We start from the raw sequence: 226,305 nt of genomic DNA, 5'->3' as shown, positions 1-226,305 counted from the left end.
GCGGCACCGACCCCGCCTGAGGGGCTGACCCCGCCCCGCCGGCGGGATAGTCCGGCCACCGGGCCCTCGGCGGGGATAGTCCGGCACTGGCGTGCTGTTCTCGCGGCCCGGAACAACCAGAGTGTGTCGGACTACCCCGCTGCCCAGTACGACGTACTCCGGCACGTTCCGGTCGCCAATCGGCACCCCGGATGACCGAAACGTGCCGGACTATCCCCGGCAACCGGCCCCAGGTGCCCGGCGGAACGGCGAGGATGGCGCCGGCGCTCGATCGCCAGCCAGCCACGAGACGGGCCAGTCCCGCACAGGGGGATCCATGGTGGACGTCAGCCTCGCTTCTCGGAGCAAGCTCGCATGGACGTCCCTCGCCCTGCTCGTCCTGAGTCTTGCGGTGCTCCACGGCGGCGGGTTCATCCGGTTCGACGACACCTCCGGATCCGGCAGCGACCGGTGGAACCTGCCGCTGGGAGTGGTCGCCGGGCTGGTGGCCCTGTGCTCCCTCGGGGTCGGCATCTCGGACCGGACCGCTCGGAGGACGCTGGGCGGCGCACTGGCGGTCCTCGACGCGCTCCTCGTCCTCCTGGCCACCGTGGACGACGGCTTCCGGTTCATCTGGGCCGGGGACGAGGGCGAGCTGTTCCTCCTCCAGGTCGGCCTCGGGATCGCCGCCCTGTTCCTGCTCACCCCGACCTTCGTGTCCTCCGAGGACGACGCCATCGACGGGGCTCCGCACTCCGCCGGGCGCCTGTCGGGAGGGGCGCGGGCCGCGATCTACGTGAGTGCCCTGGTGCTGACGATGCTGATGGCCTACGTCGCGGGGACGACCCACTTCGAGACCACGCAGTGCGGCCCCGACGTCGACGGCGAGTGTGACGTCGCAGCGCTCGAAGGTCTCCTCTGGGCCGGGGCCGCCCTCGTGCTCGGGGTGGTCGCGATCGTCCTCGCGGAGGTGGCCCGCGCTCGCCGCCGGCGCGAGGCGCCCGGACGTGCGGCGGCCGCTCGCACCCCGAGAGGTGCGAGCGGCCGACGGCGATGGTGAGGCGTCAGGAACGACGGTCGTCGACGTCGCCCTCGACCTCGATGCGCTCCTTGCGGACGTCCTCGCTGACCGTCTCCTCGTCGACGGTCGTCTCGGTGCCCAGCCGGACCCGCTCGACGGGCTCGGTCTTCTTGTTCGCGACGGCGCGCTCCTCGTGCAGCACGACCTCGTGCTCCTCCTCGGAGATCGCCGGGCCGTCCAGCGCGTCGTCGAGGTTGCCCCCGGTGACCGGCTCGGACTCGACCACGGCCCGCTCCTTGGTGACCGGGACCGTGCGGGTCTCGGTCTCCGTGGTGACGTACTTGCGCAGCCGCACCCGGCCCGCCTCCTGCGAGGTGGTGCCGACGTCGAGCCGCTCCTCCGAGCGCGTCATCGCGTCGTCGGTGCTGGGCCCGGAGGTGTCGCGCCCGGCGGGGGCCACGTGGCCGGCGGTCCCCTTCGTCCCGGCGGTGCCCGTCGTCCCGGCGGTGCCCGTCGTGCCCGCGGTGCCGGTCGTGGTGTCGGTCGTCGTCGTGGTGTCGTACGACGTCCCCGAGCCGAGGCCGTAGTACTCGTAGAGGCGGTCCTCCTCGGCGCGGTCGAGGTGGCCGCCCTCGACGTCCACGCTCGGGGCGCCCTTGATCTTGTCCTTGCCGTAGGGCAGCCGCAGGTCCGAGCCGTCGAACTGCGCGTCGGCGACCGGCACGAAGGTCTCCTTGGTGCCGAACAGGCCGGTGTTCACGGTCACGAACTCCGCGCGCCCGCTCTGGTCGTCGAAGAAAAGCTGTCCGACCTTGCCGATCTTCTCGCCGTCGGAGCCGTAGGCCGTGGAACCGATCAGGTCACGGGCCTGGGTCTCGTTGATCATGGGGTGGTTTCCTTCCGATCAGGATGGGTGAACCGTCCGGTCCCCGGCCCCACCGCGTCCCATGCGCCCGCTCACCCCGATGGGTGATGCCGATCACACCCCGGCGCGAGCCAGCCGCCGGGCGAGGTACGGCGCGGTCACGCCGACGCCCGCGTCGGCGACCTCGCGGGGCGTCCCGGTGGCGACGACCCGGCCACCCGTGTCCCCGCCCCCGGGGCCGAGGTCGACGACCCAGTCGGCGGTGGCGATCGTGTCCAGGTCGTGCTCGACCAGCACCACCGTGTTGCCGCCGTCCACGAGGCGGTGCAGCTGGCGCAGCAGCAGCGCCGTGTCCGACGGGTGCAGCCCCGCGGTCGGCTCGTCGAGGACGTAGAGGGTGTGGCCGCGGTTCGCCCGCTGCAGCTCGGTCGCCAGCTTGATCCGCTGCGCCTCGCCGCCGCTGAGCTCGGTGGCCGGCTGCCCGAGCCGCAGGTAGCCGAGCCCGACCTCCTGCAGCGCCCGCAGCCCGCGCGCCGCGACCGGCACGTCGGCGAGGAACTCCGCTGCCTCGTCGACGGCCATGCCGAGGACGTCGGCGATGCTGCGGTCGCGGTAGGTCACCTCGAGCGTCGCGGCGTCGTACCGCGCGCCGTGGCAGGTCGGGCACGGCGCGTAGGTGCTCGGCAGGAAGACCAGCTCCACGGAGACGAACCCCTCGCCCTGGCAGGTGTCGCACCGGCCCTCGGCGACGTTGAAGGAGAACCGCCCCGCGCCGTACCCGCGCGCCTTGGCCTCCGGCGTGGCGGCGTAGAGCCGCCGGACCGCGTCGAAGAGCCCCGTGTACGTCGCGAGGTTGGACCGCGGCGTCCGACCGATCGGCCGCTGGTCGACCAGCACCAGCCGGTCGAAGCAGTCGACCCCGGTGGCCTCGCGGACGTCGAGGTCGCCGGTCACCGCCTGCTCCCCCTCCTCGTCCTCGGGGGCGGCCAGCCCGAGGTGGCGCCGGACCACCTCGGCCAGCACCTGGACGACGAGCGTCGACTTCCCGGACCCCGACGGACCGGTCACCGCGGTGAACGTGCCCAGCGGCAGGTCGAGGGAGACGTCCTGGAGGTTGTGCCGCGAGACGCCCCCGAGGTGCAGCCACCCACGCGGCTCCCGCGGCTCGTGCTCGAGGCGCTCGGCGCGGCCGAAGAGGTGGGCGCTGGTGACCGACTCCGCGACCTGCTCGAGGCCGGCCACCGGGCCGGAGTAGAGCACCTGCCCGCCGCCCTCGCCGGCGGCGGGGCCGATGTCGACGACCCAGTCGGCCCGGCGTACGACGTCCATGTCGTGCTCGACGACGAAGAGCGTGTTGCCGGCCGCCTTGAGCTGGTCGAGCACCGCGAGCAGCGGCTCGGCGTCGGCCGGGTGCAGGCCGGCCGACGGCTCGTCGAGCACGTAGACGACGCCGAAGAGCCCGGAGCGAAGCTGGGTGGCGATCCGCAGCCGCTGCGCCTCCCCCGGCGAGAGCGTGGTCGAGCCGCGCCCGAGCGAGAGGTAGCCGAGCCCGAGGTCGAGCAGCACCTCGATCCGCGCGACCAGGTCGGCGCTGATCCGGACGGCGGCGTCGTCGCTGTCGCCGACGGCCCACGGGCGCAGCAGCTCGGCGAGCTCGGTGAACGGCACCGCGTTGGCCTCGGCGATCGACACCCCGGCGAAGGTGACCGCGAGCGCCTCGGGCCGCAGGCCGCTGCCGCCGCAGGTCGGGCAGGTGCTGCTGCGCACGAACTGCAGCATCTTCTCGCGCATCTTCTCGCTCGGGGACCCGGCGAGCGTCTGCCGCACGTGCCGGCGCGCGCTGCGGAAGGTGCCCATGTAGTCGCGCCCGCCGCCGCCGTCCTTGTCCTGCGGGCGGATCAGCACCGCCGGCTGCTCGTCGGTGAACAGCAGCCACTGCCGGTCCTTCGCGTCCAGCTCGCGCCAGGGCCGGTCGACGTCGATGCCGAGGTTCTTCACGATCCGGCGCAGGTTGTGCGCCTGCCAGGCGCCCGGCCACGCGGCGATCGCCCCGTCCCGGATGCTCAGCGAGGGGTCCGGGACCAGCAGCTCCTCGGCGACGTCGTGGGTCACCCCGACGCCGTGGCACTCCGGGCAGGCGCCGGCGGCCGTGTTCGGCGAGAACGCCTCCGCGGCCAGGTGCTCGGCGCCCTCGGGGTAGGCGCCGGCGCGCGAGTAGAGGATCCGCAGCAGGTTGGACAGGGTGGTGATGGTGCCGACCGTGGAGCGGGAGCTCGCGGCGCCCCGGCGCTGCTGCAGGGCCACCGCCGGCGGCAGCCCGGTGATCTCCTCGACGTGCGGGACGCCGACCTGGTGCAGCAGGCGACGGGCGTACGGCGCGACCGACTCGAAGTAGCGACGCTGCGCCTCGGCGTACAGCGTGCCGAAGGCCAGCGACGACTTGCCCGATCCGGACACCCCGGTGAACGCGACGATGGCGTCCCGGGGGAGGTCGACGTCGACGTTGCGGAGGTTGTGCTCGCTCGCGCCGCGGACCCGCACGTACCCGTCGTCGCCCTGGCTGCTCATGGCCGCGACGCTAGCCGGGCCGCGGATGGTGCCCTGCGTAGGGTGACGAGGTGAGCCGTGTGGAGTCCTCATCCCCGTCCGCCACGGGCACCCGCGCCCTGGCGTGGGTGGTGCTGGCGGCGGCCCTGCTCGAGGTGGTCGCGCCGGTGGTCACCATCAACGGCCCCGGCAGCTCCCCCGGCGCGGGCAGCGGGCCGGACCTGCTGATCACGCCGGCCGGGTGGGCGTTCTCGATCTGGGGCGTCATCTACACCGCGGCGATCGTGCAGGCGGTCGTCGTGCTCGTGCGCGGCGCCGAGCGGGTGCCGCGCCGGCTGCAGGTGGACCAGGGGCTCCTGTACGCCGCCGGCGCCGTGTGGATCGTCGTCGCGGGCCTGGACAGCGCCGTGGCCACCGCCGCGGTGCTGCTGGTCATGCTGCTCGCCGCCCTCGACGGGGTCCTGACCGTGCGCCGGGCGGGCCTCGACGACCGCCTCGTGCGGCTCTCGACGCTGGTCGCGGTCGGCCTGTACGCCGGGTGGGTGACCGCCGCGTTCTTCCTCAACGTCTCGACCGCACTGGTCTCGCTCGACGCGACCGAGGCGGACGCGCTGCCGTGGCAGCTGGTCGTGCTGGCCGTCGCCGTGGCCACCCTGGCGGTGGTCACCGTCGCGACGCGGGGCAACCCGGCGTACGTCGCGGCCGGCTGCTGGGCGATGCTCGGCATCGCCGTCACCGGCGCGAGCGACGGCACCACCGCCGTCTGGGTGGTCGCGGCCTGTGCCGCGGTGCTGCTGCTGGCCGTCGCCCTCGTCGGTCGGCGGATCGCTTAGCTGCGGCGGACCCGGTCCTCGTACGCCGCGCGCGCCGCCGGGTCGGCGTGGTCCAGCGCCGAGTCGGCCCGCAACGCGCGGGCGGTCACCGCCTTGAGGCGGCGCGGCATCAGGTCCGCGCCCCGGGCGAGGGACTTGCTCCAGCGCGGCACCCACTGCTCGGCCGTGGGCCGGCGTACGGCGCGCTCGATGACCGCCGCGACGTCCTCCGCGCTCACCGGCTTGACCCCGCGGGCCGCGGGCACGCCGGCCGAGAGCTCGGTGGTCACCACGGTCGGGAGCACCATGGCGACGTCGACGCCGTACGGCGCGAGCTCGGCGCGGGTGGCCTCGGTGAAGCCCACGACGGCGAACTTCGAGGCCGAGTAGCTGGCCCCGCCGGCGAGCGCGACCCGGCCGACCGCGGAGGCGACGTTGACGACGTGCCCGTGGCCCCGCTCGACCATGCCGGGGGCGACGGCCTTGGTCCCGTTGACCACGCCGTGCAGGTTGACGTCGAAGATGCGGCGCGCGACCTCGGCGGGCTCCTCGAGCACCGGCCCGAGCGGCATGATCCCGGCGTTGTTCACCAGCACGTCCACGGGGCCCAGGTCCGCGACCGCCGCCAGGAACGCCGTCCAGGACGCGGGCTCGGTGACGTCGAGCGGCGCGGCGACCACCCGGGCACCGGTGCGTACGGCGAGGTCCGCCGCCGCGGTCGTCGCGAGCTCGGCGTCACGGTCGCCGAGGGCGACCCGGGCGCCGGCCCGGGCGAACCGCTCGGCGGTGGCGAGCCCGATCCCGCGGGCTCCCCCGGTGACGACCACGACGAGTCCGCGGAGCTCCGCGTGCCGGGTCATCAGTAGCCCAGCAGCTTCGCGGAGAGGTCGTTGAGCACCTCGGTGGCGCCGCCGCCGATGCCCAGGATCCGGGCGTCGCGGTAGTGCCGGTCGATCTCCGACTCGCGCATGTAGCCCATGCCGCCGTGGATCTGCACCGCCTCGCTGACCACCCACTCGACGGCCTCGACCGCGGTGCTCTTGGCCATCAGCGCGTCCAGGATGACGCCGGGGTCGGTCACCGAGGTGGCCAGCGACCGCTCGATGGCGGCCCGGGTGACGGTGCGCGCCGCCGCGGTGCGGCGGTGCATCTCGACCAGCTTGTGCCGGATGACCTGGCGGCTGACCAGCGGCTTGCCGAAGGTCTCCCGCTCCCGGGCGTGGCGGACGGCGAGGTCGAGCGCGCGCTGCGCGGTGGCGTACCCCTGCAGGGCCAGGCCGAGGCGCTCGTTGACGAACTGCTGCATCACCAGCACGAACCCGCCGTTCTCCTCGCCGACCAGGTTGGCGACGGGGACGCGGACGTCGGTGAAGCTGAGCTCGGCGGTGTCGGAGCAGTGCCAGCCCATCTTGCGCAGCGGGCGGGCGACCTCGAAGCCCGGCATGCCCTTCTCGACGACGAGCAGGCTGACCCCGCCGAACCCGGGGCCGCCGGTGCGGACCGCAGTGGTGACGAAGTCCCCGCGCACGGCGGAGGTGATGAAGGTCTTCGCGCCGTTGACGACGTAGTGGTCGCCGTCGCGGACCGCGCGGGTCGTGATGCCGGCGACGTCGCTGCCGCCGCCCGGCTCGGTGATGCCGAGGGAGCCGATCAGCTCGCCGGCGAGGGCCGGCCGGACGAACCGGTCGATGAGGTCGGCGTTCCCGCTGTCGATGATGTGCGGGACGGCGATGCCGTGGGTGAACAGCGACGCGATCACGCCGGAGCTGCCGCCGGCCGCGATGATCGCCTCGGTGACGATCGCGGTGTCGATCGCGTCCCCGCCCTGGCCGCCGACCTCCTCGGCGAACCCGACCCCGAGGATGCCCGCCTCGGCAGCGGCGAGGCTGAGCTCGCGCGGCAGCTGCCCCTCGTCCTCCCACCGCGGGAGGTGCGGCACGATCTCGCGCTCGGTGAACCGGGTGACGGCCTCGCGCAGCGCCAGTCGTTCCGGGGTGCTCCATGCGTCCATGACTGTCCTTCTCTTCCGGGTCGGGGGGTGGGCGGTCTCAGCGACCGGTCCAGCGGGGCGGTCGCCGCTCGGCGAAGGCGGCCACGCCCTCGCGGGCGTCGTCGGAGAGGAGCACCGGGCTGGCCAGCTCGCTCTGCCGGGCGAAGCCCTCCTCGGCGGTCCACCCCGGCGCGGCGTCGACGACCTGCTTGCCGACGCGCACCGACAGGGGTGCGTTGGCGGCGATCCGGTGCGCCAGGTCCAGGGCCGCGGTCAGAGCGGTCCCGGTCGGCACGACCGCGTTGATCAGGCCGAGCTCGGCGAGCCGGGCGGCCGGGAGCGGGTCGCCGACGAGCGCCAGCTCGAGCGCGACCGCCCGCGGCAGCCGGCTGCCGACGCGCCAGAGGCCGCCGGCCGCGGCGAGCAGGCCGCGCTTGACCTCCGGCAGCCCGAACGTCGCGCCCTCCCCGGCGACGACGAGGTCGGCGCAGAGCGCGAGCTCGAACCCGCCGGCGAGCGCGGGCCCCTCGACCGCGGCGACCATCGGCTTGGTGGGCGGCTCCGCGGTCAGCCCGAGCGGCCCGCGCCGGTCGGTGACCGGCACCTCGCCGCGGTGCGCGCCGGCCAGGTCCATGCCCGCGCAGAAGGTGTCCCCCGCGCCGGTCAGCACGAGCGCCCGGACGGTGTCGTCGGCCTCGGCATCGTCGACCGCGCGCTCGAGGAGCCGCGCCGTACGCAGGTCGACGGCGTTGCGGACCTGCGGCCGGTCCAGGGTGATGACGAGGACGTCGTCGCCGTCGCGCTCGGTGCGGACCGGGGCGGGCGGCGGGTCGGGCAGGTCGTGGCGGTCCTCGGAGAGCACCAGCCGGTCGTCGACGAGCCGGACGGTACGCCGCAGCGGGTCGCTGCCGGTGAGCAGCGCGATGTCCGCGGGGTCCTCGCGGCGCAGCAGCACCCGCGCGCCGGTCGGGTCGATCGCCGACACGACGGCGCCCTCCGAACGACCGCTGCGGTCGTGGGCGACGGTGACCGCCTCGACCACCGCGTCGCCGTCCAGCTCGGTGCGGACCGGGCGCGGCGGGGGGCGGTCGAAGGCCGGCGTCAGGTGCGCGAAGCGCGCTTCCGGGGGTGTGGCGGACCAGATGCCGAGCGCGTGCTTCGTGGCGTACCAGCCCAGCGAGCTGGACAGCCCGTGCTGCTCCGGGTGCTCGCGCAGCATCGGGACCATCGTGGACACCGCGTGCAGGCCGTAGTTGTTGCCGGGCCCGCCCGCGGAGGTGAGGCCGCCGGTGACGCTGAGCGGCCGGTCCGGGGAGTCCCACGGCAGGCCGAGCGCGTGCGCGGCGAGCTGGACGGCGGCCGGGAAGCAGGAGTAGAGGTCGATCGGCCCGAGGTCCTCGACCGTGAGGCCCGCGTGGCCCAGGACCGCTGCGCCCGCGGCGGCGATCGCCGGCGAGGCGGCGAGGTCGGCCCGCTCGGAGAGGAACCACTCGTCGGTCGTGGAGGCGCCCGCGTGCAGGAAGACCCACCGGTCCTGCGGGATCCCGAGGGCGTGCGCCGCGGCGACGCTGGTGACGACCACGCCGGCGGCGAGGTCGACCTGGAGGTTGGCGCACATCAGCTTCGTGTACGGGTCGGCGACCGCACGGTTCGCGGTCGTCGGGGTCGCGATCTCGGCGGCGGTCCGCTCGCGGGGGTCCCAGGCGAAGGGGTTCCCCGCGGCGATCGCGCTGTGCCGGGCCCACAGGCCGGCGATCCGGTCGCGGTGCTCGTCGGCCGGGGTGCCGGCCGCGCCGCGCAGCGCGGACTCCATCAGCGCGTAGGCGTAGATCGGGGCACCGAGCCCGACGCTGGTCTCGGGCTCGTTGTTGGCCGGCCGGTCCACGCCGATGACCCGGTCGGGGGCGGCGTCGGCGGGCTGGCGGGTCCAGTCCGGCTCCCGGCCCTGCGCCTGGAGGGCCGCGACGGTGGCGCCGGCCTCGGCGCCGCTGACCAGGACGACGCTCGCGCGGCCCTCGACGACCTGCTGCGCGGCGTCGTTCAGCGCGAGCTGGCCGCCGTCCCCGCCGTACGGCGAGGTCTGCACGGTGCCCGCCTCGTCGGCGCCCACCAGCCCGGCGACGAGGCCGGCCTGGTCGCCGTACGTCCAGGACGCGCTCGGGACCGCGTAGACCAGGTCGGCGCGGGCCAGCAGGTCGACGTCGGCACGGGCACCGGCGTCGGCCGCGGCTGCGCGGAGCGCCTCGACGGCCAGGGCGACCGGCTCCGTGGGGGCCGCGAGGTCCGGCTGCCGGCGGACGACCTGCCCGACACCGACCACGACCGGGGTGGAGGGGTCCAGCAGCCGCCCGGTGCGCTCGTGGCGCACCGGCTCGTCGGCGATCCGGGCCCGGCCACCGCCGCCGCCCTCGAGGAGCCCGGCGAGGATCACGAGTGAGTCGGCCAGCGCCTTCTCGACGCTCCGCACCGCGGTCAGCCCGACCGGGCCGCGCACGGGCGGGCCGTCGAGCGCGCCGTCGAGCCGTACGGCGGCGCCCCCCGGCGCCTCGGCCACCGTGCCCCACAGGCCGACGGTGATGCCCATCGGGCCGGTCCCGCGCAGCTCGAAGCCGGTCGCGTCGGCCCGCTCCACGCGCCACCGCGCCTGCGCGGGGATGTCCATGAGCGAGATCTGCTGGACGAACTCCTCGCCGGCCACCATCCGCGCCGGCGGCTCGCCGCGCCAGGACAGGTGCAGGGTCAGCCACTCGTGCGCCCGGCCGAGGTCGGTGATCAGCTCGACCGCCGCGGCCGCGGGGGCCGCGACCAGCCGCTGGGCGTGCACCCGCCGCGCGTAGTCGGCCGTGCCGGTGGGCTCCGGCACGTCGACGTCCGCCGGGGCGGGAGCACCGCCGCCGCCCGTCACCCGGTCGGCGAGGTCCTGCGCGACCACCTTCGCGGTCTGCGCGAGCACGGGGAGCAGGGTGCGCACCGCTCCGGCTGTGGACCTGCTGCGACGTACCCGGGACATCCTCGCCAACTTTCAGTCTGATCGGACTGTTTTGACGATCATCGGTCAGCCGGGCGCCGGTTGGCAAGCCGGGACCGGCCTCCGGACGGTTGTAGGGTCCGCCCATGGCGAGCCCGCGACGTACCCAGCAGGCGCGCTCCGCCGCCACCCGGGAGCGGCTGCTGGACGCGGCGTACGAGTGCCTCCTCGACGGCGGGTACGCCGCGACCACCGTCGGTCACGTGCAGCAGCGCGCGGGGGTCGCCCGCGGCACCCTGCTGCACCACTTCCCCACCCGCAGCGCGCTGATGGCGGCGGTCGTGGAGGACATCATCGAGCGGCGGCTCGAGGTGCTCACCGTGGCGCGCACCGACGACGACGCCGGGCCGACCAGCTGGGACGACCTCGTCGACCTGATCTGGCACGAGCTGCAGGGCCCGCCGTTCGCCGCCGCCCTGGAGCTCTGGGTCGCCGCCCGCACCGACCCGGACCTGCGCCGCGCCCTCGTCCCGCTCCAGGAGCGGATCTTCACCACCGTGCACCGCGGCGTCACACGCCTGGCCGGCCACGACCACCCCCGCACGCCGATGCTCGTGCAGTTCACCATCGACCTGCTGACCGGCTCCCACCTCGCCGGCATCCTGCACCCCCGCACCGGCACCTCCGCCGTCGTCGAGGCCTGGAAGCAAGCCCTCGCCGTCCTCGCCGCCGAGCGCCCCTGACGCCGGTGGTCGAGCAGCGAGGAGCGCCAGCGGACCCCGGCGGTCGAGCAGCGAGGAGCGCCAGCGACGAGCGATGTCGAGACCCCCGCAACGAAGGCAGGGCGCCCACCACCGCCGTACGTCGGCCCACCCGGTCTCGACAACGGTCAGGCGCTGCGCGCCTTCCCTGCTCGACCCCCGGTAGTCGAGCAGCGGCGAACGATGTCGAGACCCCCGCAGCCCACCTCCGACCCGGGCCACCACCGCCTGGAAAAACCTGGAAGATTCCTGTCCAACATGCGGTCTGACCTGCGGAAACAGTGGCCGGACTGTCGGCGGCGAGTGCTTGAGTAGACCCATGACAGCGGACCTCCGACCCACCCGACACCACCCGGTGTCGGCAGCGGTCGCGCGTCTGCACGCCGAGCTCGACGACCTCGCCGACGTGGCCTTGTTCGGGCTCGACCAGGACGAGACCGCCGAGACGCTGCGGTCGTTGACCACCCTGTCCGCGCGGGTTGCCGAGCTCGAGCTCCGCGTCGCCCTGCAGGCCGACCGCCACCACTGCGGCGACCGCACCGGCGCCACCGACACCGCCACCTGGTGGGCGGTGGAGACAGGGCAGACCCGACCCGTCGCCAAGGCCCGCCTCCGGCTCGCCCGCGACCTCGAGCAGCACGAGCCGACCGCGGCCGCGCTGCGTGAGGGCCACCTCGTCGTCGACCAGGCCCGAGCCATCACCGACGCCGTCGACGCCCTCCCCGACGACCTCGACCCCGCCCTCGTCGCCCGCGCCGAGCAGCACCTGCTGATCGAGGCGCTCGACCACGACGCACACGCGCTGCGCCTGCTCGGCAAGCGCCTGCTCACGGTCCTGGCCCCCGAGATCGGCGAGGAGCGCGACGCCCGAGCCCTGGAGCGGGAGGAGCGCGCCGCACGCGAGTCGGCCTGGCTCACCCTGTGCCACGACGGTCAGGGCAGCACGGTCGGGAAGTTCAAGATCCCGGCGCTCCACGGCGCGATGCTGCGCAAGATGCTCCTCGCGTTCGCCGCCCCCAAGCACCAGACCGCGATCCACGGAGCCGACTCCGGTGCTGACTCAGCCGAACGCCGGCCCGCACCCGAGCGGATGGGAGACCCCTTCTGCGAGCTCCTCGAACGGCTCCCCGCCGACCAGCTGCCCCAGCTCGGTGGCCTCAACGCCTCCCTCGTCCTCACCATGGACCACACCGGGCTCCTCGACGGTCTCAGGCCCGCGGTCCTCGACGACGGCACCCTGGTCTCCGCGGCCACCGCCCGACGCCTCGCCTGCGAAGCGGGTCTCATCCCGGCGGTGCTCGGCACCGACTCCGAGGTCCTCGACCTCGGCCGCACCGCACGGCTGTTCCCCCGGGCCCTGCGCATCGCCCTCAACCTCGCCCAGCCCACCTGCACCGCCGAGGGCTGCGACTGGCCGGCCTACCTCTGCCACTCCCACCACGACGAGAGCTGGGCCGACGGCGGCCCCACCGACCTCGCCAACGCCCGCAACCTCTGTCCACGCCACCACGCCCGCATCCACGACCCGGCCTACGAGACCAGTCGGCTCGCGTCCGGCGAGGTCAGGTTCCACCGGCGGACGTAGGCCGACCGAGCCAAGACGGTCAAACGTTGTAGGGGTCCGGCACGTCGGTCGGCATCTCGTCCGCCTCGCCGACCCGGATCGGGTGAGCCCGTCGTTGCAGCATGCGCTGGTGGGTCGTCGCCCCTTCGGGATCACGGCTCACGTCGGCGTTCCCGTCCGTCCCGACGAGCCAGATCAACCCACGAGCGTGGCCGGGACTGCGTTGCTCCGTCGCCTCGTCGTCCACGACGAGGGCGACGGCGTACGTCAGCGAGTCCGCCGCCTGCCGCTGTGCCCAGTCGATCACCTGGAGCACGTCGCGGCCCGTGATGTCGTAGGTGTCCGTGAACCCTTCGGTGCTGTCCGGACCGCTGCCGTGCAGGTACACCCGGAACGTCGGGGAAGACAGCTCCCAGTTGCTGTCGCGCTCGTCGACCTGGGCGATGCGGATGTCAGCCACCGACGAAGGGTGGCATGGTCGGCGACCGCTACGCCCGCTTCTGCTCGAAGGGCTGCCCCGTGCGGTGGCCTACGACGGCCCAGGTCGGATGAGGCCGCTCTGGTAGGCGGCGACCACCAGCTGCGCTCGGTCGCGTGCGCCCACCTTCATCATCGCTCGGTTCACATGGGTCTTGGCCGTCAGCGGAGACACGAAGAGGCGCTCAGCGATGTCGTCGTTGGTCAAGCCGTGAGCCACCAGGACGACCACCTCGCGCTCCCGGTCGGTCAATGCCGGCAACAGTGCTGAATCCGCGGCGCCAGGAGGCTCGGCCGCGACCGGTCTGGCGTACCGGCTGATCAGAGCCCTGGTCGCCTTGGGTGACAGCAGGGCGTCGCCGGCCGCCAGCGTCCTGATCGCGTGCACCAGGTCCTCGGGATCGACGCTCTTGCCGAGGAACCCGCTGGCACCGGCCTCGACCGCTTCGAGGACGTACTCATCGAGCTCGAAGGTCGTCAGGATGAGGACGCGGACGCCGGCCAGGTCCTCGTCAGCGCAGATGAGTCGCGTCGCACCCAGCCCGTCCAGCTCGGGCATCCGGATGTCCATCACCACGACGTCGGCTCGGGTCTCGCGGACCAGGTCGACCGCCTCCTGCCCGTTGCCGGCCTCCCCCACGACGCACATGTCCGGAGCGGAGTCGATCAGCGACCTGAAGCCCACCCGGATGAGCCCCTGGTCGTCCGCGATGACGACACGGATGCTCACCTGTCCAGCCCCGCTCGGTCGGGCAGTCGGACCGTCACCCGGAAGTGCCCATCAGGATCCTGCCGTGCCGCCATCTCCCCACCGACCGCAGCCACGCGCTCCCGCATCCCGACGAGGCCGAACCCGGCATCGGCCGCGGAGGGACGTACGGACTCCTCGCCATCGCTGGTGGGATTGGTGACCTCCAGCCCGACGTCGGTGGGCGCATAGCAAATGGTCATGGTGGCCTGCCCGGTTCCGTGCTTGTGGGCGTTCGTGAGGGCTTCCTGCAGGACCCGGTACGCCACGAGGTCAGCTCCCCCCGCGATCGCGCGAGGACTCCCCGACACCGACTGGGTGATGCTCAAGCCCGCGGACTGGAAGGAGGCAACCAGGTGGGGCACCTGATCCAGGCCGGGTGCCGGGGCGTGGGGGTCCACTGGCTCGTCCGGTTGGCGCAGGACGTTCAAGACGTCGCTCAGCTCATCGAGGATCGCTCGCCCCGCTTCCCGCACGTGCTCGATCGCCGTGAGTGCCGCCGGCGGGTCGGTGAGCACGAGATGACGAGCCACCGAGGCCTGGACGTTCACGATCGCCACGCGATGCGCGACCACGTCGTGGAGCTCGCGCGCGATGCGTAGCCGTTCCTCCGCGACGCGCCGGGCAGCCTCCTGCTCGCGAGACCGTTCCGCCCGCTCGGCGCGTTCCTCGACAGCGAGGACGTAGGCGCGACGGGACCGGACCGCCGTGCCGACGGCCGCCGCGACGGCGAACGACGAGACGTACTGAAAGGCCTGCGGGTCGAGCGGCCACGGGTCGGTCACCACCGCGACGGCCGCCGACACGATCGCCAGCGACGCCGCAAAGGCCCACACCGTGCGACGTCGGTCGTTCAGGACGGCGAACGTGTACAGGGCCACGAACGTCGTCAGGACGATCCACGACGCCCCACCCGCCAGGACGATGACGACCGCGGCCCCCACGGTGGTGCCCGCCAGGACGGCGCCGGGCCGCCGGCGACGGAAGGCGAGCACGGCGCAGGTCAGGATCGCGACCGGCGCGGCCGCGCCGGACAGCGAGGACCCGTCTGGGCGGTCCGGGTCCGGGACGAGGACCGCGACCGGCATGAGCCCCACCGCGAGCAGCGCATCGAACACCGCAGGGTGCCTCCGGTGGAGTGCGCGCAGCTCGCTGAGCCCTGTCATACGCGGAGCCTACGAACCACACCGGGCCGAGGCGTCGTCCGAGCGCAGTACACCCACGTACCGCCAGCGCGGTACCTGGACCCTCCGTGCCCCGTGCCCTGCTGCGCCGGCAGCAGACGCAGGTGTCTGCGCCTGCACGACGCGGGACGGCACGCCGGCCGAGCAGGCTTTCCTCGACGCCGGAAGCTCCGGTCACACGAGGAGAACACCATGATCGAACTACAGCACCTGACGAAGCAGTACGGCTCCAAGACCGTCGTGGACGATCTCTCCATCACCGTGAAGCCGGGTGTCGTCACCGGGTTCCTCGGGCCCAACGGCGCGGGGAAGTCGACCACGATGAGGATGCTGGTCGGGCTGGAGGAGCCGACCAGCGGACGCGCCACCGTCAACGGTCGTCCGTACCGCGCACACCCCATGCCCATCCGAGAGCTCGGCGTGCTGCTGGACGCCGCGGCCACGCATCCCGGCCGTTCCGCCCGCAACCACCTCCTGGCCCAGGCCCACACGCACGGGCTGCCGACGAGTCGCGTCGACGAGATGCTGGAGCTGGTCGGGCTCACCGAGGTCAGCAAGGACCGGGTCGGGGGCTTCTCGCTCGGCATGGGCCAGCGGCTCGGGATCGCCGGGGCGCTGCTCGGAGACCCCCAGACGGTCGTGCTGGACGAGCCGGTCAACGGCCTCGACCCCGACGGCATCCGCTGGATCCGTGAGCTGCTCCGCAACCTCGCCGCCGAGGGCCGAACGGTGTTCGTCTCCTCCCACCTGATGACGGAGATGGCCATGACCGCCGAGCATCTCGTCATCGTGGGTCGCGGGCGGCTCATCGCGGACCTGCCGGTCGCCGAGCTGATGAGCAGGTCCCTTCGCAGCGTCCGGGTCCGCAGCCCCCGAGCGGCTCAGCTGCAGCCGCTCCTCGCTGGCGACGGCGTCACCGTGACCACCGAACCGGACGGATCTCTCGACGTCATCGGCCTCACGCCCGAGCAGATCGGCGCCCGCGCCGGCGAGGCCTCGATCCCCGTGCACGAGCTGAGCAGCAAGCAGGCGTCTCTCGAAGAGGCGTTCATGGAGCTCACCCGAGACGCCGTCGAGTACGCCGGCGAGACCACCGCGACCGTTCATCCCACCGACGAGAGGGCAGCCCGATGAGCACCCAGCCACGCCGCATCACGATGCGCAACGTCATGCGCTCGGAATGGACCAAGATCAGGTCGGTACGAAGCAACCTGGTCACGCTCGCCGCTGCCGCAGGCGCGCTCCTGTCCATCGGACTCATCTTCTCCGCCATGGTCGGTGGCGTGATCGGGAACCCACCGGCGGACGCCGGGGACGACCCCGCCGGGGTGGCCCTCGCCGGGGTCCAGGTCGCGCAGCTCGTCATCGGCGTGCTCGGCGTGCTCGCCATCACCAGCGAGTACAGCACCGGGACGATCCGGACCACGCTCACTGCTGTTCCGTCCCGGCTCCCCGTGCTCTGGGCCAAGGTCACGGTCGTGGCCATCGCGACGTTCTCCGCGCTCGGGGCGAGTGCCCTCGTCGCGTTCCTCGCCGGTCAGGCCCTGATCGGCAGCGGCGACGTCACCACCGCGACCCTGGGCGACCCCGGCGTCCTCCGTGCCGTCCTGGGTGTCGCTGCCTTCCTCACGGGCACCGCCCTGCTGGGGCTCGCTCTGGGTGCCCTCCTGCGGAGCACGGCGGGGGCGATCTCGACGCTGTTCGGGCTCATCTTCGTCCTCCCCGGCCTCGGCTTCCTCCTGCTCCCGGCGAGCGGGCGGGACGACGTCCTCCAGTACCTGCCGTCCATGGCCGGGAGCTCCTTCACCTCGGTGGCGCCGGACCCGTCCCTCCTCAGCCCGGTCGTCGGTGCGGCGGTCTTCGGGGCATGGATCCTCGTCCCCCTCCTGGGAGCCGCTGTCGCGTTCCTGCGTCGACCGGTGTGACCGCGCCAGCGGGTGTCTCCCGGGGTCAGTCCCGCCGGCAGCTGACCAGCACGCCGACGACGAGCTCGTCGCGGATCAGCCCGACGATCGTCTCCTGCTGGGACTGCGCCCGCTGCCAGCGCTCGTCGTCGCGGTGCCGGCGCTCGATGACGTCCTCCACCCGGGCGGCGGCCTGGTTCCAGTCCTCCGGGGTCTCGGGGAGGTCGGCGAGCAGCGTCTCCTCGACCAGCGTCAGGCCCGTCGCCCGCAGGTCGTCGGCGAGCTCGGACCGGGTCGGGAAGTGGTTCCCCTCCGGCTGGTCGGGGAGGGACTCCACGGCGCGCGTGTAGACCAGCAGGCCGACCGCGCCGCCCGGGACCACCGCCCGGCGCAGCTCCGCGAGGTAGGCCCGCTTGTCCTCGATCGTGCACAGCACCCCGAGCGACCAGGCGGCGTCGAAGGCCTCGTCCGGGAAGGGGAGCGCCAGCCCGTCGGCGACCACGACCGGGTTGTCGAAGAGCCGGCTCGCGGCCCGGCAGGCGCCCTCCATCGGCTCGGCCAGGACCGGACGTACGCCGAACGACCGGGCGGCGTACTCCGCCGGCCCGCCGACGCCGGCGCCGGAGTCCAGGAGCCGGGTCCCCGGCGCGAGGCCCAGGGAGGCGCCCAGCCAGTCGAGCCCGGCCGGGCTGCCGCTGCCCCGGCACGCGGCCGGCAGGGCGTGGTCCTGCCCCAGCTCCGCGACCGCGGTCGCCGTCCACCAGGCGACGGTGTCGAACTCGTCGGCCATCGGTTCTGCTTCGCTCATCGGCCCTCCCGGATCCGGTGGCCGATCTCGGCCTTGATCTGCGCTCCGGCCAGCACGCCCGCGCCGGAGGCCAGCCCCGACAGGTTCACGCCGGCCACACCCTCGATCGCCAGCAGCGCCCGCGCCTCGCCCACCGCCGCCTCGATGCCCGCCGCCCGTACGTCGGCCGCACCGAGCACCCGCTCCACCTGGGCGGGGTCGACGTGCAGGCCGGGGAAGTTCTGCAGGACCCGGGCGGACCGCTCGTCGGTGTAGACGGCCACCGCCGCGATCACCGGGATCGTCAGGCCGAGCCCGCGGGCGGCGGCGACGAACGACGCCACGCCCTCCGGGCTGCCCACGTGGTTGAGGACGGCGAGGTGGGCGCCGGCCCGCTGCTTCTCCACCAGCCGAGCCGGGCGCAGGTGCCGCGGAGCCGCCTCCGGCGCTTCGGGCACCGCCACCGCGTGCCCGGCCCGGCACGCGAGCGCCGCGAGCTGGGTCCCGTCGAGGTCGAAGACCTGGGTGACGTCGGACCGCACGCCCTGGGCGCGCACGTCCCCGGTCACGCACAGCACCCCGTCGACGCCGGCGACGGCGAGCCCCGCCAGCTCCTGCTCGAGCACCAGCCGGTTGCGGTCGCGGCACGCGAGCGTCACCCAGGCAACGCCGCCGGCCTGGGCGATCAAGGCGGCCATCAGGGTCGGCGGGAAGTCCGGCCGGTTCTGGTGCTCACCGACGAGCACGGCGTCGCACGACCCCGCGAGCGTCTCGGTGACGGCAGCGACCCCGTCGGGGTCGTACGCCGCGATGGTCAGGTCCGTGAGCACCACCGGGCCGCGCTGCGCCGCCGCCAGCAGCGCGCTCTCCGGCGCGCCCGGCGACCGGGGCTCCTGCTCCCACCGCACGACCTGCGCGTCCGGCCCCGCGAACGGGCAGGGTCGCGCGTCGAGCTCGCACGAGGCGTCGTCCCGGACCCCACCGCACGGGCCGTACGTCATCGCCTTCGGGCAGCCGGTGACCTCGGCGAGCACCGGCCGGGTCGCCGTCACAGCGCCGGACCGGGAGCGGGGCAGCGGCGCGGGAGGTGCACGCCGCAACCCTAGTCGCGCCTCTGGATCCGCGAGCTCGCGAGGAGTAGACACAGCCCATGTCGGTGGAGCCGGTGCCCGCGTCGATCACCCTGGACCCGCAGTTCCGGGTCGGGACCGTGGACCGGCGCCTCTTCGGGTCCTTCGTCGAGCACCTGGGGCGCTGCGTGCACACGGGCGTCTTCGAGCCCGGGCACCCGGCCGCCGACGCGCGGGGGTTCCGCACCGACGTGCTGGAGCTGGTCCGCCGGCTCGGCACCACGGTGGTCCGCTACCCCGGCGGCAACTTCGTCTCCGGCTACCGCTGGGAGGACGGCGTCGGGCCCCGCGAGCAGCGGCCGACACGCCTGGACCTGGCGTGGCACAGCACCGAGACCAATGCGTTCGGCACCGACGAGTTCCTTGCGTGGTGCCGGGCGGCGCAGGTCGAGCCGATGCTGGCGGTGAATCTCGGGACCCGTGGCGTCCAGGAGGCGGTGGACCTGCTGGAGTACTGCAACCACCCGGGCGGCACCCGGCTCTCCGACCTGCGCCGGGCCCACGGCGCGAGCGCGCCGTACGACGTCCGCCTGTGGTGCCTGGGCAACGAGATGGACGGTCCCTGGCAGATCGGGCACCGGCCCGCCGCCGACTACGGCCGGCTCGCGGCGGCGACCGGGCGCGCGATGCGGCTGGTCGACCCCGGCATCGAGCTGGTCGCCTGCGGGAGCTCAAGCCCAAGCATGCCGACGTTCGCGACGTGGGAGGCGGCGGTGCTCGAGGAGTGCTTCGACGTCGTCGACCACGTCTCGCTGCACAGCTACCACGACCCGAGCGGCCGGACGCCGTCCGCGTACCTCGCCGGCGCGCACGCCTTGGACCTCGCGATCGGGTCCGTGACCGCGACCGCGGACCACGTGGCCGCCCGGCTCCGGTCCCGCAAGCGCCTCGGCGTCGCCGTCGACGAGTGGAACGTCTGGTACATGAGCCGGTGGACCGACCCCGACCCCGACGCCTGGCCGGAGGCGCCGCCGCTGCTCGAGGACACCTACGACGACGTCGACGCGACGATGGTCGCGAGCCTGCTCGTCACCCTGCTGCGGCACGCCGACCGGGTCGCGATCGGTTGCCTGGCCCAGCTCGTCAACGTGATCGCGCCGATCCGGACGGACCCCGGCGGGCGGGCCTGGACACAGCCGACCTTCGCGCCGTTCGCCCGGATCGCGGCCGCCGCGCGCGGCGGCGTGCTGCGCGTCGAGCCCCGGGTCGCGACGTACGAGGCCGAGTCGGGCGACGTGCCGCTGCTGGACGCGGCCGCGACGTACGACGACGCGACCGGGCGCCTCTCCCTGGTCCTGGTCAACCGGTCCGAGGACGCGCCGGTGCGGACGACGGTCGACGCGCGCGGCTTCCCCGGCCTGGTGCCCGAGGGACGGCTGGAGCTGGAGGTCGCCCCGCTGTCCTGGTCGGTCGTGGAGCTCGCGCCGGACCGGTGAGCGCGGGTCAGGTGATCACCGGCAGGCCGCCGGTCACGGCCAGCACCTCGCCGGTGACGTACGCCGACTCCGCGGACGCCAGGTAGACAAAGGCGCCCGCGACCTCCACCGGCTGGCCGGCGCGGCCCATCGGGGTGTTCTCACCGAAGTGCTCGACCATCTCCTCCGGCATCGTGGCGCGCACCAGCGGCGTCCAGGTCGGCCCCGGCGCGACGGAGTTCACCCGGATCCCCTGCTGCGCCGCCGACCACGCCAGTGCCCGGGTGAACGTCGCGATGCCGGCCTTGGTGGTGGCGTAGTCCAGCAGCTCCGGGGACGGCGAGGACGCCTGGACCGAGGAGGTGTTGATGATCGAGGAGCCCCGCGGCATGTGCGGCAGGGCCAGCTTGCACAGCCAGAACATCGCGTAGAGGTTGGTGCGCATCGTGCGGTCGAACTGCTCGGTGGTGATGTCGGCGATCCCGCCGGGCTGGGCCAGCTGGTGGGCGGCGTTGTTGACCAGGACGTCGATCCGGCCGTGCTCGGCCACCGTCCGGTCAACCAGGTCCCGGCAGGCCCGCTCCTCGGTCAGGTCGGTCGGCACCAGCAGGATCTCCCGCCCCGCCTGGCGCACCAGCTCCGCCGTCTCCTGGGCGTCCTCCTCGTCGCTCTCGAGGTAGCAGATCACCACGTCGGCGCCCTCGCGGGCGAAGGCGAGGGTCACCGCACGCCCGATCCCGGAGTCGCCCCCGGTCACCACGGCCACCTTGTCGCGGAGCCGCCCGTGCCCCTCGTAGCTGTCCTCGCCGTGGTCGGGCCGCTCGGCCATCGAGGCGGTGAGGTGCGGGTCGGTCACAGCCGGTCGCCGTACGTCTCGAGGGCGTTCAGCGCCTGCACCCGGTCGCGCATCGCCGCCGGCAGCGTGCCGAGGACGTGGCGCGGGTCGTCGAAGTCCCAGTGCGGGTAGTCGGAGCTGAACATCAGGGTCCGCTCCGCGTGGGCGATCTCGAGCAGCGTGTGCAGGTGGCTGCGCCGGCGCGGCTCTGGCATCGGCTGGGTGGTGAACCGGACGTGGTCGACGAGGTACTCGCTCGGCAGCCGCGTGATCCACGGGACCTCGTCCCGCAGGCCCTTCACGTTCTTGTCCAGGCGCCACATCACGTCGGGGATCCAGCCCAGCCCACCCTCGGTGATCACCACCTTGAGCCCGGGGAAGCGCTCGAAGACCCCGTGGCAGACCAGGCTGATCACGTTGGCCTGGAAGACCTGGCTCAGCCCGGTGTGCCACTCGACGTAGTACGTCGGGGTCCCGCCCGCCATCGGCGGGGAGGTGCGGAAGATGCCCTCGCCGGAGTTGGGGTGCACCGCGACCGGCAGCCCGAGCTCGGCCGCGGCCTCGTAGATCGGGTAGTAGTGCCGCTGCCCCATCAGGATGTTCGTCAGCGGCAGCAGCACCCCGACGTACCGCTCGTCCTGGCCCGCGCGGCGTACCTCCTCCGCGGCCTGGGCCGGGTCCTGCGCGCCGACGACGAGGTAGCCGCGGTAGCGCTCGTCCGCGGCGAACCAGGTGGCCGCGAGCCAGTCGTTGTACGCCGAGGCGATCATCGCGGCGGCGTCCGGGTCCGGCATCGCCCCGAGGCCGAGCACCTCGCCCCCGATCAGCACCGCGCGGTCGATGCCGTTGCCGTCGAGCAGCTGCTGCGCCGTGAACGCGGGGTCCGAGCCGGGCGCCGACCCGTCGGGGGCGCGGGCGTCGTCGCGCAGCACGCCGGACTGGTTGACGTAGAGCAGGTTCCGCGGGATCGAGACCGCCTCGCGGTGGCCGACCGTCGACAGGCTGCGCCGCTCGTCCAGGCCCAGCCGCCGCTGGGCGCTGCGGGACAGGAACGGCCGAAGGTCGCCCATGCCGCCCTTGGTGATCGGGTGCACGTCGCAGTCGACGAGCCGGTAGCGGCCCGGCGACCCGTCGACGCCGGTCTGCTGGTCGAGCAGTTCGGTCATGTGCACTCCTGTGCGGCAACCCGTTGCGGAAGAGGACCCCGAGGCGTCAGAGTCATGCATAGCAAATCGTTTGGCATGCGCGATAGAGGCAGCGAGGAATCCATGGAAGTCCGCGTGGGCACGGTCGAGGAGGTGCGTCGTGCCGGGTGCCGGATCGTCGAGATCGGCGGCCGAGACGTCGGGGTGATCAGCGTCGGCGAGGAGTTCTTCGCGATCGGCGACAAGTGCCCGCACCAGGGCGCCTCGATGTGCGCGGGCTCGCTCAGCGGGACCATGGTCGCCTCCGCGCCGCACGAGTACGTCTACGGCCAGGACGACCGGGTGATCCGCTGCCCCTGGCACGGCTGGGAGTTCGACCTCGAGACCGGCCGCTCCCTCCTCGAGCCCCAGCGCAGCGGCCTGCGCACCTACCCCGTCACCACCGACGACGGCCACGTGGTCGTGCACGCCTGAGCGAGCTCCCGGGGCGACGTACGTCGGGGTAGTCCGGCACGTTCCGGTCGTGATCGGGGGCCGTCAACGACCGAAACGTGCCGGACTACCCGCCAGACCCCACCTCGAGGAAACCCCCGACCAGGGGGTTGCCGGGAGCGCGGGCTGCGTCCTACCGTCAGGAGCAATTCGATTTGGGTGACGCTCGTCACAGGCCGTTCCGAGACGGTCGCAGCCCGCGGAGGAGTCCTCATGTCCGAGTCCGTCCAGCTGGACCGCCGATCACTGCTGCGGGGGGCCGCGGGGGGCGCCCTCGCCCTCACCGCGGCGGGCGGCGCGTCCGGGATCGCGCTCACGGGGACCGCCGAGGCGGCCGTCGCGGAGCGGATCCCCTCCACCGGCCGTCCGCCGCTGTGGAAGCAGGCCGACCGCAAGGGCCTGGTCTTCGGGTCCTCGATCGCGACCTGGCAGCTCGACCGGACCTACCCGCGGCTGCACGCGCGCGAGGCCGGCCTCCTGTTCACCGAGGACGACCTGCTCTGGTACCAGCTCAAGCCGGGCCCCGACGAGCCGCTCAACTTCGGCCCGGGTGACCAGATCATCGGCTTCGCGGACCGCCACGACCAGCGGGTGATCGCCGCCCACCTCGCCTGGGACGAGGGCTTCGGCGAGGGCTGGACCGAGGAGGACCTGTGGGGCCTGCGCCGCCGGGAGGCCAAGAAGCTGCTGTACGGCGTGATCCGCCGCGAGGTGCGGCACTACCGCGGCCGCGTCGACGGCTGGATCGTTGCCAACGAGGTCACCGACCCGGAGGAGGCCGACAAGCACGGGTTCCGCACGAACGTGCCGTGGTACCAGACCATCGGCCCCGGCTACATCGCCCGGAGCTTCGACATCGCGCAGGAGCAGGACCCGAAGGCGCTGCGGATCATCAACGAGTTCGGCTTCGAGACCGTCAACGAGTGGGGCGACCGCCCCGAGCCCCGCCGCCGCGCATACCTCAAGGCGATCGACCGCCTCCTCGACCGCGGCGTCCCGGTCCAGGCGGTCGGCGTCCAGGGCCACCTGCTCGCCGACGGCTTCCACCGGAAGTTCCACGAGCGGGGGTACCGCGCCTTCCTGCGCGAGCTCGCCGACCGGGACCTGCCGATCCTGATCACCGAGATGGACGTGCTCGACGAGGGGCTGCCGAAGGCGCCGGAGCGCCGGGACCGCGCGGTCGCCGACGTCTACCGGCACTACCTCGACGTCACCCTCGACGAGCGCGCGGTGAAGGCGGTGATCGCCTTCGGCCTCACCGACCGCTACAGCTGGCTCGACGAGGACCAGCCGCGCGAGGACGGCGCCCGACGCCGCCCGCTCGCCTTCGACGCGCGGCTGCGCCCGAAGCCGGCGTACGCCGCGATCAGCAACGCGTTCCGCAACGCCCCCGATCGGCGCCGGCTCTGGCGGCCGAAGAAGGGCCGCTGATCGCCCCGCTCACCGCCCGCGGACGGGGATCGTCGGCGCCGTCGGCTGCAGGTCGGGGCCGAAGAACGTGAACACCACCAGGTCCTCGGCCCCGGTGTTGACGACCTCGTGCTCGCGGGTCGCCGCGTCGTGGGTCAGCACCAGCTCGTCGCGCCCGGGCTCGCCGCCGCGCACCTCGTGGCCGGCGTACCGGCCGGTCCCGGACCACGCGAACACCGAGTAGACCCCGGGCTCGGTGAGTCGGCGCGTGCCTCCCGGCGGTACGACGAGCCGCTTCCCGGCGTACTTCGCGGTGTTGTAGAAGACCCAGCTCTCGACCGCGCCGGCGTCCGCGACCGGCTGCGGCGAGAGGTGCCGGTGCTCGTAGAACCACGGGTCCCCGTTGACCTCCCAGTCCACGAACCGCAGCGGGAACCGCTCGCCCTCGGCGTCCCGGTCCTCGCGTCGGACGTCCTTGAAGAGCAGCTCCTTGGAGATGATCCGGCCGGCGTTGAGCGCCTGGAACATCGCCAGGACATCGGAGTCCTCCTGGAGCTCCAGGGTGAGCGCGGTCCCCGGCGCGTGCAGGACGCCGGACGGCACGTGGAACCCCTCCCCGGGGACCTGCAGCTCGGCGCGGGCGTGCCGCAGGATCAGGTCGCTGTCCCAGTCGACGAGGTAGGGCAGCAGCACCTCGTGCGCGCGCTGCTCGGCGATCCACGGGTGCACGCCGAAGAACGTCTCGGGGTGCGCGCCCAGGTCGGCGCCGGGCAGGAAGTGGTACGACTCGTCCTTGGCGTGGCAGCCGACGAGGGAGGCGAACTCCTGGGGCGGGTGGACGTGGTACGGCAGCCGGTCGGCGTAGTCGAAGACCTTCGCCAGCCGACCCAGTCCCCCGTGGCTCGCGGCGTACGTCGCGCCGAGCACCGCGGCCGGGTCGGCGGCGACCGCGTCGCGCAGCAGCAGCCGCTCGCCGTGCTCCCCGACCACGTGGCTCAGGCCCTCGTCGTCGGGGCCGACGCGGTTGTCGGCCCGGGTGGTGGAGGCCAGCCACCGCTCGCAGATCGCGCCCCGCTCCCCCACGTCGTACGCGTCCTCCGGAAGCCCGAGGCGACGCCCGGGCGGCAGGAAGTCGCGCGCCACCCAGGCCGGCTCGCACCGGAGCACCCCGTCGCCGTCGGCCAGGAGCCGGTGCAGCAGGTCCCGGGCCGCCCTCATTCCTTGATCCCCGTGACCGCGATCCCCCGGACGAAGTGCCGCTGGAAGACGAGGAACACCAGGATCATCGGCAGCGTCGCGATCACCGACCCCGCGAAGAGCAGGTTCCAGTCCGTCTTGTTCTGGACGACGAACAGCGCCAGCCCCACCGGGGCGGTGGTCTTGTCCGGATCGCCCGAGGTGATCAGCAGCGGCCAGAGGAAGTCCTCCCACGCGCCCTGGAAGGTGAAGATCGCGTTGGCCGCGAGCGCCGGCAGGCACAGCGGGAGCACGACGTTCCAGAAGATGCGGAACTCGCTGGCCCCGTCGATGCGCGCGGCGTCGAGCAGCGCGTCGGGGATCGACATCATGTACTGGCGCAGCAGGAAGATGCCGAAGGCGCTGACGATGCCCGGCATGATCAGGCCCCAGTAGGAGTTCAGCCAGCCGTGGCCGCCCATCCCCATCCAGTCGTTGCCGCCGAAGAACGGGATGTGCTGGACGATGATGTAGTTCGGGATCAGGGTGATCTGGCCGGGCACCATCATCGTGGCCAGGAACAGCACGAAGATGACGTTGCGCCCCGGGAACTTCCGCTTGGCGAAGGTGTAGGCACACAGCGCGTTGAAGAACGTCTGCAGCACCGTGATCGTGATCGCCACGAAGGCGCTGTTGGCGAACCACCGCCAGTCGCCGTGCCCCTGCGACTCCTGCGACTCGGTCAGCGTCCCGACGTTGAGGAACCCCTTGTAGCCGTCGATCGTGGGGTCGTCGGGCACCCAGGTCGGGGGGTTGGCGAAGATCGTGCTCATCGGCTGGAACGACGCGCTGATCATCCACACGAACGGCGCGACGAACAGGATCGCGACCGGGGCGAGCACCAGGTAGGTCCCGAGCTTCGCCCGGCGGCTCATCTGCTCCCGGTCGCGCACCGCACCCGGACGCCGCCGCCACCCCCGGGTACGCCGGAGCCGCCGCGGCACGACCGGCTCGGCGCCGCCGACGAACCGACTCGCCACCGGCTCCTCGGTCACCCCGGTCACGACGTCGCCCCGTCCCGGAAGAGCCGCAGCTGGAACGCCGTGAACACCAGCAGCATCGCGAACAGGGCGAACGCCAGGGTGCTCGCGTAGCCCATGTCGTAGTACTTGAAGGCCCAGAGGTACATGTAGTAGACCATCGTGGTCGTCCGGTTGACCGGTCCGCCGCTGGTCATCACGAAGATCTGCGTGAAGACCTGCAGCGACCCGATGATGCCCATCACCAGCAGGAACAGCGTGGTCGGCCGCAGCAGCGGGATGGTCACGAAGCGGACCCGCTGGAAGGTCCCGGCGCCGTCGAGCTTGGCCGACTCGTAGAGCTCGTGCGGGATCGACTGCAGGCCCGCGAGGTAGATGACCATCGAGAACCCGACCCCGCTCCACACGGTCATCAGCACCACCGCGGGCATCGCGAGGTCCTTGTCGGAGAGCCACAGCAGCGGCTGGTCGATGATGTGGCCCTTGACCAGGTAGTAGTTGAACAGGCCGAAGTCGCCGTTGTAGAGCCACTTCCACAGCAGCGCCGACACCACGAACGGCGTGACCACCGGCAGGTAGTACGCCGTGCGGAACAGCGCGCGGCCGCGGAGCGGCTGGTTGAGCAGCAGCGCGAGCCCGAGCCCGATCAGCATCGTCAGCGGGACCGAGGCGCCGGTGAAGTAGAGGGTGTTGAGCACCGCCTGCACGAACCGCTCGTCGTGGACCATGTCCTCGTAGTTCTGCGTCCCGACGTACGGCTTGTCGGGCTCGATGATGCTCCAGCGGTGGAAGGTCAGGTAGAAGGCGAAGATCAGCGCCGCGAGGGTGAAGACCGAGAAGAGGATCATCCCGGGCGCCAGGAAGAGGTACGCCGACCGCTCCCGCCAGATCCGCCGCCCCAGCCGCCGGCCCCGGGACTCCCGCGGCCTCGCGGGTCGGCGCTCGTGGTCGGGGGCCGCCACGTTCCTCGGTGCCGAGGCCGTCGACATCCCTGCTCCCTGCTGTCGGAGTTGCTGGTCGAGTTGCTCGTCCGGAGCTGCTGGTCGCGACGTCCACCCGGACCGGGGAGGAGGGCCCGGACCGGGCGGACGCGCCCGGTGGCTCAGCCGCGCGAGAGGATCGCCTCGGCCTGCTGCGCCGTGTTCTCGAGAGCCTCCTCGGCGGTCTGCTCGCCGTACATCGCCTTGCCCAGCTCGTCGTTGAGGATGGTCTCGATCCGGGGCCACTTCGGGTTCGACGCCGTCGGCGCGACCCCGCAGTCCATGAGGTCGATGAAGCCCTCGAGGACCGGCTTCTCCTGGAGGATCTCCTCGCCCTCGAGCAGCGAGGTGAGCGGCGGCAGCAGCGTGCCCTCGGTCTCGTAGGTGGTCCGGGCCAGGATGTCGGGCTGGGAGAGGAACTCCATCCACAGCCAGGCGGCGTCGGCGTTCTCGGTCTGGTCCATCATCACCAGCGAGTCACCCGCGATGGAGGTCTTGCAGCCGGCCTCCCCGGACGGGAGCGGGGCGGTGGCCCACTTGCCCTCGATGTCGGGGAACTCCTCGGTGAGCGTGCCCGCGAACCAGGCGCCGGCCATGTACATCCCGACCTGACCCTCGGCGAAGGCCACCCGACCGTCCCACGAGTTGGAGTTGAGGTAGTCCGGCGGCGCGTACTGCGCGAGGTTCACGTAGTACTCCGCAGCGGTCTTGGCCTCGTCGCTGGTGAACGCGATCTCGGTGCCGTCGGGGCTCATCAGGTCGCCGCCGGCCTGGAAGAGCCAGGGCTGGAAGTAGTACGCCGACTCGGGGGCGAAGACCTCGAAGCCGTACTCGTTGGCGGACTCGTCGGTCAGCGCGGCCGCCGCGTCCTCGAACTCCTCCCAGGTGGCCGGGGGGCCCTCGATGCCGGCCTCCTCGAACCGGTCGGTCCGGTAGAAGAGCCCGGTGGTCTCACCGCCCATGGGCAGGCCCCACATCTTGTCGTCGTAGGTGACGAACAGGCGGAAGGCCTCGACGTAGTCGTCGGGCGTCACGACGTCGCTGCGCTCGATGTAGTTCACCAGGTCCACCGCCGCGCCGCGCGAGGCGTAGTCGGCGACGTCGCTGGCGTTGACGTAGGCGACGTCCGGCGCGTTGTTGCCGGCGATCCGGGTGGAGAGCACCTGCGAGGCCTGCTCGGCGGGCACGTTCTCGAACTCGATGGTGATGTTGGGGTACTTCTCGTGGAACTCGGCCGCGAGCTTCTTCCACTCCGGGGTGTTGCCCAGCCAGGAGAAGAACGTGACGGTCGTCGGCTCCGCGGGCTGCTCGACGGGACCGGGGCCCTCCCCCTTGGGCTCCTGGGGCGGGTCGTCGGAATCGCCGCCGCAGGCGGCCAGGCCCAGCGACGCGACGACGGCCAGCGTGGCGGCCGTGGCGATGCGGCGGGACGCTCGGAATCTCATCGAATCAACTCCCTCTGCTGGGTGAGCGGCAGTTCGGAGACCTCGACGCGACCCGATGCAAATCGTTTGGCTCCGTGGGGGGAGCATCCTTCCGCCCCCCGGGTTTGTCAATGGATCGACGTGGTTTGCGTCACACTCGTTGCCCGTCCCGGAGGACCGGCTCAAATCGTTTTGGGGTGCGTTACCGTACGGCTCATGCCCCGCAGCGAGTCGACCACGGCGGAGGTCGCTCCGGCCCGGGTCACGATCGCCGACGTCGCCGAGCGTGCCGGCGTCAGCCCCACCACCGTCTCCCACGTCCTGTCCGGCAAGCGGGTGGTGGGCGCCGCGACCCGGCAGACGGTCCTGGACGCGATCGACGCCCTGGGCTACCGGCCCAACCACGTCGCCCGGCACCTGCGCACGCGGCAGTCGCACATGCTCGCCGTCGTCGTCCCCGACATCACCAACCCCTTCTACGCCGTGCTGACGCGCGGGCTCGCCGACGCCGTGGACGCCGCGGGCTACGGCACGTTCGTGTGCAGCACCGACGGGCAGCACGACCGTGAGCGCAAGCTCTTCGAGGACGTGATGGACCGCGGCGTCGACGGCATCGTCTTCGCCTCGGGCGAGACCGCCTCCGAGATCCGCTTCGGCCCCGGGGAGCGGGCCACCCCGATCGTCTGCATCGGCGACCACCTCGACCACCCGCTGTGCGACGCGGTCATCCCCGACGACGAGGCCGGGTCGCGGGAGGCCGGTGCGTTCCTCGCGGAGCGCGGCTACTCCCGGATCGCGATGATCCAGGGCCCGCCCGGCTACGGCACCGCCCGGACCGCCGGGTTCCGGGCGGCGATGGAGGCGGCTGCGCACCCCGTGCCCGCCGAGCGGATGGTGCGCGGCGACTGGACCCGCAAGGGCGGCTACCAGGCGATGCAGGCCCTGATGGCGCTGCCGGAGCGACCGGACGCGGTCTTCTGCGCCAACGACCTGATGGCGATCGGCGCGCTCGACGTGGCCCACGAGCTCGGTCTCGCGGTCCCCGACGACGTGGCGGTGGTCGGCTTCGACGACGTCGACGCGGCCACCATCGTCACCCCCCAGCTGACCACGGTCCGCAACCCGGCGTACGACGTCGGGAGCACCGCGGGCGACCTGATCCTCGGCCGGATGTCCGGGCGCTACCGCGGCGCCGGGCGCACGCTGGTGCTGCCCTGCCCCCTGGTGGAGCGCGGCACCGCCTGAGCCTCCTCACCCCGCCTCGGGGAAGGTGATCACCGCCTTGACGAAGCCCGCGGGCTTGTCCCGGAGCGCGGCGAACGCCCGGTCGATCTCCGCGAGCGGGAACCGGTGGGAAACCAGCCGGTCGAGGGAGAGCCGACCCGCGGCGTGCAGCCGCATCCCCACCGCCATGCCGCGCATGATCACTCCGACGTCGCGGAAGTGCGCGTTGACCAGGTCGAAGGCCATCCAGTTCCAGAAGGCGAGCGGGATGGTGCGCTCCGCCCCCTGGTGGTAGCCGACGACCGCGATCCGCCCGCTCATCCGGGTGGTCTCGCCGCAGGCGGTCAGCGCGGCCTGGGTGCCGGTGCACTCGAGGGTCAGGTCGGCGCCGCGGCCGTCGGTCAGCGAGCGGACGACGTCGGGCAGGTGCTCCCGGGTCACGTCGACCACCCGGGTCGCCCCGAGGGCCGCGGCCCGCTCCAGCGCGTCCGCGCGGGCGTCCGCGACCACCAGCTGGCGGGGACCGCGCAGCGCGGCCAGCTGCTGGACGAGGTTGCCCATGAAGCCGGCGCCGATGACCACCACGTCGTCGCCGAGCCGGACGTCGGCGGCCTCCACGGCGTTGACCGCGCAGGCGACCGGCTCGGCGAGCGCGAGGTCGAGGGGGCCGGCCCCGGCCGGGACGCAGTACGCCGCGCGCACCGCGACGTACTCGGCGAAGCCGCGCTCGGTCACCCACGCCCCCACCCGGTCGCCGACGGCGAGGCCGGTGACGTCGGCGCCGACCTCGGCGACCACGCCGCTGACCTCGTGGCCCAGATGGCGCTCCTCCCCCGCCGGCGGCCCGGTGAGCCAGGGCTCCAGCTCGGACGCGCAGACGCCGGAGACCGCCACCCGGATCAGCACCTCGTCGGGGCGGGGCACCGGCACCGGCGCCTCGACCACCTCGAAGGCCTCCGGCCCGCGCAGCACGGCGATCCTCACGCCAGCTCCCCGTCGTGGAAGACCACGATCGAGTAGACGCCCAGCCGGTCCACGGTCACCGCGTGCACGGTGTCATTGCGGGTCAGGGCGAGAGGGGTGCGCCGGCCGTCGCTGGTCACCAGCGTGGCGTGCTCCCGGGCCTTCGGCAGCGCGACCCGCAGGGGTACGTCGGGCACCGCCCGGACCGCGTCGGCCGCCGGGTCGTAGTCGTGGTTCACCAGGTGCAGCGCGTAGGACCCGTCGGCCAGCTGCTGGAGGTTCGCGGCGACCGACGCGGTCGTGTCGACCTGGCGGCCGTGCGGCAGCAGCTCGTTGAGGGCGTCGTGCCGGGCGGTGCGCACCCGGTCGTGGCGGGGCAGGGTCGCGGCGACCCGGTCGGTGACCACGACCGTGCCACCGCCTGCCAGGTAGCTCGCCACCGCGTCGGCCTGGGCGTCGGTGAGGGCGTGGACGTCGGGGAGCACCACGGTGGAGTAGCGCGCCAGCGCGTCGGCCGCCGCCCGATCGGGGGCGGTGACGCCGTCGGCCCAGATCACCACGTCGAAGGGCACCGACGCGCCGGCGAGGGTGCCGGTCACGACGCGGTAGGGCACCACGACCGACGCGTCGCGCCGGTTGGTGGTGTTGTCGCTCGCGTCGGCCCGGCCGATCAGCTCGCGGGTGGACTCGACGCTGAACACCACCGCGACGTCGTTGGCGGTCGGCCGCGCGATCAGGTGCTCGTGGTCGGCGAGGAACGCCTGGATCTCGGTGGCCAGCCCGTGCGGGGCGTAGAAGGAGTCCTCGATGACGCTGCCCAGCCACGAGCCGTACGGCACCGACATGGAGACGCCGTGGGCGGCGGCCTCGAAGAGCGAGAGCCGGAACAGGTCGTGCCCCCGGCCCTCGGCCAGCATCCCGATCAGCTCGGGCACCACCCCGCCGTACGGGTTCTCCACGACGACCACGTCCTTGTCGTCGCCGGCGAAGGCCGCGACGTAGCGGTACCACTCCGGCTGGCGGTACGTCGTGTTGCGCATCTCGGTGATCACCAGGTCGACGTCGTCGGCGAGCGCGAGGTACATCGGCTCGAGGTTGAAGAAGTTGCCGGAGACGATGACGTCGCGCCCCAGCGAGCGGCCGTACGCGCGCGCGTAGTCGGCGAGCTCGGCGAAGTACTGCTTGATCGCGAGGCACTGGAAGGCGTAGTAGTCGCCGAACAGCGGCGTCGACTCCCGGCCCTCCTTGAAGTCGAAGCCGCGCTCGAGCAGCCAGTCGCCGTAGTGGAACGTCGCGAGGTCGACCCCGTCGAGGGCCGGGTCGAGCTCCGCGAGCCCCTGCAGGTGGGCGCGGAAGCCCGCCATGCAGTCCCGGCAGAAGCACGCGCCGTACTGGAAGGCGCCCATCGGGAGCTCGGCCTCGTCGAGCTGGATGCCGTCGGCGCCGGCGTCCAGCTGGATCCGGATGACCGCCTTGAGGTACTCGCGCCAGACCGGGTTGTTGCGGTCCATGTAGTAGCACCGGTGCTCGCGGTCGGGGCACTCCACCCAGTGCGCGTGGCACGGCTGCTGGTGGATGTCGCGGACCACGCACTCCTCGACCAGGTCGGTCACCGGCTCGCCGGCGGAGTTGACCAGGCCGTCCGGGAAGTAGTGCTCGACCGGCTTCCAGAGCCGCGGGTAGCGGTTCGAGGAGAACTCCCGCAGCCCCAGCCAGTCGCGCTTGCCGACGCCGCGGAGCTCGTTGAGCGCCAGCACCTCGTCCTCGTCCTCGCTGAGCTCCACGGGGAACTCCCAGCCCTGCGCCTCGAAGACGATGCCAAGCACCGCGATGCCCCGCTCGTGGCAGGCGGCGATGAGCTCGCTGTCGTTGACGAACCCGTAGAACCGCGAGCGGGCGTCGACCGGGCCGAACGCCTCCTGCTCCAGGTACGGCAGGGACAGCGAGCCGCCGCCCATCGCGGCCCACACCAGCACGGTGGCGCGGTAGTCGACCAGGTCGTCGACCATCCGCAGCCGCCGCGGCGGCAGGCTCGGGTGGTAGCAGAGCTGGCGGGGGAACCAGGCGTCGAAGTACACACCGCGGTGCATGGGCAGGCCTTCCTGGTCAGACGTCGACGTACGGGGCGAGGGTGCGGTGCGCGAGGGCGAGGCCGCGGTGGACGCGGTCGGGGTCGCCGCTCCAGACCGGGTCCTCGTGCTCGACGGAGACCACGCCGTCGTACCCGGCCTGGAAGAGGGTGTCGACCACCCGGCGCCAGTCGACCTCGCCGAGCCCGGGGATCCGGTAGCGCCACCACCCGCTGGTCCAGGGCTGCTTGTCGAGCACCTGCCCGAACACGCCGTACCGGTCGCGGGCGGCGGGGTAGATCTCGATGTCCTTGGCCTGGACGTGGAGGACCCGGTCGGCGTGCGCCTCGAGGGCCGCGACCGGGTCGATGCCGAGCCAGACCAGGTGGGACGGGTCGTAGTTGAGCCAGAGGCCCAGGTCGGCCATCCACCCCCACAGCTCGGGCGAGTAGGCCAGGTTGGCCGGGTAGCCGTCCGGGTGCCAGCCCTCCATCGGGCAGTTCTCGATCACCAGGCGTACGCCGCGTGCCGCGGCGTGCTCGACGAGCGGGGGCAGCACCTTCTCGGCCAGCCGCAGGTTCTCCGCGACGGTGCGGGAGACGTCGCGGCCCACGAAGGTGCCGACCAGGCCCACGCCGAGCAGCTGCGCGGCGTCGATGCAGCGGCGGAGGTGCTCGTGGGTGTCCGCGCGGACCGCCTCGTCCTCGTGCAGGTTGTTCTCGTAGTAGGCGAGCGCCGAGATCTCGACCCCGTGGCCGTCGAGCAGCGCACGGACCCGGTCGGCCGCGGCGGCGTCCAGGGCCTCGACGTCGAGGTGGCTGGCCTCCCAGTCGCGGCCGGGACGGTCCGGCCACGCCGCGACCTCCAGCGCGGCGTACCCGTGGGCGCCCGCCCACGCGGCGACGTCCGCGAGGGACTCGCCGGGCAGGCAGGCGGTGAGGAACCCGAGCCTCACGTGCTCGCCGGGACGTTCGCGTAGTCATTGCCGGCCAGGTCCCGGCCGCGGGCCAGCCAGATCCGCCAGCCCTCGTTCTGCGGGACGTCCTGCATCTTCACCGAGGACGGGAAGTAGCGCATCGTGTAGCCGGTGCGCCGGATCTCGCTGGTGTTGGGCTTCGCGCCGTGCACGATCCGGCCGTCGTGCATCGAGAACTCGCCCCGCTCGAGCTCGAAGTAGACCGCCTTGTCCTCGTCGACGCCGGTCAGGCCGGCGTGGAAGGTCTGCTCGGTGATGTCGGTCGGCTCGTACCCCTCGGAGAAGCCGCCGCCGAGGTGCGAGCCGGGGATCACCCGCATGCAGCCGTTCTCCTTGAAGGAGCCCTCCTCCAGCGCCAGCCAGATCGTCACGATGCTGTCGTAGCTGTCGAAGCGGCCCTCCCAGAACGCGCTGTCCTCGTGCCACGGGGTGGCCCGGCCGGTGAACGGGTCCTTGGAGATGAAGTGGCTCGACCACAGCGCGATGTCGGGGCCGACGAGCGGCTCGATCCAGTCGAGCACCTCGTCGGAGAGCAGGTAGTCCAGCAGCCGGGCGTCGCGGTAGTGGGGAGTGTCCAGCTCGTCGGAGAGCTTGTCGCCCTTGTCGGCGAGGTGCTCGTTGAAGATCTGCTCCAGCCGGACCAGCCGCTCCTCGGAGAGCAGCCGGCGGCCGGGGAGCAGGTAGCCGTTCTCGCGGAAGAACGCGATGTCGCGGTCGGTCAGGGTCTCGGTCATCTGCGTGCCTTTCGGGATCATGGGTCGAGGTGGGTTCAGGAGCGCTCGAGGGCGCGGATGATCTCGACGAAGAGCCCCATGTCCTCGACGTAGTCCTCGGCGCTGGTCTTCGGGGTGCCGCCCGTGGTGACGACCTCGTGGAAGTGCTCGAGCTCGTAGGTGTAGGGGTCCTTGAGGTGCGGCCGGCGCACCGACCGCTCGTAGGAGTCGCCGTCGGTGAGCTCGAGGTGCAGGGTGGTCGGGAAGTGCCGGACGTACGGCGTGTCGTACTGGACCCGCATCGTCCCGCTGGCGCCGTACACCTCGAGGTAGGTGTCGTAGCGCAGCTGGGAGTCGACACCGGTCTCGTAGGTGACCACGAAGTCGCCGTAGTCGAGCAGCGCGACGACGTACGCGCCGCTGCGCCACATCGTCGCCGCCGCCACCTTCTGGGGCTTTCCCAGCAGCTCCCGCATGGCCGACAGGTCGTGGCTGCCCAGGCCGCAGAGCAGCCCGTAGGTCCACTCCAGCTCCTGGGGGACCTCGCCCAACGCCTCCCTGACCAGCACCGCCCGGCGGGCCCACTTGGCCTCGATCGCCTCCGGCGGGACGTCGTCGGGGCGGTCGACGTACGCCGTCTGGTCGACGATCAGCCGGTTCTCGCCGATCACGTCGTGGACCCGGGCGTAGCGGAGCTCGCCCAGCTCGGGCAGCCGCGCCACCGCCTCGGTGAACGCGGGCGCGAACCGGCGCATGTAGGCCACCATCACGGTCTTGCCCGACCGGTCCCGGGCGGCGATGATCTCCTCCGCCTCGCGGGGGCTCAGGCACATCGGCTTCTCGACCAGCACGTGGATCCCGGCGTCCAGGGCCGCGACCGCGCACTCGGCGTGGTACTCGTCGCTGTTCAGCACCAGGACGCAGTCCAGCCCGCCGGCGGCGACCAGCTCGTGCACGTCGGTGTAGCCGCGCGGGACCCGGTAGCGGTCCCCCAGCCGCTTGATCAGGCCCGGCGAGATGTCGCAGATCGCGGCCAGCTCGAAGTGGTGCGGCATCGACTCGAGGATCGGCAGGTGGATGACCTGGGCGACCTCGCCCAGGCCGATCACGCCGACACGCAGCTTGCTCACGGGGGGTCCCTCTCGGTGTGGGGAAGGGGGGTCAGACGGGGGTCCAGGTCGCGCCGGACGCCGAGGACCGCTCCACGGCGTCGAGCACCCGCTGCACCTGCAGGCCGTCGGCGAAGGAGGGGGTCGGCGGGGTGCCGGTCGCGACGTCGCGCACGAAGTCGGCGATCTCGTGCACGAAGGTGTGCTCGTAGCCGAGCCCGTGGCCGGGGGGCCACCAGGCGCCGGCGTAGGGGTGGTCGGGCTCGGTGACCAGGACCCGCCGGAAGCCGGCGTCGGCCGCCGGCGTCGTGGCGTCGTACACGTGCAGCTCGTTCATCGCCTCGAAGTCGAAGGCGACGCTGCCCGCGGAGCCGTTGACCTCGATCCGCATCGCGTTCTTGCGGCCGGTGGCGAAGCGGGTGGCCTCGTACGTCGCGAGCGCGTCGCCGTCCGTGCGGCCCAGGAAGACCGCGGCGTCGTCGACGGTGACCTCCCCGGTCTCGGCGCCCCCGCGCGCGCTGAGGCCCGAGGTCGACTCCGCCAGCGGCCGGCGCTCGACGAACCGGGCGAGGTGGCCCGCGACCTCGGTGAGCCGCTGGCCGGTCAGGAACTGGGAGAGGTCGACGATGTGCGCGCCGATGTCGCCCAGCGCGCCGGACCCGGCCTTCTCCTTCCGCAGGCGCCAGACCAGCGGGAACTCCGGGTCCACGATCCAGTCCTGGAGGTACTGGGCGCGGATGTGGCGGACCGTCCCGACCCTCCCGTCCGCGACCAGGCGCCGGGCCTGCGCCAACGCCGGGGTGCGCCGGTAGCTGAACCCGACCGAGGAGAGGACCCCGCGCTCCTGGGCCGCCTCGGCGGCCGCCGTCATCGCCTCGGCCTCCGCGACCGTGTTGGCGAGCGGCTTCTCGCACAGCACGTGCTTGCCGGCCGCCAGGGCGGCGAGCGCGATCTCGGCGTGGGTGTCGCCGGGGGTGCAGATGTCGACGACCTGCACGTCCTCGCGGTCGAGGACCGTGCGCCAGTCGGTGCTCCAGCCGGCCCAGCCCAGCCGGTCGGCGGCCGCCCGGGTCGCGGACCCGGTGCGCCCGCAGACGACGCTCATCTCGGGACGGGCGGGCAGGTCGAAGAACCGGTGCGCGGTGCGCCAGCCCTGGGAGTGGGCCGCCCCCATGAACGCGTACCCGACCATCGCGACCCCCAGGGTCGGGCGGGCCGGGTCGGGCTGCTCGTCCATGGCCCTCCTCCGGGCGCAAATCGGTTTGGTTCCCGCACGCTAGGCGTTGCCGACCCTGGGGTCAACGCTCACGGCAGGGCCGCCATCCGCTCGAGGAACAATGCGCGGAACGCGTCCGCCTCGACCGCGACCGCGATCCGGCAGTTCGGCTCCGGCGGGTCCGCCCAGATCAGCAGGTCGGCGATGGCCACCCCGCGCGCCACCCGCCCGACCGTCTCGACGGCGACGTGGGCGTCCAGCCACATCACCAGGTCGGGGCGGGTCACCACCGCCACGGCGAGCGGGTCGTGCAGTGCGCAGCTGCCCTGCTCGAGCAGGTCCCCCGGCTTGACCCGCTCCTGGAAGTCGATCCAGGCGGCGGTGTGCTGGGCGGCGATCCGGCCGAACTCCCCGCCCTGCGCGAGCGCCCGGGCGTCCGCGCGGCTCAGCCGCACCCGGCGGGTCACGTCGAGGCCGACCAGGCGCAGCGGCACCCCGCTGTCCAGCACCGCCTGGGCGGCCGCGGGGTCGCACCAGAAGTTGTACTCGCCGGGCATCGCGGCGACGTTCGTGTGCTCCAGGAAGACGCCGCCCATCACGACGATCTCGCGGACGGCGGGCGCGACGTCCGCCGAGACGGCGAGGGCCGCGGCGACGTTGGTCAGGGGGCCGATCGCGACCACGGTGAGCTCGCCGGGCTCGGCCAGCACCCGGCGGGCGATCTCCTCGGCCGCGTCGCGGTCGACGGGGGCACCCTGGACGACGGGCAGGTCGTCACGACCGAGCACGGCGAGCAGCTCGCGGGTGAGCCGGGTCGAGGTCTCGACGTCGCTGTTGCCGCCCACGGTCGTGACCACCTCGACGCACAGGCCGGGGTCGGCGAGGGCGAGCGCGAGCGCGAAGCCGTCGTCGATGTCCGACCCCGGCGCGCCCATCGCGAGGTCGGTGTCCAGGATGATCCGGACCGGCCCTCCGGTCAGCGGCTCGCCCACAGCAGGCCCCGCCCGGTCAGCGTGCGGACGTCGGGCTGGTCGAGGTCCTCGAGCTTGTGGCCGAGGGTCGAGACGAACACCTTCCCGCGGCCCCACCGGCGGGTCCAGACGGCGGGGCAGGTCACCGCGTCGCGCCACGGCGTACCGTCGGCGGGCTGGAACGTCGTGGTCGCCAGCACGTCGTTCAGCTCGTCGGTCAGGACCCAGTACTGCTCGGTGTTCATCGACCAGCGCGGGCTCAGGCCGGCCACCAGCTCGTGGTCGGCCCGCTCCGGGCGCACCTCGACGTCGTACGCCACGAACCCGCCGGGGTGGGCGGCCCACTGCCCGCCGGTGAGGTGGAGGTAGTCGGGCGACCCGCGGAAGGAGTCGCAGACCCCGCCGTGCCAGCCCGCCAGGCCGGTCCCGGCGGCGACCGCGGCCGAGAGCCCGAGCACCTGCTCGTCCGTCGCGACGCCTTGGGTGTAGCACTGCAGGACCAGGTCCGTCGCCGCCATCCGCTCGGCGTCGGCGTACACCTCCGGCCCGTCGTGGACGTCGACGGCGCAGCCGTGCTCCTCGAGGAACGGGATGAAGCGCTCCGTGGCCTCGACCGGGCGGTGGCCCTCCCAGCCGCCCCGGACGACCAGGACCCGGCGGGCGTGCGTGCTGTCCATGCGACTCCTTCGGCGGCGGGACGGCGACGCGCGCCACGCTAGCCAAACGATTTGGGAGGCGCCAGAGGAGTTGCTCCAAATCCTTTTGCTCGGCACCGATGCGTTCTACGGTGCAGGAACCACTTCACGACGGATCGTCCGGCACGTGCCTGCCGGTGAAGGGACGTGAGCGATGTCTGCTGTCACCTACCAGCACGCGGAGTGCGTCTACCCGGGGGCGGACGCGCCGGCCGTGGACGACCTGAACCTCGAGATCGGCGACGGGGAGTTCATGGTCCTCGTCGGCCCGTCGGGGTGCGGGAAGTCCACGTCGCTGCGGATGCTCGCAGGGCTGGAGGAGGTGGCGTTCGGGACGATCCACATCGGCGACCGCGACGTCACGAACCTGCCGCCGAAGGACCGCGACATCGCGATGGTCTTCCAGAACTACGCGCTCTACCCGCACATGAGCGTCGCCGAGAACATGGCCTTCGCGCTGAAGATGGCCGGGGTCAGCAAGGCCGAGCGGATGGTCCGGGTCAAGGAGGCCGCCGCGCTGCTGGACCTTGAGGACTACCTCGACCGGAAGCCCAAGGCGCTCTCCGGCGGCCAGCGGCAACGGGTCGCGATGGGCCGCGCCATCGTGCGGCAGCCGCAGGTGTTCTGCATGGACGAGCCGCTCTCCAACCTCGACGCCAAGCTGCGGGTCTCCACCCGCACCCAGATCGCCGCGCTGCAGCAGCGGCTGGGCATCACCACGGTCTACGTCACCCACGACCAGGTCGAGGCGATGACGATGGGCGACCGGGTCGCGGTGCTCAAGGACGGGCTGCTCCAGCAGGTCGACACCCCGCTCGCGCTCTACGACAAGCCCGCCAACCTCTTCGTCGCCGGCTTCATCGGCTCACCGGCGATGAACCTGCTCTCCGCGAAGACCGCCGGGGACGGCACCGCCACGGTCGACGGGTTCGCGATCCCGATCGACCGGGAGGCCGCGGCCCGGTCGACCGGCGACATCACCCTCGGCGTACGTCCCGAGTCGTGGCGGCTCGCCGCCGACGGCGAGGACGGCTACCCGGTCACGGTCGCCGTCGTCGAGGAGCTCGGCGCCGACGCCTTCCTCTACGCCACCCCGACCGAGCCGGCCGCCGACGCCTCCGGCGGCGAGCTGCTCCGCCAGGTCGTCGCCCGCGTCGACGCCCGGATGTCGCTCACCAAGGGCGAGGTCGTCCGCCTCACCACCACCGCCGACAAGGTGCACGTCTTCGACACCACCACCGGCGCCCGCCTCACCCCCTGACCCCCGGAGCTGTGGAGAAGATCGCCGAGTCGGCGCACATGTGCGCCGACTCGACGTGCAACTCACGCCGACTCGGCGGGAATGTCCGCTACCAGGCCAGCAGACCGTGCTCGTCCTGCAGGGTCCCGGTGGGTCCGTCGGGGCCGAGGGTGGCGAGCCGTACGACGGTCCTGGCGCTCTCCTCGACCGGGCGCCCGCCGCCCATGGCGGCGGTCATGTCGGTCGCGGTGAACCCCGGCTCGAGCGCGTTGAACCTGATGCCCGGCTCCGCCTTGGCGTACTGGACGGTGAGCATGGTCGCCGCCGACTTGGAGGCCGCGTAGAGGGCTGCGGGGACGCCGTACTCCATGCGCTCGGGGTTGGTGACCGCCCAGAACGAGCCCATGCTGCTGGAGATCGTGACCACCGCCGGGCGGTCCGACCTGCGCAGGAGCGGGAGCGCCGCCTCGGTGACCCGGACGAGGCCGACCGCGTTCGTGTCGAAGACCCGGAGCGCCGTCGGCCCGTCCATGTCGTACCCGAGGATGCCGGCGTTGTTCACGAGGACGTCGAGGCATCCCTCGGCGGCGTCGATCTCGGCGAGCGCCGCGGTCACCGAGTCGTCGTCGGTCACGTCGAGCTGCACGAATCGTGCGCCCAGTGCCGCCGCAGCCTCCCGGCCCCGGTCGGGGTCGCGGGCCCCGAGGTAGACGACGTGCCCGAGCTCCAGCAGCTGCCTGGCGGTCTCGAAGCCGATTCCCTTGTTCGCGCCGGTGATCAGCGTGACGGTCATGGTGGTCCTTCCGTGTGGTGGCCCAAGCGGGCGACCACGACGCTAGGGACGCGTACGCCGGCCAGACAGAGCCCTGCCGAGCCGGGGGTCCGGGGAGACCCCCCAGCGGCACGCGGCGGCTCGGCGCGCCTAGCGCCTCGCCAGGGCCAGGTTGCGGACCAGCTCCTCGCGGCTCTGTCCGTCGACGTGGTGGCGCCACATCGGCGTACCGGGGGCACTGCGCCACGACTCGCTCAGCGGGCTGTTGTCGACCGCGTCGAAGCCGAGGTCGTCGTAGAAGCGGGTCACCAGCTCGACGGCGTCCGGGTGGTCGCTCGAGACCACCAGCGCCTTGCGGTCGGGGGCACCCGCCGGCCTGGCCAGCCGGACCACGGCGGGCAGCCTGTCGCTGGGGACCCGGATCTGCGAGCGCTCGTGGAACTGGACGTGGCTGAACGCCTTCACGACCTTGGAGGCAGGCAGCTGCGCCTGGCGCAGCTCGTGGACCGTCATCCGGCCGGAGTCGACCTCGGGAAAGCTCCCGTCGCGCCAGGCCATGTAGTTGTTGTTGTCGATCACGACCTTCCCCGCGAGCTCCTCGACCGGCAGCCGGTCGCCGGGTGCGTACGGGAACGCGAGGAAGGCGAAGTCCGATGCCGCCGCGGCGTCCGCCGAGTACGCCGCGCGCGCCCGCGGACCCAGGTCGCTCACCAGGGCCGTCAACGTCTCCGGCCCCCGCGAGTTGGCGATCACGACGTCGTAGCCGGCCGCGACCGACACCCGGGCCAGTGTGCTCCCGGCCTGGCCGGCGCCGAGGATGCCGATGGTGGTCATAGTGGTCCTCCTGCTCGTCGGACTGCTCGTCGTACTGGTTCGCCGGAGCTGGGGCGGTCAGGCCGTGGCCGGCCGGACCGCGGGCTGGGTGCCGAGCGCGGGGAGGCCGGCGGAGGCCAGGAGGCTGAGCTTCTCCTCGTCGGCGGAGCCGGCGTCGGGGTGGTAGACCACGAGCATCAGGTCCGCGGGGCCACCGATGCTCAGCCGCTCCCGGTTGAGGGTGAGCTCCCCGACCTGCGGGTGGTCGAAGCGGATCGGCGTCCCGACCTGTCCGCGCACCTCGTGGCGGGCCCAGAGCTGGCGGAACCGGGGGCTGGCCAGCGAGAGCTCACCGGTCAGCTCGATGAACCGGGGGTCGTCGATGTCGGAGCCCACGGCCTGTCGCAGGGCCGCGATGAAGCACGCCGTCATCGCCTCCCAGTCCGGGTAGTAGGCCTGCTCGGCAGGATCGAGGAAGAAGGCGCGGAGCTGGTTGCCCCCGACGACCAGTCCCGGCGAGAGCGCGGTGGCCAGGTCGTTGGCGGCCAGGATGTCGAAGTAGCGCCCCTCGATGAAGGCGGGCTGGGCGAGCGAGTCCAGGAGCTTCAGGGCACCGGGCGGGACGACCTCCCTGCGCCGACGGGCCTGGCGCCTGCGGGGGGCGTCCGCGGCCAGCGCCAGCAGGTGGGCGAGGTGCTCGTCGTCGAGCTGCAGGACGCGGGCGATCGACTCCAGGACCTGGACCGACGGGCGGCGGTCGCGGCCGCGCTCCAGGCGCAGGTAGTAGTCCGCACTGATGCCGGCGAGCATCGCCACCTCCTCGCGCCGCAGGCCCGGGACCCGACGTACGCCGATGTCCGGGATGCCGGCCTGCTGCGGGGTCACCAGCGCGCGCCGCGCACTCAGGAAGGCGCCCAGGGGGTTGGTCTGCTCGCTCACGGATCGATCGTAGGTCGCGGCGGCGCGTCGAGAGGGGGTCCTGTCGCACCCCCGGCTGACCAGGGCTCTGGGCCGCCCCGGCTGCCGTGCCTAGCGTCCGGACTGCCCGTCCGGGCCAGCACCCACCTCCCACTGAAGGACAGCAACCGTGACCAGCACGACCACGTCGGCCGAGGCGCCGACCACCGACGTCCCGGCCTCCTGGGCCGGGGTCGTCTCCCTCGGCCTGGGGATCTTCGCCATCGTCATGTCGGAGTTCCTCCCCGCCAGTCTGCTCCCCCTCATCGCCGACGACCTGGACGTGTCGACGGGCGTCGCCGGCCAGGCCGTCAGCGTGACCGCCCTGGCCGCCGCCCTGGCCGCGCTCCTCATCTCCGTGGTCCTGCCGCACGCGGACCGACGGCGGGTGATGATCGGCCTGACCCTCCTCGCCGTCGTCTCCAACCTGGTCGTCGCGGTGGCGCCCAGCCTCGTCGTGCTCCTGGCGGCGCGGATCCTGCTCGGGGTGGCGCTGGGCGGGTTCTGGGCGATGGCCACCGCGATGGCCGCGCACCTCGTCCACGCCGACCACCTCGGCCGGGCGCTCACGGTGATCAACTCCGGCGTCGCCCTCGCCGCCATCACCGCGGTGCCCGTGGGCGCCTGGCTCGGCGACGTCTGGGGCTGGCGGCCGGTCTTCGTGCTCGCGGCCGGCGTCGCCGTGCTCGCCCTGGTCGTGCAGGCCGCGACGCTGCCGCACGTCGTACCCACGACGGCGAGCGGGCTCCGGGCCCTCGGCTCGGTGCTGCGGTCCGGCGTCGTCCTCGTCGGCCTGGTCGCGATCCTGCTCGTCTTCAGCGGCCACTTCAGCGGCTTCACCTACATCCGACCGGCCGCGGAGAGCATGTCCGGGATCGACTCCGGAGCGTTCGCCGGGCTGCTGCTCGTGTTCGGCCTCGCGAACGTCGTCGGCACGGTGCTCAGCGGTCCCCTGGCCGACCGCGCACCGCGCGCGGGGCTGCTGCTGTTCCCGGCCGCGGTCGGCACCGGGCTGCTGCTCATGTTCGCCATCGGCAGCTCGGTCACCGGGCTGTTCGTCGCCGCGGCGATCTGGGGCCTCGGGTTCGGCGGCGTCCCGACGACGGTCCTCGCCTGGGGCGCCCGGACCGAGCCGACCAGGCTCGAGCAGGTCGGCGGCGTCATCGTGACGGTCTGCAACCTGGCCATCGCCGTCGGCGCGGTCGTGGGCGGGCTCCTCGTGGACGAGGTCTCGTCGAGCTGGCCCCTGCTCGTCGGCGGCGTCGCCGCGATCCTCGGCGCCGTCGCCCTGACGGCCTGCGGCAGCGCGCCTAGGCATCACACGTAGGGTGCGCCGCCGCGCGCCGCCGAGTGGCTCAGGCTGGTTCCATCAGCACGGCGATCCCTGCTTCCAGCAGCGGGGCGACAGCCTCGCGGGCGCTGTCGAAGCCCTCGCCGTGCGTAGCACCGACCCGGTAGCGATGGTCGATCCCGGCTGCGATCACGGCCAGCTTGTAGTAGCCCAGGGCGAGGTGCTGCTCCCAGTCGACGAGCTCGACGCCGCCGGCCGCGACGTACGCCTCGGCGAGCCCGTCCGGTGACGGCAGGCGGTCACTGGTCCAGGCGCTGGCCGAGCCCAGGACGAGGTCCAGGGCGGAGTGGCGGTAGACGCACATCATCGCGACGTCGGCGACGGGGTCACCGATCGTGGAGAGCTCCCAGTCGACGATCGCGGCGACCCGCGGCTCGGGTTCCAGGGAGAGGATCGTGTTGTCGATGCGGTAGTCGCCGTGGACGATCCCGACCGAGCGCTGGTCGAAGGTCGAGCCGCGCAGTCGGCTCCCGAGGTCGTCGGCGAGCGGAGTCAGTGCCGGCTCGCCCACGAGCTCCCACTGCCCTGACCAGCGCTTGATCTGCCGCTCGGCGTACGCATCCGGACGGCCGAACCTCTCCAGGCCGACGGCCACGTGGTCAACGCCGTGCAGGGAGGCCAACGACTCCACGAGCCGAGCGGTCACGGCCTCGAGCGTCGCGTCGTCGAGGGTCGCGAGGTCGGCGCGCGACTGGATCGTGCGGCCGGGGACGAACCCGGCCACGGCGAACGGCAGCCCGATGACCGACTCGTCCTCGCACAGCACCAGCGCCGGAGCGACGGGTACGCCGCTGTCCCGCAGCGCACTGGTGATCCGGAACTCCCGCGCGACGTCGTGCGCCGACGGCGTCCGGCCGACCCGGGGGGGCATCCGCAGCACCCACGCGGACGTACCGTCCTCGAGGCGGTAGGTGAGGTTCGAACGTCCCCCCGCGATGAGCCGCGACTGGAGCGGACCGGCGAGCTCGGCGCCCGCAGCGGCCATCCGCTCAGCCACGGCGTCGAGCTCGGCGCGGGTCAGCGCCGAGGTGTCGCCCTCCTCGGCAGACGACCCACTCACGCCTGCTCCTTCTCGATCTGGCGGATCGCGCGCTTCGCCAGGGACCAGCGGTGCACCTCGGAGGGACCGTCGTAGATCCGGAACGGACGGATCTCGCGGGCGATCTTCGCGACCGGCAGCTCCGTGGAGATGCCCAGGCCGCCGCACATCTGCGTGGCGCGGTCGACAACGCGGTGCAGGGCCTCGGCGGCGAACGTCTTGGCGATCGAGGTGCTCTTCCCGGCCCGCTCCCCGGCGTCCAGTTCCTGGCAGGCCACCCCGAGGAGGGCACGCGTGGCGGCGAGGTCGATCTCGTTGTCCGCGATCATCTGCTGGACCATGCCGAGGTCGCCGAGCCGGGCCCCGAATGCCTCCCGGCCGGCGACGTGGCGCACGGCCACCTCATGGGCGCGGCGGGCCGCACCGGTCCAGCGCATCACGTGCGTCATCCGCGCGGGTCCCAGCCGCACCTGGGCGTACCTGAAGCCCTCGTCGACACCGCCGAGCACCTCCGCGTCCGGCACGAAGGCGTCGGTGTAGGCCACCTCGCAGTGTCCGCCGATCATCGACCTGTCCACGGTCCCGACATGGCGGACCACCTCGAGGCCGGGCGTCTCGGCGGGCATGAGGAACATGGTCGCGCCGCCGACACTTCCGGGCTCGCCGCTGGTGCGGGCCATCGTGATGAAGAACGACGCCCCGTCGGCACCCGTGATGAACCACTTGCGCCCGTTGACGACCCACCCTCCGTCGACCTTGGTCGCCCGGGTCAGCAGCGCGGACGGATCGCTGCCGGCGCCCGGAGCCGGCTCGGTCATCGCGAACGCCGAGCGGACCGCGCCACGAGCGAGCGGCCGCAGGTACTTCTCGCGCTGCCTCTCGGTGCCGACCTGGTCGAGCAGGTGGATGTTGCCCTCGTCGGGGGCGGCGACACCGGTCGCCAGCGGGCCGAAGAGCGAGTACCCGGCCTCCTCGAAGACGGGGGTGCGGTCCACCATGTTCAGGCCCAGCCCGCCGCAGTCCACCGGCGCATGCGCCGCGAAGACGCCCGCGGCGCGCGCCTGCTCCTGCAACTTCTGCCGCAGCGAGTCGCCGCCCGCCGCCTCGATATCGCCGTCGAACTCGTCGTCGAGCGGGATCACGCTGGTGCGGATGAAGTCCCGGATACGGGTTGCCAGATCACTCATCATCTCTCCTCGGCCGACCGATCGATCGCTCGGCGAGTCTGGCAGTGGCAGATGGTCCCGTCAATCGACCCCCCGTCAGGCGCCGATCAGCCCGCGGGCCAGCACGAGGTGGCGGCGGACGAGCTCGTCCGGTCCCAGGGGGCCGTCCTCGCGGTACCACGACGCGACCCCGACGCAGAGCGAGGCGACGGCACGCGCCGCGTCCTGCGGATAGGGCGTGGCGAAGACACCGGCGTCCGTGCCCGCGGAGACGATCCGGTCGAGCATCCGCTGCTGCTCGTCTCGGCGCTCGACGTACGCCTCGCGGTTGCCGGCGTCGAGGCTGCGGATCTCGCTGGAGGCGACGAACGCGTGCTGGCGACGGAACATGTGGAAGCGCAGCAGCGACTCCACCAGGGCGTCGAACTGCTCCGACGGATCGTCACCGGCCGACGCCAGGGCAGCCGCGCTGCGCTCGAGGAGCTCGTCCATGACCGCCATCATCAGCGCGAGCAGGATGTCCTGCTTGGAGCGGTAGTGGTGGTAGACCCCGGGGACCGACAGCCCCGAATCCGCGGCGAGGTCGCGGATGCTGGTGCCGTGGTACCCCTGCTCGGCGAAACGGCGCAGGGCGGCGTCGAGCACGCGCGGCAGACCCGGTGGCCGGTAGGCACGCCAGTCGTCCACCGTGCCGGGAAGGGTCATGCAGACACTCTAGGGACGCGCTGGGTCCCTGAGCGCGCGGACCCGGGCGGCCGGTCCCCCGCCCCCACGCACGCGTGACGCCGAGCCACCGCATCATGCAGGGAGCGTGGCCGTCACCAGTGCGGGCCAGAAATCGGAGCGGCCCAGGGCCAGCGGCAGGAAGTCACCGGCGTCCATCGTGGCCACCGGCACGCAGCTGGCCCTCATGCCCGTCTCCACGTAGACCGCGTCCCGGGACTCCAGGATCTCCAGCTCGTCCAGCGGGTCGTGCACGGTCCCGAGGAGCCGGAGCGTCGCGGGCCCCTTGCGGAAGACGGTGGTCCGCTGGTCGAACTCGGCCATCATCAGCGTCGGGCTGCCGACCAGCGCGCTGCCGTCGGGAGCCAGCCGGTACGTGACGTTGAAGTTCCTCCCGAGCACCGCCGTCGGCCCGCGGTCCTCCCCGAGATCGGCCTCGATCTCGATGAGCCTGTTCCCGCGGCGCTCCAGGACACCGGTCATGTGTCCGTCGTTGCGGTGGAGGGAGGAGGAGCCGATCTTCTTGGGCTCGCCGTACAGGTCGCGGCCGAAGAGCAGCGGGATGTCGTTGTCCATGAACATCGTCAGCACGTAGTCACCGGCCACCCCCTCGTGCCGGGCGCTGACGTAGATCGCGGAGGCGGCGAAGTCGCCGACGCAGTTGCTGCGCCAGCGGCTGACCTGCGCGGTGAGGCGCGGTTCGTCCCCGGGCTCCAGCTCTCGAGGCAGGATCGCCCGGACGATCTCGGGACGGGTCAGGAAGTCGACGCTGAGGGACTCACCGCCCACGAACTGGACGTCGCGCAGGGTCGCGCGGATCTCCTCGATCTCCTCGGCCGTACGGCGGTAGCCCATGCTGTGCTCCTTGCTCGATGACGGGTGGACCTTCAGCTGCGGGGAACGACCCGGCCGAGAGGCAGGGTGAAGTCGGTCAGCGAGGTGAAGGCGTCCAGCACCCGCTGCGGTCCGAAGACGTGCCACGGGTCCGCGGCGCTGCCGGCGCCCAGCTCGACCGCGCCGCGGCCGCGCCACAGCTCGAGCCGCCCGTCCGCGCCACGGTGCGAGCGCGCGCGCACGTCGACCGCGACGAGCTCGTCGACGACGGGCGGACGTCCAGTCTCCGAGGAGGGGATGAGCCGGTGGCTCAGCGTCGGGAGCATCTCGGCGGCCGGCAGGGAGGTGAGCTCCTCGCCGGTGATCAGGCGTTCAGGCTGCATCGAGAACGTCATCAGTCGCACGCCTCGCGGACGCTCGACGGTCATCACCAGCTGCTCGGTCCCGGGGCCACTGTCCTCGCGGCCCGACCACGTGAGGTGGGCCAACTTCTTGCCGTAGCCCCAGAGCTCACGTCCGGCGGCCATCGGAGCCTCCGCATCGGTGACGATCACCGGCTGGTACCAGTAGCGCTGTCCCGCCACCTCGACGCGCACCACGAGGTACGCCTCGAGGTACGGCCCGAAGGTCGACGTCGCGTAGTGGCAGGCCCACGCCGCGCACACCGCCGGGTCGCTGTCGGGCCGCACGCCCTCGGGGAGGTACGGCGCGATGGCGTCGGCGTCCGCCTCGTACACGACCCACGTCTGGCGTGCCCCCCGGAACTCGTACGGCGGGGGCGGGTACAGCGGGGCCGCCACCGGCATCGAGGCGGCGCCGGCAGCCGTCATGCCGGTCCGTCCTGTGGCGGCCAGAGCGGCTCCGGGGTCGAGAAACCCGGCTCGGTCCCCCACCGGTTCCGGTAGGTGACCGTGTGGGCGGGCTGGCGTGCGGCGACGTCCCACCGGCCCTTCGGGTAGCCCATCGCGACGGTCGCCGCCAGGTTCCAGCCGCGGTCGGGCGGGACCCCCAGCACCGCCTTGGTGGTGTCGGGGCGGAAGATGTCGAGCACGTTGGTCATCGCGCTTCCGACGCCCTGGGCGCGGGCTGCGAGCATCGCGCTCCAGACGGCCGGGAAGGTCGAGCTGCCGTCGCGGTCATTGCGCGAGAAGGCGAAGAACAGCAGCGGAACCTCCTCGAAGTGGTCGGCGAGGTACTGAACGCTGGCCTGCAGCCTGCGGAAGCGCTGGGAGCCCTCGGCCTCCGGATCCGCCTCGGCGCCGGCGATCTGGGCGGCGTAGTGCCCGCGCCAGAGCAGCTGCACGGACTCCCGGTAGGGCTCCGCCAGCTGCTGCCTGACGTCCGGGTCGTCGACGAGGAGGAACCGCCACCCCTGGCTGTCGCCACCGCTCGGCGCTCGGACCGCTGCATCCATGATCCGTGCCTGCACCGCCATCGGCACCGGCTCAGGACGCATCCGCCGCATGGCACGCGTCGTGTAGAGCGCCTCCCAGACATCCACGGTCGACTGCTCGGCGGTCATGCGGCGGTCCAGCCACCGTCGACGACCATGTTCGCGCCGGTCATGAACCCCGACGCGTCGGAGGCCAGGAACAACGCCGCCGAGACGATCTCCTCGGGGGCTCCGAACCGACCCATCGGGATCTTGGAGAGCAGGTGCCCGCGCCACTTCTTGTGTCCGCGCAGCGCCTCGGTCATGTCGGTCTCGAAGTAGCCCGGCGAGAGCGTGTTCACCCGGATCCCCCGGTCGGCCCACTCCAGCGCGAGGGTCCGAGTCAGGGCATCGACCGCTCCCTTGCTCGCGGAGTAGGCGACCATCCGCTCCATCCCGACCTGACCGTGGATGGAGGAGATGTTGACGATCGCTCCGCCCCCGTCGTCCAGCATCAGCTTCCCGGCCTCCCGCGCGCACAGGAAGGAACCGGTCACGTTGACGTCCAGGACGTGACGCCACTCCTGGTCCTCGACCAGCTCGGCCCGCTTGAACATCGGGCTCACCCCGGCGCAGTTCACCAGGGCGTCCAGGCCGCCCCACTCCGCGCGGATCGTGGCGACCGCCTGCTGGACGGAGTCGGCGTCGGAGACGGAGCCGACGAGGACGAGGGGGCTGCCGCCGAGGACCTCGATGTCGGCGGCGACCTCCTTGACGGCGTCGGCGGACCGGGCGGTGAGCGCCACCTGGGCACCGGAGGCGGCGAAGCCGAGGGCCATCGCGCGACCGAGGCCGCGGCTGGCTCCGGTCACCCAGACCCGGGAGCCCGAGAGGTCGAAGGTGACCGAGCCGGAGTCGGAAGGTGCGTTCATGGGTGGTGTCTCCTAGCAGGCGCCGGGAGGAGAGCTCCGCGGGTGGCGCCATCGAGGGCGGGGCGTACGGGGTGCGGAAGGGGGCTAGGCCGTGGGGACGATCGCGGCCTTCACCACGTGGTCCTCGGGCCGGGGGGCGGACAGCGCCCGATCTGCCTCGGCGAGGGAGTAGCGGTGGGTGACCATCGCGGCGAGGGCGACGCGGCCGGAGACGATCAGGTCGACGGAGTCTGCGAAGTCCTGGTCGACATAGCCGAACGAGCCGGTCACGCGGTGGGCACCGACGGGCCAGGGGACGGGCGAGTCGTTGAGGCCGACGAGCACCACCGGAACGGCCGGGAGCAGGAGCGGGAGCGCGGACGTCATCGCGACAGGGACACCGGAGGCGTCCACCAGGGCGTCGAAGGCCGACTCCCCCACGAGCTCGCCGGGCGACCACGCGCGCGCCCCGAGGCTCCGAGCGGCGTCACGTCGCTCGGCCACGGGCTCCACGACGTCGACCTCGATGCCCTCGGCCGTCGCGGCCGCCGCCACCGCGAGGCCGACCGCGCCAGCCCCCGTGACGAGCAGCCGACGGTTCGCCCTTCCACCCGCGAGCCGGACGGCGTGCAGCGCCACCGCGAGCGGCTCGGCCCACAGCAGGTCGAACGGGTCGACGTGCCCCGGGACGGGGATGAGGTCGCGGCCGACCTCGACGTCGGGGATGTGCAGCTGCTGGGCGAAGGCACCCTGCGCGCCGTACCCGAGCGAACGGCCCGCCGTGGACCCGCACAGGTGCGGGTCCCCCTCGGCGCAGTAGGCACAGGCGCCGCACGAGCGCATCGGGCGGACGGCGACGCGCTGGCCGACCTCCAGCCCGGCCAGGTCCGCACCGACCGCCGCCAGGGTCGCGGAGAGCTCATGTCCCATCACCTGCCCGGCCTCGACGTAGTGGCCGTGCGCGTAGGAGGCGAGGTCCGAGCCGCAGACCCCGCACGCCTCGACGTCGAGCAGCACGTCCTTCGGGCCGACCGGAGGCACGGCGAGCTGCGCGGTGCGCACGTCCGTCGGCCCCTGGAAGACGACGCCCTGCATGGTCGACGACATCTCAGTGCATCTCCTGCCCACCGGTGACGTTCAGCGCCTCACCGGTGACGAAGGACGCGCCCTCGGACGCGAGGTAGACCGCAGCGGCCGCGATGTCCTCGGGGGTCCCGAACCGTCGGGCGGGGATCTGGCGGGCCAGACGCCGCCGGTAGTCGTCCTCGGTGCGGCCGGCGGCTCCGGAGAACGTCTCGTAGACACCGCCCTTCACCGCTAGCAGCGGGGTGTCGATGGTGCCCGGGCAGATCGCGTTGACGGTCACGCCGTGCTCGCCGAGCTCGGCCGCCATGCTCTGGGTGAGCCCGATCACCGCGAACTTCGCCGCGGAGTACGCCGCCAGCAGCGGCATGCCGGTCTTGCCAGCCTGCGAGGCGATCGTGATGATCCGACCGCTCCCCTGCGGCACCATCAAACGCGCGGCCGCACGGGCGCACAGGAAGGCGCCGGTGGCCATCACGTCCAGGTTGACCCGCCAGTCGCGCAGCGACAGCTCGGCCACGGGCGAGAGGCCGATGGCCAGGCCCGCGCAGTTGACGAGCACGTCGACGCGCCCGTGCTCGACGACCGCGGCCTCGAACAGGGCCGTGACCTGGTCCTCACTGGTGACGTCGCACGCCACGGGGGTGACCGGGCCGAGCTCGGCGAGCTCGGCCGCGGCCTGCCGCAGGTGGTCGGGCGGCGCGACCTCGTAGTCGGGGTGGCTGTCGAGCGGGGCCCCGACGTCCGAGAGGACGACCGTGTCGCCGAGACGCAGGAAGGACTCCGCGATCGCGCGCCCCATCCCGCCCCCCCGGGCTCCGCCCGTGACGACGACGACGCGACCGTCACGAGGAGGATTCATCGACGCCTCATCCCGAGGAAGCTGGCGGCGAAGACGGCGAGCAGCAGGATCATGCCGCGCACGGCGTACTGCCAGAACGTCTCGACGCCCATGATCGACAGGCCGTTGTTGATCACGCCGATCAGCAGCACGCCGATGACCGTGCCGATGATGTGGAACCGGCCCGGACGCAGCGTCGAGGCACCGATGAAGGCAGCCGCGAACGAGTCGAGCAGGTAGGTCTCACCGACGCCCTGGGGGCGGCCGACCCCGAGGTTCGCGGCGACGATCATGCCGCCCAGCGCGGCGCAGGCCGCGGAGATGGCCAAAGCCATCAGCGCGTACCGCTTCACGGGGATGCCCGAGAGACGGGCGGTCTCGGCGTTGCCACCGATCGCGTACATGTGCCGGCCGACCTGGGTCTGCTCCAGGAAGACGTAGAGCACGAGGGCCACGATGGCGAAGAAGACGACGGGCATGGGGATCGGACCCATCTCGCCCTGCCCCATGATCAGGAACCCGTCCGGGATGCCGGAGAGGATCGTCTGGGAGTCCGAGACGCCGAGCACCAGGCCGGTGAGGATCGACCCGACCGCGAGGGTCGCGATGAACGCCGACACGCCGCCGTAGGCCACCACGACGCCGTTGAAGGCCCCGATCAGCAGGGCCAGCCCCAGCACCGCGAGCACGGCGAGCACCGGACTGCTGATCGTGCCCTCCGACAGCCACTTGCAGGCGAGGAATCCGCCGAGGGTGGCCATGGCGGCGAGGCTGAGGTCGAAGAGGCCCTGCACGAGGGCGACGGTGAGGCCGAGGGCGATGATGCCCAGGATCGACACCTGGTTGAGCACGTTGAAGAAGTTCTGGCTGGTGGCGAAGACGTCGGGCTTCAGGAGGCTGAAGATCGCGATGCAGGCGACCAGGCTCACGATGGTCCCGTAGCGACTCACGAAGTCGATGAGGCGGTCGCTCGTCGACCTCTGCCGACGTGGGCCGGTCACCTGGGGTGACTCGGCCACTGCTGTGGGGCTAGACACTTTTCCTCCCGAAGGACAGTCGCATGATCGAGTTGACGGTGTTGGCCTCGCCGACGAGCTCGCCGACGAGCTCCCCGTCGTGCAGCACGAGGACCCGGTCACAGACCCGGACGAACTCCTCGAGCTCGGTGGAGGTGAAGATCACCGCTGCGCCGTTGTCGGCCAGGCTGCGGGCGAGGCCGTAGATCTCGGCCTTGGTGTGCACGTCCACCGCGGCGGTGGGCGAGTCGAGCAGGTAGACGTCCGCCTGCCGCAGCAGCCAGCGCCCGATGACGACCTTCTGCTGGTTGCCACCCGAGAGCGTGCGGACCTCGGCCTCGAGGCCACCGCTCTTGAGGCTCAGTCGCGACATCACCTCTGCGACCTCGCGGCGCTCCCGGCCCTTGCGCATCAGGCGCAGGACCGGGTCGGTCGTGTAGGACTTCGTGCTGGCCAGGGTCGCGTTCTCCCGGATGGACAGGTCGGGGACCAGGCCCTGGCCCAGCCGATCGCGCGGCACGAGGGCCATGCCGGCCGACACCGCCTGTCGGGGCGTCCGGATCCTCTTGTCCTCGCCCCGGATGAGGACCTCACCCCGGGCCTTGCACATGCCGTAGAGCGACTCCACGACCTCGCCGGCGCCCTCGCCGGGCAGGCTCGCGACGCCGACGACCTCGCCGGCCCGTGCGACGAAGTCGATGCCGCGCAGGACGTCGCCCCGCAGCCCGCGCACCTCCAGCACGACCTCACCCGGTTCGGCGGTGGCGGTGAACGCGTCGTGGGCGATGTCCTTCTCCGCGCCGACGAGGTGGTCGACCAGCGAGTCGTGGTCGAGCTCCGGGGCATCCCACGTGCCGACCAGGGCGCCGTCCCGCATGACGGTGATCCGGTCGCAGACCTTGAACACCTCGTTGAGGCGGTGGGTGACGAAGATGAACCCGATGCCCTCCTCGGCCAGACGACGCATCTGCGCGAACAGCGTGTCGACCTCGCCGGGCTGCAGCGAGGTGGTCGGTTCGTCGAGGACGATCATGCGGGCGTTGCTGGCGAGCGCCTTGGCCACCGCCACCATCGCCGACTCATGCGCTCCCAGGGTCGAGACCTCGCGGCGCGGGTCCAGGTGGGGAAGGCCCACCCGCTCCAGCAGCTCGCGGGTTCGCCGGTGGGCAGTGCTCCAGGAGACGAGCAGCCCGGCACGGCGGCCGAGGCCCTGCACCATCAGCACGTTCTCGGTCACGGAGAGCTCCGGAACCAGGTTGCCGTGCTGGTGGACGACGGAGACGCCGAGGGCCTGCGACCGTTGAGGGTTGCGGATGTCCTCCTCGGCGCCGTCGATGACGATGGTTCCCGACGTCAGCTGAAGGGCGCCCGCCAAGGCCTTGATGAGGGTGGACTTGCCCGCGCCGTTCTCGCCGAGCAGAGCGTGGACCTCCCCGGCCTGCAGGGAGAAGTCCATGTGATCCAGTGCCCGCGTCCCCGGGTAGTCCTTGACTGCGTCTCGGACCTCCAGGAGCGGGCCGGGGCGGGCGGGAGCCCGCCCCGGCTCGTTGTGCTTCGTCACGTCAGGTGCCTGTCGCCTCGGTGGTGGTGGAAGGTCGACTCAGAGGTCGCCGGGGAAGAACGGGCAGTTCTCCCAGTCGGGCTCCTCGCCCTCGGCCGGAACGGTGTCCACGGTCATCAGGCAGGGCTTCATGTAGATCACCTTGCTGGCGAGCTCACCGCCGCCGACGATCGTCTCGATCGTCTCGACCGCCTTGCCACCCATGAGCGGGAAGGGGTTGGCGGGCTCCATCACATACGGCGATCCGTCGCGAATCAGGTCCCAGGCGAACGCGTTGCCGTCGAAACCCACGGCGAAGGTCTTGTCCTCCAGTCCCGCCTCCGTGATGGCCCGCACGGCGGAAGGAGCCAGCTCGTCCCATCCGAGCCAGATCGCGTCGATGTCCTTGTCCGACTGCAGGATGTTCGTCAGCTGGTCGTAGGAGTCCTCGACCTGTCCGGGGACCTTCACCTCGATCTCGCGCACGACCTCGATGCCGGGGTTCTCGCCGACGACCGCCTTGAAGCCCGCGTCGCGGTCACGAAGCGCCTGCAGCACGGTCCAGTTGAGCTTGACCACGCGGCCGCTGCCGTCGAGGCGGTTGACCATCTCCGAGGTGATCAGGGAGCTGTTGGCGAACTCGTTGGTGCCGATCTCGGCGTCCACACCCTCGACGAAGCCGCCGTAGATCGAGACGAACGGGATCCCGGCGGCGTCGGCCTCCTTCATCACCCCCGTCATCTGCGCGTTGGGCGAGGAGTTGTTGACGATGACGTCGACCCCGCGGCTGATGAAGTCGCTGGCCGCGTTGTTCGTCGCCGCCTGGTCGCCCTGCCCGTCGAACACCTCGACGTCCCAGCCCTTGTCCTCGGCGGCCTTGACGAACTGGTCCTTGATGCCGTTGATGCTGGGGGAGTTGAGGTTCACCGCGACGAAGCCGACCGAGAGGTCCTCGACCGGGCCCCCGGCCGAGCCGCTCTCCGCGCTGTTGTCGTTGGGGCCGCTGCTGTCCGGCTTGTCGTCGTCGCCCATGGAACACCCGACGAGGGCGAGGCTGGTGGCGAGGGCGAACGCCGTCAGGCGAATGGTGCGCTTCATCATTCCGTGCTCCTTCACAAGCATGGGTGGATCAGGCGTTGGGTGGGGATCGATCAGTTCTCGGCGCTGCTGCGGAGCAGGGACTTGACGACCTTGCCGCCGGGATTTCGCGGTAGGTCATCTCGGATCTCGACCGTTGAGGGCACCTTGAAGCGGGCGAGGCGCTCGCGGCAGAAGTCGCGAACCTCCTCCGGCGCGAGGTCGTGCCCGGGCTTGGCGACCACGTGGGCGACGACGCGCTCGCCGTACTGCTCGTCCGGTGCGCCGACGACGGCCGCGTCCAGGACGCCCGGGTGCTGGTAGAGGACGTTCTCGACCTCGAAGCTGAAGACCGACTCGCCGCCACGCTTGATGACGTCCTTGAGCCGGTCCCGCAGGACCACGAAGCCGTCCTCGAGGACCGCTGCGTCTCCCGTGGCGACCCAGCCCTCCGCGTCGGTCAACGGCACGATGCCCTCGGAGGTCCAGTAGCCGAGGGCGACCTGGCCGCCGCGAACCACGATCTCGCCGGTCTCACCCGGAGCGGCGTCCTCGCGCGTGCCGGGTCGCAGCAGGCGCAGCTCGGTGAGCGGCAGCGGCCGACCCACGCTGTGCGGCATCCGCACCGCGTCGTCCCCGCCGACGTAGGTGATCATCGAGCAGGTCTCGGTCATGCCGAAGCCGTTGCCGAGGGTGGCCTGAGGCATGGCGACCTGCATCCGGGCGAGCAGGGACGTCGGCATCGGGGCGCCGCCGAACAGCGCCAGCCGCAGGGCCCCCAGCTCGTCGCGCCCCTGCACGTCGGCCTGCTCCAGCAGACGCCACCACATGGTCGGCGCCCCCACGGTGGACGTGCAGTGGTGATCTCCGATCGCGTCCAGCGCCTTGGCGGCGTCGAAGCCGTCCAGGAGGTACGCCGTCGCGCCGATCATGGCCACCGGCACGGTCTGCGAGCAGAGGCCGGTGATGTTGAACTGCGGGACCATCACCAGCTCGACGTCCCCGGGCTCGCGCCCGATGACCTCGGTGCAGGTGACGGCGTTCTGGAGCGCGTTCCCGTGGCTGATCACCACGCCCTTGGGTCGGCCGGTCGTGCCCGAGGTGTACATGACCGCGGCGGGCGCCTCCCCGCCCGGCGTCGCTGCCGGCAGCTCACCCTCGACGTCACCGGCGAGGAAGCGACCCCCGTCGTCGACGTGCGCCACTAGGAGTCGGGTGCGGGCCGTGTCGACGGCCGCCGCCGCCAGGTCTGCCATCCCCCTGCCGACGAGCAGGATCCGGGCACCGCTGTCGCCGAGCAGCACGGCCAGGTCCGTGCCGGTCAGCCGGAAGTTCAGGGGAACGGCGACGGCGCCCGCCGCCCAGGTGGCGAAGACCGCGGTAGTGAAGGGCAGTCCGTTGCCGGCCAGCACGGCGACGCGGTCGCCCGGGGCGACCCCGGCGCCGGACAGTCGTCGGGCCAGCGACTCGGTCTCGGCACCGAGCTCCCGCCAGGTGAGGCGCTCCTCGGCGGTGATCAACGCGGGGTGCGCCCCGCGGCTCCGGACGGTCCGGCGAAGCATGTCGACCAGGTCGACCGGCAGCGGGACGTCGTAGTGAGGGATGCCCCGCGCGTCGACCCTCGTGGCCACGTCCGGCCTGGTCATTCGGTCGGTCCGGTCTCGGCGAACATCTCCCAGTAGCTCTCACGCAGGTCGCGCTTGAGGATCTTGCCGGAGGCGTTGCGAGGCAGCTCGTCGACGTAGACCACCGCGGAGGGCTTCTTGTACGACGCGAGGTCCGACTTGAGGAACTCGAGGACCGCAGACGTCTCGGGATGCTCCTCACCGTCGGCCACCACGACCGCGACCGGGGTCTCCACCCAGCGGGGGTGCGGGACACCGATCACGGCGACCTCGCGCACTGCGGGGTGCCGCTCGACGGCGCGCTCCACCTCAGCGGGGTAGATGTTCTCGCCGCCGCTGATGATCATGTCCTTGACGCGATCGACGACGTAGATGAAGCCCTCGTCGTCCTGGCGGACCAGGTCGCCGCTGTGGAACCAGCCGCCGCGGAACGCCTCCGCCGTCGCCTGCTCCGACTTGTAGTACCCCTCCATCACGGTGGGGCCGCGATAGACGATCTCGCCGACCTCACCGACGGCGACGTCGTTGCCGTCATCATCGACGATGCGGACCTCGACGTTGACCGCCGGCAGCCCGACCGAGCCCATCTTGCGCACGGCGTCGTCGGCCTTGAGGAAGCAGGTGTTGGACGACATCTCGGTCTGCCCGAACGCGTTGACGATGCCGACCGTGGGGAACGTCGTCAGCAGCAGCTCGAGGGTGCTGGGAGGGGCCTGCGAGGCGCCCCACAGTGCGCGGCGCAGGGCTGAGGTGTCGATCTCGGCCGCCTCGGGCAGCGAGCAGATCTGCTGCCACTGGGTCGGCACGAAGTAGCACATGGTCGGCTTGTGCAGGTCGAGCAGCCGCAGCGACTCCTGCGGGTCGAAGTTCGTCGACGGCGTGATGATGCAGGTGCCGCCCAGGTAGACGAACGGCAGCAGCCCGTTGACCCCGCCGATGTGGAAGAGCGGCAGGCCGGAGAGCCAGCTGTCGCCCGGCCGGGCCTCCATCTCCAGGATCCAGTTGATCGTGTTGGACACCAGGTTCTGGTGGGTGAGCATCGCCCCCTTGGGGCGCCCGGTCGTGCCGGAGGTGTACATGAGGAAGGCGAGGTCGTCCTCGTGCACGTCGACGCCCGGTGCGTCCGGTGCGCCACCGGCGACCAGTGCCTCGTAGTCCTGCGCACCCTCGCCGGGCTCGCCGGTCGTGGCGACGAAGCGCACCGAGGCGAGGCCGGCCGTGGACTCCAGGGCGAGCGTGACCAGCTGCTCGTCGGTGAGGACGGCGACCGAGTCGGAGTCCTCGAGGATGTAGGCGAGCTCGCTCGGAGCCAGGCGGAAGTTCACGGGGACCGGACAGGCACCGAGCTTCTGGCAGGCGAAGAACGACTCGACGACCTCGAGGCGGTTGTACATCAGCACAGCCACCTTGTCGCCGCGACCCACGCCGCGAGCGGCTAGGGCGTTGGCGAGACGGTTGACACGGGTGTCCAGCTCGCCGAAGGTCAGCGAGGAGTCCTCGAAGACCAACGCCGTGCGCTCGGGGGAGCGGCGCGCGTTGCGGGCCAGGATCTCGCCCAGGACGAGCCGGCGACTGCGGAGCAGCTCGCTGTCGTGCTGTGTGGAGTGCATGTCCTACCTCGTGGAAGCGCTGGTGCTGGAGCGGTCGGGCCAGCGGGGTCGGTCGACCGGATGGCTCAGAAGATCGCGACCGGATTCGCCGGCGAGCCGGACGCGTTGGTCACGTTCAGCGGCGGAGCGGAGAGGAAGAACTCGTACCGGTTCAGCTCCTCGCACGTGTCGGCGAGGTCCTCCAACCACCACACCTCGCCGAGGGTCAGCCCGAGGTCGCGGATCAGGCGGGCGTGCAGCGGGTAGACGTGCTCGAAGGGCTCCTCGTGCGGCTCGACCTCGACGGCGATGTTGTCCATCGCGAGCGCCGCGACGTCCTTCTCGGCGAGCCAGTCGACGACCGCGCGGGTGATGCCGGGGGCGGAGCCCCAGTAGTCCATCTTGTTCTTGAGCTCGTAGTACCACGGCACGTGACCGGTGCGGAGGACGAGCATGTCGCCCTCGCCGACCTGCACACCCTGGGCCTCGGCGCAGGCGTCGAGGTCCTCGGGGGTGATGCCGTAGCCGGGCTGCAGCCGGTCGACGCCCTTGAACTTGGGCATGTCCAGGAGCACGCCCCGACCGACGAGGGTGTCCTTCATCTGGTGGATGGACCCCCGACGGGCGCCGGCGTAGGACTCGACGTTGCCGATCCAGAAGCCGTTGAACATCGTGTCCTTGTAGAAGAAGTGAGAGAGCCCGTCCCACTGGGTGCTGCCCTGCAGCGGCATGAAGATGTAGTCGTCGGTGCCCTGGAAGTTCGGATAGTCCTGGCCGGCCTTGGTGCCCGCCACGAAGTCGGACCCGGTGTAGCCGTACAGGTGCACCACGCCGGTGCGCGTCGGGTGTACGGGGCCGGTGCTGTCGAGCGGGATCGCACAACTAACGACCTTGCCGGTCTCGATGAGCCTCGCCGCTGCGGCGACGCGCTCGGGCGTCAGCAGGTTCGCCGTGCCCTTCTCGTCGAGGTCACCCCAGCGACCCCAGTTGTTCGGGGTGCGGTCGTTGACGTACCCGATGACCTTGCCGTTGGCGTCGATCGAGAAGACCGGGGGTGTCCACTCCTCCGACCACTGACCGTCTGCGGTGCGACCCATGCTGGTTTCCTCCTGCTGGTGTGGATGACTGGTGGTGGATTCGAGAAGCGCGAGGGACGGGCGGCGACTTAGCTGGCTGCGGCGTCCACGGCGGCGGACCAGTCCGCCGACGAGATCCGCGCGAGGACCGCGGCGGCGTCTCGCGGGGCCACCAGGGTGACCTCGCGCTGGACGAGCTCGGTGACGCTGGGCATCGTGGCCGTCGCGTCGCCCACACAGACATGGCCACCGCGCCGAACGGCCTTGACCGCAGCGCGGGCGTCGGTGCCGGCGACCACGACCCGGGCACGACCGGACGGCTCGAGGTCGGCGAGCTCGGCTCGCAGGCCGGCATCGGCCAGGTCGGGGGTGACGAGCACGCGTGCCCGCGTCGCCGTCCGGACCACCACAGCGAGCGGCGTCGACTCCGTCGCCACCACCACGACGGTCGACGCCTCGGGCGCCTCGGCCAGCGCCGCGGCAGCGAGCACGGCGCTCAGCAGCTCGTTCGCCGACTGTGCCGGGACCGGAGCCGTCAGGACGCGACCGTTCGCGAGCGGAGCCGAGCAGTGCAGCGAGGAGCCGGCGAGACAGGCGGCGCACGAGCCGCACGCACGATCGACCAGCACGGTCTCACCGCTGCTCGTCTGCTCGATGCCGAACGACATCGTCTGCGCGCCGGTCATGTCGCCGCTCCTATCCATCCGACTCGTCGGTCGGTTCGGTAGAATGGACGGTAGGTAACCTCCGTCACACTGTCAAGGGATTGAGGTGGCCGACATCACTAATGTGAGGGTTTCGGCGGCTAATCCTCCGCGTGGCGGGGGTCGGTGACTTGTCCCACGACAATCTGGGTGACCCGCACGGGGCCTCGACAGCGCAGCGAGCCCGACCGTACAGTCGGTTCGGTTGGCTAGGTACGCCTCCGACTAAGGTGCCTGCCGCGGGTGCCGTTCGGGTCCGCTTCGAGGAGGGAACACAGGGTGAAGACCGCTGATCGGGCTGCTCGGCGCCGGATGTCGTCGGGTGAGCGACGCCAGCAGATCGTGACGCTGGCAGCTGGCTTGTTCGACAAGACGGGCTACTCGAGCACGACGATGGACGACATCGCCCGGGAGGTGGGGGTCGCCAAGCCGACGCTCTACCACTACTTCCCCAGCAAGGACGACATCCTTCACGCCATCCACGAGGAGTTCATCGACCTCCTCATCGACCGGCACGAGGCCCGCCTCGACACCGGGCTCCGTCCGGAGCAGCTGCTCCTCGAGGTGATGGCAGACATCCTCGAGCTGATGGAGACCCATCGCGGCCACGTGCGGGTCTTCTTCGAGCACCACCGGGAGCTTCCTCCCGAGGCGCGCGGCCCCATCAAGGTCAAGCGCGACCGCTACGAGAAGGTGGTCGAGGACCTGATCGCCGAGGGCGTCGCGACCGGGGTGCTCCGCCCCACCGACCCCCACCTGGCTGCGCTCGCGATGTTCGGCATGTGCAACTGGGCCTACCAGTGGTACCGGCCGAACGGCAGGCTGCGGTCGCGCGAGCTGGCCTACCAGTTCTGGAACTACCTCGTCTACGGGCTCGGCACGGACCAGCTCCCGGCGCTCTCGACGCCGCGAGCCGCCCTGCCCGGGTGACCGGAGCACGCAAGAGTTCAGCGGTAGTCGTCGACGTCCCAGGCCTCGAGGCGCCGCCGGATGTCCACGAGGCACCGGGTGGCGTCCGCGCCGTCCACCGCGCGGTGGTCGAACGTCAGCGCCAGGCGCACGATGGGCCGGATGGCGATCGTCTCCTGCCCGTCGGGCAGCATGACCACCCAGGGCCTGCGGACGATCGTCGGCATCCCGAGGATCGCCACCTGGGGCTGGTTGATGATCGCCGGCGCCGAGACAGCACCGACCGACCCCGGGTTGCTGATCGTGAAGGTGCCGGCCCGGAAGTCGTCCGGGCCAGGCTTGCCGTCGCGGATCCGGCCCGCGATGTCCGTGATGCCCTCGCCGAGCGACTCCACCGTCATCCGCTGCGCCCCGCGTAGCACCGGCACCATGAGCCCGCGCGGGGTGTCGACCGCGATGCCGAGGTTGATTTCGTTCCACCGCAGCAGCCGGTGGGTCTCGAAGGTCGCGTTGAGGTCGCGGTGCTCCAGCAGGGCAGCGCACGCGGCGCGGGCGACGAACGGCAGGAACGACAGCTTCCCCTGGCCGGCACCGGCCCGCTGGCGGTTCAGCCGGACGCGCACGTCGGTCAGCATGCCGAGGTCCACGTCCACCTCGGTGGTCATGTGGGCCGCGGTACGGCGCGAGCGCGTCATGTGCTCCGCGGTGACCCGGCGGATCCGACTCGTCACCACCTCGTCGTACGGCACGTCCTCGTAGCCGAGCGGCAGCCCTCCTGCCCCTTTCTCGACCTCGGGCACCGGCTCGACCGCCGGACGTGCAGCGACAACCGGCGCCGGGGTCGGAGCAGGCACCTGCGGACGCTCCGAGTGCTTCTGGACGTCGTCGCGGGTGACGTGGCCGGCTCCCCCGGTCCCGGTCACGGATCCCAGGTCCACGCCGAGCTCCGTGGCGAGGCGCCTTGCGCCCGGGGAGGCGGCCGGCCGGCCGGAGCGGGCCAGTCCTCCCAGCACGCGCCGGGCCTGCTCCTCGTGGTCGAAGGGGCCCGGCCGCAGCGCGACCGGTCGGCCGGGGGTAGTGGGGCCGGCGGAGGCCGACGGCGTCGTGTCCTGTGCGGCGGCGGTGGCAGCAGGAGGCGTGACCGCCGGGCCCGTCGGTGCGGTGGACGGCAGCGTGCCGTCCTCGGTGACGACCCCCAACGGCTCACCGACCTGGACGGTCTCGCCCTCGGCGTACCGCTGCTCGGCGAGGACCCCGGCGATCGTGCTCTCGATCTCGGTGTCCACCTTGTCGGTGGCCACCTCGCAGATCGGCTCGCCTACCTCGACGGTGTCGCCGACCTGCTTGAGCCAGCTGGAGACGGTGCCCTCGATCACCGAGACGCCCAGCCGGGGCATCAGGACGAGCGCGTCGTGCGGGACCCCTGCTGCCGGCTGGGCAGGCGCGGGCTCAGGAGCCGGCGCTGGGTCGTCGCCGGCGGCCGGCTCCGGGACGACCGGCGCCGGCTCGTCCGGAACGACCGGCGGGGGCGGGTCCGAGGCCTCGTCGGACCCGACGACGGTCGCGAGCGGCTCGCCGACCAGGACCACCTCGTCCTCGGCGTACAGCTGCTCGGTGAGCACCCCGGCCACGGTGCTCTCGATCTCGGTGTCCACCTTGTCGGTGGCCACCTCGCAGATCGGCTCGCCCACCTCGACGGTGTCGCCGATCTGCTTGAGCCAGCTGGAGACGGTGCCCTCGGTCACCGAGACGCCCAGTCGGGGCATCAGCACTTGCGCCATGACGGATCTCCTAGATGGCCGCGAGCGCGAGGGCCGCGGTGACGATCTCGTCCGTGGACGGGATGCAGGCCTGTTCGAGGTCGGGGTCCTGGGGCAGTGGGGTGTCGGTGCCGCAGACCCGCCAGACGGGAGCGTCGAGCGCGAAGAACGCTCGTTCTTGGACCTGTGCTGCGATCTCCGCGCCGAAGCCCGCGGTGCGGGAGGCCTCGTGCACGATCATCAGCCGGTGGGTCTTCTCGACCGAGCCGACCACCGTGTCGATGTCGAGCGGCACCAGCGTCCGTGGGTCGATGACCTCGAGCTCGATGCCGCGAGGCGCGAGCTGCTCGGCGGCTTCGAGGACCCGGTCGACCATCAGGCCGGTGGCGACCACGGTCATCGAGGTGCCCTGACGGGCCACGCGGGCGACGCCGAACGGCACCAGGTCCTCGGGCGAGTCCGAGACCGGACCCTTCACCCGATAGAGGCCCTTGTGCTCGAAGAACAGCACCGGGTTGGGGTCGCGGATCGCCGACTTCAGCAGCCCCTTCGCGTCGGCGGGCGACGCCGGGACCGCGACCTTCAAGCCGGGGACATGCATGGCGATCGTCTCGAGGCTCTGCGAGTGCTCGGCCCCCGCTCCGCCGACCACGCCAGTGGGAAGCCGGACGACCACGGGCATCGTGAACTGGCCGCCGTGCATGTAGCGCCACTTCGCCAGCTTGTGGAAGATCTCGTCCGCGGCGGTGAAGAGGAAGTCGGCGAACTGGAGCTCGACGACAGGGATGGTGCCGGCCAGGGCGGCGCCGGCCGCACCGCCCACGATGAACGTCTCGTTGATGGCGGTGTCACGGACCCGCATCGACCCGAACTCGTCCTGCAGGCCCCGCGTGACACCGAAGACACCGCCCATCCGGCCGATGTCCTGGCCCATCATCCAGACCCGGTCGTCGCGCCTCATCTCCTCGGCCAAGGCCTCGTTGATGGCCCGGCCGTAGCCGATGACCCGACCGCTCGGGACCGTCACGTCCGCACTCATGCCCACACGTCCTCGAAGATGACCGACGTGTCCGCCTTCGGTGCCGCGAGGGCAGCGTCGAAGGCCTCCTCCACCAGTTGGCGGGCCTCGGCGTCGATGGTGCGCCGCACCTCGTCGGGGATGCCCTCCCCCAGACGGTGCACCGGGTCGTTCGGGATCTCGTCGCCGAGCACCGGATCGGCCCGGTACGGCTGACGGTCACCCTCGTAGTGGCCGCGGATCCGCAGCGTCTTCGCCTCGATCAGGGTGGGGCCCTCGCCACGGCGGGCGCGCTCGACGGCCTCGCTCGTCGCGTCCAGGACCGCCATCGCGTCCTGTCCGTCCACGATCACGCCCGGCATGCCGTACGCCGGGGCGCGGTCGGCGACGTGCTCGGTGGGGCTCTGGTCTTCGAACCGCGCGGACAGGGCCCAGCCGTTGTTCTCGCAGATCCAGACCACCGGCAGCTTCCAGACCGACGCCTGCAGCGCCGCCTCGTGCCAGGTCCCGCGGCCGGACGCCCCGTCACCGAAGAAGACCACGGTCACCCGATCGTCCCCAAGAAGCTGCGAGGAGACCGCCGTACCGGCGCCCATCACGAAGTTGGACCCGAGCGTGCCGCCCTGGCCTAGCACGTGCTTCTCGGCGTCGGCGAAGTGGACGGTGCCCCCGCCCTTGCCGCGGGTGCTGCCGGTGGCGCGCCCGAGCAGGTCGCTGAAGAGCTCCACCAGGTCCATCCCCTTGGCATAGGCGTAGCCCAGACCGCGGTGCGCGTAGTAGAGATAGTCGTCGGGTCGCATGGCGGCGATCGCGCCGGCCTGGAGGCCTTCTTGGCCGATGCCCGGGTGCCAGAAGCCGCCGAACCCCTCCTTCTCCACATGACTTCGGATCCGAAGCTCCGCGAAGCGGATGGTCACCACCTTGCGGTAGATCTCCACCTGGGTCTGCTCTCGAGACGCGCTCTCCGGGGTGCTCTCGCCGCTCACGCCGACTCCTCCGTGACAGACCGACCGCTCGGTCGGTCGGTGTGTGAAGGATGCCACAGCGTTCCGCCCCTGACAATGAGCGCAAGGGGCCGTTCCACCGCCGCGACCCGACCCCTCAGATCGCCGGCAGCACCACCGCCGCACGAGGCTCTCGAGCCCGTGCCGCACGGTCTCGTCCGTGTCGAAGGTGGGAAGAGGCCCGCCAGCCGATCTTGGTCGCGCTGGCGGAGCACGTAAGCACCTCGTCGGGTCGGACAGGTGAGCAGAGATCGGCGTGATGGCGGGACTCGCCGACCACCTCGGTGCGGCCCTCTCTGCTCTGGACGACCCCGGCGTGGGCAGATCCCCCTGGACCTGCGCAGTTGCACGACGACGTGCGGGAGGACGTCGCAGAGGCCGTCGCCGCCAACGGGTGACTCGACCGCCAGAGGGTCCCTCGAGATGGACGGGGCGCAGGCAACGGGCGTCCGGCTGTCTCGGCCTCGGCGGCCGCGAGGGGCGTCAGGACGTGACGCGGGTGGCGGCCCGGACGGTGCGGGACGCGGTGAGCGCGGTGGCGGCGACGGTCAGGACGATGACGGCACCGCTGAGTGCGCCGTACGTGGGGAGGTCGACGACGGGGACACCGGCGCCGAGCAGGCCGACGCTGACGCCGACGACGGCGGGCAGGACGGCGACGGTGCCGATCGCCCAGGCCGTGACGCCCGTGACCACCGCCTCGACCGTGGTCATGGTCAGGAGCTGGCGTCCGGTGGCGCCAGTGCGGTGCAGGAGCCGCAGCTCGTCGCGGCGACCGGCGGTGACGAGCACCAGGGCGTTGAGGGAGCCGAGGCCGACGAAGAGCAGCAGGATCAGGGTGAGCAGGCTCGAGAGGCGCTGCGACGCGGCGTCGACGCTGGTCGCGTCCGCCACGTAGCGAGCCGTGGGCACCGTGCCGTCCACCTCGGCGGGCCCGTCGGTCTCGACGAGCGCGAGGTGCACGGTCGGGGTGACCTCGTGCGCGGCGAGCGTGGCGGGTCCGACCAGCACGTCGCCGAGGCCCAGCCCCCGGTCGTAGATCGCCGTGACCTCGAGGGCGACGTCGGTCCCGTCGAGTCGGGCGTGGAGGTCGTCGCCGAGGCCGCGCCCGGTCTCGAAGGCGGTGTCGGTGCTGATCGCGACGGTGTCGGCGCCGGCCAGGCCGGCGAGGGAGCCCTCGGTGATGCCCGGGTCGAGGACTGCGGGGTCGACCGTGGGCGGGACGGACCGCAGCGTGGTGGTCTCCCAGACCAGGCTGTCGGGAAGTCCGTCGTCGTCGTCGGTGCGGACCTGCGCGGGTGCCTCGCCCAGGGCGACGACACCGGTGACGCCGGCCTCCTCGGAGAGCGCGGCGAGGTCGTCGGTGTCGAGGGCGGTGGCGGAGGTGGCGACGAGGCGGGTGCCGAGGGCGGCATCGAGCTGCTCGGTGGCGGCTCGTTGCACGGCATGGTCGACGGTGCCCTGGGTGGTGCCGACGGCGAGCACCAGGGCGAGGGGAACGACGACGGTGGTCAGGCGCCGCGAGAAGCCGCGCATGTTGCCCAGGGCGAGCCTGGTGGGGGCGCCTCGACGGTCGGACGCGGCGCGGGCGGCGTGGCCGAAGGCCCACTCGACGAGGACCGGGCCCGCGAAGGCGGCCGCGCCGATCAGGAGGAACGCGGAGGTGGCCGCGGTGGCGCCGCCGATGGTGCCCGGCACGAACAGCGGGGTGAACGCGGCCACGAGGCCGGCGACGGCGGTGAGGACCGCCGCGGCACGACGCACGCGACCCACCGGGGCGGCTTCGGTCGCGCTCTCGCGGATCGCCTCCGTCGGCGCGGTGCGCACCGACTCGCGGGCGGCGAGCCAGCCGGCCAGCAGCGTGGTCGGGACGACGAGGAGGACGGCGCCGAGGACCGGCAGCGGTGACAGCGCTGAGGTGTACCCGGCGGGCACGACCCCCGCCTCGACCAGGACGGAGTCGAGCGAGCCGGCCAGGAGCAGCCCGGGGACGGCGCCGAGGGGTGCGGCCACCGCGGCGAGGACCAGCAGCTCGGTGGCGACGAGGCGGCGGACCTGGCCGCGGGTCGCGCCGACGGCGCGCAGCAGCGCGAACTCGCGTCGTCTGCGACGCAACGCCAGGGTCGTGGTGGCCGCCACGACGATGACGACCAGGACCAGGGCGGTGCCGGCGAACGAGGAGGCGACGGCGACGAGTGGGCCGCCCTCGCCGTCAGGCACGCGCAGCCCGGACTCGAGGAGCGCGCCGGTCAACGCCGTCATGGCTGCGGCGAGGGCGACGACCAGTGCGGTGCCGGCCGTCGCGGCCCAGTGGGCGCGAGCCCCGGCGAGGGCCAGGCGACGCGGTGTGCCGGCCCGCCTGGTCGGGACAGTGGTCGGGGACGTGGTCGCGGCGTTCATCGGCCGACCGCCAGGACGCGGGCGGTGACCTGCTCGGCGGTCGGCGCGACGAGGCGGTCGACGAGCAGCCCGTCGGCGAGCACGAGGACCTGCTCGGCCGCGGCCGCCACCCGGCTGTCGTGGGTGACGACGACGACGGTCTGGTCGAGGTCACGGGCGGTGGTGCGGAGCAGGTCGAGGACCGCGGCCCCGGTCGAGGAGTCCAGGGCCCCGGTCGGCTCGTCGGCGAAGACCACGGTCGGTCGGGTGACGAGCGCCCGTGCGATCGCGACACGTTGGGCCTGACCGCCGGAGAGCTCGCCGGGCAACCGGTCGAGCAGCGGGCCGAGGTCCATGCGGGCGACGAGGTGCGCGACCCAGGCCGGGTCGGCGGTGCGACCGCCGAGGACCAGGGGCAGGTCGATGTTCTCCCGGACGTCGAGGTGTCCGACCAGGTTGTAGGCCTGGAAGACGAAGCCGATGTGGTCGCGACGGAACCGGGTCAGGTCGTCGTCGGAGAGCTCGGTGATGTCGTGACCGCCGATGACGACCCGACCGCTGGTGGGCCGGTCGAGCCCTGCGGCCACGTGCAGCAGCGTCGACTTGCCCGAGCCGGACTGGCCGACCACGGCGGTGAAGGACCCGGCGTCCAGGTCGACCGAGACCCCACGCAGGGCGGCGGCCGTCTCGAGGCCGCTGCGGTAGGACTTCTGGACGTCGGACAGGGCGATCGCGGCCGTCGGGGACGGCGGTGCGAGACGTGGCGCTGATGCGCCGCTGGTGGCGGTCATGGGTGCTCCCGGGTCGGCTGGACTGGCACCGTCCACGCTAGGAACGACGGGGTCCGGCCACGAGCCGCTCAGGATGCAACTTCGGCGCTTGCACCTTTGGATGCAAGCGCCTCGCTCTAGGCAGTCCGCCCGGCGCCCACGACCTCGGAGCCGGAGGGGACCACGTCGTTCCCGGAACCTCGGATCATCAGGAACGACGTGGCCGAGCCCAGCACCATCACGCACGCGGCGGCGAGCAGGGTGTCGCCGTACGCGCCGGCCAGGGCGGACATCTCGTCCGTGCCCCGGGCGAGGGAGTCGGTCATCGAGGAGGTGTAGATCGCGGTGAAGACCGCCACCGCGATCGACCCACCCACGTGCACGGAGGCATTGGCCAGCGCGGAGGCGACCCCGGCGTCGTGCGGGTCGACACCGGCCAGGGCGAGGTTCTGCACCGGCACGAGGACCAGCGAGAACCCCAGCCCCATCAGGACCAGACCGGGCAGCACCTCGGTCCAGTAGCTCCCGCCGGCGCTGATCCCGCTCAGGTAGAACAGGCCTGCCGCGACGGCGAGCGGCCCGGCGGTGAGCACCACGCGGGGGCCGTAGGTGGTGAAGAGCTTGGTGGAGACCGGGGCGGTCGCCATGATCACGACCGTCATCGCGACGCTGGCGAAGCCGGCGGCCACGGGGCTCATCGCGAGCACGATCTGGAAGTGGAAGGTGAGGTAGAGCATCGCGCCCACCATCACCACTCCCACGCAGGCCTGCAGCAGGAAGGCGGCGCCGCGCACCCGGCTCTGCACCACCCGCAGCGGGAGCAGGGGGTGGGAGGAGCGGGCCTGCCACCACACGAAGGCGACCATCAGCACGGCGCCGGCGACGAGGAAGCCGATCGTGTCCGCCTCACCCCACCCGTGCTCGGCGCGGGCGAAGCCGTAGATCAGCGCGGCGAGGGACAACGCCACCAGGACGGCACCGACCAGGTCGTAGCGGTTGTCGCCCTCGGCGCGGCTCTCGACCAGCAGGGCCTTGCCGCCGATGAGCGCGAGGACGACGAAGAACACGTTGACCAGCAGGCACCAGCGCCAGTCGGCGTACTGGGTCAGCACCCCGCCCAGCAGGAAGCCGAAGGCGGCCCCGGTGCCGGCGATGATGCCGAACGCGGCGAAGGCCACGTTGCGCTCCCGGCCGCTGGGGAACAGCACCGTGATCATCGCCAGGGCGGCGGGAGCGATCAGCGCCGCGAAGACGCCCTGGAGGCCGCGGGCCGCGATCAGCTCGGCGCCCGACTGCGCCAGGCCGCCCCAGACCGAGGCGACGCCGAAGCCGACCATGCCGACCATGAAGGTGCGCTTGCGACCCCAGTAGTCGGCGATCCGGCCGCCGAGCAGGAGCAGGGCGGAGAACGCGACGGCGTACGCCGTGACGACCCACTGCCGCTGCCCGTCGGCCATGCCGAGCTCGGCCTGAGCAGCCGGCAGGGCGATGGCGACGATGGTCCCGTCGAGGACCACCATCAGCTGGGCGAGGCCGAGGACGCAGAGCGCCCACCAGCGGGTGGGGGAAGCGGGTGCGGCGGTGGACATGCAGAGCTCTCCGAGCGTCCGAGGCGTTCTGGAGGTTTCCAGCCTCGGACCCCGGCGCAGAGCGCACGTTCGCCTCCCCCGGTCCGGCCCGGGTCAGACCGCAAAGTTAACCCACCCGGCGCCCAGATCCCCTCTCCGAGCGCCTGTGAGGTGAGCCGCACCCACGAGCGCACCGTCCGGCGCGGGACGGCGACCGAAGGACGCCGTCCCGCGCCCTGACGACGCGGGTCAGAGCCGCCAGCAGGACGACGCTGCGGGGACTCCGGCGAACCTGGCCTCGAGGTAGCCGTAGACCTCGGCGGCGTTGTTCAGCATGGCGCCGAGGTGGAGCGGGGTGACGTTGGTGCTCAGCCGGACGTTGGCCCCTCGGTCGCACCAGTCGCGGGCGAGCTGCCGCCCGACCCGGTAGGGGATGGTGTCGTCCAGCACGCTGTGGGTGACCAGGACGGGCACTGCTGGCGCGCGGCGACCGATGCGCTGGTCGTCGAGGATGGTGCGGAACGGCTCCTGGGTCGACAGCTGGGCAAGGCTGCTGCCGTCGGTGGTGAAGTCGGTCGAGGACGTGAGCGCCGCGTTGAAGAGGTCGAAGACGCAGTCGTCGGAGATGTCGGCGTAGAAGGCTCGCCCGCGCTCGTTGAGGTAGGGGTCCAGGTCGACGTCGTAGCTCTCCGTGAGCCCGGCGATGGCGAACCAGAGGAACTCGGCCCAGAGCCCCCGGTCGAGGTTGTCCGGCAGCACCGTCAGGTCCGCCGGGACCGCACCGACCACGGCCCCCTTCAGCGTGAGCTCGGGGGCGTACGTCGGCGCCAGCTCCGCGGCCGCGGCGGCAGCTCCGCCACCTTGCGAATACCCGTACAGGGCTGCGGGAGCGCCTGCCGCGAGACTGCTGCCCGGGAGCTGCTTCGCGGCTCGGATCGCGTCCAGGACCGCGTGCCCCTGCGACGCGCGGTCCATGTAGGTGTGGATGCCGGCCGTCCCGAGACCTTCGTAGTCGGTCACGGCCAGGGCGTAGCCCCTGGCCAGCAGACCGGCCATGAAGACGCCCTCGTACTCGAACCCCTCACTGAACTGCCGCGACGGTGCGCAGGCATCGCCGACGCCCTGCGTGCCGACGGCGTAGCCGATGACCGGACGCGGACCGGCACCCGCCCATGGCTTCTTGGGCACGATGACCGAGCCGGACACGGCGATGGGCTTCCCGGTCCGGTCGGTGGACCGGTACAGCATCCTGCTCGACGTGAACCCGACCGTGGTCGCACCCGCCGGATCGAGGGTGTACGTCATCGGCTCAGACCGGATCAGGTCACCGTTGGCGGGCGGAAGCTGAGCCGGCGCCTCGTAGAAGCCGGGCAGCCCATCGACCGGCGCCGCCGACGCCGCCGGGGCGTGCATGAGCGAGCCGGCCAGCAAGGTCGTCCCGGCGAGGGCGACGGCCGTGAGGCGTGCGAACACGCGAGTGGTGGACAAAGAGTTCCTCCTTGGTTACTCCCGAGTAGGAGGAGGTCATCGCACCATGTGAGCGCCGTCACTACCAGCCGTGGATCACGATACGAGACGGTCCGTTCCATTAATGCGGCGGCGAACCCGCCGCCACCCCCGCCAGGACGACGTCCAGAAGCCCGCGTGCTCGCGTCGCGAACTGCGGTCGCTGACGGCTCAGCAGGTGGTAGAGGGGCGCCCCGATCAGGGCATCTGCCACGGCGGCCACGTCGATGTCCGGCCTGAGATCACCGGCACGCGTGGCTGCGTTGAGGCGCTTCACCACCGCATCGTGCTGAGGACCTGCAAACTGCTCCCACAGTCGCAGCGACGAGTCTTCGCGCTCGACCGACGCCGCCACCAGGGCGCGGACGAGCGCAGCTGTCGGCTCGTCGGACAGGGCCTCGGCGAAGGCGACGAGCCAGTTGGTCAGATCGAGCCGGAGGTCCTCGGTCTCCGCGAGCGGGATGACCTCGCCGCCGATCCAGCCGTCGAGAACGGCGTCAGCCACCAAGGCGCTCTTCGAGGGCCACCAGCGATAGATCGTCTGCTTGCCCACGCCGGCCCGGGCCGCGACCGCCTCGATGGACAGTCGTTCGTACCCTCCCTCCAGGAGCAGTGCCTGGACAGCCGTCATCACCGCCTGCTCGGAGTGCTTGCTCCTGGGCCTCCCCCGTCGGTCCTCCGCCATCGGGCGATCCTAGGACCGGGTCAGGGCACGGCAGCCAGGACTGAAGCCGCAACCGGGCCCGGGCGAGCAGGTCGACCGACTCGTCGGCCGGGCGGTCGGCATCTTGCTAACATTCAAGTGTCGACACCACGCCACCCGGAGTGGCACGGCGTCCCTAGAGAACCGGGAGCATTCTTGAGCACTCCAGAGCCTCTGGTCAGCCTGGACCGCAGCACCCTGCGGGAGCGGTCGTTGATGGCGTTGCGGTCCGCGATCACCAGCGGGCAGTACCGCCCTGGGGACCACCTCGGCGAGGTGGAGCTCTCGACCCGCCTGGGTGTCAGCCGCGGCACGGTGCGCGAAGCGCTGCGGCACCTGGAGCAGGAGGGCCTCGTGGAGGCTGCGTCCCGTGGCCGGCTCCGCGTCAACCACCTGACCGCCGACGAGATCCGCGGGCTCTACCAGGTGCGCGCCGCGCTCGAGGGCCTCGCGGTCGCCAACATCATCAGGTCTCCCCACCGCAGCGACTCGGTCGCCTCCTTGCGCGAGGCGCTGGCGCGGCTCGCTGGGGAGCCCACCGACCTCTTGGAGAAGGTGGAAGCCGATCTCGCGTTCCACCTGCTGCTCTGCGAGCTGTCGGGCAATCCGATGCTGGTGGAGAGCTGGCGGCATCTCGAGGGCCGGATCAGGGTGGCGATCATGAGCCACGAGGCCACCCAGCTGCCCGGCATCATGTCCGAGCACAGGCACGCCACCATCGTGGACGCCATCGAGGACGGCGACGTCGAGGCGGCACTGCGCGTCGTGGAGCAGCACATGGCCGCGGCCGCCGACCTGTACGCGGGAGACCGCCCACGGCTCAGCACCTGAGTCCCGCTCCGCGCCTCTCTCGGCGCGAAGCGGGGTTGGCGGCCCTGGTGAGGACGCGGCTCAGACGAAGATGCTGAGGAGCAGGACCGACCCCAGGCCGACGAACGACAGGATCGCCTGAGCGACCGTGTACACCTGGAAGGTGCCGCGGACCGACAGGCCCAGCAGCGTCTTGAAGATCCAGAAGGTGTTGTCGGTGACGTGCCCGCCGAACGCGGCTCCGGACGCCGCGGCGAGCCAGATCAGGACGCCGGGGAGCCCCATGCTGTCGACGACCGGCGCGAGCAGGGCTGCCGCGGTGATGGCGGCCACGGAGCCGGATCCTTGGGCGAGGCGCAGCATCGCCGCGACCAGCCACGCCATCACGAGCGGGAAGGCCGCGTTCGCACTGAACAGGCCGGCCACGAGGTCACCGACGTTGGTCTCGGAGATCACCTGGCCGAGCGAGCCCGCGACCCCGGTGAACAGCAGGATGACGCCACTGGTCGACGCGGCGGCCACGATCACCTCCTCGACACCTGTCCGCCCCAGCGACGGCATCGCGAGAGCGACGCCCAGGAGCAGCCCGATCAGGAGCGCCACCACGGGGTTCCCGAGGAACCCGAGAAGGTCGACCTCCGCTCCGGCCGCACTCGTGCTGGTGTCCGCCACGATGAGGAGCACCGGCACGAGCAGGGGCAGGAGCGCGACCAGCAACGGCAGCTGCTTCCCTGGCCCGTCGTCGCCCGGGGCGGCATCGGCGCTCCCGGTGTGCCGGTCGGCGAGCGCGGTGCCCCCGCCGCCAGGGCGAGCCTGGGGCGACTGCTGGTCCTGCCCGCCGGCGGCCTGTTCGCCCGAGGACTCGGCGCCTGAGGACAAGCCGTAGCTGGCGATCTCCCCGGTGTGCTCGGGATCGGTCAGGGGGTCGTCGTCCTTGGCGTCGTTCCACGTGAAGTGCATGAGGAGCGTGTGCAGCGCGATGCTGACCACGATGACCACGATGCCGAACGGGATCCCGACCATGAGCATCGTGCCCAGGGGCAGGTCGAGAGCGGCCGCGATGGCGAGCGCCGCGGCACCGGGCGGGACCATGAGCAGGGCGACCTCCAGACCGATGGCCAGAGCGCCGGCCAGGGGGGCGATGCTCATGCCGGTCCGCAAGGAGATCGACCGGGCCATCGGCCCCAGGATGACGAGCGCGACGTCGAAGTAGATCGCGGGGAAGACGACGCCCGAGGCCAACCCGAGCACGTGGGGGGACCGCTTGGCGCCGAAGAGACGCAGCATCCCGTCCACGACCCGATGCAGGGTCCCCATGGCCGAGAGCAGCGTCCCGAGCATCACGCCGAAGCCGATGATGAGTCCGACCTCGGCCATCAGGATGCCGAAGCCCTCGGAGACGGCGACCGTCGTCCCGTCGTAGCCGAGTCCCGCGGCGAGGCCGAGGTACAGGGCTCCGATCACCAGTGAGACGACCGGGTTGATCTTCGCGAGCACGATCAGCCCGACGACGATGCCCACGGTGATCGTGAGGTGGATCAGCAGGGTCGTGGTGTCGTCCATGTCAGGTCACCCGCCCACGACAGGGACCGAGGGGCCCTACGGCTTCACCGGATCGGTGACGTCGAGCGGCCGGCGTGGCGCACCGGTGTTCGGCGCGTGATTGCGGATCGGTCATGGCTTTCTCCGTGGGTCGGGCGGATGGACGGGCTCTGCCACTGATAGTGGTCTCGGTCACACCCACTGTCAACAGTTTGCTGCTGGCTGTTTTACTGTTGACACCCGAAGTGATCGGGGTCACGCTGGAGCCAGACCATCTCGACGTGCCCACCACGACCTGAGGAGCGCCCGCATGGCCGCACCGAACACCGCCGCACCGGCTCCCACGACCGGCCCCACGACCCCAGAGCCGCTCCCGACCTCGGCGGACGACCGGATCGAGCGGGTGACGGCAGCCGCCCAACGGATCCGCGGATATGCCCTCCACATGGGCGAGGTCCAAGGACAGGGCTACATCGGCCAGGCGCTGGGCGTCGCCGACATCCTCGCCGTCGTCTACGCCGACCAGCTGCGGTACCGCCCGCAGGACCCGCACTGGGAGGGGCGCGACCGCTTCCTGCTCTCGATCGGGCACTACGCCATCGCTCTCTACGCTGCCCTCGCCGAAGCCGGAACCATCTCCCTCGACGAGCTCGACACCTACGGCTCCGACGACTCCCGGCTACCGATGTCGTCCATGGCGTCGTACACGCCCGGGGTCGAGATCTCGGGCGGCTCCCTCGGCCACGGGCTGACCGTCACCACCGGTGTCGCGCTCGGCCTGCGGCACCTCGGCAACCCGGCGCGGGTGTTCAACCTGCTCTCCGACGGCGAGCTCGACGAGGGTTCGACGTGGGAGGCCGCCCTGGCCTGCGCCCACCATGGCCTGGACAACGTCATCGCCATCGTCGACGTCAACGCCCTCCAGGCCGACGGCCCCACGGCCGGCGTGCTGCGCACCGAACCCGTCCTCGACAAGTGGCGGGCCTTCGGCTGGCACGCGGTGCGGGTGGACGGCAACGACCCCTCGGCACTGGTCGGCGCCTTCGACGAGGCCGCCGCGCACACCGGGTCACCGTCGGTGATCGTCTGCGACACCCGGATCGGCTTCGGCGTCCCGCTCCTGATGGAGCGCGAGAAGGCGCACTTCATGCGCGTCGAGGAGCACGAGTGGAAGCTCGCCCGCACCCAGCTCGAGGAGGGATCGACCCGATGACCACCACCGACCACACCCCTGGACGCACCGCCCACCCGGCGCCGCGGCTCAAGACCTCGGCGATGATCGCGTCCTTCGCCGACCCCGGCCAGAAGACCACGCCAGCGCCGTTCGGGCACGCACTCAACCTGCTCGCCGAGGAGCGTCCGGAGATCGTGGGGCTCTCGGCCGACCTGGCGAAGTACACCGACATGCACGTGTTCCGTGACCGGAATCCCGACCGGTTCTTCCAGATGGGCATGTCCGAGCAGTCGCTGCTCGGGACCGCCGCCGGGATGGCCGAGGTCGGCCTGGTCCCCTTCGCCTCGACCTACTCGGTGTTCGCGACCAGACGCGCGTACGACTTCCTCTGCCTCGACATCGCCGAGCCCGGCCTGAACGTCAACGTCGTCGGCGCCCTGCCGGGCCTCACGACCGGGTACGGCCCCAGCCACCAGGCCACCGAGGACCTGGCGATCCTGCGGGGGTGCCCGGGCCTGACCATCGTCGACCCCTGCGATGCCCTGGACATCGAGCAGGCCGTGCCGGCGCTGGCCGCGCACGACGGTCCGACGTACCTCCGCCTGCTGCGGGGCTCAGTGCCCCGGGTCCTCGACGAGTACGACTACACCTTCGAGCTCGGCAAGGCAGCCGAGCTGCGCACCGGGCGCGACGTCGTGCTCATCTCCACCGGCCTGATGACCATGCGGGCCCTCCAGGCAGCGGAGCGTCTCGAGGCGGACCACGTGGACGTCGCCGTGCTGCACGTGCCCACCATCAAGCCGCTCGACACGGCTGCCATCCTCACCGCGGCGTCATCGGACCGGCTGGTCGTCACCCTGGAGAACCACACCGTCATCGGCGGCCTCGCCGAGTCCGTCGCCGCCACCCTCGCCTACGCCGGACAAGGGCGGCGCATCGTCCCGATCGCCCTGCCCGACGAGTTCCTCGCAGCCGGCGCACTCCCCACGCTGCACGACCGCTACGGACTCTCCACCGACTCGATCGTGTCCCGCGTCAAGGCCGAGCTCCACGGGTCCGGGCGAACCGCCGGCGACGACGCCGGCGACCCCCCTTCCCTGTGAGCGCAGGCACACCTGGGCCCCGGCCCGACGCCATCCCCGAAAGGAAGCACCCATGTCTCATTCCGACCTGACCGCCATCGTCACCGGCGCCGCATCGACTCGCGGCATCGGCCGCGGCACCGCCCACGCCCTCGCCGCCGACGGCTGGAACGTCGCGATCCTCGACCTCGACGAGGCCAGCGCCAAGGAAGCAGCCGACGAGATCGCTCACCGCTCCGACGTCCAGGCGTTCGGCCTCGCCTGCGACGTCACCGACGAGGTCGCCGTCGAGAACGCCTTGGCCTCGCTGAGCGCCTCTGCCCCGCCGGTAGGTGCACTGGTCAACAACGCCGGCATCACCTCCCCCACCCGCTTCCACGACGTCACCGGCGCCGAGTGGGACCGCATCTTCGCCGTCAACGTCCGGGGCGCCTACAACATCACCCGCCGGGTCACGCCCGGCATGGCCGACCGCGGCTTCGGTCGGGTGGTGTTCCTCTCGTCGGTCTCCGCCGAGCGCGGCGGCGGCGTCTTCGGCGGCGTCGCGTACTCGGCAGCCAAGGCCGCCCAGCTGGGCTTCGCCCGCGCCCTGGCCCGGGAGGTCGGAGCGGCCGGCATCACGGTCAACTCGGTGGCACCCGGCCTCATCGACACCGACATCACCGGCGACGCCCTCGAGGGCGACACCAAGACCCAGCTCGTCGCTGGCATTCCGGTCGGCCGCAGCGGTCTCGTCACCGACGTCGCCGACCTGATCACCTACCTGTGCCGGGAGCAGACCGGATACATCACCGGCGCCACCTACGACGTCAACGGCGGCTCACACATCCACTGAGCGGCGCTTCCCGCCCGGCCGGGCTGGGCGGCTCGGGGGCGATGGGCCGGTGTCGAGACAGAGAAAAGGGCCGCTCCCACGATGGGAAGCGACCCTGGTACGACCGTTGACGCAGGTCGTGCGGCAGATCTGAACTGTGCGCCTGTAGGGATTCGAACCCCAAACCTTCTGATCCGTAGTCAGATGCTCTATCCGTTGAGCTACAGGCGCATGTCCCCCGGCGTGCCGGAAGACTGGTCGAGGATAGCCGACCCCCGCGACGTTCCCCAATTCAGCACCCCCACCGGCGGTCCGCCGCGAAACTCATGCCTGGACGACGAAGCTTTGTCGTCCAGGCATGAGTTTCATCGGCCGGCCGATGAAACTCCCGCCCCCAGCGCGCCCTGAACCCCGGTGTGATCCCGCCCACGGAGCGTTGAACGATCCAATATGAGGCACCCGGGGCCGGGGGTACCCTCGCCCCAATCCCAGGGGCGAGACGCTGCTCACGCATCATCTCGTGCTCCTCGGGGGACGACACCAGAGTCGCCGACAACGATGCCGTGCGATCCAGACTCCACGACCACCGTCGACACGCTCGACGGCCGGCGGCGTCCCTCGCAAGACGGACGCCGACCGGATGCGCGAGAGGGAACAGGCCATGACCGCCGAGACGCAGGCACCCACCACCCACCCAGGCATCCTCGAGTTCGTCGAGGAGTTCGCGGCGCTCATGCAGCCCGACCGCGTGCACTGGTGCACCGGATCCGACGAGGAGTGGGAGCAGCTCACCGCGGCGCTCGAGTCCACCGGCACCTTCACCCGGCTGAACCCCTCGATCAAGCCGAACTCCTTCTACGCGGCCTCCGACCCGATCGACGTCGCGCGCGTCGAGGACCGCACCTACATCTGCTCGGTCGACGAGCGCGACGCGGGGCCCACCAACAACTGGATGGACCCCTCGGAGATGAAGTCCCTCATGAAGGGGCTCTACGCGGGCTGCATGAAGGGCCGCACGATGTACGTCATCCCCTTCGTGATGGGCCACCTCGAGGCCGAGCGGCCGATGTTCGGCATCGAGATCACCGACTCCGCCTACGTCACCGCCTCGATGCGCGTCATGGCGCGGATGGGCAGCAACGTCCTGCGCCGCATGGAGGAGCTGCAGGCCGACTTCGTCCAGGCCGTGCACTCCGTGGGCCACCCGCTCGCCGAGGGCGAGGCCGACGTCGCCTGGCCGTGCAACGACACCAAGTACATCGTGCAGTTCCCCGAGGAGCGCAACATCTGGTCCTTCGGGTCCGGGTACGGCGGCAACGCGCTGCTCGGCAAGAAGTGCTACGCCCTGCGCATCGCCAGCGCCATGGCCCGCGACGAGGGCTGGCTCGCCGAGCACATGCTGATCCTCAAGCTCACCAGCCCCGAGGGCGTCAAGAAGTACGTCGCGGCCGCGTTCCCCAGCGCCTGCGGCAAGACCAACCTCGCGATGCTCGAGCCGACCATCCCGGGCTGGAAGGTCGAGACCCTCGGCGACGACATCGCCTGGATGCGGATCGGCGAGGACGGCCGGCTGTGGGCGGTCAACCCGGAGTACGGCTTCTTCGGCGTCGCCCCCGGCACGAACTACCACACCAACCCGAACGCCATGAAGACCATCGAGAAGGGCAACTCGGTCTTCACCAACGTGGCACTCACCGAGGACGGCGACGTCTGGTGGGAGGGGCTGGAGAACCCGCCCGCCAAGGCGACCTCCTGGAAGGGCGAGCCGTGGACGCCGGAGTCCGAGGAGCTCTCCAGCCACCCCAACAGCCGCTACTGCACCCCGATCAAGCAGTGCGACATCCTCGCCGACGAGTACGACGACCCGCGCGGCGTCCCGATCGACGCGATCCTCTTCGGCGGTCGCCGCAAGACGACGGTCCCGCTGGTCTTCGAGGCCCGTGACTGGACCCACGGCACCTTCCTCGGCGCGACGCTCTCCAGCGAGACCACCGCCGCCGCGATGGGTGCGGTCGGCGTGGTCCGCCGCGACCCGATGGCGATGCTGCCGTTCATCGGCTACAACGCCGGCGACTACTTCAACCACTGGATCACCGTCGGCAAGGACAACGACGCCGCGAAGCTGCCGCGGATCTTCTACGTCAACTGGTTCCGTCGCGACGAGGACGGCGGCTTCCTGTGGCCGGGCTTCGGCGAGAACAGCCGGGTCCTGAAGTGGATCGTCGAGCGCATCGACGGCCAGGCGGCCGCCGAGGAGACCGCGGTCGGCTACGTCCCGACGCTCGAGTCGCTCGACACCGACGGGCTCGACCTGTCCGAGGAGTCGCTGCGCGCCGCGCTCGCCGTCGACCCCGAGGAGTGGAAGGCCGAGCTCCCGCAGATCCAGGAGTGGTTCGAGAAGTTCGGCGACGACCTGCCCGCCGTCCTCTGGACCGAGCTCGACGGGCTCCGCGCCCGGCTCGGGGCCTGACGCCCGGAGCGCGCTCCACGCAGCACCCAGCAGCAACCACACGCCCCGCGACCGCGCCGGTCGTGGGGCGTTGTGCGTTGCCGGAGCGCGTCGTCCGGGCTCCGGGGCCGGGGACGCCCCGGGAGACGCCACAGCCCCCGCCAGGGATCCCCGGCGGGGGCTGTGCGCTGGCGGAGGCGGAGGGATTTGAACCCTCGATGGGGTTGTAGCCCCAAACCCGCTTAGCAGGCGGGCGCCATAGACCGGACTAGGCGACGCCTCCCCGACAGCGCGCACAGGCTACTAGGCCGGTGCCGCCCACGACCAATCAGAGGGCCTCGTACGTCGGGCGCCGGCGTCCGGCCGGCTGCTCAGCGCAGCGGGCGGGTGCCCTGGCCGCGGCGCAGGTGGCGCTGCAGCTGGCGCACGAACTGCTCCCGGTCGACCGCGAGGGCCTCGACCGGGATGGTCGTGGTGCGCCCGTCACGCAGCTTGAGCACGACGCAGGGGATGCCCCGCGGGCTGGCGGTGACCGCCTCGGCCACCTCGGTCCAGCGGGCCTCCTTGGTGCCGGCGCCCCGGACCAGGCCCACGCGGTAGCCCTGCGGCCCGCAGTGCAGCACGAAGGCTCGCGAGCGGAGCCACCAGCCGAGGGCGACCACGCCGCCGACGCTGAGCGCCAGCAGGATCACCAGCAGGTCGGCCGGGAGGTCGAGCAGCGCGACCAGCGCCGTACCGACGAACATCAGCAGCGCCGTCGCGACCAGGGCGAGGCCGACGAACCGGGCCGCGAACGACGGGTTCAGCCGGTAGTCGGTGGGCAGCTCGGTCTCGGTCACCCCTCTATTCAACGACGCGTCCCCGGGCGACCACCAATCGAGTCGGCGCTGGTGTCCGCCGCCCGCGCCCCGGACGTCGTACGGGTCGGTGCCGATAGCCGCCAGGACGTATGACGTCCGGGGGCGGCGGCGACCTCCTAGACTCCTCGCGTGCTCGCCCGGTCCGCTGGGACGCACGGAGGGGTGCCGGAGTGGCCGATCGGAACCGCCTTGAAAGCGGTCGCTGGCAGAGATGTCAGCCGCGGGTTCGAATCCCGCCCCCTCTGCCGCCGGAAAGCACCGGAAAGCACCCAGAAAGCACTGCTGCCGGTGACCACCCGAGGGTGGTCACCGGCAGCGGTGTCGTTCAGTGGATCAGGTGGTCAGCGGTTCAGCGCAGGACCCGGCGGGTCAGCACCGATCCCCCGATGAGGAGCGCGCCGAACGCGCCCACCAGCAGGCCCCAGGGGGTGCCGGCCGAGCCGGACGAGGCGGCCCGCACGGAGTCGGACAGACCCGCGTCGACCGCGGTCGGGACCGCGGCGGTCCCGCCGGAGACCGGCGAGGTGCCCGCCGGCGGCTGAGCGTTCTCCGTCGTCGGGGAAACGCCGTTGTCCTGCGGCTCCTCCGGCTCCTGCTCCTCGTTGTTGTCGTCCACGCCGCACTCGGCCGCGGACTCGGTCTGCTCGGTCGTCGTCACCGGGTCGCCGAGCACCCACTCGTTGGTGTCCTCGTCGTAGACGTACGGCGTGGTGGTGGTCGTCGTGGTGGTGACCTGGACGCCGTCGATGCACTCCGAGGTGGTGTCCTTGACGATCACGTCGCTGGGCTGGCCGGGCTTGGTGACGCAGCCGGCGGCGACCTGCTGGGCCTTGGTCCAGGGGCTGAAGCTCAGGTTGGCGATCGTCGCCGTGGTGTCGACCACGAGGTCCCAGGCGTTGTTCGCGGGGTTGAACACGAAGGTGTCGGTGAAGAGCTCGTTGTAGGTCAGCGACCCGGCGCCGTAGGTGATGCCGTCGAACTTGACCTCACAGCCGTCCAGGACCTTCTTCTCCGACCGCTCCACGTTCGGGGGCGGCGTGCAGGAGGTGCCGGTGGGCTGGTTGCCCGGCAGGGCGGGGCAGACGTCGACCGGCGGCGGCGTGCCGCACGGCCCGATCTTCCCGCTCTTGGTGCCCTTGTACTTGCCGTCCCAGCCGACGATCTCGGCCGACCAGGTGGTGGTCGCACCGGCCTGCGGGACCGCGAAGCTCTTGCTGAACGAGGCCCCGAAGGTGCCCGACTGGGTGGCGCCGTTGATCGTGACCGACCACGTGTTCGCCTTGTTCGCGTCGTACGCCGTGGCGCTCAGCTTGATGCCGGTGCAGTCGGCGCTGAACTGCGGCGTGTGTGCCTGGGCCGAGGTGGCCGGCAGGGTGATGAAGGCGCAGGTGGCCAGAACGACCATCAGGGCGCGCAGGAATCTCATGATGTTGTACCTCTCGTGTCCCCCGATCGGCGCATGAATCAGCGCCGCGGGGCTGATGTTCCCCGCCGGGGACCCCCGGAACCAGGAAACCCCGATTGGACTAGACCACGAGGAGGGTGCCGAGCGGGGCTCAGCCGGCCAGCACGAGCAGGACGTCACCCTCCTGGACGACGTCGCCCGGAGCGACCTTGACGGCGCGCACCGACCCGGCGACCTCGGCGATGACCGGGATCTCCATCTTCATCGATTCCAGCAGCACCACGGTGTCTCCGACCGCGACCGGGTCGCCCGGAGCGACCCCCAGGCTCAGCACGTTGGCCACCATCTCGGCCAGGATCTCGGTGAGCTGTTCGCGGGGCATGCTGGCGAACCTAGCCGTTACCGGGAGGTACGCCGAACGCCCGTGAGAGGAGCGTCACAGCACCGTCACAGCAGCGGGCTGGTCCGCGGCGGCTCGGGCCGGACCGCGGCCTCCTCCTCCGCGCGCCGGGCGCGGCGGCCGCGGGGGCCGGTGAACGCCAGGTCGACGCGGACCACGACGTACCCGATGACCAGGCCGACGAGCAGGCCGTAGGTCACCGACAGGGCGACCTCGGACAGGGCGATGGCGGGGTTCATCAGCGAGTTGGCCACCGGGGTGGTCGCGGCCGCGCCGAACGCGCAGACCCACCAGCCCTGGCGGCGGCGGGCCCGCAGGTGGGTGCCCCACACCAGCGCGGGCACGCCGAGCACCGTCTCGATCGGGCGCGGGAACGCGCCGAGGTGCTCGCGGCTCCAGCGCACGGCGTCGAGGAGGTTGCCGACCAGGCCGGGGGTGCCGTAGCGGCGCAGCAGCTCGGCGTACGCCAGGGTCACGGCGAGCAGCGCGGCGCCGAGGAGCACCACCGCCACGCCGCGCCGGCCGAGGCCGTGGAAGCCGGCGCCCAGCCGGTAGACGACCCCGAACGCGCCGGCGAGCGCGAGGACGAGGGTGACGTACTCGAAGCGCAGCAGGTCGACGCTCGGCTCGAAGCCGACGGTCGCGAGCGCGCCGACCGCGGCGACCAGGACGGCGACCACGCACTCGCGCGCGGCCTCGACGTAGCGCCGGGCCGGCACCGTCGCGACCACGCCGAGCACCGCGCTCACCGCGCAGGTGGCGACGGCGGCGCCGGTGCGCAGCTGGTCCTGGTCGGTGACCAGCACGACCACCCCGAGGACGACCGCGAGCGCGCCGAAGAGGATCGGCCGGCCGCCGGTGCGGGCCGCGAGCGCCCAGGAGTACGCCGCCGCGACGGCCACCGCCCCGATGCCGGGGAGCACCGCCGGTCCGACCGGCACCATCCCCGCCACCAGGCAGCCGAGGCCGGCCAGCACGACCGCGGCCATCACCGCCAGCGGCACCAGCGCGGAGCGGGGGGCAGCGGGGGGCACGACGTCGAAGGCTACAACCGGCGGTTGGCCAGCGAGGGGTTGGTACGACGGGCCTCGGCGACCACGTCGCGGGACAGCTCGGCGCGCAGCACGGCCGGCTCCTCACCCGCCTCCGCGAGCACGTCGCCGAGCGGGTCGACCACCAGCGAGCGGCCGGTGTAGCGCGGGCCGGGCTGGCCCGCGGCGACGACGTACACGGTGTTCTCGATGGCGCGCGCCCGCACCAGCGTGCGCCAGTGGTCGGCCTTGCGGGGCCCGGCGACCCAGGCCGAGGGGACGACGAGGACCTCGGCGCCGGCGTCCACGAGGGCGCGCCCCATCTCGGGGAACCGCAGGTCGTAGCAGGTCATCAGCCCCACCTGCAGCCCGGCGACCTCGACCAGCGCCGTCGTGGGCTCGCCCGCGGTCAGCCGGTCGGACTCGCGGTAGCCGAAGGAGTCGTAGAGGTGGACCTTGCGGTAGTCCGCGTGCGCGGCGCCCCGCACGACGAGGGTGTTGAAGGGACGCGCGGGGTCGGCGCCGGCCTCGAACATCCCGGCGACCACGGTGGTGGCGTGCTCGGCGGCGGCGTCCGCGACCGCGGTCGCGAACGGGCCGTCGGGCGCCTCGGCGTACCCGCTGACGTCGGAGCCGGCCTCGCCGAAGTCGCGGGCGAACGCCTCCGGGAAGACGACCAGGTCGGCGCCGTTCGGGGTCAGCTCGCGCAGCCGCGCGCGGTTGGCCGCGGGCTCGAGACCGGCGGGCTCCTGGACGACGACGACGCGCACGGCCCCAGCCTGGCACGCGGTGGGAGACTCCGGGGATGACGGGGTTCGGCGCGGTGGTGCTCGCGGGGGGCGCCGCCACCCGCCTCGGCGGCGTCGACAAGGCCTCGCTCGAGGTCGGCGGCCGCACCCTGCTCGCCCACGCGCTCGACGCGGTGGTCGACGCGCACGAGGTGGTCGTGGTGGGCGACCCGGTACCGACCGAGCGGCCGGCGACGTTCTGCCGGGAGGACCCGCGGCACGGCGGCCCGGTCGCCGCGCTGCTCACCGGGGTCGACGCGCTGCTGCGCACGCCGCGGACCGTCGGCGTGCTGGCGGTCGACATGCCGCACGTGACCGCGGCGACCTTCCGCCGGCTGCACGAGGCCGCCGTCGGGCGGGACGGGGCGGTGCTGCTCGGCCCGGACGGGCGCCGGCAGCTCGCGCTCGTGCTCGACCCGGCGCGGCTGGCCGCCGTACGACCCGACCACGAGGGGCAGCACGGGATGGCGGTACGCCGCCTCCTCGCGCCGCTGGACCTCGTCGAGGTGCCGGCCGACGGGCGCGAGCACCGCGACGTCGACACCTGGGCCGACCTGCGCGACCTCGGCGAGTGAACCGTCCCGCTCGCGAGGGACTTGCCGGGGCCGCCCCGGTGGGGCGAGTGTGGGTTTCGTGAACCTGCACGACTGGATCGACGAGCTGAGCGACGTCCTCGACATCGACGCCGAGATCGAGGTCGACGAGGGCCTGGTGCTGGACCTCGCCCGGGTGGTCGCGCACGCCGTCGAGCGGCCCGCCGCGCCCGTGACGGCGTACCTGCTCGGGCTGGCGGCAGGCACCCGCGGCGCGGACCCCGCGACCGTCGAGGCACTGGCCGCGCGGGCACAGACCTTGGCCGAGGGCTGGGACCGCCCGGCCGGGGCGCCGGACCCCGACGACGCCGCCATCACCGTCGACGTCCCCGACGACAGCGGGGTCGACCACACCGGCGAGGCCTTCGAGCGCTGAGCGCCGGCGGCCCTCCGTAGGGTGGCCGCATGCGCGCTGTCGTCGCCACCGGCACCGGTGGTCCCGAGGTCCTGTCCGTCGCCGAGGTGCCGGACGTCGAGCCCGGCCCCGGCGAGGTGGTCCTGGAGGTCGCCGCCGCGGGGCTGAACCGGGCCGACCTGCTGCAGCGGCAGGGGTTCTACCCGCCGCCGCCCGGGACCTCGGACGTGATCGGCATGGAGTGCAGCGGCACCGTCGCCGCGCTCGGCGAGGGCGTCGTGGGCTGGGAGGTCGGCCAGGAGGCGTGCGCCCTGCTGGCCGGCGGCGGGTACGCCTCCCGCGTCGCGGTCCCGGCCGGCCAGCTGATGCCGGTGCCGGACGGCGTCGACCTGGTCACCGCGGCCGCGCTGCCGGAGGTGGCGTGCACCGTCTGGTCGAACGTCTTCATGGTCGCCGGCCTCAAGCCGCACGAGTCGCTCCTGGTGCACGGCGGCGCCGGCGGCATCGGCACCTTCGCGATCCAGCTCGCCCACCACCTCGGCGCGCGCGTCCTCACGACCGGCGGGACGCCGGAGAAGCTGGCGTTCTGCGCCGGGCTCGGGGCCGACGTCACGATCAACTACCGCGACGAGGACTTCGTCGAGGTGGTCGGCCGCGAGACCGACGGCGGGGTCGACGTCATCCTCGACAACATGGGCGCGAAGTACCTCGCCCGCAACGTCGCCGCGCTGGCCACCGAGGGCCGCCTGGTGATCATCGGCATGCAGGGCGGCACCAAGGCCGAGCTCGACATCGGCGCGCTGCTGCGCAAGCGCGGCGCGGTCATCGCCACCACGCTGCGCGCCCGGCCGACCGCCGAGAAGGCCGCGATCTGCGGCGCGGTCGTCGAGCACGTCTGGCCGCTCGTGTCCCAAGGGCTGGTCAAGCCGGTCGTGCACGGCACCGTGCCGCTGGCCGACGTCGCCGACGCGCACCGGCTGATGGAGTCCGGGGATCACACCGGCAAGATCCTGCTCACCCTCTGAGCGCGCCCGCGCCGCGGCGTACGGCGGGCGCCGGCGCCGCGCCGCGGCGTACTGGACCGACGGACCTTCCTCTGGACCGACGAAGCTCCGTCGGTCAAGAGGAGGATTCCCCGGTCGACCGGTGAATCCTCCCCTCCCCACCCACCTGGGGCGGCTGAGTAGTGTCGAAGACATGAGCGAGCAGGAGCAGCAGGTGGTCGTGATCGGTCCCGACGGGCAGCCGATCGGCGTCGTGCCGGCCTCGGCGCTGACCCGGCCCGCCGGGGCCGACGGCAAGACCGACGCCCAGGCCGAGGGTCAGGGCGGTCAGGGCGACCGGGGCGGCCAGGCTGGCGACGGCCAGGACGACCGGGGCGGCGAGCGCGCCGTCACCGACCTGGTCGAGCAGCCCGCGAAGGTGATGCGGATCGGCACGATGATCCGCCAGCTGCTCGAGGAGGTGAAGGCCGCGCCGCTCGACGAGGCCAGCCGCAACCGGCTCCGCGGCATCCACCGCGCCTCCATCGACGAGCTCGAGGAGGGCCTCGCCCCCGAGCTGGTCGAGGAGCTGAACCGCCTCGCGCTCCCCTTCAGCGACGAGCAGACGCCCTCGGACGGCGAGCTGCGGATCGCGCAGGCTCAGCTGGTCGGGTGGCTCGAGGGGCTCTTCCACGGCCTCCAGACCGCGATCTACGCCCAGCAGATGGCCGCGCGCGCCCAGTTCGAGCAGATCCGCCGCAGCCTCCCGCCGGGCTCGTTGCCGCAGGCTCCCGGCGCCCCCGCTCCGGGGATGGCCGCGCCGCAGCACGCCGACCCGGGCGCGCAGCCCGGCGACTCGGGCGGCATGTACCTCTGAGCCCGCGGCCGGGTCCGTCAGGGACGGCGGGCCAGCCGGCGCACGACCACCCAGCCGAGCAGGCCGACGAGCACCATCGCGGCGCCGGGCGCGGCCGTGCGGGTGAAGGAGGCCGGCTCGGTGGCGTCGGCGACCGGCTCGATCTCGGCGGTCTCGGCCGGGGCCTCGGGCCGCGGCGCCTCGCCCTCGCCGTACAGCGCCTCGAGCTCGGCGACCAGCGTCGCGCGCTTGCGCTGGGTGCCGCCGCAGGGCTCGGCGACCAGCGTGCCGTCGACGTCGTCGACGAAGAAGACGTAGGGGACACCGGCCGGCAGCTCGCCGAGCTCGCACGCCGAGCGGGTGCCGCCGTCGGTGGCGACCTCGACCTGCTCGTCGCGGACGTTGCCCTTGTAGACCAGGTCGACGTCGACTGCGTGGGTGTACGTCGAGCCCCTCCCGCCGTCGGCGCGGGGGGCGGCGGCCGCGGCGGTGACGGTGCCGGTGAGGACGGCTCCCGCGACGCGCGCGAGGCGCTCGGTGTCGTCGGCCGTGTCGGCGGCGGTGCAGCTGCAGCGCGGCGCGGGCGCCGCGGCGGCGGGCGCGGCCCACGGCGTCGCCAGGGCGCCGGCGCCGGCGACCAGCACCACCACCAGGAGCCGGCGGAGCGTCAGCAGCAGGGTCGGCACCCGCTCATTCGAGCAGATCACAGCCCGAACACACCAGCCAGCACGCGAGCCACGCCGTCCTCCTCGTGGCCGGGGGCGACGTGGTCGGCGGCCTCGGTGACCGTGGGGTGGGCGTCGGCCATGGCGTACGACGTGCCGGCCCAGGTCAGCATCGGCAGGTCGTTGGGCATGTCGCCGAACGCGATGACGTCGGCGGCGCCGACCCCGAGCCGGTCGCAGAGCAGCGCGAGGGTCGAGGCCTTGGTGACGCCGGGCCCGCTGATCTCCAGCAGCGAGGTCGAGGAGGACCAGGTGATCACCAGCCGGCCGCCGGTAGCGACCTCCGCCAGGTCCCAGAACTCCTGCGGGCCGAGCTCCTCGTGGCGGGCCAGCAGCTTCAGCGTCGGGCGGTCCAGCAGCTGCTCGAGCGGGGCGCGGCGGGCGTCCTCCGGGACGGCGTACCGCTCGACGAACTCGGGCTCGAGCGCGATCCCGGCGAGGTCCTCCACGGCGTACGTCGTGCCGGGGACGGCGTCCCGGATCGCCCGGCAGACGGCGAGCGCGAGCGCCGGCTCGATCACCCGCTCGAGGTGGACCGCGTCGCGGGCGACGTCCCACACGAGCGCGCCGTTGGAGACGACCGCCAGGCCGTGCCGTCCGACGTAGGGGAAGACCTCCTCGGCCCAGCGCAGCGGCCGGCCGGTGACGAAGACGACCGGGACGTCGCGCCGGTCGAGCTCCTCGAGCACGTCGCGGGTGTAGTCCGAGACGGTGCCGTCAGCCCGGACCAGGGTGCCGTCGAGGTCGGTGGCGACCAGCTTCGGGAGGCTCATCGCAGCGGCCGGGCCAGCACCAGCTGGCCCTCCCCGTCGTCGCCGCGCAGCTCGGTGAAGCCGGACGTGGCGAGGACCCGGACGCTGGCCCGGTTGCCGGGGTCGACCCGCGCCCGGACCCGGACGCCGGCGGCGTCGGTGTGCGCGAGCAGCCCGGCGAGCGCCTCGGTGGCGAAGCCCCACCCCCTGGCCTCGGCGACCAGCCCGAAGCCCACCTCGGCCTCGTCCACGCCGTCACCGGCCGCCTCGGGCGGGCCGAAGAACCCGACCGACCCGAGGACCGTCGCGCCGCGGACGACGCTGCGCGGCCCCCACGGGTCGTGCTCCTGCCACAGGGTGGCGGCGTCGCGGTCGTCCTCCCGGGGGAAGTCGGGGTGCCAGCGCGGGAGCCGGGCGCCGGTGCGGATCGCCGTCACGTCGGCGGCGGTCCACAGCGGCAGCACCAGCCGCTCGGTGCGGACCGGGTCGGGGAGGCTCACGCGACCGGGGGGAACCAGCGGGAGATCTCGGTGGCGGCGCCGTCCTCGTACACGGTGGCGGTGACGTCGTCGGCCGCGTCGATCACCGGCTGGACCGCCTGTCCCATCGCCACCCCGCGGCGGGCCCACTGGAGCATCTCGACGTCGTTGCGGCCGTCGCCGATCGCGAGGACGTCGGCCGCGCCCAGGCCGAGCTTGTCGGTGACGTGCTCGAGCCCCGAGGCCTTGGAGACCCCGATCGGCGCCAGGTCGAGCCACGCCGTCCAGCCCACGACGTAGTTGGTGCCGTGCAGCCCCAGCTCCTCGCCGAGGGCGACGAAGTCGTCGGCGCTGGCGTCGGGGTCGCGGATGATCACGCGGCTCACGGGGCCGGCGACGAGGTCCGCGACGTCGGTGATGATCATGTCGCCGCTGAGCTCCCCCTCGGGGAAGTGCGAGGTGACGCGGTAGCCGACACCGCGCTCCTCGACCGCGACCAGCGCGTTCGGGTGCCGCTCGAGGACCCTCGCGACGGCCGGCCGGGCGTCGAAGGTCTCCTCGTGGACCACCTCGACCGGCGGGTAGCGGAACACCACGGCGCCGTTGGAGGCCACCACCCAGAGCCGCTCGCGCTCGGCCCCGTGCAGGTCGAGCAGGTCGGCGATCGTGGTCATGCCGTGCGGGGAGCGCCCGCTGGCCAGGACGACGTGCGACCCGGCGTCCAGGACCCGGTGCACGGCCTCGAAGACCGCGGGCGCGATCTCCTCGTGCGTGGTGCCCCCGCCCTCGACCCACTTCAGCAGCGTGCCGTCGATGTCGAGCGCGACCACGCGCGGCGTCCAGCCGCTCAGGTCGCTCACGGCGCCACCGGCTTCAGGACCTCGAGCCCGCCCAGGTGGGGACGGAGCGCCTCGGGCACCCGCACCGACCCGTCGGCCTGCTGGTGGGTCTCGAGGATCGCCACGATCGTGCGGGTCATCGCGCAGAGGGTGCCGTTGAGCGTCGCCACCGGGCCGGTGCCGTCGGCGTACCGGGCGCGGGTGTCGAGCCGGCGGGACTGGAACTCGGTGCAGTTCGAGGTCGAGGTGAGCTCGCGGTACTTGCCCTGGGTGGGGATCCACGCCTCGCAGTCGAACTTGCGGATGGCGGAGAGGCCCAGGTCGCCCGCGGCCACGTCGATGACGCGGTAGGCGAGCTCGAGCTTGTCGAGGAACTCCTTCTCCCACTGCAGCAGCCGCTGGTGCTCGGCGTAGGAGTCCTCGGTCGTGGTGTAGACGAACATCTCGACCTTGTCGAACCAGTGGACCCGGATGATCCCCTTGGTGTCCTTGCCGTGCGAGCCGGCCTCCTTGCGGAAGCAGGGGCTGAACGCGGCGTACCGCAGCGGCAGCGCGGCGCCGTCGAGGATCTCGTCGGAGTGGTACGCCGCCATCGGCACCTCCGAGGTGCCGACCAGGTAGAGGTCCTCGCCCTCGATCTTGTAGACGTCGTCGGCCGCCTGGCCCAGGAATCCGGTGCCGTCCATCGCGCGCGGGCGCACCAGCGCGGGGGCGATCACCTGGGTGAAGCCGGCCTGGCGGGCCTGCTCCATCGCGAGGTTGATGAGCGCCAGCTCCAGCTGGGCGCCGACGCCGGTGAGGAAGTAGAACCGGCTGCCGGAGACCTTGGCGCCGCGCTCGATGTCGATGGCGCCGAGCAACCGGCCGAGCTCGATGTGGTCTCGGGGCTCGAAGCCCTCCGCGGCGAAGTCGCGCGGGGTGCCGACAGTCTCGAGGACCACGAAGTCGTCCTCGCCGCCCGGCGGCGCCTCGTCGGCCGCGAGGTTCGGCATCGAGAGCAGGGCGTCGTTCCAGGCCGCCTCGGCGGCGGTCTGCGCGGCCTCGGCGGCCTTCACGTCGGCGGAGAGCGACTTGGTGCGCGCGAGCAGCTCCTGCTTCTCCTCGCCCTGCGCCTGCGCGACCCGCTTGCCGAGCTGCTTCTGCTCGGCGCGCTTGGCCTCGAAGTCACCGATCGCGCGGCGCCGCTCGGCGTCCGCGGACAGCGCGCGGTCGACGACCTCGTCGGACAGCCCGCGCTTGGCCTGGGCGGCGCGCACGCGGTCGGGATCGTCTCGGAGGATGCGGGGGTCGATCATGTCGTCAGGTTATCGGGGCCGCCGGCTCACTCCGACGGCGCGACGGCGTGCGCGCCGAAGTAGAGCGACGCGCGCTGGAGCACCTCGGCCGACCGGGTCAGCAGGACGTAGCGCTTGCGGCCCTTCCCGTGGGCCATCGCCGGCGTGCGGAAGTCGAGGTGGAACCCGTGCGTCCGCGCGATCTCCAGCAGCGCCGCGGGCGTGTAGTACGACGTGTGGTCGCGGTAGAAGACGTAGCGGTGCCGGGCCAGGTCGCCGCCCGCGAAGACGTTGGTCCCGCACACCAGCAACCCGTGCGGGCCCACGAACTGGAAGAGCCGCTCGAAGTCGCGGTGCGGGTCGCGGAAGTGCTCGACGACCTCGCTGGCGACGACCACCGGGAACTTCCTGCGGGCCGGCAGGTTGGCGTCGTGGAACTCCGCGTCGTCGCGCAGCCGCATGATGTCGCCGATCGCGACGTGCCGCACCCGCTTCAGGGCCGCGATGTGGTGGTTGTCCATGCTGTTGCCGATGCCGTACACGAGCACGTCGAGGTTCCGCCGGCCCAGGATGTCGACCGCCATCCTCGCCATCTGGAACTCCCGGCCCGGGGTCTCCATCGTGCCGATCCGCGACCCCCCGGCGGGCAGGTCGCCGAGGTCGCCCGCGGTCCGGTACAGGTTGTGGACCGGCAGCTCCTCGATCGAGACGTAGCCGCACCCGGTGCAGGTCGAGACCCGCCGCACCAGGCCCGGGTCGCCGACGAAGGCCACCGGCTCGTACGGCGAGCGCGGGCCGCCGCAGACCAGGCAGCGCAGGGCGTCCCCGGCGTCGAGCCCGGACTCCGGCCCGGTCTCGGGCCCGCCCGTGGCCCGGCTGCGGGGGCGGTCGCGGCGCACGCGCCGGACGCTAGCACCGGACGGCCCGGCATACTTGCCCGGTGCTGGATCGTCCTCGCCTCGTGCTGCTGAGCTGGTCGGCCCTGTGCTTCCTGCTCTTCGCCGCCGTCGCCGTGAGCGCCGTGCAGGGCTGGGGCCCGGTGGACGCCCTCGACGGCCGCGGCGACCCGGCCCGCGACTGGGCGGTGGACGCCGCCTGGCTGCAGGACCCGCTCCGCTGGGTCGAGGTGGTCTTCGGCACCGTCGGGATGGCGATCGCGACCGTGGTGCTCGCGGGGGCGATGTTCGCCAAGAACCACCGACGGGCCGCGGCGCTCACCGTCGGCGTGATGGCCGCGACCGCGGTCTCGACCGCCGTCCTGAAGCTGACCGTCGGCCGGGCGCGCCCGGCGTGGCAGGACGCCGAGCACCTGCTCTCCAGCAAGTCCTTCCCCTCGGGGCACGCGTCGTCGGTGGCGGCGTTCGCGGCCCTGGTGTGCGTCCTGGTGCTGATGCTGGTCCGGCGCTCGGGCGTCCGCCGCGCGGCGTACGTCGTGGCCGTCCTGATCGTCGTCCTGGTCTGCCTGGACCGGGTGCTGCTCGGCCGGCACTACCCCTCCGACGTGGTCGGCGGCGTGCTGCTCGGCCTGGGCATGACGCTGCTCGGCCTGGCGGTCTACAGCCCGCTGCCGCGCAGCATCTCGGTGACCACCGAGCCGATGCCGGAGGTCTACGCCTCGCAGCGCCGGCTCGCGGTGGTGCTCAACCCGATCAAGGTCGAGGACGTGGGCGCGTTCCAGTCCGTGGTCACCGCGATGGCGCTCGAGGCCGGCTGGTCCGAGCCGACCTGGCACCTCACCACGATCGAGGACCCCGGCACCGGCATGGCCGAGGCGGCCGCGTCCGCCGGCACCGACCTGGTGCTCGTCTGCGGCGGCGACGGCACCGTGCGCGAGGTGTGCGCCGAGCTCGCCGGCACCGGCATCCCGATCGGCATCATCCCGGCCGGCACCGGCAACCTGCTGGCCCGCAACCTCGGCATCCCGCTCTACATCCGGTCCGCGATCGACGTCGGGCTGCACGGCCAGGACCGGGCCATCGACCTGGTGAAGGTCAGCGGCGACGGGTTCGACGCGACCCACTTCATGGTGATGGCCGGCATGGGCTTCGACGCCGCGATCATGGAGGGCGTCAACGAGGACCTCAAGAAGCGGGTCGGCTGGATGGCGTACGTCGTCTCCGGGATGAAGGCGCTGATGTTCCCCGCCGTGCGGGTCGAGATCTCCGTCGACGGCGGCGAGTTCACCCGGCACCGGGCGCGCACGGTCGTGGTCGGCAACGTCGGGTCGCTCCAGGCGGGGATGCCGCTGCTGCCGGACGCCGCCATCGACGACGGGCTGCTCGACGTGGTGCTGCTGCACCCGCAGCGGTTCCTGTCCTGGGTGCCGCTGGCCTACCGGGTGCTCGCCAAGCGGTCGCGCACCGACGACACGATCAACCGGATGACCGGCCAGCGCATCCACGTCCGCGCCGCCTCCGACACCCCCCGCCAGCTCGACGGCGACTCCATCGGGCTGGGCCGCGAGCTGGTCATGGAGTGCATCCACGGCCGGCTGCTGGTGCGGGTGCCGCGCTAGCCGGGGCTGGTCAGGGCTGGTCCTCGAGCAGCTCGCGGGCCAGCATCGTGGCGCCCACGACGGCGGCGGGCATCACCAGCACCGCGCCGAGCGGCACCAGGAACGCCGCCTGGGTGACCAGGCCGAGGCCGAGCACCGACCGGCCGTGCCCGCGCAGCGCCTGTCGGCGCGCGGTGCGGTCCAGGCCGCGCGCCTCCAGCGGGCGGCCGAGCAGCTCACCGGCGAGCAGCCGCGCGGAGACGGCGAAGCCCAGCGTCGCGCCGACGACCGCGCCCACCAGCGGCAGCATCCCGACGACCAGGAGCGTGGCACCGACCGCGAGGCCGTACGCCGCCAGCACCGCCGCGTCGCGCAGGCCGCGCCACAGCCCCAGCCCGCCCTCGGGGACGGGACCGCCGAGCTCCTCCTCGGTGGCCCGCCAGATGCGCTCGTAGAACGGGTCGCCCACGGCCAGGGTCAGGCCGGTGAAGGTCACCGAGGCCAGGAACACCGCGCCGCCCACCACGAGCACCGCGAGCCCGACCCGCAGCACGTCCCGCCAGGTGCCCCAGCCGTCGGCGAACGGGGTCAGCCAGGTCACCAGGTCGTCGACCAGGAACAGCAGGGTCACGAGCGCCGCGCCGACGAGCAGCAGGACCAGCAGGGCGGGCAGCATCCCGAGCAGCATCAGGCCCGGGCGTCGGCGCCACATCCCGAAGCCGCGCGCGACGTACGCGGCGCCCTGCAGGACGCCGGAGTCCGCTCCGGTGCCGGTCACCGCTTGCCGGGCCGGGCGTGGTCGACCGCCTCGAGCTCCTCCGGCGAGAGCTGCTGGTCGCAGCTCCACGCGGTGATGTTCTTGGCGTAGGTGCGCGACTCCGAGCGGCCGTGGATCGAGCTCAGCACGACCCCGTGCCCGGAGTCGTCGAGGAGCGCGAGGGACCAGGAGAGGTGCCCGCCCATGTCGCCGAACGCGTCGTACCGCACCACGGCGAGGTGGCGCAGCGCGTCCTTGGCCTCGGCGCGCAGCGCGGCGACCTCCCGCCGGAGGCCGTGGACGTCCTCGGGGAGCGCCTCGGCGGCCTCGGGGCGGCGTACCCCCTGGGACCGTCGGAGGGCGACCACCGAGAACCCCACCGCGACCAGGGCGACGACCAGCGAGCACACCACGAGAGCCAACACCCGCCGACCCTAAACTCTGCGGGTGACCGAACTGCGACGCATCGCCTACCAGGGCGAGCCCGGCGCCAACTCCCACCAGGTGTGCGCCCAGCACTACCCCGACCTGGAGTCGGTGCCGTGCGCGTCGTTCGAGGACGTCTTCGCCGCCGTCGAGGCCGGCGAGGCGGACCTGGCGATGATCCCGATCGACAACTCGATCGCCGGCCGGGTGGCCGACATCCACCACTTCCTGCCCGACTCGGGGCTGCACATCATCGCCGAGCACTTCCTGCGGATCCGCTTCCACCTGATGGGGGTGCCGGGCGCGTCGCTCGACGCGATCACCACCGTGCACAGCCACGTGCACGCGCTGGGCCAGTGCCGCAAGGTGATCCGGGAGCACGGCCTGCGCCCGGTGATCTCCGGCGACACCGCGGGCGCCGCCCGCGAGGTGGCCGAGATGGGCGACCCGACGCAGGCGGCGATCTCGCCGCCGCTCGCCGCCGGCATCTACGGCCTGGAGATCCTCGCCGAGGACGTCGAGGACGAGGAGCACAACACCACGCGCTTCGTCGTCCTCTCCCGCGAGCTCGTCGAGGCCGAGCCGGGCAGCGGCCCGGTCGTCACCAGCTTCATCTTCAACGTCCGCAACCTGCCGGCCGCGCTGTACAAGGCGCTCGGCGGGTTCGCGACCAACGGCGTGAACATGACCAAGCTCGAGAGCTACATGGTCGGCGGGCAGTTCACCGCCACCCAGTTCCTCGCCGAGGTCGACGGGCACCCCTCCGACCCGGGGCTCGCGCGGGCGCTCGAGGAGCTGCGGTTCTTCACCACCGACGTCAAGGTGCTCGGGGTCTACCCGGCCGACGCGTTCCGGGCCTGAGTAGTTTCATCGCTGTGGACCCCCTGGACGACCCGGCCGACCCGGCCGACCCGCGCACCGCGGACCTCGGCTTCGCCCGCGTCGACGTCGACCGCGCGGCGCGCACCGGCGACCCCGAGGTCGTGTACGGCGAGGGCAAGACGCCCGACCAGGTGGTCGCGATCCTGCGCACCCTGCACGCGCGGCACCCCGACCGCGCGGTGCTCGCGACCCGGCTCTCCCCGGAGTCGATGGCGCTGGTCGGCCGCGAGCTCCCCGACGCCACGCTCGACCCGGTCGCCCGCGCGGCCACCCTCGGGCCGCTCCCGCAGGCCACCGGCACCGTCGCGGTGATCAGCGCCGGCACCTCGGACTCCCCCGTCGCCGCCGAGGCCGCGCTGGCGGTCCGGGTGCACGGCAGCGCGGTGGACCGGATCGAGGACGTCGGCGTGGCCGGCCTGCACCGGGTGCTCGCCGTCCGCGACCGGCTCGCCGCGGCCGACTGCCTCGTGGTCGTCGCCGGCATGGAGGGCGCGCTGCCCTCGGTGGTCGGCGGCCTGACCGGCGTCCCGCTCGTGGCGGTGCCGACCAGCGTCGGGTACGGCGCCTCGTTCGGCGGCGTCGCCGCCCTGCTCGGGATGCTCAACTCGTGCGCGCCCGGCGTCACGGTGGTCAACATCGACAACGGGTACGGCGCGGGCGTGTTCGCCGCCCGCGTCGCCCGGCAGACCGCCCGATGAGCGGGACCCTCTGGGTCGACGCGTCCTCCGGGGCCAGCGGCGACATGCTCCTCGGCGCGCTGCTCGGCGCCGGCGTACCCCTCGAGGTGCTGCAGTCCGCCGTGGACGCGGTCTCCCCCGAGCCGGTCGCGCTCGCGGTCGAGCAGGTGACCCGCGGCGGTCTCGCGGCGACGCGCTGCCACGTGGACGTCCCCGAGTCGCACCAGCACCGCACCTGGCGCGAGGTGAGCGCGCTGCTCGCCGCGGCACCGCTGGACGACGCGGTGCGCACCCTGGCCGAGCGGGTCTTCGCACGGCTCGCGACCGCGGAGGGCGCGGTGCACGGCGTACCCCCCGAGGACGTGCACTTCCACGAGGTCGGCGCGCTCGACGCGATCGCGGACGTCGTGGGCGTCGCCGCCGGGCTGGTGCACCTCGACGCCGCCTCGGTCGTGGTGAGCCCGGTCGCGGTCGGGTCCGGGTCGGTCCGCGCGGCGCATGGCGTGCTGCCGGTGCCGCCGCCGGCCGTCGCGGAGCTGCTGCGCGGCGTCCCGTCGTACGCCGGCCCGGAGGGCGCGCCCGCGATGGAGCTGTGCACCCCCACCGGCGCGGCGCTGCTCACCACGGTCGCGACCGCGTGGGGACCGCAGCCACTGATGGTCACCCGCGAGGTCGGCGTCGGCGCCGGCGGCCGCGACCCCGAGGGGCACGCCAACGTGCTGCGGCTGCTCGTGGGCGCCGCGGAGGGTGCCACCACCGAGGAGCTGGTGATCGAGGCCAACGTCGACGACCTCGACCCGCGGCTGTGGCCGGCGGTGCTCGACGCGCTCCTCGCCGCGGGGGCGGCGGACGCCTGGCTGACGCCCATCCTCATGAAGAAGGGCCGCCCCGCACACACGCTGCACGTGCTGGTGGTCCCGTCGCGGGCGGCCGCCGTGCGCGACGTGGTGTTCCGGGAGACCACGACGATCGGGCTGCGCGAGCACCTCGTCACCAAGCGCGCCCTGGCGCGTGAGATGGTCACCGTGACCATCGCCGGCCAGGCGGTGGCGGTGAAGGTGGCCCGCCACGACGGCCGGGTGGTCACCGCCCAGCCGGAGTACGACGACGTGGCCCGCGCCGCCGCCGCCCTCGGTCGCCCCGTCGGCGACGTGCTGGCGGACGCGCGCGCGGCGTACCGGACGGAGCACGCATGATCGACCTCGCCGCGGTCGCCCTCACCTTCGGGGCGATCTTCCTCGTCGAGCTGCCCGACAAGACGTTCCTCGCGACGCTGGTGCTCGCGACCCGCTACCGCCCGGTGCTGGTCTGGCTCGGCGTCGGCCTGGCGTTCGCCGTGCAGACGACGGTCGCCGTGCTGGTCGGGCAGGCGGTCTCCTTCCTGCCCGAGGACATCGTCAAGGTCGCGGCGGCGGTGCTGTTCGGTGTCGGCGCGCTGCTGCTGTTCCGCGAGGCGCGCAGCCACCAGCGCGACCAGGAGGCCGACGACGGCGCGGAGTTCGCCGAGAAGGCCAAGCCCGCGCACGGCTGGCGCGCCGTCCTCGCGTCGTTCCTCGTGCTCTTCGCCGCCGAGTGGGGCGACCTGTCCCAGCTGCTGACGATCACGCTGGTCGCCCGCTACGAGTCGCCGTTCTCGGTCTGGCTCGGCGCCCTCGGCGCCCTCCTCGCCGTCAGCGGCCTCGCCGTCCTCGCCGGCCGCTGGCTGATGCAGCGCGTCAAGCTGCACGTGCTCTTCTACCTCGGCGGCTCGGTCTGCCTGGTGCTGCTCGCGCTGGTGGTCGCCGAGCTGGTGCGGTGAGGCCGGGAGTTTCATCGGCCGGCCGATGAACCTCACGCCTGGACGATGAACCTTCGTCGTCCAGGCGTGAGTTTCGTGGCGGCAGCGGTACGTACCCCGGCTGGCGCGCGGATTGTCAGACAATCCGCGCCGACCACTACAGTCACCCGCATGACGACCACGAGTGCGGAGCACGGCGCGAGCAGCGAGGTCGGCCGGCTGCAGACGGTGATGCTCCACCGTCCGGGCAACGAGCTGAAGCGGCTGACGCCGCGCAACAACGACCGGCTGCTGTTCGACGGGATCCCGTGGGTCTCCCGTGCCCAGGACGAGCACGACGCATTCGCAGCGGCGCTGCGGGAGCGCGACGTCGAGGTGCTCTACCTCACCGAGCTGCTCACCGAGACCCTCGCGGACGAGGGCGCGCGCCTGCACGCGATCACCGCGGCGCTGTCCGGGCTGCACCTCGGCGACACGATGCGCCAGTACCTCGCGCGGTTCCTGCGGGACGCCTCGCCGGAGGAGCTGACCGGCTACCTCACCGCCGGCATCCGCAACGACGAGGTGCGCGGCGGGTTCGGCCTGGTCACCTCGCTGCTCGACCCGCACGACTTCCTCGTCGACCCGCTGCCCAACCTGCTGTTCACCCGCGACTCCAGCGTCTGGATCCAGGACCGTGTCGCGGTCACCTCGCTCTCGATGCCGGCGCGCAAGCGCGAGACCCAGCTGACCGAGCTGATCTACACCGAGCACCCGCGCTTCCGCGGCACCCGCAAGATCCACGGCTGGCACAGCGAGCACGTCGAGGGCGGCGACGTGCTGCTGCTCGCGCCGGGCGTCATCGCCGTCGGCGTGGGCGAGCGTACGACGCCCGCCGGCGTCGAGCGGCTCGCGCGCCAGGTCTTCCACGCCGGCCTCGCGCACACCGTGCTCGCCGTGCCGATCGCCCAGGAGCGGGCGACCATGCACCTCGACACCGTCTGCACGATGGTCGACGTCGACAAGATCGTGATGTACCCCAACGTCGCCGACTCCCTCCGGGCGTACGCCGTCACGCTGGGCCAGGACGCCGCAGACGACAGCGAGCTCACCCTCCAGGTCGCGGACGCCGAGCCGTTCCTGGTCGCCGCCGCCAAGGCGATGCAGATCGACACGCTCCACCAGATCGACACCGGCCTCGACCCGGTCACCGCCGAGCGCGAGCAGTGGGACGACGGCAACAACACCCTCGCCCTCGCGCCGCGGGTCGCGGTCGCCTACGAGCGCAACGACGAGACCAACGACCGGCTCGAGCACGCCGGCATCGAGGTGGTCCGCATCGCCGGGTCCGAGCTCGGCTCCGGCCGCGGCGGCCCGCGTTGCATGAGCTGCCCGATCTCCCGCGCCCCGCTGCCGGACTGATCGGCGCCCGGCAGGGTCGGCAGCGACACCGATTGTGGACACCGCACCCCCGGTTCCGGAAGGATCCCGCGGCATGACGGCCTCCTTCTTCGACGCGTTCAGCCCCCAGGAGGTCGCGCGGATCAGCGCGGCCGGCACGCACGTCACCGTGCCCGAGGGCTGGTCGCCGATCTGGGAGAAGACCCCGGGCGACAAGGCGTACATCCTGCTCGACGGCACGGTGTCGGTACGCCGCGGCGGCGACGAGATCGCCCAGCTCGGCGCGGGCGACATCGTCGGGGAGGCCGCGATCGTCGGCCACCGGCTGCGCACCGCGACGGTCGTCGCGCTCACCCCCCTGGAGCTGGTGCACCTCACCGCCGAGGCGGTGCGGGAGCTGTGCGAGGAGATGCCGTCCTTCCGCACCGCGCTCGACGAGGTGGCCGAGTCGCGGCTCGGGTGAACGACCACCCCGACCGGGAGCCCGGCTCCCCCGACCTCAGCGGCGCGCTCGAGGCGGTCGAGGAGTTCCTGCTGGGCGAGCAGCCCAGCCTGACCCGCGTGCAGGTCGCCGAGAAGGCCGGCGTGCCCCTCCCGGTCGCCGAGCAGCTCTGGCGCCTGCTCGGCTTCCCGCACGCCGCCGACGAGGACGTCGCCTTCACCCCCGCCGACGTCCAGGCGCTGGTGCACAGCAGCGAGCTGATGGAGCTCGGCATCCTCAGCACCGATCGGCAGGCCGCGCTGGTGCGGACGTGGGGGCGCAGCTACGCCCGCCTCGCCGAGTGGCAGACGACGCTGCTCACCGACGTCGCGCTCGAGGCCGACGACCCCGTCGCCCAGCTGACCGAGCTGGCCGAGCAGGTGCTGCCCCGGGTCGAGTCGCTGCAGGCCTACGTCTGGCGCCGGCACCTCGCCTCCGCCGCCAGCCGCACGCTCGCCGTCGACTCGATCGGCTCGCCCGCCACCCAGCTCGCGGTCTGCTTCGTCGACATCGTCGGCTACACCTCGCACAGCAAGTCGCTCAGCGAGGCCGAGCTGGTCGGCTGGATCGAGCGCTTCGAGGACGCCACCACCGGCGTCGTCGCCGACCACGGCGGCCGGGTCATCAAGAACATCGGCGACGAGGTGCTCTTCGTCGCCGACGACCCGCTCGCGGCCGCCGAGATCGCGCTGGCGATGACCGCGCGCGGGGCCGACCCGGACGACGAGTTCCCGCAGGTCCGCGCCGGGCTGGCGTACGGCGAGGTGGTCAGCCGCCTCGGCGACGTCTTCGGCGAGGTCGTCAACATCGCCTCGCGGCTCACCTCGGTCGCGCGGCCGTGCTCGGTGCTGGTCGACCGCGGCGCCTACGAGGCCCTCTCGGGCCTCGTCGAGTCCGACGAGGCGACCGACAGCGACACCCCGTCGTACTCCTTCCGGCGGCTGCGCCGGACCTCGGTCAAGGGCTACGCCCGGCTGCGGCCGTGGGTGCTGCGCCGCAGCGGGGCCGGCGAGGTCAGCGGATCGTGACCTGACGGTTGGCCAGGCCCGACCGGGCCGCGCGCTGCTCGGTGGTCAGGTCGGAGGTGTCCGCGAGCGCCTCGGCGAGGTCGGCCGCGAACGCCGCCGCCGGCTCCTCGAGCGCGGCCGCGCCGGTGCCGACCGGCAGGTCCCAGACCGGCGCCAGCAGGCCGTGGGCGCGGAACATGCCGACCAGGCGCGAGTCGGGCACCAGCACGTCCTTGCCGGCCGCGTGCAGCCGGGCGAGGGCGTCGAGCAGCTGGTCCTCGGGCTCGGGCATCACCCAGCGCAGGTGCTCCTTGGGGCCGACGTTGGTCCAGTACGCCGCCTCGACCGACGTGAGCCGCTCGGTGGGGTTGACCGAGTCGTTGGCCTGCTCGAGCGCGGCCTCCATGCCGTCCTGGTCCTCGACGTCGGCGATCCAGTAGTCGAAGCCGGCGTGGACGGTCACGTCCAGGGAGTCGCCGGTCACCAGGTCCTGGAGCCGCGGGCCGGGGCCCGGGTCGCTGGTGAGCCCGACGATGCCGGCCTCGCCGCGCTCGGCCTGCTCGAGCGCGAGGGTCAGCACCGCGCCCAGGTCGCGCGACGGGTCGCCGAACGCGTGCTGCACCTGCAGCCCCAGCCACACCTCGCCGCTGTCGCGCACCATCGCGGGCGCGGCCATCGGCAGCAGCGAGCAGAGCACGACCTTGCGGTCGCCGTCGCGCAGCGTCAGGGGAGCGGTCGCGGCCGGCACCAGCTCGCGGAGCGCGACCACGTCGCACTCCGACGGCAGGCCCTCGAAGGGCCGGCTGACGTACGCCGTCGCCGCGCCGCCCGGCGCGCCGTGGCAGGCCTTGTAGCGCTTGCCGGAGCCGCACGGGCAGGGCTGGCGCGGGCCGACCTCGCCGTCGCCGAGGGGAGCGGTGCTCTCCTTGAGGTCACGGGCCTTGGTGCGGGACTTCTTCGCCATGCCCCGGAACCTATACGGCCCCCCGGACCCCGCCGTACGCCGGTCGTGCGGTCAGGCCTGGCGCGAGCGCAGGAAGGTGCCGAAGTGCGGGACGGTGAAGGCGACCTTCCCCCGCTCGCCGGAGTAGACCAGGCCCTTCTTGAGCAGCGAGTCGCGCGCCGGCGAGAGCGACTGCGGCTTCTTGCCGAGCACGGCGGCGACCTCCGCGGTGCCCACCGAGCCGACCGGGTCGGCGTCCGCGCCGGCGGCGTCGGCCATCGCGACGAGGTACTCCCGCTCCCCCGGCGTCGCCCGCTCGTAGCGCGACCCGAAGAACCCGACCGCGAGCTCCCGCTCCGCCTCCGGCGCGGCGACCGCGACGTCCTCGACGGTGATCGGGCTGCGCGGCGCGACGTCCCAGGCCGCCTTGCCGTAGGCCTGGATGAAGTACGGGTAGCCGCTGGTCGCGTCGTACATCGCGGCCAGCGCGTCGGGGGTGTACGCCGCGTCCTCCTCGGCCGCGGGCGAGGTCAGCGCCCGGTCCGCCTCGTCGCGGGAGAGCCGGTCGATGCGCTGGTAGGAGAAGAGCCGCTCGGAGTAGGACTTGCTCGCCGAGAGCACTGCGGGCAGGTGCGGCAGCCCGGCGCCGACGACGATCACCGGCAGGCCGGACTGGCTGAGCTCGTGGCAGGCCGCGCACAGGGCGGAGACGTCGTCGGCGCCGACGTCCTGCATCTCGTCGAGGAAGACCGCGACGCCCTTGCCGACGTCGGCCGCCAGCCCGCCCACGTCGGTGAGCAGCTCGACCAGGTCGATCTCGACGTCCCCGGAGTCCGCGCGGCCGCGGACGGGCGGCGCGTCGATGCCGGGGCTCCACTGGTCGCGGAGCTTGGCCGACGGCCCGGCCTCGCGCTGGGCGAAGGAGCGGATCACCCCCAGCACGTGCGCGGCCTCGTCGGCCTGCGGGTGGCCGAGCTCGCGGACCGCCTGGTGCAGCGCGGAGGAGAGCGGCCGGCGCAGCCGCTGGTCGGGGCGCGCCTCGAGCTTGCCGGTGCCCCAGCCCTTGCGGACCGCCTGGGAGCGCAGCGCGTTGAGCAGCACGGTCTTGCCGACGCCGCGCAGCCCGGTCAGCACCAGCGAGCGCTCCGGGCGGCCGCGGGCGACCCGCTCCAGCACCACGTCGAAGGCGGCGAGCTGCTCGTCACGGCCGGCGAGCTCGGGCGGACGCTGGCCGGCGCCGGGCGCGTAGGGGTTCCGGATCGGGTCCACGCGAGGACGGTATCGGCGTGTCTAGCCGATTCCGTAGAGCGGCGCCGTGTCGGCGCGGTCGTCTCCGGGGTCCTCGCGCTCGCCCAGCGCCGCGTCGTACGCCCGGTCGAGCCCGCTGCGGAGCAGGTCGATCAGGTCGGGCACCTCGTCGACCGTGAGCCGGAACGAGCCGGCGCACACGTTCTCGCGCCACAGCGAGACCACGACCAGGCCGGACTCGTGGTGCCAGGAGACCCGCAGGGCACGGTCCTCGCCGCGGGCGTCGAGGAAGATCGACCCCAGCTGCGGCAGCGGGCGTACGGCGGGCATGGCTCATCATGCGCCGCTGCGCGCCGGTCTGTCACCGGTTCTCCCCCGCCGGGAGCCCCCGTCCGGACCTACACTCGGACGCGTGCCCGAGCTGCCCGAGGTGGAGGCGCTGGCCCTCGACCTGAGGAGCCGGCTCGCCGACCGTGCGATCACCAAGGTCCACGTCGCGGCGTTCAGTGCGCTGAAGACCTTCGACCCGCCGCTCTCCGCGCTCGAGGGCACCCTCGTCGGCGACGTGACCCGGCACGGCAAGTTCCTCGACCTCGACGCCTCCGGGCTGCACCTGGTGCTGCACCTGGCGCGCGCCGGGTGGGTGCGCTGGCGCGACGAGGTGCCGACGATCCCGCCGAAGCCGAGCACCAAGTCGACGCTCGCGGTGCGGATCGTCCTCGACGACCAGTCCGGCCTGGACATCACCGAGGCCGGCACCCGCAAGAGCCTGGCGATGTACGTCGTGCGCGACCCGCTCGACGTACCCGGCATCGCCTCGCTCGGCCCCGACCCGCTCACCGACGACTTCACCCCGGCGGTGCTGCGCGGGATCCTCGAGCGGGAGGGCCGCAAGCAGGTCAAGGGCGTGCTGCGCCACCAGGGCACCATCGCCGGCATCGGCAACGCCTACTCCGACGAGATCCTGCACGCGGCGCGGATGTCGCCGTACAAGCCGGCCTCCAGCATCACCGACGACGACCTCGCGGTCCTGTACGCCGCGATCCGCGACACCGTCGGCGCCGCCGTCGACCGGTCCCGCGGGCTGGCCGCCAGCGAGCTCAAGGGCGAGAAGAAGTCCCACCTCGCGGTGCACGGCCGGACCGGCCAGCCCTGCCCGGTCTGCGGCGACACCGTCCGCGAGGTCTCCTTCGCCGACTCCTCGCTGCAGTACTGCCCCACCTGCCAGACCGGTGGCAAGCCGCTCGCCGACCGCCGGATGAGCCGCCTGCTCAAGTGAGCCGCTCGGCGAGCGAGACGACCAGCCCGCCGAGCAGGAACGCCGCCACCGCGGCGGCGAGGACCGGCGTCGGCAGCGCGGGGACGTACCGCCGCGCGCCGGTGACGGGCTCGCCCGCCTGGTGGTAGCCGTGCGTCAGCGCGTGCCCCTTCCCGCGCCGCAGCAGGGCGAGGTTCACCGGGTACGCCGCCACGAACGCCGCGGTGAGCGCGAGCGCCATGCCGACCCAGAAGACCGGGTTGACCAGCCCGGCGTCCATCGCCCCCGGGATCAGGGCCATGACCGCGTTGTCGACGACCTCCATGACCAGGATCGACAGCGTGTCGGCGGCCAGCACCACGCCCGCGGCGGTCGCCAGGCCGAGGCCGGCGCGGAGCAGCGGCAGGGTGGAGAGCGTGTAGCCGAACAGGAAGGCGAGGGCCACGGCCAGCACGACGGTCCAGCCGGAGCTCAGGCCCAGGGCGGTGCCGATCACCAGCCCGAGGATCTCGCCGATGGCGCACCCGGTGAGGCAGTGCAGGGTGGCGCTCAGCGCCATCGGACGCAGCCCGCCCGCGGCGTCGTGGTGGTGGCTGGGGTGGTGCTGCGTCTCGGACATCGGGTGCTCCCTGGACGTCGGTGCTGGGAATCATCCCAACCAGTACCCCAGGGGGGTATATTCCCAGGACCAGGGTTCCGATCGCCCGGGGGCCGGGAGGATGCTGGACCGGTCCGACGACCACTTCCCCGACCCAAGCGAGGCACCCGTGATCCCCACCGTCTCGATCGACGGCGTCCCCGACCCCCTGCCGGAGGGACTGACCGTGCTCGACGTCCGCGAGGACATCGAGTGGCAGCACGGCCACATCGAGGGCGCTGTGCACATCCCGCTGATGGACCTCCCGCAGCGCCTCGGCGACCTGCCCACCACCCAGCTGCTCGTGATCTGCAAGGTCGGCGGCCGGTCCGCGCAGGCCGTCGGCTACCTCGTCCAGCAGGGCATCGACGCGGTCAACCTCGAGGGCGGGATGATCGACTGGGCCGACGCCCAGCGGCCGATGGTCAGCGAGAACGGCCAGCCGCCGAAGGTCGTCTGAGTCCGCACTTCCGGCGGCGTACCGGCCTCAGCCGCTGAACGCCGCCGGCAGCGGCAGGTCCAGGGCGGTGGCCAGCCGGACGAGGTACGCCGGCCGCGGGACCTCGACGACGCCGAGCGAGGCGAGGTGGGGCGTCTGCCACTGCACGTCGAGCAGTCGCTCGTCGGCGTGCTCGTCGCGCAGCAGCGCGACCAGGCCCACCAGCGCCACCTTCGAGGCGTCGGTCTCGCGGTGGAACATCGACTCCCCGGCGAACAGCCCGCCGATCGCCACGCCGTACAGCCCGCCGACCAGCCGGTCCCCGCGCCAGGCCTCCACCGAGTGCGCCCAGCCCAGCTCGTGCAGGCGCGTGTACGCCGCCCGGATGTCGCGGTCGATCCAGGCGCCCTCGCGCCGCGGGTCGGCACAGGCGGCGACGACCTCGGCGAACGCCGTGTCGACGCGCACCTCCAGCTCGCGCGCCGAGCGGCGCAGCGACCGGGAGACCCGCAGCCCGTCGAGCGGGAGCACGCCACGGGGGTCGGGGCTGAACCAGTACACCGGGTCGCCGCGCCGTCCGGACGGCATCGGGAAGAGGCCCGAGCGGTACGCCGCGAGGAGCGTCCCCGGCTCCAGGTCGGCGCCTATCGCCACGAGGTCGTCGTCGTCCAGCGCGTCGGCGGCCGGGAACCGCCAGGGCGTCGGCGGCGGGTCTGAGGGCACGACACGAAACTAGGCCATCGGCCCGTCCGTAGGATCAGGGCATGAGCATCAGGTCCAGGGTCACCGGCACCGTCGGCCGGCAGCTCGCCCCGCGCGCGGTCTCGCTGGCGCCGGGCCTGGCGTCGTCCTTCGTCCGCGAGGCGCTGAACCGCGCGATCCTCGGGGTCGGTCCGCTGCCCGCGGCGGCGAAGGCGGCCGAGGCCCAGCTCCGGGAGCAGGGCGGCGACGTCGACAAGGCGATCCACGAGCTGATCGAGAACCACGTGCGGTACGCCGGGGCGCAGGGCTTCGTCACCAACATCGGCGGCGTCGTGACCGCCGCCGTGACGATCCCCGCCAACATCACCGGGCTGGCGCTGGTGCAGTGCCGGATGATCGCCGGGATCGCGCACCTGCGCGGCTACGACATCGACGACCCGCGGGTGCGCAACGCGATCCTCACCTGCCTGCTCGGCGAGGAGAGCGTCGACAAGCTGGTCAAGCGCCGCAGCCTGCCGGCGCCCCCGATGGCGCTGGCGACCGCGCCGCACCACGACAGCGCGCTCGACCAGGTGATCCACGCGGAGGTCGCCTCCGAGCTGATCCAGAAGGTCGCGGGCAAGCGCCTCGCGGTCACCGTGGGCCGGCGGGTGCCGGTGGTGGGCGGCATCGTCGGGCTCGGCGCCGACGGCTACGCCACCTGGCGGATCGGCCGCTACGCCGAGCGCGAGCTCCTGCCCCGCGCCAAGCGGTAGGCCTGCAGCAGCCCGCGGCCGGCGCGCCCGGACTGCAGCCGCCGCACCACCTTGGCCCGGAGCCGGTACGTCGGGCGCAGGTAGGACCGCTCGAGCTCGCGGTGCGCCTCGTCGAGCTCACCGGCGAGCCGCGCCTCGACCTGGCGCAGCCGGGCGTTCTCCAGCAGCAGCGCCTTGATCGCGTCGACGGCCGCGCCGGCCACCTGCCGCTCCGACGGCGAGTCCGGGTCGGCCCAGGTCGCGGCCGGCGGCGGCCCGGCGAGGTCGCCCAGGTCGCCGACCACGTCGTACCCCCGGGTGCGGATCTCCTCGACCCAGGCCTCCTGCACCTCCCGCGCCCACGGGTGGACGTCGGGCGGCAGCGCCAGCCGGGGCGAGCCGGTGCGGTGCGAGAGGGTCTGGTGGGCGAGCAGCTCGCGGACCAGCGGGCGGTAGTCGGGCGGGTCCAGCACCGGGTTCACGGCGCGGTTGATCCGCCGCAGCAGCGCGGTCTCGGGGACGCCGAGCGAGGGGTTCGCGCGCTCGGCCTCGAGGTCGAGGTCGATCCCGTCCAGGCCCAGCGCGTGGCTGAACCGCGTCCACAGCAGCTCGGGCGCGCCGCCCGGCGGCGGCACGGTGACCAGGTGGATCCGCTCCGGCGGCAGCTCGTGGCCCCACCGGTCGAGGATGTCGGGGACCTCCTGGACCCCCCAGAACCAGGTCGCGATCCGGCTCTCGCGGGCGGGGTCGCGGATCTGGTCGAGGAACCGGGCGTAGCTGATCGCGCTGCGGTGCTTGACGTTCTCCTGCCACTCCGCCGGGATCTGGCGGACCAGGTCGCGGACCGAGAGGACGACGTGCACCTCGGCGCCGTCGCCGTGCCCGAGCGAGTCCAGCGCCCGGCCGACCTGCGAGCGGGACGCGGTGGCCAGGATCTCGTGGCTCACGATCGCGGTGCCGCGGTGGCGGCGTACCGCCTCGGCGAGGGTGTCCCAGGCGCCGATCGCCTCGGTCTCCAGGCCGCCCCAGGGCAGCCGCATCAGGTCGAGCGCGGCGAGGAACTGGCCGTCGAACCGCTCGGCCGGGTAGAGGATACCGGCCGACGCGAGCCGGCGGCGGTTGCGGAACAGCACGTCCTGGAGGTACGACGTGCCGGTCTTGGGGGTGCCGACGTGGAGCAGCACGCGCTGGCTCATCCGGTCCTCCCGTCGTCCCCGGCGCCCGGTCCGGCGTCCTCGAGCAGCAGCTCGAGTGCCAGCGCCAGCACGCCGTCGTCGTCCGGCGCCCCGGCCCCGTCCCGCGGCCGCGGCCGCAGCGCGTCGAGGTCGCCGACGACAGGGTAGCCATCGGCGTGGAGGGTCTCGCGCACCCGCTCGGCCCGCCGCGCCACCCAGGGCAGCTGCTCGTCCGGGACGACCAGCGGCGCGCCGCCCAGCGCGGAGACGCGCGGCAGGAACGTGTGCCGCAGCAGCTCCGTGCGGCGCGGCGGGACGACCAGGAGCCCGAGCACCGAGCCGACCCGGCGGGCCAGGTCGGTGGCGTCGGCCGAGACGGGGAACGGCGCCGGCAGCGGACGGCGTACGCCGACCAGGCGCGGCAGCGCGGCCGGGTCGAGGACCACCTTCACCCGGCCCCGACCGACCTGGCGCGACCAGCGGCGGGCCGCGTCCACCAGGTCCACCCGGGCCGGCACCCGGCGGCGCCCGGCGGTCTCCTGGAGGAAGGCCGGCCAGCTCGGCCCGCCCTCGTCGAAGGCCCGGGAGGTCCACGCGTCGACGAGCATCCGGTCCAGCCCGGCGCCGAGCACGAGCACCACCGCGCCGCGCCCGCCGGGGGGACGGCCGAGGGCGACGAGCTCCTCGCGTACGGGGTCGGCCAGCCAGGGGTCACCGACCAGGCGGTACCGCGTGCGCCAGGGGCGACGGGGCCCCTCGACCCGCCGGGGCGGTACGCCGGCCGCCACCAGGTCGTCGGCCAGCAGGCTGGTCGCCACCCGGATCAGCTCGTCGGCGGGCAGGTCGCCCGGGTCGACCGGCGGCGGGCCGAACCGCGGCCGCTCGACCGCCCCGGCCAGCTCGAGGTCGGGACGCCCGCGGCCCGGCGCGGACGCGGTCAGCACCCGCTCGACGAGGGCGACGGGCGGGCGGCCGGCGAGGTTGAGGCGGCGCAGCAGCTCCAGCTGCTGGGCGCCGGGCAGCACCCGACGTCCCTGGTCGGCCGCGTCGGTCCACTCCCGCCAGGGCGTGGTGCCGCCGTCGCGCAGGTGCGCCAGCCAGCCCCAGGCCCGGCGCTCGCCGTCCGGCGCGCTCACTGCTCCCGCAGCCGCTTGGCCTGGATGCGGACCTTCGCCACCAGCTGCTGGTCGGGGTCGGTACGGCGGGCCGCCTCGCGGGTCATCGCGGCGAGCGCGTCGATCGCGGCCGACAGCTGCGCCTTGGCGCGCACCTTGTCGGGGTTGGCCCAGCGCACGTCGGGGTCGGGCGGCTCGGGGCGCAGGTCCTCGAGGTCGCCGACGACGTGCACGCCGCTGGCCTGCACCCACTCGATCCAGCGCTCGGCCTGCTCGGCGGCCCAGGGGTGCATCGCGGGGGGCAGCCGCACCGGCGTGCTCGAGCGCCCGGCGAGCTCGTGGTGCGCCAGCAGCTCGCGGATCAGCGCGTCGTACGACGCCTCGCGGCGGGTCTTGCGGTCCATCCGCCGGTTCAGCCGCCGCAGCAGCTGCACCTCCGCGCTGCCGAGCGACTGGTTGGTGCGCGCGCTGTCGACCGGGCCCCAGGCGGGGTCGATGCCCAGCGCCGTGCAGAACCGGCCCCAGAGGTCGTCGCCGGGCGCGGGCGCCGGCGTACGCCGCGGCACGGTGACCACGTGGACGTTCTCCGGCCGCAGCCCCGCCGACCACGACGAGAGCACGCTGGGCAGGTCGAAGGCGCGGGAGAACCAGGGGTCGCCGCGCTGCAGCCGGCGCACGTAGTGGCGGTAGCTCCACTTGCGGCCCTGCTTGATGCTCTCCTGCCACGCGGCGGGCACCTGGCGGCCGAGGTCGCGCGCGGAGTAGACGACGTGCAGGTCGGAGTCGGACAGGTCGCGCTTGAGCCTGGCGATCTTGTCCTGGGTGGCCGGCGCGAGGATCTCGTGGCTGATGACGACGGTGCCGCTGCGCCGCCGGACGCGCCGGACCAGGGCGTCCCAGGCGCCCACGGCGTGCCCGGGCGGGCCGCCCCAGTCCTCGCCGAGCAGGTCGAGGGCGGCGCGGAAGTGGAACAGCGCCGGGTCCACGAACGGCGAGCGGGTCGGGAAGTGCACGTCGTGCTGGGCCAGCGAGCGGGCGTTGAGCCAGAGCCGGTCCTGCAGGTACGTGGTGCCGGTCTTCGGAGCGCCGATGTGCACGAAGACCCGACGACGACTCACGAGGAGGATTGTGCCAGCGCGCGTACGACGGCCGACGGGCTGGGGCGGCCGAGCTGCCCGGCCATCCAGGCGCTGGTCGCCACGAGCGCCTCGAGGTCGACGCCGTGGTCGATGCCGAGGCCGGTGAGCATCCAGACCAGGTCCTCGGTGGCGAGGTTGCCGGTGGCGCTCTCGGCGTAGGGGCAGCCGCCGAGCCCGCCGGCGCTCGCGTCGAACGTGGTGACCCCGGCGCGCAGCGCGGCGTGGGTGTTGGCCAGCGCCTGGCCGTAGGTGTCGTGGAAGTGCATCGCGAGCCGGTCGGTGCCGACCCCGTAAGCGCCGAACGCACCGACCAGCGCGGTCACCGCGCCGGGCGTCCCGACGCCGATCGTGTCACCGAGGCTGAGCTCGCTGGCCCCGAGGTCGAGGAGCCGGGTGCCGACGGAGACCACCTGGTCCACCGGGACGGCGCCCTCCCACGGGTCGCCGAAGCACATGCTGAGGTAGGCCCGGACGTCGAGCCCGGCGTCGCGGGCGCGGCGCACCGTCGGCTCGAACATCGCGAGCTGCTCGTCCAGGCTCCGGTTGAGGTTGCGCTGCGCGAAGGTCTCGGTGGCCGAGCCGAAGATCGCGACGTGCCGCAGCCCCAGCTCCAGGGCCCGGTCCAGGCCGCGCTCGTTGGGCACCAGGACCGGGTGGTCGCGTCCCGCGTCGCCGAGCATCGTCATCAGGTCGGCGGCGTCGGCGAGCTGCGGCACCCAGCGCGGGTGCACGAAGCTGGTCGCCTCCACGACCGGCAGCCCCGCGGCGACCAGGCGGCGTACGAACTCCGCCTTCACCTCGGTCGGCACCCGCTGCGACTCGTTCTGGAGCCCGTCGCGCGGGCCGACCTCGTAGATCCGGACCCGCTCGGGCAGGCCCGGCTCCGGCACCACCATCGGCAGGCTCATGCGAGCTCCCCGGCTGGTTCCACGTGGAACAGCGCGGCGCCGAGCGCCACCTGCTGCCCGGCGGCGGCGTCGACCGAGGCGACGGTGCCGGCGAACGGCGCGCGGAGGGTGAGCTCCATCTTCATGGCCTCCATCATGCCCAGCGGGTCCCCCTCGGCCACGGCGTCGCCGGTGCCGACCCGCACCTCGAGGACCGTGCCCGGCATCGGCGCGACGACGGTGCCGTCGGTGACGACGGCGGCGCCGGCGAGCCGGTCGGGCCGGGTGAAGACGAACCGGTGCCCCTGCCAGGCGACCTCCGCCACGTCGCGCTGCACGTTGACCACCGCGCGCACCCGGCGCCCGTCCACGAGCAGCTCGAGGACGTGGTCGGCGGCCGAGAGCTGCCGGACGGGGACCCCGTCGACGGTGCCCTCCCCCTGGCCCGCGGCGCGGTCCACGACCACCTCGCGGTCCAGCTCGACGACCGTCGGGGCCGGCGCGCTGCCGAGCCGGAATCCGTCGGCTTGGAACGGGTGGCCGCGGTCGGCCGCGGTGATCATCGCCGAGACCCAGGCGACCAGCAGCCGCGGCAGGTCGGCGTCCGGCGGGGCGACCTCGGCGGTGTCCAGCCAGGCGGTGTCGATGGTCGCGTCGCGGAACTCCTCGCTCGCCGCGAGCGCCCGCAGGAACCCGGTGTTGGTGGTGATCCCGAGGATCGCGGTCGCGTCGAGCGCCTCGACCAGCGCCCGCCGGGCCGCCTCGCGGTCGGGGCCGTGCACGACGACCTTCCCCAGCATCGGGTCGTACGCCGTCGACACGACCTGGTCGGGCTCGAGGGCGTGGTCGACGCGCGCCGAGGCGGGCCAGCGCACGATCGAGGCGTGCCCGGCCTGCGGCAGGAAGCCGCCGAACGCGTCCTCGGCGTACACCCGGGCCTCGATGGCGTGGCCCTCGCAGCGGACGTCGTCCTGGGAGATCGGCAGCGGCTCGCCGGCGGCGACCCGCAGCTGGAGCTCGACGAGGTCGAGGCCGGTGATCGCCTCGGTGACGGGGTGCTCGACCTGGAGGCGGGTGTTCATCTCGAGGAAGTACGCCTCCCCGCTGCCACCGTTCGCCTCGGGGTCGAGCAGGAACTCCACGGTCCCGGCGTTGACGTAGCCGACGTGCTCGCTCAGCGCGACCGCCGCGGAGGTGACCAGCGCGCGCACCTCGGGGGTGATCGTGGGGGCGGGCGCCTCCTCGAGCACCTTCTGGTGCCGGCGCTGGGTGGAGCAGTCGCGCTCGAACAGGTGGAGCACGCGGCCGTGCGCGTCGGCCAGCACCTGCACCTCGATGTGGCGGCCGCGCTCGACGTACCTCTCGATCAGCATGGTGTCGTCGCCGAACGCCCCGGTCGCCTCGCGCCGCGCCGCGGCCAGCGCCTCGTCGAGCTCGGCGGCGGACCGGACGACCCGCATGCCCTTGCCGCCGCCGCCGGCGGCCGCCTTGACCAGCACCGGATAGCCGGCGTCCTCGCCCCGGGGCACGACGGGCACGCCCGCGGCCACCGCGACCTCGCGGGCGAGGTCCTTGCGGCCCATCCGCTCCATCACCTCGGCCGAGGGGCCGACGAAGGTCAGCCCGGCCTCGGTGACGGCGCGGGCGAACGCCGCGCGCTCGGAGAGGAAGCCGTAGCCGGGGTGCACCGCGTCGGCGCCGGCCGCGACCGCCGCGGCGACCACGGCGTCGACGTCGAGGTAGCTCGCCACCCGCTGCGCGTCGTCGGCGGCGCGGACGTGGGGGGCGGTGGCGTCGAGGTCGGTGAAGACGGCGACGGTCCGGATGCCCATCCGGGCGGCGGTGCGCATCACGCGGAGGGCGATCTCGCCGCGGTTGGCGATCAGCAGGGTCTCGATCACGACTACATCCTGAAGATGCCGTAGGAGGGCGGGGGGACGGGCGCGTGCGCGGCGGCCGCCAGCCCCAGGCCGAGCACCCGGCGGGTGTCGGCGGGGTCGATGACGCCGTCGTCCCAGAGCCGGGCGGTGGCGTAGTACGGCGACCCCTGGGTCTCGTACTGCTCGCGGATCGGCGCCTTGAGGTCCTCGTCGTCGGGCCGGCCGGCGACGGTCGCGAGCACCGAGGCGGCCTGCTCGCCGCCCATCACCGAGATCCGGGCGTTGGGCCACATCCACAGGAAGCGGGGGTCGTAGGCGCGCCCGCACATGCCGTAGTTGCCGGCGCCGAAGGAGCCGCCGATGACGACGGTGAACTTCGGGACGACCGAGCACGCGACCGCGGTGACCAGCTTGGCGCCGTCACGGGCGATGCCGCGGTTCTCGTACTCGCGGCCGACCATGAAGCCGGTGATGTTCTGCAGGAAGACCAGCGGGATGCCGCGCTGGTTGCACAGCTCGATGAAGTGCGCGCCCTTGAGCGCGGACTCGCTGAACAGGATGCCGTTGTTGGCGACGATGCCGACCGGGTGGCCCCACACGTGCGCGAACCCGGTCACCAGCGTCTCGCCGTACAGCTGCTTGAACTCCTGGAACCGGCTGCCGTCGACGATCCGGCGGATCACCTCGCGCACGTCGTACGGCGTGCGGGTGTCGGCCGGCACCACGTCGTACAGCGTCGCGGGGTCCTCGAGCGGCTCCTCGACCGGTCGCACCTCCCAGGGCGCGCCCGTCGAGACCGGGACCGTGTCCACGATGGCCCGGACGATCGCGAGCGCGTGCGCGTCGTCCTCGGCGAGGTGGTCGACGACGCCGGAGGTGCGCGCGTGCACCTCCCCGCCGCCGAGCTCCTCGGCGGTGACGACCTCGCCGGTCGCGGCCTTCACCAGCGGCGGGCCGCCCAGGAAGATCGTGCCCTGGTCGCGGACGATCACGGTCTCGTCCGACATCGCCGGCACGTAGGCGCCGCCGGCGGTGCACGAGCCCATCACCGCGGCGACCTGCGGGATGCCGCGCGCCGACATCTGGGCCTGGTTGAAGAAGATCCGGCCGAAGTGCTCGCGGTCGGGGAACACCTCGTCCTGGAGCGGCAGGAACGCGCCGCCGGAGTCGACGAGGTAGACGCAGGGCAGCCGGTTCTCGGCGGCCACCGCCTGCGCGCGCAGGTGCTTCTTGACCGTCGTCGGGTAGTAGGTGCCGCCCTTGACGGTCGCGTCGTTGGCGACCACCACGCAGGTGCGGCCGCTCACCCGGCCGATGCCGGTGACCACGCCCGCGGAGGGGACCGGCGACTCCCCCGGGGCGCCGTACATCCCGTGGGCGGCCAGCGGGCTCAGCTCCAGGAACGGGCTGCCCGGGTCCAGCAGCCGGTCCACCCGGTCCCGCACCAGCAGCTTGCCGCGGTCGGTGTGCTTGCGGCGCGCGGCCTCGCTGCCGCCCCGCCGGGCGGTCGCGAGCCGCTCCCGCAGGTCGTCGACGAGCTCCCTCAGGTCCTGGGTCACCCCCCGAGGTTAGCGATCATTAACCCCCCGCGTCGAGAGACCACCCCGTCACCGTTGAGTTGGGCCTGACTCACCCTCCAGTTGGGCCTTCCTCACGTCCGGCGCGTGAGGAAGGCCCAACTCGAACGGAAGGAAGGCCCAACTCAACGGGTCGGGGAGGGCGGGAGGGTTAACCTCGCGGACGTGACCCCCCAGCCGAGCCGGCGCGAGCAGATCCTCGCCACGGCCGCCGAGCTGTTCGCGGCGCGCGGGTTCCACGGGGTCTCGGTCGCCGACCTGGGCGCCGCCTGCGGGATCTCCGGGCCCGCGCTCTACAAGCACTTCCCCTCCAAGGACGCGCTGCTGGCCGAGATGCTGGTCTCGATCAGCGAGGAGCTCCTGGCCGTGGGGCGCGCGCGGGCGGCGCGGGCCGCCGACCCGACCGCCGCAGTCACGGCGCTGATCGAGTGGCACGCGGACTTCGCGCTGCGGCACCGGCCGTTGATCGTCGTGCAGGACCGCGACTGGGAGTCGCTGCCGGTCGCCGCGCGCGAGCAGGTCCGCGCCCTGCAACGTGCGTACGTCGACCTCTGGGCCGACCGGCTCCGCCTCGTGCACCCCGGACTGGACGCGGACACCGCGCACGCGATGGCGCACGCGGCGTTCGGCCTGATCAACTCCACGCCGCACTCCGGGCTGCTCCCGGACGCGCCGATGCACGCGCTGCTGTGCCGGATGGCGGCGGGAGCGCTGGGCGTGCCCGCACTCCACCCTTAAAGACCAAGTTTTAAGAAACGATTGACGGAGTGTCTGACAACTGATTGGTTTCAAGGACCAACCCCGGACACCTCGCTCCCCCTGCTTCTCCGGCGGTCGCCCCGGCGTCCGCACACGGCGGTGCCGCGACGCGTCCCCTCGTGAAGGAGTCACATGTCCCATCCCCTCCGACGGCGCCGCTGGGCGGCGCGCGGACTCGCGCTGACCTGCTCGGTCGCGCTGGTCTCGGCCGCCTTGGCGGTAGCCGAGAGTCCTAGCGTCACCGCCGCCCCGGGCAACCCCGGCGTCGTGCTCGACCGTCACTCCGACGAGGAGGCGATGGTCGTCGAGGTCCTGCTCGCCGACACCGCCGAGATGGACCGCCTGGTCGCGACCGGCGTCGACCTCGAGCACGGTGTCGAGCAGACCGACGCCGGCATCACCGTCCGCGCCGTCGTCACCGACAGCGAGATCGAGGCGCTCACCGAGGCCGGCTACGAGTTCGGTGAGGTGCTCTTCACCTCCGAGGACTCCGCCCGGGCCCTCGCCGAGCGCGAGTGGACCATCGCGGCCGACAAGGCCGAGAACCGCAAGGCCGCCCGCGGCGCCACGGTGGGCATCCGCCCGCTGCCCGGCTCCACCCCCGCGGACCAGTCCGACGTCCGGATCATCCGCGCGGACTACTACACCAGCTTCGGCACCGGCGTGCTCTCCGTCGAGGCCAAGTGGGTCAACGGCCAGACCGCGACCACCCCGCTGACCGTGGAGCGCGACAGCGGTCCCGGCACCGCGCTGGGCTCCGGCGGCACCCAGACCATCAACCGGTTCGTCGACGCCGGCGTGTACATGTACCACCTCGGCGCGAGCAACGTGGACGTCGACGTGCGCGGCGACGCCGTCCGCCCCGACCTGGTGAAGATCACCAGCCCCAGCGGCGACATCGCGATCGTCAAGGTCAACGACTGGCTGCCGACCGGCACGGAGCAGGACCCGTTCAAGGGCGCCGGCTACCAGGAGGACTTCATCTCGAAGTACCTCGTGCCCACCGAGCTCTACGGCCGCATCAACCAGCTCGCGTCGACGTACCCGAACCTGGCCGAGGTCGTCGAGCTCCCGAACAAGTCCGGCGGCTACCGCCGCAAGGCGCAGGCGATGCTGGAGGAGACCAACCGGCTCGTCACCACCATCAACGGCCGCAGCGTCGAGATCCCGTACGCCGCCGCCACCAGCGGCGCGTTCGGTGCCCTGGCGCCGACCGAGACGACCACGCCCGCCGCGGTGCCGGTGCGTCGCGTGAGCGCCGCCGCCAACGCCGCCTGGCCCGCCGCCACGCCCAGCATGGGCTGCGGCACGATGACCGGGCTCACCGGCGCGATCGCCGTGATCGACCGCGGTGAGTGCAGCCTGGCCGACAAGGTCCAGAACGCCCAGAGCGCCGGCGCGGTCGCGGTCGCGCTCGTCAACGCCACGACCGGCCTGGCCACGGCCCCCAGCGGCAGCGCCACGCCGACCGGGTCCACCACCCCGGTGACCATCCCGACCGTCGGCATCTCGCTCCAGGACGCCACCAAGATCCGCAACGGCGGCACCACCGTCACCGGCCGGCTCGACCCGGCCCCCGCGGTCGCCAACAGCTCCCGCGTGGGCATCGAGTCCCTCGCGTGGGGCCACGAGGGCGGCAACGACCTCACCGCCCAGATCGTCAACCCGGGCACGCCGAACGCCCCGCTGACCGTCACCGTCGACGGCGCCAAGGTGACCGTCTCGGCCGCCACCGACGCCGCCGGCGCGATCACCACCACCGCCGCTCAGGTGGTGGAGGCGATCAAGGGGAACGCCGCGGCCTCGGCCCTGGTCGACGCCTACACCTACCGCACGGAGACCGGGACCGGCGTCGTCAGCGCCACCCCGGTGATCGCCCTGAGCGACAACCTCAACGCGCCGGCCTGGGTCTCCCGTGACCCGCACCCGGTCTACGCACTGAAGATCGGCAAGACCCGCGACGGCTCCAAGCCCGGCGTCCTCGCCTACGCCCAGGAGCACGCCCGTGAGTGGGTGCCGCCGCTGGTCACCGTGGAGGTCGCGGAGCGCCTGCTGCGCAACTACGCCACGCACGAGCCGACCCGCGAGCTGGTCGACAACCTGGAGATCTGGATCGCGCCGTCGATCAACCCCGACGGTGGCCACTACTCCTTCTTCGACTTCGCCTCGCAGCGTCGCAACCTGACCCGCCACTGCGCGAAGGGTGGCAACTACGACGCCACCGCTCGCAACAGCTGGGGTGTCGACCTGAACCGCAACCACACCGAGTACAGCGCGCACGACGGCTACTCCGGTGCCTCGACGACCAGCTGCACCAGCGACACGTACGCCGGCCCCTCGGAGCTCTCGGAGCCCGAGGCGCAGAACGTCGACTGGATGATGGCGCGGCCGAACATGCGCTACTCGATGAACATGCACTCCTCGGGTGACTACTTCATGTGGGCGCCCGGTGCGTACAAGGCCGAGGGCCGAGTCACCTCGCCCCGCCCGACCGTCGGCGAGGAGGCCTACTTCTGGCAGGCCTCCGAGCGGATCCTGACCGCGATCAAGCGGGAGCGCGGCATGGCCGTGACCCCGGCGCGCACCGGCCCGATCAGCGACGTGCTCTACTCGGCGGCCGGCAACTCCGGTGACCTCGCCTGGTACAAGTACGGCCTCTACGGCTGGAGCTTCGAGGTCGGCCGCACCTTCCAGCCGCCCTTCGAGCCGCTGGTTCCGACCGGCCCCGGCGCACACCCGGAGTCGCAGGAGTACGCCAACGGCATCATCGAGCTGCTCCGGGTCGCCCGGGCCGAGGACATCGACGTCACCGGTCCCGAGTCGAAGCTGGAGTTCATCGAGACCTCCGACCCGAACTTCGTGGAGTTCGTCTTCGAGACCGACGAGGCGGCGGAGATCTACTACACCACCGACGGGTCGGCCCCGACCACGGCGAACGCCCAGCAGTGGAAGACCGCTGGTGACCGCGAGGGCGGCGAGCGGATCCGCGTGCCGATCGGCACCAAGATCTTCTGGTACGCCGTCGACTCGGTCGACAACGTCGAGCGGGGCTACGACCCGACCGACGCCAAGGACCAGCGCTACCGCAAGGCGATCGCCGACCCCGAGTGGGAGCCGGAGATGGCCGAGCCGAAGGTCGAGCTCAGCGTCTCGCCCACCAGCCTCAAGCAGGGCCACACGGCCACGGCCACCGTCTCGGTGACCGCGACCAACGAGTTCGGCAGCGCCCCCACGGGCACGGTCACGCTCAAGGCCGGCGGCGACACGGTCGGCACCATCGACCTGGGTCCCGACGGCAAGGGCACCGGCCCGGTCGGCCCGTTCACCAAGGTCGGCTCGGTCCCCGTGACCGCGACGTACTCCGGTGACGACCTGACCGCCGAGGGCACCTCCTCGGAGGTCGTGGTCAAGGTCTCGGCCGCGAACACGGCCAAGGTCAAGTCCAAGGTCGCCGTCCTCAAGGTTGCCCCCGGCAAGATCACCCCCGGCACCCGGGCGCGTCTGACCATCCAGGTCACCGCCGCCGCCGCGGTGAGCGGCAAGGTCGTCGTCCGCTCGGGCGGCGAGGTCCTCGCCAAGGGCAAGGTCAACGCCAAGGGCCGGATCGTGCTCAAGCTGGACACGCTCGGCAAGCCGGGCAAGAAGACCCTCAAGGTCCGGTACGCCGGCAACGCGAAGGTCAAGGCGTCCACCACCCGCCAGGTGGTGCGCGTGGTCCGCTGACCCAGGTCAGCTCCACCGGCGGGGCCGGCAGCACCTTCGGGTGCTGCCGGCCCCGTCGCCGTTGGGCGGGCGTCCACCTAGAACAGGTGGTCGACCGGGTGCCCCTCCTCGAGCGCCGCCAGGACGCGCGCCGCGCGCAGCGCGGCCTCCAGCCCGCTCTCCACGTCGATCTCCTCGGGACCCACGCCGGGATCCACTCCGGGGCGCGGGGCCGGGGTGGCCTCCGCCCGCTCGTGCAGCCGGGCCAGCAGCTCCTCGCGCGGCAGGCCGCGCAGGTGGAGCAGCACGAACGGGTCGTCGTCGACGAGCCAGGCCAGCTGCTGGAGGACGGCGAGCGCGTGGCGGCAGGGGTCGGTCCAGGCCTCGCACGTGCAGGCCGAGCCGAGCTCCCCGCCGTACGGCAGCAGCTCGACGCCCGCCTCCTCGGCGTGCTCGACGAGGGTGTGCGGGAGGTCGCCGGCGAGCAGCGCGGCAATCCGGCCGGCCTCGGCCGCGACCGTCTCCACGAGGGCCTCGCGCGCCCCGGGGTCGAGGACCGGCAGCACGCCGGCCACCGTCCACATGCCGTGGTCGTCCTCGACGGCGGCGTGGTAGCCGCCGACGTCGACGGTGATCTGGCCGACCCGCCCGGCACGGGCCAGCTTGCGCCCGGCGAGCAGGTCCTCCTGGGCGTACGCCGACTCCTCGACCGCCCGCGCCCAGGCCTTGCCCCACCAGCTCCGGGCGCGGGGGGCCGAGCGCCGCGGCGGCAGCCGGGCGTGGTGACGCGGCGCCGCCGCCGTCACGGCGCCCGCAGGGTGACCAGGTCGCGCAGGTCCTCGTTGCTGAGCTCGGTGAGCGCCGCCTCGCCGCGGCCGAGGACCGCGTCGGCGAGCGCCCGCTTGCGGCGCAGCAGCTCGGCGATCCGCTCCTCGATGGTGCCGCGGGTGATCATCCGGTGCACCTGCACCGGCTTGGTCTGGCCGATCCGGTAGGCGCGGTCGGTCGCCTGCTCCTCGACGGCGGGGTTCCACCAGCGGTCGACGTGGACGACGTGGTCGGCGCGGGTGAGGTTGAGGCCGGTGCCGCCGGCCTTGAGTGAGAGCAGGAACACCGGCTTCTCCCCCGCCTGGAACCGCCGCACCATCGCCTCCCGCTCGCGCACCGGCGTGCCGCCGTGCAGCAACTGGTGAGGTACGCCGGAGCGGTCGAGGTGGGACTCCAGCAGCCGCGCCATCGCGACGTACTGGGTGAAGACGAGCACCGCGCCGTCCTCGGAGATCGCGGTGGCGAGCAGCTCGTCGAGCAGGTCGAGCTTCTCGCTGCGGCCGCCCAGCCGCACCGCGCCGGACTGCTTGAGGAAGTGCGCCGGGTGGTTGCAGATCTGCTTGAGCCCGGTGAGCAGCGCGAGCACCAGGCCGCGGCGGGCGTCCTCGTCGGCGCGCTCGATCCGCTCCATGGTGTCGCGCACGAACGCCTCGTAGAGCACGGTCTGCTCGCGGGTGAGCCGCAGCGGGTGGTCGGTCTCGGTCTTGGCGGGCAGCTCGGGCGCGATGCCGGGGTCGGACTTGCGGCGGCGCAGCAGGAACGGCTCGACGAGCTCGGCGAACTGCTTGGCCTTGGTCGGCTCGAGCCCGGACTCGATCGGCGCGGCCCAGACCTTGCGGAAGGCGTTGCGGCTGCCGAGCAGGCCGGGCGTGGCCCAGTCGAGGATCGCCCAGAGCTCGCTGAGGTCGTTCTCGACCGGGGTGCCGGTGAGCGCGACCCGCGCCGCGCTCGGGATCGCCCGCAGCGCGCGGGCGGTCGAGGACCGGGCGTTCTTGATGTGCTGGGCCTCGTCGGCGACCACGAGGTCCCACGAGACCCGGGCCAGCTCCTCGTGGGAGACGCGCATGGTGCCGTAGGTGGTGAGCACGAAGCCCGGACCGCCGCCGTCCAACCCCTCGAGGGTGCCGCTGCCGTCGAGACCCTCCAGCGAGCGCTGCCCGCCGTGGAACCGGCGGACCGGCGTGCCCGGGGCGAACCGCTCGATCTCGGCCTCCCAGTTGCCGAGCAGGCTCGCCGGGCAGACCACCAGCGTGGGTCCGACCGCGCGGCTGCCGTCGGTCGAGCCCGCCTGGACCCGGTGCAGGTGCAGCGCGATCAGCGTGACGGTCTTGCCCAGCCCCATGTCGTCGGCCAGGCAGGCACCGAGGCCGAGGCCGGTGAGCTCGGCCAGCCAGGTGAGCCCCTGGCGCTGGTAGTCGCGCAGCGTCGCGCGCAGGCGCGCCGGGACCTCGACGGGGTCGCCGTGACCGGCGGCCAGGATCCGCTCACGGAGCTGGAGCAGGGACGCGCCGACGACGACCTCCGCCTCCTCGGCCTCCTGGCCGGGAGGGGCGAGCAGCGCGGTGCCGGTGAGGGTGGCGGCGACCGCCTCGCCCGCGCCGACCCGGCGTACCAGCCGCTTGCGGGCCCGGCGGGCGACCGCGGGGTCGATGACCGCCCAGCTGCCGCGCAGCTTGAGCAGCGGCGAGGCGGCCGAGGCGAGCTGGTCCATCTCCTCGTCGGTGAGCGGGTCGCCGTGCAGCGCGACCTGCCAGTTGAAGGCGAAGACGTCGGCGGGACCGAACATCCCGGTCTGCAGCGGCGCCTCGCGCGGGCCGGCGGGCGCGCGGTCGAGCACGGCACGGGTGGTCAGGTCGCGGCCGAGGGAGCGCGGCCACAGCACGTCGACACCCCGGTCGCGGAGCGCGCCCACGCCGTCCTCGAGCAGGCTGGCCAGCTCGTCGCCGTCGAGGGTGATCTGGTCGGGCACCCGCAGCTCGAGCATCCGGTCGAGCACCGGCCAGGCCTCCGCCGCCGCCCGCAGCGCGATCGTGGCGTGGGTGCGGGCCCGGTCGCCGAACCCGTGGTCGGCGTCCGCCCCCGTCTCGGCCCAGAGCACGGCGGCGTCGGCGACGTGGAGCGGGTTCTGCTCGTCGTGGACCTGCAGCACCAGCCGGACCGCGTCCGCGACCAGCTCCTCCTCGTCGGCCTCGACCCGCAGCGACACCGACACCAGCTGGGGCCGCTGGTCGGGCGGCTCCTCGCGGTGCTGCTCGATCCGGCGCCGGAGCCGGGCCCGGAAGTCGGGCGCGGGCTCGGGGCGGGCCGCCGCCGGGGCGGTGCGCGGGACGGCGTCGACCACGGCGGCCAGCACGCCGCGGACCAGCTCGGCGGCCTCGGCCGGCGCCAGGCCCACCGCGCCGCGGCTGCCGGCGAGCAGCGTCACCCGCTCGCGGTCGTCGGCGTCCAGGGGGGCCACCCGCCAGCTCGGCACGGCGGTCGGCGCGGGCTCGAACTTGCCTCCGGCGACCAGCCGCAGCCCGAGCAGCGCGGCCCCGGCGAGCAGCGAGACCGAGGGGTGGGTGTCCTCACGCGCCTGCGCCTTGGTGAGCACCGGCAGCGCCGCGCGGATGGGCAGCACGACCGTGCGGCGCCCGTCGGTGAACTCGACCGTGCTCTCCCGCGGCGGCTCCGCGGCGCGGAAGGTCGCCGGGCCGGAGACGGGGACGAAGCTCACGGGGGCGACCGTAGCCCGGGACTCCGACACCGCTCTGGGAGGTGCTCACTACCCTCGGCCCATGAGCATCCTCGACGCCCCGATCGCCCGCCTCGACGGCACGCCGGCCACCCTCCGCGAGATCACCGGCGGCCGGCCGGCCCTGGTGGTCAACGTCGCCAGCAAGTGCGGCCTCACCCCCCAGTACGCCGGGCTGGAGCAGCTCCACGAGAAGTACGCCGAGGCGGGGTTCACCGTCGTCGGCGTGCCGTGCAACCAGTTCCTGGGCCAGGAGCCGGGCAGCTCCGAGGAGATCGCCGAGTTCTGCTCCGCGACGTACGGCGTCACCTTCCCCATGACCGAGAAGGTCGAGGTGAACGGCGAGGGCCGCCACGAGCTCTACCGCGGCCTGGTCGACGTCCCGAACGAGAAGGGCGAGACCGGCGACGTCCAGTGGAACTTCGAGAAGTTCCTGCTCGCCTCCGACGGCACCGTCGTCGCCCGGTTCAGCCCCGGCGTCGAGCCCACCGACCCCACCCTCGTCGACGCGGTCCGCTCGCTGACCACCCCCTGACCAACGGGGGGTGACGGATCCCACGTCCAGAACCGGCGCGAGGAGGTGCGCGGGATAGGAGCCGAACCTAACCTCGTGAAGTGACTAGTGCTCCCGAGACCGAACGCCCCGAACCGCCCGTCCCCGACAAGCTCGACCGGCACACCCTGCTGGTCGCCGGCGTGGTGGTGCTCGGCGCGATCATGTCGATCCTCGACATCACGGTGGTCTCGGTCGCCCTGAGGACCTTCGAGCGCGAGTTCGACGCGTCGACGGCCCAGGTCGCCTGGACGATGACCGCCTACACGCTCGCCCTGGCGAGCGTGATCCCGCTGACCGGCTGGGCCTCCGACCGCTTCGGCACCAAGCGGCTCTACCTCGCGGCCATCGTGCTCTTCGCCGCGGGCTCGGCGCTGTGTGCCGTGGCCACCTCGCTGGAGATGCTGGTCGCCTTCCGCGTGCTCCAGGGCTTCGGCGGCGGCATGCTGGTGCCGCTCGGCATGACGATCCTGACCCGGGCCGCCGGCCCGGAGCGGATCGGCCGCGTGATGGCCGTGATGGGCATCCCGATGCTGCTCGGCCCGATCGCCGGCCCGATCCTCGGTGGCGCCCTGATCGACAACGCCTCGTGGCACTGGATCTTCCTGATCAACGTCCCGATCGGCGCGCTCGCCCTCGTCTACTCCTACAAGGTCCTGCCCTCCGACGACCCGACCCCCTCGGAGTCCTTCGACTGGCTCGGCATGATCCTGCTCTCCCCCGGCCTCGCGCTGTTCCTGTACGGCATCTCCTCGATCCCCGAGACCGGCACCATCGCGGCCACCAAGGTGCTGCTGCCCGCGCTCGTCGGCCTGGCCCTGATCGCCGCGTTCGTGCCGTGGGCGCTGAGCCGGCGCAACATCCACCCGCTGGTCGACCTGCGCCTCTTCGCCAACCGCACCCTGACCTTCGCGGTCATCGCGATGACGCTGTTCGCGATCGCGTTCTTCGGCGCCAGCCTGCTGTTCCCGCAGTACTACCAGGGCGTGCGCGGCGAGTCCGCGATGATGGCCGGCCTGCTGCTCGCCCCGCAGGGCATCGGCGCGATGATCACCATGCCGATCGCCGGCGTGCTCAGCGACAAGATCGGCCCCGGCAAGATCGTGATGGCCGGCGTCGCCGTCCTCACCATCGGGCTGGGCCTCTACGCCACCCTCGACGACAGCACGTCGTACTGGTTCCTCGGCCTCGCGCTGTTCATCCAGGGCCTCGGCATGGGCGCCACGATGATGCCGATCATGTCGGCCGCGCTGCAGACGCTGCGCGCGCACACCATCGCCCGCGGCTCGACGCTGATGAACATCATCCAGCAGGTCGCGGCCTCGATCGGCACCGCGATCTTCTCGGTGCTGCTCACCAACGGCGTCAAGAACGACATCGGCCCGGCCGACCCCGTCGGCGACCTGGCCGGCGTGTTCAGCAGCGTCTTCTGGGTCGGCACCCTGATGGTGCTGCTCGTGCTGATCCCGGCGTTCTTCCTGCCCCGCAAGAAGGCCGAGCACGACATCGACCCGACCCTGCTCGCCGGTCACTGACCGAGCTCAGCCTGGGGAGAACCCCGTCGAGTCGGCGCACATGTGCGCCGACTCGGCGGGGTTTTTCCACAGCTACAGCGCGAGGCGTCCGGTGACCGGCGGCAGGTCCTTCAGCGTCACGATGCCGGGCGGCGCGGCCACGACGTACGGCACCGCGTTGGTGACCGGCATCGCCGTGTAGATCATCCCGAGCCCCATGAAGCCCTCCTCGGTCCAGTCCGCCGGGGGCAGGCAGTGGATGACCGTGCGCATGTTGGGGAGCCCGAAGACCTGGATCACGTGCCCGTGCGCGAGCGGCTTGGGCGGTACGACGTGGTCGCCCATGGTCCAGTTGAACCCGACGCTGACCACGTTGCGGTCGCCCACCCAGCCGCGGTGGTAGCCCATCACGCCGCCGACCGTGCCGGCCGGGATCGTCATGAAGCCCAGGTCGGTGTCGCCGGTGGCCTCGGTGAAGGTCACGTCGAAGGTCATCCGGTCCAGGGTCACCCCGAGCGCGTCGGCCATCATCGCCGCCGACTCGGCGAACACCTCCGACTCCCGGCGCACGCTCTCGGCGAGGCCGGGGGTGTCCGGCCGCTGCGAGAACCCCATCGCGGTCTGGGTGCCCGCCGACTCGTACGTCGAGCAGTCGACCGACTCGGTGATCCGGATCTCGTCGACCCGCTCGCAGGAGCCGCTGAGCACCATGCCGACCAGGTTCGTCATCCCGGGGTGGGCGCCGCTGCCGAAGATCGTCGCCCCGCCCCGCTCGCACGCGGCGCGCACCCGGTCGAGGTCCTCGGGCGACTGCTTGCCGCCGGTGATCCACGCGGCGCTCGTGCAGACGTTCACCCCGGCCTCGAGCAGCGCGCAGAGCTCGTCGAGGTCGGGCCAGAGCGGGTTGTAGCAGCAGGCGTCGGCGCCGAGGGCGAGCAGCGCGGCGACGTCGGAGGTCGCCGTGACCCCCGTCGGCTCCGGCCAGCCGCACAGCTCGGCGGCGTCGCGGCCGACCTTGTCCGCGCCGTGGGCGTAGACGCCGACGAGCTCGAGGTCGGGACGGGCGAGGATCGCGTGCAGCGAGCGTCGCCCGATGTTGCCGGTCGTCCACTGGATCACGCGCAGGGGTCGGGTCATGGCGCAAAGTAGAACGTGTTGCAGTTGCGCGTCTACCCCTGCAGCCGCGGCAGCACGTCGGCCGCGACGGCCTCGAGCACCGCGACGTCCCCGGCGTACGGCGCCTCCGCGCGCGGCCAGTGCGTCACCAGGTCGGTGAACCCGAGCTCGCCGACCCGCCCCGCGACCTCCTCGAAGAACCCGACGCTCGAGAGCGCGAAGCGGCCCGGGCGCGACGGCTGCGGCGTGTCGTCGGTGAGCACGTAGCGCGGCACGGTCGCGGGGTTGCGCCCCGCGTCGGCGAGCGCGGTCTCGAAGGTCTCCACCGACTCCGCGAGCCCGGCGGCCCACGCCGCGAACGACGCGGCGGCGTACGGCCCGGTGGTCACCCAGCCGTCGCCGTGCCGGGCGGCGAACCGCAGCGAGCGGGGGCCGTTGGCCGCGACGAGGTACGGCGTGCGCCCGAGCCCCGGGAGGGTCCGGGCGTCGGCGGTGGAGAACCAGCGACCCTCGGTGGTCACGTGGTCGCCGTCGCGCAGCGCCCGGAGCACCCCGACGAACTCCTGGAACCGGTCCACTCGGTCCCGGACGCCCATCTCGTCGGTGCCCAGCAGGCGGGAGTCGAGGTCGCCGCCGGTGCCGACGCCGAGCAGGAACCGCCCGCCGGAGACGTCCTCGAGCGCCTGCGCGTCACGGAACAGCTGGTAGGGGTGCCGGAAGTTCGGCGCCGAGACCAGGGTCCCGAGGCCGATCCGCGACGTGATCGCCGCGGCCGCGCCGAGGACCGGCGTCGCGCCGGCCCACGGCGAGTCCGGCAGCCCGCCCCAGGTGAGGTGGTCGTAGGTCCAGGCGTGGTCGAACCCCAGCTCCTCGGTGGCCCGCCACCGCGGCGCGGCCTCGGCCCAGGGCTGGTCGGTGAGCAGGGTGAGTCCGACGCGCATGCCGCGAGCCTAGGCCGTCGGGTAGCCGGCACCCCCACCCGCCGAGTCGGCGCCTGTGTCCGGGTTCTGCACAGGCTGTCCTGTGGAGAAGCCGGACATTCGCGCCGAGTCGGCGGACTTCTTGGCGCGCAGGCCGACCGCGACGAGGACGGCGCCGCCGACGGCACCGAGGACGACGCCCCACCAGGTGGGGTGGTCGACGAGCAGGACCCGGGTCGCGATCGGGGTGACCGTGACGGCCATCGCGACCACGAGCAGCCGGAAGCCGACGTGGCGGGTCAGCGCCGCGAGGGCCGTCCAGCCGAGCACGAGCAGGAACGCCAGCACCAGGATGGTCCAGCCGTCGTCGGAGAACCCGTCGGTGGCCGGGACCTCGACCGGGCCCTCGTCGAACCCGGCCGACAACGAGCCGAACACCGCGGTGAGCGCGCTGCTGATCGCCAGCACCCCGGTCAGCACGGCGAAGCCGGCGACGGTGATGCCGCCGGCGACCAGGGCGCTGAGCACCCGGGTCGCGGGGAGCAGCCACCCGGCGGCGGTGACGGCGACCGCGAAGAAGGTCAGGGCCAGCGCGATCTTGATGCCGCCGATGTCGTCCCCGTCGCCCAGGTCGAGCACGTCGTCCATCAGCTGCAGGTAGACCGCGAACAGCGCCAGCACGCCGACCACCACGAACGGCCCCCGGCGGGTCAGCCAGAGACCGGCCGCGCACAGCGCGAGAGTGGCCAGCCCGGCGAGGTAGACCGTCGCGCCGCTGTCGTCGAGCGCCACCGCGACCATCAGGCCGACGCCGGCGGCACCGAACGCCCCCGGCCAGGTCACCAGGTCCGTGCTCGCGTCCTGGTCGCGGGCCAGCAGAAACGCCGCTGCGGCGACTCCGAGCAGCCCGAGGGTCGCCGCGATCCCCACGAGGTAGTTGGACCAGTCGAGCTCGTCGTCGAACCGGGCGTAGAGGGTCGAGAGCACCACGGCCGTCGCGAGCAGGGCGACCCCGAGCCCGACGCCGGCACGGAGCAGGTCGAGCGGCGCGGCGGGACGAGGGACCGGGGGACCGGCGGGTTGGTGGCTCATGGCGCGGACTCTAGGGCAGCCCCGGCGTCCGGCCGGTCCCGCCGCTCCGCGTCAGGCCTGGGAGGCGAGGGCGAGCGGGAGCACGTCGCCGGCACCCGCGGCCCGCAGCGCGCGGGCGGCGACGGTGAGGGTCCAGCCGGTGACGACCAGGTCGTCGACCAGCAGCACCGACGCGCCGGCCGGGACGTCGGCGTGCAGGTCGAAGCGGCGTCCGACGGCCGCGACCCGCTGCGCGGAGTTGGCCTGCCCCTGGCCGGGGAGCACGTCGGGGTCGGCGATCGCGAAGGTCCCGAGGAGCGGGACCCCGAGGTAGCGCGAGAGCCCGGCGGCCAGGTCGGCGACCAGCGTCGGCCGGGAGGCGGACTCGACGTGCACGATCCCGTCGACGCGGGGCTGCCAGTCGCCGAGCACCTCGACGACCGCCTTGACCAGCGGCACCGGGACCGGCCCGTCCTCGACCCCCGGCCGGAACAGGTCGCGCAGCGCCTGGCCGTACCCGAGGTCGGTCAGCCGGGCCACGACCCGACCCTCGGCCGCGGGCTCCTTGATCCGGCCCTTCCAGTCGATGCCGAGACCGGCCAGCGCGGTCGGCCACATCTTGCGCGGCTCCAGGGGTACGCCGGGGCGCGCGAGCCGCGCGCCGGCCTCCTCGACCGCCGAGGACGACACCGAGGTGGACAGCTGGAGCCCGCCGCAGTTGTCGCAGCGGCCGCAGTCGGCCGCGTCGGGGTCGTCGAGCTGGTCGCGCAGGAACCGCATCCGGCACCGGTCGGTGTCGAGGTAGTCGAGCATCGCCTGCTGCTCGCGCTCGCGGGCCTCGGCCACCCGCTGGTAGCGCTCGGCGTCGTAGGCCCACGGCTCCCCGGTCGACTCCCACCCGCCGCGCACCCGGCGTACGGCGCCGTCGACGTCGAGGACCTTGAGCATCGTCTCGAGCCGGTTGCGGCTGAGGTCGACGTGCGCCTCCAGCGCGGCGGTGCTCATCGGCCGGCCCTCGCCGGCGAGCACCTCGAGGGTCTGGCGGACCAGCTCCTCGCGGGGGAAGGCGAGCGAGGCGAAGTAGGCCCAGATGTCGCGGTCCTCGGGGGCGGGCAGCAGCACCACGACCGCCTCGTCGGTGCCGCGGCCGGCACGGCCGACCTGCTGGTAGTAGGCGACCGGCGAGCTCGGGGCGCCCATGTTGACCACGAACCCCAGCGTCGCGTCGAAGCCCATGCCGAGCGCGGACGTCGCGATCAGCGCCTTGACCCGGCCGGCGGCGAGGTCGGCCTCGCGGGCCAGCCGCTCGGTCTGCTCGGTCTGGCCGGAGTACGCCGCGACGTCGTGGCCGCGGGAGCGGAGGTAGTCGGCGATCTCCTGGGTGGCGGCGACGGTGAGGCAGTAGACGATGCCGGAGCCGGGCTGCTCGGCGAGGTGGTCGGCGAGCCAGGCCAGCCGCTGCTCGGCGGTGCGCAGCCGGACGACGCCGAGCCGCAGCGACTCGCGGTCGAGCGAGCCGCGGAGCACCAGCACGTCGCCCAGGGAGCCGGTGCTGCCGAGCTGCTCGGCGACGTCGGCGGTGACCCGGCTGTTGGCGGTCGCCGTCGTCGCGAGCACCGGGATGCCCTCGGGCAGGTCGCCCAGCAGGGTGCGGATCCGGCGGTAGTCGGGCCGGAAGTCGTGGCCCCAGTCGGAGATGCAGTGCGCCTCGTCGACCACCAGCAGCCCGCAGGTGGCCGCCAGCTCGGGCAGCACCTCGTCGCGGAAGCCGGGGTTGTTGAGCCGCTCGGGGCTGACCAGCAGGACGTCGACCTCGCCGGCGCGGATCGCCTCGTGGGTGGGCTGCCAGTCCTCGATGTTGGTGGAGTTGATGGTGACCGCCCGGATGCCGGCGCGCTCGGCGGCCGCGATCTGGTTGCGCATCAGGGCCAGCAGCGGGCTGACGATCACCGTCGGCCCGGCGCCGCCCGCGCGCAGCAGCAGCGTGGCCACGAAGTAGACCGCCGACTTGCCCCACCCGGTGCGCTGCACCACCAGCGACCGGCGGCGGTGCACCGCGAGCGCCTCGATCGCGGCCCACTGGTCCTCGCGGAGCACGGCGTCGTCCCGGCCCACCAGCGCGCGCAGGTGGGCCTCGGCCTGACGGCGTACGTCGGTCGCGGTGTCCGCGGGGCTGGTCATGACGCCCTGTCTACCAGCGACCCCGGACAGCGCGTGCAGCAGCGGTCGGCGGCTGTGGAACGCGGCACTCGGGCCGTCGCGGGCCGCCTGTCAGGCGCCCGGCCCCTGGGCGCGCACGTCGGCGACCTGCTCCATGGCGGTCCGCAGCTCGGCGAGCCAGTCCCCCTCGTGCTGCCCGACCAGGCGCACGCACCACCCCAGCGCGTCGGAGCGCGACCGGGCCACCCCGGCCTCGACCAGGGTGTCGAGGACCCCTCGCTCGGGCTGCCGCAGCCGGGTCATCACGGGCGCGGAGACGTGCGTCCACAGCTCGCGGTGCTCCTCCTCGCCCTCGCCGATCCGGACGCCCCAGGAGACCTTCCGGTCGTAGCGGTGCTCGGCCTCGCGCGCGATCCGTATCCGGTCCTCGCGGGTCTCCTCGCGGAAGGCCTTCGCGCGGCCCGCCCGGGTCTCGGCCACCTCGGCGGCCGAGGCGCCCTCGGGCGCGTGCACGTCGGGCAGGGTCAGCAGGACCGTGATCTCCTCACGGTCGACGGTGACGACCGCGGGGGTCGTCGTCCAGGTCTCGGGCAGGCGGCCGGCGAACCAGCCCCGCACCCGCTCCAGCGCTTCGGTTGTCATCATGCTTACATGATTACACCGCTTCCAAGCGGCCCCGATTCTCGGCGACCGCGGAGAGCAGGAAGGACCCGGTGGCGAAGGCGGCCAGCACCCACCGCGGGACCGGTACGCCGTGCGCGGCGAGCCAGCGCTGCATCCGGGCGTCGAGTCGTACGGCAGGCCCCATCGTCGCCAGCGCTCCGCCGCCGGCGGCCAGCGCCACGCCCACCCGGGTGCGGGGCGAGAGCTCGAGCCCGGGGTCCTCGAGGGCGTCGTAGGTGCCCGCGGTGACGAGCGCCGCCATGGCCAGGCGGTAGGCCAGCAGCCGCCGGCCGGTGCAGGCCACCGGGTCCACCAGCGCCAGCGCCCCCGTCGCCGCGGCCAGCGCGACGTCACGGCCGCGCAGCGGCAGCCCGGTCACCAGATCCGCACGCGCTGCTCGGGGTCGAGCCACATCCCGTCGCCGGGGGCGGTCCCGAACACGTCGTGGAACTCGTCGAGGTTGCGCGCGATGTTGGCGCGGAACTCCGGCGGCGAGTGCGGGTCGATGGTGAGGTACTGCCGCTCCTGCTCCGGGCGGCGCTTGGTGCGCCACACGTAGCTCCAGTTCATGAACAGCCGGCGCCGGTCCTCGACCGAGGCGTCGCCGCCCTGCGAGATCAGGAACGCGCGGTGCGCGATGGTCAGCCCGCCGAGGTCGCCGATGTTCTCGCCGACGGTCAGCGACCCGTTGACCTTCTCGCCGGGGAGGCTGCGCGGCGAGAACCCGTCGTACTGCTCGATCAGCGCCTTGGACCGCACCTCGAAGGCCGCCTTGTCCTCGGGCGTCCACCAGTCGTTGAGGTTGCCGTCGCCGTCGTACTGCGCGCCCTGGTCGTCGAAGCCGTGGCCGATCTCGTGGCCGATGACCGCGCCGATGCCGCCGTAGTTCTCCGCCGGCAGGGCGTCGGGGCTGAAGAACGGCTTCTGCAGGATCCCGGCCGGGAAGCAGATCTCGTTGGTGCCCGGGTTGTAGTAGGCGTTGACGGTCTGCGGGAGCATGAACCACTCGTCGCGGTCGACCGGGCTGCCGATCTTGGCCAGCTGCCGGTCGGTCTCGAACGCCGACGCCGCCGCCACGTTGCCGAGCAGGTCGTGCGCGCTGACCTGCAGGCCGGAGTAGTCGCGGAACTTCTCGGGGTAGCCGATCTTGGGCCGGAAGGTCTCGAGCTTCTCGTAGGCCCGCGCCTTGGTCTCCTCGGTCATCCAGTCCAGCGCCGCGATCGACTCACGGTAGGCCTCGAGCAGGTGGTCGACGAGGTCGTCCATCAGCGCCTTGGACGTCGGCGGGAAGTGCCGCGCGACGTACTCCTTGCCGACCGCCTCGCCGATCGCGCCCTCGACCAGGGCCACGCCGCGCTTCCAGCGGGCCCGCAGCTCGGGGGTGCCGTTGAGGGTGCGGCCGTAGAAGTCGAAGTTGGTCTCGACGAAGTCGTCGGTGAGGTACGGCGCGGCCGAGCGCAGCACGTGGACGAGCATCCACTGCTTCCAGTCCTCGAGCGGCACCTCCTCGAGCACCGTCGAGAGGTGGCCGAGGTACGACGGCTGCCGGACGCAGGACTCCGCGACGGTCTGGTCGTCGCCGCCGAGGTTGGTGACGTAGGCGTCCCAGTCGAACGCCGGGCACAGCTCCTTGAGCTCCGCGAGCGTCATCAGGTTGTAGGTCTTCTGGACGTCGCGGGTCTCCGCGCGCTCCCAGTGGCCGGCGGCGAGCCGGGTGTCGATCGCGAGGACCGTCGCGGCCGCGGCGGCCGGGTCGGGGTGCTCGGCGAGCGCGAGCAGCCGGGTCAGGTAGGCGACGTACTTCTCGCGGACCTCGGCGAACTTCTCGTCGCGGTAGTACGACTCGTCCGGCAGGCCGAGCCCGCCCTGGACGAGGTGGAAGAGGTAGCGGTCGGACTTCCGGTCGTCGGTGTCGACGTAGGACCCGAACAGGCCGTGCCCGCCGACCCGCTCGAACTCGCCGAGGAACGCCGCCAGGTCGCGTACGTCGCGCAGCCCGTCGACCGCGTCGATCAGCGGCCGCACCGGCCGCAACCCCAGGCGGTCGATCGCCTCGGTGTCCATGAACGAGGCGAACAGGTCGCCGATCTTGCGCGCGTCGTCGCTCGAGTCGCCCTCGGTGGTCGAGCTTGTCGAGACCCCGGCCGCCAGAGACTCGATGATGTCGCGCACCTGGGACTCGGCGACGTCGGCCAGCTGGACGAACGGCCCCCAGCTGGAGCGGTCGCTCGGGATCTCGGTCTGCTCCAGCCACCGGCCGTTGACGTGGCCGAACAGGTCGTCCTGCGGGCGGATGTCGGGGTCCATGCCCTCGCGGGCGTCGTCGAGGATCGTCACGGGACCGACCCTAGGACACCGCCCCAGGGCCGGCGCCCCGCGCCGCGTCTCAGCCGTCGATGCGGGTGCGGATCTGGGCCAGCACGTCCTCGGTGCTGGTGCCGTCGCGCTGGGCGAGCTCGGAGACCAGCTGGCCGACGACGAGCAGCACGCCGTTCATCAGCGGGGAGATGTCGAGCTCGAGCTCCCCCTCGTCCTCGTCCATCGTGACCTCGATGGCCTCGATCTCGAGCAGCCGGCCGAACGCGATCTCCATCGCGTCCTCGTTCTCGACGTCGGCGGCGGTGATGCCGTCGAGGATGATGTGTCCCGCCTTGCGGGCCAGGTCGGCGTCGTCGCGGTCGGCGTGGTCGTGCTCGTGGTCGTGGGTGCTCATGGGGTCATCCTGCCGGGTGCCCGGTGAGTCCCACGTCACGGGTTCAGGGGCGGACCCGCACGACCGACTTGCCGAGCGTGCGCCGCTCCTCCATGTCGACCAGCGCGCGGCCGAACTCCTCGAGCGGGTACGTCGCGCCGATCGGGGGCGCGACCACGCCGGACTCCAGCATCGGGACCAGCCGCTGCCACTGCTCCTGCATGTAGCCCGGCCGCGCCATCGCGTAGGCGCCCCAGCCGACGCCGCGGACGTCGACGTTGTTGAGCAGCAGCCGGTTCACCTTGACCTGCGGGATGCCCTGCCCGGCGGCGAAGCCGACCACCAGCAGCCGGCCCTGCGGGGCCAGCGCGCGCAGCGAGTCGGTGAACGCGTCCCCGCCGACGACGTCGACCACCACGTCCACGCCCGTCCCGCCGGTGAGCTCCATCGCGGCGTCCTTGAACCCGTCGAGCAGCACGGCCTCGTCGGCGCCCGCGTCCTTGGCGACCCGGGCCTTCTCCTCGGTGCTGACGACCGCGATCACGCGCGCGCCCATCCCCCGGGCGACCTGGATGGAGGCGGTGCCGACGCCGCCGGCGGCGCCGTGCACCAGCACGGTCTCCCCCTCGCGCAGCCCGGCGCGCTCGTACAGGGCGAAGTCGGCGGTCAGGTAGTTCATCGGCAGCGCCGCGCCCTCGTCGTACGACGTGGCGTCGGGGAGCGCGAAGGTGAAGTCGGCCGGGCTCGCGACCACCTCGGCCGCACCGCCCCAGCCGCCGACGCCGCAGACCCGCTGACCGGGCGCGAAGCCCTCCCCGGAGAGCACGACGCCGGCGAAGTCGACGCCGAGGGTGAACGGCGGCTCGGGCTTGAGCTGGTACTCGCCCTTGCTCAGCAGCAGGTCGGGGAAGGAGATGCCGACGCTGTGCACCTCGACCAGCACCTGGCCGGCGCCGGCCTCCGGCTCGGGGACGTCGCGGACCTCGACGTCGCGGGGACCGGTGGGCGTGATGACCTGGGCGGCTCGCATGCGCGCAGGCTACCGATCAGGTGCGCGCGGCGTCCGGCAGCACGGCGTCGCCGACCGCGACCTCGCCCGGCTCGACCACGTCCACCACGAGCCCGGCGCACCGGTCGTTGCGCGCGGTCACCTCGTGCAGCACGGTCCGGCCGACCATCACGCAGCGCTCCATCGGCTCGCGCACGGCGAGCACCAGCCCGTCGCCGACGGTGAGCCGCCGCCCCGTCCAGTCGTCCTCCGCGAACGCCTCCAGGCCGGGGACGTCCACCACCAGGTTGGCGCGCAGCAGCGCCCCGTCGGCGCCGAGTGCCGCGAGCGTGGCGGTGGTGACCAGGTGCAGCGGCCCCTCGTCGTGGTGGGGGACGTCGCTCTCCCGCGCCACCACGACCGGCCGGCCCACGTGGTCGCTCATCGCCGCGTCGAGCGCCGGGTCGGGCGCGCGCCAGGACCGGCCGTCGGGGAAGGAGATCACCGGCCCGTCCGTCCCAGCGGCCCCGTCGTACGCCGCCGCGAGGTCGAGCAGCCCGTCCATCTTGCGGAACCGTTTCGTCGACTTGCCGCTGCCGAGCTTGCCGTCGGCGTCCCGCACCGCCCACTGTCGGTCACCGACCACGCCGCGGCCGTCGATCGCGGCGCGCTCCAGGGCCTCGCCGCGCAGCGACTTGACCGGGAACCGCAGAAGCTCGACGACCCGCATGTCTCGACGGTAGCCCCGCCACCCACGCACCCGCCGGTGGTCGAGCAGCGAGGAGCGCCCCGCCCCCGGTGGTCGAGCAGCGAGGAGCGCCCCGTCCCCCGGTGGTCGAGCAGCGAGGAGCGCCAGCGACGAGCGTTGTCGAGACCCCCGCAGCCCACCCACCACGCCGGCCTACGTCCGTCGGTGGAAGCTGATCTTGCCGTCGGGACGACAGGTGCTGGCGTACGCCGGATCGTGAGCCCGGGCGTGGTGCTTGGGACACAACAACCTGGCGTGGTCGATGTCGGTGACCCCGCCTTGGCACCAGGCCGGGTCGTGGTGGGCATGGCACATGCCCGGTGGCCAGTCGCAGCCCTCGGCGGTGCACCCACCGTCCCTGATCGCAAGCGCGATGCGTTGGGTCTTGGTGTGGAACCGGCGGGTCCGGCCCAGGTCGAGGACCTGGCTGGGTCCGCCGAGCACGGCGGGGATGATCCCGGCCTCACACGCGAGCCGGCGGGCTTGGCCGGCGCTGATGGTCGCCCCGGTGTCGAGGTGTGCGACCCCGTGTCCGCCGCGGAACGTCTCGAGGCCCATCAGGACCACGGCGGTGGCGTTGACCCCGCCGGCTTCGGGCAGCACCCCGGCCGGGATGCGTTCGATCAGCTCGCAGAACGCCTGTCCGAGGCGCTCCGGGCCGGGTCGCCGCTCCGGGAGCGACCCGTGGGCCGCGGTCTGGGCTTTCGGGGCGGCGATGGCGTGCAGGGCCTTCTTGAGCATCTGGGCCTGGGCGGTGGGGAGCTGGAACCGCCCGTAGGTGATCCCATGGCCGTCGTCGGTCATCGTCAACCGGGTGTGCGCCCGAGCGCGCTCCTCCTCGGCCTCGATCACCTTGGCCTCGTGGGCCTCGCCGATCTCGGGGGCAATCACGTCGAGGAGTCGCTTGCCGAGGCGGCGTAACGCGACGGGATCGTGGTGGGCGGCTTCGGCGAGCAGCACCTCAACGGCACGGGCGCGGGTCTCGGCCTCGATGTCGTCGGGGAGGGCGTCGACGGCGTCAGTAATCACGAGGGCCTGGTCGGGATTGACCCGTCCTTCGGAGAGCGCGACCCGGACCGGCTCAAAGGTCCCCCGGTCGAGGGATTCGGCCAGCCGCATGAACCGGTGGGTCGAAGTGCGGGACTGCCGGGTGGTGACCGCCAACCAGTTCGCCATCGAGGTGGCGCCGCTCTGGTCGGCGGTGCCGGCCTGTTGGGCGCGGACCGCGACCCGGGCCTGGAGCTCGGTGATCTCGGACTGCAACCGGTCCAGCTCCACCAACGCCTGCCCGGCTGCGGCGGCGTCCATCGAGACCAGCCACGCATCGCGCATCGCGGCGACGTTGTCAGCGGTGCGCGCGACCAGCCCGGTGACCGGGTGGACCCCTGCGACGGTGGCTGCTGACATGGCTCCATTCAAGCCGCCACCACCGACACTTCCGGGGTCTGAACGGGGTCTCCACAGGGCCCTCAGATCACGACTCGATCACGAAAACCGACACCCCTCCACAGTCACGGATCGCAGCTGTGGACACCGCCCCAGCAGCGCTTTCAGTACCGGTGGTCGAGCAGCTAGGAGCGCCAGCGACGAGCGTTGTCGAGACTGTGAGTCTTTCCTTGCAGCCCTGATCACTGATGGGCTGTGGGTACGACGGCCGCGGGCGTGACCCCTGTCGAGACTGGCCCTGCGAGTCCTTGGGGACTTAGAGGTGCCTTCCTCGGGACTTGTCCGCTCGTGGTCGTCGGCCCCGGCCCAGGTCGGAGGAGCTGGCCTGATCAGGAGCTTGACCGCCTGGCGTTAGCGGCGCCCGACGTGTCTCATCACAGTCCTGCCGATTCTCCGTCCCGGACCGGAACCACGTCCCCGTCCCGGCAAGGAGAGAACGCATGACCAGTCTGACTGACTCGATCGACCTGCGGGAGGTAGTCGACGTCGTCATCGGCGTCGACACCCACGTGCACACCCACTCGGCTGCCGTCGTCGATGCCCGTACCGGTGGAGTGCTCGGTGAGATCACCGTCGAGGCCACCTGCGAGGGCTACGCCGAGCTCATCGAGTTCACCGAGCGTCACGCCGCGCTGCGTGCCTGGGCGATCGAGGGAACCGGCAGCCACGGCGCCGGCCTGACCCGGGTCCTCAGCGAGCGCAGCGAGGTCGTCATCGAGCTCGACCGGCCCGTGCGGGCCAAGCGCCGCAACGGCGCGAAGTCCGACCCCCTCGACGCGATCCGCGCCGCCCGCGAGGCCCTAGCCCGACCCCGACTCGGCACCCCACGCACCGGTGGCGACCGCCAAGCCCTGGCCGTCCTGGTGACCGCACGACGCTCAGCGATCCAGGCAGCCGGCGATGCGCAACGGCAACTGTTCGCCCTGATCATCGCCGCCCCCGAACAGATCCGGAGCCGCTTCCGAGGCCAGCAACTGAAAACGATGATCCGCACCGCCGCCGCGATGCGCACCCACACCACCTGGGACCTCGAGACCACCACGACCGTGACCACACTGCGGACCCTGGCCCGCCGCAGCCAACACCTGCAGGCCGAGGCCGACGACTACGAGAAGACCATCACCGCCATCGTGAAGTCCTGGCGCCCAGACCTCCTCGACCAACCCGGGATCGGACCGATCACCGCCGCGATCGTGCTGTGTGCCTGGTCCCACCCCGGCCGCATCCACTCCGAAGCAGCCTTCGCGATGCTCGCCGGCGCCGCACCCATCCCCGCCAACTCCGGCCAAACCACCAACCGCTACCGCCTCAACCGCCACGGCGACCGACAACTCAACCGCGCCCTGCACACCATCGCCATCACCCGGCAACGCTGCCACCAACCCACCCGCGACTACACCGCCCGCCGTGCCACCGAAGGCAAGAACCCCCGCGAGATCCGCCGATGCCTCAAGCGCTACATCGCCCGCGACCTCTACCGACGCCTCGAGAACCCACCATCACCCCTTGACGCAACATAGGAGCGTCCCCCGCAGCGTCCCCGCCCACCTCGACCGAGGCCCTGCCTTCCCTCACCGGGTTTCGACATCGCTCAGGCGCAGAGCGCCTTCGCTGCTCAACCACCGGAGGACCGGTGGTCGAGCAGGGACGAAGTCCCGATGACGAGACCCCCGCAGCGTCCCCGCGCACCTCAATCGAGGCCCTGCCCTCCTCACCGGGTTTCGACAACACTCAGGCGCAGAGCGCCTTCACTGCTCAACCACCGGCAACCGGTGGTCGAGCAGGGACGAAGTCCCGATGTCGAGACCCCCCGCAGCCGACGTACCACCTCAACCGACGCCCTGCCTCACCTCACCGGGTTTCGACAACGCTCAGTCCCCGGCGACCGGTGGTCGAGCAGGGACGAAGTCCCGATGTCGAGACCCCCGCAGCCGACGTACAACCTCCTCGATCCAGGCCCTGCCTTCCCTCACCGGGTTTCGACAACACTCAGGCGCAGAGCGCCTTCGCTGCTCAACCACCGGCAACGCGCAGGGCGCCTTCGCTGCTCAACCACCGGGCTTCAGCGTGGGTCGACGAGCGCGTTCATCTCGAAGTGCATGGGGTCGGTGTAGTTCCAGTCGCCGCCCCAGGCGAAGCCCCACTTCTTGAACACCGCGACCACGGTGCGGTCCATCTCGCCGACGGTGCCGCGGCCGTTGCCGGGCACGTTCATGTCGAGCGCGGTGCCGAAGGAGTGGTTGGAGAGCGTGGTGGAGCCCGCGATGAACCGCGGGTAATAGCACCCGGCGTACTCCTCGGGGTTGATCTTCGCGGCCAGGCCGAGGTCGGTGATCTCCTGGAGCGCGGCGCGCAGCTGGGGGAAGATCAGCTTGTTGCAGGTGACCATGCCGAGGATCGGCACCGGCTCGGTCGAGATGTGGCTGCTCACCCACTCCGGCGCCGGCGCGATCCGCCCGCCGCCCAGCACGGTGTAGCTGAAGGTGCCGACCGCGTCGGCGGTCGCGCCGACGACGACGGCGGTCTGCTGGACGCCCGGGTCCAGGCCGTAGCGGGCGACGGCGTCGACGAACAGCAGCGTCCGGTCCTCGCCGACCGCCTTCGCCAGCGGCTTCTCGACGCTCTGCGGCGCGTAGCCGGTGGTCGCGACCACCAGCGCGTTGCCGAGGGTCATGTCGAGCTCCTCGGCCCACTTCTCGTTGACGACCGCGTCGACGGCGCCCTCGATCTGCGGGGCGAGCGCGCCGACGTGCGCCTGGGGTGCGTCCTTGTCGCTGCCGAGTCGGAGGAAGCCGTTCTTGTCGACCGGCAGCTTCTTCTCGATGCTCGGGTCGACCGCGATCTCGCCGCCCGCGACGCGCTCCCAGACCACCTGGGTGTCGGCGCTGCCGGCGTCCGCGAAGTTGCGGTACGTCGCGGGCTGGACCGCGGCGACGTTCACCAGCCGGTTCTCCAGGCTGACCTGCGCCAGCGAGATCCGCTCGGCGCTGCTGACCTTGGGCAGCGCGCGGACCGCCGCGAGCATCTCGTCGCTGATCGGCTCGGCGCCGGTGACCAGGATGTCGGCGTACGTCAGGGGCGTCTTGCGCGGGCCGGGCGGGTCGACGGCGTACTCCGCGATCGGTACGGCGGCCGGCGCACCCGAGGAGCCCTTCCCCGGATCACGCGGCGACGGCGAGGGCGACGCCGCCGCGGAGCCGCCGGCCGTGCTGGGCGACGCCTCGGTCGCGGGCTCGCCGCCCCCGGTCCCGCAGGCAGCGGCCAGCACGAGCACGCCGGTCAGCCCGGCTGCTCCCAGTGCGGGCCGCAGTCCCATGTGTTCCTCCCGGGGTCAGGGTAGATCGTCAGTCCTCGCGCAGCACCCGGTCCCGGATGGTCACCCAGGAGAGGAGACCGCCGAGCACCAGCAGGGCGGCGGAGATCATCGTCGCGGAGCGGTACGCCGCGTCGAACGCGCCCCCGTCGGCGTACTCGTCGCCGCCGAGACCCACCAGCACCGGCAGCGCCGCGACGGCGAGCAGCGTGCCGGCCCGGGCGACCGCGTTGTTGACGCCGCTGGCGATGCCGGCGTGCTCGTCGGGGGCGGCGGCGAGCACGGTCGCGGTGAGCGGCGCGACCATCAGCGCCAGGCCGAGCCCGAAGACGGTGACGCCCGGCAGCACGTCGCGCCAGTACGTCACGTCCTCGCCGACCGCGAGCAGCAGCAGGGTGCCCGCGCCCATCACCAGGGGACCGACGGTCATCGGGATCCGCGGCCCGATCCGCGCGCCGAGCTCGCCGCCCTTCGCGGCCAGGAACAGCATGCAGACCGTGATCGGCAGGCTCGCGAGGCCGGCCGCGAGCGGTCCGTAGCCGCTGACGGTCTGCAGCTGCAGGGTGAGGAAGAACAGCATCGACCCGAGCGCGCCGTACACGAGGAACGTCATCGCGTTGGCCGCGCTGAAGGTGCGGTCGCGGAAGATCCCCAGGCGCAGCATCGGCTCCGGGTCGCGGCGCTCGGCGACCAGGAACCCGACGCCGGCGACCACCGCGAGCACGCCGGCCCACGGCGCCAGCGGGCCACCCCACTGGATGAGCGCGTACGTCGTCCCGCCGAGCGCCGCGGTGGCCAGCACGGCGCCGGCGAGGTCGAAGTGCGTGGACGCGTCCGGGTCGCGGGTCTCCGGCACCGACCGCCGCGCGATCACGACGGTGAGCACCGCGAGCGGCAGGTTGATGAGGAAGATCCAGCGCCAGCTGGCGTACTCGACCAGGCCGCCCCCCAGGAGCGGGCCGATCGCGGCCGCGATGCCGCCGAGCCCCGACCACGCGCCGATCGCGGCGGCCCGGTCCTCGCGGACGAACGCGCCCTGGATCATCGCCAGGCTGCCGGGCGTGAGCAGCGCACCGCCGACGCCCTGGAGGACGCGGGCGGCGATCAGCACCTCGGGGTTGGGCGCGAGGCCGCAGAGCAGCGAGGCCAGCGCGAAGCCGACGGTGCCCCAGACGAAGACCCGCCGCCGGCCGAACCGGTCGCCGAGCGAGCCGCCGATGAGGATCAGGCTGGCGAGCGAGAGCAGGTAGCCGTTCGTGACCCACTGCAGCTCGGCCAGGCTGGCGTCGAGGTCCTCGCCGATCGTGCGCAGCGCGACGTTGACGACGGTGCCGTCGAGCATCGCCATCCCCGAGCCCAGGACGGCGGCGACGACGACGGCGCGGCCGCCCGGCGTACCCATCCGTACGGCGCCCGCGACCGCCTCCCCAGACACGTCTGGAACGGTAGCCCTCGCCCCCGCGGCGGGTCAGTCGCGCCAGAAGAGGTGGTGCACGACGCCGTGCGAGCCGGCGACCACGTCACGGTGGAAGCGGTCCAGGAGCTCCTCGGGGGACTCCCACAGCCGCGAGCCGCCTCCGAGCTCGAACGGCGCCACGGCGACGTGGAGCGTGTCGACGAGCCCCGCGTCCAGGAACTGGCGCACGGTGTCGGCACCCCCGCCGAGCCGGACGTCCTTGCCGTCAGCGGCCTCGAAGGCGCGCTCCAGCACCGTCGCGGGGTCGCCGTCGACGAAGTGGAACGTCGTGTCGGACAGCGAGAACGACGGCCGCGGGTGGTGGGTCATCACGAAGACGGGCGTGTGGAACGGCGGCTCGTCACCCCACCAGCCCCGCCACTCCTCGTCGGCCCAGGGACCGCGCTGGGGACTGAACTTGTTGCGCCCCATGATCTCGGCCCCGATGTTGCGGTGGAAGTCGCGGACCAGGTAGTCCTCGAGCCCCCGGCTCCCGCCCGGCTCGGCGCGGTTCGGCCAGCTCGCCGTGCCGAGCGCCCACCCCAGGAGCGACGGCGGGTCGACGTCGCCGAACGGGGTCTCGAGGCTCTGGCCCTCCCCCGCGGCGTACCCGTCGCTGGAGACGGCGAAGTTGTGGACCCGCAGGAGCTGCGTCATGACACGGTTGACCAGCTGTGGCCCCCGAACTCATCGCACCTACCGGCAGACCGCCCGGACCACCACCCGGGCCGCGTCGGCGACGAGGGCGTCGTCGGCTGCCGCGTCCGGCTCGCCGTGGCGGGTCATCACGGCGAGGACGAGCGGCGGCCGGCCGGGAGGGCGGACCACGGCGACGTCGTTGCGGGTGCCGTACGACGCGGTCCCGGTCTTGTCGCCCACCGTCCAGTCGTCCGGGACGACGGCGCGGACCAGCGCGTCGCCGGTGGTGTTGCGCTCCAGCAGGTCGTTGAGGAGAGCCCGGTCGGCGCGGGGCAGCCGCGGCCCGAGCGCGTACGCCGCCAGGGTCCCCGCGAGCGCTGCCGGCGTGGTCGTGTCGCGGTCGTCGCCGGGCGTGTAGTCGTTGAGGTCCGGCTCGCGCCGCTCGACGCGGGTGACGTCGTCGCCGGCGTCCTCGAGCCGCTCGTCGAGGGCGGCCGGTCCGCCGAGGACGTCGAGGAGCAGGTTGCCAGCAGCGTTGTCGCTGAGGGTGACCGCCGCGTCGAGGGCCTCGCGCACGCGGCGGTCGAGGTCGCCGGGACCCGCCTCCTCGAGCACGGCCGCGGCCGCCAGCGCCTTGATCGTCGAGGCGAACGCGAACCGCTCGTCGTCCCGGTAGCCCAGCGTCTCGCCGGTCGCGGGCACCACGACGTGCACGCCGACGCGGGCGCCGGTGCGCTCCTCGAGCGCGGCCAGGTCCGCCGCGACCTGGTCCGGGTCACCGCAGACGACCCGCGACTCGGGGTCCGTCGAGCCGGAGGCGGCGGGAGCCGGCGCAGGGCTCCGGCCCTCGGGGGCGTCAGCGTCCCGCGTCCTCACCACCACCAGGGCGACGAGCACCAGCACGAGCACCAGCGCCCCGGCGTACGCGGTCCGGGGAGCAGCTCGCATGACGCCGATGCTGCCAGCGCGCGACCGGTCAGCCGTCGGCGGCCCGCTCCACCTCGGCGATGTCGATCTTGCCCATCTTCAGCATCGCCTCCATCGCCCGGCGCGCGCGATCGGGGTCGGGGTCCTCCATCAGCTCGTTCAACCGGCGGGGCACGATCTGCCAGGACAGCCCGAACCGGTCCTTGAGCCAGCCGCACGGCCCGCCCTCGCCGCCGTCCGCGGTGAGCGTCGTCCAGAGCCGGTCGACCTCGGCCTGGTCGTCGCACTCGATGACGAACGACACCGCCTCGCTGAAGGTGAAGTCCGGGCCGCCGTTGAGCCCCTGGACCGGCTGGCCGGCGACGGTGAAGTCGACCAGCAGCACCATCCCCTCGGGCCCCGCCGGCGTCTCGACCGGGGAGCGCCACAGCTTGTCGACGTGGCTGTCGGGCAGCACCGACGCGTAGAACGTGGCCGCCTCCTGGGCGTTGCCGTCGAACCACAGGCAGGGGTAGAGCTTCGCGTCCATCGGGTCCTCCTCGGATCGGTCGTCCTGTCGTAGGACTGACCGGCCCAGGGCAGCCGATCCATCGCTGCGTGCGGTGCGGTAGACATCCGGGGCGAGGGCACCCCTGTGCCCCGGGGAGAAGGAGTGTCATGGACGCCGACGCCATCGTCGTGGGAGCCGGCCTCGCCGGTCTCGTCGCCGCCGCCGAGCTCGCGGACGCCGGCCGGCGGGTGCTGCTGCTGGACCAGGAGCCCGAGCAGTCCCTGGGCGGCCAGGCGTTCTGGTCGCTCGGTGGCCTCTTCCTCGTCGACAGCCCCGAGCAGCGCCGGATGGGCGTCAAGGACTCCCTCGACCTCGCCCGGCAGGACTGGCTCGGCTCCGCGCAGTTCGACCGCCCCGAGGACCACTGGCCGCGGCAGTGGGCGGAGGCCTACCTGCAGTTCGCCGCCGGCGAGAAGCGCTCCTGGCTGCGCGCGATGGGCCACCGGTTCTTCCCCGTCGTCGGCTGGGCCGAGCGCGGCGACGGCCGCGCCGACGGGCACGGCAACTCCGTCCCCCGCTTCCACCTGACCTGGGGCACCGGCCCCGGCGTGGTCGCGCCGTTCGAGCGACGGGTCCGCAAGCACGCCGCCGCGGGGCGGATCACCTTCAAGTTCCGGCACCGCGTCGACGCGCTGGTCACCCACGACGGCGCGGTCACCGGCGTACGCGGCGCGCTGCTCGAGGCCTCCTCGGTCGAGCGCGGCAAGGCCTCGTCGCGCGTGACGACCGGGGAGTTCGAGTACGCCGCGCAGGCGGTGCTGGTCACCTCCGGCGGCATCGGCGGCAACCACGACCTGGTGCGCCAGGCGTGGCCGGCCCGGCTCGGCGAGCCGCCGAAGCGGATGGTCGCCGGCGTACCGGCCCACGTGGACGGCCGGATGCTCAAGATCACCTCCGCGGCCGGCGGCGCGATCATCAACCCCGACCGGATGTGGCACTACACCGAGGGCCTGCGGAACTGGGACCCGATCTGGGAGAACCACGGCATCCGGATCCTGCCCGGCCCCTCGTCCCTGTGGCTCGACGCCGAGGGCAACCGGCTGCCCGCGCCGTACTTCCCCGGCTTCGACACCCTCGGCACGCTCCGCGAGATCACGAAGACGGGCTACGACTACTCGTGGTTCGTGCTCACCCAGAAGATCATCGAGAAGGAGTTCGCGCTCTCGGGCTCCGAGCAGAACCCCGACCTCACCGGCAAGGACGTCAAGCTCCTGCTCTCCCGGGTCAAGGCCGGCGCCCCCGGCCCGGTCGAGGCGTTCAAGCAGCACGGCGAGGACTTCGTCGTCGCCGACACCCTCCCCGAGCTGGTGGCGGGGATGAACAAGCTCACCGACGAGCCGCTCGTCGACGGCGAGAAGCTGCGGCGGCTGATCGAGGCGCGCGACCGCGAGCTCGACAACACCTTCACCAAGGACGCGCAGATCACCGCGATGCGTGGCGCGCGCAGCTACCGCGGCGACAAGCTGATCCGGGTGGCGACCCCGCACAAGCTGCTCGACCCGGCCGCCGGCCCGCTGATCGCCGTACGGCTCAACATCCTCACCCGCAAGACCCTCGGCGGCCTGCACACCGACCTCCACGGCCGGGTGCTCGACGGCGCGGGCGCGGCGATCCCCGGCCTGTACGCCGCGGGCGAGGTCAGCGGGTTCGGCGGCGGCGGGATGCACGGCTACAACGCGCTCGAGGGCACCTTCCTCGGCGGCTGCCTGTTCTCCGGGCGTACGGCGGGGCGCGCCGCGGCCGCTGCGGTCGGCTGATGCGGCTGAAGCTCGGCCGACCCGACCTGACGCGGTACGCCGCGCGCTTCGACGTACCCCGGGCTGCTTCTGACTTCTCCGTCACCTTCCTCGGCGTCTCCACCCTGCTGTTCCAGGACGCCGAGTCGGCTCTCGTGTCCGACGGGTTCTTCTCCCGGCCGTCGCTGCTCCGCGTCGGGCTCGGGAAGATCGCGCCCGATCTTCCCCGGATCGACGCGGCGCTGGCGCGAGCCGGTGTCTCGCAGCTGGACGCGGTGCTGCCGGTGCACACCCACTTCGACCACGCGCTGGACTCCGCCGTCGTCGCGGAGCGGACCGGCGGCGTGCTCGTGGGCGGGGAGTCCGCCGCGAACGTCGGCAGGGGTCACGGGCTCCCTGCCTCGCAGGTGCGGGTCGTCGGCTCCGGGGACTCGCTGACCTTCGGGAGCTTCGAGGTCACCTGGGTGGTCTCCGACCACTGCCCGCCGGACCGCTACCCCGGGACGATCACCGAGCCGGTGACGCCACCGACCCGCGCCGCGGCGTACCGCTGCGGCGAGGCGTGGTCGCTGATCGTCGGCCACACCAGCGGCCGGACCGCGCTCGTCCAGGGCAGCGCCGGCTTCGTGCCCGGCGCGCTGGCCGGACGCCGGGCCGACGTCGCGTACCTCGGCGTCGGCCAGCTCGGCGTCCAGGACGAGGACTACATCGCGGCGTACTGGGCCGAGACGGTGCAGGCCGTGGGTGCGCGGAGGGTCGTCCTCACGCACTGGGACGACTTCTTCCGGCCGCTCGACCAGCCGCTGCGGGCGCTGCCGTACGCCGGCGACGACCTCGACGTCACGATGCGGGCGCTCGACCGCCTCGCGATCCGGGACGGCGTCACGCTGCACTTCCCCACGGTGTGGCAGCGCGAGGACCCTTGGGCGCGTGGATGACGGCCTGATCGGGCTCCCCCGCGGGACCCTCGCGCTGCGCCCCTGGACGCCCGCCTGGGCCGAGGCGTACGCCGCGGAGCGGGCGCTCCTGCTCGCGCACCTGGCCGACTGGTTCGTGGACGTCGCGCACGTCGGCAGCACGTCGGTGCCGGGGCTGGAGGCCAAGCCGCTCATCGACCTGCAGGCCGGGCTGCGGGCCCTGGACGACGCCGCGCGGGTGATCCCGCGGCTCACCGAGCTCGGCTACACGTTCATGCCCGAGCGCGTGTACGGCGACTTCGTCTTCCTGCCCAAGGGACCCGAGGCGCTGCGCACCCACCACCTCACGCTGGTCGAGCACGGGTCGGCGGAGTGGCACGTGCGGCTGCGGTTCCGCGACGCCCTGCGGGCCAGCCCGGAGCTGCGGATCCGGTACCGGGACCTGAAGCGGCGGCTCGCGACCGAGCACGCCGGGGACCGGCCGGCGTACACGGACGGCAAGGGCGAGTTCGTCGCCGAGGTGCTCGCGCAGCACCCCTGACCGGTCAGGACAGCCGGTCCCGCAGCGCCGCGTACGACAGGACCGTCACCGTGCGTCCAGTCGAGGTCCGTGGCCTCGAACCGCAGCCCGTCCAGCGCGCCCTTCGGGACCAGGCCGCTGGCGGCGCGGGTGGTCAGGAAGTCCAGCGACGCCCGCGACCGCTGCTCCGGGATGTCGCGAGGGATCCGGCTGTCGGCCTTGGTGCGCAGCCCTCAGCGATCTCCTCGAAGATGTCCACGTCGACGATCCTGGCAGTCGGTCAGCTGCGCAGGTAGGAGGCGCCGTTCACGTCGATGATCGTGCCGGTGGAGAAGCGCGCCTCCGGGGACGCGAGCCAGAGCACCGCGGCGGCGACCTCCTCAGGGTGCGCCACCCGGCCGAACGGCGACTGGGCGCGCACGGCGTCCCCGCCGACGCCGTCGAGGACCTCGCGGGCCATCTCGGTCTCCACGAAGCCGGGCGCCACGGTGCCGACCGAGATGCCGTGCGGTGCCAGGGCCAGCGCCATCGACTGACCGAAGGCGTTCAGGCCGGCCTTGGACGCGGCGTACGCCGGGCAGTCCGGCTCGCCGCGGAACGCGCCGCGGCTCGACACGTTGACCACCGCGCCGCCGCCCGCGGCCCGCAGGTGCGGGATCGCGCAGAACGTCGCGTTGGCCGCGCCGGTGAGATTGGTGGTGATGGTCTGCGACCACACGGCCTGCCAGTCGGCGTACGACGTGGACAGCGGCGGGTGGGCGAGGAACACCCCGGCGTTGTTGACCAGCACGTCGAGCCGGCCCAGCCGCTCGGCGGCGGTGTCGACCGCGCCCCTGACCTCGTCGGGGCGGGTCAGGTCCGCCTGGACGGTGACGTGCCCGTCCCCGGGCAGGGAGGAGCGGACCGCCTCGGCCTTCTCGGCCGAGGTGCCGTAGTGGACCGCCACCCGGTCACCCCGCTCGGCGAAGGCCCGGGCGACGGCGGCGCCGATGCCGCGGGACCCGCCGGTGACGAGGACGGCTCGGCGCTGGGTGGCTGCGGGGCTCATGGCCGACATCCTGCCGCGCCGCCCCCAGTCGCCGAGCTCAGCGACGGGCCGTCAGGCTGCCGGAGCCTCCACCGGCGCCGCGTCGCGCCGTACCAGCAGCGCGACCAGCACGGCGACCGCCGAGATGACGCCGCCGTAGAACAGCGCCGCGTGCACACCCTCGGCGGTGGCCTCGACGATCGACGCGCCGGCCTCGGTCTCGCTGACCGAGCGCCGGGTCATCACGGTCACGAAGAGCGCGGTGCCGGCAGCGCCGGCCACCTGCTGCAGCGTCGAGACGGTCGCGCTGCCGTGGGAGTAGAGGTGCGGCGGCAGCGAGCCGAGCGCCGAGGTCATCAGCGGGGTGAACATCAGCGCCAAGCCGATGCTCATCAGCACGTGGATCGCGATGACGGTGCCCTGGCCGGTGCCGGTGTCGAGGGTCGACATCGACCACAGCGCCACCGAGGTGATCGCCGCGCCCGGCGCGACGAGCGGCCGGGGGCCGACCTGGTCGTAGGCGCGGCCGACCACCGGCGCCAGCACGCCCATGACGAGGCCGCCGGGCAGCAGCACCAGGCCGGTCTCGAGGGTGGTCAGGCCCAGGACGTTCTGCAGGTAGATCGGCAGCAGGATCAGGGTGCCGAACAGGGCCATCATGCTCACCGCGACCAGGGCGACCGCGACGGTGAAGGTGCGGCTGGCGAAGGTGCGCAGGTCGAGCAGCGCGCGCTCGCGCAGCGCCAGCTGGCGCCACGCGAACGCCGCGAGCGCCGCACCGCCGACGACGAGCGGGAGCCACACGGGCAGCGGAGTGTCGCCGGAGGCCGACTCACCGATGCTGCTCAGCCCGTAGATCAGGCCGCCGAAGGCGAGCGCCGAGAGGATCACGGAGAGCACGTCGATCGGTACGTCGCGCGGCTCGGTCACGTTGCGCACCCAGGCCGACCCGAGACCCAGCGAGACCAGCGCGATCGGGAGCACCAGCCAGAACATCCAGCGCCAGTCCAGCTCCGCGAGCACCAGGCCGGAGATCGTCGGGCCGATCGCGGGGGCCACCGAGATGACGATGGAGATCGTGCCCATCATCCGTCCGCGGCGCTCGGCCGGGACGATGGTCAGGATCGTGGTGATCAGCAGCGGCATCATCAGGGCGGTGCCGACCGCCTGCACGACGCGCGCAGCGACCAGGACGCCGAACGTCGGCGCCAGCGCGGCGAGCAGGGTGCCGGCGGTGAAGGAGATCATCGCCGCCATGAAGACCCGCCGCAGCGGGAAGCGGGTCAGCAGGAAGCCGGTCACCGGGATGACCACGGCCATGGTCAGCAGGAACGCGGTCGTGAGCCACTGCGCGGAGGTCGCCGGGACGTCAAACTCCAGCATCAGCTCGGGCAGCGCGACGCCCATGATCGTCTCGTTGAGGATGACCACGAACGCCGAGCCGACGAGCAGCGCGATCAGGCGGCCGGGCCGCTCCACGATCGTGGGGGTGGTCGGTTCGGCCGGGGCGGTGACGGTCACGAAGAGGTGCTCCAGTGCAGGCTGATGGGGCGCGAGGGACTGTGGCCCAACACGGGACGCGCCGACTGCATTCCGCCGCCCGGAGGTCAGCCGATTTGGCGCGGAGGCGTGCGCGACGCTGCGGGCCAGCCCCGAGCTCCGGACGCGATGTGCTGGCGCAGCACCCCTGACCGGGTCAGGACAGTCGGTCGCGCAACGCCGGGACGCCGTGGCCCTCCAGGTGGTCCAGCGCGGCCCGGCGGCCGGTCATCGCCAGCAGCAGGGACTCGGACGCACCCCGTACGACAGGACCGTCGCCGTGCACCCAGTCGATGTCCGTGGCCTCGAGCCGCAGCCCGTCCAGCGCGCCCTTCGGGACACAGCTGCTGGCGGCGCGGGTGGTCAGGAAGTCCAGCGACGTCCGCGACCGCTGCTCCGGGATGTCTCGCGGGATCCCGAGCGGCCAGCGGATGTCGAGGCCGTGCACCAGGACGTCGGTGAGCGGCGCCTCCGGACCCGCACCAGGAGGCGTGAACCGGCTGTCGGCCTTGGTGCGCAGCACCTCGACCATCTCCTCGTACGGCCGCTGCGCCTGCTTGCGCGCCAGCCGGACGTTGGCCCGGTCGAAGCTCCCGCCGCTGACCACCATGGCGAGGAGGAATCCCGGGATGCCGACCTCGAGGGGCACGACGAGGTGGGCCGCCACCTCCTGCACGGTCCACTCGCTGCACAGGCTCTGCGTCGCCCGATGCTCCGGCGGCAGCGCGCCGAGCAGGTCGGCCAAGCCACGCCGCTCGTCGGCGATCTCCGCGAAGATGTCCATGCGCGATTCTGGCACCAGATCTAGGAATGCTCGCTGAGTCCGGGAGCCCTCGTTGGTCGAGTAGCCCCCGAGGAACGAGCCCTCGGTGGTCGAGTAGCCCGCGAGGAACGAGCGGGCGTATCGAGACCACGGGCCACAGCCCTCCCCAGGCCAATCCCACCTCCTGCGGGCCGCAACGCGCTCGCCAGTAGCGTGAGGACCATGCCAAAGAAGAAGTGGTCAGACCTCACCGACGGACAGCGTCGAGCTGTCTTCCTCGCGGGTGCGGTGGAGGTGGCCCTGACAGGCGCAGCGTTGTGGGACCTCGCTCACCGCCCGGCGAGCAAGGTCCGCGGCCCGAAGGCTGCGTGGGTGGCCGCCGCCTTCGTCCAGCCTGTGGGCCCGCTGGCGTATTTCGCGAAGGGTCGACGCTGAGGCCACGGAGTCGCGTTGTGCTGTCGCGGCGGAGTGACGCGCCTTCAGGGTGCGAAATGCGGTGGATCACCTACTGGTCGGCGCCATAGGGCAGATCGACCACGAGGACTCGTAGGTTCGACCGGCCCTGATCGCTCCATTGCCCAAGGATCGTGACGAGGTCGTTCTCGCGAACGTCCTGGCTCACACGGAGTAGTCGAATTCCCGTGGACGCGGGCGTCGGCGCGTGTCTCTTGGCGCCGGAGGAGGCGCCTCGACGAGTGCTTCCCCTCTTCCGTGATTGGCGCCAGCGCAGGAGCAGTCACACGAAAACGGATCGCCGTCGTCATTCGCCCAACAACCCTCGTCGCAAGCGTCGGACCCGCCGAACTGCACGACGCGAACCCGACCGAACCGTTCCGCGAGTCCAAGGACGAGGCGCTGGGCATGATGGCGGCCGACAGAGAACGATCCGTTCGCATACTGCACAACGTCCTCCGGGACGCCGCTTGCGTCCGCGATGACCTCGTACCCCGACCCTGGCCGCTCGTCCCACGGCAACCCGCTCACCTCGGCGGTGCCTGGCCGGCGCTCGCCCTCTGGTCGGATGGTCACGGTGATCGTCACGGACAAATCGTGGCACACGTGAGCAGTCGCGTGAGCGCGCGTTTCGAGGTTGCGCGTGAGGCGAATGCGCTGGCAAAGCCGAGGAGAGCAGCACGGCGTGACCTACCTGTGTGCGGCCCCCGCCAACACTTTTGTTGTGTAGGCACGCTGACGCGGCGGAGTGACGCTCCCAGCGGGTGACTGATCGTTGATGCAGGTCGGTCGATCAAGGAAGGGCAGGGTATGTGTTTGTATGCCCTGCTTCAGTGACTCCGCTAGCGGAGCCACCCCCTTATGGTCCGCGTCGCTCGACGGATGACTTCTCGTGCCGTGCGCCGGGCACCTCTACCGGTTGGTTCCCTCTTCAGCAGGTTCTCATAGGCGTTGGGTCTGCCAAGCACTGCCCGCGCCGCTTGACGAACCTCGGTGCTCATATGGCTAGCAACCAGGCTCATAGCAATGTCACGAAGAGTTTGAGGCAGCGCTTCGCTCGCGTCCTCCAAGCCAGCTAGGACGCGAAGGGGCACCAGTGTGCCGTCCTCTTGCAGCAGCGCAGCGAGGCGTTCATCCCTGCCCGTTCGGTTCCAACTCGCATCGGTTATGGCGAGCGCTTGGCCAGCGAGGGACCGGACGTAGGCGTCCGCCTCGTAGGTGAGCCACAGGCAAGTGGACTCGAACCATTCGGACCTCTCCCCACGATGAGCCAAAGCTACGAGAGTCACACCCGCCTCGTGCCGGGAAGACGGCGTTCCCTTAGCCATCAGTTCGGCGACGAGCGAAAGTGGCGCCCCAACCCCCAATCCGCCAATCATCGCCAGCAGGCGCACTCCTGCGGGGTAAGGACGAATCGCGGAGCCCATGAACTCTGGGCCCCCGTCGAGGAGGTCAGAGGACCGCTGGCGCAGTGTCTCCGTGATTACCTCAGGCAGGTCGCTGGCCCGGCTGGCCATTCGCGTGAGCGCTGCCGTCTTATCGTCTCGTTGCACGGCAGGGTCCAGCACAAAGTTCAACACTTCGCTCCACAGGTCCGCGCTTGACGTGACGAACATCAGCGCTACAGCCAGTTCGGCCTCTTTCAGTCCTCCGCCAGAAAACCGCCCTTCGTGTGCGTCCTTCCGAGTGGCGGCCAGTTGGGCACGCAGAAGCGACTCGATACGCGGGACTACATCGTCTGGAATCTCCTCTGAATGCAACATCGCGCGGTCGACGTATCGCGCCACTGCCTGCAGATTGAGGTCTTCCTCCTTCCCGATCGCTGGGGCTGCCAATCTGTCGGCAGCCAGCTCGATCGCGCGCTTTAGCTCAACGCTTTTGGACGTGTCGATTTGGGTGGACAGCTCAGCAACCCGACTCCGGACTTTCGAGTCTTCCCATGCTGCAACTCTCCAAAGGCCGAGGAGGCGGGCGTAGGTGTACTCGTCAGCTTGCTCGCCCTCGTGGTTCTTGGCGACCTCTTCTAGCAGTACCTCAAGCGCTATCGCATCTGTTCCTTCTGCCTCCGACAGTGCATGTATCGCCTGCCAAGTCTTCTCAGCGCCTAGCGCCCCGCCGAGTCGCGGGCCGTCATGACTAGCGCGGTCTGCGAATAGGCGCGTGAGTGCAGAGGTTCGTGCTTGACTGTCTAGCAGAGACGCAGAATGGCGTATCACTACCAAGTCCGATAGCGAATACGCATCGTTGACATCAATCGACTCAAGAACTCGTTCGCCCTCATCCCGCAAGAGGTGCAGAGGACCCTGTTGGCGAAGGAATAGACTCGAAGCGCCAACTTCTTTATCCAGGTCGGCTTGCCGCAACAGGCGAAGGCCCTCTGCGGTCAACCAGCTTTCAGCGGAAGTCACGCCTCGCAGGAATCTCGATCGACCCAGTAACCCCCGGTAGTGCCTCACGAAGGGGCTACCAACATTCTCGTGCCAGACCAGCGCTTCAAAGAGCTCACTGTCGCCATTGGGCTCCTCTCCGAAGATTACTCGGCGTTCACTTGGGCGTGAAACGGTTGCCCGAAAGTCCTCCTTTAGGGCAACCTCGAGAGAGTCGCCAACTCTGCTGCGAATTCGCCATGCGAGTCGCGGGGTGGGTCGCCGCACGAGTTGTATCTGCGCGTTCCAATCGGACTGCGATCGAGCAGCATGGTGGACGGCCCCCCACCTCAGAACGTCCAAAATGTCCTGCAAGCACTCTTGCGAGGAAACGGAACTACCTAGACTGATGCTGAACGTGGCACCGCTGGGAATGTTTACGTCGGATGCAATCTGCTGGGCCCTTGCAATGCCGTCCAAGGTCCGATCGAGCATCGATTGCTGCGCGTTGGCTTCAACGTTTAGCAACCAAAGGGAAAGAAGGCGAGTCTCCCATCCCGACTGCCGCTCGACCTCCATCAGAGTATGGGCTAGAAGGGCGCGAGCATCCGAAGTGCGATCTACTTCGATCAGTGCGGTCGCGGCCATTACCGCACATGCAACCCGGAGGGCGAGATCATCATCGATGGCCAAACCTCTACGCGCGATGCTCGCAAGGGAGTCTGCTCCAGAACTGACTGTCCCAAGGCTCATGGACGCTCGCACAGCGTCAAAGAGCGGTTCGTAACCCTGCATGCCTGACCACACCTCGTCGCGCTTTCGGTCCGACACCAGGCGGGCATAATCTGTATGGCGCCCCTCCTCGAGAAGCGCCAGGACTCCGAAGGGCGTAACCGACTCAGAACTCCAGAAGTTGGGGTGAGGGCTGACGTCACGCGGCGCGATTACTGCGGCCACCCAGCCCATCTCAACCTCGGCGGGGCTGTCTTGTGTCATTCGTGTCGCGCCTCCATTGCCACTGTCATTCGTAACCTCGATCGAACCTGTTGGCATGGGTCATGGATTCCTTGGTTCGCTCGAGCCAGTTCAGTATTTCGTCTTCAAGATTCTGCGGTTCGCTCACTGGCGCGATCCACGCTGCTGGGCGCTCTTCGACATATCCCGCGAGACGTCGCGCGGCCTCGTCCACATCCTCACCAAGGGGTGCTGCCCCCAGAGCAAATAGCCGTCCTGACTCCATAGCCAGGCCGTACTCCCTAAACTCGGTCGCGGTTGCTTCCGCATCGCAAACGCCTGAGGGAATGATCCTCACCTGGAGGTGCGTCTCAGTGTCATCCTCGCGAGGTTCGTGTGTGGCGTCGTAAATAGTGATCCCGTCTGGCGAAACCTCAAACCGACGCAGGGCACCGTGAAAGGCGTCATGCCATGCACTATGAAGCGGGTCTCCGCGGAAGCGGGTCTTAATCACCGACCGAGTTGCGCGCAACGGAACATCCGCCTGTGCAAGTGACCGCGCCGCTCGCTCTACTACCCACTCGCGGATGTCATGGCGATGGAGAAACGATGTGTGTGTGCCCGTGAAGGTATCGACTTGATCTCCCCGCAGCGCAAAAGTGGCAGTGAAGTAGTCCACAAAACGGTCATGTGTTGCGGTGGCCGCCCAGATTGGTATGCGATATCGAGCTCTACCGCTACCTCGCCACTGCGTGTCCACTTGATTGGTAAAGAACTCCGAGTTCTGAGTGACTTCAGCGTTGTGGACCCGAAGTACGCGAGCGTCCTTCTGTCCGCCGAGAATCACTGCCCGGGCGCCGCTCCGGGGACTGGCCAGGGCGATCAAACCAACGGCACGATGGATCAATGCTTGACTGTGGCCGAACGGTGTCTTTTGGTGCGACAGGCGAATCGCCATCGAACAAATGATGCCGCCCATGCTATGACCTACGAGAATGATGCGTTTGTATTGCAGCGCATCTAAGTGCGAGTTGAGTTCACGGGCCACATCGATGATGTTCGGGCTGAATCCTAGGCGCCGGCGGAAACCACTGACGTAATCGAATACAGCTATGTCCGCGTCTAATCGGTCGCTTCGGTAAACCGCACCTGGCATCTCACCCCATGTGCCATATCCTGACCCGCTCAAGCCATGAACAAATACTACTAAGGCGGAAGCGTGATCGGCGTTCCGGAGATGCACTCTCAATCCACCGTCGATTGTCATCGACGGTCCAGGTGCCTCCTGAACGAATGTCGGCACTCCCAACCTCCTGGCGTTTCGGTGCGCTGGCACGCTCGCACTTCGGAGCATCCAAGCATGCCTCGGCTAGGACCAAGATCGCTCTGCCTAGTTCGAGGCGCTGTTGCGCTCCGCTTCTTGCCTACCGTATGGCTGCCGGAACATTCTGGGGGAGTGACTCTGTCCACGCCGGACTTCGTTGTCCGCAGTCCAGCCAGCGCCCCGCCCTAGACTCCCCCCGTGCCAACACGGGAGCCAACGGCAATCGTGCGCGCACACCCGTGGCTGACGGCGACGGTCGTGGCGGTCACGGCGGCACTACTGATCGTCACCCTCCTCGGCGGCTGGGCCCGCTCGAGCCCCGAGGGACCGGCGCAGGCGGAGCCAGGCACCACGGTCGAGGCGGAGCCGTTCCGGATCCGGCTGGACGAGGCGTCGGCGCGGTTCGTGGTCAACGGCGACGGCGCTGAGCCCGGCCAGGCGTACGTCGTGGTCGAGGGGCAGATCGAGCTCGCGGCCATGGAGTCGGTCGCCGCGGGCACGCTGACCGACGCGATCACCGCCGACCTGACCGACGCCTACGACCAGTTCGGCTCCCCGATCAAGGTGCCGGCGCCGGTGGTCCGGGTCCGGGCGGACGGGTCGAGCCTGCTCGGCCTCGGGCCGGGGCTGGCGTACGACGTGGAGATCGTCTTCATCGTCGCTGAGCAGTCCGTGCCCCGGCGGATGACCGTGACCCTGCTCGAGCACACCCGCCGCGCGAGCGCGCTCGACGGCGACCTGGGGTGGTACGACGAGGCGCCGGTCGCCCGGGTGACGCTCGACGTGGCACCGCTCCCCGCCGTACGCCCCGAGCCCGAGGGCCTGCGATGACGACGACGTGGCAGCACGCGGTCGGCACGGGGGCGGTCTGCCTCGGTCTGCTCGCGGCCGGCTCGGCGCTCCAGGGCTGGCTGCCCGACGACGACGCCGACCCCGGCGCCGAGCCGCACGTGCGCACCGGCGAGGTGGGCGACGCGATCGACCTGCGGACCGCGACGGTGACCGTCGACGAGGTGGCCGGGAGCACGCGCGTGGAGCAGTACGGCGGCGAGCTGGTCAGCCCCGGCGTCTGGGTCGTGGTGCGCTACACCGTCGTGGCGACGCAGGAGAACACCCCGCTCACCTTCGCCGAGCTCCGCGACGACGAGGGCCGGGTCTGGGGCCTGACCGGCCGCAACGCCAACGCGTGCACCGAGAGCCCGCCGGGGCTGCCCGCCCACTGCACCGTGTACGCCGAGGTGCCGCCCGACGCGCTCCCCACGCTCGACCTCCGCCTGGCGCGGCTGTCTCGCGACCAGCGCTTCGACGCGATCGCCGAGATCGACCTCGGCCTGACCGCCGACGACGCCGAGGCCTTCGCGAAGGCGCCGTCCTACGCCGTACCCCTCCCCTCGCTCGGCGACGAGGAGCCGTCGTGAGGAGCCTGAGCTGGCGCTGGCTGCTGGTGCTGCCCGTCGCGCTCGCGCTGGTGCTGGTCGCCTCGGCGAGCCGGCTCCAGGTCTTCTGGTGGCCCGAGCAGGTCCACGACGTGACGACCGGGACGCTGGGCGAGCCGCTGGAGCTCACCGACGAGTGGGAGGACGGGGACGGCGGCACGCACCGCCGCGACCTCACCGTCACCCTCCTCGAGGTGGTGCCGGCGACGGAGGTGCAGGGCTTCGCCGGCCCGGAGCCGGTAGATCCGGTCCCAGGTAGCGCGGTCTGGGAGGTGCGGCTGCGCTTCGACGTCGACCCGGACGTGCCGCTGGGCGGGTGCCAGGTGGCGCTGATCGACACCCGGGACCGGGAGAGCAAGGCCGTCGGCACCACGCTCGGCGCGACGTCCGTGCCCGCGCCCGACTGCGAGCCCGAGGGGCGCCGCGGCCCGGACTACGACGGCGGCCGGGCCGAGGGCGAGGAGCCGCGGCCCCCGACGTACGAGGTCTCCGTGCCGGTCGTGACCGACGACGACGCCGAGCCCGAGACGGTGCGGCTGTGGTGGGAGGCGCCGGACGCCGTGGAGCTCAGCCTGCGGGACTGACGGGGCTGAGCACCGCCAGCTCCTCGCGCTCCTCCTGCATGCGGCGGGTCAGCAGCCGCGACACCGCCGCGGCGACCAGCACCACGACGACCACGGTGTAGACGGTGCGGGTCGCGATCTCCAGGTACGGCGAGAAGGCGATCATCGCGTCCGGGTCCTGCGGTCCGACGACCGCGCGGAGCAGCAGCGCCGTACCCCACTCCGCCAGCTGGGCGAGGCCCAGCACCAGGCAGAAGGTGAGCACCGGTACGACGCCGGCGTGCGCGAGCGTGCGCACCCCCTGGACGAGTTCCTCGAACCGCCGGCCGAGCAGGTCGCCGATCTTCTCCGGGCGCCAGGCACGGGACTTCTGGAACCGGTCGATCTGCCCGCGCAGCCGCAGGCCGACCCGCTCGCGGGCGCGGACGACGAGCCGGTGCTCCTCGATCCGTGCGCGGCGGCTCTCGCGCAGGCCGCCCGCGAGCACGACCGCGCCGACGGCGAGCCAGGCGACCGGCGTCACCACGATCTCGCTGATCCCGGTCACGATGCCGACCAGCAGCTCGCCGACCGCGCGGACCGGTTCGGTCAGCGGCCCGAGCGCCGCGGTCACCCGCCGCCACCCGTCGGCGCCCGCGTCGATCACCACCCGGTCGCCCACCCAGCCGCCGAGGTCGTGCCAGCGCGAGGTCAGCAGCGCCGCCAGCCAGGTCAGCCAGGTGACCTCGACCAGCGCGACCAGGAACCCGCCGGCGGCGTTCCGGTGGGCCAGGTCGAGGCGGTCCATCACCGTGCGCAGCGCCAGCGCGGTGAGCACCAGGCCGACCTGCCAGCTGGTCACCGTCACCAGGGTCCGGTCGTCGATCTCCCCGCCGCTGAAGATCGCCCCGGACGCGAACTCGTCGGCGTAGCTCTCGTTGATGAACTGGTCGCGGTCGGCGTCGAGGTGCCCCTGCAGCGCATAGACGGTCAGGAACGGCACCAGCGCCGAGGCCAGCAGCGCCAGCCGGCGCTCCTCGGCGACCACGGTCCAGCGCGCCGACGACCCGGCCACCCGGAGCATCGCGATCAGCGCGATCACCATGGCGAGCGGCGCGAGCGGCACCAGCAGCGAGGCGAGCACCGGGTGCTCGCGGCCGAGCAGCACCGCGCCCCACATGGCGGCGTTCCGGGCGGCCAGGCCGAGCAGGAAGATGCTGATCAGCGCCGGCCAGTGCCGCGCGAGGAGGCGTACGGCGTCGCCGACGACGAGCACCGCGTCCACGACCGACTCGCGCAGCTCCCGCAGCACGGTCACGCGCGGAGCACCCGCTCGGCGATCCAGGCGATGTCGTCGGCGGTGGCGGCCGGCGTACCGGACGGCTGCATCACGTGGCTGAGCACGACCCGCACCACCATGTCGATGGCGGCGTCCAGCGAGGCCGCCTCCAGCCCAATGTCGTACGGCGTGATCCGGTCGGCGACGACCGCCTTCGCGGCGACCAGCAGCGACTCGGAGTTCGTGGTCAGCAGCGGCAGCAGCTCGGTGTCGGCGCCGTGCGTCGCGGAGACGACCGCGTGCAGCAGCGGGTTGTCCTGCGCGTGCTCGAGGACGCCGCGGGCGCTGTGCCGGATCGCCTCGACCAGCTCGCCGGGGTGCTCGTCGAAGGCGACCGTGACCACGGCGAGGAACCGCTCCAGCTCACGCTGGACCATCGCCTCGGCGAGGCCGGCCTTAGTGCCGATCTCGTTGTAGACCGTCTGCCGGCTCACCCCGACCACGTCGGCGAGCCTCGCCATCGTGACCTTCGACCAGCCGACGTCGCTGGTCATCCGGACCGCGGCCTCGACGACGCGGTCGCGGGTGCTGGCTGGCATGGGGGCAGTGTAGGGACGACCCCCCGCCAGGACGCTCAGCCGACCTCGCTGTGGCTCAGCGGGACGAAGTCGACCTTGTCGCGGACACCGCAGTCGGGGCAGAACCAGTCGGCCGGGATGTCGGCCCACGCCGTACCGGCCGCGAAGCCCTCGTGCTCGTCGCCGGCGGCGACGTCGTAGGTGTAGTCGCAGTTGGGGCAGCGCGCGGCCAGCACCTCCGCGGGGGTGGAACCGACCGCCGAGCCCGGCGTCTCCGCCTGGGGGATGGGCTCGGCGGTCGGGAACGGGTGGCGAGCGAGGAGTCGCTCGCGGGCGCCGGGCTGGAGGTTGGCCCGGGTCAGGTCGCCGTCGAAGTGCGCGACCACGCGGGGATCCATCACCCGGCGCCAGAGCGGCGGGACGATCGCGAGCACGATCATGCCGGCGTACCCGGTCGGCAGCACCGGGCTCTCCTCGAAGTCGCGCAGCGTCTGGTAGCGCCGGGTCGGGTTGGCGTGGTGGTCGCTGTGCCGCTGCAGGTGGTAGAGCAGCACGTTGGTGGCGATGTTGTTGGAGTTCCAGGAGTGCGAGGGGTCGACCCGCTCGTAGCGCTGCCGCTCGCCGACGCCGACCTTCTGGCGCAGCATCCCGTAGTGCTCCATGTAGTTGACGACCTCGAGCAGCGAGAAGCCGACGACCGCCTGGATCACCAGGTACGGCAGCACGCCGGGGCCGAGCCAGACCACGACGCCGGCCCACAGCACGGCCGACATCAGCCAGGCGTTGAGGACGTCGTTGCCGATCCGGAACGGGTGCTTGTCCTTGCGGGCGTAGCGGCGCTTCTCGATCCGCCAGGCGCTCTTCAGCGACCCGATCACCGTGCGCGGCCAGAACCGGTAGAAGCTCTCGCCCAGCCGCGAGGACGCCGGGTCCTCGGGGGTCGCGACGCGCACGTGGTGGCCGCGGTTGTGCTCGATGTAGAAGTGGCCGTAGAAGCTCTGCGCGAGCGCGATCTTGGAGATCCAGCGCTCGTGGCTCTCCTTCTTGTGGCCGAGCTCGTGGGCGGTGTTGATGCCGATGCCGCCGATGCAGCCGATCGAGACCGCCAGGCCGATCTTGCTGAAGGTGCTCAGGTCACCCTGGACTCCGAGCGGGTCGCCGTGGGCGATCAGGTACATCGCGCCGAGGAACCCGACGTACTGGATGGGCAGGAAGAGGTAGGTGATCCAGCGGTAGTAGCGGTCCTTCTCGAGCCGGTCGATCACGTCGTCCGGCGGGTTCGAGCGGTCCAGGCCGGCGACCAGGTCGATCGCCGGGACGACCAGCAGGATCACCACCGGGCCGATCCAGAAGAACGCACCGCTGCCGGTCGCGAGCCACGCGCCGTACGCCACGAAGGCGAGGGAGGGCACGACCAGGCCGATCAGCCACAGGTAGCGCTTCGGGTCACGCCAGGCCTCCGTCGACCCTGCGGGGACGGTGCTGTTGGCGATCTGCTCGCTGCCGGTCGTGGTGCTGGTCATGCGCCGTGCCTCCGGACGTCGTCGTGCGGTTTACAGGACCATAGGGTCTGTAAACCTGCTTGACAAGGGGTAGGCGAATGTAAAGCGGGACGACTGTCGGTGGCTCGACTTACGGTTCGTGATGAAACCTCCGCTTCATAAGGAACCGTGTGACCGTGCCGCCGCTGCCCAGCCCCTACACCCCCGGCGAGGCGCCGCCCGTCCTGGTCGGGCGCGGCGCCCAGCTCACCGACGCCCAGGCCGACCTCGCGCTGCTCGCGACGTACGGGCGGTTCCTGGGGCGGATCCGGGTGCACGTCGGCTCGCGCGGCGTCGGCAAGACCTCGCTGCTCAAGGCGGTGCGCGACGAGGCGGGTCGCGCCGGTGCCGTGGTGGCCTGGGTGACCGCGCGGGGCGATGAGAGCCTGGTGGCGGCGCTGGTCGCCGCGCTGGTCCGCGCCCTCGACGACATCGGCGTGGACGTCGGCCGCCGTACGGCGCTGCGCGACCGGCTGACCTCGCTGACCCTCGAGCTCGGCGCCGGCGGGACCAAGGCCGGGGTCGAGCTCGACGTCAGCCCGGCGGCGGCCCCCGGCACGGGCGCGGCCTCGGCGGCGTTCGGCGACTTCGTCGCGCTGGCGGCGGCCGCCGCCCGCGAGCGCGGCTCGGCGGGGCTGTGCCTGCTGGTCGACGAGGTGCAGGCGGCCCCCCGCGAGGACCTGCGCACCCTGGCCTACGCCTGGCAGGAGCTGCAGCAGGCCACGCCCGAGCCGTCCGCCGTCGTCATCGCGGCCGGCCTGCCGAACAGTCCCGACGTGCTGACCGCGGCCGTGACCTTCAGCGAGCGGTTCGCCTTCCGCACCCTGGAGCGGCTCGACGACGCCGACGCCGCGGAGGTCCTCGAGGCGCCGGCCCGCGACCACGAGGTGTCCTGGCACCCCGACCTGCTCGCCGAGGTGATCGCGCTGGCGCAGGGCTACCCCTACTTCCTCCAGCTCTTCGGCGACGCGGTCTGGCGCGAGGCCGGGCCACCCGCGGGCACGGTCCTCGGCACCGACCTCCTGGCCCGCACCCGCTCGCGCGTCGACGCCGAGCTGGCCACCATGTTCCGGGCCCGCTGGGGCAAGGCGTCGCCGGGCGAGCAGCGCGTGCTCGGCGCGATGGCCGAGCTCACCGGCCCGGCGGAGGACGACGTACGCCGCGGCGAGATCGCCGAGCACCTCGGGGTGAGCAGCAACGACCTCGGCGTACCCCGGCGCAGCCTGCTCGACAAGGGCCTCATCGAGGTCGCCGGCCGCGGCTCGCTGCGCTTCACCGTCCCGGGGTTCGCCGCCTGGGTCCGCCAGGAGACCGGCGGCTGACCCCCCTTGTCGCCGAGTCGGCGTGAAATGACGCTCGAGCCGGCGTGAATTGCCAGGGAGCCGCGGAACTCACGCCGACTCGGCGTACAACTCGCGCCGACTCGGCTGCTCGACCCCCGGTCTAGGGTCGGCCCATGACGAGCAGCGAGCACCCGTTCGGGATCGACTTCGGCGGCACCGGCATCAAGGGCGCCCCGGTGGACCTCGAGACCGGCGACTTCGCCGCCGAGCGGGTGCGGGTGCGGACCCCGAAGCCGTCCACGCCGACGCAGGTCGCCGCGGTCTTCGCCGACCTGCTGGCCAAGTTCCCCGCGTCCGGGGCGCCGGTCGGCGTCACGGTCCCGGGCGTCGTCCGCCACGGCGTCGTCCACTCCGCCGCCAACATCGACCGCGCCTGGATCGGCACCGACGCCGACGCGCTCTTCACCGAGGCCACCGGCCGCGACGTCCACGTCGTGAACGACGCCGACGCGGCCGGCCTCGCCGAGGTGGCGTACGGCGCGGCGCGCGGCCGCGGCGGCCTGGTCATCGTCACCACCCTCGGCACCGGCATCGGGTCCGCGCTCGTGCACGACGGGGTGCTGGTGCCGAACGCCGAGCTCGGTCACCTCGAGATCGACGGCCACGACGCCGAGTCGCGCGCCGCCAACAGCGCCCGCGAGGCCGAGAACCTGACGATGAAGCAGTGGGCCGAGCGGCTGACCCGCTACTACCGGACGCTGGAGAAGCTCTTCTCCCCCGACCTGATCGTCGTCGGCGGCGGGATCAGCAAGCGCAGCGACGAGTTCCTGCCGCTGCTCGAGCTCGACACCGAGATCGTGCCGGCGACGCTGCGCAACAAGGCCGGCGTCGTGGGCGCCGCGCTCTACGCGACCACGACCGCCTGACTACTTCTCGCCGCGGATCGCCGCGGCCACCGCCTTCGGCACGTCGGGGTGGAAGACGGTCGGGATGATGAAGCTCGGGTTGAGCTCCTCGTCCTTGACCACCAGCGCGATCGCCTCCGCCGCCCGCAGCAGCATGTCCACGGTCACGTCGGTCGCGCGCGCGTCGAGCAGGCCCCGGAAGACGCCGGGGAAGGCGAGCACGTTGTTGATCTGGTTGGGGTAGTCCGACCGGCCGCTGGCCACCACCGCGGCGTACTTCACGGCCTCGGCGGGGTCCACCTCCGGGTCGGGGTTGGCGAGCGCGAAGACGACCGGGTCGTCGGCCATGTCCTGGATCCACTCGGCCTGCAGGACGCCGGGCGCGGAGACGCCGACGAACACGTCCGCCCCGTCGAGCGCGGCGCGCAGGTCGCCGCGCACCCGCCGCGGGTTGGTGGCCTCGGCGAGCTCCTTCTTCGCTCCGGTGAGCTGCTCGTCGTCGGCCGAGAGGCAGCCCTCCTTGTCGAAGACCACGATGTCCGAGGCGCCGGCGGCGAGCATCAGCGTGACGATGGCGGTGCCGGCGGCGCCGCCGCCCGCGACCACGATGCGTACGTCGGGCAGCCGCTTCTCGACCACGCGCAGCGCGTTGGTGAGCGCGGCCAGGACCACGATCGCGGTGCCGTGCTGGTCGTCGTGGAAGACCGGGATGTCGAGGGTCTCGCGCAGCCGTCGCTCGATCTCGAAGCAGCGGGGCGCGGCGATGTCCTCGAGGTTGATGCCGCCGAAGCCGGGCGCGATCAGCTGGACCGCGCGCACGATCTCGTCGGTGTCCTGGGTGTCCAGGCAGATCGGCCAGGCGTCGATGTCGGCGAACCGCTTGAACAGCGCCGCCTTGCCCTCCATCACCGGCAGCGCCGCGCCGGGGCCGATGTTGCCGAGCCCGAGCACCGCCGAGCCGTCGGTGACGACCGCGACCGAGTTGCCCTTGATCGTCAGCCGGCGCACGTCCTCGGGGTGCTCGTAGAGCGCCATGCTGACCCGGCCGACGCCCGGCGTGTACGCCATCGAGAGGTCGTCGCGGTTGCGCAGCGGCACCTTCGACCCGACCTCGATCTTGCCGCCGATGTGCAGCAGGAAGGTCCGGTCGCTGACCCGGAAGACCTCCACGCCGTCGATCGCGTCGACCACGCCCTCGAGGACCTTCGCGTGGTCGGCGTCGCTGGCCGAGCAGGTCACGTCGACGACCAGCCGCTCGTGGCTGGACTCGGTGACGTCGACCGCGGTCACGATGCCGCCGGAGGAGGCGATGGCGGTCGCGACCGCGCCCACCACCGCGTGGTCGGGCACGGTGTGCAGCCGCATGGTGATCGAGTACGACGAGGTGGTGGCGGCGCGAGGGGAGGACACCGGAACACCTTCCGCCCCGACGCCGGTTACCGGCAAGTCGCAACGGCCCGGGGCACCGTGCGGCGGCGTACGTGACGGCCGTCACAAATCTGCACTCTTTGGTCCGTAGTGCAAGAATGCACTCCATGACCGAGAGTGCAACGGGCCGCGAGGGAAAGCGGCAGCGCACCGAGCGCCGGATCGCTCGCTGCGCCCAGCTGCTCACGGAGAAGAACGGCCTCGACGGCTTCACGATGGACGAGCTGGCCGAGGTCGCGGACGTCTCGCGCCGCACCCTGTTCAACTACTACCCCACGAAGCTGGACGCGGTCCTCGGCCCGATGCCCAGCCTGACGGCGGAGGCGCGCGCGACCTTCGTCGCCGGCGGGCCCACCGGCGACCTGCTGGAGGACCTGTCCGTGATCGCCGGGGTCATCCTCGGCACCCACGACGTCGAGCGCGACGACGTCGACCTCACCAAGCGGGTCGTCGTCTGCAACCCGCGCCTCGTGGGCGCCGTCCACGAGCGCTTCGAGGACCTGTGCCAGGACTTCGCGGACCTGGTCGTCGAGCGCGAGGGCTCGCGGATCGACGCCCGCAGCGCCCGCCTGCTGATCCGGCTCCTGGTGTCGGTCTTCGACGCCGCCATGACCGCGTTCGTCGACGGTGCCGACCGGCCGCTGCCCGTGCTCTTCGACGAGAACCTCCGCACCGCCCGCACCCTGCTCGCCTGACCCTTCCCCTCCCCTCCCTGGAGATCTCCCATGGCCACCCTGCTCCACCGCCTCGGCAAGGCGGCTTACCGCCGCTGGCCGATCGTCATCGCTGCCTGGCTGGTCGCGTTCATCGCCGTCGGCGTCGTCGCGGGGACGATGTCGAAGCCGATGACCGACGCCTTCTCCATCCCGGGCATCCCCTCGGAGAAGGCCGCCGACCTCCAGGCCGAGCTGTTCCCCGACGCCGTCGACGCCTTCGACCAGGCCGCGGTGAAGGTCGTCGTCGCCGCGCCGGAGGGGCACACCCTCGACGAGCCGGAGTACGCCGAGCAGGTCCAGGCGCTGATCAAGGACCTCCAGGGCCTGCCGCAGATGCCGGACACCCCGCTGGTCGACCCGGTCACCGCGGCCGAGCAGCAGGAGAAGGCCCTCGTCGACGCCGCCCAGAAGTCCGGCGGCGACGTCGAGACCGCCCGGACCAACGCCGCGGCGCTGTCCCCGCTGTCGGAGGACGGCCGGGTCGGCACCATCTCCTACAACTTCGACGTCGAGACGGTCGCCGACGTGAAGCCGGAGACCATCGAGAAGCTCGGCGAGGTCATGGACGACGCCAGCGAGGGCGGCCTGACGGTCGAGGCCAACGGCTCCGGCTCGGCCGGCATGCTGGAGGTCAGCGCGAAGTCCGAGCTGATCGGCATCGCCGTCGCCCTGCTGATCCTGGTGCTCACCTTCGGCTCCCTGATCGCCGCCGGCCTGCCGATCGTCACGGCGCTGGTCGGCGTCGGGCTCGGCATCACCGGCATCACCGCGAGCACCGCCTTCTTCGACATCGGGTCGACCACCCCGATGCTCGCCACGATGATCGGCCTGGCGGTCGGCATCGACTACACGCTGTTCATCCTGGCCCGCTACCGCACCGAGCTGGAGCACACCGACGACCGGGAGGAAGCGGTCGGGGTCGCGGTCGGCACCGCCGGGTCCGCCGTCGTCTTCGCCGGCCTCACCGTGCTCATCGCGCTCTCCGCGCTGGCGCTCGTCAAGATCCCGTTCCTCACCACCATGGGTCTCGCGGCCGGCGCGACCGTGCTGATCGCCGTGCTCGTCGCCCTCACGCTGCTGCCCGCGGTGCTCGGCCTGCTGAAGAAGCGCGCCTTCGGCGGCACCGTCCGCAAGCACCGGGTGCACAAGGACACCGACAACCTCACCCGCAACAACGGCGTGCGCTGGGCCCGCCTCGTCGGTCGCCGGACGATCACGGCCACGGTCCTGGTCGTGGTCGCCCTCGGTGCCGTCGCCCTCCCGCTGAGCAACCTGCACCTGGCCTTCCCCACCGACAGCACCGCCTCCCCGGAGACCACGCAGCGCAAGGCCTCCGACCTGATCGCCGAGTCCTTCGGGCCCGGCCGGGACGCGCCGCTGATCGTCGTGGTCGACGGCCGCGACCTGCCCGACGCCGAGGCGCAGATGGCGGCGTACGGCGGGGTCGTCGCCTGGGCCGCCGGGCAGGAGAACGTCCAGAACGCCCAGCTGATCGGCACCAACGAGGACGGCACCGGCGCGCAGGTGCTGGTCACCCCGGAGACCGGTCCCGAGGACACCGAGACCGAGGAGCTGCTCACCGCCCTGCGCGACGGGCAGGAGCAGATCGAGGAGGAGACCGGCACGACGACCGGCGTCACCGGCCTGACCGCCATCACCACCGACGTCTCCGAGCGGCTGAGCGATGCGCTGCCGATCTACCTCGCGGTCGTCATCGGGCTGGCGTTCATCCTGCTGATGATCGTCTTCCGCTCGATCCTGATCCCGCTCACCGCCACCCTCGGCTTCCTGCTGACCGTCCTGGCGACCCTCGGCGCCACCGTCGCGGTGTTCCAGGAGGGGGCCTTCGGGATCATGGAGGGCCAGCCGATCGTCAGCTTCATGCCGATCTTCCTGATCGGCCTGGTCTTCGGCCTGGCGATGGACTACCAGGTGTTCCTGGTGACCCGGATGCGCGAGGCGCACGTCCACGGCATGTCCACCCGCGAGGCGGTGGTCGACGGCTTCCGCAACAGCGCGCGGGTCGTGACCGCGGCGGCGGCGATCATGATCGCGGTGTTCGCGGCGTTCATCCTGATCGACGAGCCGATCATCCGCTCGATCGGCTTCGCGCTCGCGGTGGCGGTCTTCTTCGACGCCTTCCTGGTGCGGATGACGCTGATCCCGGCCCTGATGTACCTGCTGGGCGAGAAGGCCTGGTGGCTCCCCGCCTGGCTGGACCGGATCCTGCCGAACGTCGACGTCGAGGGCGAGAACCTCGACCGCCCGCACCTGCGCACCTACGCCGACGGTCTCGACGAGTCCGCCGACGACACGGTCCGCGTCTGACCCTTCCCGGGGATAGTCCGGCACGTTTCGGTCGCCCGCCACGGCGGATCACGACCGGAACGTGCCGGACTTCTTCTTTCTGGGCCGGTCGGGATAGTCCGACACACCCTTGTCGTCCCGGCCGCCGACAACAGCACGGGTGTGTCGGAGTACCCCGCCCACCACCGATCCGAGACCCATCCCGAGGTAGTCCGGCACGTTTCGGTCGCCCGCCACCGCGGATCACGACCGGAACGTGCCGGACTACTTCTTTCTGGACTGGTCGGGATAGTCCGACACACCCGTGTCGTCCCGGCCCCCGACCACAGCACGGGTGTGTCGGACTACCCCGCCAACGGGCCGACCCCGAGCTCCCGCAGCAGGTTGGCAGCGAACCGGTCGCCCATGGTGGCCATCACGCCGCGCATGGTGGAGGTGACGGCGGGGGCGGAGAGTCGCGGCAGGGGCAGGTCGAGGGAGATCTCGAGGCTGGTGGCGAGGTGGGTGCCGCCGTCGTCGGCGTCCGCGAGCGCGTACCAGCCCGCCACGCCCGAGCGCTCGGTGGTGCCGGCGGGCGGGTCGTGGTGGAACTCGATCCGCGCGCGGTCCTCGAAGACCATCCGCTCGGTGAACGACGGCGCCACCTTCAGGCCGAGGACGTCCAGGCCGGACATCTCCCAGCGCCAGTGCTCACCGTCGGCCACCACGGACTCGAGGAACGGCGTCATCTCCGCGATCTTGGCGGGGTCGACGAGCAGGTCCCAGATCCGCTGCCGCGGAGCGGGTACGACGGCCTCCGCCGTGGTCGAGGCGGAGAACCGGGTCACGCCAGCGCCTTCTCGATGTCGGCGGCGAGCTTCTCCGGCTTCGTGGTCGGCGCGTACCGCGCGAGCACCGTGCCGTCACGGCCGATGAGGAACTTGGTGAAGTTCCACTTGATCCGGTCGCCGAGCAGCCCGCCCCGCTCGGACTTGAGCCACTGGAAGAGCGGGTGCGCGCCGTCGCCGTTCACCTCGACCTTGGAGAACAGCGGGAAGGTGACGCCGAACCGGCGCTCGCAGAACCCCGAGATCTCCTCGTCGCTGCCCGGCTCCTGGCCGCCGAACTGGTCGCACGGGAACCCCAGCACCGCGAAGCCGCTCTCGCCGAACCGGTCCTGCAGCTCCTGCAGCCCCTGGTACTGCGGCGTGAAGCCGCACTGCGACGCGGTGTTGACGACCAGGACGACCTGGCCGGCGTACGCCGCGAGGTCGACGTCCTGGCCCTCGATCGAGCGGGCCTCGAAGTCCGTGAGCGTGGGGGTGGTGGGTTCCATACCCGGAGTATGACCGGGCCGTGGTCACCCCACCAGGCGTCCGCGCACCTCCGCCGTCGCCTGGTGCCCGACCGGGTTCGCGTGGCCGTCGAGCTCGACCAGCACCTCGCGGTCCCCGACCTCGAGCACGAGCGACCCGGGGGCGACCTCGACGACCTCCCCGCGGACCAGGTGCACGCCGCCCGGCTCCGGCTCGAGGACGGCACCCGGCCGGCTGTGCGCCACGTCGGTGGTGGCCCGCAGCACCAGCCGCGGCCGCCGGCGCCCGCCGTACCGCCAGGACAGCAGGGCCGCGGCCACCAGCAGCAGGTCGGCCAGCAGGGTGATCACCCAGATGGTGGCGCCGCGCACCTCGCCCTCGACCACGTGCACGGCCGGGTCGTCGGGCAGCACCCGCACCGTCACGGTCCCGCGCTCGACCGCCGCGTCGTGGGTCTCCTCGTCGACCTGGGCGGTGCCGGAGGGGCCGCCGTCGGGCAGCCGGTAGGAGAGCAGGTAGCGCCCGCCGCGCTCGGCGTCCGCGGTCACCTCGGCCACCACGTCGGTGCCGGTCCGCTCGACCTGGCGACGCTGCCAGGAGCTGTGCACGAGCGGCAGGTTGACGGCCAGCAGCAGGGCGAGCAGGAGGACGACCGACCCGCGGCGGGGTCGCGCACGGCGGGAGTCGGTCATGGCGAGCAGTATCCCCGGCCGCCCCCACCTCGGGGGCACCATGGGCGGGTGCTCACCAACTGGTCCGGCAACCACGCCTACCGCGCCGCGCGCGTGCTCCGCCCCGCCTCCGTCGAGGAGCTGGCCGAGGCCGTGGCCGGGGCGGGCCACGTGCACGCCCTGGGCTCGCGGCACTCCTTCACCGACGTCGCCGACGCCGGCCACACCGCCGACACCGGCGGGACGCTCGTCGCGACCGACGCGCTGCCGGAGGTGATCGTGGTCGACCCCGGCGCCCGGCAGGTGCGGGTCTCGGGCGGTACGACGTACGGCCGGCTCGCGGAGGTGCTGCACGAGGGCGGGTGGGCGCTGGCGACGATGGCCTCGCTCCCGCACATCTCGGTGGCCGGCGCGATCGCCACCGGCACCCACGGGTCGGGGGACCGCACCGGCTCGCTGGCCGCGGCGGTCGCGGGCCTCGAGCAGGTCGACGCCGACGGCGACCTGCGCGTCGTACGCCGCGGCGAGGCGGACTTCGACGGCCAGGTGGTGGCGCTCGGCGCCCTCGGGGTCACGACCCACGTCACCCTCGACGTGGAGCCGACGTACGACGTGCGCCAGGACCTCTACACCGACCTGCCCTGGGAGGTCGCGGCGGCGAACCTGGACGCGATCACCGGCGGTGCGCAGAGCGTCAGCCTGTTCACCGACTGGGCGAGCGGCCGGGTGGCGCAGGTGTGGCTGAAGAGCCGCGGCACCGAGCCGCCCGCCCAGCTGCACGGAGCGCTGCACGGAGCGCAGCCCGCGACCGCGACCCTGCACATGCTCTCCGGCGCCGACGCGGCGGCGGTCACCGCGCAGGGCGGGGTCCCCGGGCCGTGGCACGAGCGGCTGCCGCACTTCCGGATGGCGTTCACGCCGAGCCGCGGCGAGGAGCTGCAGAGCGAGTACCTCGTGCCCCGCGGCCGCGCCCTCGACGCGGTCGACGCGCTCCGGGGTCTGGCGGAGAGCTTCGCGCCGCTGCTGCAGGTCGCCGAGGTCCGCACCGTGGCTGCCGACCCGCTCTGGCTCAGCGGCGCGTCGGGCGTCGACGTGGTCGCGTTCCACTTCACCTGGGTCCGCGACGTCGCCGCCGTCCGCGCCGTGCTGCCGGCGATCGAGGACGCGCTGCTGCCGCTCGGCGGCCGGCCGCACTGGGGGAAGGTCTTCCTCGCCACCGCGGAGGAGCTGCGGCCGCTCTACCCGCGCTTCGAGGACTTCCGCGCCCTGGCCGAGCGGCTGGACCCCGCCGGCAGGTTCCGCAACGCGTTCCTCGCCCGGCACCTCGACCTCGCGTAGGTTCACCGGCGTGCCACACGTGACTGCCGAGACCTGGGTGCCGGTCCCCCCCGAGACCGCGTTCGCCGTCTCGCAGACCACCGGCGAGATCCGGCTGCTCTGGGACCCCTTCATCCGCGCGCAGCGGCTGATCGACGCCGACCGACCCGGCGCCGGCGTGCACACCTGGACCCACGCGCGGGTCGGCCCGAAGATGGTCAGCCGCTACGTCTCCTACCGCCCGCCCACCTCGGTCGGCATGACGATGGAGCAGGGGCCGTGGTTCTTCGCGACCTTCGGCGGCGGCTGGCGGTTCACGCCCGAGGAGCGCGACGGCGTCGCCGGCACCCGCACCGTCTGGAAGTACACCTGGGCGGGCAAGCCGGCCTGGCTCGCCCCGGTCGCCGACCGGGTCGGGAGCTGGCTGCTCGGCCGCGAGATCCGCGCCCGCATCGCCGCCTTCGCCCGCGCCTGCGAGGACCCGCGGGTGCTCGCCGCCGTCACGGGTACCTGAGCCGCATGCGGACCGACCCCGCGCCGGCGTACGTCGTCCGCGTGCTGCTGCTCCTCGCCCTCGCGTGCGGGCTGGTGGCGGCCACCGGGTCGCCGGCGACCGCCGACGAGACGAGCGGCAGCGACGGCGAGCGGCGCGTCGTCCGGGTCGGCACCGAGGGCACCTACCCGCCGTTCACGTACGTCGACCCGCGCACCGGCGACCTCACCGGCTACGACATCGAGGTGATGGAGGCGATCGCCGAGGAGGCCGGCTGGGAGCTGGACTTCACCCAGGCCTCCTTCGACGCGCTCTTCCCGGCGCTGGACGCGGGCCGGATCGACGTGATCGCCAACCAGGTGACGATCAACCCCGAGCGCGAGGCGCGCTACCTCTTCACCGCGCCCTACACCTACTCCCGCGGCGTCATCGTGACCGCCGCCGGCGACGACGACATCACCACGCTCGCGGACCTCGAGGGCCGCACGACCGCGCAGTCGGAGACCAGCAACTGGGCGCAGGTGGCGCGGGACGCCGGCGCGCGGGTGCAGTCGGTCGAGGGGTTCGCGCCCGCCGTCGAGCTGCTCGTGCAGGGCCGCGTCGACGCGATCGTCAACGACAACATCGCGGTGCTCGACTACCTCGCCTCCACCGGCTCCGACGAGATCGAGATCGCCGGCGAGGCCGGCGGGGAGGTCAGCGAGCAGGCCCTGGTCTTCGCCCAGTCCGACCAGGCGCTGCGCGACGAGGCGGACCGGGCGCTGCAGGCGATCACCGCCGACGGCACCCTCGCCGAGCTCTCCGAGGAGTACTTCGGCGCCGACGTGTCGGTGCCCGACGGCGGCGAGGTCGACGTCGAGGGCTCCGACCGGGGCCGCAGCCGGTGGCAGGTGCTGGAGGACGCCGCCTGGCCGATGCTGCGCGGTGCGCTGGTCGGCACCCTCCCGCTCACCGCGATCAGCTTCCTCGGCGGCCTGCTGATCGCGCTGGCCACCGCCCTGGCCCGGCTCTCCGGGATCCGCGCCCTCGACCTCCCGGCGCGGGCCTACGTCTCGATCATCCGCGGGACGCCGCTGCTGGTGCAGCTCTTCATCGTCTTCTACGGGCTGCCGCAGGTCGGGCTCAAGCTGCCGGGCTTCACCGCCGCGTGCCTCGCGCTCAGCCTCAACGTCGGTGGGTACGGCGCCGAGATCATCCGCGCCTCGATCCTCTCGGTGCCGCGCGGCCAGTTCGAGGCGGCGACCACGATCGGCATGGACTACTGGCAGGGCATGCGGCGGATCGTGCTGCCGCAGGCCGCGCGGATCGCCGTACCCCCGCTGTCGAACACGCTGCTCTCGCTGGTCAAGGACACCTCGCTGGTCTCCGTGGTGCTGGTGCCCGAGCTGTTCCGCGAGGCGCAGCTGGCGGCCTCGCTCAGCACGGAGTACCTCCCGCTCTACGCCCTCGCGGCGCTGTACTACTGGGTGATCTGCTTCCTCATCAGCCTCGCGCAGGGACCGCTGGAACGACGACTGGGCAGGTACGTCAGATGAGCACGAGCGACCTGATCGAGGTCGAGGGGATCGAGAAGTCCTTCGGCGAGCGCCGCGCGCTCCGCGGGATCAGCTTCACGGCCCGCCGCGGCACCGCCACGGTGCTGGTCGGGCCCTCGGGCTGCGGCAAGACGACCGTGCTGCGGTCGCTCAACGTGCTGGAGACCCCCGATGCCGGCCGCGTGCGGATCGGCGAGGCGGCCGTCGACTTCGACGCGCTCCCCCGCGACAAGGCGGTACGCCGACGCGAGATCGCCGCGCTGCGCTCCCGCAGCGGCATGGTCTTCCAGTCCCACAACCTCTTCCCCCACAAGACCGTGCTCGGCAACCTGATCGAGGGACCGGTGCAGGTGCAGGGCCGCCCGCGCGAGGAGGCCGAGGCCGACGCCCGCGTCCTGCTGGAGCGGGTCGGCCTCGCCGGCCGCGAGCACGCCTACCCCGCCCAGCTCTCCGGCGGGCAGCAGCAGCGGGTCGGGATCGCCCGTGCCCTCGCGCTGCGTCCCGAGGTGCTGCTGCTCGACGAGCCGACCTCCGCGCTCGACCCCGAGCTCGTCGGCGAGGTGCTCGCCGTCGTCCGCGACCTCGCCGAGGAGGACTGGACGCTCGTCATCGTCACCCACGAGATCCGCTTCGCCCGCGACGTCGCCGACCAGGTGCTGGTGCTCGACGAGGGCCTCATCATCGAGCGCGGCAGCGCCGAGGTGCTCACCGATCCGCTCGAGGAGCGCACCCGCCGGTTCCTGTCGCGGGTGCTGGACGCGGGCTGAGCTACGCGCTGAGCACGTCGTCGGCGTCGGTGGACAGCGCGATCTCGCGCTGCGCGTCGAGGGCGGCGATCCGGTCCTCGAGCGCCGCGCGGATCATCGCGTAGGCATCCGAGCCCAGGGCCAGGCGAGCCGGTTGCTGCTCCCGCTCGGTCACGTCGATCATGGCCTGCGCCATCTTCCGCGGGTCACCGGGCATCGCCTCCCTCGGGACGGCACCGACGCGGAGGACGCCGGCGTCGTCGTACCGGGGGTCGCGGCCCGCGACGGCGGACCTGCCGGCGAACTCGGTCCGGGCCATCCCGGGCTCCACCAGGGTGGTCTGGATGCCGAACGGCGCGACCTCCGGACCGAAGGCCTCGTAGAAGCCCTCGATCGCCCACTTCGAGGCGTGGTAGGCCGACATCCCCGGGAAGCCGACCTGGCCCCCGAGGCTCGAGAGCTGCAGGATCCGTCCCGCACCCTGGCGCCGGAAGTGCGGCACGAACGCGCGCGCGAGCTGGATCGAGGCGAGGACGTTGGTGTCGAGCTGGCGGGCGATCTCGTGGTCGGCCAGCTCCTCGGCTGCACCGAAGAGCCCGTAGCCGGCGTTGGAGACCGCGACGTCGATGGTGCCGAGGTCTGCGAAGGCCTCGTCGACGACCCGCCGCAGGGCGGCGGTGTCGGTGACGTCGAGGGCGCGCACCCACAGCCGGTCGCCGTGGTGATCCTGCAGCGCGGCGAGCGTGTCGGGTCGCCGGAGCGTGGCCGCGACGGTGTCGCCCCGTTCCAGCAGCAGCTCGGTGAGGTGGCGGCCGAAGCCGCTCGAGGTTCCCGTGATGAACCAGGTGGTCATGGTCTTCCCTTCAGGGTGCGTGGTGGTCGGGCCGGTCAGGCGACGGGCCCGAGGGCGAAGCCGCCGTCGGCGATGAACTCCGAGCCGGTCGAGAACGAGGCGTCCTCGGAGGCGACGAAGAGGACGTACTCGGCGATCTCGGCCGTGGTCGCCTGACGGGGGATGGCGAGGCCGCCGACCGGGACCAGCTCCTCGTGGGTGGTCGGGTCGTAGGCCAGCGGCGTGTCGATGATCCCGGGGTGGACGGCGTTGACGCGGATGTTCTTGCGCGCCAGCTCGGCCGCCGCCGTGCGGGTCAGGCCGCGCAGTCCCCACTTGCTCGAGGAGTAGGCCACGAGCCCCGGGGCGGCGTGCAGCCCGGCGATCGAGGAGATGTTGACGATCGAGCCGCCGCCGGCCCGCTCCATGCCAGGGGCGACCGAGCGGATGCCGAGGAACGACCCGGTCAGGTTGGTGTCGATCACCGCCCGCCAGGCCTCGACCGGGACCCCCTCGACGGTTCCGACCTCGAGGTGGGCCGCATTGTTGATCAGGACGGTCACGGGACCTGCGACCGCCTCGGCACGGGCGATCGCGTCCACCCACGCCTGCTCGTCGGTCACGTCCAGCGTGACGGCGGTGGCGCGCTCCCCGAGCTGCTGCGCGAGGCGCTCCCCCGCCTCCCGGTTCCGCGCGCCGAGGATCACGTGCGCGCCCTCGGCGTGGAAGGCGTGGCTCAGGGCTGCTCCCAGCGCCCCGGTGGCGCCGGTGATCAGGACGGTCTGGTCGGTGAATCTCGTGGCCATGGTCGGATCTCCTTGGTAACCATCTGGTTGGTTACTGCAACGTAGACCACTAACCGGTTGGTGACAAGCACTTCTTCGGTACCGTGCCCCGGTGACCGAGAAGAGCTCCCCCGCGCCTCGGGACAAGGCGGCGACCCAGCGGCGGATCCTCGACGCGGCCATCGCCGAGTTCGCCGCCCGGGGCCTCAGTGGTGCCCGGGTGGATCGGATCGCCGACGCCGCGGGCGCCAACAAGCGGATGATCTACGTCTACTTCGGCAACAAGGAGGAGCTCTTCGACCACGTGGTCGCCGAGGCGCTCCAGCGCCTGATCGACGCGGTCCCGCTGGTCCCCGAGGACCTGCCGTCCTACGCCGGCGCGATGTTCGACGCCCTGATGGACGACCCCTCGGCCTTCCGGCTCAGCATGTGGCGCCAGCTCGAGAGGCCGACGGCGACCACGGCGGAGAGCCGGTCGTACGCCGAGAAGCAGGACGCCCTGCGGCAGCTGGCCGACGGCCCGGAGGCGACCGCGGTGGCCGGACTGTCGCCGAGCACCTGCCTGGCCCTCGTCCTCGCCATCGCCCAGACCTGGCACCTCACGTCCCCGGCCCTGCAGGACCAGCTCCCCCCGCGGGCCGTCCTGCGCGAGGCGGTCGTGGAGTCGGTGCGCCGGATCACCGCGCCGTAGCACCGAGACGGGTGTGACTCAGGTCACGGCAACAGCGAGGCGGCGACGGACAGTTACTGGTGTGGAGCCTGAGCAGGAGACGCGCGCGTTGCGCCAGCAGTTGCGAGACGGCGACGCGGACGCGTTCACGACCCTCTACCGCGCGCACGTGGACCGGGTGTACCGCCTCGCGGCGAGCCTCTGCGGCGACGGGTCGCACGCGGAGGACGTGACAGCCGAGACGTTCCTGACCGCGTGGAAGATCCGGGCGACGATCGCCGACAGCGGTGACCCGCTCGCCCCGTGGCTGCTCGCGATCGCCGCCCGGCAGGCGCTCAACGTCGTCCGCGGCCGCCGACGCCAGATCGGGTTCGTGGCGCGCCACGGGCACCGCTTCGAGACCGCCACGGCGGACATCGCCGAGGAGGTCTCCACCCGGCTCGACGACGCCGAGCTCCTGGCGCGCACCCGCGCCGCCCTCGACCGCCTGGAGAGGAGAGAGGTCGAGGTCCTCGTCCTCTGCGTCTGGTCCGGGCTCAGCACCCGGGCCGCGGCGGACGCGCTCGGGGTGGCCGAGGGCACGGTCCGGTCCCGGCTCTCCCGTGCCCGCCGACGCCTGCGCGTCCTGGCCGGCGAGGAACCCACCGCGCCCGGCCACCACCGGTCCCCCGCCCTGTCATCGCGGACCACCGCCCCGGTCCGTCCCACCGCCTAGGAGCACCCCATGACCACCACCGGCACCCAGCACCAGCAGCTGCTGCACGACCTGCGCGAGCTCGCGCCCGCCCCGGCGCCCGGCGGCGTACCGGACGACGCCCGCGCGCGCATCGAGACCGTCCTGCTCGCGACCATCGAGGAGGCGTCACGCCCGCAGCGCGCCCGCGGGACCCAGCGCCTGGCCCTCCTCGGCCCGGGCGTCCTGGTCGCCGCCTGCCTCGCGGCCATCGCTGCGCTCCTGACAGTGTCGGTGGTCGGCACCTCGTCCGACGCGCCGTCCGCCGAGCCCCTGCCGGTGCTGGCCGACCCCGGCGCCGTGCGCGCTCTCCACGGGCTCGCCGCGGCCGCCTCCACGACACCGACCCCCACGGTCCGCGAGGACCAGTTCACCTACGTCCGCCTCACGGTCATCGAGAACGAGGGCCACTACGGCGGGGGACCCGAGCTCGGCGCTCCGCACGAGCGCGAGGTCTGGCAGTCCCAGGTCGAGGCCGCCACCAAGGACCAGGGGCTGATCCGCGAGTACGGGCAGGACTGGCCCATCGTGGGGGCCGGCGCACCGGCCGGCCGCTACCGGCCTACCTACCGGTGGATCTCCACGCTGCCGCGCGATCCCGACGAGCTCATCTCCGAGCTCGCCAGCCACCAGGACCCGGAGTCGCCCCAGACCTCCGCGCAGCACGTCTTCGAGACGATCGGGAACCTCATCCTCGAGGACCTCGTGCCGCCGGACGTCGCCGGCACGCTGCTCCAGGCCGTGACCAAGCTCCCCGGCGTCGAGCTCGTCGAGCAGGCCGAGGACGCGATCGGGCGGACCGGCTTCGGCATCTCCCGCACCGACGAGTTCTCCGGCATCACGGCGGTGTGGATCTTCCGCCCCGGCTCCCCGATGCCGCTCGGCGCGCGGTCGTACTTCGCGGGTCCCGCCTCCGCGCCCGACGAGGTCACGCTGTTCGGCGTCTCCGCGGTCCTCGAGCGCGGCGTCGTCGACCGGATCGGCGTCCGCCCCGGCGCCGGTGACCCGATGCCTGCCTGACCGTCCGCCGGACGTCGCGGGGTGCACACTCGATCGAGACCTCAGCAGGGCCGTCCCGCCCCGCGTCGCGGCATCGATCGGAAGGAAGCACCCCATGCCCCACCTGTTCATCGATCCCCCCGAGCTCCCCCAGGTCGACCTGTACCACCAGGTCTCCGTCGCCGCGCCGGGCCGCCTCGTCCACGTCGCCGGTCAGGTGGCCGTCGACGCGCACGGCCAGGTGGTGGGCGAGGACGACCTCGCGGCCCAGACCGAGCAGTGCTACCTCAACCTGGCCGCCGCCCTCGCCGCCGCAGGGGCCACCTTCGACGACGTGGTCAAGGTGACCGTGTACCTCGTCGACTGGACGCCGGGGAAGTTGGCGTCCTACCTCGACGGCGTCAATCGAGCAGCCGAGAGGCTGGGGAGCGACTCCCTCCTGCAGGCGCCGCTGACCGGCATCGGCGTGGCCGCCCTGGCCAACCCGTCCCTGCTGGTCGAGGTCGAGGTCGTCGCCGTGGTCGAGTGACCTCAGCCGTCGAGGCCGGCGAACGTGGGCGTCTCCGCCTCGCCGTCCCAGGTCACGCGGAAGGTGAACGCCTCCTCGAGGGCGGCGCGGTAGCCGTCGGCCTCGTCCTGGGTGAGGGTGCCGGCCTCCAGGAGCCGGTCGACCGCGGGGCTGCGGGACTCGACGAGGGCGTCGACCAGGGCCTGCGGGTCGACGCCGACGTCCTCGGCGACCGCGGCGAGGTTCTGGCCCTGGTCCATGCGCTCGTGCAGCTCGTCGTGGCTGAGGCCCAGGACCTCCTCGAGGACGTCCAGGACCGGCCGGTGGCCGCGGTGCAGCCCGAGGTCGGCGTCGCCGTACGCGTCCTCGACCAGGGCGACCAGGTCCTCCTCGCTGGTGCTCGACGAGGCGTCGACCCGGGCCCCCGGGCCGCTGTCGGGGTGCGTGGTCACGTCGGTCGACTCGGTGCCGCAGGCCACGGCCGTCGACAGGACGGCGAGCAGGCCGAGGGCGGCGGCGGTCGTGCGGGTCGTGCGGAGCTTCATGCTGGTCCTTTCCATCGCTGGTCTGTCGCCCACCACCTTGGGCCGCCGACCTGGGCCGGGCTCCTGAGCAGCCTGTGCGCCAGCCGTGAGAACGAGCGGGTCAGCGCCGCGGCAGCCGCACGGTGACCGTGGTGTCGCCGGGCCGGCTCGCGAGGCCGACCTCGCCGCCGTGGGCCTCGACGATCGCCGCGACCAGGGACAGGCCGAGGCCGGCGCCGCCCTCGCGGTGCCGGGAGGTGTCCCCGCGCGCGAACCGCTCGAAGGCGTGGTCGAGCAGGGACGGCGGGAAGCCGGGGCCGTCGTCGTGGACGGCGAACCCGTCCGGGGTCGCGGTCACGGTGACCGTGGTCCCGGCGGGGGTGTGCTTGCGGGCGTTGGTCAGCAGGTTGGTGACCACCTGGCGCAGCCGCGCCTCGTCGCCGGTCACCTCCACCGAGTCGGCGGGCAGGTCGAGGCGCCACCGGTGGTCGGGGGCGAGGACCCGGGCGTCGGCGACGCCCTCGAGCAGCAGGCGGGTGAGGTCGACGGTGTCCTCGGCCAGCGGCCTGCCGGCGTCGAGGCGGGCGAGGAGGAGCAGGTCCTCCACCAGCGAGGTCATCCGGCGCGCCTCCTCCTCGACCTTGCCCAGCGCGGTGGCCGTCGTCTCGCGGTCGGGACGGCGGCGGGCGAGCTCGGTGTAGCCGGCGATGGTCGCCAGCGGCGTACGCAGCTCGTGCGAGGCGTCGGCGACGAACTGCCGGACCTGCTGCTCGCTGCGGTGCCGGGCCGAGAGGGAGTCCTCGACGTGGGTGAGCAGGGCGTTGAGCGCGGCGCCGACCTGGCCGACCTCGGTCCGCTCGTCGCTGAGCCGGTCGGGCACCCGCTCGGTGAGGTCGATCTCGCCCGACGAGAGCGGGAGCGCCGCCACGGCGCGGGCGGTCGCCGCGACCTCGCGCAGCGGCCGCAGCTGGCGGCGTACGACGAGCAGGCCCGCGACGGAGGCGACGAGACCGCCGAGGAGGACGAGGACGACCTCCCAGGCCACCAGCGTCCCCACGACGTCGTCGACGTCGTCGGTCGGCAGCCCAGCGACGACGGCGCTCGAGCCCCCCTCGGCGACGGCGATGACGCGGTAGCTGCCGAGGCCGGGCAGCTCGACGTCGTGCGGCTCCCCGTCGACCGGGACGTCGCCGAGGACGTCGAGGGCCGCCGCCGAGAGCTGCTGCCGTGCGGTCCCGCCGTCCTCCTCCTGGACCAGCACGTCGCCCAGCCCAGCCTCGTAGTCCTCGAAGAGGAACGCGGTCAGCGTGCCCACGCCCTGGCCCCGGACGTCGCCGGGGCCCCGGCGATCACCGTCGCCGTCGCCGTCGAGGTCCACGTCGCCGGGCCCCGGACCGGGCTGGCCGTCGTCCCAGGGCTGGGTCCCGCCCGGCCCGGGTCGGCTCGCGCGCTCGAGCGCCGCTCGTACGTCGTCGTCGAGCCGGTCGTCGAGGTAGCCCCGCACGCCCAGCGTCGCCACGACCGCGATCAGCACCGCGACCGCCATCACCAGCGCGAGGGTGGTGGCGACCAGGCGGGCGGTCAGCGACCCGGGCCGGGGCAGCGCGGGGCCACGCACGTCAGGAGGCCGGCTTCAGGACGTAGCCCGCGCCGCGCATGGTGTGGATCATCGGCGGCCGCCCGGCGTCGATCTTCTTGCGCAGGTAGGAGATGTAGAGCTCGACGACGTTCGCCTGGCCGCCGAAGTCGTAGTTCCAGACCCGGTCCAGGATCTGCGCCTTGCTCAGCACCCGGCGCGGGTTGCGCATCAGGAACCGCAGCAGCTCGAACTCGGTGGCGGTCAGGGTGATCTCCTCTCCCGCCCGGAACACCTCGCGGCTGTCCTCGTCGAGGGTGAGGTCGCCGACGGTCAGCACCGAGGACGACGCCGCCTGCTGCGCGCCGGCGCGACGCATCAGCCCACGCAGGCGGGCCACGACCTCCTCCAGCGAGAACGGCTTGGTGACGTAGTCGTCCCCGCCCGCGGTGAGACCGGCGATCCGGTCCTCCACGGCGTCCTTGGCGGTGAGGAACAGCACCGGTACGTCGGGCTCGCTGGCGCGCATCCGGCGCAGCACCTCGAGCCCGTCGAGGTCGGGCAGCATGATGTCGAGCACCACCGCGTCGGGGCGCACCTCCTTGGCCGCCGCCACCGCCTTCGCGCCGGTGTGGGCCGTGGTCACCTGCCAGCCCTCGTAGCGCAGCGCCATCGCCAGCAGCTCGGCGATGTTCACCTCGTCGTCGACCACCAGCACCCGCAGCGGCGAGCCGTCGGGGCGGGTCAGCGAGGGCGGGTCTGTGGGAGCCACGGGTCTCACCTCCTCGACGCTACCCGTGGCTCCGCTGCCCGGCGGCCGTCCTCCCGGCAGGGGTCAGGACGGCTCACCGTTCCCGTCCAGGTCCTCGGAGGGCGCGCCGCCCTCACCCTCGGACGGGAGCTCGTCCTCGGACGGCAGCTCAGGCGCGCCCTCGGAGGGGACACCGCCCTCGTCGCCGTGGGGCATACCGCCCGGGCCGCCGAAGGGTCCACCGTCCTCGCCGCCGAAGGGGCGGCCGTGCTCGCCGTCGAAGGGGGCACCGTGCCGGCCGCCGCCCGGACCACCCGGGCCGCCCGGACCGCCCGGGCCGTCGTCGGTGGCGTGGGCGAGCGCGAAGCCTCCGACACCACCGACGAGCAGCATCCCCAGCGCCGCCGCGCCGGCCAGCACCCGGGTTCGCGTGAGCGCCTTGCGGAACCGGCTGCTCCGCTTCTCCTCGGCGGCCGGGCTCCCCTGGGTCGGGGTCGGGGGCGGGGTCGTGCCCGCGGCCGGCCGCTGCGGCTCGGGACGGGCGCCGACCGGCATCGTCTCGTCGTTCATGAGGCTCTCTCCTCGGTCTCGGTGCGACCGACGACCTCGTGTCATCGGCCTGTGAGACCAGGGTGTCGCCGGATCCTGTGACCCTCCTGTGTGCCCGCTCAGGGCATCCTGCGAGGCGGATCGGCGGGCGGACGCCGGAGAACGACGAAGGCCCCGGATCGATGATCCGGGGCCTTGCATCACGTGCGCGAGGGGGGAGTTGAACCCCCACGTCCTTTCGGACACACGGACCTGAACCGTGCGCGTCTGCCTATTCCGCCACTCGCGCGTGAAGCGCCGCTCACGCTATCCCAGCGGCGAGGACATTCCCAAACCGGGGAGCGGGGCGTCGGACCACCGGGACCGGGCATGGATACGATCGGTCGCGAACCCGGCGCCCGTCGGGTGCCCGGCATGCCGTGAGGCGGTCCTGGTCACCCTGCGGGTCGCGAGCACGGCACCGGCACGGCCAAGGGCACCACCACCGACACGACCACCGGCACGGACAGAGGACGGAAGGGGGACGCGGAGATGGGCGGGCTCCAGAAGTTCGAGCAGCGGCTGGAGCAGCTGATCTCCGGCGCGTTCGCCCGGGCGTTCCGCTCCGCCGTCCAGCCGGTCGAGATCGCCGCCGCCCTGCAGCGCGAGTGCGACAACAACGCGCAGATCCTCTCCCGCCAGCGGCGGATGGTCCCCAACGACTTCCACGTCGAGCTCTCCCCCACCGACCTCGAGCGGCTCGCGCCGTACGACACCGCGATGGCCGACGAGCTCGTCGCCCAGGTGACGCTGCACGCCGAGACCCAGGGCTACGTCTTCCCGGGCCCGGTCACGCTGTCCTTCGAGTCCGCCGACGACCTGACCACCGGCCGGTTCCGGGTGCGCAGCCAGGCGCAGGCGAAGGTGACCGGCAACAGCACCTACACCCAGGTACGCCGGGCGCGGGCGGTCCTCGAGGTCAACGGCACCCAGCACCCGCTGCACCCTCCCGGCCTGGTGATCGGCCGCGGCACCGAGGCCGACGTCCGCATCAACGACCCGGGCGTGAGCCGCCGGCACATCGAGTTCCTGGTGCACAGCACCTCCTCGCGCGACCGCGAGGACGTCGAGATCGAGGTCCACGACCTCGGCTCCACCAACGGGATGCTCGTCGACGGCCGCAAGGTCCCGCGGGCGCGGCTGTCCGACGGCTCCACCGTGCGGATCGGCAACACGACGATGACCGTGCGCGTGGTCGAGGAGGACGCCGATGTCTGAGCTGACCCTGCTGCTGGTGCGGATCGCCTACCTGGCGATCCTCTGGATCTTCGTGCTCTCCGCGATCTCGGTGATCCGCTCGGACATGTTCGGCGCGCGGGTCCCCGAGGGCGCCCGCGAGAAGGCCCCGCGCCGCGGCGGCGGCAGCAAGGAGAAGGCGCCCAAGGTCCCCTCCAAGCGCCGCGGCTCGCCCACCCACGTCCTGGTCGTCGAGGGCTCGAGCGCCGGCGAGCGCGCCGACCTCGACCACGCGCCGATCCTGATCGGGCGCGGCAACGACGCCGCCATCCGCCTCGACGACGACTACGTCTCGACCCGCCACGCCCGGATCGCCCAGTCCGGCGACCAGTGGTTCGTCGAGGACCTCGGCTCCACCAACGGCACCTACATCGGCACCGTCCGCATCACCCAGCCCACCACGATCACGATCGGCACCCAGGTCCGGATCGGGAAGACCATCCTGGAGCTCCGGAAGTGACGGGCTCCTCTTGATGCTGCGTCTCCAGTACGCCGCGCTCTCCGACGTCGGACGGGTGCGCCGCGACAACCAGGACTCGGGGTACGCCGGCCCCTGGCTGCTCACGGTCTGCGACGGTGTCGGCGGCGCCGCCCGCGGCGACATCGCCTCCAGCACCGCGGTCCAGCAGCTGCGCCGCCTCGACGAGCAGCCCACCGACGACCTGCTCGGCGCGGTCGCCGGCGCCCTGCACCGCGCCCACGACCGGATCGCCGAGCTGGTCGACGAGGACCCCTCCCTCAACGGCACCAGCACCACCGCGACCGTCGCGCTCTTCGACGGCCAGCGGGTCGGCATCGGGCACGTCGGCGACAGCCGCGCGTACCTGCTCCGCGACGGCCAGCTCCGCCAGCTCACGACCGACCACACCTTCGTGCAGAGCCTGATCGACGAGGGCCGGATCTCCGAGGAGGAGGCGCGGGTCCACCCGCACCGCAACCTCATCCTCAAGGCGCTCGACGGCGTCCGCGAGGCCGAGCCCGACCTGTTCGTGCTCGAGCTCGCCGAGGGCGACCGGCTGCTGCTGTGCAGCGACGGCGCGAGCGGCGTCCTCGACGACGCCCGGCTCGCCGACATCCTCGGCTCCGGCACCCCCGACTACGCGGCCGTCGAGCTGGTCCGGGCCAGCCTGGAGGCCGGCAGCTCCGACAACGTCACCTGCATCGTCGCGGACGCCGTCGCCTCCGACGGCACCCCCGCCGTCGACCTCGACGGCGAGCCCCTCCAGCCGATGCTGGTCGGCGCCGCCGCCGAGCTGCGCCGCAAGCCCACCGGCCGCGCCCTGTTCCGCGGGCACCGCTCCGGCGACACCGGCGAGCTGGACCCGGTCCCCGACCTCCCCGACGAGGTCCCGTACGCCATCCCGGCCGACCCCCTCGACCCCGAGGAGGCCCGCTACGCGCCCCGGCCGCCCGGCCGGTTCTGGTGGCTGCGCCGGCTGCTCGTGCTGCTCGCGGTCGTCGGCGTCCTGTGGATCGCCGCCGCCGCCGCGTGGTCGTGGAGCCAGCACCAGTACTACGTCGCCGAGCGCGACGGCGAGGTCGTCGTCTTCCGCGGCGTGAACGCCGACCTGCCCGGCATCTCGCTCTCCGAGCCCTACGAGACCACCAACGTCGACATCGACCGGCTGGCCGACACCTACCAGGACCAGCTGCGCGACGGCATGGGCAACGGCTCCCTCGAGGACGCCCACCAGATCGTCGAGAACCTCGCCGAGCGGATGTCGCCGGCGGAGGCGACGCCGTGAGCACCGCGACCGCCTCCGGCCTGATGGGCTTCGTGCACCGGCGCCGCCGGGGCGCCGAGCTGTTCCTGCTCGTGCTCGCGCTGGCCGTCGGCGTCGGGGCGTACGCCGCCGTCGGGGTCGGCGTCCAGGGCGAGGTACCGGCCGACCTCATCGGGTACGGCGGCTGGCTCGCCGCGCTGATCGTGGCGGCCCACCTGGTGGTCCGCTTCGTCGCGCCGTACGCCGACCCGGTGCTGCTCCCGGTGGTCGCCGCGCTCAACGGCCTGGGGCTCGCGGTCATCCACCGCCTCGACCTGGCCGCCGGCGGCGACTCCGCGGTCGCCCGCGCCCAGCTCACCTGGATGACCCTGGGCGTGGTGCTCTTCTCGCTGACCCTGATCGTGCTGCGCGACCACCGGGTGCTGACCCGGTTCACCTACACCTGCGGGCTCGGCGCGCTGGTGCTCCTGCTGCTGCCGCTGGTGCCCGGGCTGGGCAAGACCATCAACGGCGCCCGGATCTGGATCGGCGTCGGCCCGTTCAGCTTCCAGCCCGGCGAGATCGCCAAGGTGCTGCTGGTGATCGCGTTCGCCGGCTACCTGGTCCTGCACCGCGACGCGCTCGCCCTGGCCGGGCGCCGGCTGCTGGTCGTCGACCTGCCCCGCGGGCGCGACCTCGGCCCGATCCTCGCGATGTGGCTGATCAGCCTCGGCGTCCTGGTCTTCCAGCGCGACCTGGGCTCCAGCCTGCTGTTCTTCGGCCTGTTCCTGGTGATGCTCTTCGTCGCGACCGAGCGCCCGGGCTGGCTGGTCGTCGGCGGGCTGCTGTTCACCGCCGGCGCGGCCGGCGGCTACTACCTCTTCGGCCACGTCCGGAACCGCTTCGACATCTGGCTCAGCCCGTTCGACCACTACCAGACCGGGTCCGGGCCGCAGAGCGACCAGCTGGTCGAGTCGATGTTCGGGATGGCCTGGGGCGGCCTGCTCGGCCGCGGCTTCGGCGAGGGCGACCCGTGGCGGATCTCCTTCGCCAACTCCGACTTCATCATGGGCGCGATCGGCGAGGAGCTCGGCCTGACCGGGGTGCTGGCCGTGCTGGTGATGTACGGCCTGATCGTCGAGCGCGGCCTGCGGATCGCGCTGATCTCCCGCGACGGGTTCGGGAAGCTGCTGGCCACCGGGCTGGCGAGCGTCTTCGCGCTCCAGGTGTTCGTGGTGATCGGCGGCGTGACGCGCCTGATCCCGCTGACCGGCCTGACCACCCCGTTCCTCTCCGCGGGCGGGTCGTCGCTGGTGGCCAACTGGATCATCATCGCGCTGCTGCTGCGCATCTCCGACCTGGCCCGGCGGCCGGTCCCCGACCTCTCGGCGGACGACGACGACGCCGCCGCCGAGGCGACCCAGGTGGTGAGGCTCGGATGAACAAGCCCATCCGCACGATCGCGATCTTCTGCCTGCTGCTGTTCCTGGCGCTGATGGCCAACGCGACCTACCTGCAGTACTTCAGCAGCGAGTCCCTCAACGACCGCGCCGAGAACCGCCGGGTCTTCGACGAGGCCTACTCCCGCGAGCGGGGCTCGATCGTCGTCGGCGACGAGCCGATCGCCGAGAGCGTGCCCAGCGACGACCAGTTCGAGTACCAGCGCGTCTACACCCAGCCGTTCAAGTACGCCCCGCTCACCGGCTACTTCGCCTACCAGTACGGCGCCAGCCAGCTCGAGCGCACCCAGAACGACGTGCTCACCGGCCAGGACGACCGGCTCTTCGTGACCCGCCTGGTCGACCTGCTCAGCAACCAGGACACCCAGGGCGGCAACGTGGTGACGACCATCGACCCGGCGGCGCAGAACGCGGCGTACGAGGGCCTGATGTCGGTCGCGGGGAACGTCGAGGGCGCGGTCGTGGCGCTGGAGCCCAAGACCGGCAAGATCCTCGCGCTGGCGAGCTCCCCGACGTACGACCCCAACCGGCTCGCCTCCCACGACTTCACCGAGGTGAGGGACACCTGGGACCGGCTCCAGGCCGACGAGTCCGACCCGATGCTGAACCGGGTCACCCAGACCACCCTGCCGCCCGGCTCGACGTTCAAGATCGTCACGGCGGCCGCGGCGATCGAGAACGGCCTCTACACCTCCGCCGAGGACCTGGTGCCGGGCGGGCCGACGTACCAGCTGCCGCTGACCTCCGGCGAGAGCGGCCTGATCGACAACGAGGGCCGGTCCTGCGGCGAGGACAAGATCCCGTTCGCCCAGGCGATGGAGCAGTCCTGCAACACCACCTTCGCGCGGCTGGCGATCGAGGTCGGCGCCGAGGGGATGAAGGAGCAGGCCGAGGCGTTCGGCTTCAACAACGAGTACCTCGAGGACCTGCGGCCGCAGGCGGTCTCCACCTACCCCGAGAAGGCCAACGAGCCGGAGGTCGGCCAGACCGGCATCGGCCAGTTCAACGTGAGCTCGACCCCGCTGCAGATGGCGATGGTCGCCGCCGGGATCGCCAACAACGGCATCGTGATGCGGCCCTACGTCGTCGACGAGGTGCAGTCGGCCGACCTCGACGTCGTCGAGACCACCCAGCCCGAGGACTACTCCGAGGCCGTGTCCCCCTCGACCGCGAACGTGCTGACCGAGCTGATGGTCTCCACGGTCGACGAGGGCACCGCGAGCCCCGCGGCGATCCCGGGCGTCCAGGTGGCCGGCAAGACCGGCACGGCGCAGAGCGGCATCGACGAGGTGCCGCCGTACGCCTGGTTCGTGTCGTTCGCCCCGGCCGACGACCCCGAGGTCGCGGTCGCGGTGATGATCCAGAAGGCCGACATCCCCCGTGGCGAGATCGCCGGCGGGGCCATCGGCGGACCGATCGCGAAGGCGATCATGGAGGCGGTGATCCGGTGACGGCAGGAACCCCCGAGACGTACGCCGACGACGCGCGGCGCTACCTGCTGGTCAGCAGGATCGCCACCGGCGGCATGGGCGAGGTCTGGCGCGCCGAGGACACGACGCTGGGCCGCGAGGTCGCGGTGAAGCTGCTCAAGTCCGAGTACGCCGACGACGCGACGTTCCGGGCGCGCTTCGAGACCGAGGCCCGCCACGCTGCGGCGCTGCACCACCCGAACATCGCCTCGGTCTACGACTTCGGCGAGGCGCTCACCAGCGACGGCTCGAGCATCCCGCGGCCCTACCTGGTGATGGAGCTCGTCGACGGCCAGCCGCTCTCGGCGCTGCTGCGCGCCGGCGACGGCCTCGACCCGGTGGCGACCCGTGAGCTGCTGGCCCAGGCCGCCGACGCGCTCGGCGTCGCGCACGCCGCCGGCATCGTGCACCGCGACGTGAAGCCCGCCAACCTGCTGGTCACCCCCGACCGCACCCTCAAGATCACCGACTTCGGGATCGCGCGCGCCGCCGAGGGGGTCGGCATCACCCAGACCGGCCAGGTGATGGGCACCCCGCAGTACCTCTCGCCCGAGCAGGCGCGGGGCAACCCCGCCACGCCCGCCTCCGACGTCTACGCCCTCGGCGTGGTCGCCTTCGAGTGCCTGGCCGGGCGGCGCCCGTTCGAGAAGGAGTCGCCGGTCGCGACCGCGCTGGCCCACCTGCACGACGAGGTGCCCGACCTGCCCGAGGACGTGCCCGCGGACCTCGCCCGCGTGGTGCGCCGCGCGCTGGCCAAGGACCCGGCCGACCGGTACGCCGACGGCGCGGCGTTCGCCGCCGCGCTGCGGGACCCCGCCGGCGCCGGTCTCGACGACGCGACCCGGGTCGTCGCCGCCCCGCTGCCGGGCGACGACCAGCGCACCCAGGTGATGACCGGCGTGCCGCCGGCCCCCGCACCCGTCCCGACGCCGGCGACCGGCACCGAGGCCGCCGTACAGACCGACGACCCGAAGGACAAGGAGCGGCGGCGTACCCGCTGGATCGTGCTGGCGCTCCTGCTGCTGCTCGGCGTGGTCGCAGTGACCGCCGCGGTGCTCGCGACCCGCGGGGGCGACGACGAGCCCGACCCCGACGCGAAGATCGTGCGGGTCGACGAGAGCGACTACCTCACTCGGCCGGTCGAGGAGGTCGCCGACGAGCTCGGCGACCTCGGCCTCGAGGTGACCACCACCGAGGTGGCCAACCCCGGCAACCGCCGCCCGGGCCACGTGACCTCGGTCGACCCCTCCGGCCGGCTGCGGGAGGGCGACGCCGTCGAGGTCTCCTACTGGGGCGACCTGCCCGAGGAGGAGCCGACCCCGGAGCCCACCCCTGAGCCGACGCCGACGCCGACGCCGACACCCACCCCGGAGCCCACCCCGGAGGAGCCGACCCAGGAGCCCACGCCGGAGCCCAGCCCGGAGCCGACGCTCGAGCCGACCCAGGAGCCCACGCAGCAGCCGACGGAGACGCCCGAGCCCACGCCGAGCGAGCGGACCACGCCGCCGGCCGCGACCGCCCCGGGCGACGAGGAGCCGAGCGACGTCCCGCGGCCCGAACCGGACGACCGGGAGGTCCCGTCTCGATGAGCAGCTCACAGCCGGTCGTCGTCGGCGGGCGCTACGAGCTCGGCGAGCTCCTCGGCCGCGGCGGGATGGCGGAGGTCCGCAAGGGCGTCGACACCCGCCTGGGCCGGGTGGTGGCGGTCAAGCGGCTGCGCACCGACCTCGCCAGCGACGCGACGTTCCAGGCCCGGTTCCGGCGCGAGGCGCAGTCCTCGGCCTCGCTCAACCACCCCTCGATCGTCGCGGTCTACGACACCGGCGAGGAGCCCGCGAGCGACGGCAGCGGCGTCTCGCAGCCCTACATCGTGATGGAGTACGTCGCCGGCCGCACGCTGCGCGACATCATCCGCGAGGGCCGCAAGATCCTGCCCGAGCGGGCGCTGGAGATCACCAGCGGCGTGCTCTCCGCGCTCGACTACAGCCACCGCGCGGGGATCATCCACCGCGACATCAAGCCCGGCAACGTGATGCTGACCCCGACCGGCGACGTCAAGGTGATGGACTTCGGCATCGCCCGCGCGATGAGCGACGCCGCCAACACGATGACCCAGACCGCCGCGGTCGTCGGCACCGCGCAGTACCTCTCCCCCGAGCAGGCGCGCGGCGAGACCGTGGACTCCCGCTCTGACGTCTACTCGGCCGGCTGCCTGCTCTACGAGCTGCTCACCGGCCGGCCGCCGTTCGTCGGCGACAGCCCGGTCTCGGTGGCCTACCAGCACGTCCGCGAGCAGCCGCTGCCGCCGTCGGACCACGACACCTCGCTCCCGCCCGAGATCGACGCGATCGTGATGAAGGCGCTGACCAAGCGCCTCGAGGACCGCTACCAGTCGGCCGCGGCGATGCGCAGCGACATCGAGCGCTACCTCGCCGGCCGCCCGGTCCACGCCACCGTGCCCCCTCCGCAGACCGCGGCGACCGCCGTCGTCCCCGCGGCGGCCGACGCGACCGCCGTACGCCCGCCGGTCCCGGAGTCCGAGGAGCGCGGCCCGCGCACCGGCCTGCTGGTGCTGATCGGCCTGGTGGTGATCGCCCTGATCGTCGGCGGCGTGCTGCTGTGGCCCCGGCTCTTCCCGGGCGCGCCGGAGCAGGAGCAGGTGCCCGACCTCGGCCGGATGACCGAGCGCCAGGCGCGCACCGCCCTCGGCGAGGCCGGCCTCGCCGTCGGCCGGATCGGGCGCGAGGCCAGCACCCAGGTCCCGGCCAACCGGGTGATCCCGGGGTCCGAGGACCCCACCTCCGGGCAGTTCGTCGACCCCGGCACCAGCGTCAGCTTCACGGTCTCCACCGGTGAGCCCCAGGTGACCATCCCGCCCGACCTGGTCGGTCTGAGCCGCGAGGAGGCCAAGCAGCGGCTCCTCGACCTCGGCCTGGTGCCGCGCGAGCAGGAGGAGGAGTCCGACGCCGACGAGGACGAGGTGATCCGCACCGACCCCGCGCCCGGCACGCCGGTGTCGGCGAGCTCGACGGTCACGATCTTCTACTCCGACGGGCGCGAGGAGATGCCCGAGGTCGTCGGGCGCCGCCGGGGCGAGGCGGAGCAGATCATCAAGGACCGCGGGTTCGTCCCGCGGGTCTTCGAGGAGGACGACACCACCGCCCCCGCCGGCGAGGTCATCGCCCAGGACCCGCCCGCCGGGCAGGAGCTCGACGACGGGACCACGGTCTACATCACGGTCTCGACGTTCGTGGAGCCCACCGAGACGCCTGAGCCGGACCCGAGCGAGAGCCCGTCGGGTACCCCGGCGCCGTCGACGCCGACCGACCCCACCGACAGCCCGGGCACCGACGGCGAGGGCCGGTCGACCCCGTCGTCCCCGGCCGGTCGGGTCAGGCGATCGGCTCCGCGTACGTCAGGCCGAGCAGCCCGTCGTACGCCGGGGCGGTGAGCTCGGAGTCGACCTCGAGCTCCCAGCCGACCGCCACCTCCGGCGACGCGGCGTGCTCGCGGTAGGTCTCCAGGATGTCGTCCTCGGAGACCGCGTCGACCAGCTCGCCCTGGTCGCCGACCGCCGAGATGACGTACGGCGGGGAGTAGGGCTGGCCCTGCAGCAGCACCGAGTTGCCGACGCACTTGATGCCGGTGGTCGAGACGATCCGCTTGCCCTGCACGGTGACGGCGGTGGCGCCGCCGCGCCACAGCGCGTTGACCACGGCCTGGATGTCCTGCTGGTGGACGACGAAGTCGCTGAGCGGCGCGTCGGCCACGATCGCGGCCTGCACCAGCTCGTCGGGGGCGTCGGAGAGCGTGACGGTGACACCGGGGCCGGTGCGCTCGACCAGGCCGGCGGGGTCGCGCAGCTCCTCGATGCCCTCCCGGTAGCGGCTGACGGTGCGGTCCTCGACCGACGCCGAGAGGCTGGTGACCTCGTCGGTGAGGTCCTCGACCCGCTCCTCGAGCTGCTCGTACTGGCGCGACTCCGCGCGGACCAGGCTGGCGAGGTCGGTGTAGCGACCCGGGCGCAGGTCGGTGCCCTGGCTGTTCTCGGCGCTGATCACGAACAGGGCGCCGCAGAGGGCGAGCACCAGCGGCGTGCCGAGGGCTCCCGGGCGCGTCAGACGGCGCCACCTCGACGGCCCGGCGTGCGGGTGCTCGGGTGGCGTCGTAGGCCTCGCGTGGGTGCCGGACGTCACGACGACTAAGGTAACCCGCGACCCGCGGGCGGACGTCGCGGGCGGACCACGAACCGAGGAGCAACACCTGTGTCCAAGTCCAAGGACCTCCCGACCTTTGCCGAGCCCGGCCGGGGACCCCTCCTGACGCCGCGGTTCGTGGTCGCCCTGCTGCTGATCGTGCTGGGGATCGCGTGGATGGCGTACTACTACGCCGTCGTGCGGGTCGACCCGGCCGCCGTACCCGCCCCGGACCCCGGCAGCCCGAAGTTCATGGCCGACCTGGGCGACTGGAACTACCTGATCGGGTTCGGCGCGCTGCTGCTCGGCCTGGCGATCGCCGCCCACCCCTCGACCCCGCTCGGCCGCGGCCAGGGCGTCGTCGTCGGCATGCTGGGCTGCTTCATCATCGGCCTGCTGTGGATCTGCACGTTCTACCTGTTCAGCAACGACCCCGACACCGGCGGCATCCCGGTCTTCAACGACCTGGGCCAGAAGAACCTGTTCGTCGGCATCGGCTTCATGGCGATCGGCTTCACCTACGCCACGCGCTGGGAGTGAGCGGGCCGCCCCCCTCTCCGCACCGCCTCTGACGCCGGTCCGTCCCACCTGGGACGGGCCGGCGTTTGTGCACAGCTGGGGACAAACCTGTGGAGAACTACACCGGTGTAGTTCTGCACAGGTGAGTCCACAGCTGTGGAGAACTTTCTGCGGTTGCCGGTTCACCGGGTAGTCCGACACATGCGTGTCGTTCTCCCGGTCCGAAACGACACAGGTGTGTCGGAGTACCCCCGGGGCGGGATAGTCCGGCACGTTCCGGTCGTCCCCGGGGCTGGAATGACAACCGGAACGTGCCGGACTACCTGCCGGGTCGCGGGCGGGCTCCCGGGGGGACGATTCACCGGTCGACCGGTGAATCTTCCGCTTGACCGACGGAGTTTCGTCGGTCAAGCGGAAGGTCCGTCGGTCAGGTACGCCGGGGGCCGGCGACGGCCGCGGGCCCGCTCAGGCCAGGACGGCGGTGCGGGCGATGATGGCGATGGCGGTGAGGAGGGCGATGGCGAGCAGACCGCCCGTCTGGAAGGCGGTACGCCGTGGACCGCGCGGGGCGTAGACCAGGATCGCGGCGATCGCCGCGCCGCCGAGGAGGCCGCCGAGGTGGCCCTGCCAGGAGATCCCCGGGATCGCGAAGGTGATGAACAGGTTGACGCCGATCAGCACCAGGATCTGCTGCACCTGGCCGCCGATCTTGTACGCGACGACGAGCATCGCGCCGAACAGGCCGTAGATCGACCCGGAGGCACCCAGCGTGGCCTGGTACTCCGGGGCCGCCCAGTAGACGACGGCGGAGCCCGTGAGGCCGGAGAGCAGGTACAGCGCGAGGAACCGCACGCGGCCCAGGAGCAGCTCGAGCTGCGGGCCGAGCCAGTAGAGGGCCAGCATGTTGAAGCCCAGGTGCAGCAGCCGCGTGTGCAGGAAGGTGCTGGTCAGCAGCTGCCAGTACGCGCCGTCGGCGACGCCCGGCACCCAGGTCGGGCCGCACTGGCCCTCCGGGACGCCGAACGCGCCGGCGCAGAACCCCGCGGGGCGCAGCACCAGCTCGCGGAAGAGCTCTCCCCCGGACCCGCCGGAGCCGAGCACCAGGACGAACACCGCGAGGTTCACCCCGATCAGCACCATCGAGGTGATCGCGGCGTTCCCCGGCCGCAGCCCGCCGTACGCCGTGCGGGCCTGGCGCGTCGTCCGCGCCGCCTCCGCCACGCACTCCGGGCAGTGGAAGCCCACCGCGGCGTCGCGCATGCAGTCCGGACAGATCGGACGGTCGCAGCGCTGGCAGCGGATGTAGGTCTCGCGGTCGGGGTGCCGGTAGCAGGTGGGCACCCCGCCCGCGGGCTCGGACGGCTGGGTCACGGGAGGAGGGTCAGCGCAGGGTCAGGCGTCGACGATCTCGACGGACTCGAAGACGATCGGCTCGGCCGGACGGTCCATCGGGCCGGTCTTGACCTTCCCGATCTTGTCCACGACGTCGCGCGAGGCCTGGTCGGCCACCTCGCCGAAGATCGTGTGCTTGCGGTTCAGCCACGGGGTGGCGGCCAGGGTGATGAAGAACTGCGAGCCGTTGGTGCCCGGGCCGGCGTTCGCCATCGCGAGCAGGTAGGGCTTGTCGAAGACCAGCTCGGGGTGGATCTCGTCCTTGAACGTGTAGCCCGGGCCGCCGGTGCCGGTGCCGAGCGGGCACCCGCCCTGGATCATGAAGCCGTCGATGACGCGGTGGAACCCGAGGCCGTCGTAGAACGGGCCGCTGCGGCCGTTGCCGGCGTCGTAGGACTTCTCGCCCTTGGCGAGACCGACGAAGTTCGCGACCGTCTCGGGGGCGTGGTTCGGGAACAGGTTCAGGACGATGTCGCCCATGGTGGTCTTCAAGATGACCTGCTGGTCAGCCATGACTGCCCTTCTGATGTGACTACTCGTCAACGAGGTGGGTACGAGGAAGGCGACGACGATCGTTTCGTTGTGCCTCGCCGATCCTCGCACGCCTCCCAAGGGGCCCCTGCGCTGGTCGCCGCTCGCGCGACATGATCGACTGGCAATGACCGAACGAGAGGAAGTGACGCGCATGCGTCTCCGCAAGAAGAAGTCCCTCCTCGATCAGGCCTCGGACTACGTCGATGCCGTTCGACCCCAGGTCGAGTCGGCGGTGAACCAGGCCCTCGACGCAGTCGGTGACTTCGTCGAGACCACCGCCCGGCCCGCGCTGGCAGACGCCCGCGAGAAGGCAGGTCCGGCCCTGGCCGACGCCCGCACCCGCGCTGCGGCCGGGATCGCCGACGCCCGGGAGAAGGCAGGACCGGTGGTCGCCGACGCGCGCGCCAAGGCGGCCCCGCTGATCGCCACGGGCGCAGCGGTCGCGAGCGAGAAGGCCGCGGCCGTCAAGGAGATGGCCGACGCCAAGGTGGCGGTCCTCAAGGGCGAGCCGCCGAAGAAGAAGAAGGGCGGCAAGCTCAAGAAGGTGGCGCTGTTCGCGGTCGTCGCCGGTGCTGCCGGCTTCGTGGCCAAGAAGCTGCAGGGCGGCAAGCAGAGCGACAACTGGCAGTCCTCCTACGTCCCGTCGCCGCCGCCCGCCTCCACGACGGGCACCGGGCCGAGCACGGACACGCCGCTCGCCACCACCCCGGTGCCGCCCCCGGTGACCTCGGACGTCGACCCCGGCGGAGCCTCGCCCGACGAGGCGATCGCCGACCAGGCCGAGACCCCGCACCCGGTGACCACGCCGGACGAGCCGGCCGAGGTCATCGCGCTCGACGACAAGAACAGCTGACCGCAGCGCACGACCGTCAGGACCGGCCCGGGGGAACCTCCTCGGGCCGGTTCTGCTGTATCCAGCGGTCGATCTCCGCCCACCAGCCGTAGAGCCAGTCGATCCGCTCCTCGCGGCCCTGCGGGATGTCCTCGCGCGGGACCTGCCACCAGCGCATCACGATCCGCTTGTCCATCGGCAGCTCTCGCCACACGTCGCCGACGGTGAGCAGGTGGTCGAGCCCGGTGTGCGCGACCAGCACCACGTCGGCGTCCGGCGCCGCGTCGAGCGCGGCCAGGAAGCCGCCCGGCTTCGGGGCCAGCACGTGCATCATCGACTCCGCGCGCTCGGCCATCCGGTCCATGCCCAGCCGCCGCAGCCGCGCGATCGCCCGGTCGCGGCGCTGCGGCGTGAAGTTCCCGCCCTCCGGGAAGATCACGAACGCGTCGTTCGCGTCCAGGCCGGCGGCCAGCCCGGCGATCTGCGACTCCAGGTCCTCGCCCTCCGCGGGGTCCGGGGTGATGAAGCGGGCCGGGATCCGCCGCAGCACGACGTCGATCATCGGGTCCCAGGCAAGCGTGTCCTTGAGGACCACCCGCGGCTCGCGGGCGTACCAATGCATGAGCGCGTGGATGAGCGTGAAGGAGTCGCCCGGCCCCGCGTGCCGGCAGCACACCAGCAGGGGTACGCCGGGGTGCGCGTCCGGCGTGGGCCCGTCGGTCTCGATCCGCAGCCGCAGCACCCGCCGGGCCTCGCGGAAGAACACCCACAGCACGCCCTGGACCCACTCGTAGTGGACGCCCTCCCAGTACGGGCGCCGGATCCCGCGCCCGCAGCCGGACGCGAACCACGCCCCCCACAGCACCAGCAGCATCACCGTCTCGATGGACAGGTAGACCACCAGCACCCACAGCAGCCGCAGCGCCCGCCAGCGGCCGGGCAGCAGCGGGGAGAGCGCGGCGGCGACGAGCAGCCACAGGGGCAGCGAGAACCACAGCAGCGCGGTGATCCCGATGAGGGCCGGGGCCACGACGCCTCGGCGGACCAGCCAGATCAGGGTCACCGCAGGATCATCGCGGTCTCAGCGCAGGCCGTCCAGGTACGCCGCCGACGCGGCGTACGTCGCCTCGATGCGGTCCTCGACGCCGGAGAAGTCGCGGGTGCCGAGCAAGGAGTCGTCGCGCCCGGAGGTGCCGCGCGCGGGCAGCACGTGCGCGGTCACGCCGTCGGGCAGCTCGTCGAGCTCGCGGACGAACCGGTGCCGCCGGGCGATCTCGAAGGACACGCGCGCGACCTCCCACGGTCGCCGCGGCACGCTCAGCGGCCGGTCGATCCGCCCCACCTGCAGCACGAAGACCCGCGTCGCCCCGAGCCGGACCGCCCGGCCGAGGGGGATGGAGTTCACGATGCCGCCGTCGAGGTAGTGCTCGTCCCCGACCCGCGCCGGCGGCAGCAGCCCGGGTACGGCGGCGCTCGCCACGACCGCGTCGACGACCGGGCCGCTGGAGAACCAGTGCTCCGCGGCCCGCTCGATGCTCGCCGCGCACACCTGGAAGCGCACTGGGAGCTCCTCGAACGTCACCTCGCCGAGCTCGTCGACGAGCCGCTGCTTCAGCGGCTTCGCCGACCACAGGTGAGTGCCGGTCGAGACCGCACGCCGGACCGAGCGCAGCGGGCGGTCGCCGTACACCTCCTGGCCGGAGGTGGCCGCGGTGCGCCAGAGCCCGGTCAGCCGGTCCACGACCGCGGGGGTGGGGTCGGCGGCGACCAGCGCGCCGTTCAGGGCGCCGACGCTGGTGCCGAGCACCAGGTCGGGGGTGATGCCGCGCTCGAGCAGCGCGCGCAGCATGCCGACCTCGACCGCCCCGAGCACGCCTCCGCCACCGAGGACGAACGCGGTCGTCACCTACGACCTACGCCGGGGTCTCGAGGGCGTCGGCCGCGTGCTCGGCGCGCACCCGCTCGGTCGCGCGGTGCTCGGCCCAGAAGCTGAGGATCGGGACGGTGCCGCACAGCAGCGTCACGAGGGTGAAGCTGGGCTCCCACGCCTCCTGGCGGGCGAGCAGGAACGCGGTGACCAGGAAGATCATGTAGAGCCAGCCGTGGGCGACGCCGAGGTACTCGGTGATCGCGTTCCCGATCTCCTGGGCCGTCGATCCCGGGGTGACCAGCTCCGGCGTCGAGGGGATGAATCCCCACATGCCGGAGCCGTCGAAGTTGGCGAGCGGGACGCCGATTAGGATCAGCACGACCAGGAGGACACCGACGATCGTGGCCATCACGCGGTAGCGGGTCAGGGTGCCGTTCACGGCTTCGACGGTACCGGGTGCTCGACGGCGTTCTCGGCCGCGTCCTCGACGGCGTCCTCGGCTGCGGTCTTCGCCACAGCCGTGTCGCGGGCCCACCGCCACCAGATGAACGCGGCGAAGGCGCCGAAGATCCACCACTCGATCGCGTAGAGCAGGTTGCGCAGCGCGGTGAAGGTCCCCGCGTCCGGGAGCTGGTCGAGGGTCGCCGGCTCCAGGCCGCCGATCGGCTCGCGGGCCACGGCGTACGCACCGTAGAGGTCCTGGTCGACGTGTTGGATCAGGTCGGCGGTGCGCACCTGGGGCAGCACGTCGTCGTTGCGGTCCTCGTCGACCTCGTTGGTGCCCTGGGTGGGCTGCAGCAGGGCGACCAGGTCGACGGTCCCGGTGGGGGGCGGGGGCGCGTCGCTCGGGTCGGCGACCCAGCCGCGGACGATCGGCAGCGCCGGGGCGTCCGCGTCGCCGACGGCGAGCGGGGTGATCGCCCAGTAGCCGACCTCGCCCTCGTGCTCGCGGCCGGAGACGAAGACCGTGCCCTCGGGCACCCAGGTGCCCGAGACCTCGACCGGGCGACCCACGTGCTCGCCCGGGAACGCGTCGTCGGGACCGAGGACGTCGGCCAGCGGCTCCGGCTCCGCGGACGTCAGGTCGGCGGCCTCCGCCGCGCGATCCTCCTGCCAGGCGGCGTACTGCCAGTAGCCCAGCAGGCTCGCCGTCCCGACCAGCACCAGCGCGAGCAGGTGCGCGCCCCAGTAGCGCGGGGCGAGCAGGACGGGCACTCCTCCATGGTACGGAGGCCTTCGCCGCAGCCCCCGGGGGCCACGGAACCCTGGCACGATGCGCGGGTGACCGTCACCCACCTGAACTGCGGCTCGTTCCACCCCGTCGGCGCCCGCGGCGGACGGCTGCTTCCGCGGACGCTGGTGGCCCACTGCCTGCTCGTCGAGCGCGCGGCCGGCCTGCTCCTGGTCGACACCGGGTTCGGGGCCGCCGACGTGGCTGACCCCCAGCGGCTCGGCCAGCCGTTCCGCGGCCTGGTCCGCCCGGTGCTCGACCGCGACGAGACCGCGGTGGCGCAGGTGCGCGCCCTGGGCCACGACCCGGCGGAGGTCACCGACATCGTGCTCACCCACCTCGACCTCGACCACGTCGGCGGGATCGGCGACTTCCCGCGGGCGCGGGTCCACGTGTACGACGCCGAGCTCGAGGCGGCGCTGCACCCCACGCTCCAGGAGCGCGGCCGCTACCGCGCCGCGCAGTGGGCGCACGGCCCCCGCTGGGTGCCGCACCACGCGCACGGCGACCGCTGGCTCGGCCTGGAGGCGGTCACGGCGCTCGGGGACGACGTCGTGATGGTGCCGCTGGCCGGGCACAGCCGCGGCCACTGCGGCGTCGCGGTCGCCCGCCCCGGCGGCGGCTGGCTGCTGCACGCCGGGGACTCCTACTTCTCGGCCGGCGAGAAGGAGGACCCGCGCACCTGCCCGCCCGGCCTGCGTGCCTTCCAGTCCCTCACCCAGGTCGACAGCCGGCTGCGGCACGCCAACCAGCAGCGGGTCCGCGAGCTGTACGCCGCGCGCCGCGACGAGCTGACCGTCTTCTGCGCCCACGATCCCGCCGAGCTCGCGGCGCTGGCCGGCGCGGGGACCACGCGCCCGTGAGGCTCTCGATCGTCGACCTCGGGACCGTTGCGCCCGGCAGCACCGAGAGCGACGCGCTGGCCGACTCGCTCGCGGTCACCCGGCACGCGGAGCGCTGCGGCTTCCACCGGGTGTGGTTCGCCGAGCACCACCTCAGCCGCTCGGGTGCCTCCCACCACCCTGAGCTGCTGATCGCCGCGGCGGCGACCCAGACCTCGCGCATCCGGCTCGGGTCCGGGGCGGTGCTGATGAACCACTACAGCCCGTTCAAGGTCGCCGAGATGTTCCAGCAGCTCGAGGCGATGGCCCCCGGCCGCGTGGACCTGGGGATGGGCCGCGCGACCGGCGGCCCGGTGGTCGACCTGGCGCTGCAGCAGGACCGGCGTACCCGCCTCCAGCTCGACCACCAGCAACAGGTCCTGGAGACGCTGTCGTGGCTGTACGGGACCTTCCCCGACGACCACCCGTTCGCCGGCCACCCCCTCGCGCCGACGGCGCCCGGCGTACCGCAGACGTGGCTCCTGGGGTCGAGCCCGAGCGGGTCCGCCCTGGCGGCCGGGCTGGGCATCGGCTACACGTTCGCGGGGTTCATCAACCCGCCGGCGGCGGCGTCTGCGCTGCGCCACTACCGCGAGTCGTTCCGGCCGCAGGGCTTCGGGCTGGAGTCACCGCGCGCGATCCTCGCCGTCAACGTCACCGTCGGGGAGACCCGGGCCGACGGCGAGCGCCTGGTGGGGTCGGCGAAGGGGTTCTACGCGCGGCTGGGCCGGGTCGGCGGCGGCGCGACGATCCCGTCGGCCGACGAGGCCGCCCGCGAGCTCACCCCCACCGAGCAGGCGGAGCCGACCGCGATCCTCGACGGCCGCTGGCCGCGGTTCGTCGCCGGCGGCCCTGACGACGTGCGAGCCACCCTGGACCGGATGGTCGAGGAGAGCGGCGCCGACGAGCTGATGATCCAGAACCTGATCGCGGACCCCGCGGACCGGATGCGCTCCCACGAGCTGCTGGCGGAGGTGTTCGGGATCGCCCCCGCGTCGGAGTGACCGACGTGGGAGATTCGCCGGCGCCTGACGCCGGAGAACCACCCAGAACTACCTGGTGGAGCCTAGGGGACTCGAACCCCTAACCCCCTGCTTGCAAATCAACCTGGAGCAGGCGCAGGATGGCTCTGACCTGCGGAAACGTCGGACACGAGTGGACAAGATTCCCCTATTCGGGACACTCTTTCCCCCACCAGTCCCCCACAGGGACTCCCGTTGCCAACCAAGCAGGGGGTTAGGACTCGGGATCGAAGGGCGGCCCTCGGATGGCCAGGAGACGGGGCTTCGGTGAGGTCGAGCGGCGGGTCAGCGCGACCGGCAAGGTGACCCACCGCGCTCGCTACGCCATGCCCGACGGCACCCGCTACTCCCGCACCCTCGCCACCAAGATGGACGCCGAGGCGTGGCTCGCCGCGGAGCGGGCGTTGGTCGACCGGGAGGAGTGGACCCCGCCCAGGGCACGCCAGGTGGCGGAGTCCAAGCGCCAGTCCGCCGCGGCCTGGAACACGGTCGGCTCGTTCGCCGAGCGCTTCCTGGACGAGCGCGGCCTGCGGCCCACCACCCAGCGGAACTACCAGCAGCTGCTGCGGTCGCGGATCCTCCCGTACTTCGGCGCGATGCCGCTGACCGAGGTCACCCTGTCGGAGATCAAGCAGTGGCGCGCCTCGCTCGATCCCGCGACCGAGTCGAGCAACGCCGCGGCGTACCGGCTCGTGCGATCGATCCTCCAGTCGGCCGAGGAGGAGGAGCTCATCTTCCGTGCGCCACCGAAGATCCGCGGCGCCGGATCGGCCCGCGTGAAGAGGCTCGCCGTGCCGGCGACCCTCGACGAGCTGGCAGTCATCACTGAGGCGATGCCCGAGCGGCTGCGACTGCTCATCGTGCTCGCCGCGTTCGTCGGACTCCGCCAGGGCGAGCTGCTGGAGCTGCGACGCTCCGACATCGACGGCATCAGCGGTCGGGTCAGCGTGACCCGCAAGGTCGACAAGGACGTGATCCCTGGGGCCAAGGACGCCTGCCCCAACTGTGGTCGGGTCATCAGCGCACCGAAGACGGCCAGCGGAGTTCGCACCGTGCATGTCCCGCCGCCATTCCTCCCGATGCTGCAGAAGCACCTGCTCGAGCACACCGCTCCCGGGCCGGCTGGACTGCTGTTCGGCGGCGACCGGACCGACCACATGAGCGTGCGGTACCTGATGGACCGCTACCGCCCTGCCCGCGAGGCTGCTGGTCGACCCGACCTGACCATCCACCACCTGCGTCACACCGCGCTGACGATCGCCGGTCAGCACGGCGCGACCGCGGCCGAGCTCCAGGCACGTGCCGGCCACGCTTCCCAAGCCGCAATGGCGATCTACCAGCACGCCACCGTCGACCGCGATAGGTCACTCGCGGAGAAGATCGGAGCAACCTACGAGGCGTGGCTCGAGAACCGACCATAGCCTTGTGGCGGGCGGCCGAGGCCGAGGCCGTGAGTTCTTTCTCCGCGAGCCTGACGAGAGAAAAGCAGCGCTAATCCTCGGTCCTCTTGAGCCCTCCCCGGGCAGCCTGCACGCCGTACATCCCGCAGTTGGGGAACTTCTCGCAATGCACGAGCATGGCGGCGGTGAAGTTCTCGTAGCGGCGCGCCATACCCTTGATTGCCTTGTCCCCGCCCCAGGCTTTGAACGCGCTGGCGCCATGGCCACACGGTTCGGTACTGCCCGCATCGAAGCGGTCGAACTTCCTGGAGTTGCCGACCTTGCGGTGGTAAATCACTTCTCCGGCCTCGAGCATCCTGCTCGACGGGACCGGCTGGCTGGCCGCAACCGCTTCGGCGAGGAGGTGGCTGCGCACTTGCGTCAGAACGGCGTCGAACCGCTCTCCCCCGTATCCCCATTCCGTGACTTCGAGGGAGCTGTCGGCCGAAGCGACGTCAGAGTCAGTAGGAAGCTCGCCAGCTGCCTTGCTGCCGCGCAACACAACCGCGTGCTCGATGCGGTCCACGACGTTCCACGTGAGCATCTGGCCCGCTGACTCCACGACAAGCGGCGCGACGCCGTAAACGCCGCCCAATCGCGTGACCCGAACGCGCCAGTCCGCGGGAACTTCGAGAATGCCCAGGTGCTCAGGGTCGCCGAGCCACGCCCAATCCCTCAGCGGAAGCGGAGAGGGCACCAGCACGTTCGGCATCGGGAACTCGGTCCACCACTCTTCGACCTTCGCGACGAGCGCGCACTGGTCAGCGGCATCGCCCGCGTCTACGTGACCGAGGTCTGCTGAGACGAGCTTCGCAGTGCCAGGTGCACCAGGGACGGCGCGAAGGCGCACGGTCACCTCAGCGTCGAAGTCGTCAGGATGTCCAGATACGACGACCGACTGAAGGATCTGTTGCTCGCCACGGCTGCCGTTCTGCGTCGCGACGGTGGGGAGGGCGAGGACGGCGAACGCGAAGCTGCGCGCATCGGCTTCGGTCAGGTTGCCCGAGATCTGGGCATGGAGCGAGGAGACGACGTCCTCAACGAACGACAAGTCGCTGCGAGCCTGAATCTCGGCACGGATCGGACTGCTGGAACCGGAGCGGAGCAGCGCAGCGCCGACGTCGGCGTGCGGCAACGGCTTGCCGATCGTCTCCAAGTAGGGCAGGGCGCGACAGTCGAACCTTGCCTTGTCGTTCTTGGACACAGCGCGAACCTCAGGAGTCCAGCAGGTGCTCGGCGCGCACGGGAATCTGAGCGAGCTCGTCCCATGTCATCTGGTCGATGGCGCGATGGAGCTTGGCACGCAGCATCTCGGTGCGCGTGAGGCCCGAAGTCTCGCCCGTCCCATCACATCCAGTCACCGTGGCCGCGCCCTGACGGGCCGTCCGCACCTGCACGGGGGCCGACCCCGCTGGGCTGCGCGTGGGTGCCTCGGACCGCGTGACCGGATCGGTATCGCGATGCCGGGTCTCCATGATTGAGGACACTTCGATGTTGGCTTCGTCGGCCCAAGCGATGGCCACATCGAGAATGTGTGCCCTCAGAGCCTCTCGCCATGCCCGGTTCAGGCCTCGCTCGCGCAGTTCGCGGCGGAACGCCCCGCGCGGCGCGTTTTCTGACAACGACACCCGCAGAGCTGTGCGATCAGGGTCCGGCTGTCTTTCAGCGAAACTTTTCATCCAATCGATCTGCATATCCTGCAGCGCGGGTGCGATTTCGGAGAAACGGCTGGCGTCGACCACCTCGGGCGTCCAGCCCGGAATAGCCGGAACCATAAAGGCGCGATCGTGCGACCGGTCCCAGAAACGGCGAAAAGACAAGTTCCAATCGACGAAGGAGGTCCACACGTCGCTCTTGAGGCGAAGTTCGGCGTCTAACGGGGCGACGGTCCTGGGGTGCTGCGCCGCGTGCACCTCTTCGAAGTCACTCAACTGCTCGCCGGGCAACAACACGAACCGATGCCCATTCGACTGTTGCTGGACGGAGAGGAACCCCAACGCAGTCGCCTGCTCCCAGAACTCCCTATTCGTCGCCATCCCAAGGGACTCGATGTCCAGAATTCCGTCGATCTTGAGCGTCGACGTGAGCCCGGCGGTGGTGGTGCGACGGCCGGAATTACGCCAATCACGGACTATCTCGCACGTTGCCGCGAACGCCTCGTTGCGGCGGGCGTTGATGTCTTCACCGGTTGTCATGACATGACCTCCTAATGCAGAGAAAGCCCTCCGACCAGGAGGGCTATCTCGGATCATGTCGTCGACACGTCTGGGCAGTGACCGTGTGGCGTTCGTTACCTCTCGCCACCCCCGTAGGAGGCTGGTTCCTCTCGCATCGCGACGGTTGGCGTCACGGAGGCGACCAGCTACGGTATGCCGTCTGGCTGGTGAGGCCCGACGACGGTATGAACTTGGTATCTAGCTAGGGGTAGATAGAACCATCTTCCCTAGAGATGGCGCAATGATAGCCACAGACGCCGAGATGCGCAAAGTTTGAAAAATCGTGTCACCAATCGGGACCTCCTAGACGGAGACCGCAGACTTGCATCAGCCCCTGAGAGTCGCCTGCCTGGAGCAGGGCGGCTCCATCACGACCGTGCTGACGGGATGTGCCGGGGCGCCGCCTCCAGGTCCTCAAGCTTGATCCGGATGGCCCGCTTGCCGCAGCGGTACGCCGGGAGGGTGCCGGCGGCGATCCAGCGCCGGATCGTCTTGACCGAGACCGACATGGCCTCGGCCGCCTCTTCGAGGCTGAGGTAGACCGGGATGGGGCGCCGCTCAGCCATCGGAACGCACCTCCGGCCTCGAGGTCGTGGCAGAGGCGAGGAAGCGTCGGGCCTCGGCGACGGTGATGTAGAGCCGGCCCACGCCCTGGAAGCGGGTCCAGCGCGGGCCGACGCCGCGCCGGCGCCAGTCGCGGACGGTGCGCTGCGGCGTGCGGATGAGCTCGCAGAACTCCTCGAACAGGATCAGGTCGTCGTCGTCCCAGTCGTCCGGGATACCGATGGGTGTCACCATCACTTCACCTCTCGCCGTGGGCAACCGACCGATTCGGCGCCTCCTACCTGGAGAAAGCAACACGTCGATCGACGAAGTGGCCGATAGTGACCGCACCTGTCGAGACCCGGGCATCTCCTGGTCTCCTAAGTCACTCGGACCCTCTAAGCGATCACGCGTCACGTGAAGTTGGTCAGCGGCCGATCCCACGGGAGCCGGTCGGGAAGGCCGGGGTCGGGGGCGGAGGTTGGCGCCTGGACGCGTCTCGTAGCGCCGCGGCTTGGATTCCAGCAAGAGACGGTTGGGGGTTCGGGCCGTACCGGTCGATGTCCTCCTCGGCTCTCGCCGCTGCGTTCCTGGGGCCGAGGTCGGCGCGATCGCGGTTGAAGACGTCGACCCATTGGCTTCGGGCGTCGTCAGTGGACTCGGCGACGAGGTGGGCGGTGTTGCGGTGGCGTCCGCGAGTCATGCCGACGTACGCAGAGGCGGCGCCGGTCGTCTCTCCGATCGCAAGATGGGCCGAGTCGACAGTCTCGCCCTGGGCTCCGTAGGCGGTGGTGGTGAAGGCGAGCTCGACGTGATCGGTGACGTACGCGGCGGGCAGGGTGCGTCGGCCTGCCCGCCCGGTGACGAGCAAGCTGCCGTCATCACCGACCCCGGCCACGGTCCAGGTGTCGCGGTTGGCGACCTCGAGGTCGCGGTCGTTGCGTCGGGTGGCGACCCGGTCACCGAGAGCGATCGACTCACCACGGCGCGTGGTGAGTTCACCAGACTGCTCACCAACGAAGCGCCGGTCGCGGATCGCCGCGTTGAGTGCGCCGACCTGGTCGCGGGTGTCGGTGATGACGAGCTGGTCGCCGTCGGCGCCGATGGTGGCCAGGGCAGCCGTGCGTTCGACCTGGCTGGCGTGGACGACGAGCTCGCCACGTTCGAGGAGGGCGTCGAAGACCTCACCAGCACGCTCACCGGTTCGCATGAGGAGGCTGAGGTCGGCGTACGCCGGATCGCTGAACCGGTGGACCGACTCGAGCTCGTGGTGCGCCTCGGGTCTCACCCAGCGCGTGGCGAGGTCGAGGACGCCGCCGCGGCCGACGGCCGAGAGCTGGTGACGATCTCCGAGGAGCGCGACGGTGGCCTCCGCCCGGTCGGCGATGGCGAACAGCGCGCGAGCGGTGTCCTGGTCGAGCATGCCGGCCTCGTCGACGAGCAGGACATCGCCGGGGAGCAGACGTGCGCGGGCCTCGGGCGCTGCCTCGGTCCGCGACCAGTCTCCGTCGTCATCCCAGCGGTAGCCGTGCTGGTGAACGAGCCAGGCGGCGGAGAAGGCGTCGGTGCCGACCTGCTGTCGCGCTGCTTGGGCGGCCTTAAGCGTGGGCGTGACGACCACCAGTCGACGATCGACGTCGTCGAGGACCTGGCGCGCGGCGGCCAGGGTGGTGGTCTTGCCGGTGCCGGCTGCGCCTTCGATCACCAGAAGGCCCGCGTCCCCGGCGAGGGCCGCGACGACGCGCCGTTGTGCGGGGTCGAGGCGCGCGATCCCGCGGAGCCGGACCGCGTCAGAGACCGGCCGCATGGAGCGGACAGCGATGCTGTCGACCAGGTTGGCCTCGACGGTAAGGACGTGCTCGGACGTCAGGCTGCGGACGTGCCCCGGGACGTCGTCGCGTTCCAGCAGCGGCACGCATCGTGCTCGCGCACGGTCGGCGACGTCCTCGACCAGCTCGTGCCGGACGGGTCGCGCGGCGACCACCCCGGCGGAGGAGATCAGCCGTTCGGCCTCGCCGCGGATGTCGGCTGCGTTCCACGCCGACCGCTTGGCGCCGAGCCGGGTGAGCACGAGGTCGGCGGCGACGTCGCGGTTGAGCCGGCCGATTTGAAGACCTGGCTCTGACGCGCGGCTGGTCGGTGGGGTGAAGCCGAGGTCGCGGAGTTCGCTGTTCCATGCGGAGACGAGGTCGGCGCCGCTCCGGGGTACGACCTTGTCGGGCCGTGCGTCCGACCAGGCGCGTCGGTCCCAGGTACGGCGCAGTCGCGGGCCGGGTTCTTCGTCGGGGTGTTCGGCTCGCCATGCGGCCTCGTAGCGGTCGACGTTGCGGTTGATCTGGGCAGTGCGCTGGCTGAACCCGCCGGCGTACGGCGCGAGCTGCTGGATCTCGCCGTCGTCGTCGAGGCTGTAGCCGCGGCCCGCGAGCGCGGCCCGGAACTCGGGGTCGCACATCACGGCGGCATGGCCGATGCCGTTGAGTGCCTCGACGCTGTCCACGACGCCGACCGAGTGCAGGCCGCGCCATGCTCCGCATGCGAAGACGCGCGCGTTGATCTGCACGTGGAGGTGGCGGTGCGGGTCGCCGGCTCGCGAGGTGTAGTGGCGTACGACGGCGGCCTCAACTATCTCGACCGGCACCTGCACCTGTCGGCCGCGTGGCCCGAGCCGGGTGGTGGCGTGCTCGGCCACCCACCCGATCACTTCGCCCGCTGCTCGATCCATCGCGGCGTCGTACGCCGCTGCGATGTCGGGGTGCAGGGCGGCGGCGAGCGACCAGGACTTCGGTCCGTTCACGGTGACCTCAACGAACCGCAGCGCCCGTGAGTCGTCACGCAGGCGCCCCTTGGCTGCGCCGGTCAGCACGTCGTACCCGCCGACCCAGCGCTCGTACGTCGGGCCGTCGAGGTCGCCGACGCGCCGCACAGCTCCGGGGCCGGCGAGGTAGTGCTCGGCCAGGCCGCTGCCTTCGGCCAGGTAGTAGTCGTCGGCGCGTGAGTGGTCGGCCTCGACGTAGGAGCGCGCGGCGGCGGCGGAGCCGCGGTAGAACTTCACTCCCCCGTGCATCGGCCTCGTCACCGCCCGTCAGTACTCGTCATCTAGCCTTGAAATGACGCTCGGCCCACCCCGAGGGGCGGACCGATCTACGGACCTTCGTAGCATGCGTGCCGCTCGTTTTGGAGGGGCTCGGCGCGCTACTTCTGTTGGCAGTTCTGTTGTCGTGACTTGTCGTCAGTAGCTGCGCTCACGGTCGGTCGTCTTGAAGCCAGGACGTTCGGAGACCAAGTTCCTGGACGACAGCTTCGACGGTCTCCCCCAGGGTCAGCGAGGTGGTGTCTAACCGAAGATCCGCTCCAGTCCTAAGGTCCAAGATGTTCCGCTCGGTGATGTGCTCTCCACTAACCGCGAAGTCGGCAGATCTCTTTACCTCGTCACTCGCCGCGGACCTGGCATAGCGGATCCGCCTCGCATCTGTGTTGGCTTCCAGGTAGACAAGCCGGGCTGTGCTGAGGTTCTCGAGTATCGGGACCGTCTGCCGCATAGTCCTAGCGGAGTCGAGGACGATCAGGTCCTTTTCGGACTGATCGAGGCGCTCCTCCAAGGCATAGAGCAGCCACCGGCCGTTTGTGCGTTGATCCAAGAGCCTGCCGCCGGTCTGGAGCGAGGTGCGGTCCGCTTCGGCCCCTGTCTCTCGCAACAGCACACGCCGGGCGCTTACGACATCTGCGAGAAGTTGGTCAGCCAGGGCGTCCGCCACCGCCGTCTTTCCAACGGCAATCGGCCCCGCCAGCACTACGACCTTCGTCATGACCCGGCGGCTGCTACTTCACTGCTGACCGTAGCGACCGTGCCGTCTTGAAGTTCCCCGCTAGGGAGCAGGTTCATCTCGTCGGGGAAGTGGTTGTCGAGGTCCTTTGGCGTGATCCGGAGGCGCCAGTATGGCTGCCCTACTACGATCGGGTCAGCGTCGTCAAGGCTCGTGCCGCTGTACTCCACTACCGGGAAGAGCCTCTGCTCGCGCCTCTGACTGTCGATCAACTTCTTCACCAGATCGTGCGGGGTCGGCTCCTGCGCGCCGTTGGTCCCGGCGGCGTGCGACCAGTCGTTGGTCAAGAGATCGCTTTTGAGGCCTCGCACACCCGACTCGACGTTGGTGGCGGTGATTTTGTCGTTGAGATCGGGGAGGTTCTTGACTGCCTGAGCCAACGAGGCCAGCTGGTCATACCTGATCAACGCCAGCCACGCGGCAGCCTGATCGTCGTCGACTCCCTTTCGAATCCCACTTTCCGCCTTTGCCCATACGTCCGGCGACACCTCGATCTTGTGCTCCTTCAGGAGCACGGTTGTCTTTGCGTCTGGCCCGGGCGGCAGGACGAAAAGAGCGGCATCGAAGCGTCCGGACCTCTTAATGGCGGGGTCAACGTCCTCGATGTTGTTCGTGTTTGCGAAGAAGAGCACCTTCCCTGCGGTCCACAACTTCGACAGTCGCGGCAGCATGGTGGTCGTAAAGAACCGCGAGAGCTGAGGTGCGTCTTGTCCACGCTTCTGGACGAGTTCATCGATCTCGTCCAGGAGGATCACGCACCGGTCGAGCTCCATCATCCGGCGGAAGACCTGGTCGGCACGCGCCGACACCATGTCCAGTCCCTCATTCAGGAACATGTCGGGCGTAATTTCCACGAACGGCCATCCCATCCGTCCGGCCAGTGCCTCGGCCAGGGTGGTCTTGCCCGTCCCGGGTGGGCCAAAGAGGACCGCGGACCGGCCTGCGCCATCCGCGATGACCTCCTCGTCTGGGTCCTCAGTGAAGTGGTCGGAGCAAGGTGGATGCTTCAAAGCCAGGGCAACTGTGGGAAGGGCAAAGTTCGTCGACAACTGGGTTCCGGCGGTCCCGAATCCGAGGTTCCATGTTCCGCCCCGCCGAGCCAGATCCTTCTTGCCCTTCGTCGCGGTGCGTGCTCCAAGGTCCGCCTGGGCCGTCTGATTCGTCCATGATCCGAGGAGGAGTCGCAGTCTCTGCGCATACCTGAATATCGAGGCCGTAGCCCAGGCCTCGGCGTTGTATGCGTTTGGACTATGCCCGGAGATCCATCCCCGTCCACCTCCGGTCCTCAATGCAGTGGCATCGGCGTGCCGGAGAAGGTTCACCAAGTTGTCGGCATACGGCCGAAGCATGTTGGCGAACTGGCGGTGCTCATTGACGGCAGGATCCGTGGCTACCGCGAGCATCTCGCCAAGGGTCTCGAATATGTAGCAGTACGCGTTCCCTGAGCCGTTCGAGTAGTTGAACAGGGGGGCTCCTCGCGGCCAGTCGCCGCGCGGGTCCTGTTGGTCGAAGAAGTTTCGAAGTCCCTGCCGGACGATGTGATAAGTCTGGGCACCTTGAACGAGATCGGTTCCCTCGGCGTGGCAGACGATCCCCGTGACGGCCCATGCCAACTGCTGCGGATCGGCGAACGGCGAGTCCGCGGCGAGCAGAGCCATCTGTTCGCTTGCAATCAGCCGTAGCCGATGGCTGCCCGCCGCCAGATGCTGGTTCTTCTCAGGCGGAGAGGCGCTGGCCGGTGCCCGGCGGAGTGCCGTAGTTGCCCAGTACGTGTGGTAGGCGTTTGTGGGGTAGGAGACTGTGGCGGGAGCCTCCGAAGCCAGGTTCGGGTCGATCACGACCTCACGTGCGCCATAGGCACCGAGCAACTTGTTATCCGGTTGGCAGGACCAGATCTGCTGCAGTAGAGCCTTCGTCTCGCTCGGAAACGCTTCGATAGCTTCCTGCGCATAGCGCGTGATCACGCCAAGCGTCCGCGTCCGGCAGTAGATGAAACCTGCCTCCTCAGAGCGCCAATGCTCGGGGTGCTGCAAGGCGAGCTTCGCGAACTTCACCAACTCGCCGAGGCGCTCTGCGTAACGAAGCCCCGAGTCGTTGTCAGACCTAATTCCCTTCCGGTCCTCGAGCAGGGATTCCCAGCAAGTGTGGACGGTCGTGATATGCCGTACGGGTTTACCGTCAGTGACAATGTGCTGCTCATCCTCGCGATGCTTGAACCAACCGGTCCCGCCGGTGGCTTCATCATCACGAAAGGTCAAGACGCTTCGCTCGTGATCGACCACGAACTCTTGGACGAAGTGGCGATCGGCGGCCAGTTGGTCAAAATCACTGTGCTGGGGGGCAGCCATCGGATCTAGGCGGAAGCCCTAGCGGCGGAATCACCTGTGGCGCGGGCCGCGTTGATGCGTTCCTTGTCGGAGACAGCCGTGGCCAGATCAACTCCGAGCGTATTCGCCAGGTGCACGAGGTAGAGCTGCACGTCGGCAACCTCGTGCGCGACATTGACCTCCTGATACCCGCCGGCTCGGGAGAGGCCTTCTGCCTTGCGTACGGCGCGAGCGAGTTCGCCGAGCTCCTCGGTCAACATGAGGAGCGTGTCACGAGCGCCCTCCTGGTCCCAGCCCCGCCGACCTGCGGCGCGCCCGTAATAGCTCTGGAGTGCCCCAATCCCTGCGCCGGGGGCAACCGAGCCGGCGACCTCTTCGACCTCGACTTCGATCGGCGAAGAGACCTGGTGGACGAGGCCGTTGAGCATCTCGTCCGCGAGGACGGCGTCAGTGAAGATGGGGATGCCGAGTGCGTGTGCGTGTCCAATCTCCATCGAGGCGCTGAGGCCGACGTAGCCGTCCGGGGCGTGCAGCCAGACGAAGTCTGCGTTGGAGATCGCGTCGAGGTGGCGTCGCTCAACCGTCAGGGCGCTCTCGTCGTGCTCGTCGGCCAGCCGAACGAAGGCCGCGTTGGGATCGACGAAGTCGAGACTGCGCGGCGCGAGGACCTGGAATTCGTCCTGGAGAGAGTCGAAGGTCTCGCGCAGCCCGACGGGATCGCGTCGGAAACTTCCACAGAGGACAGTCCGCATCAACTGTCGGCGCGAGGCAGAGGACGGTGAAAATTCTGCGGGTGCCAGCGTCTGAACGGTCATGGGACTACCTCGGTCCTGGATGTCAGCCCCGGCGGGCCTCCTGAGGGTGATCCTACCAAACTTGAGACTAAAGTGACATTAGCTTTACTATGGGGTATGGCGTCTTCCCCGACCGTCACCCTCGCTGTGCGCACAAGCGTCGTTTGTGCCGCGGTCAACGTCGCGCCGTCGACTCTTGCCTACTGGATTCGAGTGCGGGTGGTCTCGCCCTCCGTTATCGGCTCGACCGGCAAGCGCTACGAGCGCTGGTGGTCTCTCCAAGACGTGATGGCCGTCCGCGCGGTCAAGGCGCTGCGCGAGAGCGGGTGCCCGCTCCAGAAGGTGCGGGAGGCCGTTCGGCTCCTGGAGAAGTCGAGTGCCTCGCTTCACTCGACACGACTCGTTTGGGACGGTCAGGACGTTTTCCTGCAAGACCAGTGGGGGAGCATCGTCAGCGCTATCCGTAAGCCGGGTCAGCTCGTCCTGCATACGACGGTGCTTCCACTGGGTCAGTGGGAGGCCGAGACGTCGGCAATCGCCGAAGAAGTCGCCGTGCGCTCGGAAAAGCGGCGACGCAGGGAGTCCCGGAGTAGTCGGACAGAGACGACGCGTCTGTCCTCGTAGGGGAGATGCCCTGCGGCCTGCCTTAAGAGTCCCTGGGAGTGGTGGGGTTTGAGGGACCAGCGGCGGGGCGTCAGCACGTAGACGGCCATCGGCGGGATCTTCGGTGTGTACGGCCAAGCACTCACCGAAAGAGGTCCACCGATGGCCTTGCCCCAGTCTGCCCTGTCCGAGCTCCTTGAGGCGTTCCGTGCCGGTGATGGCGTCGACCTGATCCGTGACTCGGCCGGGTCGCGTTGCAGGACCTGATCGAGTTCGAAGCGACCGAACGGATCGGCGCCGCACCCTATGAGCGCACCGAGGACCGTGTCACCGAGCGCAACGGCCACCGGCCGCGGCTCCTGACCACCAAGGCCGGCGACGTCGAGCTGCGGATCCCCAAGCTGGGGAGAGGCTCGTTCTTCCCGATCATCCTCGAGCCCCGCCGCCGCATCGACCAGGCGCTGTATGCGGTGGTGATGGAGGCCTACGTCCACGGAATCTGCACCCGCAGCGTCGACGATCTCGTCGAAGCGATGGGCGGCACGGGCGTCTCCAAGTCCGAGGTCTCCCGGATCTGCACCGGCCTCGACGAGACCGTCGGTGCGTTCCGCACCCGGACCCTGGACCACGTCGAGTTTCCCTACATCTACCTCGATGCGACCTACCTCCACGTCCGCAACGCACCCGGCAGGGGCGGCCAGGTCGTGTCGATGGCGGTGGTCGTCGCGACCGGTGTCACCGCCACCGGTGAACGCGAGATCCTCGGCCTAGACGTCGGCGACAGCGAGGACGAGGTCTTCTCGCGCAGCTTCCTGCTCAGCCTCAAGCAACGCGGCCTGGCCGGCGTGAAGCTGGTGATCAGCGACCAGCACGCCGGCCTCGTCAAAGCGTTGAAGCGCGCCTTCCAGGGCGTCGCGCACCAGCGGTGCCGGGTCCACTTCGCCCGCAACCTCCTGGCCCACGTCCCCAAGGGCCAGGCCGACTACGTGGCCGCTGCGTTCCGGATGATCTTCGCCCAACCCAGCGCCGAGGACGTCCATGCCGCGTGGGACAAGACCCGCGACGAGCTCGCCGCCCGCTTCCCCAAGCTCGGGCCGCTGATGGACGAGGCGAAGGCCGAGGTCCTCGCCTTCACCGCGTTCCCACGCGAGCACTGGCGCAAGATGTGGTCGACCAACCCGCTCGAGCGGGTCAACAAGGAGATCAAGCGCCGCTCCCGCGTCGTGGGCATCTTCCCCAACGCCGCATCCGTGATCAGACTGGTCGGAGCGGTGGTCATCGACATGCACGACGAATGGATCGCAGGCGACCGCCGCTACCTCTCCGAAGGATCCATGGCCAAGCTCTACGCCACCAGCGATACTGAACCCGTCGCCGCCATCGACAACGGCGACGCGTAGGCATCGGGGATCACCTCAAAGCCCACCACCCCACGGGGCTCTGTCCGGCCTGCGTCACCCCCTCAATGAGCGCTGAGCCCTTCGCAGGACGTATGCCCGAGTGCGGGTTCCAGACCCTAGTGCCCATCGCAGACAGGTTGCGCGAACCCAATCCGGATTCGATCGGCTGACGTCGTTTACCCAGTTGGCCACGGAGTCCTGCACATACCGGCTCGGGTCATCTATCACGGCGTCCAGGAGTCGCTCGCCGATCCACGGCTCTCGAAGGAGAAGCGGGATGTGCCGGCTCCAGACCCCGCGCGGTCTCGTAGCCTCGACGGCGAATCGCCTGATGTTGGGGTCCTTCGAACTAGTCAACCGCTGCAACTCTTCAACGGCGCCAACGGGTGCGCCGGTAATGGGACCCCTAATGCCCAACCACGCCCACTCTCGGACCGCGAAGTGGGGATCGGCCCCGTAGACCACTGCCTCGGCCACCAATGCGGGCAGCGGTCGATCCCTCATGCCGACGGCGAACGCCGCCCACCCTCTTGCGGTGTCGCTCGGCCAGGTTGCGGCAACCGACACAAGGTCGTCGTCAAAGCGCTCCAACGAGAGTGCGGCTCCAGCGCGCATGCGGTCGAGGAAGCGCGGGACGCGCAACCTACCGCCCTCTCTCGCCAACTCCGGATACATCCAGGCTAGGAGGGCACCCTGATCCATCGCCATCTGCTCGATGTGGTTGGCAGAGGGCATGCCGCGTTCTAGCGCGGCAAGAATTTCCCTCGGCACGTCGACAAGCCGTCGCGCTCCCTTGCGCGGCGCAAGGGAGCGAGGGATCGAGTGCACGGATCGCATTGTCCTTGCGCCTGGCCCTCCCGTCGCCGGTTCGGGCAACAAGGTCCGTGTGGTCGAGAGCCGGGACGCCCCAACATTCCTGGCCGAGTGAGCTAGGGGGCGCATCCGCGGTCTTTCCCCCGTCAGTCCCCCCGGCGGCCGATTTGCCCCCGCGGAGGGATGCCGTCCAAAACCAGCCCTGGGCTTTCTGACCTGCGTATTTACCTGGTGGAGCCTAGGGGACTCGAACCCCTAACCCCCTGCTTGCAAAGCAGGTGCGCTACCAATTGCGCCAAGGCCCCCGGCGGGAGTGGAGCCGCTCAGCCCTTGCGGGTGACGGAGTCCGTCGCCTCGGCCCAGAGCGCCTGCTCGGTGCGGCCCTCGTCGAGCTTCTTCTTCGCGACGACGGCGCCGGCGGCGGCGATCGCGAGGAGGACGAGCTTCTTCACGGCGGGCTCCTCAGGTGAGGGGGCGGAGGGGGATGGGTGGGCCTAACAGGACTTGAACCTGTGACCTCTTCCTTATCAGGGAAGCGCTCTAACCGTCTGAGCTATAGGCCCGAGTCTGGTCGTTCCGACCAGGTGGTCGCCGGACGACCGAGGCGTGACGATACCCCACGGCTGAAGCGGCGGACAAAACGGCACCGGGGCTCAGTTGTCCTCGGAGAGGGTGACCTCGATGCCGCCGAGGAGCGCGGCCGCCATGTTGTAGAGGAACGCCCCCAGCGTCGCGATCGCGGTCAACAGGACCACGTCGACGACGGCGATCAGCATCGTGAAGCCGACCACCCGCGAGGTGCCGACGTAGTTCTCGACGTTGAAGTCGCGAGCCTCCTCGCCACCGACGATGTCGCGCACCGAGGTGTTGATCGACTCCCAGACGCCGGCGGCGTCGAGCACGCTCCACACCATCAGCACCGAGACGATCGTGACGATGCCGAAGGCGATGGAGAGCAGGAACGCCGTCTTCATCACCGACCAGGGGTCGACCCGGGTCAGCCGCAGCCGCGCCCGGCGGGCCGGTCGCGACAGGCCGGGGGTCGCGGACGAGTCGGCCTTCGCGTTCGCCGACCCCCCGGCCTTGGTCGCGCCGCCGGCGGAGGCGTCGGCGGCGCTCGCGCGCCGCTCCTCCACCACGCTGCCGATCCGCGCCTGCACGCGCTCCCTCAGCGGGGGCCGTACGGCGGTGTCGTCCGGCGCGGCATCACGTCCGGGCCCGGTCGAGGCGCGCTCGGCGAAGCGATCCGTCATGCGTCTTCATCCCCAGGCTCGTCGGTCGCGGTTCCATCGATTGTTGCACCCGGGGCCTCATCCGACGACTCCTCCGCCTCGAGGTCCGCCTCCACCCCGTCGGTGTCGCGGACGTCGGGGACGCTCTCGACCACCGGATCGGTGGCGGCGTCCTCGGCGGCCTCGGACCCGGACTCGGCGACCGCGTCGGCCGCCTCCTCGGTGACCTTGGCCTCGACCGAGCGGGCCACGACGGCCACGCTGTCGCCGGACTTGGGCGTCACGAACTTCACGCCCATCGTCGAGCGGCCGGTTGGCCGGAAGTGCTCGTTGACGGGGCTGCGGACGACCTGGCCGTTGGCGGTGATCGAGAGCACCTCGTCGCCGTCCTCGACGATGAAGGCGCCGACCAGGCCGCCGCGGTCCTCGTTGGTCAGGGCCATCGCCTTGATGCCGAGGCCGCCGCGCGACTGGAGGCGGTAGTCGTTGATCCGGGTGCGCTTGGCGAAGCCGCCGTCGGTGATGGTGAAGACGAACTGCGGCTTCACCTCGGCCACCTGCTCGGTGGTCGCCTCGACGTCCGGGGAGTCCTCGTTGCCCTCGGCGAGGCCGGCGGCCTCCTCGGCCGCGACCTGGCTGGCGCGGATGACCGACATCGAGAGCAGCGAGTCGCCGTCACGGAACTTCATGCCCGAGACGCCGGACGTCGCCCGGCCCATCGGCCGCAGCTGGGAGTCGTCGGCGCGGAACCGGATCGCCTGACCCTTGCGGGAGACCAGCAGGATGTCGTCGTCGGCGCTGACCAGCTCCGCGCCGATCAGCTCGTCGTCGGCCTCGCGGAAGTTGATCGCGATCACGCCGGCCTGGCGGGGGCTGTTGTAGTCGCCGAGGCGGGTCTTCTTCACCAGCCCGCTGCGCGTGGCCAGCACGAGGTACGGCGCCTGCTCGTAGTCGCGGATCGCGAGCACCTGGGCGATCGACTCGTCGGGCTGGAAGCTCAGCAGCCCGGCGACGTGACCGCCCTTGGCGTCGCGGGACGCCTCCGGGAGGTTGTAGGCCTTGGTGCGGTAGACCCGGCCGGCGGTGGTGAAGAACAGCAGCCAGTGGTGGTTGGTCGTGGCGATGAAGTGCTCGACGACGTCGTCGCCGCGCAGGGTCGCGCCGCGCACGCCCTTCCCGCCGCGCTTCTGGGTGCGGTACTGGTCGGCGCGGGTGCGCTTGGCGTACCCGCCGCGCGTGATGGAGACGACGAGGTCCTCGTCGGGGATCAGGTCCTCCATCGACAGGTCGCCGTCGGCCGCGATGATCTGGCTGCGCCGGTCGTCGCCGTACTTCTCGACGATCTCCTCCAGCTCGTCGCCCACGATCTGCCGCTGGCGCGCGACGTTGGCGAGGATGTCCTGGAGGTCGGCGATGATCTCCTCGAGCCGGGCGAGGTCGTCGATCGTCTTCTGCCGCTGCAGCGCGGCGAGGGCGCGCAGCTGCATGTCGAGGATCGCGTTGGCCTGGACCTCGTCGACGTCGAGCAGCTCGATCAGGCCCTGGCGGGCCTCGGTGACGTCGGGCGAGCGCCGGATGAGCGCGATCACCTCGTCGAGCATGTCGAGGGCCTTGACCAGGCCGCGGAGGATGTGGGCCCGGCGCTGCGCGTCGTCGAGGCGGTACTGGGTGCGCCGTCGGATGACCTCGACCTGGTGCTCGACCCAGTGGCTGATGAACTGGTCGACCGAGAGGGTGCGCGGCACGCCGTCGACCAGCGCCAGCATGTTGGCGCTGAAGTTGGTCTGCAGCTCGGTGTGCTTGAGCAGGTTGTTGAGGACGACGCGGGCGACGGCGTCGCGCTTGAGGACGACGACGAGGCGCTGGCCGGTGCGGTCGGAGGTGTCGTCGCGGACGTCGGAGATGCCCTGCACCTTGCCGGAGTCGGCGAGCTCGGCGATCTTCAGCGCCAGGTTGTCGGGGTTGACCATGTAGGGCAGCTCGGTGACCACCAGGCAGGTGCGGCCGCGGCTGTCCTCGTCGACCTCGATCACCGCGCGCTGGGTGATCGACCCGCGCCCGGTGCGGTAGGCCTGCTCGATGCCCTGGCGGCCCACGATCAGCGCGCCGTTGGGGAAGTCGGGGCCCTTGATCCGCTCGAGCAGGGCGTCCTGGAGCTCCTCGCGGCTGGCGTCGGGGTGCTCCAGCGCCCAGCGCGCGCCGTCCGCGACCTCGCGGAGGTTGTGCGGCGGGATGTTGGTGGCCATGCCGACCGCGATGCCGGCCGAGCCGTTGACCAGCAGGTTCGGGATCCGGGCCGGCAGCACGACCGGCTCCTGCGAGCGGCCGTCGTAGTTGGCCTGGAAGTCGACCGTGTCCTGCTCGATGTCGCGGACCATCTCGAGCGCCAGGGGCGCCATCCGGCACTCGGTGTACCGCATGGCCGCCGCGGCGTCGTTGCCCGGCGAGCCGAAGTTGCCCTGGCCCTGGATCATCGGCGCCCGCATCACCCACGGCTGCGCGAGGCGGACCAGGGTGTCGTAGATCGCCGTGTCGCCGTGCGGGTGGTACTGACCCATCACGTCGCCGACGACGCGCGAGCACTTCGAGAAGCCGCGGTCCGGCCGGTAGCCCCCGTCGAACATCGCGTAGAGCACCCGGCGGTGCACGGGCTTGAGGCCGTCGCGGACGTCGGGCAGCGCGCGGCCGACGATCACGGCCATCGCGTAGTCGATGTAGGCGCGCTGCATGGAGGTCTGCAGCTCGACCGGCTCGACGCGGCCGCCCGGTGCGCCGCCGTCGGTGGGGGTCTGGGTCACGATGACTCTCTCTGGTCGGTTCTACGAATATCTAGTGGTGTCGCTAGATCCCTAGATATCGAGGAATCGGACGTCCTTGGCGTTGCGCTGGATGAAGGAGCGGCGCTGCTCGACGTCCTCGCCCATCAGGATCGAGAAGACCTCGTCGGCCTGGGCGGCGTCGTCCAGCGTGACCTGCAGCATCAGCCGCTGGTCGGGGTCCATGGTGGTCTCCCACAGCTCCTTGGCGTTCATCTCGCCGAGGCCCTTGTAGCGCTGGACCGGGTTCTCCTTGGGCAGCTTCTTGCCCGCGGCCTGGCCGTCGCGCAGCAGCGCGTCGCGCTCGGAGTCGGAGTAGACGAACTCGTGCTCGTTGGGCTTGTTCCAGCGCAGCCGGTAGAGCGGCGGCTGCGCCATGTAGACGTGGCCGTGCTCGATCAGCGGCCGCATGAACCGGAAAAGCAGCGTGAGCAGCAGGGTGTTGATGTGGTGGCCGTCGACGTCGGCGTCGGCCATCAGCACGACCTTGTGGTAGCGCAGCTTCTCCAGGTCGAACTCCTCCTGGATGATGCCGGTGCCGAGCGCGGAGATGATCGACTGCACCTCGATGTTGCCGAGCACCCTGTCGATGCGCGCCTTCTCGACGTTCAGGATCTTGCCGCGGATCGGCAGGATCGCCTGGATCCGCGGGTCGCGGCCCTGACGGGCCGAGCCGCCCGCCGAGTCGCCCTCGACGATGAAGACCTCGCACTCCGCGGGGTTGGTCGACTGGCAGTCCGACAGCTTGCCGGGCAGGCCGCCGCCGCCGAGCAGGCCCTTGCGGCCGCGCGCCAGGTCGCGCGCCTTGCGCGCGGCGACCCGGGCGGACGCCGCGGCCTGCGCCTTGCGGACGATGTCCTTGCCCTCGGCGGGGTTCTGCTCCAGCCACGCGCCGAGCTGGTCGTTGACCGTCCGCTGCACGAAGCCCTTGGCCTCGGTGTTGCCGAGCTTGGTCTTGGTCTGGCCCTCGAACTGCGGCTCGCCGAGCTTGAGGGAGATGATCGCGGTGAGGCCCTCGCGGATGTCGTCGCCGGTGACCCGGTCCTCCTGCTTCTTCATCAGGCCCCAGTCGAACCCGGCGTTGTTGATCAGCGTGGTCAGCGCCGCCCGGAAGCCCTCCTCGTGCGTGCCGCCCTCGTGGGTGTTGATGGTGTTGGCGAAGGTGTGGACCGACTCGGTGAACGAGGTGTTCCACTGCATCGCGACCTCGAGGCTCATGTGGTTCTCGACGCTCTCGGCCGTCTCGGCCTCGAAGGCGATGACCGAGGCGTTGGCCTTGTCCTTGCGCCGGTTGAGGTGCTCGACGTAGTCGATCAGGCCGCGGTCGTACTTGAAGACCTGCTCGACGCCGCCGCCGCTCCCGGGCTTCAGCGCGTCGTGGCCGGCGGAGTCCAGGCTGTTGTCGACGGTGTCGTCGGCGACCGCCTCGGCGATGTCGGCCGACTCCGGCCGCTCGTCGCGCACGACGATCTCGAGGCCCTTGTTGAGGAAGGCCATCTCGCGGATCCGCGCCGAGATCGTCTCCAGCGAGTACGTCGTGGTCTCGAAGATGTCCTCGGAGGCCCAGTAGGTCACGGTGGTGCCGGTGCTCTCGCCCGGCTCCATCGGCCGGACCTGCTCGAGGTCGCCGTCGGGGACGCCGAGGCTGAAGCTCTGGCGCCACAGGTGGCCGCGGTTGCGGACCTCGACGATCAGCTTGGTCGAGAGCGCGTTGACCACCGAGACGCCGACGCCGTGCAGGCCGCCGGACACCTTGTAGCCGCCGCCGCCGAACTTGCCGCCGGCGTGCAGCATCGTGAGCGCCATCGTGACCGCGGGCATGTCGGCGCCCGGGGCGGTGTCGGTGGGGATGCCGCGACCGTTGTCCTCGACGCGGACCGCGCCCTCCTGCGTGAGGGTGATGACGATCCGGTCGCAGTGGCCGGCGAGCGCCTCGTCGACCGCGTTGTCGACGATCTCCCAGATCAGGTGGTGCAGGCCGCGCTCACCGGTGGAGCCGATGTACATGCCCGGGCGCTTGCGCACCGCCTCGAGGCCCTCGAGCACCTGGATCGCGGAGGCGTCGTACTCGGAGTCGACGTGCTGGGATCGCAGGGGGGCCGCCGGTGCCGCCTCCTCGGGGAGGGCGTTCTCGGGGACGGGGTTCTCGGCGGCGGCTCGGTCCGACACGGACACCTCTTCGCTGACGGGCGACCCGCCTGGAGCAGGTCGCGTGACACACAGAAGGTCGCAGCGGCACGGGACCGGCGACCTGTGACCCATGATAGCCCGCTGAGGGCCTCAGAACACGCGTCTGTCCGTGTCGGGGAGTCCCCTGTGGACGGCGACGGCCCCTGAGCGGCCCGTGAAGGGCTCCGGAAGCGGCGACCAGGGTCCCCGCTGCATCCCCGTACGTCGACCCGGCTCCTGGATCGTCCTGCGTGCCCCTCGCCGGTCCGGCCGCCGTCGACCCGTCCCGGTCAGCCGTAGGTGTCGCGCGGACCGCGCCCGTCGCGGACCGAGCGGAGGCCCTTCTTCCACGACGGCAGGTTCGGGCCGAGCACCTCCAGGAGCGCGACGGTGCCGTGCCCCAGCTGCTCGTTGAGCCGGCGGACGACGGTCGGGGCGAGCAGCCGCAGCTGGGTCGCCCAGGCGGTGGAGTCGGTGCGCACGACGAGCTTGCCGTCGGCGAAGGACTCCGGCGTGCAGTGCGCCGCGACCTCGTCGCCGACCAGCTCGGCCCAGCGGCCGAAGACGCCGTGCACGCGCAGGTCGAGCTCCCAGCCGTGGTCGCCCACGAGCCGGCCGAGCGTGGACTCGAGCAGCTGCGGGTCACGGTCATCGGGGTGCGACCCGCTGACCCGGCCCCCCGACGTACGCGGCGGCGGCTTGCGGGAGCGCCGGCGCGCGGTGGGCAGCGACCCCGCGGTCGCGCGGGTCAGCGCCTTGGCCAGGTCGAGACCGTCGTCGCGGCGGTCGGGGTCGGCCGGCGCGGCAGCCTCGGCCTCCGGGGTCTCCTCGTCCTCACTCACGGGTGACCTCGCCGCCGGCGACGAGGTACCGCACCCCCGCCAGCGCCTCGGGGACGTCGGCGCCGACCGCGGCCGTGACCAGCACCTGCTCGGCGCCGGCGACCAGGTCGGCGAGCTGGGCCCGCCGCTCGGTGTCGAGCTCGGCGAAGACGTCGTCGAGGATCAGGATCGGGTCGTCGCCGTCGGCGCGGAGCAGGTCGTACGACGCCAGCCGCAGCGCGAGCGCGAAGGACCAGGACTCGCCGTGCGAGGCGTACCCCTTCACCGGGAGGGTGGACTCGCCCGGGCCGTGCCCGAGCGTGAGCAGCAGGTCGTCGCGGTGCGGGCCGACCAGCGAGACGCCGCGGTCGAGCTCGTCGCGGCGGCGGCGCTCCACCTCCGCCAGCAGCAGCGCGGTGAGCGTCTCCTGGTCGGTGACGCCGCCGAGGTCGAACGACGGGCGGTACTCGATCTCGGCGTCGTCGCGGCTGGCCCCGCGGGCGACGGTCTCGTAGGCCTTGCCGACGTACGGGCGCAGCTCCTCGACCAGCGCGAGCCTGGCGGCGAGCAGCTCGGCGCCGGTGCGGGCGAGGTGGTCGTCCCACACCCCGAGGGTCGAGAGCGCACCCTCCTGGGAGGAGCTCCCCCGGCGGGCCGCGCCGGCCGTCTTCAGCAGCGAGTTTCGCTGCCGCAGCACCCGGTCGTAGTCGGCGCGGGTGCCGGAGAGCCGCGGGACGCGCAGCACCAGCAGGTCGTCGAGGAACCGGCGCCGGTCCGACGGGTCGCCCTTGACCAGGGTGAGGTCCTCGGGCGAGAAGACCACCGTGCGGACCAGGCCGACCAGCTCGCGCGCCCGCGGGAGCGGGGTCTTGTTGACCCGGGCCCGGTTGGCGCGGCCGGGGTTCAGCTCGACCTCGAGCACCGCCGTACGACCGTCGCGGACCACCGCGGCGCGCACCACCGCCTGGTCGGCGCCGGCCCGGACGAGCGGGGCGTCGGTGGCCACCCGGTGCGAGGAGAGCCGGGAGAGGTAGTCGATCGCCTCGACGAGGTTGGTCTTGCCCTGGCCGTTGCGCCCGATGAACGCCGTGACGCCCGGCTCCAGCGGGACCTCCGCCGAGGCGTAGGACCGGAAGTCGTGCAGGGACAGGTGCGAGACGTGCACGTGCGGCCGGCTAGCTCTCCGCGGGCTCGACGTCGTCGCCGGAGCCCGCCTGCCGCGCGGAGCCGGTCTGGTCGGGCATGCCCCCGCCGTCGGAGTCGGCGTCGCCGCCCTTGGGCGCCGCCGTCTGCATGGCGTGCCCGCCGAACTGGTTGCGCATCGCCGCGACCGCCTTCATCGCCGGCGAGTCGTCCTGGCGGGAGACGAACCGGGCGTAGAGCGCCGCGGTGATCGCCGGGGTCGCGACCGCGTGCTCGATGCCGGCCTCGACGGTCCAGCGGCCCTCGCCGGAGTCCTCGGCGTAGCCGCGGATGCCCTCGAGCCCGGGCTGCTCGTCGAGCGCGGCGACCAGCAGGTCGAGCAGCCAGGACCGGATGACGGTGCCCTCGCGCCAGGACCGGAAGACCTCAGTCACGTTGTCGACCATCGGGACCTTCTGGAGCAGCTCCCAGCCCTCGGCGTAGGACTGCATGATCGCGTACTCGATGCCGTTGTGGACCATCTTGGAGAAGTGCCCGGCGCCCACCGAGCCGGCGTGCACCGACCCGAACTCACCCTCGGGCTTGAGCGCGTCGAAGAACGGCTGGACCTTCTCGACGTGCTCCTGCTCGCCGCCGTACATCAGGGCGTAGCCGTTCTCCAGGCCCCAGACGCCGCCGGAGACGCCGCAGTCGACGAACCCGATGCCGAGCTTGGCGAGCTGCTCAGCGTGCTCGAGGTCGTCGGTCCAGCGCGAGTTGCCGCCGTCGACCACGACGTCACCCTCGCCGAGGAGCTCCGCGAGCTCGGCGACCGTCGCCCGGGTGGCGTCGCCCGCGGGCACCATCACCCAGACCACCTTCGGCGAGGGCAGCTGCTCGACCATGTCGGCGAGCGAGGTGGCGTCGCTGACGTCCTGGTTGCGGTCGTAGCCCACGACGGTGTGGCCCGCGCGGCGCAGGCGCTCGCGCATGTTGCCGCCCATCTTGCCGAGTCCGACGAGTCCGATGTCCACGTGCGGGGTCCTTCCCTCGGGGTGCTTCCAGCGGTCGGTGCCCACCATAGGCGCCGCGGGAACGGCTCAGGAGAGGAGGCGCCGCGGCATCAGCAGGTAGCGGAACCCCGGGTCCCCGCCGGCGTCGCCGACCGAGCCGCTGATCACCACGGGCTTGGACGCCTGGGTGAAGGCGAGCTCGACGACGGGCTCGTCGATCGCGGTCAGCCCGTCGAGCAGGAACTGCGGGTTGAAGCCGGTGGTGATGTCCTCGCCCTCGATGGTGGCCTCGATCGACTCCGAGGCCTGGGCCTCGTCGCCGGAGCCCGCGTCCAGGGTCAGGACGCCGTCGCTGAACGACAGCTGGACCGCGGTGTTGCGCTCCGCGACCAGCGCGACGCGCTTGACCGACTCGACCAGCGCTGCCTTCTCGACCTTGGCGACGGTCAGGTGCTCGGAGGGGAACAGGCTGCGGACCTTGGGGAACTCGCCGTCGAGCAGCCGGGTCGTCGTACGCCGCAGGCCGCCGGCCGCCGCGCCCTCGAAGCCGATGATGCCCTCGCCGCTGCCGCCCGCGGCGAGCGCGATGGTCACCTCGGAGCCGGCGGTGAGGGACTTGGCCGTGTCGCCGAGCACCTTGGCCGGCACCAGCGCGGCCACCGACTCGTCGGGGCTGCGCGGGTCCCAGCCGAGCTCGCGGTGGGAGAGCCGGAACCGGTCGGTGGCCAGCAGCGAGATCGTGGAGCCGTCGATCTCGATCCGGACGCCGGTGAGCACGGGGAGCATGTCGTCGCGCCCCGCGGCGGTGACCGCCTGGGCCACCGCGTGCGCGAACACGTCGCTCTGCACGGTGCCGGTCGCGGCCGGCATCTCGGGCAGCGTCGGGTAGTCGTCGACCGGCATGGTCTGGAGGCTGAACCGGGCGGAGCCGCAGGTCAGCGAGACGCGGCTGCCGTCGAGGACCATCTCGACCGGCTTCGCCGGGAGGCTGCGGCAGATGTCGGCGAGCAGCCGGCCGCTGACCAGCGCGCGGCCGTCGTCGCTGACGTCGGCCGCGAGGGTGGCGCGGGCGGAGGTCTCGTAGTCGAAGGTGGAGAGCACCAGACCCTCCTCGCCCGCCTCGATCAGCAGGCCAGCCAGGACAGGGACGCTGGGTCGGACCGGGAGGCTGCGCGCAGCCCAGGCGACGGCATCAGCGAGGACGTCGCGCTCGACGCGGAACTTCACGATTTCTGGTCCTTCGACTCGGGTTGCCGGGATGCGCATCCTGCCATGCGGCGGCGGGTTCGGGCAGGTGCGGTCTGGTTGTCCCCAGGCAAGGGGCCAGGTGTAGTTCGACCGTCGATCGTCATGGTTGGAGGTGAGGAGGAGTCACAGCAACGGTGGAAACTGTGGACAACTCCTGTCGTCGCAGGTCAGCGCGCTCGATCGTCGTGCACAGGGGCTGTGCACGACGCGGGCACGGACCGCGGCGGCCTGTGCACTCGGCCGGGTCCCGCCGGTGTTCCTGTGGTTCCTCCACAGGCTGCCGGGCTAGGTGGTCGACCTGGACCACAAGAAGTGCACAGGCTGCCGGGTCGCTCAGCCGACTCAGGCGACGCTGAGGGTGACCTCGATGTTGCCGCGGGTGGCGTTCGAGTACGGGCAGACCTGGTGCGCCTGCTCGACCAGCTTCTGGGCGGTCTCGGCGTCGACGGCGGGCAGCGAGACCTCGAGCTGGACGGAGAGCTGGAACCCCCCGGTCTCGGTGGGGTTGACCGAGACGTCGGCGACCACCTCGGAGTCGGTGGTGTCGGCCTTCGCCTGGCCGGCGACCAGGCGCAGGGCGGAGTGGAAGCACGCGGCGTACCCCGCGGCGAAGAGCTGCTCGGGGTTCGTGGCGCCCCCGGAGCCGCCCATCTCCTTCGGGACGCGGACGTCGAGGTCGAGGACGCCGTCGGTGGACTGGACGTGGCCGTTGCGGCCGTCGCCCGTGGCGGCGGCGGAGGCGGTGTAGAGGGAGGTCATGCCGCCAACGTAGGACGGCCCGTGCAATCGGGCCGCTCGGTCAGGACTGCCGGGCCTGCATCTTGACGCGGTTGGTGAGCTCGCTGACCTGGTTGAACACGGCCCGCCGCTCGGCGAGCAGCTGGTTGATCTTGCGGTCGGCGTACATCACCGTCGTGTGGTCGCGGTTGCCGAACTGCGCGCCGATCTTGGGCAGCGAGAGGGCGGTGAGCTCGCGGCACAGGTACATCGCGATCTGCCGGGCCATCACCAGGTGCCGGCCGCGGCTGGGCCCGGTGAGCTCCTCGATGGAGAGCCCGAAGTACGCCGCGGTCTGCGCGATGATCAGCGCCGCGGTGATCTCCGGCTCGCCACCCTCGGGGATCAGGTCCTTGAGCACGATCTCGGCCAGGGTCATGTCGACCTCCTGGCGGTTGAGGTTGGCGAAGGCCGTGACCCGGATCAGCGCGCCCTCGAGCTCGCGGATGTTGGTCTGGATCTTCGAGGCGATGAACTCCAGCACGTCCGGGGGCGCGGTGAGCCGGTCCATCGCCGCCTTCTTCCGCAGGATCGCGATCCGGGTCTCGAGGTCGGGCGGCTGGACGTCGGTGATCAACCCCCACTCGAAGCGGTTGCGCAGCCGGTCCTCGAGCGCCTCGAGGCGCTTGGGCGGCCGGTCGGAGGTCAGCACGATCTGCTTGTTGGCGTTGTGGAGGGTGTTGAAGGTGTGGAAGAACTCCTCCTGGGTCTGGGTCTTGCCCTCCAGGAACTGGATGTCGTCGATCAGCAGCACGTCCACGTCGCGGTAGCGCCGCTTGAAGCGGTCCTGCCGGTCGTCGCGGATCGCGTTGATGAACTCGTTGGTGAACTCCTCGCTGGAGACGTAGCGCACCTTCGCCCCGGTGTAGAGGCTGCGCACGTAGTGGCCGATCGCGTGCAGCAGGTGCGTCTTGCCCAGGCCGGAGTCGCCGTAGACCAGCAGCGGGTTGTACGCCTTGCCCGGCGCCTCGGCGACCGCCACCGCCGCGGCGTGCGGGAACCGGTTGGACGAGCCGATGACGAAGGTCTCGAAGGTGTACTTGGGGTTGAGCCGGGTCTCGAGCGCCGCGGGCTTGGTGGGGCCGGTGTGCGCCGGGTCGAGCGACTCGTCGGCCGAGGACAGCGAGGGCGGGCCGGGGGCGGGCTCCACCGGACGCATCTGCGTCGACATGTCGACATGTCCACTTGTCGGCGAAGCGTGCACCTCGGGCGTCGGCGGCGTCTCGACGTCCTCGAGGACCGGGTTGACGGTCACGGCGATCCGGATCTCGCGACCGAACGAGATGGTGAGCGCGTCCTCGAGCTGCCCGCGGAGCCGGCCCTCGAGCTGGCTGCGGGTGAACTCGTTGGGCACCGCGATGATCGCGGTGTTGCCGTGCAGCGTCACCGGCTCGCTGGCGCGCAGCCAGGCGCGCTGGTTGGGCAGCAGGTCGTTGACGACGCCGTGCCACGCCGTCTCGAGGTCGACGCCCGGGGCGTCGGGGCGTCCGGAGGGGTCCTGGTCCACGGTTCCCGTGTCCTTCATCGAGTCGGGGGGCCCGGGAACGTGTCCCGGGTGGTGTCGGTCGGTCTGTCCACAGCTTTGTCCACAGGCTGTGAACCGGGCTCCGCAGTGCTGGAGGAGA

Annotated in this window: 208 protein-coding genes, 6 tRNA genes and 1 pseudogene (1 of these 215 only partly in view); 73 read left to right on the top strand and 142 right to left on the bottom strand. The window is 72.2% G+C overall.

Going from position 1 to position 226,305, the window contains the following annotated elements:
- Both H4O22_RS01065 and H4O22_RS01060 read left to right on the top strand, forming a co-directional pair.
- Positions 1–20 carry the end of a DUF2382 domain-containing protein gene (locus H4O22_RS01065; protein ID WP_182525285.1) on the top strand. It extends 472 nt beyond the left edge of the window, so the window shows 20 of its 492 coding nt (coding positions 473–492); the start codon falls outside the window, past its left edge; the stop codon is at positions 18–20.
- A 296-nt stretch (positions 21–316) separates the two neighbouring features.
- On the top strand, positions 317–1,039 hold the full coding sequence (locus H4O22_RS01060; RefSeq protein WP_182525284.1) for a hypothetical protein: 723 nt from the start codon (positions 317–319) through the stop codon (positions 1,037–1,039).
- Between the two features lie 4 nt (positions 1,040–1,043).
- On the opposite strand, the gene H4O22_RS01055 is transcribed toward H4O22_RS01060, so the two are convergent.
- On the bottom strand, positions 1,044–1,886 hold the full coding sequence (locus H4O22_RS01055) for a DUF2382 domain-containing protein (protein WP_182525283.1): 843 nt from the start codon (positions 1,884–1,886) through the stop codon (positions 1,044–1,046).
- 93 nt (positions 1,887–1,979) lie between these two features.
- The gene (gene uvrA, locus H4O22_RS01050) at positions 1,980–4,433 is read right to left on the bottom strand and encodes an excinuclease ABC subunit UvrA (RefSeq protein WP_182525282.1); all 2,454 of its coding nucleotides are present in this window, start codon (positions 4,431–4,433) and stop codon (positions 1,980–1,982) included.
- Positions 4,434–4,483: 50 nt separating this feature from the next.
- Between uvrA and H4O22_RS01045 the strand changes: the two genes are divergently transcribed.
- On the top strand, positions 4,484–5,245 hold the full coding sequence (locus tag H4O22_RS01045) for a hypothetical protein (protein WP_182525281.1): 762 nt from the start codon (positions 4,484–4,486) through the stop codon (positions 5,243–5,245).
- Here H4O22_RS01045 and H4O22_RS01040 read toward each other — a convergent pair.
- Genes H4O22_RS01040 through H4O22_RS01030 form a run of 3 tightly spaced genes read right to left on the bottom strand, consistent with a single transcriptional unit; the run spans position 5,242 to position 10,185 of the window.
- Complete coding sequence (locus H4O22_RS01040; RefSeq protein WP_182525280.1) at positions 5,242–6,084, bottom strand: SDR family oxidoreductase; 843 nt, start codon at positions 6,082–6,084, stop codon at positions 5,242–5,244. The two genes, H4O22_RS01045 and H4O22_RS01040, sit on opposite strands and share 4 nt — an antisense overlap.
- Positions 6,084–7,235: an acyl-CoA dehydrogenase family protein gene (locus H4O22_RS01035; protein ID WP_182525279.1), complete on the bottom strand. Its 1,152-nt coding sequence runs from the start codon at positions 7,233–7,235 to the stop codon at positions 6,084–6,086. The genes H4O22_RS01040 and H4O22_RS01035 overlap by 1 nt, the downstream gene beginning before the upstream one ends.
- 37 nt (positions 7,236–7,272) lie before the next feature.
- Positions 7,273–10,185: a crotonase/enoyl-CoA hydratase family protein gene (locus H4O22_RS01030; RefSeq protein WP_182525278.1), complete on the bottom strand. Its 2,913-nt coding sequence runs from the start codon at positions 10,183–10,185 to the stop codon at positions 7,273–7,275.
- A gap of 143 nt (positions 10,186–10,328) precedes the next feature.
- Between H4O22_RS01030 and H4O22_RS01025 the strand changes: the two genes are divergently transcribed.
- Both H4O22_RS01025 and H4O22_RS01020 read left to right on the top strand, forming a co-directional pair.
- A complete protein-coding gene (locus H4O22_RS01025; RefSeq protein ID WP_182525277.1) occupies positions 10,329–10,925 on the top strand; it encodes a TetR/AcrR family transcriptional regulator in 597 nt (198 codons plus the stop codon).
- 337 nt (positions 10,926–11,262) lie between these two features.
- Entirely contained in the window at positions 11,263–12,528 is a 1,266-nt protein-coding gene (locus H4O22_RS01020) for an HNH endonuclease signature motif containing protein (RefSeq protein WP_182525276.1), read from the top strand.
- A gap of 19 nt (positions 12,529–12,547) precedes the next feature.
- On the opposite strand, the gene H4O22_RS01015 is transcribed toward H4O22_RS01020, so the two are convergent.
- The 3 genes from H4O22_RS01015 to H4O22_RS01005 all read right to left on the bottom strand — a co-directional run bounded on the left by H4O22_RS01015 (position 12,548) and on the right by H4O22_RS01005 (position 14,898).
- Positions 12,548–12,967: a hypothetical protein gene (locus H4O22_RS01015; RefSeq protein WP_182525275.1), complete on the bottom strand. Its 420-nt coding sequence runs from the start codon at positions 12,965–12,967 to the stop codon at positions 12,548–12,550.
- A 69-nt stretch (positions 12,968–13,036) separates the two neighbouring features.
- A complete protein-coding gene (locus H4O22_RS01010) occupies positions 13,037–13,714 on the bottom strand; it encodes a response regulator transcription factor (protein ID WP_182525274.1) in 678 nt (225 codons plus the stop codon).
- The gene (locus H4O22_RS01005; protein ID WP_425325969.1) at positions 13,711–14,898 is read right to left on the bottom strand and encodes a sensor histidine kinase; all 1,188 of its coding nucleotides are present in this window, start codon (positions 14,896–14,898) and stop codon (positions 13,711–13,713) included. Before H4O22_RS01005 ends, H4O22_RS01010 begins: the two co-directional genes overlap by 4 nt.
- A gap of 210 nt (positions 14,899–15,108) precedes the next feature.
- On the opposite strand from H4O22_RS01005, the gene H4O22_RS01000 reads away from it, so the two are divergent.
- Together H4O22_RS01000 and H4O22_RS00995 are read left to right on the top strand one after the other, a co-directional pair.
- Entirely contained in the window at positions 15,109–16,050 is a 942-nt protein-coding gene (locus H4O22_RS01000) for an ABC transporter ATP-binding protein (protein ID WP_182525272.1), read from the top strand.
- Positions 16,047–16,841 (top strand): ABC transporter permease, encoded by a 795-nt coding sequence (locus H4O22_RS00995; protein WP_182525271.1) that lies wholly within the window; start codon positions 16,047–16,049, stop codon positions 16,839–16,841. Before H4O22_RS01000 ends, H4O22_RS00995 begins: the two co-directional genes overlap by 4 nt.
- Positions 16,842–16,866: 25 nt before the next feature.
- On the opposite strand, the gene H4O22_RS00990 is transcribed toward H4O22_RS00995, so the two are convergent.
- Positions 16,867–17,628, bottom strand: coding sequence for a class I SAM-dependent methyltransferase (locus H4O22_RS00990; protein ID WP_182525270.1), 762 nt, complete (start codon positions 17,626–17,628; stop codon positions 16,867–16,869).
- Positions 17,625–18,659, bottom strand: coding sequence for a methylenetetrahydrofolate reductase (locus H4O22_RS00985; RefSeq protein WP_220451238.1), 1,035 nt, complete (start codon positions 18,657–18,659; stop codon positions 17,625–17,627). Before H4O22_RS00985 ends, H4O22_RS00990 begins: the two co-directional genes overlap by 4 nt.
- A 98-nt stretch (positions 18,660–18,757) precedes the next feature.
- Here H4O22_RS00985 and arfA point away from each other — a divergent pair, with 98 nt between their 5' ends.
- Positions 18,758–20,173 carry an arabinosylfuranosidase ArfA gene (arfA, locus tag H4O22_RS00980; RefSeq protein WP_182525269.1) on the top strand — a complete coding sequence of 472 codons (1,416 nt, stop codon included), beginning with the start codon at positions 18,758–18,760 and terminating at the stop codon, positions 20,171–20,173.
- A gap of 7 nt (positions 20,174–20,180) precedes the next feature.
- Here the strand turns inward: arfA and H4O22_RS00975 are convergent, their stop codons facing one another.
- Together H4O22_RS00975 and H4O22_RS00970 are read right to left on the bottom strand one after the other, a co-directional pair.
- Complete coding sequence (locus H4O22_RS00975) at positions 20,181–21,008, bottom strand: SDR family oxidoreductase (protein WP_244963056.1); 828 nt, start codon at positions 21,006–21,008, stop codon at positions 20,181–20,183.
- A complete protein-coding gene (locus H4O22_RS00970; protein WP_182525268.1) occupies positions 21,005–22,153 on the bottom strand; it encodes an amidohydrolase family protein in 1,149 nt (382 codons plus the stop codon). The genes H4O22_RS00975 and H4O22_RS00970 overlap by 4 nt, the downstream gene beginning before the upstream one ends.
- A gap of 102 nt (positions 22,154–22,255) precedes the next feature.
- Between H4O22_RS00970 and H4O22_RS00965 the strand changes: the two genes are divergently transcribed.
- Both H4O22_RS00965 and H4O22_RS00960 read left to right on the top strand, forming a co-directional pair.
- Positions 22,256–22,606: a Rieske (2Fe-2S) protein gene (locus H4O22_RS00965; protein ID WP_182525267.1), complete on the top strand. Its 351-nt coding sequence runs from the start codon at positions 22,256–22,258 to the stop codon at positions 22,604–22,606.
- A 231-nt stretch (positions 22,607–22,837) separates the two neighbouring features.
- Positions 22,838–24,055, top strand: a complete 1,218-nt coding sequence (locus H4O22_RS00960) for an endo-1,4-beta-xylanase (protein WP_182525266.1) — start codon at positions 22,838–22,840, stop codon at positions 24,053–24,055.
- Between the two features lie 9 nt (positions 24,056–24,064).
- On the opposite strand, the gene H4O22_RS00955 is transcribed toward H4O22_RS00960, so the two are convergent.
- From H4O22_RS00955 to H4O22_RS00940, 4 genes are all read right to left on the bottom strand, one after another.
- Positions 24,065–25,252 (bottom strand): cupin domain-containing protein, encoded by a 1,188-nt coding sequence (locus H4O22_RS00955; RefSeq protein ID WP_182525265.1) that lies wholly within the window; start codon positions 25,250–25,252, stop codon positions 24,065–24,067.
- Positions 25,249–26,274, bottom strand: coding sequence for a carbohydrate ABC transporter permease (locus H4O22_RS00950; protein WP_182525264.1), 1,026 nt, complete (start codon positions 26,272–26,274; stop codon positions 25,249–25,251). The genes H4O22_RS00955 and H4O22_RS00950 overlap by 4 nt, the downstream gene beginning before the upstream one ends.
- A complete protein-coding gene (locus H4O22_RS00945) occupies positions 26,271–27,239 on the bottom strand; it encodes a carbohydrate ABC transporter permease (RefSeq protein ID WP_182525263.1) in 969 nt (322 codons plus the stop codon). The genes H4O22_RS00950 and H4O22_RS00945 overlap by 4 nt, the downstream gene beginning before the upstream one ends.
- A gap of 113 nt (positions 27,240–27,352) precedes the next feature.
- The gene (locus tag H4O22_RS00940) at positions 27,353–28,675 is read right to left on the bottom strand and encodes an ABC transporter substrate-binding protein (protein WP_182525262.1); all 1,323 of its coding nucleotides are present in this window, start codon (positions 28,673–28,675) and stop codon (positions 27,353–27,355) included.
- A gap of 195 nt (positions 28,676–28,870) precedes the next feature.
- On the opposite strand from H4O22_RS00940, the gene H4O22_RS00935 reads away from it, so the two are divergent.
- The gene (locus tag H4O22_RS00935) at positions 28,871–29,899 is read left to right on the top strand and encodes a LacI family DNA-binding transcriptional regulator (protein ID WP_182525261.1); all 1,029 of its coding nucleotides are present in this window, start codon (positions 28,871–28,873) and stop codon (positions 29,897–29,899) included.
- 6 nt (positions 29,900–29,905) lie between these two features.
- Here the strand turns inward: H4O22_RS00935 and H4O22_RS00930 are convergent, their stop codons facing one another.
- The 8 genes from H4O22_RS00930 to H4O22_RS00895 all read right to left on the bottom strand — a co-directional run bounded on the left by H4O22_RS00930 (position 29,906) and on the right by H4O22_RS00895 (position 38,572).
- Positions 29,906–30,862: a zinc-binding dehydrogenase gene (locus tag H4O22_RS00930; RefSeq protein WP_182525260.1), complete on the bottom strand. Its 957-nt coding sequence runs from the start codon at positions 30,860–30,862 to the stop codon at positions 29,906–29,908.
- Positions 30,859–32,931, bottom strand: coding sequence for a type 1 glutamine amidotransferase family protein (locus tag H4O22_RS00925; protein WP_182525259.1), 2,073 nt, complete (start codon positions 32,929–32,931; stop codon positions 30,859–30,861). The genes H4O22_RS00930 and H4O22_RS00925 overlap by 4 nt, the downstream gene beginning before the upstream one ends.
- A gap of 16 nt (positions 32,932–32,947) precedes the next feature.
- Positions 32,948–33,865 carry a sugar phosphate isomerase/epimerase family protein gene (locus tag H4O22_RS00920; protein ID WP_182525258.1) on the bottom strand — a complete coding sequence of 306 codons (918 nt, stop codon included), beginning with the start codon at positions 33,863–33,865 and terminating at the stop codon, positions 32,948–32,950.
- On the bottom strand, positions 33,862–34,620 hold the full coding sequence (locus H4O22_RS00915) for a phytanoyl-CoA dioxygenase family protein (protein ID WP_182525257.1): 759 nt from the start codon (positions 34,618–34,620) through the stop codon (positions 33,862–33,864). The genes H4O22_RS00920 and H4O22_RS00915 overlap by 4 nt, the downstream gene beginning before the upstream one ends.
- A gap of 35 nt (positions 34,621–34,655) precedes the next feature.
- Positions 34,656–35,729 (bottom strand): Gfo/Idh/MocA family oxidoreductase, encoded by a 1,074-nt coding sequence (locus H4O22_RS00910; protein ID WP_182525256.1) that lies wholly within the window; start codon positions 35,727–35,729, stop codon positions 34,656–34,658.
- Positions 35,730–35,760: 31 nt separating this feature from the next.
- Complete coding sequence (locus tag H4O22_RS00905) at positions 35,761–36,945, bottom strand: Gfo/Idh/MocA family protein (RefSeq protein ID WP_220451237.1); 1,185 nt, start codon at positions 36,943–36,945, stop codon at positions 35,761–35,763.
- 68 nt (positions 36,946–37,013) lie between these two features.
- On the bottom strand, positions 37,014–37,916 hold the full coding sequence (locus tag H4O22_RS00900) for a nucleoside hydrolase (protein WP_182525255.1): 903 nt from the start codon (positions 37,914–37,916) through the stop codon (positions 37,014–37,016).
- Complete coding sequence (locus H4O22_RS00895) at positions 37,901–38,572, bottom strand: ThuA domain-containing protein (protein ID WP_182525254.1); 672 nt, start codon at positions 38,570–38,572, stop codon at positions 37,901–37,903. Before H4O22_RS00895 ends, H4O22_RS00900 begins: the two co-directional genes overlap by 16 nt.
- 172 nt (positions 38,573–38,744) lie before the next feature.
- Here H4O22_RS00895 and H4O22_RS00890 point away from each other — a divergent pair, with 172 nt between their 5' ends.
- Entirely contained in the window at positions 38,745–39,851 is a 1,107-nt protein-coding gene (locus H4O22_RS00890) for an ABC transporter ATP-binding protein (RefSeq protein WP_182525253.1), read from the top strand.
- Between the two features lie 88 nt (positions 39,852–39,939).
- Here the strand turns inward: H4O22_RS00890 and H4O22_RS00885 are convergent, their stop codons facing one another.
- The 3 genes from H4O22_RS00885 to H4O22_RS00875 form a co-directional block, all read right to left on the bottom strand.
- Positions 39,940–40,623 carry an SDR family NAD(P)-dependent oxidoreductase gene (locus H4O22_RS00885; protein ID WP_182525252.1) on the bottom strand — a complete coding sequence of 228 codons (684 nt, stop codon included), beginning with the start codon at positions 40,621–40,623 and terminating at the stop codon, positions 39,940–39,942.
- A 129-nt stretch (positions 40,624–40,752) separates the two neighbouring features.
- A complete protein-coding gene (locus tag H4O22_RS00880; RefSeq protein WP_182525251.1) occupies positions 40,753–41,436 on the bottom strand; it encodes an NADPH-dependent F420 reductase in 684 nt (227 codons plus the stop codon).
- Positions 41,437–41,493: 57 nt separating this feature from the next.
- On the bottom strand, positions 41,494–42,354 hold the full coding sequence (locus H4O22_RS00875; RefSeq protein WP_182525250.1) for a helix-turn-helix domain-containing protein: 861 nt from the start codon (positions 42,352–42,354) through the stop codon (positions 41,494–41,496).
- Positions 42,355–42,502: 148 nt separating this feature from the next.
- Between H4O22_RS00875 and H4O22_RS00870 the strand changes: the two genes are divergently transcribed.
- The gene (locus H4O22_RS00870; protein WP_244963055.1) at positions 42,503–43,699 is read left to right on the top strand and encodes an MFS transporter; all 1,197 of its coding nucleotides are present in this window, start codon (positions 42,503–42,505) and stop codon (positions 43,697–43,699) included.
- A gap of 28 nt (positions 43,700–43,727) precedes the next feature.
- On the opposite strand, the gene H4O22_RS00865 is transcribed toward H4O22_RS00870, so the two are convergent.
- From H4O22_RS00865 to H4O22_RS00790, 16 genes are all read right to left on the bottom strand, one after another.
- Entirely contained in the window at positions 43,728–44,783 is a 1,056-nt protein-coding gene (locus H4O22_RS00865) for a phosphotransferase family protein (RefSeq protein ID WP_244963054.1), read from the bottom strand.
- Positions 44,780–45,949 carry an acyl-CoA dehydrogenase family protein gene (locus tag H4O22_RS00860; protein WP_227465880.1) on the bottom strand — a complete coding sequence of 390 codons (1,170 nt, stop codon included), beginning with the start codon at positions 45,947–45,949 and terminating at the stop codon, positions 44,780–44,782. Before H4O22_RS00860 ends, H4O22_RS00865 begins: the two co-directional genes overlap by 4 nt.
- A gap of 75 nt (positions 45,950–46,024) precedes the next feature.
- The gene (locus H4O22_RS00855; RefSeq protein ID WP_182525248.1) at positions 46,025–46,633 is read right to left on the bottom strand and encodes a TetR/AcrR family transcriptional regulator; all 609 of its coding nucleotides are present in this window, start codon (positions 46,631–46,633) and stop codon (positions 46,025–46,027) included.
- Between the two features lie 93 nt (positions 46,634–46,726).
- A complete protein-coding gene (locus tag H4O22_RS00850) occupies positions 46,727–47,506 on the bottom strand; it encodes an acetoacetate decarboxylase family protein (protein WP_182525247.1) in 780 nt (259 codons plus the stop codon).
- 32 nt (positions 47,507–47,538) lie between these two features.
- Positions 47,539–48,315, bottom strand: coding sequence for an acetoacetate decarboxylase family protein (locus tag H4O22_RS00845; protein WP_182525246.1), 777 nt, complete (start codon positions 48,313–48,315; stop codon positions 47,539–47,541).
- Positions 48,312–49,007 (bottom strand): nitroreductase family protein, encoded by a 696-nt coding sequence (locus tag H4O22_RS00840; RefSeq protein WP_220451236.1) that lies wholly within the window; start codon positions 49,005–49,007, stop codon positions 48,312–48,314. Before H4O22_RS00840 ends, H4O22_RS00845 begins: the two co-directional genes overlap by 4 nt.
- Positions 49,004–49,789, bottom strand: a complete 786-nt coding sequence (locus tag H4O22_RS00835) for an SDR family NAD(P)-dependent oxidoreductase (RefSeq protein ID WP_182525245.1) — start codon at positions 49,787–49,789, stop codon at positions 49,004–49,006. Before H4O22_RS00835 ends, H4O22_RS00840 begins: the two co-directional genes overlap by 4 nt.
- Before the next feature lie 84 nt (positions 49,790–49,873).
- Positions 49,874–50,875, bottom strand: a complete 1,002-nt coding sequence (locus tag H4O22_RS00830; RefSeq protein WP_182525244.1) for a zinc-dependent alcohol dehydrogenase — start codon at positions 50,873–50,875, stop codon at positions 49,874–49,876.
- A gap of 1 nt (position 50,876) precedes the next feature.
- Positions 50,877–51,713, bottom strand: coding sequence for an SDR family NAD(P)-dependent oxidoreductase (locus tag H4O22_RS00825; protein ID WP_182525243.1), 837 nt, complete (start codon positions 51,711–51,713; stop codon positions 50,877–50,879).
- Complete coding sequence (locus tag H4O22_RS00820) at positions 51,710–52,642, bottom strand: ABC transporter permease (protein WP_182525242.1); 933 nt, start codon at positions 52,640–52,642, stop codon at positions 51,710–51,712. The genes H4O22_RS00825 and H4O22_RS00820 overlap by 4 nt, the downstream gene beginning before the upstream one ends.
- Before the next feature lie 79 nt (positions 52,643–52,721).
- Entirely contained in the window at positions 52,722–54,164 is a 1,443-nt protein-coding gene (locus H4O22_RS00815) for a sugar ABC transporter ATP-binding protein (protein WP_182525241.1), read from the bottom strand.
- Between the two features lie 144 nt (positions 54,165–54,308).
- The gene (locus H4O22_RS00810; RefSeq protein ID WP_182525240.1) at positions 54,309–55,346 is read right to left on the bottom strand and encodes a sugar ABC transporter substrate-binding protein; all 1,038 of its coding nucleotides are present in this window, start codon (positions 55,344–55,346) and stop codon (positions 54,309–54,311) included.
- 53 nt (positions 55,347–55,399) lie between these two features.
- Positions 55,400–56,956 carry a class I adenylate-forming enzyme family protein gene (locus tag H4O22_RS00805; protein ID WP_182525239.1) on the bottom strand — a complete coding sequence of 519 codons (1,557 nt, stop codon included), beginning with the start codon at positions 56,954–56,956 and terminating at the stop codon, positions 55,400–55,402.
- An 11-nt stretch (positions 56,957–56,967) separates the two neighbouring features.
- On the bottom strand, positions 56,968–58,560 hold the full coding sequence (locus tag H4O22_RS00800; RefSeq protein ID WP_182525238.1) for an acyl-CoA synthetase: 1,593 nt from the start codon (positions 58,558–58,560) through the stop codon (positions 56,968–56,970).
- Positions 58,561–58,625: 65 nt separating this feature from the next.
- Positions 58,626–59,636, bottom strand: a complete 1,011-nt coding sequence (locus H4O22_RS00795) for a cyclase family protein (protein WP_182525237.1) — start codon at positions 59,634–59,636, stop codon at positions 58,626–58,628.
- Between the two features lie 68 nt (positions 59,637–59,704).
- Positions 59,705–60,301 carry a hypothetical protein gene (locus tag H4O22_RS00790; RefSeq protein ID WP_182525236.1) on the bottom strand — a complete coding sequence of 199 codons (597 nt, stop codon included), beginning with the start codon at positions 60,299–60,301 and terminating at the stop codon, positions 59,705–59,707.
- A gap of 330 nt (positions 60,302–60,631) precedes the next feature.
- On the opposite strand from H4O22_RS00790, the gene H4O22_RS00785 reads away from it, so the two are divergent.
- Positions 60,632–61,249 (top strand): TetR/AcrR family transcriptional regulator, encoded by a 618-nt coding sequence (locus tag H4O22_RS00785; RefSeq protein WP_182526857.1) that lies wholly within the window; start codon positions 60,632–60,634, stop codon positions 61,247–61,249.
- 17 nt (positions 61,250–61,266) lie between these two features.
- Here the strand turns inward: H4O22_RS00785 and sucB are convergent, their stop codons facing one another.
- The 8 genes from sucB to H4O22_RS00745 form a co-directional block, all read right to left on the bottom strand.
- Positions 61,267–63,009: a 2-oxoglutarate dehydrogenase, E2 component, dihydrolipoamide succinyltransferase gene (sucB, locus tag H4O22_RS00780; RefSeq protein ID WP_182525235.1), complete on the bottom strand. Its 1,743-nt coding sequence runs from the start codon at positions 63,007–63,009 to the stop codon at positions 61,267–61,269.
- Positions 63,010–63,019: 10 nt separating this feature from the next.
- Positions 63,020–64,027: an alpha-ketoacid dehydrogenase subunit beta gene (locus tag H4O22_RS00775; protein WP_182525234.1), complete on the bottom strand. Its 1,008-nt coding sequence runs from the start codon at positions 64,025–64,027 to the stop codon at positions 63,020–63,022.
- Complete coding sequence (locus tag H4O22_RS00770; protein ID WP_182525233.1) at positions 64,024–64,992, bottom strand: thiamine pyrophosphate-dependent dehydrogenase E1 component subunit alpha; 969 nt, start codon at positions 64,990–64,992, stop codon at positions 64,024–64,026. Before H4O22_RS00770 ends, H4O22_RS00775 begins: the two co-directional genes overlap by 4 nt.
- A gap of 501 nt (positions 64,993–65,493) precedes the next feature.
- Entirely contained in the window at positions 65,494–67,410 is a 1,917-nt protein-coding gene (locus H4O22_RS00765; protein WP_182525232.1) for an FtsX-like permease family protein, read from the bottom strand.
- Positions 67,407–68,180: an ABC transporter ATP-binding protein gene (locus tag H4O22_RS00760; RefSeq protein WP_182525231.1), complete on the bottom strand. Its 774-nt coding sequence runs from the start codon at positions 68,178–68,180 to the stop codon at positions 67,407–67,409. The genes H4O22_RS00765 and H4O22_RS00760 overlap by 4 nt, the downstream gene beginning before the upstream one ends.
- A 116-nt stretch (positions 68,181–68,296) precedes the next feature.
- The gene (locus tag H4O22_RS00755; protein WP_182525230.1) at positions 68,297–69,748 is read right to left on the bottom strand and encodes an MFS transporter; all 1,452 of its coding nucleotides are present in this window, start codon (positions 69,746–69,748) and stop codon (positions 68,297–68,299) included.
- Between the two features lie 228 nt (positions 69,749–69,976).
- Positions 69,977–71,200, bottom strand: a complete 1,224-nt coding sequence (locus tag H4O22_RS00750; RefSeq protein WP_220451234.1) for a lipase family protein — start codon at positions 71,198–71,200, stop codon at positions 69,977–69,979.
- Positions 71,201–71,315: 115 nt separating this feature from the next.
- A complete protein-coding gene (locus H4O22_RS00745) occupies positions 71,316–71,918 on the bottom strand; it encodes a TetR/AcrR family transcriptional regulator (RefSeq protein ID WP_182525229.1) in 603 nt (200 codons plus the stop codon).
- Positions 71,919–72,152: 234 nt separating this feature from the next.
- Between H4O22_RS00745 and H4O22_RS00740 the strand changes: the two genes are divergently transcribed.
- On the top strand, positions 72,153–72,767 hold the full coding sequence (locus H4O22_RS00740) for a GntR family transcriptional regulator (RefSeq protein ID WP_182525228.1): 615 nt from the start codon (positions 72,153–72,155) through the stop codon (positions 72,765–72,767).
- Positions 72,768–72,827: 60 nt separating this feature from the next.
- Here the strand turns inward: H4O22_RS00740 and H4O22_RS00735 are convergent, their stop codons facing one another.
- A complete protein-coding gene (locus tag H4O22_RS00735; protein WP_182525227.1) occupies positions 72,828–74,309 on the bottom strand; it encodes a GntP family permease in 1,482 nt (493 codons plus the stop codon).
- Between the two features lie 289 nt (positions 74,310–74,598).
- Here H4O22_RS00735 and H4O22_RS00730 point away from each other — a divergent pair, with 289 nt between their 5' ends.
- The 3 genes from H4O22_RS00730 to H4O22_RS00720 are packed head-to-tail and all read left to right on the top strand — an operon-like array spanning position 74,599 to position 77,379.
- On the top strand, positions 74,599–75,501 hold the full coding sequence (locus H4O22_RS00730; RefSeq protein ID WP_182525226.1) for a transketolase: 903 nt from the start codon (positions 74,599–74,601) through the stop codon (positions 75,499–75,501).
- Positions 75,498–76,565, top strand: coding sequence for a transketolase family protein (locus H4O22_RS00725; RefSeq protein WP_182525225.1), 1,068 nt, complete (start codon positions 75,498–75,500; stop codon positions 76,563–76,565). Before H4O22_RS00730 ends, H4O22_RS00725 begins: the two co-directional genes overlap by 4 nt.
- A gap of 52 nt (positions 76,566–76,617) precedes the next feature.
- Positions 76,618–77,379, top strand: a complete 762-nt coding sequence (locus tag H4O22_RS00720) for an SDR family NAD(P)-dependent oxidoreductase (RefSeq protein WP_182525224.1) — start codon at positions 76,618–76,620, stop codon at positions 77,377–77,379.
- A gap of 137 nt (positions 77,380–77,516) precedes the next feature.
- On the opposite strand, the gene H4O22_RS00715 is transcribed toward H4O22_RS00720, so the two are convergent.
- A tRNA-Arg gene (locus H4O22_RS00715) sits at positions 77,517–77,589 on the bottom strand.
- 409 nt (positions 77,590–77,998) lie between these two features.
- Here H4O22_RS00715 and H4O22_RS00710 point away from each other — a divergent pair.
- The gene (locus H4O22_RS00710; protein ID WP_280530175.1) at positions 77,999–79,828 is read left to right on the top strand and encodes a phosphoenolpyruvate carboxykinase (GTP); all 1,830 of its coding nucleotides are present in this window, start codon (positions 77,999–78,001) and stop codon (positions 79,826–79,828) included.
- A gap of 168 nt (positions 79,829–79,996) precedes the next feature.
- Here H4O22_RS00710 and H4O22_RS00705 read toward each other — a convergent pair.
- Positions 79,997–80,090: transfer RNA gene (locus H4O22_RS00705), tRNA-Ser, on the bottom strand.
- An 88-nt stretch (positions 80,091–80,178) separates the two neighbouring features.
- Positions 80,179–80,646 (bottom strand): hypothetical protein, encoded by a 468-nt coding sequence (locus H4O22_RS00700; RefSeq protein WP_244963052.1) that lies wholly within the window; start codon positions 80,644–80,646, stop codon positions 80,179–80,181.
- A 177-nt stretch (positions 80,647–80,823) separates the two neighbouring features.
- Here H4O22_RS00700 and H4O22_RS00695 point away from each other — a divergent pair.
- Positions 80,824–80,912, top strand: a tRNA-Ser gene (locus tag H4O22_RS00695).
- 104 nt (positions 80,913–81,016) lie between these two features.
- Here the strand turns inward: H4O22_RS00695 and H4O22_RS00690 are convergent.
- The 4 genes from H4O22_RS00690 to H4O22_RS00675 form a co-directional block, all read right to left on the bottom strand.
- A complete protein-coding gene (locus H4O22_RS00690) occupies positions 81,017–82,093 on the bottom strand; it encodes a hypothetical protein (RefSeq protein WP_182525222.1) in 1,077 nt (358 codons plus the stop codon).
- 130 nt (positions 82,094–82,223) lie between these two features.
- Complete coding sequence (locus tag H4O22_RS00685) at positions 82,224–82,454, bottom strand: biotin/lipoyl-binding carrier protein (protein WP_182525221.1); 231 nt, start codon at positions 82,452–82,454, stop codon at positions 82,224–82,226.
- 65 nt (positions 82,455–82,519) lie between these two features.
- Complete coding sequence (locus tag H4O22_RS00680; RefSeq protein ID WP_182525220.1) at positions 82,520–83,506, bottom strand: hypothetical protein; 987 nt, start codon at positions 83,504–83,506, stop codon at positions 82,520–82,522.
- 11 nt (positions 83,507–83,517) lie between these two features.
- Positions 83,518–84,273 (bottom strand): carbon-nitrogen hydrolase family protein, encoded by a 756-nt coding sequence (locus H4O22_RS00675; protein WP_182525219.1) that lies wholly within the window; start codon positions 84,271–84,273, stop codon positions 83,518–83,520.
- Positions 84,274–84,308: 35 nt separating this feature from the next.
- Between H4O22_RS00675 and mobA the strand changes: the two genes are divergently transcribed.
- The 4 genes from mobA (at position 84,309) to H4O22_RS00655 (ending at position 87,099) form a co-directional block, all read left to right on the top strand.
- Positions 84,309–84,866, top strand: coding sequence for a molybdenum cofactor guanylyltransferase (gene mobA, locus H4O22_RS00670; RefSeq protein WP_182525218.1), 558 nt, complete (start codon positions 84,309–84,311; stop codon positions 84,864–84,866).
- 58 nt (positions 84,867–84,924) lie between these two features.
- Positions 84,925–85,260 (top strand): DUF6457 domain-containing protein, encoded by a 336-nt coding sequence (locus tag H4O22_RS00665; RefSeq protein ID WP_182527261.1) that lies wholly within the window; start codon positions 84,925–84,927, stop codon positions 85,258–85,260.
- 29 nt (positions 85,261–85,289) lie between these two features.
- On the top strand, positions 85,290–86,264 hold the full coding sequence (locus H4O22_RS00660; protein WP_182525217.1) for an NAD(P)H-quinone oxidoreductase: 975 nt from the start codon (positions 85,290–85,292) through the stop codon (positions 86,262–86,264).
- A 172-nt stretch (positions 86,265–86,436) separates the two neighbouring features.
- Positions 86,437–87,099 (top strand): bacterial proteasome activator family protein, encoded by a 663-nt coding sequence (locus tag H4O22_RS00655; RefSeq protein WP_227465664.1) that lies wholly within the window; start codon positions 86,437–86,439, stop codon positions 87,097–87,099.
- A 17-nt stretch (positions 87,100–87,116) separates the two neighbouring features.
- Here the strand turns inward: H4O22_RS00655 and H4O22_RS00650 are convergent, their stop codons facing one another.
- From H4O22_RS00650 to H4O22_RS00625, 6 genes are read right to left on the bottom strand one after another with little or no spacing between them, the layout of a single operon-like run.
- Positions 87,117–87,764, bottom strand: coding sequence for a hypothetical protein (locus H4O22_RS00650; protein WP_182525216.1), 648 nt, complete (start codon positions 87,762–87,764; stop codon positions 87,117–87,119).
- 17 nt (positions 87,765–87,781) lie between these two features.
- The gene (locus H4O22_RS00645; protein ID WP_182525215.1) at positions 87,782–88,576 is read right to left on the bottom strand and encodes an HAD family hydrolase; all 795 of its coding nucleotides are present in this window, start codon (positions 88,574–88,576) and stop codon (positions 87,782–87,784) included.
- A complete protein-coding gene (locus tag H4O22_RS00640; protein WP_182525214.1) occupies positions 88,573–89,055 on the bottom strand; it encodes a GNAT family N-acetyltransferase in 483 nt (160 codons plus the stop codon). The genes H4O22_RS00645 and H4O22_RS00640 overlap by 4 nt, the downstream gene beginning before the upstream one ends.
- Positions 89,052–89,894, bottom strand: a complete 843-nt coding sequence (locus tag H4O22_RS00635) for an HAD family hydrolase (protein ID WP_182525213.1) — start codon at positions 89,892–89,894, stop codon at positions 89,052–89,054. The genes H4O22_RS00640 and H4O22_RS00635 overlap by 4 nt, the downstream gene beginning before the upstream one ends.
- Positions 89,891–91,168, bottom strand: coding sequence for a serine--tRNA ligase (gene serS, locus H4O22_RS00630; protein ID WP_182525212.1), 1,278 nt, complete (start codon positions 91,166–91,168; stop codon positions 89,891–89,893). The genes H4O22_RS00635 and serS overlap by 4 nt, the downstream gene beginning before the upstream one ends.
- Positions 91,169–91,194: 26 nt before the next feature.
- Positions 91,195–92,046, bottom strand: a complete 852-nt coding sequence (locus tag H4O22_RS00625; protein ID WP_182525211.1) for a methyltransferase domain-containing protein — start codon at positions 92,044–92,046, stop codon at positions 91,195–91,197.
- A gap of 41 nt (positions 92,047–92,087) precedes the next feature.
- Here H4O22_RS00625 and H4O22_RS00620 point away from each other — a divergent pair, with 41 nt between their 5' ends.
- Positions 92,088–93,662 (top strand): bifunctional phosphatase PAP2/diacylglycerol kinase family protein, encoded by a 1,575-nt coding sequence (locus tag H4O22_RS00620; RefSeq protein WP_182525210.1) that lies wholly within the window; start codon positions 92,088–92,090, stop codon positions 93,660–93,662.
- A gap of 10 nt (positions 93,663–93,672) precedes the next feature.
- On the opposite strand, the gene H4O22_RS00615 is transcribed toward H4O22_RS00620, so the two are convergent.
- Both H4O22_RS00615 and H4O22_RS00610 read right to left on the bottom strand, forming a co-directional pair.
- Positions 93,673–94,419, bottom strand: a complete 747-nt coding sequence (locus tag H4O22_RS00615; protein ID WP_182525209.1) for an EI24 domain-containing protein — start codon at positions 94,417–94,419, stop codon at positions 93,673–93,675.
- Complete coding sequence (locus H4O22_RS00610) at positions 94,416–94,823, bottom strand: DUF4446 family protein (RefSeq protein WP_182525208.1); 408 nt, start codon at positions 94,821–94,823, stop codon at positions 94,416–94,418. The genes H4O22_RS00615 and H4O22_RS00610 overlap by 4 nt, the downstream gene beginning before the upstream one ends.
- A gap of 22 nt (positions 94,824–94,845) precedes the next feature.
- On the opposite strand from H4O22_RS00610, the gene H4O22_RS00605 reads away from it, so the two are divergent.
- From H4O22_RS00605 to H4O22_RS00575, 7 genes are all read left to right on the top strand, one after another.
- Entirely contained in the window at positions 94,846–95,685 is an 840-nt protein-coding gene (locus H4O22_RS00605) for a prephenate dehydratase (protein WP_182525207.1), read from the top strand.
- A gap of 14 nt (positions 95,686–95,699) precedes the next feature.
- Positions 95,700–96,404, top strand: coding sequence for a nickel pincer cofactor biosynthesis protein LarB (larB, locus tag H4O22_RS00600; RefSeq protein WP_244963051.1), 705 nt, complete (start codon positions 95,700–95,702; stop codon positions 96,402–96,404).
- Entirely contained in the window at positions 96,401–97,579 is a 1,179-nt protein-coding gene (larC, locus tag H4O22_RS00595; protein WP_182525206.1) for a nickel pincer cofactor biosynthesis protein LarC, read from the top strand. The genes larB and larC overlap by 4 nt, the downstream gene beginning before the upstream one ends.
- Positions 97,576–98,181: a TMEM165/GDT1 family protein gene (locus tag H4O22_RS00590; RefSeq protein ID WP_182525205.1), complete on the top strand. Its 606-nt coding sequence runs from the start codon at positions 97,576–97,578 to the stop codon at positions 98,179–98,181. The genes larC and H4O22_RS00590 overlap by 4 nt, the downstream gene beginning before the upstream one ends.
- 150 nt (positions 98,182–98,331) lie before the next feature.
- On the top strand, positions 98,332–99,561 hold the full coding sequence (locus H4O22_RS00585; RefSeq protein WP_182525204.1) for an arginine deiminase: 1,230 nt from the start codon (positions 98,332–98,334) through the stop codon (positions 99,559–99,561).
- A 73-nt stretch (positions 99,562–99,634) separates the two neighbouring features.
- Positions 99,635–100,003, top strand: a complete 369-nt coding sequence (locus H4O22_RS00580; RefSeq protein WP_182525203.1) for a Crp/Fnr family transcriptional regulator — start codon at positions 99,635–99,637, stop codon at positions 100,001–100,003.
- Positions 100,000–101,049, top strand: a complete 1,050-nt coding sequence (locus H4O22_RS00575; RefSeq protein WP_182525202.1) for an adenylate/guanylate cyclase domain-containing protein — start codon at positions 100,000–100,002, stop codon at positions 101,047–101,049. The genes H4O22_RS00580 and H4O22_RS00575 overlap by 4 nt, the downstream gene beginning before the upstream one ends.
- Here the strand turns inward: H4O22_RS00575 and H4O22_RS00570 are convergent.
- From H4O22_RS00570 to H4O22_RS00560, 3 genes are read right to left on the bottom strand one after another with little or no spacing between them, the layout of a single operon-like run.
- Positions 101,036–101,992: a DUF5926 family protein gene (locus tag H4O22_RS00570; protein WP_182525201.1), complete on the bottom strand. Its 957-nt coding sequence runs from the start codon at positions 101,990–101,992 to the stop codon at positions 101,036–101,038. The genes H4O22_RS00575 and H4O22_RS00570 overlap by 14 nt on opposite strands.
- 51 nt (positions 101,993–102,043) lie before the next feature.
- On the bottom strand, positions 102,044–103,240 hold the full coding sequence (locus tag H4O22_RS00565) for an ATP-binding protein (RefSeq protein WP_182525200.1): 1,197 nt from the start codon (positions 103,238–103,240) through the stop codon (positions 102,044–102,046).
- A gap of 21 nt (positions 103,241–103,261) precedes the next feature.
- On the bottom strand, positions 103,262–103,549 hold the full coding sequence (locus H4O22_RS00560; protein WP_182525199.1) for a hypothetical protein: 288 nt from the start codon (positions 103,547–103,549) through the stop codon (positions 103,262–103,264).
- An 82-nt stretch (positions 103,550–103,631) separates the two neighbouring features.
- On the opposite strand from H4O22_RS00560, the gene H4O22_RS00555 reads away from it, so the two are divergent.
- Positions 103,632–104,498 carry an Fpg/Nei family DNA glycosylase gene (locus H4O22_RS00555; protein WP_182525198.1) on the top strand — a complete coding sequence of 289 codons (867 nt, stop codon included), beginning with the start codon at positions 103,632–103,634 and terminating at the stop codon, positions 104,496–104,498.
- On the opposite strand, the gene H4O22_RS00550 is transcribed toward H4O22_RS00555, so the two are convergent.
- Positions 104,491–105,096 carry a DUF4396 domain-containing protein gene (locus H4O22_RS00550; protein WP_227465663.1) on the bottom strand — a complete coding sequence of 202 codons (606 nt, stop codon included), beginning with the start codon at positions 105,094–105,096 and terminating at the stop codon, positions 104,491–104,493. The genes H4O22_RS00555 and H4O22_RS00550 overlap by 8 nt on opposite strands.
- Before the next feature lie 148 nt (positions 105,097–105,244).
- Here H4O22_RS00550 and H4O22_RS00545 point away from each other — a divergent pair, with 148 nt between their 5' ends.
- Positions 105,245–105,574, top strand: a complete 330-nt coding sequence (locus tag H4O22_RS00545) for a rhodanese-like domain-containing protein (protein ID WP_244963050.1) — start codon at positions 105,245–105,247, stop codon at positions 105,572–105,574.
- A gap of 27 nt (positions 105,575–105,601) precedes the next feature.
- On the opposite strand, the gene aat is transcribed toward H4O22_RS00545, so the two are convergent.
- Complete coding sequence (gene aat, locus H4O22_RS00540; protein WP_182525196.1) at positions 105,602–106,276, bottom strand: leucyl/phenylalanyl-tRNA--protein transferase; 675 nt, start codon at positions 106,274–106,276, stop codon at positions 105,602–105,604.
- 41 nt (positions 106,277–106,317) lie between these two features.
- Here aat and H4O22_RS00535 point away from each other — a divergent pair, with 41 nt between their 5' ends.
- Complete coding sequence (locus tag H4O22_RS00535) at positions 106,318–107,010, top strand: EcsC family protein (protein ID WP_182525195.1); 693 nt, start codon at positions 106,318–106,320, stop codon at positions 107,008–107,010.
- Here H4O22_RS00535 and H4O22_RS00530 read toward each other — a convergent pair.
- From H4O22_RS00530 to H4O22_RS00505, 6 genes are read right to left on the bottom strand one after another with little or no spacing between them, the layout of a single operon-like run.
- Positions 106,971–108,185 (bottom strand): hypothetical protein, encoded by a 1,215-nt coding sequence (locus tag H4O22_RS00530; RefSeq protein WP_182525194.1) that lies wholly within the window; start codon positions 108,183–108,185, stop codon positions 106,971–106,973. The two genes, H4O22_RS00535 and H4O22_RS00530, sit on opposite strands and share 40 nt — an antisense overlap.
- Positions 108,182–109,300, bottom strand: coding sequence for a hypothetical protein (locus tag H4O22_RS00525; protein ID WP_182525193.1), 1,119 nt, complete (start codon positions 109,298–109,300; stop codon positions 108,182–108,184). Before H4O22_RS00525 ends, H4O22_RS00530 begins: the two co-directional genes overlap by 4 nt.
- A complete protein-coding gene (locus tag H4O22_RS00520; protein ID WP_182525192.1) occupies positions 109,297–110,397 on the bottom strand; it encodes a hypothetical protein in 1,101 nt (366 codons plus the stop codon). The genes H4O22_RS00525 and H4O22_RS00520 overlap by 4 nt, the downstream gene beginning before the upstream one ends.
- A complete protein-coding gene (locus H4O22_RS00515; RefSeq protein WP_182525191.1) occupies positions 110,394–111,326 on the bottom strand; it encodes a hydroxymethylglutaryl-CoA lyase in 933 nt (310 codons plus the stop codon). The genes H4O22_RS00520 and H4O22_RS00515 overlap by 4 nt, the downstream gene beginning before the upstream one ends.
- A complete protein-coding gene (locus H4O22_RS00510; RefSeq protein WP_182525190.1) occupies positions 111,323–113,206 on the bottom strand; it encodes an acetyl/propionyl/methylcrotonyl-CoA carboxylase subunit alpha in 1,884 nt (627 codons plus the stop codon). Before H4O22_RS00510 ends, H4O22_RS00515 begins: the two co-directional genes overlap by 4 nt.
- 2 nt (positions 113,207–113,208) lie before the next feature.
- The gene (locus H4O22_RS00505) at positions 113,209–114,744 is read right to left on the bottom strand and encodes an acyl-CoA carboxylase subunit beta (RefSeq protein ID WP_220451231.1); all 1,536 of its coding nucleotides are present in this window, start codon (positions 114,742–114,744) and stop codon (positions 113,209–113,211) included.
- Positions 114,745–114,927: 183 nt separating this feature from the next.
- Here H4O22_RS00505 and H4O22_RS00500 point away from each other — a divergent pair, with 183 nt between their 5' ends.
- Positions 114,928–115,500 carry an SACE_7040 family transcriptional regulator gene (locus H4O22_RS00500; protein ID WP_182525189.1) on the top strand — a complete coding sequence of 191 codons (573 nt, stop codon included), beginning with the start codon at positions 114,928–114,930 and terminating at the stop codon, positions 115,498–115,500.
- Positions 115,501–115,653: 153 nt separating this feature from the next.
- Positions 115,654–119,244: a M14 family zinc carboxypeptidase gene (locus H4O22_RS00495; RefSeq protein WP_182525188.1), complete on the top strand. Its 3,591-nt coding sequence runs from the start codon at positions 115,654–115,656 to the stop codon at positions 119,242–119,244.
- Positions 119,245–119,321: 77 nt separating this feature from the next.
- Here the strand turns inward: H4O22_RS00495 and H4O22_RS00490 are convergent, their stop codons facing one another.
- Both H4O22_RS00490 and H4O22_RS00485 read right to left on the bottom strand, forming a co-directional pair.
- The gene (locus H4O22_RS00490) at positions 119,322–120,029 is read right to left on the bottom strand and encodes an SWIM zinc finger family protein (RefSeq protein WP_182525187.1); all 708 of its coding nucleotides are present in this window, start codon (positions 120,027–120,029) and stop codon (positions 119,322–119,324) included.
- The gene (locus tag H4O22_RS00485; protein ID WP_182525186.1) at positions 120,026–122,767 is read right to left on the bottom strand and encodes a DEAD/DEAH box helicase; all 2,742 of its coding nucleotides are present in this window, start codon (positions 122,765–122,767) and stop codon (positions 120,026–120,028) included. The genes H4O22_RS00490 and H4O22_RS00485 overlap by 4 nt, the downstream gene beginning before the upstream one ends.
- A gap of 61 nt (positions 122,768–122,828) precedes the next feature.
- Here H4O22_RS00485 and H4O22_RS00480 point away from each other — a divergent pair, with 61 nt between their 5' ends.
- Together H4O22_RS00480 and H4O22_RS00475 are read left to right on the top strand one after the other, a co-directional pair.
- On the top strand, positions 122,829–123,320 hold the full coding sequence (locus H4O22_RS00480; protein WP_182525185.1) for a glutathione peroxidase: 492 nt from the start codon (positions 122,829–122,831) through the stop codon (positions 123,318–123,320).
- Between the two features lie 80 nt (positions 123,321–123,400).
- Positions 123,401–124,873 (top strand): DHA2 family efflux MFS transporter permease subunit, encoded by a 1,473-nt coding sequence (locus H4O22_RS00475; protein WP_244963049.1) that lies wholly within the window; start codon positions 123,401–123,403, stop codon positions 124,871–124,873.
- Between the two features lie 72 nt (positions 124,874–124,945).
- Here H4O22_RS00475 and H4O22_RS00470 read toward each other — a convergent pair whose 3' ends face one another.
- The 11 genes from H4O22_RS00470 to H4O22_RS00420 form a co-directional block, all read right to left on the bottom strand.
- Positions 124,946–125,989 carry an NAD(P)H-dependent amine dehydrogenase family protein gene (locus H4O22_RS00470; protein ID WP_182525184.1) on the bottom strand — a complete coding sequence of 348 codons (1,044 nt, stop codon included), beginning with the start codon at positions 125,987–125,989 and terminating at the stop codon, positions 124,946–124,948.
- Between the two features lie 32 nt (positions 125,990–126,021).
- Positions 126,022–126,909: an LLM class flavin-dependent oxidoreductase gene (locus tag H4O22_RS00465; RefSeq protein WP_182525183.1), complete on the bottom strand. Its 888-nt coding sequence runs from the start codon at positions 126,907–126,909 to the stop codon at positions 126,022–126,024.
- 9 nt (positions 126,910–126,918) lie between these two features.
- On the bottom strand, positions 126,919–127,980 hold the full coding sequence (locus H4O22_RS00460) for a hypothetical protein (protein WP_182525182.1): 1,062 nt from the start codon (positions 127,978–127,980) through the stop codon (positions 126,919–126,921).
- A gap of 51 nt (positions 127,981–128,031) precedes the next feature.
- Positions 128,032–130,140 (bottom strand): RecQ family ATP-dependent DNA helicase, encoded by a 2,109-nt coding sequence (locus tag H4O22_RS00455; protein ID WP_182525181.1) that lies wholly within the window; start codon positions 130,138–130,140, stop codon positions 128,032–128,034.
- A 90-nt stretch (positions 130,141–130,230) separates the two neighbouring features.
- Entirely contained in the window at positions 130,231–130,764 is a 534-nt protein-coding gene (locus H4O22_RS00450) for a hypothetical protein (RefSeq protein ID WP_182525180.1), read from the bottom strand.
- A 10-nt stretch (positions 130,765–130,774) separates the two neighbouring features.
- Positions 130,775–131,161, bottom strand: a complete 387-nt coding sequence (locus tag H4O22_RS00445) for a hypothetical protein (protein WP_182525179.1) — start codon at positions 131,159–131,161, stop codon at positions 130,775–130,777.
- Positions 131,158–133,119 (bottom strand): M13 family metallopeptidase, encoded by a 1,962-nt coding sequence (locus tag H4O22_RS00440; protein ID WP_280530174.1) that lies wholly within the window; start codon positions 133,117–133,119, stop codon positions 131,158–131,160. Before H4O22_RS00440 ends, H4O22_RS00445 begins: the two co-directional genes overlap by 4 nt.
- A gap of 49 nt (positions 133,120–133,168) precedes the next feature.
- Positions 133,169–133,495 carry a hypothetical protein gene (locus H4O22_RS00435; protein ID WP_182525178.1) on the bottom strand — a complete coding sequence of 109 codons (327 nt, stop codon included), beginning with the start codon at positions 133,493–133,495 and terminating at the stop codon, positions 133,169–133,171.
- A 43-nt stretch (positions 133,496–133,538) separates the two neighbouring features.
- Positions 133,539–134,504, bottom strand: coding sequence for an NADPH:quinone oxidoreductase family protein (locus H4O22_RS00430; RefSeq protein WP_182525177.1), 966 nt, complete (start codon positions 134,502–134,504; stop codon positions 133,539–133,541).
- A 16-nt stretch (positions 134,505–134,520) separates the two neighbouring features.
- Positions 134,521–135,192: an MOSC domain-containing protein gene (locus tag H4O22_RS00425; RefSeq protein ID WP_182525176.1), complete on the bottom strand. Its 672-nt coding sequence runs from the start codon at positions 135,190–135,192 to the stop codon at positions 134,521–134,523.
- A gap of 171 nt (positions 135,193–135,363) precedes the next feature.
- The gene (locus H4O22_RS00420; protein ID WP_182525175.1) at positions 135,364–136,617 is read right to left on the bottom strand and encodes an HNH endonuclease signature motif containing protein; all 1,254 of its coding nucleotides are present in this window, start codon (positions 136,615–136,617) and stop codon (positions 135,364–135,366) included.
- A gap of 479 nt (positions 136,618–137,096) precedes the next feature.
- Between H4O22_RS00420 and H4O22_RS00415 the strand changes: the two genes are divergently transcribed.
- Positions 137,097–138,176, top strand: coding sequence for an IS110 family RNA-guided transposase (locus tag H4O22_RS00415; protein ID WP_182523629.1), 1,080 nt, complete (start codon positions 137,097–137,099; stop codon positions 138,174–138,176).
- Between the two features lie 542 nt (positions 138,177–138,718).
- Here H4O22_RS00415 and H4O22_RS00410 read toward each other — a convergent pair.
- From H4O22_RS00410 to H4O22_RS00390, 5 genes are read right to left on the bottom strand one after another with little or no spacing between them, the layout of a single operon-like run.
- Positions 138,719–139,972, bottom strand: coding sequence for a M15 family metallopeptidase (locus H4O22_RS00410; protein WP_182525174.1), 1,254 nt, complete (start codon positions 139,970–139,972; stop codon positions 138,719–138,721).
- Between the two features lie 28 nt (positions 139,973–140,000).
- On the bottom strand, positions 140,001–141,404 hold the full coding sequence (locus H4O22_RS00405; RefSeq protein ID WP_244963048.1) for an MFS transporter: 1,404 nt from the start codon (positions 141,402–141,404) through the stop codon (positions 140,001–140,003).
- 33 nt (positions 141,405–141,437) lie between these two features.
- Positions 141,438–142,082, bottom strand: a complete 645-nt coding sequence (locus H4O22_RS00400) for a dihydrofolate reductase family protein (protein ID WP_182525173.1) — start codon at positions 142,080–142,082, stop codon at positions 141,438–141,440.
- Positions 142,083–142,121: 39 nt separating this feature from the next.
- A complete protein-coding gene (locus H4O22_RS00395) occupies positions 142,122–143,012 on the bottom strand; it encodes a serine hydrolase (RefSeq protein ID WP_182525172.1) in 891 nt (296 codons plus the stop codon).
- Positions 143,013–143,040: 28 nt separating this feature from the next.
- On the bottom strand, positions 143,041–143,520 hold the full coding sequence (locus tag H4O22_RS00390; protein WP_182525171.1) for a VOC family protein: 480 nt from the start codon (positions 143,518–143,520) through the stop codon (positions 143,041–143,043).
- 128 nt (positions 143,521–143,648) lie between these two features.
- Between H4O22_RS00390 and H4O22_RS00385 the strand changes: the two genes are divergently transcribed.
- The 3 genes from H4O22_RS00385 to H4O22_RS00375 are packed head-to-tail and all read left to right on the top strand — an operon-like array spanning position 143,649 to position 146,735.
- A complete protein-coding gene (locus H4O22_RS00385) occupies positions 143,649–145,298 on the top strand; it encodes an FAD-binding dehydrogenase (RefSeq protein ID WP_182525170.1) in 1,650 nt (549 codons plus the stop codon).
- Positions 145,298–146,215, top strand: coding sequence for an MBL fold metallo-hydrolase (locus tag H4O22_RS00380; RefSeq protein ID WP_182525169.1), 918 nt, complete (start codon positions 145,298–145,300; stop codon positions 146,213–146,215). The genes H4O22_RS00385 and H4O22_RS00380 overlap by 1 nt, the downstream gene beginning before the upstream one ends.
- Complete coding sequence (locus H4O22_RS00375) at positions 146,208–146,735, top strand: GrpB family protein (RefSeq protein WP_182525168.1); 528 nt, start codon at positions 146,208–146,210, stop codon at positions 146,733–146,735. Before H4O22_RS00380 ends, H4O22_RS00375 begins: the two co-directional genes overlap by 8 nt.
- Positions 146,736–146,994: 259 nt before the next feature.
- Here H4O22_RS00375 and H4O22_RS00370 read toward each other — a convergent pair whose 3' ends face one another.
- The 3 genes from H4O22_RS00370 to H4O22_RS00360 all read right to left on the bottom strand — a co-directional run bounded on the left by H4O22_RS00370 (position 146,995) and on the right by H4O22_RS00360 (position 150,064).
- Positions 146,995–147,762 (bottom strand): SDR family NAD(P)-dependent oxidoreductase, encoded by a 768-nt coding sequence (locus tag H4O22_RS00370; protein WP_182525167.1) that lies wholly within the window; start codon positions 147,760–147,762, stop codon positions 146,995–146,997.
- 51 nt (positions 147,763–147,813) lie between these two features.
- Entirely contained in the window at positions 147,814–149,262 is a 1,449-nt protein-coding gene (locus tag H4O22_RS00365) for an MDR family MFS transporter (RefSeq protein ID WP_244963047.1), read from the bottom strand.
- 175 nt (positions 149,263–149,437) lie between these two features.
- Positions 149,438–150,064: a maleylpyruvate isomerase family mycothiol-dependent enzyme gene (locus H4O22_RS00360; protein WP_182525166.1), complete on the bottom strand. Its 627-nt coding sequence runs from the start codon at positions 150,062–150,064 to the stop codon at positions 149,438–149,440.
- A 201-nt stretch (positions 150,065–150,265) separates the two neighbouring features.
- Between H4O22_RS00360 and H4O22_RS00355 the strand changes: the two genes are divergently transcribed.
- Positions 150,266–150,478, top strand: coding sequence for a PLDc N-terminal domain-containing protein (locus H4O22_RS00355; protein WP_182525165.1), 213 nt, complete (start codon positions 150,266–150,268; stop codon positions 150,476–150,478).
- An 860-nt stretch (positions 150,479–151,338) separates the two neighbouring features.
- Here H4O22_RS00355 and H4O22_RS00350 read toward each other — a convergent pair.
- The gene (locus H4O22_RS00350) at positions 151,339–152,784 is read right to left on the bottom strand and encodes a hypothetical protein (RefSeq protein WP_182525164.1); all 1,446 of its coding nucleotides are present in this window, start codon (positions 152,782–152,784) and stop codon (positions 151,339–151,341) included.
- Positions 152,785–153,883: 1,099 nt separating this feature from the next.
- Complete coding sequence (locus tag H4O22_RS00345) at positions 153,884–155,119, bottom strand: alpha/beta hydrolase (protein ID WP_182525163.1); 1,236 nt, start codon at positions 155,117–155,119, stop codon at positions 153,884–153,886.
- Positions 155,120–155,365: 246 nt separating this feature from the next.
- On the opposite strand from H4O22_RS00345, the gene H4O22_RS00340 reads away from it, so the two are divergent.
- From H4O22_RS00340 to H4O22_RS00330, 3 genes are read left to right on the top strand one after another with little or no spacing between them, the layout of a single operon-like run.
- Positions 155,366–155,971, top strand: coding sequence for a hypothetical protein (locus tag H4O22_RS00340; protein WP_182525162.1), 606 nt, complete (start codon positions 155,366–155,368; stop codon positions 155,969–155,971).
- Positions 155,968–156,558, top strand: a complete 591-nt coding sequence (locus H4O22_RS00335; RefSeq protein WP_182525161.1) for a hypothetical protein — start codon at positions 155,968–155,970, stop codon at positions 156,556–156,558. Before H4O22_RS00340 ends, H4O22_RS00335 begins: the two co-directional genes overlap by 4 nt.
- On the top strand, positions 156,555–157,160 hold the full coding sequence (locus H4O22_RS00330) for a hypothetical protein (protein ID WP_182525160.1): 606 nt from the start codon (positions 156,555–156,557) through the stop codon (positions 157,158–157,160). Before H4O22_RS00335 ends, H4O22_RS00330 begins: the two co-directional genes overlap by 4 nt.
- On the opposite strand, the gene H4O22_RS00325 is transcribed toward H4O22_RS00330, so the two are convergent.
- From H4O22_RS00325 to H4O22_RS20855, 3 genes are read right to left on the bottom strand one after another with little or no spacing between them, the layout of a single operon-like run.
- On the bottom strand, positions 157,144–158,436 hold the full coding sequence (locus H4O22_RS00325) for a hypothetical protein (protein ID WP_182525159.1): 1,293 nt from the start codon (positions 158,434–158,436) through the stop codon (positions 157,144–157,146). The two genes, H4O22_RS00330 and H4O22_RS00325, sit on opposite strands and share 17 nt — an antisense overlap.
- Positions 158,433–158,996 carry a TetR/AcrR family transcriptional regulator gene (locus H4O22_RS00320; RefSeq protein WP_182525158.1) on the bottom strand — a complete coding sequence of 188 codons (564 nt, stop codon included), beginning with the start codon at positions 158,994–158,996 and terminating at the stop codon, positions 158,433–158,435. The genes H4O22_RS00325 and H4O22_RS00320 overlap by 4 nt, the downstream gene beginning before the upstream one ends.
- Positions 158,997–159,031: 35 nt before the next feature.
- Positions 159,032–160,498, bottom strand: a complete 1,467-nt coding sequence (locus H4O22_RS20855) for a fatty acid desaturase (protein WP_182525157.1) — start codon at positions 160,496–160,498, stop codon at positions 159,032–159,034.
- 155 nt (positions 160,499–160,653) lie between these two features.
- On the opposite strand from H4O22_RS20855, the gene H4O22_RS00310 reads away from it, so the two are divergent.
- Positions 160,654–161,838 (top strand): AAA family ATPase, encoded by a 1,185-nt coding sequence (locus tag H4O22_RS00310; RefSeq protein WP_182525156.1) that lies wholly within the window; start codon positions 160,654–160,656, stop codon positions 161,836–161,838.
- A 134-nt stretch (positions 161,839–161,972) separates the two neighbouring features.
- On the top strand, positions 161,973–162,725 hold the full coding sequence (ppgK, locus tag H4O22_RS00305; RefSeq protein ID WP_182525155.1) for a polyphosphate--glucose phosphotransferase: 753 nt from the start codon (positions 161,973–161,975) through the stop codon (positions 162,723–162,725).
- Here ppgK and H4O22_RS00300 read toward each other — a convergent pair whose 3' ends face one another.
- Positions 162,726–164,069, bottom strand: coding sequence for an NAD-dependent malic enzyme (locus H4O22_RS00300; protein ID WP_182526846.1), 1,344 nt, complete (start codon positions 164,067–164,069; stop codon positions 162,726–162,728).
- 170 nt (positions 164,070–164,239) lie between these two features.
- On the opposite strand from H4O22_RS00300, the gene H4O22_RS00295 reads away from it, so the two are divergent.
- Together H4O22_RS00295 and H4O22_RS00290 are read left to right on the top strand one after the other, a co-directional pair.
- Positions 164,240–164,827: a TetR/AcrR family transcriptional regulator gene (locus H4O22_RS00295; RefSeq protein ID WP_182525154.1), complete on the top strand. Its 588-nt coding sequence runs from the start codon at positions 164,240–164,242 to the stop codon at positions 164,825–164,827.
- 30 nt (positions 164,828–164,857) lie between these two features.
- Positions 164,858–167,176 carry an MMPL family transporter gene (locus tag H4O22_RS00290; protein ID WP_182525153.1) on the top strand — a complete coding sequence of 773 codons (2,319 nt, stop codon included), beginning with the start codon at positions 164,858–164,860 and terminating at the stop codon, positions 167,174–167,176.
- A gap of 323 nt (positions 167,177–167,499) precedes the next feature.
- Here the strand turns inward: H4O22_RS00290 and H4O22_RS00285 are convergent, their stop codons facing one another.
- From H4O22_RS00285 to H4O22_RS20470, 3 genes are read right to left on the bottom strand one after another with little or no spacing between them, the layout of a single operon-like run.
- Complete coding sequence (locus tag H4O22_RS00285; protein WP_182525152.1) at positions 167,500–167,982, bottom strand: SRPBCC family protein; 483 nt, start codon at positions 167,980–167,982, stop codon at positions 167,500–167,502.
- On the bottom strand, positions 167,979–168,470 hold the full coding sequence (locus tag H4O22_RS00280; protein WP_182525151.1) for a glutathione peroxidase: 492 nt from the start codon (positions 168,468–168,470) through the stop codon (positions 167,979–167,981). Before H4O22_RS00280 ends, H4O22_RS00285 begins: the two co-directional genes overlap by 4 nt.
- Before the next feature lie 24 nt (positions 168,471–168,494).
- On the bottom strand, positions 168,495–169,142 hold the full coding sequence (locus H4O22_RS20470) for a hypothetical protein (RefSeq protein ID WP_227465752.1): 648 nt from the start codon (positions 169,140–169,142) through the stop codon (positions 168,495–168,497).
- 48 nt (positions 169,143–169,190) lie between these two features.
- Here H4O22_RS20470 and H4O22_RS20465 point away from each other — a divergent pair, with 48 nt between their 5' ends.
- Genes H4O22_RS20465 through H4O22_RS00260 form a run of 4 tightly spaced genes read left to right on the top strand, consistent with a single transcriptional unit; the run spans position 169,191 to position 173,233 of the window.
- Positions 169,191–170,459, top strand: a complete 1,269-nt coding sequence (locus H4O22_RS20465) for a D-arabinono-1,4-lactone oxidase (protein ID WP_244963046.1) — start codon at positions 169,191–169,193, stop codon at positions 170,457–170,459.
- A 10-nt stretch (positions 170,460–170,469) separates the two neighbouring features.
- A complete protein-coding gene (locus H4O22_RS00270) occupies positions 170,470–170,952 on the top strand; it encodes an SRPBCC family protein (RefSeq protein ID WP_182525149.1) in 483 nt (160 codons plus the stop codon).
- Positions 170,953–170,957: 5 nt separating this feature from the next.
- Positions 170,958–172,466: an ABC transporter substrate-binding protein/permease gene (locus tag H4O22_RS00265; RefSeq protein WP_182525148.1), complete on the top strand. Its 1,509-nt coding sequence runs from the start codon at positions 170,958–170,960 to the stop codon at positions 172,464–172,466.
- A gap of 11 nt (positions 172,467–172,477) precedes the next feature.
- Positions 172,478–173,233 (top strand): amino acid ABC transporter ATP-binding protein, encoded by a 756-nt coding sequence (locus H4O22_RS00260; RefSeq protein WP_280530197.1) that lies wholly within the window; start codon positions 172,478–172,480, stop codon positions 173,231–173,233.
- Between the two features lies 1 nt (position 173,234).
- Here H4O22_RS00260 and H4O22_RS00255 read toward each other — a convergent pair whose 3' ends face one another.
- Entirely contained in the window at positions 173,235–174,065 is an 831-nt protein-coding gene (locus H4O22_RS00255) for an SDR family oxidoreductase (protein ID WP_182525146.1), read from the bottom strand.
- A 35-nt stretch (positions 174,066–174,100) separates the two neighbouring features.
- Positions 174,101–174,850, bottom strand: coding sequence for an SDR family NAD(P)-dependent oxidoreductase (locus H4O22_RS00250; RefSeq protein ID WP_182525145.1), 750 nt, complete (start codon positions 174,848–174,850; stop codon positions 174,101–174,103).
- A gap of 91 nt (positions 174,851–174,941) precedes the next feature.
- Here H4O22_RS00250 and H4O22_RS00245 point away from each other — a divergent pair, with 91 nt between their 5' ends.
- From H4O22_RS00245 to H4O22_RS00230, 4 genes are all read left to right on the top strand, one after another.
- Positions 174,942–175,520, top strand: a complete 579-nt coding sequence (locus tag H4O22_RS00245) for a TetR/AcrR family transcriptional regulator (RefSeq protein WP_182525144.1) — start codon at positions 174,942–174,944, stop codon at positions 175,518–175,520.
- 61 nt (positions 175,521–175,581) lie between these two features.
- Entirely contained in the window at positions 175,582–176,214 is a 633-nt protein-coding gene (locus tag H4O22_RS00240; protein WP_182525143.1) for an RNA polymerase sigma factor, read from the top strand.
- Positions 176,215–176,223: 9 nt separating this feature from the next.
- Complete coding sequence (locus tag H4O22_RS00235; RefSeq protein ID WP_182525142.1) at positions 176,224–177,252, top strand: CU044_5270 family protein; 1,029 nt, start codon at positions 176,224–176,226, stop codon at positions 177,250–177,252.
- A gap of 94 nt (positions 177,253–177,346) precedes the next feature.
- Positions 177,347–177,760, top strand: coding sequence for a RidA family protein (locus H4O22_RS00230; protein ID WP_182525141.1), 414 nt, complete (start codon positions 177,347–177,349; stop codon positions 177,758–177,760).
- A 2-nt stretch (positions 177,761–177,762) separates the two neighbouring features.
- On the opposite strand, the gene H4O22_RS00225 is transcribed toward H4O22_RS00230, so the two are convergent.
- The 5 genes from H4O22_RS00225 to H4O22_RS00205 all read right to left on the bottom strand — a co-directional run bounded on the left by H4O22_RS00225 (position 177,763) and on the right by H4O22_RS00205 (position 181,428).
- Positions 177,763–178,284, bottom strand: coding sequence for a hypothetical protein (locus tag H4O22_RS00225; RefSeq protein ID WP_182525140.1), 522 nt, complete (start codon positions 178,282–178,284; stop codon positions 177,763–177,765).
- Between the two features lie 100 nt (positions 178,285–178,384).
- The gene (locus H4O22_RS00220) at positions 178,385–179,881 is read right to left on the bottom strand and encodes a sensor histidine kinase (protein ID WP_244963045.1); all 1,497 of its coding nucleotides are present in this window, start codon (positions 179,879–179,881) and stop codon (positions 178,385–178,387) included.
- A gap of 1 nt (position 179,882) precedes the next feature.
- A complete protein-coding gene (locus H4O22_RS00215) occupies positions 179,883–180,611 on the bottom strand; it encodes a response regulator transcription factor (RefSeq protein WP_280530173.1) in 729 nt (242 codons plus the stop codon).
- A gap of 63 nt (positions 180,612–180,674) precedes the next feature.
- A complete protein-coding gene (locus H4O22_RS20370) occupies positions 180,675–181,160 on the bottom strand; it encodes a hypothetical protein (protein ID WP_220451230.1) in 486 nt (161 codons plus the stop codon).
- Positions 181,161–181,344: 184 nt separating this feature from the next.
- Positions 181,345–181,428, bottom strand: a tRNA-Leu gene (locus H4O22_RS00205).
- Positions 181,429–181,670: 242 nt separating this feature from the next.
- Here H4O22_RS00205 and H4O22_RS00200 point away from each other — a divergent pair.
- Genes H4O22_RS00200 through pknB form a run of 7 tightly spaced genes read left to right on the top strand, consistent with a single transcriptional unit; the run spans position 181,671 to position 190,497 of the window.
- The gene (locus H4O22_RS00200; RefSeq protein WP_182525139.1) at positions 181,671–182,396 is read left to right on the top strand and encodes an FHA domain-containing protein; all 726 of its coding nucleotides are present in this window, start codon (positions 181,671–181,673) and stop codon (positions 182,394–182,396) included.
- Positions 182,389–182,874 carry an FHA domain-containing protein FhaB/FipA gene (locus H4O22_RS00195; RefSeq protein ID WP_182525138.1) on the top strand — a complete coding sequence of 162 codons (486 nt, stop codon included), beginning with the start codon at positions 182,389–182,391 and terminating at the stop codon, positions 182,872–182,874. The genes H4O22_RS00200 and H4O22_RS00195 overlap by 8 nt, the downstream gene beginning before the upstream one ends.
- A 13-nt stretch (positions 182,875–182,887) precedes the next feature.
- Entirely contained in the window at positions 182,888–184,159 is a 1,272-nt protein-coding gene (locus H4O22_RS00190; RefSeq protein ID WP_182525137.1) for a PP2C family protein-serine/threonine phosphatase, read from the top strand.
- A 23-nt stretch (positions 184,160–184,182) separates the two neighbouring features.
- Positions 184,183–185,559 carry an FtsW/RodA/SpoVE family cell cycle protein gene (locus H4O22_RS00185; protein ID WP_182526843.1) on the top strand — a complete coding sequence of 459 codons (1,377 nt, stop codon included), beginning with the start codon at positions 184,183–184,185 and terminating at the stop codon, positions 185,557–185,559.
- Positions 185,556–187,028 (top strand): peptidoglycan D,D-transpeptidase FtsI family protein, encoded by a 1,473-nt coding sequence (locus H4O22_RS00180; RefSeq protein WP_182525136.1) that lies wholly within the window; start codon positions 185,556–185,558, stop codon positions 187,026–187,028. The genes H4O22_RS00185 and H4O22_RS00180 overlap by 4 nt, the downstream gene beginning before the upstream one ends.
- Entirely contained in the window at positions 187,025–188,635 is a 1,611-nt protein-coding gene (locus tag H4O22_RS00175) for a serine/threonine-protein kinase (RefSeq protein ID WP_182525135.1), read from the top strand. The genes H4O22_RS00180 and H4O22_RS00175 overlap by 4 nt, the downstream gene beginning before the upstream one ends.
- Positions 188,632–190,497: a Stk1 family PASTA domain-containing Ser/Thr kinase gene (gene pknB, locus H4O22_RS00170; RefSeq protein WP_182525134.1), complete on the top strand. Its 1,866-nt coding sequence runs from the start codon at positions 188,632–188,634 to the stop codon at positions 190,495–190,497. The genes H4O22_RS00175 and pknB overlap by 4 nt, the downstream gene beginning before the upstream one ends.
- On the opposite strand, the gene H4O22_RS00165 is transcribed toward pknB, so the two are convergent.
- The gene (locus H4O22_RS00165; protein ID WP_244963044.1) at positions 190,439–191,242 is read right to left on the bottom strand and encodes a DUF881 domain-containing protein; all 804 of its coding nucleotides are present in this window, start codon (positions 191,240–191,242) and stop codon (positions 190,439–190,441) included. The two genes, pknB and H4O22_RS00165, sit on opposite strands and share 59 nt — an antisense overlap.
- 69 nt (positions 191,243–191,311) lie before the next feature.
- Here H4O22_RS00165 and H4O22_RS00160 point away from each other — a divergent pair, with 69 nt between their 5' ends.
- Positions 191,312–191,782 carry a cell division protein CrgA gene (locus H4O22_RS00160; protein ID WP_182525133.1) on the top strand — a complete coding sequence of 157 codons (471 nt, stop codon included), beginning with the start codon at positions 191,312–191,314 and terminating at the stop codon, positions 191,780–191,782.
- Between the two features lie 444 nt (positions 191,783–192,226).
- On the opposite strand, the gene H4O22_RS00155 is transcribed toward H4O22_RS00160, so the two are convergent.
- Both H4O22_RS00155 and H4O22_RS00150 read right to left on the bottom strand, forming a co-directional pair.
- Positions 192,227–193,132 carry a rhomboid family intramembrane serine protease gene (locus H4O22_RS00155; protein ID WP_182525132.1) on the bottom strand — a complete coding sequence of 302 codons (906 nt, stop codon included), beginning with the start codon at positions 193,130–193,132 and terminating at the stop codon, positions 192,227–192,229.
- 21 nt (positions 193,133–193,153) lie between these two features.
- Entirely contained in the window at positions 193,154–193,666 is a 513-nt protein-coding gene (locus tag H4O22_RS00150; protein WP_182525131.1) for a peptidylprolyl isomerase, read from the bottom strand.
- Positions 193,667–193,838: 172 nt separating this feature from the next.
- Here H4O22_RS00150 and H4O22_RS00145 point away from each other — a divergent pair, with 172 nt between their 5' ends.
- On the top strand, positions 193,839–194,540 hold the full coding sequence (locus H4O22_RS00145; protein WP_182525130.1) for a F0F1 ATP synthase subunit B family protein: 702 nt from the start codon (positions 193,839–193,841) through the stop codon (positions 194,538–194,540).
- A gap of 16 nt (positions 194,541–194,556) precedes the next feature.
- Here H4O22_RS00145 and H4O22_RS00140 read toward each other — a convergent pair whose 3' ends face one another.
- Genes H4O22_RS00140 through H4O22_RS00125 form a run of 4 tightly spaced genes read right to left on the bottom strand, consistent with a single transcriptional unit; the run spans position 194,557 to position 197,604 of the window.
- The gene (locus H4O22_RS00140; protein ID WP_244963043.1) at positions 194,557–195,582 is read right to left on the bottom strand and encodes a 1-acyl-sn-glycerol-3-phosphate acyltransferase; all 1,026 of its coding nucleotides are present in this window, start codon (positions 195,580–195,582) and stop codon (positions 194,557–194,559) included.
- Between the two features lie 18 nt (positions 195,583–195,600).
- Positions 195,601–196,425: a patatin-like phospholipase family protein gene (locus H4O22_RS00135; RefSeq protein ID WP_182525129.1), complete on the bottom strand. Its 825-nt coding sequence runs from the start codon at positions 196,423–196,425 to the stop codon at positions 195,601–195,603.
- A gap of 7 nt (positions 196,426–196,432) precedes the next feature.
- The gene (locus H4O22_RS00130; protein WP_182525128.1) at positions 196,433–196,828 is read right to left on the bottom strand and encodes a DUF3817 domain-containing protein; all 396 of its coding nucleotides are present in this window, start codon (positions 196,826–196,828) and stop codon (positions 196,433–196,435) included.
- Positions 196,825–197,604 carry an SURF1 family protein gene (locus H4O22_RS00125; protein WP_182525127.1) on the bottom strand — a complete coding sequence of 260 codons (780 nt, stop codon included), beginning with the start codon at positions 197,602–197,604 and terminating at the stop codon, positions 196,825–196,827. The genes H4O22_RS00130 and H4O22_RS00125 overlap by 4 nt, the downstream gene beginning before the upstream one ends.
- A gap of 66 nt (positions 197,605–197,670) precedes the next feature.
- On the opposite strand from H4O22_RS00125, the gene H4O22_RS00120 reads away from it, so the two are divergent.
- From H4O22_RS00120 to H4O22_RS00110, 3 genes are all read left to right on the top strand, one after another.
- Positions 197,671–198,483: an MBL fold metallo-hydrolase gene (locus H4O22_RS00120; RefSeq protein ID WP_182525126.1), complete on the top strand. Its 813-nt coding sequence runs from the start codon at positions 197,671–197,673 to the stop codon at positions 198,481–198,483.
- The gene (locus tag H4O22_RS00115) at positions 198,480–199,505 is read left to right on the top strand and encodes an MsnO8 family LLM class oxidoreductase (RefSeq protein WP_182525125.1); all 1,026 of its coding nucleotides are present in this window, start codon (positions 198,480–198,482) and stop codon (positions 199,503–199,505) included. Before H4O22_RS00120 ends, H4O22_RS00115 begins: the two co-directional genes overlap by 4 nt.
- Positions 199,506–199,768: 263 nt before the next feature.
- The gene (locus tag H4O22_RS00110) at positions 199,769–200,944 is read left to right on the top strand and encodes a tyrosine-type recombinase/integrase (RefSeq protein ID WP_182525124.1); all 1,176 of its coding nucleotides are present in this window, start codon (positions 199,769–199,771) and stop codon (positions 200,942–200,944) included.
- Positions 200,945–201,014: 70 nt separating this feature from the next.
- On the opposite strand, the gene H4O22_RS00105 is transcribed toward H4O22_RS00110, so the two are convergent.
- From H4O22_RS00105 to H4O22_RS00070, 8 genes are all read right to left on the bottom strand, one after another.
- The gene (locus H4O22_RS00105; protein ID WP_182525123.1) at positions 201,015–202,166 is read right to left on the bottom strand and encodes a hypothetical protein; all 1,152 of its coding nucleotides are present in this window, start codon (positions 202,164–202,166) and stop codon (positions 201,015–201,017) included.
- Positions 202,167–202,176: 10 nt separating this feature from the next.
- Positions 202,177–203,157 (bottom strand): hypothetical protein, encoded by a 981-nt coding sequence (locus tag H4O22_RS00100; RefSeq protein WP_182525122.1) that lies wholly within the window; start codon positions 203,155–203,157, stop codon positions 202,177–202,179.
- Positions 203,158–203,546: 389 nt separating this feature from the next.
- A complete protein-coding gene (locus H4O22_RS00095; RefSeq protein ID WP_182525121.1) occupies positions 203,547–203,744 on the bottom strand; it encodes a helix-turn-helix domain-containing protein in 198 nt (65 codons plus the stop codon).
- Entirely contained in the window at positions 203,737–203,976 is a 240-nt protein-coding gene (locus H4O22_RS00090) for a hypothetical protein (RefSeq protein WP_182525120.1), read from the bottom strand. Before H4O22_RS00090 ends, H4O22_RS00095 begins: the two co-directional genes overlap by 8 nt.
- Before the next feature lie 172 nt (positions 203,977–204,148).
- Positions 204,149–206,785 carry a MobF family relaxase gene (mobF, locus tag H4O22_RS00085; RefSeq protein ID WP_182525119.1) on the bottom strand — a complete coding sequence of 879 codons (2,637 nt, stop codon included), beginning with the start codon at positions 206,783–206,785 and terminating at the stop codon, positions 204,149–204,151.
- Positions 206,786–206,963: 178 nt separating this feature from the next.
- Positions 206,964–207,527, bottom strand: coding sequence for a hypothetical protein (locus tag H4O22_RS00080; protein ID WP_182525118.1), 564 nt, complete (start codon positions 207,525–207,527; stop codon positions 206,964–206,966).
- Positions 207,524–209,893, bottom strand: coding sequence for an AAA family ATPase (locus tag H4O22_RS00075; RefSeq protein ID WP_182525117.1), 2,370 nt, complete (start codon positions 209,891–209,893; stop codon positions 207,524–207,526). Before H4O22_RS00075 ends, H4O22_RS00080 begins: the two co-directional genes overlap by 4 nt.
- A gap of 5 nt (positions 209,894–209,898) precedes the next feature.
- Positions 209,899–210,687 carry a MazG nucleotide pyrophosphohydrolase domain-containing protein gene (locus H4O22_RS00070; RefSeq protein WP_182525116.1) on the bottom strand — a complete coding sequence of 263 codons (789 nt, stop codon included), beginning with the start codon at positions 210,685–210,687 and terminating at the stop codon, positions 209,899–209,901.
- Positions 210,688–210,783: 96 nt separating this feature from the next.
- On the opposite strand from H4O22_RS00070, the gene H4O22_RS20850 reads away from it, so the two are divergent.
- Complete coding sequence (locus H4O22_RS20850) at positions 210,784–211,290, top strand: helix-turn-helix domain-containing protein (RefSeq protein ID WP_425325968.1); 507 nt, start codon at positions 210,784–210,786, stop codon at positions 211,288–211,290.
- 141 nt (positions 211,291–211,431) lie between these two features.
- Positions 211,432–212,669 (top strand): annotated as a pseudogene (locus H4O22_RS00060) (IS256 family transposase).
- A gap of 1,042 nt (positions 212,670–213,711) precedes the next feature.
- Here H4O22_RS00060 and H4O22_RS00055 read toward each other — a convergent pair.
- From H4O22_RS00055 to dnaA, 12 genes are all read right to left on the bottom strand, one after another.
- A tRNA-Ala gene (locus H4O22_RS00055) sits at positions 213,712–213,787 on the bottom strand.
- A gap of 18 nt (positions 213,788–213,805) precedes the next feature.
- Positions 213,806–213,934 carry a DLW-39 family protein gene (locus tag H4O22_RS20365; protein ID WP_220451229.1) on the bottom strand — a complete coding sequence of 43 codons (129 nt, stop codon included), beginning with the start codon at positions 213,932–213,934 and terminating at the stop codon, positions 213,806–213,808.
- 37 nt (positions 213,935–213,971) lie between these two features.
- Positions 213,972–214,045 (bottom strand) — tRNA-Ile (locus tag H4O22_RS00050).
- 90 nt (positions 214,046–214,135) lie between these two features.
- On the bottom strand, positions 214,136–214,735 hold the full coding sequence (locus tag H4O22_RS00045) for a DUF3566 domain-containing protein (RefSeq protein ID WP_182525114.1): 600 nt from the start codon (positions 214,733–214,735) through the stop codon (positions 214,136–214,138).
- Positions 214,732–217,512 (bottom strand): DNA gyrase subunit A, encoded by a 2,781-nt coding sequence (gyrA, locus tag H4O22_RS00040; RefSeq protein ID WP_182525113.1) that lies wholly within the window; start codon positions 217,510–217,512, stop codon positions 214,732–214,734. Before gyrA ends, H4O22_RS00045 begins: the two co-directional genes overlap by 4 nt.
- Positions 217,513–217,563: 51 nt before the next feature.
- Positions 217,564–219,705 (bottom strand): DNA topoisomerase (ATP-hydrolyzing) subunit B, encoded by a 2,142-nt coding sequence (gene gyrB / locus H4O22_RS00035; protein WP_406603320.1) that lies wholly within the window; start codon positions 219,703–219,705, stop codon positions 217,564–217,566.
- Positions 219,706–219,989: 284 nt separating this feature from the next.
- Positions 219,990–220,541, bottom strand: a complete 552-nt coding sequence (locus H4O22_RS00030) for a DciA family protein (protein ID WP_182525112.1) — start codon at positions 220,539–220,541, stop codon at positions 219,990–219,992.
- Complete coding sequence (gene recF, locus H4O22_RS00025; protein ID WP_182525111.1) at positions 220,534–221,685, bottom strand: DNA replication/repair protein RecF; 1,152 nt, start codon at positions 221,683–221,685, stop codon at positions 220,534–220,536. Before recF ends, H4O22_RS00030 begins: the two co-directional genes overlap by 8 nt.
- A gap of 10 nt (positions 221,686–221,695) precedes the next feature.
- Positions 221,696–222,676 (bottom strand): phosphogluconate dehydrogenase (NAD(+)-dependent, decarboxylating), encoded by a 981-nt coding sequence (gnd, locus tag H4O22_RS00020; protein WP_182525110.1) that lies wholly within the window; start codon positions 222,674–222,676, stop codon positions 221,696–221,698.
- Between the two features lie 66 nt (positions 222,677–222,742).
- Entirely contained in the window at positions 222,743–223,882 is a 1,140-nt protein-coding gene (gene dnaN, locus H4O22_RS00015) for a DNA polymerase III subunit beta (protein ID WP_182525109.1), read from the bottom strand.
- A gap of 363 nt (positions 223,883–224,245) precedes the next feature.
- Positions 224,246–224,662, bottom strand: a complete 417-nt coding sequence (locus H4O22_RS00010) for an organic hydroperoxide resistance protein (protein WP_182525108.1) — start codon at positions 224,660–224,662, stop codon at positions 224,246–224,248.
- 40 nt (positions 224,663–224,702) lie between these two features.
- On the bottom strand, positions 224,703–226,205 hold the full coding sequence (dnaA, locus tag H4O22_RS00005) for a chromosomal replication initiator protein DnaA (protein ID WP_182525107.1): 1,503 nt from the start codon (positions 226,203–226,205) through the stop codon (positions 224,703–224,705).
- Positions 226,206–226,305: the final 100 nt, after the last annotated feature.

It is taken from the genome of Nocardioides dongkuii, from assembly GCF_014127485.1.
GTDB classification, from domain to species: Bacteria; Actinomycetota; Actinomycetes; order Propionibacteriales; family Nocardioidaceae; genus Nocardioides; species Nocardioides dongkuii.
This window is presented reverse-complemented; position numbering and strand designations above follow the sequence as displayed.

Coding starts and splice junctions, on each gene's coding strand:
- H4O22_RS01060 (WP_182525284.1), top strand. CDS start 317: ATGGTGGACGTCAGCCTCGCTTCTCGGAGCAAGCTCGCATGGACGTCC.
- H4O22_RS01055 (WP_182525283.1), bottom strand. CDS start 1,886: ATGATCAACGAGACCCAGGCCCGTGACCTGATCGGTTCCACGGCCTAC.
- uvrA (WP_182525282.1), bottom strand. CDS start 4,433: ATGAGCAGCCAGGGCGACGACGGGTACGTGCGGGTCCGCGGCGCGAGC.
- H4O22_RS01040 (WP_182525280.1), bottom strand. CDS start 6,084: ATGACCCGGCACGCGGAGCTCCGCGGACTCGTCGTGGTCGTCACCGGG.
- H4O22_RS01035 (WP_182525279.1), bottom strand. CDS start 7,235: ATGGACGCATGGAGCACCCCGGAACGACTGGCGCTGCGCGAGGCCGTC.
- H4O22_RS01025 (WP_182525277.1), top strand. CDS start 10,329: ATGGCGAGCCCGCGACGTACCCAGCAGGCGCGCTCCGCCGCCACCCGG.
- H4O22_RS01020 (WP_182525276.1), top strand. CDS start 11,263: ATGACAGCGGACCTCCGACCCACCCGACACCACCCGGTGTCGGCAGCG.
- H4O22_RS01005 (WP_425325969.1), bottom strand. CDS start 14,898: ATGACAGGGCTCAGCGAGCTGCGCGCACTCCACCGGAGGCACCCTGCG.
- H4O22_RS01000 (WP_182525272.1), top strand. CDS start 15,109: ATGATCGAACTACAGCACCTGACGAAGCAGTACGGCTCCAAGACCGTC.
- H4O22_RS00995 (WP_182525271.1), top strand. CDS start 16,047: ATGAGCACCCAGCCACGCCGCATCACGATGCGCAACGTCATGCGCTCG.
- H4O22_RS00990 (WP_182525270.1), bottom strand. CDS start 17,628: ATGAGCGAAGCAGAACCGATGGCCGACGAGTTCGACACCGTCGCCTGG.
- arfA (WP_182525269.1), top strand. CDS start 18,758: ATGTCGGTGGAGCCGGTGCCCGCGTCGATCACCCTGGACCCGCAGTTC.
- H4O22_RS00970 (WP_182525268.1), bottom strand. CDS start 22,153: ATGACCGAACTGCTCGACCAGCAGACCGGCGTCGACGGGTCGCCGGGC.
- H4O22_RS00965 (WP_182525267.1), top strand. CDS start 22,256: ATGGAAGTCCGCGTGGGCACGGTCGAGGAGGTGCGTCGTGCCGGGTGC.
- H4O22_RS00960 (WP_182525266.1), top strand. CDS start 22,838: ATGTCCGAGTCCGTCCAGCTGGACCGCCGATCACTGCTGCGGGGGGCC.
- H4O22_RS00955 (WP_182525265.1), bottom strand. CDS start 25,252: ATGAGGGCGGCCCGGGACCTGCTGCACCGGCTCCTGGCCGACGGCGAC.
- H4O22_RS00945 (WP_182525263.1), bottom strand. CDS start 27,239: ATGTCGACGGCCTCGGCACCGAGGAACGTGGCGGCCCCCGACCACGAG.
- H4O22_RS00940 (WP_182525262.1), bottom strand. CDS start 28,675: ATGAGATTCCGAGCGTCCCGCCGCATCGCCACGGCCGCCACGCTGGCC.
- H4O22_RS00935 (WP_182525261.1), top strand. CDS start 28,871: ATGCCCCGCAGCGAGTCGACCACGGCGGAGGTCGCTCCGGCCCGGGTC.
- H4O22_RS00925 (WP_182525259.1), bottom strand. CDS start 32,931: ATGCACCGCGGTGTGTACTTCGACGCCTGGTTCCCCCGCCAGCTCTGC.
- H4O22_RS00915 (WP_182525257.1), bottom strand. CDS start 34,620: ATGACCGAGACCCTGACCGACCGCGACATCGCGTTCTTCCGCGAGAAC.
- H4O22_RS00905 (WP_220451237.1), bottom strand. CDS start 36,945: ATGGACGAGCAGCCCGACCCGGCCCGCCCGACCCTGGGGGTCGCGATG.
- H4O22_RS00895 (WP_182525254.1), bottom strand. CDS start 38,572: ATGGACAGCACGCACGCCCGCCGGGTCCTGGTCGTCCGGGGCGGCTGG.
- H4O22_RS00890 (WP_182525253.1), top strand. CDS start 38,745: ATGTCTGCTGTCACCTACCAGCACGCGGAGTGCGTCTACCCGGGGGCG.
- H4O22_RS00885 (WP_182525252.1), bottom strand. CDS start 40,623: ATGACCGTCACGCTGATCACCGGCGCGAACAAGGGAATCGGCTTCGAG.
- H4O22_RS00880 (WP_182525251.1), bottom strand. CDS start 41,436: ATGACCACCATCGGCATCCTCGGCGCCGGCCAGGCCGGGAGCACACTG.
- H4O22_RS00860 (WP_227465880.1), bottom strand. CDS start 45,949: ATGAGTGATCTGGCAACCCGTATCCGGGACTTCATCCGCACCAGCGTG.
- H4O22_RS00855 (WP_182525248.1), bottom strand. CDS start 46,633: ATGACCCTTCCCGGCACGGTGGACGACTGGCGTGCCTACCGGCCACCG.
- H4O22_RS00850 (WP_182525247.1), bottom strand. CDS start 47,506: ATGGGCTACCGCCGTACGGCCGAGGAGATCGAGGAGATCCGCGCGACC.
- H4O22_RS00845 (WP_182525246.1), bottom strand. CDS start 48,315: ATGACGGCTGCCGGCGCCGCCTCGATGCCGGTGGCGGCCCCGCTGTAC.
- H4O22_RS00840 (WP_220451236.1), bottom strand. CDS start 49,007: ATGACCGCCGAGCAGTCGACCGTGGATGTCTGGGAGGCGCTCTACACG.
- H4O22_RS00835 (WP_182525245.1), bottom strand. CDS start 49,789: ATGAACGCACCTTCCGACTCCGGCTCGGTCACCTTCGACCTCTCGGGC.
- H4O22_RS00830 (WP_182525244.1), bottom strand. CDS start 50,875: ATGTCGTCGACCATGCAGGGCGTCGTCTTCCAGGGGCCGACGGACGTG.
- H4O22_RS00825 (WP_182525243.1), bottom strand. CDS start 51,713: ATGAATCCTCCTCGTGACGGTCGCGTCGTCGTCGTCACGGGCGGAGCC.
- H4O22_RS00815 (WP_182525241.1), bottom strand. CDS start 54,164: ATGGACTTCTCCCTGCAGGCCGGGGAGGTCCACGCTCTGCTCGGCGAG.
- H4O22_RS00810 (WP_182525240.1), bottom strand. CDS start 55,346: ATGAAGCGCACCATTCGCCTGACGGCGTTCGCCCTCGCCACCAGCCTC.
- H4O22_RS00800 (WP_182525238.1), bottom strand. CDS start 58,560: ATGCACTCCACACAGCACGACAGCGAGCTGCTCCGCAGTCGCCGGCTC.
- H4O22_RS00795 (WP_182525237.1), bottom strand. CDS start 59,636: ATGGGTCGCACCGCAGACGGTCAGTGGTCGGAGGAGTGGACACCCCCG.
- H4O22_RS00790 (WP_182525236.1), bottom strand. CDS start 60,301: ATGACCGGCGCGCAGACGATGTCGTTCGGCATCGAGCAGACGAGCAGC.
- H4O22_RS00785 (WP_182526857.1), top strand. CDS start 60,632: ATGTCGTCGGGTGAGCGACGCCAGCAGATCGTGACGCTGGCAGCTGGC.
- sucB (WP_182525235.1), bottom strand. CDS start 63,009: ATGGCGCAAGTGCTGATGCCCCGACTGGGCGTCTCGGTGACCGAGGGC.
- H4O22_RS00775 (WP_182525234.1), bottom strand. CDS start 64,027: ATGAGTGCGGACGTGACGGTCCCGAGCGGTCGGGTCATCGGCTACGGC.
- H4O22_RS00765 (WP_182525232.1), bottom strand. CDS start 67,410: ATGAACGCCGCGACCACGTCCCCGACCACTGTCCCGACCAGGCGGGCC.
- H4O22_RS00760 (WP_182525231.1), bottom strand. CDS start 68,180: ATGACCGCCACCAGCGGCGCATCAGCGCCACGTCTCGCACCGCCGTCC.
- H4O22_RS00755 (WP_182525230.1), bottom strand. CDS start 69,748: ATGTCCACCGCCGCACCCGCTTCCCCCACCCGCTGGTGGGCGCTCTGC.
- H4O22_RS00745 (WP_182525229.1), bottom strand. CDS start 71,918: ATGGCGGAGGACCGACGGGGGAGGCCCAGGAGCAAGCACTCCGAGCAG.
- H4O22_RS00740 (WP_182525228.1), top strand. CDS start 72,153: ATGGCGTTGCGGTCCGCGATCACCAGCGGGCAGTACCGCCCTGGGGAC.
- H4O22_RS00735 (WP_182525227.1), bottom strand. CDS start 74,309: ATGGACGACACCACGACCCTGCTGATCCACCTCACGATCACCGTGGGC.
- H4O22_RS00730 (WP_182525226.1), top strand. CDS start 74,599: ATGGCCGCACCGAACACCGCCGCACCGGCTCCCACGACCGGCCCCACG.
- H4O22_RS00725 (WP_182525225.1), top strand. CDS start 75,498: ATGACCACCACCGACCACACCCCTGGACGCACCGCCCACCCGGCGCCG.
- H4O22_RS00720 (WP_182525224.1), top strand. CDS start 76,618: ATGTCTCATTCCGACCTGACCGCCATCGTCACCGGCGCCGCATCGACT.
- H4O22_RS00710 (WP_280530175.1), top strand. CDS start 77,999: ATGCGCGAGAGGGAACAGGCCATGACCGCCGAGACGCAGGCACCCACC.
- H4O22_RS00690 (WP_182525222.1), bottom strand. CDS start 82,093: ATGAGATTCCTGCGCGCCCTGATGGTCGTTCTGGCCACCTGCGCCTTC.
- H4O22_RS00685 (WP_182525221.1), bottom strand. CDS start 82,454: ATGCCCCGCGAACAGCTCACCGAGATCCTGGCCGAGATGGTGGCCAAC.
- mobA (WP_182525218.1), top strand. CDS start 84,309: ATGACGGGGTTCGGCGCGGTGGTGCTCGCGGGGGGCGCCGCCACCCGC.
- H4O22_RS00660 (WP_182525217.1), top strand. CDS start 85,290: ATGCGCGCTGTCGTCGCCACCGGCACCGGTGGTCCCGAGGTCCTGTCC.
- H4O22_RS00655 (WP_227465664.1), top strand. CDS start 86,437: ATGAGCGAGCAGGAGCAGCAGGTGGTCGTGATCGGTCCCGACGGGCAG.
- H4O22_RS00645 (WP_182525215.1), bottom strand. CDS start 88,576: ATGAGCCTCCCGAAGCTGGTCGCCACCGACCTCGACGGCACCCTGGTC.
- serS (WP_182525212.1), bottom strand. CDS start 91,168: ATGATCGACCCCCGCATCCTCCGAGACGATCCCGACCGCGTGCGCGCC.
- larC (WP_182525206.1), top strand. CDS start 96,401: ATGAGCGGGACCCTCTGGGTCGACGCGTCCTCCGGGGCCAGCGGCGAC.
- H4O22_RS00590 (WP_182525205.1), top strand. CDS start 97,576: ATGATCGACCTCGCCGCGGTCGCCCTCACCTTCGGGGCGATCTTCCTC.
- H4O22_RS00585 (WP_182525204.1), top strand. CDS start 98,332: ATGACGACCACGAGTGCGGAGCACGGCGCGAGCAGCGAGGTCGGCCGG.
- H4O22_RS00580 (WP_182525203.1), top strand. CDS start 99,635: ATGACGGCCTCCTTCTTCGACGCGTTCAGCCCCCAGGAGGTCGCGCGG.
- H4O22_RS00570 (WP_182525201.1), bottom strand. CDS start 101,992: ATGGCGAAGAAGTCCCGCACCAAGGCCCGTGACCTCAAGGAGAGCACC.
- H4O22_RS00560 (WP_182525199.1), bottom strand. CDS start 103,549: ATGCCCGCCGTACGCCCGCTGCCGCAGCTGGGGTCGATCTTCCTCGAC.
- H4O22_RS00550 (WP_227465663.1), bottom strand. CDS start 105,096: ATGTCCGAGACGCAGCACCACCCCAGCCACCACCACGACGCCGCGGGC.
- H4O22_RS00535 (WP_182525195.1), top strand. CDS start 106,318: ATGAGCATCAGGTCCAGGGTCACCGGCACCGTCGGCCGGCAGCTCGCC.
- H4O22_RS00530 (WP_182525194.1), bottom strand. CDS start 108,185: ATGAGCCAGCGCGTGCTGCTCCACGTCGGCACCCCCAAGACCGGCACG.
- H4O22_RS00515 (WP_182525191.1), bottom strand. CDS start 111,326: ATGAGCCTGCCGATGGTGGTGCCGGAGCCGGGCCTGCCCGAGCGGGTC.
- H4O22_RS00495 (WP_182525188.1), top strand. CDS start 115,654: ATGTCCCATCCCCTCCGACGGCGCCGCTGGGCGGCGCGCGGACTCGCG.
- H4O22_RS00480 (WP_182525185.1), top strand. CDS start 122,829: ATGAGCATCCTCGACGCCCCGATCGCCCGCCTCGACGGCACGCCGGCC.
- H4O22_RS00470 (WP_182525184.1), bottom strand. CDS start 125,989: ATGACCCGACCCCTGCGCGTGATCCAGTGGACGACCGGCAACATCGGG.
- H4O22_RS00465 (WP_182525183.1), bottom strand. CDS start 126,909: ATGCGCGTCGGACTCACCCTGCTCACCGACCAGCCCTGGGCCGAGGCC.
- H4O22_RS00460 (WP_182525182.1), bottom strand. CDS start 127,980: ATGAGCCACCAACCCGCCGGTCCCCCGGTCCCTCGTCCCGCCGCGCCG.
- H4O22_RS00455 (WP_182525181.1), bottom strand. CDS start 130,140: ATGACCAGCCCCGCGGACACCGCGACCGACGTACGCCGTCAGGCCGAG.
- H4O22_RS00450 (WP_182525180.1), bottom strand. CDS start 130,764: ATGATGACAACCGAAGCGCTGGAGCGGGTGCGGGGCTGGTTCGCCGGC.
- H4O22_RS00435 (WP_182525178.1), bottom strand. CDS start 133,495: ATGAGCACCCACGACCACGAGCACGACCACGCCGACCGCGACGACGCC.
- H4O22_RS00430 (WP_182525177.1), bottom strand. CDS start 134,504: ATGCGAGCCGCCCAGGTCATCACGCCCACCGGTCCCCGCGACGTCGAG.
- H4O22_RS00425 (WP_182525176.1), bottom strand. CDS start 135,192: ATGCGGGTCGTCGAGCTTCTGCGGTTCCCGGTCAAGTCGCTGCGCGGC.
- H4O22_RS00420 (WP_182525175.1), bottom strand. CDS start 136,617: ATGTCAGCAGCCACCGTCGCAGGGGTCCACCCGGTCACCGGGCTGGTC.
- H4O22_RS00415 (WP_182523629.1), top strand. CDS start 137,097: ATGACCAGTCTGACTGACTCGATCGACCTGCGGGAGGTAGTCGACGTC.
- H4O22_RS00410 (WP_182525174.1), bottom strand. CDS start 139,972: ATGGGACTGCGGCCCGCACTGGGAGCAGCCGGGCTGACCGGCGTGCTC.
- H4O22_RS00400 (WP_182525173.1), bottom strand. CDS start 142,082: ATGACGCAGCTCCTGCGGGTCCACAACTTCGCCGTCTCCAGCGACGGG.
- H4O22_RS00395 (WP_182525172.1), bottom strand. CDS start 143,012: ATGCGAGCTGCTCCCCGGACCGCGTACGCCGGGGCGCTGGTGCTCGTG.
- H4O22_RS00390 (WP_182525171.1), bottom strand. CDS start 143,520: ATGGACGCGAAGCTCTACCCCTGCCTGTGGTTCGACGGCAACGCCCAG.
- H4O22_RS00385 (WP_182525170.1), top strand. CDS start 143,649: ATGGACGCCGACGCCATCGTCGTGGGAGCCGGCCTCGCCGGTCTCGTC.
- H4O22_RS00380 (WP_182525169.1), top strand. CDS start 145,298: ATGCGGCTGAAGCTCGGCCGACCCGACCTGACGCGGTACGCCGCGCGC.
- H4O22_RS00370 (WP_182525167.1), bottom strand. CDS start 147,762: ATGAGCCCCGCAGCCACCCAGCGCCGAGCCGTCCTCGTCACCGGCGGG.
- H4O22_RS00360 (WP_182525166.1), bottom strand. CDS start 150,064: ATGGACATCTTCGCGGAGATCGCCGACGAGCGGCGTGGCTTGGCCGAC.
- H4O22_RS00355 (WP_182525165.1), top strand. CDS start 150,266: ATGCCAAAGAAGAAGTGGTCAGACCTCACCGACGGACAGCGTCGAGCT.
- H4O22_RS00335 (WP_182525161.1), top strand. CDS start 155,968: ATGACGACGACGTGGCAGCACGCGGTCGGCACGGGGGCGGTCTGCCTC.
- H4O22_RS00320 (WP_182525158.1), bottom strand. CDS start 158,996: ATGCCAGCCAGCACCCGCGACCGCGTCGTCGAGGCCGCGGTCCGGATG.
- H4O22_RS20855 (WP_182525157.1), bottom strand. CDS start 160,498: ATGACCAGCACCACGACCGGCAGCGAGCAGATCGCCAACAGCACCGTC.
- ppgK (WP_182525155.1), top strand. CDS start 161,973: ATGACGAGCAGCGAGCACCCGTTCGGGATCGACTTCGGCGGCACCGGC.
- H4O22_RS00300 (WP_182526846.1), bottom strand. CDS start 164,069: ATGCGGCTGCACACCGTGCCCGACCACGCGGTGGTGGGCGCGGTCGCG.
- H4O22_RS00295 (WP_182525154.1), top strand. CDS start 164,240: ATGACCGAGAGTGCAACGGGCCGCGAGGGAAAGCGGCAGCGCACCGAG.
- H4O22_RS00290 (WP_182525153.1), top strand. CDS start 164,858: ATGGCCACCCTGCTCCACCGCCTCGGCAAGGCGGCTTACCGCCGCTGG.
- H4O22_RS00280 (WP_182525151.1), bottom strand. CDS start 168,470: ATGGAACCCACCACCCCCACGCTCACGGACTTCGAGGCCCGCTCGATC.
- H4O22_RS20470 (WP_227465752.1), bottom strand. CDS start 169,142: ATGACCGACTCCCGCCGTGCGCGACCCCGCCGCGGGTCGGTCGTCCTC.
- H4O22_RS00265 (WP_182525148.1), top strand. CDS start 170,958: ATGCGGACCGACCCCGCGCCGGCGTACGTCGTCCGCGTGCTGCTGCTC.
- H4O22_RS00255 (WP_182525146.1), bottom strand. CDS start 174,065: ATGACCACCTGGTTCATCACGGGAACCTCGAGCGGCTTCGGCCGCCAC.
- H4O22_RS00250 (WP_182525145.1), bottom strand. CDS start 174,850: ATGGCCACGAGATTCACCGACCAGACCGTCCTGATCACCGGCGCCACC.
- H4O22_RS00235 (WP_182525142.1), top strand. CDS start 176,224: ATGACCACCACCGGCACCCAGCACCAGCAGCTGCTGCACGACCTGCGC.
- H4O22_RS00230 (WP_182525141.1), top strand. CDS start 177,347: ATGCCCCACCTGTTCATCGATCCCCCCGAGCTCCCCCAGGTCGACCTG.
- H4O22_RS00225 (WP_182525140.1), bottom strand. CDS start 178,284: ATGAAGCTCCGCACGACCCGCACGACCGCCGCCGCCCTCGGCCTGCTC.
- H4O22_RS20370 (WP_220451230.1), bottom strand. CDS start 181,160: ATGAACGACGAGACGATGCCGGTCGGCGCCCGTCCCGAGCCGCAGCGG.
- H4O22_RS00200 (WP_182525139.1), top strand. CDS start 181,671: ATGGGCGGGCTCCAGAAGTTCGAGCAGCGGCTGGAGCAGCTGATCTCC.
- H4O22_RS00195 (WP_182525138.1), top strand. CDS start 182,389: ATGTCTGAGCTGACCCTGCTGCTGGTGCGGATCGCCTACCTGGCGATC.
- H4O22_RS00190 (WP_182525137.1), top strand. CDS start 182,888: ATGCTGCGTCTCCAGTACGCCGCGCTCTCCGACGTCGGACGGGTGCGC.
- H4O22_RS00185 (WP_182526843.1), top strand. CDS start 184,183: ATGGGCTTCGTGCACCGGCGCCGCCGGGGCGCCGAGCTGTTCCTGCTC.
- H4O22_RS00180 (WP_182525136.1), top strand. CDS start 185,556: ATGAACAAGCCCATCCGCACGATCGCGATCTTCTGCCTGCTGCTGTTC.
- pknB (WP_182525134.1), top strand. CDS start 188,632: ATGAGCAGCTCACAGCCGGTCGTCGTCGGCGGGCGCTACGAGCTCGGC.
- H4O22_RS00150 (WP_182525131.1), bottom strand. CDS start 193,666: ATGGCTGACCAGCAGGTCATCTTGAAGACCACCATGGGCGACATCGTC.
- H4O22_RS00145 (WP_182525130.1), top strand. CDS start 193,839: ATGCGTCTCCGCAAGAAGAAGTCCCTCCTCGATCAGGCCTCGGACTAC.
- H4O22_RS00110 (WP_182525124.1), top strand. CDS start 199,769: ATGGCCAGGAGACGGGGCTTCGGTGAGGTCGAGCGGCGGGTCAGCGCG.
- H4O22_RS00100 (WP_182525122.1), bottom strand. CDS start 203,157: ATGACAACCGGTGAAGACATCAACGCCCGCCGCAACGAGGCGTTCGCG.
- H4O22_RS00095 (WP_182525121.1), bottom strand. CDS start 203,744: ATGGCTGAGCGGCGCCCCATCCCGGTCTACCTCAGCCTCGAAGAGGCG.
- H4O22_RS00090 (WP_182525120.1), bottom strand. CDS start 203,976: ATGGTGACACCCATCGGTATCCCGGACGACTGGGACGACGACGACCTG.
- mobF (WP_182525119.1), bottom strand. CDS start 206,785: ATGCACGGGGGAGTGAAGTTCTACCGCGGCTCCGCCGCCGCCGCGCGC.
- H4O22_RS00080 (WP_182525118.1), bottom strand. CDS start 207,527: ATGACGAAGGTCGTAGTGCTGGCGGGGCCGATTGCCGTTGGAAAGACG.
- H4O22_RS00075 (WP_182525117.1), bottom strand. CDS start 209,893: ATGGCTGCCCCCCAGCACAGTGATTTTGACCAACTGGCCGCCGATCGC.
- H4O22_RS00070 (WP_182525116.1), bottom strand. CDS start 210,687: ATGACCGTTCAGACGCTGGCACCCGCAGAATTTTCACCGTCCTCTGCC.
- H4O22_RS20850 (WP_425325968.1), top strand. CDS start 210,784: ATGGCGTCTTCCCCGACCGTCACCCTCGCTGTGCGCACAAGCGTCGTT.
- H4O22_RS00045 (WP_182525114.1), bottom strand. CDS start 214,735: ATGACGGATCGCTTCGCCGAGCGCGCCTCGACCGGGCCCGGACGTGAT.
- H4O22_RS00010 (WP_182525108.1), bottom strand. CDS start 224,662: ATGACCTCCCTCTACACCGCCTCCGCCGCCGCCACGGGCGACGGCCGC.
- dnaA (WP_182525107.1), bottom strand. CDS start 226,205: ATGAAGGACACGGGAACCGTGGACCAGGACCCCTCCGGACGCCCCGAC.